This is a genomic window from Streptomyces sp. NRRL F-6676 (assembly GCF_000725625.1).
In the GTDB taxonomy this organism is placed as follows: Bacteria; Actinomycetota; Actinomycetes; order Streptomycetales; family Streptomycetaceae; genus Streptomyces.
Window position 1 is genome coordinate 56,910 of record NZ_JOHS01000016.1, and the last position, 174,841, is coordinate 231,750.

A 174,841-nucleotide genomic window follows, 5' to 3' on the forward strand; every position below is an offset into this window, starting at 1 on the left:
TCTCGTACAGCCGGTGCGGGTTGGCGAGCACGGGCAGGACGTTGTCCCGGACCCAGTCGGGGGTCAGTTCCGCGTCGTCGACCAGCAGTCCGCCGCCGGCCTTGACCAACGGCTGGGCGTTCAGCCGCTGTTCGCCGTTGCCGATGGGCAGCGGGACGTAGGCGGCCGGGAGCCCGACGGCGGAGAGTTCGGCGACGGTCATCGCGCCCGCGCGGCAGAGCATCATGTCGGCCGCGGCGTACGCGAGGTCCATCCGGTCCAGGTAACTTACCGGGATATAGGGGGGCATCCCCGGCATCTGCTGCACCTGCGGCAGTTCGTTCTTCGGGCCGACGGCGTGCAGGATCTGGATGCCGGCCTGCTGGAGCCAGGGGGCGACCTGCTGGACGACCTCGTTGAGCCGCCGGGCGCCCTGCGAACCGCCGGAGACCAGCAGCGTCGGCAGATTGGGGTCGAGCCCGAACGCGGCCCGGGCCTCGGGGCGCATGGCGGCCCGGTCCAGGGTGGCGATGGTGCGGCGCAGCGGGATGCCGATGTACCGGGCGCCGCGCAGCTTGTTGTCCGGGGTGGAGACGGCGACCTGGGCCGCGTACCGCGAGCCGATCTTGTTGGCCAGCCCCGGGCGGGCGTTGGCCTCGTGGATCACGATGGGCACGCCGAGCCGCTTGGCGGCCAGATAGGCGGGCAGCGCCACGTAACCGCCGAACCCGGCCACGGCGTCGGCCTTGGTGCGCTCCAGCACCTGCTCGGCCGCCTTGATCGTGCCGCGCAGCCGGCCCGGGACCGTGATCAGCTCGGGGGTGGGCCGGCGCGGCAGGGGGACGGCGGGGATCAGCGCGAGTTCGTAGCCACGTTCGGGAACGAGACGTGTCTCGAGTCCGCGCTCCGTGCCCAGGGCCGTGATCCCCACGGTCGGGTCCTGCCTGCGCAGGGCGTCCGCGAGGGCGAGCGCGGGCTCGATGTGGCCGGCGGTCCCTCCACCGGCGAGGACGACATGCACCGAAATTCACCGCTCTCCGGACGAACGCGCCCGCGGGGCGCGCCGTCGCATCGTGTTCCATCTCCTGGCGGCCCGAGGGCCTCCAGCCCGCTTTCTACCAAAGCGAGGTTGCCGCATGGCGAGCGCCGCCCGCGCAGCGGGGTCGTCGCGCGCGAAGGCGATCAGCAACCCGATGGCGAACATGGTCGGCAGCAGGGCGGACCCTCCGTAGGAGAACAGCGGGAGCGGGACACCGGCGATCGGCAGCAGACCGAGCACCGCACCGACGTTGATCACCGCCTGCGCGGTGATCCAGGTGGTCACGCCTCCCGCGGCATACCTCACGAAGGGGTCCTCCGTGCGTCCGGCCACGCGGATACCCGCATAGCCTAGAGCCGCGAACAGGGCGAGCACCGACAGTGTGCCCGCCAGGCCCAGTTCCTCACCGGTGATGGCGAAGATGAAGTCGGTGTGGGCTTCGGGCAGTTGCCCCCATTTCTCCACGCTCGCGCCGAGCCCGGAACCGAACAGTCCGCCGGAGGCGAGCGCGTAGATGCCGTGCACCGCCTGCCAGCAGGAGTCGTCGGGGCCGGGGTCGGTGGCGCCCAGGCAGCCGAGCCGGGCCATGCGGTTGGGGCTGGTCCTGATCAGGACGGTGCCGATGAGCGCGGCGATGCCGAGCACGCCGGCGAACATCCGGGTCGGCGCCCCGGCCAGCCAGAGCAGCCCGAACAGGATCGCGGTGAGGATGATCGCGGTGCCCATGTCGCCGCCGAGCATGATCAGTCCGAGCAGCAGCCCGGCGGCGGGGACCAGCGGCACCAGCATGTGCTTCCACTGGGTCAGCAGCCGTTTGTCCTGTTTGCGGGCGAGCAGGTCGGCGCCCCACAGCACCAGCGCCAGCTTGCCGAACTCGCTGGGCTGGATCTGGAAGGAGCCGCCGAGCGAGATCCAGTTCTGGTTGCCGTTGACCGCGACCCCTATCCCCGGCACCTGCACGAGCATCATCAGGAAGACCGAGCCCGCCAGGATCGGGTAGGCCAGCGCGCGGTGCAGCCGCACCGGCATCCGGGAGGCGGCGAGCAGCAGCCCCGTGCCGATCGCGGCGGCCAGGAACTGCTTGCGGAAGAAGTACGAACCCGACAGCGACATCTGCAACGCGGTGATCTGGGAGGCCGAGTAGACCATCACCAGACCGAGCCCGGTGATCAGCAGACTGCTGCCGAGGATCAGGTAGTAGGCGGTGAGCGGCCGGTCCCACGCCTTGCGCGCCCGCGCGTGCAGACGGTGCAGGGCCGAGTTGCCGGGGGGCCGGACGGCGGAGGCCGGGGGTCTCCCGCCGGGCGGGCGGGGTGCGGTGCGGCTACCGGGCATCAGCGGCACCCGCCAGGACGTGTCGTCGCCTCCGGGTGCGGCCCGGGGCGAGTGCCCCGGGGCTCGGACCACATCGCATCCACGCGTCCTCCCATCCCGGCACCGCCGGCAACGGCAGGCCCGGATCAGCCGTCCGCGGAACCGAGTTCGCGGACGGCCTCCGCGAACGCGTCCCCGCGCTTGTTGTAGTTGGTGAACATGTCCATGGACGCGCAGGCCGGCGCCAGCAGTACCGTGTCGCCCGGCCGCGCGAGTTCGCGCGCCTCGAGGACCGCCGCGCGCATCGCCCCAGTGTCTGTCCGGTCGAGGTCGACCACGGGTACTTCGGGGGCGTGTCGCGCCAGCGCCTCGCGGATCAGCGCGCGGTCGGCGCCGATCAGCACGGCACCGCGCAGCCGGCCGGCCGCCCCGGCGACCAGTTCGCCGAAGGTCGCGCCCTTGGCGAGCCCGCCCGCGATCCACACGATCGACTCGTACGCCGCCAACGAGGCCTGTGCGGCATGGGTGTTGGTGGCCTTGGAGTCGTCCACGTAGGCCACCCCGTCCACATCGGCGACGTGCGCGATGCGGTGCGCGTCCGGGGTGAACGCGCGCAGCCCGTCCCGTACGGCGCCGGCGGGCACCCCGTAGGCGCGCGCGAGGGCCGCCGCGGCAAGGGCGTTGGCGATGTTGTGCGGAGCCGGGGGCCGCACGTCGGAGACCTCGGCGAGCTCCTGCGCGTTGCTCTGCCGGTTCTCGACGAAGGCGCGGTCGACCAGGAGGCCGTCCACCACGCCGAGTTGGGAGGGGCCCGGGGCGGAGAGGGTGAAGCCGACGGCGCGGCAGCCCTCCTCGACGTCGGCCTCGCGCACCAGGTCCTCGGTGGCCTTGTCGGCGACGTTGTAGACGCACGCCACCTGGTTGCCTTCGTAAATACGCCCCTTGTCGGCGGCGTAGGCCTCCATGGAGCCGTGCCAGTCGAGGTGGTCGGGGGCGAGGTTGAGGACGGCGGCGCTGTGCACGCGCAGCGAGGGCGCCCAGTGCAGCTGGTAGCTGGAGAGTTCCACGGCGAGCACGTCGTACGGCTCGCCGGTCTCGTCCGTGCCGGCCAGGACGACGTCGACGATCGGGGTGCCGATGTTGCCGACGGCGGCGGTGCGCAGCCCCGCGGCCCGCAGGATCGAGGCGAGCATCTGCGTGGTGGTGGTCTTGCCGTTGGTACCGGTGACGGCGAGCCAGGGGGCCGCGCTCGCGCCGTTCCGCCCCCGCAGCCGCCAGGCGATCTCGACGTCGCCGACGACGTCGACACCGGCCGCGGCGGCCGCCGCGAACAGCGGCGAGGTGGGCTTCCAGCCGGGCGAGGTGACGACGAGTCCGGTGCCCTCGGGCAGCGTCTCGGCGTCGCCGAGGCGGACGGTGATGCCGTCCGCCGCGAGGGCCTCGGCCTTCTCGCGCTGTGCCGCCGAGTCGCCGCCGTCCACGACGGTGACCTCGGCGCCGAGGCCGGCCAGGGCGCGGGCGGCGCTGACGCCGCTCACGCCGAGGCCGGCGACGGTGATGCGCAGCCCCGCGAACTCGTGGGCCGCGGCGGCCCCCTGGATCCCGCCGGAGGTCACTTGGCGGCCGCCCATCCCGCGTAGAAGAGGCCGAGTCCGACGACCACGCAGATGCCCTGGATGATCCAGAAGCGGACCACGACAAGGACTTCGGACCACCCCTTGAGTTCGAAGTGGTGCTGCAACGGCGCCATCCGGAAGACGCGCCGTCCGGTGGTGCGGAAGGAGCCGACCTGGATGACGACCGACATGGTGATGAGCACGAACAGACCGCCGAGCAGGGCGATCAGCAGTTCGGTGCGGGAGCAGATCGCGAGGCCGGCGAGCGCGCCGCCGAGCGCCAGCGAGCCGGTGTCGCCCATGAAGATCTTGGCGGGCGAGGTGTTCCACCACAGGAAGCCGAGGCAGGCGCCCATCAGCGCGGAGGCGATGACGGCGAGGTCGAGCGGGTCGCGCACCTCGTAGCAGGCCTGCGGGTTCATCAGGGTCGCGGCGTTGGCGCACGACTCCTGGAACTGCCAGACGCCGACGAAGGTGTAGGCGCCGAACACCATGACCGAGGCGCCGGTGGCCAGGCCGTCCAGACCGTCCGTCAGGTTCACGCCGTTGGACATCGCGAGGATCATGAACAGGGCCCACACGACGAACAGGACGGGGCCGATGCTCCAGCCGAAGTCCTGCACGAAGGAGATCTTGGTGGAGGCCGGCGTCTGCCCCTGCACATTGGGGAATTGCAGGGCGAGCACCGCGAAGGCGATGCCGACGATGAGCTGTCCGGCCATCTTGGCCTTGGCCCGCAGGCCCAGCGAACGCCGCTTGACGATCTTGATGTAGTCGTCCAGGAACCCGACCACTCCCATCCCCGCCATCAGGCCGAGCACCAGCAGGCCGGAGAAGGTCGGTGAGGCGTCGGCGTCCGGGTCCAGATAGGCCGTGATCACCTTGGCCAGGAAGTACGCGACGATCGTGGCGAGGATGAAGGCGATGCCGCCCATCGTCGGCGTACCGCGCTTGCTGGCGTGCTCGCGCGGGCCGTCGTCGCGGATGTACTGGCCGTAGCCCCTGCGGGCCAGCAGCTTGATCAGCAGCGGGGTGCCGACCAGGGTCAGGAACAGACCAATGACTCCCGCGAACAGGATCTGCTTCATCATCGGGCTGCGACCTCACCCTCGGCACCGTTCTCGAGCAGCGCCTGGGCCACGCTCTCGAGCCCGACCGACCGGGACGCCTTCACGAGTACGACGTCTCCCGGGCGCAACTCGCTGCGCAACAGGTCGACCGCCGCCTGTGCGTCGGACACGTGCACCGACTCCTCACCCCACGAACCCTCGTTATATGCGCCCAGTTGCAGCCAGGACGCTTCCCTGCCCCCGACCGCGACGAGCTTGCTGACGTTGAGCCGGACGGCCAGCCGCCCGACCGCGTCGTGCTCGGCGAGCGCCTCGTCCCCGAGCTCGGCCATCCTGCCGAGCACCGCCCAGGTCCGCCGCCCCCGTCCCATGGCCGCCAGCGCGCGCAGCGCGGCCTTCATGGACTCGGGGTTCGCGTTGTAGGCGTCGTTGACGATGGTCACGCCGTCAGGGCGCTCGGTGACCTCCATGCGCCAGCGGGAGAGGGAGCCCGCCTCCGAGAGCGCGGTGGCGATCTCTTTCGCGGACATGCCCAGCTCATGGGCGACGGCGGCCGCGGCGAGCGCGTTCGACACGTGGTGCTCACCGTACAGGCGCATCGTCACATCGCTGCACCCGGAGGGTGTGTGAAGGCTGAACGAGGGCTGTCCGGTGGCCGTGAGCGTCACGTTCTCGGCGCGTACGTCCGCTTCGTCGCTCTCCCCGAACAGCAGTACCCGTGCCTTCGTGCGGGAGGCCATGGCCTTCACGTAGGGGTCGTCGGCGTTGAGGACGGCGACGCCGCCCTCCTCGGCCGGCGGGAGGCTCTCGACGAGTTCGCCCTTCGCCTGTGCGATCTGCTCGCGCCCGCCGAACTCGCCGATGTGGGCGGAGCCGACGTTCAGGACGAGGCCGATCCGCGGCGGGGTCAGCTCGGTGAGGTACCGGATGTGGCCGATGCCGCGGGCGCCCATCTCCAGGACGAGGAACCGGGTCTCGGCGGTGGCGCTGAGCGCGGTGAGCGGCAGCCCGATCTCGTTGTTGAGCGAGCCGGGCGTGAACACCGTGGGCGCCTTGGTGCGCAGCACCTGGGCGATGAGGTCCTTGGTGCTGGTCTTGCCGGCCGAGCCGGTGAGCGCGACGAGGGTGGCGCCGAGCCGTTCCACCACGTGCCGGGCGAGGGCGCCCAGCGCCCGCGGCACGTCGTCCACGACGATGGCGGGCACGCCGACGGGCCGGGAGCCCAGTACGGCCACCGCACCGGCCTCGACGACGGCCCGCGCGTAGTCGTGGCCGTCCACGCGCTCGCCGACGAAGGCGGCGAACAGGCTGCCGGGCACCGCCTCGCGGGAGTCCCGGACGACGGGTCCGGTGACCATGACCGACGGATCCGGTATGTCGTGCGTCTGCCCGCCGACAGCTTCTGCGATCTCGGCGAGGGAGAGGGCGATCACAAGTTCATCCCTGGGTCTGCTGGATAGCTTCGCGGAGCACCTGGCGGTCGTCGAAGGGACGTACCACCCCGGCGATGTCCTGGCCCTGCTCGTGGCCCTTGCCGGCCACCAGCACGGTGTCGCCGGGCCGGGCCCGGGCGACGGCGGCGGCGATCGCGGCGGCCCGGTCCTCGAAGACCTGCACCTCGCCCCGTTCGTGCGCGGGCACCGAGGCGGCGCCCTGGAGCATGGCGGCGAGGATGGCGAGGGGGTCCTCGGAGCGGGGGTTGTCGGAGGTGAGGACGGCGGTGTCGGCGAGCCGCGCCGCCGCCGCGCCCATCGGGCCGCGTTTGGTCGTGTCCCGGTCGCCGCCGCAGCCGAGGACGATGTGCACCCGGCCCTTGGTGACCTTGCGCAGCGCCTTGAGGACCGACTCGACGGCGTCCGTCTTGTGCGCGTAGTCGACGACGGCGAGGTAGGGCTGTCCGGCGTCGACGCGCTCCAGCCGGCCGGGGACGCCGGGCACGGCGGCGACGCCGTCGGCGGCCGTCTGCGGGTCGAGCCCGGCGGCGGCCAGCGCGACGATCGCGGCGAGGGTGTTGGCCACGTTGAACGGGCCGGCCAGCGGCGAACGGGCGGTGAGGCGGACGCCGTCCGGGCCGCACACGGTGAACGTCGAGTCCAGCGGGCCGACCCGGACGTCCTCGGCCCGCCAGTCGGCGTCCGGATGGCCCTCGGCGGAGTACGTCACGACCGGCACCGTGGCCTGCTCGGCGAGCCGGCGGCCGTACTCGTCGTCGGTGTTGACCACGCCGAGCCGGCTGCGGGCCGGGGTGAACAGCTGCGCCTTGGCCTGGAAGTAGTCCTCCATCCCGGAGTGGAACTCCATGTGCTCCGGGCTGAGGTTGGTGAAGACGGCGATGTCGAAGACGCAGCCGTCGACCCGGCCCAGCACCAGGGCGTGACTGGAGACCTCCATGGCGACCGCCTCGACGCCGCGCTCGCGCATGACCGCGAACAGGGCCTGGAGGTCGGTGGCTTCGGGGGTGGTGCGCTCGGACTTGATGCGCTCGTCGCCGATGCGCATCTCGACCGTGCCGATCAGCCCGGTGGACTTCGCGGTGCGCAGCCCGCCCTCGACCAGGTAGGCGGTGGTGGTCTTGCCGGAGGTGCCGGTGATGCCGATCTGGAGCAGGTCGCGGCCGGGCCGGCCGTAGATCGTGGCGGCCAGCTCGCCCATCCGCGCGCGCGGGTCCTCCACGACGAGGACCGGCAGCCCGGTGGCGGCGGCGCGTTCGGCACCGCTCGGGTCGGTCAGCACGGCGGCGGCGCCCAGGCCGGCCGCCTGGGTGACGAAGTCGGCGCCGTGCAGACGGGCGCCGGGCAGGGCGGCGTACAGGTCACCGGGGCGGACGGCGCGCGAGTCGTGGGTGATGCCCGTGACGTCGGCGGTGGCCCCGGGGGCGGCGGCACCCAGCTGACCGGCCAGTTCCGCGAGGGGTGTGGCGGCGAGGCGCTCCGGTCGGGGCGGCCCGGGATAGGTCACGGATGCGCCCTTCTGGGTGGTTTGGGACTGATCGGCGTGTGGCACGGCGGTGAGCGTACCGGGCTCCCCGGGCGCGGGGCGAAGCGGAGGGCTGGGCGGTCCTTGGTTCCCGGAGCCGGGAGTGATCGTCGTCACGGGCACGTTCCTGATCGGTCTTGCGGGGGTGTACGGCGGGGGCGCGCGTACGGCGGTCTGCGGGGTCCCGGCCGCGGCCGTGGGGGTCGCGGCCGGGGGGCCTCACGGGGTGCGGGTCATGGCTTGAACTCGACGGGCAGGTCGGCGGGGGCCGCGCCGGTGGGCGGGACCTGGAGGGTCTTCAGGGCGAACTCCATCACCTGCTTGTAGATCGGCCCGCAGATCTGGCCGCCGAAGTAGCTGCCCGAGGTGGCGTTCTGGATCGCGCAGTAGACGGTGATCCGGGGCTTGTCCGCGGGGGCGAACCCGGCGAAGGACGAGGTGTAGCCGTGGTATCTGCCGGTGGCCGGATCCACGCGGTTGGCCGTGCCCGTCTTCCCCGCCACCCGGTACCCCGGAATGCGTGCCTTGAGTCCCGTGCCCTGCTCGTCGTCGACCACCGACTCCAGCATCCTGGCGAGGGTCTTGGCGGTCTTGGCGCTCACCACCCGGCTGTGCTCCGGCTTGGCGGCCGGCGTGAACTGCCCGTCGGCGCCCTTGGTGCCGCGCACGAGGGTGGGTTCGACGCGGACGCCGCCGTTGGCGATGGTGGAGTAGATGGAGGCCGCCTGGACGGCGTTGAGGGAGAAACCCTGGCCGAAGGGGATCGTGTACTGCTGCGAGGTGGACCACTTGCCGGCGGGCGCGAGGATGCCCTTGGTCTCGCCGGGGAGGTCGAGCCCGGTGGGCTTGCCCATGCCGAACTTGCGCAGATAGGAGTAGAGGACCTCGTTGGCCTCCTTCTGCGTCTTGCCGAGTTCGCCGGTGGCCAGGATGGTGCCGATGTTGCTGGACTTGGCGAGCACGCCGTTGAGCGTCAGGTGCCAGGTCTCGTGGTCGATGTCGTCCGAGAACAGCCGGTCGCCGCGGTGCAGCCGGTTGGGCACGACGACATGGGTGGCGGGGGTGGCCACGTTCTCCTCCAGGACCGCCGCCATCGACATCACCTTGGCGGTGGAGCCGGGTTCGTAGGCGTCCTGGACGGCCGCGTCGCCCAGCGCCGAGGGGTCGGCGTGGGCGAGGTCGCCGGGGTCGAAGCCGGGGGCGTTGGCCATGGCGAGGATCTGTCCGGTGCGGGTGTCCTGGACGATCACGTAGCCGCGGTCGGCCTTGGACTTCTTCACCTGCTCGCTGATGGCGTTCTGCGCGGCGAACTGGATGTCGCGGTCGATGGTGAGTTCGACGTCGCTGCCGGGGACGGCCGGGGTCTCGGTGGAGCTCGCGGTGGGCACCAGCCGGCCGCCGGACTGGGTGTAGCGGATCTTGCCGTCCGTGCCGGAGAGCTGCTTGTCCAGCATCTGTTCGATGCCGCCGCCGCCCTCCCCGGCGGCGTTGACCCAGCCCAGTATCCCGGCGGCCAGATCGCCGTTGGGGTACACCCGCTTGCTGCTGGGGTCGTGCAGGACGCCGGCCAGGACGTCGACGACACCGCTGTCGGTCTGTGCCTTCTCCACGAGCGTGGACCGTACGTCCTGGATCTGCTTCCAGACCTCGGGGGTCTGCCGGCGGGCGAGCAGTACGTATCGGGTGTTGCGGTGCAGCTTCTTGGCGAGGGTCTCCTCGTCCTGGTTCAGGATCGGGGCGAGCAGGGCGGCGGCCTGCTCGGGACCGTCGTCGATCTTGAGCTGCTCCTTGGTGAACATCATCGGGTCGGCGGTGATGTCGCTCGCGTCCACGCTGGTGGCGAGGGTGACGCCGTTGCGGTCGGTGATCCCGCCGCGCTCGGCGGCCAGCACGTGGGCGACGTACCGGTTCACGTCCGCCTTGGCGGTGTACGTGGCGGAGTCGACGGCCTGCACCTGGAGCAGCCGTACGACGAAGACGGAGAGCACCAGGGCGAGCGCGACGCCGACCATGCGCAGCCGGGGGCGGGGCCCGGCGAGCCGGATGGTGCGCGGCATGGCGCGGGAGGGGGCCGGGCGGCGCACGGGGCGGGCGCCGGGCCCCGGCCGCCGGGGGCCGCCGGAGCGCTCGGGCCGGGCCGGCCGGGCGGACCGGGCGGGGCCCGGCACACGGCGGCGCGGCGGCTGCCTTCCGGGGTCGTCAACCACTTCCGTCACCTGCCGGGGATCGTCGCGGGCATTGCGGGGGCGGTGGGGCCGGGGGTGGCACCGGGCGCGGGGGCGGTGCCGGGCGCGGGGGCGGTGCCGGCCGGGGTGCCGGGGGCGCTCAGGGGCTGGGCGGCGGCCGTGCCGGTGCTCGGGGCCGCGCTCACGCCGGGGCTTTCTCCGGCGGTGCCGCCGGCGCTCTCGAGAGCGGACTGTTCGAGGGTCTCGTCGGACGCGGCCGGGGAGGGGTCGCCCTTGACCGTGCCGTCGGGGCCGAGGAAGGCGGGGGTGCCGCCGGCGACCATGCCGAGTGCGCGGGCGCGGCGCTGGAGGGCGTCGGGGGCCGAGTAGGCGTCCACGTCGCGCTGGAGCGCCTGTTCCTCGTCGGTGAGGTCCTTGGTCCGCTGTTCGAGGTCGTCGAGCCGGAACGACCCGGCGCTGAGGGCGGAGTTCAGCATCAGCAGGCCGATCAGTCCGCCGCCGAGCAGCAGCACGACCAGCAGCACGAACGGGGTGCGGGCGGCCCGCCCCCGCGCCGCCGGGAACAGCCGGGCGAGCCGCGCGGCCCGCCCCTTGAGCTGCGGTCTCCTACTCACGTGCCCTCCCGGTCCGGGTCGGTCCGGTGCGCCGCCCACGGTGCCTCACTCGGCGTCCTCCCGGATGCGCTCGGCCCCGCGCAGCCGGGCCGGAGCGGCCCTGCGGTTCTCGGCGATCTCCTCCTCGGTGGGGAGTTCGGCACCGCGGGTCAGGAGCTTGAGCCGGGGCTGGTAGCGCTCGGGGACGACGGGCAGCCCGGGCGGCGCGGTGGTGGCGGCACCGGCCGCGAACACCTGTTTGACGAGCCGGTCCTCCAGCGAGTGGTACGACAGCACCGCGATCCGCCCGCCGACGCCGAGCGCCCCGACCGCCGCCGGGACCGCCCGTTCGAGGACGGCGAGTTCGCCGTTGACCTCGATGCGCAGCGCCTGGAAGGTGCGCTTGGCGGGGTTGCCGCCGGTGCGCTTGGCGGCCTGCGGCAGCGCGTCCCGGATCACCTCCACCAGGCGGGCGCTGTGGGTGAACGGCTCCTTCTCGCGCTCGCGCACGACGGCGGACACGATCCGCTTGGCCTGCTTCTCCTCGCCGTAGGCCCGCAGGATGCGCACCAGTTCGCCCGGCAGATAGGTGTTGAGCACCTCGGCGGCGCTCGTCCCGGCCGACTGGTCCATGCGCATGTCGAGCGGGGCGTCCTGGGCGTAGGCGAACCCGCGGTCCGCCTCGTCGAGTTGCATGGAGGAGACGCCGAGGTCGAACAGCACGCCCTGCACCCGGGCCAGGCCCAGCCGGGCGAGGACGGCCGGGAGTTCGTCGTAGACCGCGTGCACCAGGGTGGCGCGGTCGCCGTACGGGGCGAGGCGCTCGGCGGACAGCCGCAGTGCCTCCTTGTCGCGGTCCAGGGCGACGAGGCGGGCCTCGGGGAAGCGGGCGAGCAGGGCCTCGCTGTGGCCGCCGAGACCGAGGGTGCAGTCGACGACGACGGCGCCGGGCCGCTCCAGCGCCGGGGCCAGCAGGTCCAGGCAGCGGTGGAGCATCACCGGGACGTGCCTGCCGGGGGCCGGGCGGTGCCCGCCCTCACCCTGCTGCCCGTGTGCGGCCGGTCCCTGCCGGTCCTGCGGCTCCTGCGCCTCGCGCGCTTCCAATCCCGGGCCCTTCCAAGTCGGGCGCGCCGCGCGCGCACCGCCGGGTCCCCGCCCGCTCGCCGGGGAGGTGAGGGACCGGCCGGCGCCGGAAGCGTCGGCCGACCGGGGCGGGAGGGGCCGGGCCGTACGTACGCGCCGCGCACGCGGGGAAGCCCCGGCACCGAGCCGGAACTTCCCGTGGTGAATGCTGAGCTGAGGAGCAGGGAGGACGTCTCGCCTGCCGCTTCGCGCCACTTTAGTCCACGGTGTCTTGCCGTCAATCAACCGGCCTGCGCGTCGCGCCGGTACCGCGGACGGACCCCGGAGAACCCGGAATCACCCGCACGGCGGCGGGCTCACCGTTCGTGTGGAGTGGCTCACAACACGCCGCGATGGCGCTCTTTGTCCGTTTCGCACAGCAGGACGGGGCCGCCCCCGACCAGTAACGTCATGAGTATGACGACATCCGCATCCTCTTCCGCCGCCCCCGGGGCCGCCACCGACGGCCCCGTCATCGACAGCCTCGTCGAGGCCAACGAGCGGTACGCCGAGGCCTTCACCGACCCCGGGATGGATGCCCGGCCGGTGCGGCAGGTGGCCGTGGTGGCGTGCATGGACGCCCGCCTCGACCTGCACAAGGCGCTCGGTCTGCGGCTCGGCGACTGCCACACCATCCGCAACGCCGGCGGCGTGGTCACGGACGACGTGATCCGGTCCCTGACCATCAGCCAGCGCGCGCTCGGCACGCGCAGCGTGGTCCTCATCCACCACAGCGGCTGCGGCATGGAGTCGGTCACCGAGGACTTCCGGCACGAGCTGGAGATGGAGGTCGGCCAGCGCCCGTCCTGGGCCGTCGAGGCGTTCCGCGACGTCGACCAGGACGTGCGGCAGTCGATGCAGCGGGTACGCACCTCGCCGTTCCTGCTCCACACCGACGACGTGCGCGGCTTCGTCTTCGACGTGAAGACCGGCAAGCTGCGCGAGATCACCCCGGCCTGAGCGGGGCGCAAAGCCGCGTAAGCATGACAAAACGCTGTCAGTTGTCCACAGGCGAGTGACACGAACCGGTAACGGCAACAAGAATGCGGGTGTGACGCCTCGCGGTTTTCCACCGCGCGGCGTCCTGCATCGGGGTGGGCCGGTCCGCGTCACGACGCGTCGGCCCGAGAAAAGTACGGGCCGAGGAGGGCCGGGTGACGACCTATGACGATCGAGCGAGCCTCACAGATCTGACCGCCACCGTGGAGCGCGTCCGCAGCGCGGTGGAAGGGGTGATCGAGGGCAAGCCCGAGGTCGTACGGCTTTCGCTGACCGTGTTGCTCGCCGAGGGGCATCTCCTCATCGAGGACGTGCCCGGCGTGGGCAAGACGATGCTCGCCAAGGCGCTGGCACGGTCCATCGACTGTTCGGTGCGGCGCATCCAGTTCACGCCCGACCTGCTGCCGTCGGACATCACGGGCGTGTCCATCTGGGACCAGCAGCGCCGGGACTTCGAGTTCAAGCCGGGCGCGGTCTTCGCGCAGATCGTGATCGGCGACGAGATCAACCGCGCCTCGCCGAAGACCCAGTCGGCGCTGCTCGAGTCGATGGAGGAGCGCCAGGTCACCATCGACGGCCAGACCTACGAACTCCCCCACCCCTTCATGGTGGTGGCGACGCAGAACCCGGTCGAGATGGAGGGCACCTACCCGCTCCCGGAGGCGCAGCGCGACCGCTTCATGGCCCGGGTCTCGGTGGGCTACCCGAGCATCGAGGCCGAACTTCGGATGCTGGACGTGCACGGCGGGATCTCCCCGCTGGAGGACCTCCAGCCGGTGGCGCACGCGCACGAGATCGGCAAGTTGATCGAGGCCGTGCGGGGCGTCCACGTGGCCGAGCCGGTGCGGCGGTACGCGGTGGAGCTGGTCGCCGCCACCCGCACCCACCCCGAGCTCAGACTCGGCGCCTCGCCGCGCGCCACGCTGCACCTGCTGCGCGCGGCGAAGGCGTCCGCGGCCCTGAACGGCCGGGAGTACGCGCTCCCCGACGACATCCAGGCGCTCGCCGTGGCGGTCCTCGCCCACCGGCTGCTGCCCACCGCCCAGGCCCAGCTCAACCGCCGCACCTCGGAGCAGGTGGTCGAGGAGATCCTCCAGACGACGCCCGTGCCCGCCGCGGCGCCCCCGCAGGGCCCCGGGCTCGCGATGGGCCGCGGGGCCCCCGCGTACGGCCAGCAGCCGCCGCGGAGGCTGTGATGCCGCGGGGGGCGCCGGGGTCCGCGGCCACGGAGGAGCAGGAACGGGGCGGGCTGCGCACGGCGCTCGCCGGGCTCACCACCCGCGGGCGGTCCTTCCTGGCCGCCGGGGTCGCGGCCGCGATCTGCGCCTACGTCCTCGGCCAGGGCGAGCTGCTCCGGGTCGGGCTGCTGCTCGCCGTGCTGCCGCTGATCTGCGCCACCGTGCTGTACCGCACCCGCTACCGGGTCGCGGGCAGCCGCCGGCTCTCCCCCGCGCGCGTGCCCGCCGGCAGCGAGGCCCGGGTCCATCTGCGGATGGACAACGTCTCCCGGCTGCCCACGGGCATGTTGATGCTCCAGGACCGGGTGCCCTACGTGCTCGGGCCCCGGCCCCGGTTCGTGCTCGACCGGGTGGAGGCGGGCGGGCGGCGCGAGGTGTCCTACCGGGTCCGCTCGGATCTGCGCGGCCGCTATCCGCTGGGGCCGCTCCAGCTGCGGCTCACCGATCCGTTCGGCATGTGCGAGCTGACCCGGTCCTTCTCGACGTACGACACCCTGACCGTCGTCCCGCGCGTGGAGCCGCTGCCGCCGGTGCGGCTGGCCGGCGAGGCCACCGGGTACGGCGACGGGCGGCAGCGCTCGCTGGCCCTGGCCGGTGACGACGATGTCATCCCGCGCGGCTACCGGCACGGCGACGATCTGCGCCGGGTGCACTGGCGTTCGACGGCCAGGTACGGCGAGCTGATGGTCCGCCGCGAGGAGCAGCCGCAGCGCGCCCGCTGCACGGTACTGCTCGACACCCGGGGCGGCGCCTACGACGGCGCCGGGCCCGACTCGGCCTTCGAGTGGGCGGTGGCGGGCGCGGCGTCCGTGCTGGTGCACATGCTGGAGCGGGGCTACTCGGTGCGGCTGCTGACCGACACCGGCAGCTCGGTGCCGGGCGAGGGCTCCGACGGGTTCGCGGGCGCGAGCCAGGAGTCCGCGGACGCGGCCGGGCTGATGATGGACACCCTCGCGGTGATCGACCACTCCGACGCCACGGGGCTGTCGGGCGCGTACGACGTGCTGCGGGGCGGGAACGAGGGGCTGCTGGTGGCGTTCTTCGGGGACCTCGACGAGGAGCAGGCGGCGATGGCCGCGCGGATGAGCCGGCGCGGTGGCGCGCTCGCCTTCGTCCTGGAGCCGGCCGGCTGGCTGCGGGAGGAGACCGACGTGCCCCCCGCCGGCCGGGGGAACGGCACCCGCGCGCTGCGGCTGCTGCGCGAGGCGGGCTGGACGGCGGTGCCGGTGCCGCGCGGCGCCGCGCTGGACGTGATGTGGCGCGAGGCGGACCGGCAACGCACGGGCCCGGGCGCGCTGAGCGGCGGCTACCCGGGAGGACGGCCGTGAGCGGCGGTGCGTCGGGAGAGGCGAGTGCGGGCGGCGGTCCGTCCGGAGCGGCGGACGTGAGCGGTGATCCGTCCGCAGGGACGGGTACGCGCGGCGGCCCGACCGGTAGGGCGGGTATGGGCGGCGGTCCGTCCGGAAGGACGGGTTTGCGCGGCGGTTGTCCGGGAGGGGCGGTCATGGACGGCGGCCCGACCGGAGGGGCGGGGAGGCGCGGCGGTCCGCCCGGAGGCGCGGGGAGGCGCGGCGGCCCGACCGGAGGCGCGGGAAGGCCCGGCGGCCCGACCGCAGCGACAGGCACGAACGGCGGTCCGTCCGGAAGGACGGGCATGCGCGGCGGCCCGACCGGAGGCGCGGGAAGGCGCGGCGGCCCGACCGGAGGCGCGGGGATGTGCGGCGGTCCGACCGCAGTGACAGGCACGAACGGCGGTCCGTCCGGAAGGACGGGTACGCGCGGCGGCCCGACCGGAAGGACGGGCACGCGCGGCGGTTGTCCGGGAGGGGCGGTCATGGACGGCGGCCCGCCCGGAGGCGCGGGGAGGCGCGGCGGCCCGACCGGTAGGGCGGGTTTGCGCGGCGGTTGTCCGGGAGGGGCGGTCGTAGACGGCGGCCCGGCTGGAGGCGCGGGAAGGCGCGGCGACCCGACCGGAGGGCGCGGCGGTCCGACCGCAGTGACAGGCACGAACGGCGGTCCGTCCGGAAGGGCGGGCATGCGCGGCGGGGTTTCGGAGGGGCGGGCATGAGCGGGCGGGCACGGCTGGCGTTGTGCGCGGCGGTGGCGACGCTGATGGCGGCGTGCGCGCTGCTGCCGCTGGTGTCGCCGGCGACCTGGTTCTTCCAGGCGGTGTTCCTGGTGGTCGTGCAGACCGGGGTGGGCGCGCTGACCCGGCGGGTGCCGCTGGCCCGGTCGCTGACCCTGGCCTGTCAGCTCCTGGTCTCCCTGCTGCTGCTCACCCTGATCTTCGCCCGGGAGTACGCCGTCGCCGGGTTCGTGCCGGGGCCCGAGGCCTTCCGGTACTTCGGCGAGCTGCTGGACACCGGCTCCGACCAGGTCGCCCAGTACGCCATCCCCGCGCCGCTCACCCCCGGCATCCGGCTGATGCTGGTCGGCGGCGTGGTGCTGATCGGCCTCGCGGTGGACACCCTCGCGGTCACCTTCCGCAGCGCGGCCCCGGCCGGGCTGCCGCTCCTCGCGCTGTACTCGGTGGCGGCGGGGCTGGCCGACGGCGGTGCCGCCTGGCTGTGGTTCCTGCTGGCGTCGGCCGGCTATCTGATGCTGCTGCTCGCCGAGGGCCGCGACCGGCTCTCGCAGTGGGGGCGCGTCTTCGGCGGCGGCACCCGCACCCCGGGCGGCGGCGCTCCCGGCGGCGGCACGGTGGCGCCCGTGCGCACCGGACGGCGGATCGGGGTGCTCGCCCTCGGCGTGGCCCTCGTCGTACCGCTCGCGCTGCCCGCGCTCGACGGCGGGCTGCTGGACGCCACCGGCGCCGGGGTCGGCTCCGGAACGGGCGGCGGCGGCACGATCTCGGCGGTCAACCCGCTGGTGTCGCTGCGGGACAGCCTGAACACGGACGACGACCGCCAGGTGCTGTCCTACCGCACCGACACCGAGGACACGCAGGACATGTACCTGCGGATCGTGGCCCTCGATGACTTCGACGGCACCACCTGGAAGCCGGCCCAGCGGCACATCGAGGACGTGCCCGGCACCTTCCCGAACCCCCTCGGGCTGAAGCAGGACGTCCGGCGCAGCGAGATCCGCACCCGGATAGCCGCTGCCGACGACTACGCCCAGGACTGGCTGCCGATGCCGTACCCGGCCAGCGGGGTCGACGTCGACGGCAAGTGGCGGTTCGAGCCGGTGGGCCGCACGCTCGTCGGCGACCACGGGCAGACCACCCGGGGCGCGCGGTACACGGTGCGCAGCCTGATCGTGCAGCCGACCGCGCGGCAGCTGGCCACGGCGCCCGAGCCGCCGTCAGATCTGAAGCGCGAGTTCACCGCGGTCCCCGGCTCGCTGCCGGACGTGGTGGCGGAGAAGGCCCGCGAGGTGACCAAGGGCGCGGACAACCACTACGAGCAGGCGGTGAAGCTACAGGACTGGTTCGCGGTCAACGGCGGCTTCACCTACGACACCCAGGTGGAGGTCGGCAGCGGCTCCGGGGCGATCGCCCGCTTCCTCAGGGACAAGCGCGGCTTCTGCGTCCACTTCTCCTTCGCGATGGCGTCGATGGCGCGGACGCTGGGCATACCGGCCCGGGTCGCGGTCGGCTTCACGCCGGGGACGCCGCAGGCCGACGGGTCGATGTCGGTGGGGCTGCGGGACGCGCACGCGTGGCCGGAGCTGTACTTCGAGGGCGTGGGCTGGACCCGCTTCGAGCCGACCCCGAACCGGGGTTCGACGCCGGAGTACACGCAGACGCAGACCCCGACGGGTGAGAACCCCGAGGCGCCGCAGCCGTCGGCGTCCTCGTCCGCGGCCACGTCGGCCGAGCCGTCGGCGGACGAGAGCTGCTCGGCCGAGCAGAAGCGGCTACAGGCATGCCCGACCGAGTCGGCCCTGGCCGGCACCGCCGCCCACGACGACGGACCGCCCTGGTGGCAGCTTCTGGGCCTCGCGGCGCTGGCGTTGCTGGTGCTGGTCGTGCCGTTGCTGCCGATGCTGTGGCGGGTGCGGCAGCGGGCGGTGCGGCTCGGAGGGCACGGGCGGGGCGAGCGGGAGGCGGCCGGGCACGTCCTGGCGGTGTGGCGGGAGGTCGTGGACTCCGCGTGGGACCTCGGGATCGTGCCCGACGACTCGCTGACTCCGCGGAAGGCGGCCGAGCGGATCGTGCGGCTGGGAAATCTCGAGGGGGCGGCGGCGGAGGCGATGCACCGGCTGGCCTCGGCGGTGGAGGAGATCCTGTACGCGCCGCACCCGCGGGCCGCGGGTGGGGTCGCCCAGGATGCGCGGGTCGTCGTCGGGGCGTTGCGGGAGGGTGTGGGACGGGTGGCCCGGGTGCGGGCGGGGCTCGCGCCGCGGTCGGCCCGGCGGGTGGTGTGGGCGGTGGCGGAACGGTGGGCGGCCCTGCGGGCGGCTGTTCGGAGCCGGGTGCCGTCGGTGCGGTGGCCGCGGCGGGCACAGGGCTGAGGGGCGCGTCCGAGAGGGGTTCTCGCCCCCGCCGCCCCTACCCATTCCCGTCCCCCGGGGGCTGCGCCCCCGGACCCCCGCAAGATCGCGCCCACGCGGCGGAGCCGCAAACCAACACAGCCCCGCGCCCCTGAATCAGGGGCGCGGGGAACTGCGCGTTTGGTGTCTGTGGTGTGGTGCCTACTGGCCCTGTTCGTCGCGCCGGCGCTGCCAGCGTTGTTCGATGCGGTCCATCATGGAGCGTCGCTGCCGGATCTGGCGGCCCGGCGGGGACGCCGGCTGTTCGCCCGGCTTGGGGGCCTTCCGCCAGCCCGTCACGGCGAGCACCGCACACCCCAGCATGACCAGGAACCCGACCACACTGACCCAGATCTGCTGTGCGACCATTCCGGCCATGAGGAGCGCGATACCTACGAGGAAGCCCGCCACCGCCTGGTAGACCCGTCGCCGGGTGTACGTACGCAGCGCGCTTCCCTCGAGCGCTGTCGCGAACTTGGGATCTTCGGCGTACAGCGCTCGCTCCATCTGCTCGAGCATGCGCTGCTCGTGCTCCGAGAGCGGCACGGAGTCCTCCTCATCGTGCAGTCGCCGGGGCGACCGGGGGTCCCCTTCAGGATAGGCAGGGAATCGCCCCCGTGAAACCCGCCCCTCTGCGCCAATCGACCAACCGGAATCCGCCATGGCCGTCCGGCTCACTGAGGCTTCCATTCCCCAGCGGCCGCTCCGTCATGCCGGGCGGTCTCCCCCGATCATACGGCGCCGGGCACCCGTTCGGGGGGCCTGTGGCGTACTCCATCCGCCGCCGCGTCCCTGATCAGCGGCGCGTCACGGGAGGCGGCTCAGGCCTCGTCCGCCCCTCGCGTCTCACCGAGAACGTGGAGCTGCGTGGCCACGGAGTGGAAGGCGGCGTGCTCGGCCGCCGCGGCCTCCAGTTTGAGCAGCGCCTCCAGCGCCCCGGGCTCGGTGTCGACCAGTACCCCGGGCACGAGATCGGCGAAGACGCGCACGCCGTGCACGGCGGCCACGCGCAGCCCCGCGCCCTCGACCAGCGCGGTGAGCTGGTCGGCGGTGAAACGGTGCGGCACGGGGTCGGCCTCGCCCCAGCGGCCGTTCGGGTCGTCGAGGGCCTGCCGGGCCTCCTTGAAGTGCCCGGCGAGGGCGCGCGCGAGCACGGCACCGCCGAGACCGGCGGCGAGCAGGCTGAGCACCCCGTCGGGGCGCAGCGCGGCCACCGCGTTGCGGACGCCCTCGGCCGGATCGTCCACGTACTCCAGGACCCCGTGGCACAGCACGACGTCGTGACCGCCGCGCTCGACCACGTCGAACAGTCCGTGGGCGTCACCCTGCACGCCCCGCACCCGGTCGGCGACGCCTGCCTCGGCGGCCCGCCGCTCCAGGGCGAACAGCGCGTTCGGGCTGGGGTCGACGACGGTGACGCGGTGGCCGAGTCGGGCGACGGGCACGGCGAAGTTGCCGCTGCCGCCCCCGGTGTCGAGCACGTCGAGCACGTCCCGGCCCGTGGCCTTCACCCGGCGGTCGAGGGCGTCCTTGAGGACCTCCCAGACCACGGCGGTACGGAGGGAGGCGCGGGGGCGCATCGGGTCCGACACGGCAGTTGACTCCTCGGCGCGGCACCGCCGGGGGTACGGCGGAACGGGTGGGGCTGCCCTCCGCTCCCCGTGTCACCGGAACTCACCGGCTGTCACCAGGGTGGAAGGCCTCAGGCGCCTTCCACCCTATTGCCTCCGGCGGCGTCCGAAGAGTCCCGTCCGCCCGGTGGGCACCGCCCCGCTCACCCCGCGTGGGACGCCGCCTCCCTCACCCCGCGTCGGGCACCTCCCGGTCGCCGCGGCCGCCGCGGTCCGTCCGGCCCGCGTCGCCGCGGGGTGCGGGCAGTACCGGCTGGAGCACCAGCATGCGTTCCACCAGCCGGACGAACATGGCCACGTCGCGTATCAGGTCGTCCGCGTCGCGGTTGCTCGCGGCGCCCCGGATGCCGGCCTCCGCACGGGCGCGCCGCTCCGCGCCGGAGGCGAACAGGGCGCTCCACTCGTCGAGTTCGGGCGCTATCTCGGGCAGCACGTCCCAGGCGCTGCGAATCCGGGCGCGGCGCCGGGGCGTCGGCTCCGGGCGGCCGCGGGCGGCGAGCACCGCGGCGGCGGTGCGCAGGGCGGCCAGATGGGCGGCGGCGTACCGCTCGTTGGACGTCTCCAGCACGGTCGCCTCGTCGAGACCGGCGCGGGCCTGGGCGAGCAGGTCGAGCGCGGCGGGCGGGGCGGTGGTCCGGCGGAGCACGGGGTGCACGTCGGCGGCCGGGCCGGTCGGTGAGGGGGCAGGGCCGGCCGTGCGGCGCCGCCGGGCGGCGCCCGCCTCGTGGTGGGCCATGACGAACCTCCTGTCGTCTTCTCGACGGCACTGTGGCCGTATGCGCCCATAGTGGGGTATGGCACTGACAATCCGTTCCGACCTGCGCTTTTGCCTCGCTCACACGTTCGGGGAGAGGTCCGGGCGGGGGTTTCGCAAGGTTGCTGTGAGAATCAGGGGCATGGTCGAAACCAGCAGCGTCACGCGGGGCGTCACGAGCCGCCGTGAGGCCACCCGGCAGAAGCTCTACGAGGCGGCCGTCACCCTCATCGCGGAGCAGGGGTTCTCCGCCACCACGGTGGACGAGATCGCCGAGCGCGCCGGGGTCGCCAAGGGCACGGTGTACTACAACTTCGCGAGCAAGTCGGTGCTCTTCGAGGAGCTGCTGCGGCACGGCGTGGGACTGCTGACCGTCTCGCTGCGGGAGGCGGCCGAGCGCACCGGCCGCGCAGGCGGCTGCACGGTGGACGCGCTGGACGCGATGGTCCGCGCCGGACTGGAGTTCATCGCCCGCTACCCGGCCTTCACCCAGCTGTACGTGGCCGAGCTGTGGCGCACCAACCGGGCCTGGCAGCCGACCCTGACGGTGGTGCGGCAGCAGGTCGTCGCGGTCATCGAGGACGTGCTGCGGGCGGGGGTGGCGCGGGGCGAGCTGAGCGGTGAGATCGACGTGTCGCTGACGGCGGCGGCCCTGGTCGGCATGGTGCTGGTGGCGGCGCTCGACTGGCAGTCCTTCCAGCCGGAGCGCTCCCTGGACGACGTCCACGCGGCGTTGTCACGGCTGTTGCAGGGCCGGGTGGGCGGACGCGGCTGACGCGTGTGCGGCACGCGTGTGCCCCACGCGCGCGTGGGGCGCGTCAAGCGCCGGTCCGGGCCGGCCGCGTCCCCCGCGGGCCGGTCCGGACCGGCGCTTGACGCGCCCCCCGTTTTCCCCGTGATCCCCGTACTCCCCCGAGCCCCGGGATCCCCCGTGCCTCGCTCCCGCCGACGGATCGGCGGAAGGAGCGGCCGGGGCCGGGCTCCGTTCCGCCGCCCCGTGTCGGCGGTACCGGAGCCGCGCCCCCTTCCGTGCCTCCACTCTCCCGTCCGCGCCCGTCGGAGCCCATCCGTGCGGCTACTCATCTCCGTGGCTGGGTACGGGTACTCAGTGCTGCGCATCCGTCCCCAGGGCCGGTGGCCCCCGGGACGGATTGTCGGTGGTGGCCGATACAGTCCCTGACATGGCACGGATTGCGGTGATCGGCGCCGGGATGGGCGCGATGGCGGCCGCCGCCCGGCTGGCCGTCGCGGGCCACCGGGTGACGGTGTACGAGCGTACGGAGACGTACGGCGGCGGGGTGCGCCGCTTCACGCGCGAGGGGTTCTCCTTCGACACCGGGCCGGGTCTGCTGCCGCTGCCGGCGGTCTGGCGGGATCTGTTCGTCAAGACGGGCAAGGAGCCGCTGGAGGAGTGCGTCGAGCTGGTGCAGGTGGACCCCGCCTCACGGCACGTCTTCGCGGACGGCACGGAGGTCGCGCTGCCCAACGCCTCGCGGGCGGGCGTCGTCGCGGCGCTGGACGCGGCGCTCGGCGCCGGGGCGGGGACGCGGTGGGGCGACTTCCTGGTGCGCGCCCGGGAGGCGTGGGACCGTACGCGGCGGCCGCTGCTGGAGGAGCCCCTGTGGGCCGACTGGCGGGTCCTCGGCGAGCGGGAGCCGTACCCGGCGGTGCCGCGCCGCCGGCTGCTGCGCACCCGTACGGCCGCGACGCTGGCCGAGGTCGGCGAGCTGGAGCTGGCCGATCCCCGGCTGGCCGCGCTGCTGGAGAGCCACGCCCTGGCCTGGGGGCTCGATCCGCGTACGACGCCGGCGAGCGCGGCGGTGCTGCCGTACATGGAGCACGCGTTCGGGCTGTGGTACGTGCGCGGGGGGCTGCGGGAGCTGGCCCGCGCGGTGTACGAGCGGTGTCTGGCCCGCCGGGTGGAGTTCGCCTTCGGTGCGGAGGTCACCGGGGTGGTGGAGAAGGACGGCCGGGCGGTGGGCGTGGAGCTCGGTGACGGCACGGTGGCCGAGGCGGAGCATGTGGTGGCCGGCGTCGATCCGGGGCGGCTGGCCGGGCTCGTGGGGCGTCCGCCGTGGCCGGACGGCGAGGTGGGGGCCGACGTCGGGGCCGCCGGGGCCTCGGGGGCCGGGCGGTTCACGGTGCTCCTCGCGCTGCGCGGGGCGCGGGAGGGGGCGGTGGCGCACCGCACGGTCGTGCACTCCCCCGACCGTGTCGCCGAGCTGGACTTCCTCGCCGGGCGTCTTCCGGCGGCGGCCGTGCGGCCGACGGTGAGTGTGCTGCGGCCGGACGACGCGGCGTTGCGGCCGGACGGTGCGCACGAGGCGGTGGTGGTGTCGGCGGCCGTGCCGGTGGGGGCCGACTGGAGCGCTCCCGAGGTTCGGGAGCGGTTCGCCGAGCGGATGGTCGAGGCGGCGGGCGCTGCCGTGCCGGGGCTGCGGACCCGGGAGTTGTGGCGGGAGGTGCGGTCGCCGGGAGAGACGGCGGTGGAGACGGGGGTGAGGTCGGGGGCGGTGCCGTGGCCCGCGTTCGCGGCGGGGGACGGCCGCTTCTTGCGGCCGTCCAATGTGACGGGGGTGGCGGGGGTCTTCGCGGTGGGGGGATGGGCCCAGCCGGGTGGGGGGTTGGCGCACGCGGGGATGTCCGGTGCGCTGGTCGCCGGGCTGGTGGTGGAGGGGCCCGGGTTCCGGGGCTCCCAGTAGCCCTCCCGGACGGGGGTTGTCGGGGGCGCGCGAGAGCTCGGGTGGGGCGGGTTCGTGGGCGGGGCGGGTTCGTGGGCGGGTGCGGGCGTGTCGCGGCTGGTCGCGCCCCCGCGGCGGAGCCGCGCGAGGACACAGCCCCCGCGCCCCTTCAGGGGGCGGCCGGTCCGTACGACGGAACAGCCCCGCTCCGTTGGAAGCGGGGCGCAGCCCCACGCCCCTGACGGGGCGCGGTGCCGTCAGTAGCGGTACTGGTCGTCGTAGCCCTGGCCGTTGGGGTTGTTCTGGTAGGGGTAGGACTGCTCGGGGGGGAGTTCGCCGCCGTAGGTGTCTTCCGTGTTGCGCTGCTGGGGGACCCAGACGCCGCCGGGCGGGGTCTCTCCGTAGCCGCCGGGGGCTCCCGCCGCCGTGCCGTACTGGTCCTGCTCCTGGCCGTAGCCCTGCTGGCCGTACTGCTGTTCCCCGTAGCCGGCGCCGGTGTCGTAGGCGCCGCCCTCCGGGTACGCCGAGGCGCCGATGTACGGGTCGGAGTAGGCCCCGTACTGCTGCTGCCCGGCGTCGTAGCCGTAGCCCTGCTGGTCGTAGGAGTAGCCGTCGTAGCCGTACCCCTGCTGCTGGGCGCCGGCCGCGTTCGAGGCGGCGGCGTAGGCGGCGTCGGTGTAGACGCCGTACGTGCCGGTCTCGTCGGGCATCGGCTGCGGCTCGTAGACCGCCGTCGCCTCGGCCGGGCTCTCCGCGCCCGCGGGCCGCGCCGGGGTGAAGACGTCGTCGCGGTCGTCGTCGAAGGACTCGGCCTGCTGCTCGTACGTTCCGGAGACGGCATCGTCCTCCGGCCCGAACTCGGTGGGGTCCGGCTCCGGCGGGGGGTTCTCGCCGCGCCGCCGCTTGCTGCCGCCAGGCTCCCGCTTGGGGTGCCCGACGGCCCAGCCCGCCGCGAAGCCGCGGCGGAACGACAGCGTCACATACGTCTGTCCGACGGCGAACGCCGCGGCGCCCAGACCGATCACCAGGACGGACGGCACCAGCACGCCGAGGACGACGAGGAGGAAGCCGCCGAAGGCGAGCAGCCGCCAGCGCAGCCGTGCCTTGTACTGCAACAGCACCTCGCCGAGCAGCCACAGCGCGACGATGCCGAACGCGATGTAGAGGACCGTCCAGCCCATGTACGCCCCTCTCCCTGTGGTCGCTACGCAGTGTGTCGTACGACGATGCGACCGGTCTAGGTGCCCCGTGTGTGGTGCAGACCCAGGTTCTCGTGAATTTCCAGTGTCGCGGTGGAGTTGTTCAGCGTGATGAAGTGCAGTCCGGGGACGCCCTCGGCCAGCAGCCGCGCGCAGAACTCCGTGGCGAACTCGATGCCAATGGAGCGTACAGCGGCCGGATCGTCCTTCGCCGCGAGGATGCGGTCTTTCAACTCCCTTGGGAACACGGCGTTGCTGAGCTGTGGCAATCGCTCCAGCATCTTGACACTCGTCACCGGCAGGACCTCCGGGATGACCGGGGTCGCACAGCTTGCCGCGTCGACCCGGTCACGCAGCCGCAGGTAGGCCTCCGGATCGAAGAACATCTGGGTGATCGCGTAGTCGGCGCCGGCCCGGCACTTGTCGACGAAGTGGGCCACGTCGGTGTCCCAGTCGGTGGAGCGCGGGTGCATCTCGGGGAACGCGGCGACGCCGACGCAGAAGTCGCCGGACTCCTTGATGAGCCGGACCAGTTCGGCGGCGTAGGTCAGGCCCTCCGGGTGCGCCACCCACTCGGCCATCGGGTCGCCGGGCGGGTCGCCGCGCACGGCGAGCATGTTGCGGATCCCGGCGTCGGCGTACTGGCCGATGATGTTGCGCAGCTCGGCCACGGAGTGGTTGACGGCGGTGAGGTGGGCGACCGGGGTGAGCGTGGTGTCGGCGACGATTCTCTGCGTCGCCCGCACCGTGCCCGAGCGGGTGGAGCCGCCGGCGCCGTACGTCACGGAGACGAAGTCCGGGGCGACCGCCTCCACCCTGCGCAGCGCGTTCCAGAGGTTGCGCTCGCCCTTCTCCGTCTTGGGCGCCCAGAACTCGAACGAGCAGACCGTCCTGCCGGTGGCGAGCATGTCGCGCACGGTGCGTGCGCGGTCAGTCCTGGTGGATGCGGTTCCGAGGGCCATATGGGCAGGTTAGCCAGGGGTGTGCGGTCCCCCAACCGGACGGCGGACATTTGTCTTGTTTGCCGGGTTGTTGTCCACCCCTCGGACACTCTCGGACACTCCCGGGCACCGGATCCGGCCGACCCGTCGTCACCGGGCGTGGCGGAGCCGTTCCGCGAACTCGGCCGCGGCCGCCCCGGGATCGTCGGCCTCCGTGAGGGCACGGACGACGACGACCCGGCGGGCGCCGGCCTCCAGCACCTCGTCGAGGTTGCCGAGGTCGATGCCTCCGATCGCGAACCAGGGGCGGTCGGTGCCGAGCGCGGCGGTGTGCCGGACCAGGTCGAGGCCGGGGGCCGGGCGGCCGGGCTTGGTGGGGGTGGGCCAGCAGGGGCCGGTGCAGAAGTAGTCCACGCCGTCCTGGACGGCGGCGGCCTCGGCCTCCGCGGCCGAGTGCGTGGAGCGGCCGACGAGGGTGCCGTCGCCGAGGATCGCGCGGGCGGCGGGCACCGGGAGGTCGCCCTGGCCCAGGTGCAGGACGTCGGCGCCGGCGGCGTGGGCGACGTCCGCGCGGTCGTTCACCGCGAGCAGGCGCCCGTGGCGGGCGCAGGCCTCGGCGAAGACCTCCAGGTGCGCCAGTTCCTCGGCCGCCTCCATGCCCTTGTCGCGGAGCTGCACGATGTCCACGCCGGCGGCGAGGACCGCGTCCAGGAACTCGGGGAGGTCCCCCTGGCGCGTGCGGGCGTCCGTGCACAGGTAGAGCAGGGCGTCGTCGAGGCGGGCGCGGACGGTGTCGGGCACGGTGGGGCTCCCCCGGGTGGTTCTCGTTGTTCTCCGGGCCGCCCTCCGTGCGGGCGGCGCGGTCGGCGGCGTACGGGCCGTCCGCGGTGGGCGGCCCGTACGCCGGAGGTTACGTCCCCGGGGTCAGACGGCGAGCGCCTGGGCCCGGCGCTTCACCTCCGTGCCGCGGTTCTCGCCGAGCGCCTGCGCGGGGGTGCCGGGCAGGCTCGGGTCCGTCGTGAAGAGCCACTCCAGCATCTCTTCGTCCGTGAAGCCGTCGTCCCGCAGGAGCGTCAGGGTGCCGGACAGGCCCTTGACGACCTTGTCCCCGTCGATGAAGGCGGCGGGGACGTGCAGTGCGCGGTTCTCACCCCGGCGTACGGCGATGAGCTGGCCCTCCTTGACCAGCTGGCGAACGCGGGTCACCTCGACGCCGAGCTGCTCGGCGATGTCGGGGAGGGTGAGCCAGGCGGGGACGAGAGCATCGATCTTTGCGTCAATCTCGGTCACGGAACCAAGCGTGCCATTGTCGACTGACAGCCGGAAGCGGGACCGGCCAGTCGTGGGACACGGTGGCCGCCCGGGGGCGCCTCACAGCTCGGGTTCCGGGTGCCCGGGGTCCGAGGGGCGGAGCCCTTGAAGGGACGGGAAGAGCAGGGGCGGCGGGGCCGAGGAAAGAACGCCTACGCCACCGCCCGCTTCAAAGGGCGCGCCGGGTCCGTGAGGAGCCCCGGGTCCATCACCGCCCCCGCCTCGATCAGCCGGCGCCCCTGCGCCAGGTCACGCGGCCGGCCCACCGCCAGCAACGCCACCAGCCGCCCGTCCCGCAACCAGCACACCGACCACGCCGCCCCGGCGGAATCCCCCCGCCACACCAGCTCGTCCGCCCCCACGTGATGCCCCGCGTACTGCACGAACCGTCCGAACTGCTCCGACCAGAAGTACGGCACCGGGTCGTACGCCACCCCCGCGTCCCCCACGACGTTCGCCGCCACCGTCCGCGGCCCCTGCAACGCGTTGTCCCAGTGGTGCACGAGCAACCGCTCCCCGTACCGCGCCGAGGGGAAGGACGCGCAGTCGCCGACCGCGTACACGTCCGCCACGGACGTGCGCAGCCGGTCGTCGGCGAGCACCTCCCCGTGCGCACCGAGCGCGATCCCGGACCCGGCCAGCCACCCGGTCGCGGGCCGCGCACCGATGCCGACGACGACCGCCCCGGCCGGCACCCGCGAGCCGTCGTCGAGGACGACCGCCCCGGGCTCGACACGCGCCACGCGCGCGTGCGTGCGCAGCACGGCCCCGCTGTCGGCGTACCAGCGGGCCATCGGCGCCGCGACCTCGGCCGGCAGCGCCTCCGCGAGCGGCCGGCCGGCGGCCTCCACGACGGTCACCGCGCACCCCGCCTCCCGGGCGGCCGTGGCGAACTCGGCGCCGATCCACCCCGCCCCGACGACCACGACGTCGTGCTGGTCCGCGAGCACCGGGCGCAGCCGTTCGGCATCGTCCAGGGTGCGCAGCAGATGCACCCCCGGCACGCCCTCGGTGCCCGGGAGCCGGACCGGTTCGGCGCCGGTCGCGAGGACGAGCACGTCGTAGGGGACGGGCCCGTCGGCGGTGTCCAGTTCGTGGTCGCCGGGGCGCACCCCGAGGACCTCGCGGCCGAGCCGCAGTCCGATGCCGAGCGCCTCGAAGTCGATGTCGAAGGCGGAGCCCTCCGCCTTGCCGAGCAGGACCGCCTTGGACAGCGGCGGCCGGTCGTAGGGCTGGTGCGGTTCCGCGCCGATCACGGTCACGGGGCCGGTGAACCCCTGTTCGCGCAGGGCGACCGCGGTCTGTACGCCCGCCATGCCCGCGCCCGCGACCACGATCCGCCGCTCCGCCCGTTCCCTCGCCTGCTCGCTCACCTGTTCACCTCAGTGTTTCCCACGGCTGCCCGCCGTGGACCTCGTGCCCGGACACCACCGTCGGATACCGCCTTCGGATACCCGTCTCAGCCGGGTATCTGCTCCACCACGCTCGTCCCGCTGCCCTCCTGGGACTCCCATTCCCATGTCTCCTCCAGGCGCACGCGCCCGTCGGGCAGGGCGACGACGCGGGAGACGCAGTGTCCCGAGGAGGTGCTGCCGTCGTGCTTGAGCTGCACGTAACGGAAGTCGAGCCGGTCGCCCGCGCGGGTGCCCACGAGGTGGCCGCGGACCACGTCGCCGCCCGCGTACTCGGCCCAGATCTCGCCGTCCTTCTCGTGGTACGAGAAGCGGGTACGGGTGCCCACCTGGCCCGGTGCCTGGTCGGCGACCGGGGCGAGGACGAGTCCGTCGAGCGAGGGCGTCATGGTGCGGGGCTCCCTGTGGGGGTCGAGCGGGAAGGGCTAGGCTGGCCACCGTAAAGCACCCGCGGGAGCCCGGACGTACCGGGCTGAGAGGGAGGCTGCGGCCTCCGACCGTACGAACCTGATCCGGGTCATGCCGGCGAAGGGAGGAGCTGGACGCCCATGTCGCGTTCACCGCGAAGGCTTTCGAGTGAGGTTCCGGCCGAGGCCCCTGGCATTACCGGGAGAAGCCCCGATGTGCTGGTCGTCGGCGGCGGGATCATCGGACTGGTCACCGCCTGGCGGGCCGCCCTGCGCGGTCTCGCCGTCGCCGTGGTGGATCCCGAACCCGGTGGCGGGGCCGCCCGGGTGGCGGCCGGGATGCTGGCCGCCGTCACCGAACTGCACCACGGCGAGCAGACGTTGCTCGCGCTGAACCTGGAGTCCGCCCGCCGCTACCCCGGCTTCGCCGCCGAGCTGACCGAGGCCACCGGCCACGACCTCGGCTACCGCCGCTGCGGCACGCTCGCCGTCGCGCTCGACGCCGACGACCGGGCCCACCTGCGCGAACTGCACGCGTTGCAGGGACGTTCGGGGCTGGACTCGGAGTGGCTCAACGGGCGGGAGTGCCGCCGCCTCGAACCGCTGCTCGCGCCCGGTGTGCGCGGCGGGCTGCGGGTCGACGGCGACCACCAGATCGACCCGCGCCGGCTCGCCGCGGCCCTCGTCGTGGCCTGCGAGCGGGCCGGCGTCGTCTTCCACCGGGTGTGGGCCGAGCGGCTCACCCTGGCCGGGGACCGGGCCACGGGCGTGGTCACCGGCGACGGCACCGCGCTCACCGCCGGACAGGTCGTGCTGGCGGCGGGCAGCGCCGCCGGGCGGCTCGCGGGCGTGCCGGACGCCGTGCTGCCGCCCGTGCGGCCGGTGAAGGGTCAGGTGGTGCGGCTGACCGTGCCGAAGCGCTACGCGCCCTTCCTGAGCCGTACCGTGCGGGCCGTGGTCCGCGGCAGCCATGTGTACCTGGTGCCGCGCGAGAACGGCGAGCTGGTCCTCGGCGCGACCAGCGAGGAGCTGGGCTGGGACACCACGGTGACCGCCGGCGGGGTGTACGCACTCCTGCGCGACGCCCACGAACTCGTCCCCGGCATCACCGAGCTGCCGCTCACCGAGACCCGTGCCGGACTGCGCCCCGGCTCCCCCGACAACGCCCCGCTGCTCGGCCCCACCGGCGTGGCCGGGCTGCTGCTGGCCACCGGTCACTACCGCAACGGCGTGCTCCTCACCCCGGTCACCGGCGACGTCATGGCCGACGTCCTGACCACCGGGGTACTGCCGGAGCAGGCCCGCCCCTTCAGCCCCCGGCGCTTCGGCGCCGCCGCCCTCTCGGAGCAGCCGGCATGACCCATGTGACCGTTTCCGTCAACGGCGAGCCGCGCGAGGTGGCCGCCGGAACCCTCCTCGACGCCCTGGTGCGCACGCTCACCACCGCCCCCTCCGGGGTGGCCGCCGCGCTCAACGAGACCGTCGTCCCGCGTGCCCAGTGGCCGGCCACGGCGCTCGCCGAGGGCGACCGCGTCGAGGTCCTCACCGCCGTCCAAGGAGGCTGACCATGGCCGACGATCCCTTCGTCCTCGGCGGTACGACGCTGTCGTCCCGCCTGATCATGGGCACCGGCGGAGCGCCCAGCCTCGACGTCATGGAACGCGCCCTGGTGGCCTCCGGCACCGAGCTGACCACGGTCGCCATGCGGCGCGTGGACCCCTCCGTACGGGGCTCGGTGCTGTCGGTCCTCGAACGGCTCGGCATCCGGGTGCTGCCGAACACGGCAGGCTGCTTCACCGCCGGGGAGGCCGTGCTCACCGCGCGGCTCGCACGGGAGGCGCTCGGCACGGACGTGGTGAAGCTGGAGGTCGTCGCGGACGAGCGCACGCTGCTGCCGGACCCCGTCGAGCTGCTCGACGCGGCGGAGACGCTCGTGGACGAGGGGTTCACCGTGCTGCCGTACACCAACGACGACCCGGTGCTGGCGCGGAAGCTGGAGGACGTCGGGTGCGCGGCGATCATGCCGCTGGGCTCGCCGATCGGGTCCGGGCTCGGGATCCGCAACCCGCACAACTTCCAGCTGATCGTGGAGCACGCGCGCGTGCCGGTGATTCTCGACGCGGGGGCCGGGACGGCGTCGGACGTGGCGCTGGCGATGGAGCTGGGGTGTGCGGGGGTGATGCTGGCGTCGGCGGTGACGCGGGCGCAGGAGCCGGTGCTCATGGCCGAGGCCATGCGCCGGGCGGTGGAGGCGGGGCGGCTGGCGCGGCGGGCGGGGCGGATCCCCCGGCGGTTCTTCGCGGAGGGGTCCTCCCCGGCGGAGGGGATGGCGGTGCTGGATCCGGAGCGACCGGGGTTCTGAGGGGCGGGGTCGCCCGGTGAGGGGCGCCGGGCACCGCGCGGGAATCCGCGCGGGCGGCCGCACACCGCCCGCACTCGCCCGCGCACCGGACTCCCGGGTTTCCCCGGGTTCCTCCGTGCACGTCACAGGTGTGCTGCGGTCCCGTACCGGGTTCTGCGGGGCCGTAAGGAGTGTCGGTGGGGGCTCGTAGACTCGCTCGCGTGGATACGACCCTTCAGGACCCCCTCGTCGGGCAGGTGCTCGACGGCCGCTATCGCGTGGACGCGCGGATCGCCGCCGGCGGGATGGCCACGGTGTACCGGGCCCTGGACACCCGCCTGGACCGGGTGCTCGCGCTCAAGGTGATGCACCCCTCGCTCGCCGCCGACGGCTCCTTCGTGGAGCGGTTCATCCGCGAGGCGAAGTCCGTGGCGCGCCTGGACCACCCGAACGTCGTCCAGGTGTTCGACCAGGGCACCGACGGGTCGTATGTGTACCTGGCCATGGAGTACATCGCCGGCTGCACCCTGCGTGACGTGCTGCGCGAGCGCGGGGCGCTGCGACCGCGCGCCGCCCTCGACATCCTGGAGCCCGTGCTGGCCGCGCTCGGCGCCGCGCACCGGGCCGGGTTCGTGCACCGGGACATGAAGCCGGAGAACGTCCTCATAGGGGACGACGGCCGGGTCAAGGTGGCCGACTTCGGCCTGGTCCGGGCCGTGGACACGGTGACCAGCACCACCGATGCCGTCCTCGGCACGGTCTCCTATCTCGCCCCCGAGCAGATCGAGCACGGCACGGCCGACCCCCGGGTCGACGTCTACGCGTGCGGGGTACTGCTCCACGAGATGCTCACCGGCGCCAAGCCGCACTCCGGGGACACCCCCGCACAGGTGCTCTACCGGCACCTCCACGAGGACGTGCCGCCGCCCTCGGCCGTCGTCCCGGGGATGGCGTACGAGCTGGACGAGCTGGTCCTCTCCGCCACCGCCCGCAACCCCGAGCTGCGCCCGGCCGACGCGGCCGCGCTGCTCGGCGAGGTGCTGCGGGTGCGCTCCGCGCTCGACCCCGCCCGGCTGGACGCGGTACCGCCGGGGGCGCTGGCGGCAGGGTCCGGCGGGCACGACAACGCCGAGGACCGTACGAGCGTGATCCCGCGCGCGCTGACGGTCGTGCGGCCGCTGCTGGTGAACGAGGCCGGCGAGGTGGGGAGCGGCTTCGACGGCGGCGGGGAGAACCGGACCAGCCGGCTGGAGAGTCCGCCGGTGCCGCCCGCGCCCGGCCGCCGCGGCGGGAGACCGCGGTCGCGGCGGGGGCTCGTCGCGGTCGTGGCCGTCGTACTGCTGGTGCTCGGCGTCGGCACGGGCGTCTGGTACATCAACTCGGGGCAGTTCACCAAGGTGCCGCCGGTGCTCGCCAAGACGGAGGCCCAGGCCAGGGACCAGCTCGACGACGCCGGGCTCGACGTCGGGAAGATCGAACACGCGTACAGCGACACGGTCGCCAAGGGCAGGGTCATCAGCAGCGACCCCGCGCCGGCGGCGCGGATCCGCAGCCACGACTCGGTGTCGCTGACGGTGTCCGACGGGCCGGAGACGGTGAAGGTGCCGGACCTCAAGGGGCAGACCCTGGCGGACGCGCGGGCGAAGCTGAAGGAGGAGGGGCTGGCCGCGGGCATGGTGACGCGTGCCTTCAGCGAGGACGTGCCGAAGGGCCGGGTCGTCGGGACCGACCCGGACGCCGGGACCGAGCGGCACGGGGGGTCCGCGATCGCGCTCACCGTCAGCCGGGGGCGTGCGGTGGAGGTGCCGGACGTGGCGGGGTCCTCGCTCCAGGACGCACGGGAGGAGCTGACGGACGCCGGGCTGAAGGTGAAGGTCGCCGAGCGGCGGGTGGCGTCCGAGTTCGATGCGGGGCAGGTGGCGGCGGTGTCGCCCGGCGCGGGGAAGAAGGTCGCCGAGGGCGACACGGTGACGGTGACCGTGTCCAAGGGGCGTAAGCGGGTGGAGGTGCCGGATGTCGTCGGTTCGAGTGCGGGGGACGCGCGGGACGCGCTCGAGGCGGCGGGGTTCGAGGTCGACGAGGACCGGGGGTTCCTGGATCTGTTCGGCGGGGACACGGTGAAGAGCCAGTCGGTGAAGGGCGGCGAGAAGGCGCCGTACGGCTCGAAAATTACGATCAAGCTGGGCTGACCCTGGCCGGAGGTGCGCGGAGGATTCCTCGCCCCGGCGGGGGCGGGGAAAAGCGCGTGCGACCCTTGAGGCGTGGTCGCATCCCCCTCACCCCGTAACCCCATCGGCGCGCACATCCCCGTCGCCGGCGGTCTCCACCGCGTAGGGCTGCCCTACGCCCACGACCTCGCCGCCGAGGCCGTCCAGGTGTTCGTCGCCAACCCCCGCGGCTGGGCCACCCCCACCGGCAGCCCCCGCGAGGACGAGGCCTTCCGCGAGGCGTGCGCCACGCACGGCATCCCCGCGTACGTCCACGCCCCGTACCTGATCAACTTCGGCTCCCACACCGAGGCCACCGTCGAACGCTCCGTCGAGTCACTGCGCCACTCCCTCCGCCGCGCCCGCGCCCTCGGCGCCCTCGGCGTCGTCGTCCACACCGGCAGCGCCACCGGCGGCCGCGATCGCGCCGTCGCCCTCAAGCAGGTCCGCGAGCGGCTGCTCCCGCTCCTGGAGGAGCTGGACCACGACGACGACCCGTATCTGCTGCTGGAGTCCACCGCGGGCCAGGGCGCCTCGCTCTGCTCCCGCACCTGGGACTTCGGCCCGTACTTCGACGCCCTGGACGCCCACCCCCGCCTCGGCGTCTGCCTGGACACCTGCCACGTCTTCGCCGCCGGCCACGACCTGACCGGCCCGCACGGCGCCCACCAGACCCTCGACCTGCTGGTGGAGACCGTCGGCCCCGGCCGGCTCAAGCTCATCCACGCCAACGACTCCAAGGACGTCGTCGGCGCCCACAAGGACCGGCACGCGGGCATCGGGGACGGGCACATCGGCGAGGACCCGTTCCGCGCGCTGATGACCCACCCCGCCACCGAGGGCGTCCCGCTGGTCATCGAGACGCCCGGCGGCAAGGAGGGCCACACGGCGGACGTCGCCCGGCTCAAGAAGCTCCGCGAGGGCTGAGAATCCCGGAACCCGGAGCGGCTCAGAGCTCCGGGCCCTCCCCCGGCTGCTCCTGGTAGGAGTAGCGCTGCTCCTTCCAGGGGTCGCCGACGTTGTGGTAGCCGCGCTCCTCCCAGAAGCCGCGACGGTCGGCGGTCATGTACTCCACCCCCCGCACCCACTTCGGGCCCTTCCACGCGTACAGGTGCGGCACGATCAGCCGCAGCGGGAAGCCGTGCTCCGCGGTGAGCAGCTCACCGTCCTTGTGCGTGGCGAAGAGCGCGCGCTCGGAGGCGAAGTCGGACAGCCGCATGTTCGAGCTGAAGCCGTACTCCGCCCAGACCATCACATGGGTGACGGCGGGCGCGGGCGGCGCGCACTCCAGGACCGTGCGCGCCGGGATCCCGCCCCACTCCGCGCCGAGCATGCTGAACTTCGTCACGCAGTGCAGATCGGCGACGACCGTGGAGTACGGCAGGGCCGTGAACTCCTCGTGGTTCCAGCAGTGCTTGTCGCCGTCGGCGGTGGCGCCGAAGACGCGGAACTCCCAGCGCTCGGGGCGGAACCTGGGGACCGGACCGTAGTGGGTCACCGGCCAGCCGCGCTGGAGACGCTGCCCCGGCGGAAGCGGGGGCTGCTGTGCCGCTTCTCCTGTGTCCCTTTCCACCGGCTGACCCATGCCTCCATCCTGACAGACCGGGCACGGTACCCATGACCCGGGAGACCGAATCAGGGCACATCACCTTCAATCGCCACCAATCGCCATCAAACGCCATTCATCATCCCCAAGTATGGCCAGGCTTACTAAGTGCCTACTTACTGGATGATCTTCGCGATCGGTGCAATCATGCGGCGCAACCTGCCCGAACGCCTTTCCGGAAGGAGCCCGCCGATGCAGGGCGACCCCGAGGTCATCGAATTCCTCAACGAGCAGCTCACCGCCGAGCTCACCGCGATCAACCAGTACTTCCTGCACGCCAAGCTCCAGGACCACAAGGGGTGGACGAAGCTCGCGCGGTACACCCGGTCGGAGTCCTTCGACGAGATGCGGCACGCGGAGCTGCTCACCGACCGCATCCTGCTCCTGGACGGACTGCCCAACTACCAGCGGCTGTTCCACGTCCGGGTCGGCCAGAGCGTGACCGAGATGTTCGAGGCCGACAAGCAGATCGAGGTCGAGGCGATCGACCGGCTGCGCCGCGGCATCGAGCTGATGCGCTCCAAGGGGGACGTCACGTCCGCCAACGTGTTCGAGGCGATCCTCGCGGACGAGGAGCACCACATCGACTACCTGGAGACCCAGCTCGACCTGATCGAGAAGCTGGGCGAGTCGCTCTACCTGTCGACGGTCATCGAGCAGGTCCAACCGGACGCGTCGGACCCGAGCGCGCACTGAGGCCTGCCGGAACGGTTCCGCGGCGCCCCGCCCCGCTCGGGCCGCACCCGGCAGCCGCTCAGGCCGCGTCCGGGAGCCGCGCGGGACCGTCGTCCGTCACCGGTCGCGGCGGGAGGTCGCCGAGGGCCGCGCGGCCCTGGTCGAGGAGTTCGCGGCGGGGGCAGCCGCCCCGGCCCAGCAGCGCCTGAATGCGCCGTACGCAGCCGCCGCAGTCCGTGCCCGCCTTGCACTGCGAGGCGATCTGGCGCGGGGTGCAGGCCCCGCTCTCCGCGTGCCGCTTGATCTGCTCTTCGGTCACGCCGAAACAGCTGCATACGTACACGCGGGTCACCTCCCGGCCGGGTTCGGTTTCATGCCGTACCGGTTGCCGGGATGCCCGGTCGTTCGGTGAGGCAAACTACCTTAACCGTCACCCCGGGGACGCAAAAGCGGAAGGGGCGCGGATCCTGTGTGATCCGCGCCCCACCGCCGCGAGAAACGCTCACCGACCGGTAAGCGGAATCCGGCTCACTGGTCCCGGTACATCTCCGCGACCAGGAACGCCAGGTCCAGCGACTGGCTGCGGTTGAGCCGGGGGTCGCACGCCGTCTCGTAGCGCTGGTGCAGATCGTCGACGAAGATCTCGTCGCCGCCGCCCACGCATTCGGTGACGTCGTCGCCGGTCAGCTCCACATGGATGCCGCCCGGGTGGGTGCCGAGACCCTTGTGGACCTCGAAGAAGCCCTTGACCTCGTCGAGCACGTCGTCGAAGCGCCGGGTCTTGTGGCCGGAGGCCGCCTCGTAGGTGTTGCCGTGCATCGGGTCGGTGATCCAGGCGACGGTCGCGCCGGAGGCGGTGACCTTCTCCACCAGTTCGGGCAGCTTGTCGCGCACCTTGTCGGCGCCCATGCGGACGATGAACGTCAGCCGGCCGGGCTCCCGCTCGGGGTCCAGGCGCTCGATGTACTGGAGCGCCTCCTCGGCCGTCGTGGACGGGCCGAGCTTGATGCCGATCGGGTTGCGGATCTTCGACGCGAACTCGATGTGTGCGTGGTCCAGCTGCCGGGTGCGCTCGCCGACCCACACCATGTGCGCCGAGACGTCGTACAGCCGGCCGGTGCGGGAGTCGACGCGGGTGAGCGCGGACTCGTAGTCGAGCAGCAGCGCCTCGTGCGAGGAGTAGAACTCGACGGTCTTGAACTCCTCCGGGTCCGTGCCGCAGGCCCGCATGAAGTTCAGCGCGCTGTCGATCTCGCGGGCCAGCTGCTCGTAGCGCTGCCCGGAGGGCGAGGAGCGCACGAAGTCCTGGTTCCAGGCGTGCACCTGGCGCAGGTCGGCGTAGCCGCCGGTAGTGAAGGCGCGCACCAGGTTCAGTGTGGAGGCCGAGGCGTGGTACATCCGCTTCAGCCGCTCGGGGTCGGGGACGCGGGCGGCCTCGGTGAAGTCGAAGCCGTTGACGGAGTCGCCGCGGTAGGTCGGCAGCGTGACGCCGTCGCGGGTCTCGGTGGGCTTGGAGCGCGGCTTGGAGTACTGGCCGGCGATCCGGCCGACCTTCACGACCGGCACGGAGGCCGCGTACGTGAGCACGGCGCCCATCTGGAGGAGGGTCTTCAGCTTGGCCCGGATGTGATCGGCGGACACCGCGTCGAAGGACTCCGCGCAGTCGCCGCCCTGGAGGAGGAACGCCTCTCCCCTGGCAACAGCCGCCATCCGGGCGCGCAACTGGTCGCACTCGCCCGCGAAAACGAGCGGGGGATACGACTCGAGGTCCGCGATCACTGCGCGCAGAGCCTCGGTGTCGGGGTACTCGGGCTGCTGCGCCGCGGGCAGGTCTCGCCATGTCGCCTGAGCGGCGACGCTTCGGGAATCAGCGTTCACGGTCACCCCCTGCACTTTACGGGGTCGTGCGCGGGTGTCCGTCACTCGCCCATCACGTGAGACGGGCCGCGCTCGATCGATGGCCGAAAGCGCCATGGCGACCGAACGCGGCGGCCCGGTGGGGACCGTGGGCACCGTTCTACGGCTCCACCCGGCTCCACCCGGCTCCACGCGGCTCTACGGCTCGTCGGTGAACGGTCCGACATCGAGCTGGTTGCGGTCGATGTTGATCGTGACGCCGCCGTGGGTCTCGGTGCGGTTGCCGGCGTATTGGTGGACGCGCTGGTGGGCGGACCACAGCTGGGCGGGGAGAGCGGCGTCGGTGGTGACCGCCTCGTCGTTCCAGTGGGCGAAGTGCACCACGTCGGGCAGCGTCGTCCGGGTGGCGTGCGCGACCAGGTCGGTGACGAGCGAGGCGGTGCTGCCGTAGGCGCCGGAGCGGTAGCCGAGCGTGTGCAGCCGTTCGGTCCAGGCCTTGAGATAGGTGAGGACCTGGTCGGTGACGGCGGTGGAGCGCGGGTAGGCCTCGATGTCGTTGTAGAGGACCGTGCCCTTGCCGAGGCCGAGCGCGGCGGCCTGGCGGACGGCGTCGTCGGCGGCGGCGGTGCCCTGCGCGGTGGGGCTGGTCAGGGCGGTGCAGGCGCTGCCGCAGCTGCCGCCGGCCGGCTGGGGGCCGACGTAGAACGGCAGGAACCGCCAGCCGGCCGCGTACTGGCTGCTCACCCACTTGGCGGTGAGCCGGGCCTGCGAGCAGCCGCGGTTGACGCCGCCGATGTAGATGCCGACGGCGCTGTACGGGGAGTCGTCCTTCCAGGCGTCCATCGAGGACTGGCTGGGCGCGGTGCAGGCGTCGAAGCCCCGGCCGCGGTGGGCGGTGGCGTCGGCGGGCAGCGCGGCCGGGACCCCGGCGGAGGGTTCGGCGCGGGCGGCGCTCGCGGAGAGACCGGCTCCGTCGAGGATGCGGCGGATCGCCGCGCGGTCCTGCCCGTAGGCGGCGGTCACCGAGATCCGCTCGGCGGTGGCGCGGTAGGTGCGGGAGGTGGAGTTCTCGGTGATCGAGCGCTCGGACGCCGTCGCCTCCACGGGCTGGACGAGCAGGGCCTCGGTGCGGCCGAGGACGCGGGCCGGGCAGTCCTGGTGCTCGCCGGGGGTGCCGAGATAGACGGCGTGCCGGTCGAAGCGGACGCAGGCGGTCGGTTCCTCCTCCAGGTCCACGACCCGCCAGTCGGCGGGGACGGTGAAGGTGTGGCCGCGGTAGCTGATGCGGGTGCTGCCGTCGTCGGCCCCGGCGGGGGCGGCCGTGGCGGCGCCGAGGGCGGCGACCGCCGCGGTGAGCGCGGCGAGCGTGCGGACGGTGCGGCGCGCCGCACTCCGCGGGAAGGGGGAGCTGGGAATGGTGCGCACGGGGACGGACCTCCGGTGAGCAGGTGTGCTCGCCGTCCTTCCAACAACCGGCGTGCCGCGAAACCGCGGTGACCGCCCGCCTGGGCCGTCCGGGGCGGCGCGCCGCCGCGCCGGACGAGCGCCGCTGCCGCGACGGGCCGGTATCGGGTAGGGTGCACGCCATGTTCGCGCACGTACACCGCATGTGGTGGTGGACCGCTCCCTCGGCGGCCCACTGATCGCGCGTACGCAACTGAACTCCGCGAAGGCCGCCCGAGGGGCGGCCTTCGGCGTTTCGCGACCGCCGGGCCGTTCCTCCCACTGAAGAGGAACCGACCCCATGGACCTGCCCGACCTGCCCGGCTCGTACGACCCGACCGGCTCGTACGACCTGTCCGCCCTGCTGACCGACGACCGGCCGTTCGCGCTGCTGCGCCGGCGCACCCCCGGTCACGACCACGACACCGTCGAGGTGCTGCGCGGCCCGGTCACCGCCCGCGAGCGCCTGGCCGGGCTGCCCGAGGAGGGTCTGGCCCTCGTCCCGTTCCGGCAGATCCGCGAACGTGGGTTCGACGTACGGGACGACGGCACCCCGCTGCTGGTCCTCGTCCCCGAGGAGAGGCATGTACTCCCCCTGGAGACGGCGCTGGCGCGGCTGCCGCGGCACGAGGTGCGGGTGGCGGGCGGCGGCTTCGACGTCGGTGACGAGGAGTACGCCGGGATCGTCGGGCGGGTGCTCCGGGACGAGATCGGCCGGGGCGAGGGCGCCAACTTCGTGATCCGGCGGACGTACGAGGGCGTGATCGAGGGCTTCGGGCGGGCGGACGCGTTGGCGCTGTTCCGCCGGCTCCTGGTGGGCGAGCGGGGCGCCTACTGGACGTTCGTCGTGCACACGGGCGAGCGCACGCTGGTGGGCGCGAGCCCCGAGGTGCACGTCCGGATGTCCGGCGGGACGGTGGTGATGAACCCGATCAGCGGCACCTACCGCTATCCGGCCGGCGGTCCCACCCCGGAGCATCTGCTGGACTTCCTCGCCGACGGCAAGGAGATCGAGGAGCTCTCCATGGTCGTCGACGAGGAACTGAAGATGATGTGCACGGTCGGCGACATGGGCGGGGTGGTGATCGGGCCGCGACTGAAGGAGATGGCTCATCTCGCCCACACCGAGTACGAGTTGCGCGGGCGCTCCTCGCTGGACGTGCGCGAGGTGCTGAGGGAGACCATGTTCGCGGCGACCGTCACCGGTTCGCCGGTGCAGAACGCCTGCCGGGTCATCGAGCGGTACGAGGCCGGCGGCCGCGGTTACTACGCGGGGGCGCTGGCGCTGCTCGGGCGGGACGCCGGGGGTGCGCAGACGCTGGACTCCCCCATCCTGATCCGCACCGCCGACATCGCGGCGGACGGGCGGCTGCGGGTGCCGGTCGGGGCCACGCTGGTGCGCGGCTCGGACCCGGCGGGCGAGGTGGCCGAGACGCATGCGAAGGCGGCGGGGGTGCTGGCGGCGCTGGGGGTGCGCCCCGGGCGGCCGCGCGAGGAGTCCGTACGGCCGCGGCTGGCCGACGATCCGCGGGTGCGGGCGGCGCTGGACGGGCGGCGGGGGGCGCTGGCGCCGTTCTGGCTGCGGATGCGGGAGCCGGTGGCGGCGTCGCGGGGGCAGGCGCTGGTCGTCGACGGGGAGGACACGTTCACCTCGATGCTGGCGCATCTGCTGCGGTCGTCGGGGTTCGGGGTGACGGTGCGGCGCTACGACGAGGCGGGGCTGCGGGGGGCGGTGCTCGCGCACGAGGGGGTGGTGGTGCTGGGCCCCGGCCCGGGGGACCCCTCCGACCCGGCCGATCCGAAGATGCGGTTCCTGCGGGGGCTGACGCGGGAGGTGCTGCGGGGGCATCGGCGGGGGGTGCTGGGGGTGTGTCTCGGGCATGAGCTGATCGCGGCGGAGCTGGGGCTTCCGGTGGGGCGGAAGCGGGTGCCGTATCAGGGGGCGCAGGTGGGGATCGAGCTGTTCGGGCGGGAGGAGACGGTGGGGTTCTACAACAGTTTCGTGGCGCGGGGCGACGAGGGAGCGGTGCGGGAGCTGGCGGGGCGGGGGGGGGAGGTGAGCCGGTCCGCGGACGGGGAGGTGCACGCGGTGCGGGGGCCGGGGTTCGCGGGGGTGCAGTTCCATCCGGAGTCGGTGCTGACGGTGAACGGGGCGGCGGTCGTGCGCGAGCTGCTGGCGGGGGTGGCGGAGGGGGTCCGGCCCTGAGTTCTTCCGCCCCCGCCGCCCCTTCCCGTCCCAACCCGGGGGCAAGCCCCCGGACCCCCAAAAGATGCGCAGTTCCCCGCGCCCCTGTCAGGGGCGCGGGGAACTGCGCAATGGGGTCAAAGGGGCGGAGCCCCTTGAGGACGGGAAGGGTAGGGGCGGCGGGGGCGAAAACACCCCCTCAGCCGAAGAAGACCGACGCCTCCTCATAAAGCGCCGCGTCGACCGTCTTGAGGCGGGACGTCGCGTCCGCGATGGGGACGCGGACGATGTCCGTGCCCCGCAGCGCGACCATCTTCCCGAACTCCCCGTCCCGCACGCACTCGATCGCGTGCAGACCGAACCGCGTGGCGAGCCACCGGTCGAACGCGCTGGGCGTCCCCCCGCGCTGCACATGCCCCAGCACCGTCGTCCGCGCCTCCTTCCCCGTCCGCCGTTCGATCTGCTTCGCCAGCCACTCCCCCACCCCGGACAGCCGCACATGCCCGAAGGAGTCCAGCGAGTCGTCCTTGAGCACCATGTCGCCGTCCCGCGGCTGCGCCCCCTCCGCGACGACCACGATCGGCGCGTACGACGCCTTGAACCGCGAGGTCACCCACGCGCACACCTGCTCGACGTCGAATCTCCGCTCGGGGATGAGGATGACGTTGGCGCCGCCGGCGAGTCCCGAGTGCAGGGCGATCCAGCCCGCGTGCCGGCCCATCACCTCCACCACCAGCACCCGCATGTGGGACTCGGCGGTGGTGTGCAGCCGGTCGATGGCCTCGGTGGCGATGTTGACGGCGGTGTCGAAGCCGAAGGTGTAGTCCGTGGCGGACAGGTCGTTGTCGATGGTCTTCGGGACGCCGACGACCTGGATGCCGTACTCGTCGGCCAGGCGCGCGGCGACGCCGAGGGTGTCCTCGCCGCCGATCGCGACGAGCGCGTCGATCTCCTCCTTGGCGAGGTTGTCCTTGATACGGCGGATGCCGTTCTCCTGCTTGAGCGGGTTGGTGCGGGAGGAACCGAGGATCGTGCCGCCGCGGGGCAGGATGCCGCGCACGGCGGGGATGTCGAGGTGGACGGTGTCGCCCTCGAGGGGACCGCGCCAGCCGTCCCGGAAGCCGACGAAGTCGTAGCCGTACTCCTGCACGCCCTTGCGGACGATGCCCCGGATGACGGCGTTGAGCCCGGGGCAGTCGCCGCCCCCGGTCAGTACTCCTACCCGCATGACAGTGTCCCTTCGCCGCGGTTGCCTGATGCGGGTCACGCTAATGGTGACCCACGTCACTTCGGCATGCACGGGACGGTCAATTCCGGTGAATCACTCGGAAGCAGCCGCGAAGTGGTCGAGAGGCGGCCGAAAGGCGGTCAGGAACCGTCCAGACCTCGCTCGATGGCGTACCGGACCAGCTCGACCCTGTTGTGCAGTTGCAGTTTGCCCAGGGTGTTCTGCACATGGTTCTGGACAGTGCGGTGCGAGATGACGAGGCGTTCGGCGATCTGCTTGTAGCTCAGCCCCTTGGCGACGAGCCGCAGCACCTCGGTCTCGCGTTCGGTCAGCCGGGGCGCCCGGGCGGCGTCGCCGGCGTCCGGGGCGGGGGCGGGCTCGGCGGCCAGGCGCCGGTACTCGCCGAGGACGAGCCCGGCGAGCCCGGGGGTGAAGACGGGGTCGCCGGCCGCCGTGCGGCGCACCGCGTCGACGAGTTCCTCGGTGGACGCGGACTTGACCAGGTAGCCGGTGGCGCCGGACTTCACCGCCTCCAGCACATCCGCGTGCTCGCCGCTGGCCGAGAGCACCAGGACCCGCAGGGCGGGGCGGGCGCCGACCAGTTCCTTGCACACCTGGACGCCGGGCTTGGCGGGCAGGTTGAGGTCGAGGACGAGGACGTCGGGCGCGGCGGCCCGGGCCCGGCGCACGGCCTGCTCGCCGTCGCCCGCGGTGGCGACGACGTCGAAGCCGGACTCGGCGAGGTCGCGGGCGACGGCGTCGCGCCACATCGGGTGGTCGTCGACCACCATGACCCGGATCGGTCCGCCGCCCTCGCCCGCACCACCCCCGGCCGGTCCCCCGCCGGCCGGCTCCCCGGTCGTGCCGGTGTCCCGCGCGTCCTGGGTGTCCCCTGTGTCCTGCGTGTCCCGCGTGCCTTGCGTGTCCCGCTGCTCGTTCATCGCTGTTCCGCCTTCCCCCGTACGTCCTGTGCGCGTGCGCCGGCCGCTGTGCCCGGTGCGCGTTTCGGTACCTTCATCTCGACTTCGGTGCCCTGTCCGGGAACCGAGAGCAGTTCGGCCGTGCCGCCGAGGTCGCGCAGCCGGCCCCGGATCGACTGGGCGACGCCGAGCCGGCCCTCCCCCTCGGCCTGGGCGAGCCGGCCCTCGGGGATGCCGGGGCCGTCGTCCCGTACGGTCACGACGATCTCGTCCGGCTCGTCCTCGACCAGGATCCAGGCTCTGGCCCCCTCCCCCGCGTGCCGCCGTACGTTGTCCAGGGCGGCGCCGACCGCGGCGGCCACCTCGCGCGCGGCGGCCGGGGCGAGCGGCACGGGCGCGCCCGGCTCGGAGAGGGTGACGCGGGCACCGGCGTACGGGGTGAGGAGGGGGCGCAGGTCGACCGGTTCGCGCGGGCCGTCGGCTCCGTCGCCCGGGCCCTCGTCCGGTTCCTGCACCAGCCGTACGAGCGCGCCCTCGGCGGCGTCCTCGGAGAGCCGGGAGACGGGGCTGGGGCCACCGGTGACCAGGGAGCGCAGCGCCACCTCCTGCTCGCCGGCCAGCCGGCCGAGCTCGGCCGCCTCGCCGCCGAGCGCGGTGCCGCGCCGCTGCACCATGGCGAGGACCTGGAGCACGCCGTCGTGGATGTCCCGGGCGAGCCGCTCCCGTTCGCGGGTCGCGGCCTCGATCTCCAGGGCGCGGGCGAGGGTGCGCTCGGAGGCGCGGGCGACCTCGACGACATAGCCGATGGCGATGGAGGCGACCCAGACGAGGACGACGTTGTGCACGGTGTCCCGGGTCGGGGCGCCGCGTTCGACCAGGTTGGCGGCGGCCACCAGCGTGGAGGCGAAGGCCGCCCAGCGCCAGCCGCCCTTGATGGCGTACGCCAGGACGGAGCCCGCGGTCCATATCGAGGGCAGCGTCGGGCCGCCCTCGACGACGCGGTGGTGAGCGTCGGCGAGGGGGGTGAGCAGGATGCCGCCGAGCGCGACGGCCAGATCGGCGGCGAGGAACCGTTTGGTGCAGTGCACCGCGCCCGCGACCCTGGGCAGGGTGGCCAGGGTCCACACGACCAGGACGGCGAAGTAGCCGATCGCCAGACCGGGCCGCCGGAACTGGCCGTACGCGGTGAGGAAGAGCCCCACGGCGTACAGCATCGTCAGGACGCGGTAACCGGTGAGCGCGCGCCACAGCGGCTGCTCGACCGACATCCTCATGACCTTCACGCGCTTCGGCATGCTCCCCCACCCCTTGCCCTGCCGCGGCCCGCGGCTACGACCCGGGGCGCGCCCCGTCGTCGGTCCCCCGCCCCTGCTGCTCCGTCTTCTCCGACTGCTTCTGCGCCTGCGCCTGCTTCTCCGCCTTGGCGGCCTCCGCGAGCTGCCGTTTGGCGGCGGTCGCGTAGATGTCGACGTACTCCTGGCCGGAGAGCCGCATGATCTCGTACATGACCTCGTCGGTCACCGCCCGCAGGACGAAGCGGTCGTGCTCCATGCCCTGGTAGCGGCGGAAGTCCAGCGGCCTGCCGATGCGGATGCCCGGGCGCATCAGCTTGGGCATCACCTTCCCCGGCGGCTGGATCTTCTCCGTGTCGATCATCGCGACCGGCAGCACGGGCGCGCCGGTGGCCAGTGCCACACGGGCCAGGCCGCCGGGCTTGCCCCGGTAGAGCCGGCCGTCGGGCGAGCGGGTGCCCTCCGGGTAGATGCCGAACAGTTCGCCGCGGCGCAGCACCTCGATGCCGCTGCGCACGGCGGCCTCGCCCGCGCCGCGCGCGCCCGAGCGGTCGACGGGGAGCTGGCCGACGCCCTTGAAGAAGGCGGCGGTCATCCGTCCCTTGACGCCGGGGGTGGTGAAGTACTCGGCCTTGGCGATGAAGGTGACCTTGCGGTCGAGGACCGCGGGGAGGAAGAAGGAGTCCGAGAAGGACAGGTGGTTGCTGGCCAGGATCGCCGGACCCGCGGCGGGCACGTGCTCCAGGCCCTCCACCCAGGGCCGGAAGGCGAGCTTCAGCGTGCCCCCGACGGTGACCTTCATCGCGCCGTACAACAACCGAGTGCCTCCCGTGTCCTCGAACAGACCTTAAACGATGTGCCCGGACATGACGGTGGGGCGGCACCCGGCCGCCCCACCGTCGACTGCTGGTCCGCTCAGCGCAGGAACGCCCCGAAGTGGGCCTTGGTGGCGGGCGCCGAGAGGTCGCCGGCGCCGAAGGCGACGGACGAGGTGGCGGTGAGGCCGTTCGCCGTGCCGGGCAGCACCCAGACGGCGCCGTTCTCGCCGTTCTCGGCGGTGGAGCCGGCGGCGAGGTCGAGGTGGCCGTCGCCGTTCACGTCCAGGAGGGCGCTGCTCACGCCGAACCGGTCGCCGGCCTCGGCGACTCCGGGGACGCCCTTGGTGTTCTGGTGGAAGGTCTGGGCGCCGGTGCCGGTGACGCCGGAGGCGCTGCCCGGCAGCAGGGCGACCGAACCGGCGTCCTCGACGTCGCCGACGTCCTCGCCGGGCAGGCCGAGCGCGATGTCGGCGAATCCGTCACCGGTGACGTCGCCGACCGAGACGGTGGCGCCGAGGGCGTCACCCTCCTCCTCGGCGCCCGGGAAGCCGGGCAGGCTCTGGTCGAAGGACTGCACGTTGTCCTCGGACAGGCCGGAGGCCGAGCCGAAGGCGACGCGGACCTTGTCGTTCCAGCCGTCGCGGCCGACGACCACGTCGTCGTAGCCGTCGTTGTTGACGTCGCCGATGCCGGTGCCGGTGTCGCGGCCGGTGTCCTCCCCGGGCACCCAGCCACGGGTGAAGCCGTTGCCGCCGCCGAGGAGCAGCCGGTTGCCCCAGACGCCGTCGCCGCCGTAGACCCACTGGACGATGTCGTCCTTGCCGTCGCCGTTGACGTCGCCGACCTCGCCGGAGGCGACGGGTCCCGTGATGGAGGACGGGCCGTCCTCGCAGCCGCCGCCGGTCTCGCAGGAGGCGTCGTCCTCCTCGTAGCCCCACCACAGGGACTTGTCGAGGAGGGGCAGGACGGCGGTGGGCTTGCCGGCCCGGGAGACGGGGCCCTTCCACAGGGCGGCGGGGGCGCCCTCGGGGTCGTCGCCGCCGAGGGACTGGGCGGAGAAGAGGGCGAGGTCGGTGGTGCCGTCGCCGTCGAAGTCGCCGGTCTGCGGGGAGGCACCGTACCCGGCGAGGGCCGTGCCGCCGGTGAGCCCGGAGGCGGAGCCCCACAGGACGACGGAGCCGGCCTTGCCGCCGGCTATCACCAGGTCGCTGAAGCCGTCGCCGTCCAGGTCGCCCTTGGCGAAGGAGGCGCCGAAGCGCTGGCTCGCGGTGGCGGAGCCGGGGACGCCGGCGGTGGAGCGGCTGATCACCTGCTTGTGGGCGGTGGAGACGCCGTCGGCGGAGCCGTAGGTGACGGCCACGTAGCCGGCCTTGGCCGCGCTGGAGACCGTGGCGTCCGGGGCGCCCACGACCAGGTCGGCGTAGCCGTCGCCGTTGAAGTCGTCCTGCGCGGCGGCGGACGCGGCGGCGGGGGCCGCCAGCGCGGAGCCGGCGGACAGGGCGACGGCGCCGAGTCCCCCGGCGAGCAGCGCGGCGGCTGCCAGGGGTGCGGTGAGACGCGTGGTACGGGTCCGGCGCTGTGCTCGGGTCATGTGGGGGAACCTTTCGGATCGGTCGGGTCCGGGACGCGGAATCCCGCGTTCAGTGAGTTCGACGCGGTCCGGGCGCCTCCCGTTGTACGTCCGGATGTCATGGCTTCGTAACCGTGGCGGGCGCGGGGCGCGGGCCGAAGTGCCTCCGCCCGGTGCGGAGTTCGCCGTGGTGGGGGGACGCGTCCGCGGTGGGGGGTCCGACGGCCCTGGTCGGTGTCAGTGCGGTCGCGTACGGTGAAGTACGCCACCCGGCCGCCGATCTCCGAACGGCCGGCCGGCGGCCCTCGTACTGCCGAACACAGTGTTCCTCGCCGCAACGACACCGCCGTACCGACCGCTCCCCACCTGCCACCGCCGTACCTACCACCGCCGTACCGACCACTGTCGTCCGACTACTTCCGTCCGCCTACTGCCGTCCAACTACTGCCGTCCGCCTACTGACGAACAGGAGACCGAACGTGCCGGTCCTCCCTGGAGCCGAGCCGTACCGCCACGAGGGCGGTCCGGTCGGTGTGCTGCTCTGCCATGGCTTCACCGGTTCCCCGCAGTCGCTGCGCCCCTGGGCGGAGTACCTCGCGCGGCGTCATCTGACCGTCTCCCTGCCACTGCTGCCCGGGCACGGCACGCGCTGGCAGGACATGCAGCTCACCGGCTGGCCCGACTGGTACGCCGAGGTCGACCGCGAGCTGCGCGTCCTGAGCGAGCGCTGCGCGCACGTCTTCGTGTTCGGCCTCTCCATGGGCGGGGCGCTGGCGCTGCGGCTGGCCGCGAAGCACGGGGACACGGTGCGCGGGGTCGTGGTCGTCAATCCCGCGAACAAGGTCCACGGGCTCGCCGCGCACGCCCTGCCGGTGGCCCGGTACCTCGTGCCGAGCACGAAGGGGATCGTCAGCGACATCGCGAAGGAGGGCGGCGAGGAGGTCGGGTACGACAGGATGCCGCTGCACGCGGCGCACTCCCTGCGGTCCTTCCTGCGCCGGGTGGACGGCGAGCTGCCGCAGGTCACGCAGCCGCTGCTGCTGTTGCGCAGCACGCGGGACCACGTGGTGCCGGCCGCGGACTCCGCGCGCGTGCTGAGCCGGGTGTCGTCGACGGACGTCACCGAGGTCCTGCTGGAACAGAGCTACCACGTGGCGACGTTGGACCATGACGCGGACCGGATCTTCGAAGAGAGCCACGCGTTCGTCGCCCGTCTCACGCCCGAGTCCGCGCCCGGGGAGGGGCACGACCACGAGGAAGGGACGGCCGTAGGTGGCTGAGCACGACTCCGACCACGAGCCCGAGGAGCGAGGGCTCCCCCTCGACGAGGACGCCGCGTGGGCGGCGATCGTCGCGGGCTACGGCGAGGAACCGCCGGACCCGCCCGGCACGAAACCATTCAAACCGTTCCGCCCGGTACGCCCGCTCCGCCCGGTGGAGGAGGTCCCCCTCCCGGAGCCACCGGACGCGCCGGAGGAGTCCGGCGGAGCCGGCACGTCCGGCGGGGCCGGGGGTACGGGTTCGCCCGGCGGAGCGGGCGCGACCGGCGGGGCCGGTACGTCCGGGGGAGCCGGGGAGCCGGGCAGGGCCGGCACGTCCGGCGGAGCCGGGGGTACGGGACTGCCCGGTGGGGCCGAGGGGCCCGGCGGGTCCGGGGAGACCGGTGCGCCGGGGGCTTCCGGCCGGGCCGGTGGTGCCGGCGGAGCCGGGGCCGGGACGCCGTTGGGCGGGTCCGTTTCGTTCGCGCCCGGGGTGGGGCCGCGGGACTACTCGCCGCCGGGTGGTTCCGACCGGGACGACGACGAGGGGCACTTCGTGCCGCCGGAGCCGCCGCCGTTGCCCGCCTCCGACACCACCGCCCGGTTCGCCTGGCTCGGCGCGGTCGGCGGCCCGATCCTGCTCCTGCTCGCCGTCCTGCTCGGCTGGGACATGACCTGGTGGCTCACCACCGCCTGCATCGGCGGTTTCCTCGGCGGCTGCGCCACCCTCGTCGTACGCATGCACCCCGGCGACGAGGACGACGACGACCCCGGCCGGGGCGCGGTGGTCTGACGAGCGCCCCGCCGCTCAGCCCGCGGCCGGAACCTTGAGGGCGGCCAGTACCGGAAGGTGGTCACTGGCCGCCCTCAGGTCGCTCTCGCGGACCCCCGGGTGACCGAGCGGAACCCCGCAGCCGAGGATCTCGACGCCCTTCGTGGCGAAGAGCGCGTCGATGCGGCGGTGCGGCTCCGTACGGGTCCAGGTCTCCTCCGCGCCCCAGGGCGCCGTCTCCCGGCAGTCCCGCAGCTCGGCGGCGAGCCGGCGGAAGGTGCGGCCGGTGGGGGGCTCGTTGAGGTCGCCGCCGGCGAGGACGTGCGGCGTGCCCAGGGCGGCGACCCGGTCGAGGAGCAGCCCGCCCTGCTCGTACCGCTCCCGCTCCTGGAGCGAGAGATGGCAGCTCAGTACGCCGAGACGGGCGCCGCCGAAGCGGACGACCGCGGTGGCGAAGCCGCGGCGGTGCTGTCCGGGGGTGAGCGGCAGCAGGACGTCCTCCGTGCGTTCGACGGTGGCGCGCAGGGAGCACAGCAGGGCGGGGCCCGCGGCGGTGCCGCCACCGGAGAGCACGACGAGGCCGGAGGCGGCGGCGAGGCGGGCGATCTTCTTGCGCCAGCGGAAGAAGCGGGGGGCTTCCTGGAGGAGGACGAGGTCCGGGGCGCAGGCGGTGAGGACGCGGGCGAGGGCGTCGGTGTCGTCCTTGAGGGAGCGGACGTTGTAGGTGAGGGCGCGGAGGACGGCGGAGCCGTCGGGGTCCGTGCCGGAGGAAGGCAACGGGGGTGTGGTGGGCATGGTGATCAAGATACGCCGCGCGGGGTCGGCGCCGGAGGGGTTCCTCACCCCCGCCGACGCCCCCACGAGCCTCTCCCGCGCCCCTCTGGGTCCAAGGGGCGGAGCCCCTTGTCACATGATCGGGTCGGGCTCCCGGGCCAGGTCGGCCGCGCCGACGAGGCCCGCCTTGTTGCCGAGCTGCGCGGCGATGACGTCGGCCACCGGCCGCCAGTTGCCGCCGACCAGCCACCGCTTGTACGACTTGCGGATCGGGTCCAGGACGAGGTCGCCCTCGTCCGACAGTCCGCCGCCGACGATGAACGCGGACGGATCGAACAGCGACGCCAGGTCGGCGAGGCCCGCGCCCGCCCAGCGGGCCAGCTCCCGGTAGGAGTCGACCGCCACCGGGCACCCCTGCCGCGCGGCGACGGAGATGTGCTTGCCCTCGATGCCGTCGGGCGTCCCGTCCCCGAGCGCGAGCAGGATGTCCGCGCGCTCCGGCGTCGCGTTCGCCCGCTGCTTCGCGTACCGCACGAGCGCCCGCCCGGAGGCGTACTGCTCCCAGCAGCCCTGGCTGCCGCACCCGCACAGCAGCCCGTCCGGCACCATGCGGATGTGGCCGAACTCGGCGGCCACCCCGAAGTGCCCGCGGCGCAGCTTGTTGCCGATGATGATGCCGCCGCCGAGCCCCGTGCCGAGCGTGATGCAGATGACGTTGCGGTGGCCCTGGCCCGCACCGAACTTGTACTCGCCCCACGCCGCCGCGTTCGCGTCGTTCTCCACGACGACCGGCAGCCCGACCCGGGCCTCGACCTTCTCCTTCAGCGGCTCCTGCCGCCAGTCGATGTTCGGCGCGAAGTAGACCGTGGACCGCTGCCGGTTGACGTAGCCGGCGGCACCGATGCCCACACCGACGATCTCGTGCCCGGCCCGCGCGCCCTCCACCGAGGCGGCGATGGCGTCCACGATGGCCTCGGGTGTGGTGGGGGTCGGCACCTTGAAGGTGGAAAGGATGTTGCCTTTCTCATCGACCACGCCGGCCGCGATCTTCGTGCCGCCGATGTCGACGCCGATGGTGAGTCCCATGAATCCCTCAGTTCCGGTCGAGCCCCGCTGTGGTCAACCGTACCCGAGGGCGCTGTCAGTCCACGTCGATGTGCTCGCCGGGGCCCGGCCCCTCGTCGTCCTCGCGGGGGTCCCTGCCCTGGTCACGGGCGGTCCAGCGGCCCTCCTGGGCCTGCACGGCGCTGCGGTAGGCGGCGAGCAGCTCGGTGCCGGCGGCGGCGAGGTGGTCGAAGACGTCGGGGTTCCGTTCGATGACCGGCTCCACGACCGCCCTGGCCTGGCGCACCACCTGGCTGACCATCTGCTGGGCCGCACCGGAGGCGGCGGCGCCGAGCAGCGGCGACTGGAGCCCCGTGAGCCGGTCGGCGACGCTGTCGACGAACCGGCGCAGCTCCTCGGCGGCCGATCCGGGCGGCGCACCGTACCGGGCCTTGCGGCGGGCCTGCTCCTCGGCGAGGTCCTCGGCGGTGGCGGTGGCCCAGGCGTCGGCGTCGGTGGCCTTGGGCAGGTCCGGCCCTTGGTCCGTCTCCGCCGCTTCCCGAGCGGCGTCGAAGACGGCATCGTCGGCTTCGCCGGAGTGACGGCGCTCTTCGCTCATGGCGGACTCCTGACTGCGTATCGTCCTTTCGACGTTACCCGAACCGCCCCGGCCACAACGCCGGATCGGGGGCGAACCGGACGCGCAGCTCGCCCTCGCGCAGCGCCGCGCCCACCACGGTGCAGCGGCGCAGCGCGGAGGGGAGCGGGACGATGCGGTGGAACCGGCCGGCGGTGACGACGAGTTCGTCGCCGCGCCGGACCAGGTCCAGCTCGTCCCGTGTCGTGCCGGGCAGCGGGAGGTGCCAGACGAGGAGGCCGTCGCCGTCCTCGGCCGGCCCGTCGGTGACCGGCCACTCGACCGGGGCGGGCACCGGGTCACCGGGGGCGGGCACCGGGAGCGGCAGCGCGGCCAGGTCGTCGGTGCCGCGCGGGTCGTGCCCGAGGTGCGGGACGGGGTGGACGGCGGCGGTGCCGTACGTCTCCCGCCACTCCTCCAGCGTCTTGCGCTGCTGCGCGGCCGGGCCGGCGAGCCAGGTGTCGGCGCCGGGGTCGGGCAGCACCCGGTGGGCGATCACGGCGTCCAGGCGCAGGGCGCGCAGGGCGAGCCCGGTGGTGGCGGTGCGCACGGCGTCGGCGCCGGCCGGGCCGGGTTCGGCGACCAGCCAGGCGGTGGTGGCCGGGTCGGCGAGGACGGCCTCGGTCGCGCCGAGTGCCGTGTCCCAGCGGGCGGCGGCCTCGTAGAGCCGCTCGGTGGGGACGGGGACGCCCGCGAGCCGGCCGAGCACCGGCCGCAGCGCGCGGGCGGCCTGCCGCTCCCGCGGCAGCAGCCGGCGCAGATAGCGGCGCAGTTGCTCGGGCAGGGCGAGCAGTGCCAGGGCCTGCGGGGCGGGCGGCAGGTCGACGACGATCAGGTCGTAGGCGTCCGAGAGCGCGGCGTCGCGGAGGGCGCCGAGCAGGGCGAGTTCGGCGGCGCCGGGCAGCGGGGTCAGCTCCTCGGCGTCCAGCCGGGCGGCACCGAGGAGTTCGAGTGCGGAGGCGGCACGGTTCTGGAGGGCGAGGAGATCGTCCCGGAACCGGGTGCCGGCGTCCGGACGCCACGTGGTGAGGCCCGGGACGTCTCCGACGGCGGTGGGGGTGGCGTGGGTCGGGGTGCCGAGGGCGGCGCCGGGGGTGTCGGTGGGGTCGCCGGAGAGGAGCAGCGTGCGGCTGCCGCGCCGGGCCGCGTGGAGCGCGGCGGCGGCAGCGACGGTGGTACGGCCGGAGCCGCCGGGGCCGGTGAGGAGAAGGGTGCGCATGGTGGGGCGCCTAAGAGCTCGGGGGTGCGGGCGGGTGGGCGAGTGCGGCTGCGTCGTGGCTGATCGCGCAGTTCCCCGCGCCCCTGAAAGCAAAGGCGCGGGGCTGTGTTGTCTGCGCGGCTCCGCCGCGGTGGGCGCGAGCAGCCACCGTGCCCCGAAAGGGGCGCGGGGAACTGCGCGAGAAGTCCCCACCGGCCGCAAGCCGAATACGCACCCCGGGGTCCACGGGGCAGCGCCCCTTGAAGGGACGGGAAGGGCAGGGGCGGCGGGGGCGGGAAAACTACCGCCCCGACTCCACCCGCTTCTTCAGCCCCGCGAGCGCCCGGTCGATGATGACCTTCTCCGCCTTGCGCTTGATCATCCCGAGCATCGGAATCTTGACGTCCACCGTCAGCTGGTACGTCACCTCCGTCGCCCCCGTCCCCTCCGGCCTCAGCAGATACGACCCGTCCAACGACCGCAGCATCTGCGACTTCACCAGCGTCCAGGACACCTCGTGCCCGGACCCCCATGTGTACGCCAGCACCTGGTCGTCCTTGATCGCCCCCGCGTCCATCACGAGGCGCACCTGCTCCGCGCGCCCCTGCCCGTCCGTCGCGAGGACCTCCGCCTCCTTGACCTCGCCCGTCCAGTCCGGGTAGCGGGCGAAGTCGGCGATCACCCCCATGACATCGGCCGGTGCCGCCTCGATCGTGATGCTCGAGCTGGTGTGTTCCGCCATCGCCGTGGCTCCTCCAGATGCGGTCCGGTCAGGGAGGGTGTGCGCAGATGCGCACGTATGTGCAGCGGAAGGCTACCGCGCAGCGGCGACCCCGTGGTCACCGCGCCTCTCCACCACCGCGTCACGGTGGGGCCACGGCCTCACCACTCCAGCACCCACGGCCGCCCGGTCCGCGCGAAGTGCCCCACGTTCACGCACTCCGTGCCGCCGATCCGCATCCGCCGGACCAGCGGCTGGTGGACGTGGCCGAACAGCGCGTACCGGGGCCGGGTGCGGCGGATGGCGTCGAGGAGGGCCCGGCTGCCGCGTTCGAAGCGGCGCGCGACCGTGTCGTAGACGAGTTCGGGTACCTCGGGCGGGATGTGGGTGCACAGTACGTCCACCTCCCCCAGCGCCTCGATCTTCGCCGCGTACTCCTCGTCGCCGATCTCGAAGGGTGTCCGCATCGGGGTGCGCAGTCCGCCGCCCACGAACCCGAAGACGCGGCCGCCGATCTCGGCCCGCTCGCCGTCGAGGACGCGGGTGCCCGGACCGGCGTACTCCGGCCACAGCGTGGGCATGTCGACATTGCCGTAGGTGGCGTACGTGGGGGTGGGGAAGGCGGCGAACAGTTCGGCGTACTGCTTCCGTACCGCCGTCTCGATGGCGGTGGTCCGGTCGACGTCGAGCGCGCGCCACAGCCGGGCGCCGAGCTCGCGGGCCTCCTCGAAGCGGCGGGCGGTGCGCAGCGCGACGACGCGGTCGGCGTTCTCGACTCCGAAGAGGTCGGGGAAGATGCCGCGCGAGCGGTCGGCGTAGTCCTGGAAGAGGATGAGGTCGCCGAGACAGACCAGGGCGTCCGCGCCGTCCCCCGCGCGGGCCAGGTCGCGCGCGTTGCCGTGCACGTCGCTGACCACGTGGATCCTGGTCGTCGGAGTTCTGCCGTCACCGCCGGGAGTCCGTGCCATGGTGATCAAGGGTAGGGGGCGCGGAGCCATGGTGAACAGTGCGGACCGAACCGTCGGTTACTGGCCGGTTATCGCCTGTCTGCACTACCGTGATCCCGGTGACGCCACGGCGTGTGACACACCGAACATCTCCCCGGGACCCCCTGTCCCGGAACCATACCGACGGGTAACGTCCGGGCAGTCCAGTCGTGCCCAGGGTTCCGGCCACCGCGTTCGCCGGGCTCCCCCGCACCCGCCCCAGCCTTGGACCGCACCGTCGCAGCACGACGTCGTGGCGTCGGCGCCCTATGAGGAGCAGCAGTCTTGCGCGAGTTCAGCCTTCCGGCTCTGTACGAGGTCCCCGCGGACGGCAATCTGACCGACATCGTCCGCAGAAACGCCGCGCAGCATCCCGACGTGGCGGTCATCGCCCGCAGGACGGACAGCGGCTGGCAGGACGTCACGGCGGCCGTGTTCCTCGCCGAGGTGCGGGCGGCGGCCAAGGGTCTGATCGCCTCGGGCGTGCAGCCGGGCGACCGGGTGGGACTGATGTCCCGTACGCGCTACGAGTGGACGCTGCTGGACTTCGCGATCTGGAGCGCGGGCGCGATCACCGTGCCGGTGTACGAGACCAGTTCGGCGGAGCAGGTGCAGTGGATCCTCGGCGACTCGGGCGCCACCGCCGCTCTGGTGGAGAGCGACGCGCACGCGGCGGCCGTGGAGTCGGTGCGTGAGGCGCTGCCCGCGCTCAAGCACGTGTGGGGCATCGACGCGGGCGGCGTGGCGGAGCTGGGGCGGCTCGGCCGGGACGTCAGCGACGCGACGGTGGAGGAGCGCTCCTCGCTGGCCAGGGCGGACGATCCGGCCACCATCGTCTACACCAGCGGCACCACGGGCCGTCCCAAGGGCTGTGTGCTCACCCACCGCGCCTTCTTCGCCGAGTGCGGCAACGTGGTGGAACGGCTGCGTCCGCTCTTCCGCACCGGCGAGTGCTCGGTGCTGCTCTTCCTGCCCCTGGCCCACGTCTTCGGGCGGCTGGTGCAGGTGGCGCCGATGATGGCGCCGATCAAGCTGGGCTGCCTCCCCGACATCAAGAACCTCACCGACGAACTGGCCTCCTTCCGGCCCACGCTCATCCTCGGCGTGCCGCGCGTCTTCGAGAAGGTCTACAACACGGCGCGCGCCAAGGCGCAGGCCGACGGCAAGGGGAAGATCTTCGACCGGGCGGCCGACACCGCGATCGCGTACAGCCGGGCCCTGGACACCGACTCCGGCCCCTCCCTCGGGCTGCGGATCCGGCACAAGGTCTTCGACCGGCTCGTCTACGGCAAGCTGCGGGCGGTGCTCGGCGGGCGCGGCGAGTACGCCATCTCCGGCGGTGCCCCGCTCGGCGAGCGGCTCGGCCACTTCTTCCGCGGCATCGGCTTCACGGTCCTGGAGGGCTACGGCCTGACCGAGTCCTGCGCGGCGACGGCGTTCAACCCCTGGGACCGGCAGAAGATCGGCACGGTCGGACAGCCGCTCCCCGGCTCCGTCATCCGCATAGCGGACGACGGCGAGGTGCTGCTCCACGGCGAGCACCTGTTCAAGGAGTACTGGAACAACGAGGCGGCCACCGCGGAGGCGCTGGCCGACGGCTGGTTCCACACGGGGGACGTCGGCACGCTCGACGAGGACGGCTACCTCCGGATCACCGGCCGCAAGAAGGAGATCATCGTCACCGCGGGCGGCAAGAACGTCGCCCCCGCGGTCATCGAGGACCGCATCCGCGCGCACGCGCTGGTCGCGGAGTGCATGGTGGTCGGCGACGGACGCCCGTTCGTGGGCGCGCTGGTCACCCTCGACGAGGAGTTCCTGGGCCGGTGGGCCGCGGACCACGGCAAGCCCGCGGGGTCCACGGCCGCGTCGCTGCGGGACGATCCCGATCTGCTCGCGGCCGTGCAGAGCGCGGTGGACGACGGGAACGCGGCGGTGTCGAAGGCGGAGTCGGTGCGGAAGTTCCGTGTCCTGGCGGGGCAGTTCACGGAGGAGTCGGGGCATCTGACGCCGTCGCTGAAGCTGAAGCGGGGGGTGGTCGCGAAGGATTTCGCGACCGAGATCGAGGGGATCTACGCGCGGTAGGGAGCGCCCCCTCCTACAACAACGCCTTCAAGCGCTCCGCCAGGAGATCCCAGCGCCACTTCTCCTCGATCCACTGACGGCCCCGCTCCCCCATGCGGCGCCGTAGGGCCTCGTCGGAGAGCAGCGCGTTGATGCGGTCGGCCGCCTCCGCCGGCGCTCCGCCTCGTACCACCCAGCCGGTTTCGCCGTCGAGTACGGCGTCGGGGGCGCCGCCGGAGTCGCCGGCGACGACGGGCAGGCCCGTCGCGGAGGCCTCCAGGTAGACGATGCCGAGGCCCTCGACGTCCAGGCCGCCGCGGCGGGTGCGGCAGGGCATGGCGAAGACGTCGCCGGCGCCGTAGTGGGCGGGGAGGTCCGCCCACGGTACGGAGCCGGTGAAGCGGACGGAGTCCGCGACGCCCGTCTCGCGGGCGAGGCGGCGCAGGTCGCCCTCGTAGGGGCCGCCGCCCACGATCAGCAGCACGGTGTCGGGGTGCGCGGCGAGGATGCGGGGCAGGGCGAGGATCAGTGTGTCCTGGCCCTTGCGCGGCACCAGGCGGGAGACGCAGACCACCACGGGACGGTCGGTCAGTCCGAGCCGGGCGCGGACCTCGGCGCCGCCGGAGCCGGGGTGGAAGGTCTTCTCGTCGACGCCGGGCGGCAGTTGGGTCATGCGTCCGGCGGCGGCCGGGGTGAGGGCGGGGGCGATGCGGGAGCGGGTGTACTCACCGAGATGCGTGACCGTGTCCACCGAGTCGCCGATCCGCCGCAACAACTGGCGGGAGACCGGGAGTTGGGCCCAGCCGGCCTCGTGGCCGTGGGTGGTGGCGACCAGCCGCCCGGCACCGGCCCGGCGCAGTGCGGGGGCCATCAGGCCGAGCGGTGCCGCCGCGCCGAACCAGACCGACGTACAGCCGTGCTCGCGCAGCAGTCCGACGGCCCGGCGGGTGGCGGCGGGCGTCGGCAGCAGCATCGTCGTGCGGTCGCGCACGACGGTGAAGGGCTGCTCGGCGTCGAACGCGGCCGTCGCGGCCACGCCCTCCCGGCTCCGCTTCCAGGTGGAGGCGTAGACGACCAGCCGCTCCGGGTCGAGCCGCAGCGCCATGTTGTGCAGGAAGGCCTGGATGCCGCCGGGCCGGGGCGGGAAGTCGTTGGTCACGATCAGCGTCTTGTGCATCGCCGACGACAGTACCGAACGGGACGTACGGGACCCGCCGCCCGGTCGTATTCACCGTGCGGCACGGCCCCGCCTCACGGCTGCCGCACAGCCACTCACGCGATCATGTCCCGGCACGGCGGCGGTGACGGACGGACGGGGCTCTCGTGGGCATGGCGGGTACGCGACGGATTCCTCTCGGGCTGCTCGCCGTCTGGGCCGCGACCCGGCTGACGCTGCTGCTGTTCGTCCTCAAGGTGTGGGTGTTCCCGGGGCCGGACGTCACGAGCGACGTGTCGGTGATCTACCGGGGCTGGTACGACGTCCTGCGCACCGGTGTGTTCCCGAGCGGCGACGTCTCCTGGCAGTACCCGCCCGGGGCGGCGCTCGCGATCCTCTCCCCCGCGCTGCTGCCGTTCCTGGACTACGCGCACGCCTTCTTCGTCCTCGCGTTCCTCACCGATCTGGCGGTGCTGGGCCTGCTGCTGTACGCCGGGGCGCGGGACGGGGACGGTGGGCGCCCCGTGCGCGGGGCGTGGCTGTGGACGGTGGGGGTCGCGCTGCTGGGGCCGACGGTGTACGCGCGGTACGACGTGATGGTGACGGCGGTGGCGGTGGGCGCGCTGGTGGCGGGGGCGCGGCGGCCGCGGGTGCTGGGGGCGCTCGCGGGGGTGGGCGCACTGGTGAAGGGGTGGCCGGTGCTGTTGCTGGTGGGGGTGGTGCGGCGGAGGGCGTGGGGGGCGGCGGCGGTGGTCGCGGGCGGGCTCGCGCTGGTGTTCGCGGTGGCGATGCCGGGGGCGTTCTCGTTCCTGGGCTACCAGAGCCGGCGGGGGACGGAGGTGGAGTCGCTGGGTGCGCTCGTCTTCCATGTGGCGCGGCATGCCGGGTGGTGGCGGGGGGAGGTGCTGCTCAACTACGGCTCGGTGGAGTTCCTCGGGCCGTGGGTGGGGGTGGTGAGTTCGGGGGCGATGTTCCTGAGCGTGGTGGGGGTGGGGTGGCTGGTGCTGTGGCGGTTGAGCGTGCGGAGGGTTTCGCCGCACACGTTCGCGGATGCGGCGTTCGTGGCGGTGCTGGTGTTCACGGTGACGAGCCGGGTGATCAGTCCGCAGTATCTGGTGTGGCTGGTGGGGCTCGGGGCGGTGTGTCTGTGCTGCCGGGGCAGCCGGATGGCGGTTCCGGCCGTGCTGGTGCTGGTGGCGTGTCCGGTGACGGTGCTGGAGTTTCCGCTGTACTTCGCGGAGGTGGTGGCGAGTGACGGGGTGGGGGTCGCGCTGCTGGTGGTGCGGAACGGGTTGCTGGTGTGCGCGACGGTGATCGGGGCGCGGGCGCTGTGGCGCGACGCGGTGTCGTCGCGCGAGGAGCTGTTCTCGCCCCCGCCGCCCCTGCCCGTCCCGACCCCGGGGGCGAGCCCCCGGACCCCCGAAGGATTGCGCAGTTCCCCGCGCCCCTGATCAGGGGCGCGGGGAACTGCGCGAGAAGTCCCCACCCACCCGCACGTCCGGGGTCGAAGGGGCGGAGCCCCTTGAGGGACGGGACGGGTAGGGGCGGCGGGGGCGAGGAAACTCCCCCGCCGAACCCCCTATGCCTCCTCGATCACCGCGTGCAGGCGGCGCCTGTGGTCCACCCTTCGGGCGGGGCCCGTCAGGCGGACCGTCGCCGTCAGGCGCGGGTCCGCCGACGACGCGGACAGGCGGAGTTCCAGCGCACCCGGCTCCACGACCCGGTACCCGTCCCGCCCCGTGAAGGACGCCACGTCCGCCGGAACCACGACGGCCAGCCGCCGCGACTCCCCCGCCGCGAGCCCCACCCGCGCATACCCCACCAACCGCTGCACCGGCTGCACCACCGAGGCCACCGGATCGTGCAGATACAGCTGCACGACCTCCGTCCCCTCCCGGTCCCCGGTGTTCCGCACCGTGAAGGCGAGCCGGAACTCCCCGTCGGTACCGGCCTCCTCCCCCTCCACCACCAGCTCGCTCCACTCGAAGCTCGTGTACGACAGCCCGTGGCCGAAGGCGAACGCCGGCCCGGGGTCGATCCCGGAGACGTCGCTGGCCTGGGCCAGCTTGGCGACGAGGTAGGTGGTCGGCTGGACGCCCGGCCCGGCCGGCACGCTGACCGGGAGCCGCCCCGAGGGGTTCGTACGGCCGCTGAGGACACGGGCGATGGCCGCCGTGCCCTCCTCGCCGGGGAAGAAGGACTGCACGATCGCGTCGGCCTCCGCCGCCCCCCGCCCGAGCGCGTACGGCCGCCCCGCGAGCAGCGTCAGCACCAGCGGCGTCCCCACGTCGAGCAGCCGGTCGAGCAGGGCCTGCTGCACACCGGGCAGGGCGAGCGACTCGGCGTCGCAGCCCTCGCCGCTGGTGCCGCGCCCGAACAGCCCGGCCCGGTCGCCGAGCGCGAGGACCACCACGTCGGCGTCGCGCGCCGCCCGCACGGCCGCGGCGAACCCGGAGGTGTCCTCGCCGTCGACGTCCGCGCCGCGCACGGTGACGATCTCGGCGTTCGGGAACTCCCGCACCAACGCCTCGCGCAGCGTGGGCAGTTCGATGCCGGCGGGGACGGCGGGGTGGTGCACGCCGACGTGCGCCGGGAAGGAGTAGCAGCCGAGCACGGCGTTCGGCTGGTCGGCCTGGGGGCCGATCAGGGCGATCCGGCGGGGCGCGGAGAGCGGCAGGACGCCGTTGTTGCCGAGCAGGATCACGGCCCGGTCGGCGAGGTCCGCGGCCAGTACGTGGTTGCCGGGCGGGTCGAGGTCGACCGTGCCGCGCAGGGCGGAGGTGTCGTCCAGCGCGGCCCCGCGCAGGACCGGCGGCACCGGGTCCCAGTCGGCGTCGAGCAGGCCGAGTTCACCCTTCTGGGTGAGCACCCGGCGCAGGGCGCGGTCGAGGAGTGCCTCGGGGACGCGGCCGTCGGCGACGGCCGTGCGCAGCGGCTCGCCGAACGTCTTGATGCTGGGCAGTTCGACGTCGACGCCGGCCCGCAGCGCGGTGCCCGCGGCCTCGGCCCAGTCGGCGGCCACGCCGTGCAGGGTCTTGAGGAAGGCGATGCCGAAGTAGTCGGCGACGACGGTGCCGTCGAAGCCCCAGGTGTCCCGCAGCAGCCCGGTGAGCAGATCCTCGTCGGCCGCCGAGGGGACGCCGTCGGTGTCGGTGTAGGCGTGCATGACGGAGCGGGCGCCGCCCTCGCGGACCGCCATCTCGAAGGGCGGCAGCAGGACGTCGGCGCGTTCGCGCGGGCCCATGGAGACGGGGGCGAGGTTGCGTCCGGCGCGGGAGGCGGAGTACCCGGCGAAGTGCTTGAGGGTGGCGACGATGCCGGCGGACTCCAGGCCCTGGACGTAGGCGGTGGCGACGGTGCCGACGAGGTAGGGGTCCTCGCCGATGGAAGCCGGCGAGGCACTCCTCGTGGGCGAGGGCGGGGATGCCGAAGCGGTTGGCGGCGGTGATGCGCTGCTGGCTGCGGAGCAGGGAGAGCGCGCCGAGCGCCGGGTCGACGGGGGCGGTGCCGAAGGGGCGGGTGAGCTGCCCGAGGCCCGAGGGGAGCAGCGCGTCGAGGTCGACGGGCTCCTCCATGTCGTGCTGGTGCGGGGCGACTTCGCCGCCCTCGTCGGAGGCGCCGACCCAGACGCCGACGAGCTGGGCGATCTTCTCCTCGACGGTCATGGCCTCGATCAGGGCGGTGACCCGGGTGTCGAGATCCTGACCGCTGTCCTGCCAGACCGGCGGGGTGGGGGTGGTGGGAGTGGTCGGGGTGACGGGGGTTGTCTCAACAGCCACGTTGGCGGTCACTTTCCTCCGACGCCCATCAGGCCCTGGACCAGGGCACGGCGGGCGAACAGGTAGACGAGCAGGATCGGCACCATGGACATGAACACCGCGGCGAGCGTGCCGGGGACGTTGATGCCGTGCTCGGTTTGGAAGTTGTACAGACCCAGCGTGATGACCTTGGTGGAGTCGGACTGGGTCAGGACGAGCGGGAAGAGGAAGCCGTTCCAGGCCTGGAGCGCGGAGAACACCACGATGGTGGAGATGCCGCCCTTGGAGAGCGGGAGCACCAGTTGCAGGAACATCCGGCGCGGCGAGGCGCCGTCCACGGCCATGGCCTCGAAGAGTTCGTGCCCGATGTCCCGCATCGCCCCGCTGAGGATCAGCGTGGAGATGGGCAGGCAGAAGGCGGCCGTGGGCAGAATGACACCGATCAGGTTGTCGTACAGCCCGGCCTCGCTGATCAGGTAGAACATCGGCACGATCACGGCCTGGGCGGGGATGGCGAGACCCAGCAGGAACAGCCGGAAGACGCCCGAGGCGACGCGGGAGCGGCTGCGCACGACGGCGTACGCGAGCGGCGGCACCAGGACGACGACGATGCCGACCACGGCCACGGTGACGATCAGGGTGTTGACGAAGAACTGTCCGAAGCCCTCGTCGAAGGCGCCCGAGTAGTTCTCGAAGGTGAAGTGCTCGGGCCAGGAGAGCGGGCTGCCCTTGGCGTAGTCGCCCTTGGACTGCACGGTCGCGGACAGCATGACGTACAGCGGCAGGGCGACGATGATCAGCCAGGCGACGGAGGCCACGCCGGCCAGGTAGTTGGGGCGTCGCCTCATGACACACCCTCCATGGTGGAGCGCATCTTGTCGTAGCCGGAGAGGCGTACGACGATCAGCGAGATGATCGTGGCCGCGACGACCAGGAGCAGCGCGATGACGGCGCCCGCACCGAAGTCGAAGCTCTTGAAGGCCTTTTGGTACATGTAGTAGGCGCTGATGGTGGTGTCGGTGCCGGGTCCGCCCTGGGTCAGGATGAGGACCGTCTCGAAGGTGGTGAGACCGCCGACGACCATCAGGATCATCGAGGTGATGATCGAGTTGCGCAGCTGGGGCAGGGTGATGTGGAAGAACTGCCGCACCCGTCCGGCGCCGTCGATCTGCGCGGCCTGGTAGAGCACCTGCGGGATGGCCCGGGCGGCGCCCTGGTAGATCAGGCTGTGCAGCGGGGTGAACTGCCAGGTGGAGACGAAGGCGAGGACACCGATGGCGGTGGACTGCTCACCGAACAGGTTGCCGTCGCCGAACAGCCAGGTCGCCTCGGAGGGGATGCCGAAGTTCGGGTCGAGCAGCGCCCGCCACAGCACCGAGACGGCGGTGGAGGACAGCAGCAGCGGCACGAAGTAGACGGCGGAGATCACGGCGCGGTTGCGCTGGGTGCCGGCCGCCCAGACGCCGATCAGGATGCTCAGCGGGGTCTGGAGGACGACGCCGAGCACGGTGAGCAGCAGGGTCAGCCAGATGCTCTTGATCATGACCGGGTCGTCGAAGACCCGGCTCCAGTTGTCGAGGCCGACCCACTCGGGGTCGCCGATGCCGCCCCAGCTCATGAAGGACAGGGCCGCGACGGCGAGCAGCGGGAGAATGGCGAAGAGGACGAAGAAGATCGTGGCGGGGACCGCCCAGGCGAAGCCCGGGCGGCCCACGTCGGCGGCCTGCGCGCCCCGCGCCCGGCCGCTTCTGCGGCCGGAGGTCTTCACGGGGGCGGCCGCGCGTGTCAGTTCTGTGGTCATGGTGTGCTCAGGCGGTCGGCAGGGCCTGCATGGCCTTGATGAATCCGTCGACGTCCAGCGAGCCGTTGAAGAACTGCTGCACGGCCTGGTGCATCTGCTCGCTCGCGGACTGCGGGTAGGCCTGGTCCCAGGAGAGCTGGAAGGACGGGGCCTTCTTCACCAGGTCGAACTGGTACTGGGCGTAGTCCGGGTCGGCCGCGGTGTTCAGGAACTTCTCGGTGTTGGTCGTGGTCGGCAGGTTGCCGATGGCGAGCTGCCGCTTGATGAACTTGTCGCTGTACATCAGCTTGAGGAACTTCGCGACGGCCTCGGGATGCTTGGTCTTCTTCATCACCGAGTAGTAGTTGTTGGTGTTGCCGACGATGTCGTTCGGGTCGCCCTTGCCGCCGTCGACGGTCGGGAAGGAGTGGTACCCGAGGTCCTTCTCGGCGAACTCCTTGGCGTTCTCCTGCTGCTGGGAGTAGTACCAGGAGCCCATCAGCTCGAAGCCGGCCTTGCCGCGCGCGACGAGTGCGGGCGAGCCGCCGTCGGTGTACTTCACCGAGTCGTAGTTGGTGCCGAAGGCGCCGGTGTCGACGAGCTCCTTGAGCTTGTTCAGGGCCTTCTTGCTGTCCTCGCTCGCCCAGGCGTCCTTGTCGCCGCCGACGGCCTTCTTCAGCAGGTCGGGGCCGGCGATGCGGTCGTAGAGGTACTCGAACCACATCAGGGTCGGCCACTGGTCGCCGCCGCCGAGTGCGATCGGGGTGACGCCGTCCTTCTTCAGCGCCTTCACCGCGCCCAGCAGGTCGTCCCAGGTCTTGGGCGCCTCCACGCCGGCGTCCTTGAGCACCTTGTCGTTGCTGAAGAGCAGCACCGGCTGGGTGCCGCGCATCGGGATGCCGTAGGCCTTGCCGTCGACCTTCGCGGCGTCGAAGACGCTCGGCAGGAACGCCGACTTCAGCTTGGGGTCGTCCTTGATGAAGTCGTCCAGCGGCATCAGCAGGTCCGCCTTGACGAAGGGCTGGATGCTGCCGGCGCCCCAGTTGTAGAAGACGTCCGGGGCCTGCGGGGTGTTGATGATCGTCTGGAGCTTCTGCTGATAGGTCGCGCCGGGGATGGTGTCGAGGACCACCTTGACCTTGGAGGTCTTGTTGAACTCGGCGACGACTGCCTTCTCGACCTTGTTGGTGGCGTCCCCGTAGACCAGTACGTGGATCTTCCCGTCGCCCGAGCCCGACCCGCTGTCGTCCCCGCACGCGGAGAGTGACAGCGCCATGCCCAGGGTCACACCGCCGACGAGCATGCGGGAGAACCGAGTACGTGTCCGCATCACCCACCCCTTTTCGAAAGTTTCGATGCAGCTTACGAAATTCGCTGTTGCCGGGACATTAGGCGAGTGTTTCCGCTCGGTCAACGGGGGTGTGCGGCCGCGACCGAACCGTTACCGGGCGGCGTGCCCTATGCTGCTGCCCATGAGCCTGACTGACGAGGAGAACGCGACCGGCAGGGTGACCCTCGCGGAGGTGGCCACACAGGCCGGTGTGTCCCTTTCGACGGTTTCGAAAGTCCTCAACGGACGGTCGGACGTCTCGGCCGCCACCCGCACCCGGGTGGAGCAGTTGCTGGAGAACCACGGCTACCGGCGCCGGGCCGCGACGTCCTCGCACGCGCCGCTGATCGAGCTGGTCTTCCCGGAGCTGGAGAGCGTCTGGGCGATGGAGCTGATCCGCGGCGTGGAGAACGTGGCGAAGCAGCACAAGGCCAGCGTCGTACTGAGCGAGAGCGGCGACCGGCACGCGCCCGGGCGCGAGTGGGTCGAGGGTGTGCTGCAACGCCGGCCGCTGGGCGTCGTGCTGGTCTTCTCCTCGCTGCCCGACAAGGTCAAGCGCCAACTGCGGTCCCGTGCCGTGCCGTTCGTCATCATCGACCCGGCCGGTGACCCGGAGGCGGACGTGCCCTCGGTGGGCTCGGCCAACTGGGCGGGCGGCATGGCCGCGACCCGGCATCTGACCGAACTCGGCCACCGGCGCATCGCCATCATCACCGGGCCCGTCGACATGATGTGCTCACTGGCCCGGCTGGACGGCTTCCGCTCCGCGATGACGATGGCGGGGCTGGAGACCGACGAACGTCTGGTGCGGTACGGGGACTTCCACGTCCAGGGCGGTTTCGAGCAGGCCATGGAGCTGCTCGCGCTCCCCGACCGGCCCACCGCGGTCTTCGCGGGCAGCGATCTACAGGCGCTGGGCGTCCTGGAGGCGGCGCGCCGGCAGGGGTTGAGCGTGCCGGAGGACCTCTCGGTCGTGGGCTACGACGACGTGCCGCTCGCCGAGTGGTCGAGCCCGCCGCTGACGACGGTGCACCAGCCATTGCGGCAGATGGCGGAGGAGGCGGCGCGCATGCTCCTCCAGCCGGCCGAGGCCGACCGCCCCGCGCTGCGGAGCAGCGCGGCGCCGAACGCCTGACCGGCGGGGCGGCGGGGCGGCGGGGGCGCCCTGTAGCTCGGGGGTGCGCGTTTCGTCGGCGGCTGCGGGCGGGTGGGGCTTCTCGCGCAGTCCCCGCGCCCCTCGCCGGGGGTCGGACCCCGCCGCTGACGACGGTGCACCAGCCATTGCGGCAGATGGCGGAGGAGGCGGCGCGCATGCTCCTCCAGCCGGCCGAGGCCGACCGCCCCGCGCTGCGGTCGGCTCCCCCCGGCCGGAGGCCGATGCCACGGTGTCCCCATGACGCACCCCCACCCCCTGGACCCCGAACTCGCCGCCGCGCTCGCGATGATGCCCCCCGTCGACATCTCCGACCTCGCCGCCGCCCGCGCCGCGCAGAAGGCCGAGACCTTCCTCCGCGTCACCGACACGGACACCACCGGCGTGACGGTCATGGACGTGCAGCAGGCCGGCGTCTCGCTGCGCGTCTACCGCCCGGAGGGCGCCACCCACCCCCTCCCCGCCGTCTTCCGCATCCACGGCGGCGGCTTCGTCCTCGGCAGCCCCGACGTCGACCACGAGACCAACCTCCGCCTGTGCCGCGAACTCCCCGGCGTCGTCGTCTCCCCCGGCTACCGGCTCGCCCCGGAGCACCCGTACCCCACCGGACTGGAGGACTGCTACGCCGCCCTGTGCTGGACCGCGGCGAACGCGGCCGGCCTCGGTATCCGGGCCGACCGCCTGGCCGTGGCCGGCGACAGCGCCGGCGCCTGCCTGGCGACGGCCACCGCGATGCTGGCCCGGGACCGCGGCGGCCCGGAGCTCCGGTTGCAGTACCTGGACAGCCCCGCGCTCGACGACCGGCTGGCCACCGTCAGCGCCCGCCGCTTCACCGACACCCCGGTCTGGAACCGCCGCAACGCCCGGCTGAGCTGGACCGCCTACCTCGGCGAGGGCGTCCCCGGCTCGGCCGGCGTGCCGGTCACCGCCGCCCCCGCCCGGGCCGGCACCACCGACCTCGCGGGACTGCCCCCGGCACACCTCGCCGTGATGGCGTACGACCCGCTGCGCGACGAGGGCGTCGACTACGCCCGCGCGCTGCTGGACGCCGGGGTCGCCGCGGAACTGCACCTGTTCCCGGGCACGTTCCACGGCGCCGGGATGGTGCGGCACGCCGCCGTGGCGCAGCGGATGGCCGCGGAGGAGCTCACGGCGCTGCGCCGCGCCCTGGCGTGGTGAGCGGACCGGCGTCCGGCGTGGTGAGCGGATCGTCCGGGCCCCGCGCCAGCCGCCAGGCGTAGAGCGCGAGCCGGGCCCGGAACCGGTCGCCGGGCTCGCGCAGCCGCCAGCCGGTGACCGCCTCGACGCGTTCGAGGCGGCTCGCCACCGAGCTGTGGTGGAGGTGCAGTTCGGCGGCGGCCTGGCGCAGCGACCCGGTGCGGCAGAACGCGGAGAGCGCGTCCAGGCCGGCCGCGCCGCCGTCGCGCGCGGCCACCGCCGTCAGGAGCGTCACGTCGGGCAGGGTGCGCAGCCGGTCCGCCGGGAGGTCGGCCAGCACGGCGACCGTGCCCAGCTCGTCGTGGTCGGCCACCGCCTCGGCCGGCACCCCGGGCACCGCGAACCGCAGGGCCACCACCGCCTGCTGCCAGGACTCCGCCGCCCGCAGCGCCTCGACGCCACCGCCGACCCCGACCCGTACGGCACCGCGCAGCACCTGGCGCAGCTCACCGGCGGGCGAGGGCGCGTCACCGGCGGGGGCGCCGGGCGCCGCCGTCCGCTGCACGAGCGCGACCCCGTGGCCGCCGATCCGGGCGGCGCGTACGGTGCCGGGCGGGCGGCCCCGGTCCAGCAGGGCCAGGGCGAGCGACTCGGGCTCGCCGGGCGCGGCGACGACGACGGCACGCAGCGGCGCCTGCGGGACGAACCCGAGCAGCCGCAGCGCCCTGGACCGGTCGGCGACGGTCTCGCGGCCGGAGAGGACCACCTCCACCAGCGCCGGATCGGCGGCGCGCGGCGGCTGCGCGAGGGTGCGGGCGGCGACGGCCAGCCACTCCAGGACCAGGTCGTCGAAGGGCCCGGCGGGGCCCGGCCGCTCCAGCCAGACCCGCCCCGCCGCGCCCAGCTCGGCGGCGCCGGACACGGGTCCAGGGCGGCCGGTCAGCGCGGTGCCGTCCGGTCCCGCGCGCAGCACGCGTCCGTCGGCGAGTTCCATCCCGGCGGGGCACTCGGCCAGCGCGGCGGTGGACCGCAGCAGGGCCGCCGGGTCGATCCGGTCGGCGGCGAGCAGCGCCTGGAAGTGCGCGATCACCCGTACCGCGGCGGTCGCGTCGGCGTCGAGCGACGACAGCCGCAGCAGCAAACCCTTCACAACCGCAAGTTTAGGAAAGTTGCCCGAAAGGAACATCCCCCCGGCGCTCCGGGCCGGCACGAAACCCTCGATTCGCGCCACCGCGGCCGCTCAGCCCAGCTGGTCGCGCAGATACGCCCGCCAGTCCCGGGTGAACGCGGCCGCATCGGTGTCCAGGACGGTCCTCAGCGCGTCCTCGACCGCGCCCGCCCGTTTCCCGTGGCCGCCGACCGCCCGGTAGAAGGCACGCAGCCGCTTCTCGCCCCACCGCTCGGCGATCATCCGGCAGGCCAGCCAGCCGCCCTCGTACGCCCGTGCCAGCCGCCCGGCCTCCTGCCCGAAGCCGAAGTCCGCGTCGGTGGGCAGCGCGGCCGGCACCCGCCCCGCGGCCACCTCGTCCCGCAGCTCGGGCGCCACCTGTGCCGCCGTACGGTCCGACTCGCGGTAGCCGACGAAGTCCGCGTACCCCTCGGACAGCCACAGCGGGGTGGCGGCGGTGGTGTGGGCGCGGGTGGCGACATGCGTGGTCTCGTGGGTGAGCACCACCTGCCGGCCGAAGTCGCCGAGCACGTCGTAGGCGTCCGGGTTGACGATGACCCGGTCCGCAGGCGCCGACGCCGAGCCGCCCGCCTCACCGGTGGTGACCGCCGCGATCCCCCGGTACCCGCCGGCCGCCCCGCCCAGCAGCCCCGCCATCCCCTTCACCGACCGCGGCACGTACACCACGACCCGCCCCGCCCAGCCGCTCCCCCAGGCCCGGGAGACGGCGGGTACGGCGTCGTCGGCGAGCCGGGCGTACCTCGTGAGGTCCGACTCCGGCTGCCCCACGCCGAGCACGAGGCTGTGCCTGCCCTCGACGGCCCGCACCGCGCCCTGCTCCCACAGCTGCTGCCCCGACTTCCTCGCGGGCTCGTCGGAGGCCACGTACCAGCGCCGTCCGCTGTGCACCAGGCGCAGCACCCGGCCGGAGGTGACCGGCGCGCGGTCGTAGCCGCGTACCTGATAGCGCAGGTCGGCGTCGGCGGTGGCGTGCTCGCCGGTGCGGTGGAAGGAGGTGATCCGGTACGACCAGGAGGCCAGCGGAACGTTTCTGAGGTTGGCGAACTCGGCGGCGCCGGTGGCGAGCTGCCCCCGGGGGTCGGCGGTCGCGGACTCGGTCCCGAGGAACACCCCCCGGTCCCGCTCGCCCGCCCCCGCCCCGCCGGTCCAGCATCCGCTGCGCGTCCCCCCGCCCGGAGTCCCCCGCGCCCCCGCCCCCGCACCCCACGAGCACCTCCACCACCAGGAGACACCCGAGGACCCGCCCGAACCCAGCCACCAGACGATCGTACGTGCCACACCCCCGCAGGGGGCGCCCCCTAAGGGGCGCGGGGAACTGCGCGAGCAACCAACAACCCACCCGCACCCGCCAACGAACACCGATTCCCCGAGCGGGAAGGCGCCCAAGGGGGCAAAAGGGGCGCACCCCCCGTTCTCAAGGCCGGGTAACGGCCGCCACCGGCATCATCCCGACGGAGTCGTACCGCACCACCGCCCCCGGATACGGGGCGTGAATCACCCGCCCGCCCCCCACATACATCGCCACATGACTCGCGTCCGACCGGTACACCACAAGATCCCCGGGCCTCGCCTGGGACAACGGCACCTGCCGCCCCGCATACCGCTGCTCCTGCGACGTCCGCGGCAGCCCCACCCCCGCCTGCGCGTACGCCCACTGCATCAGCCCGGAGCAGTCGAACCCGTTCGGCCCGGTCGCCCCCCACACATAGGGCCGCCCCAGCGCGGACCGCGCCGCCGCGACCGCCGCGGCGGCCCGCGCACCGGGCGCGGCCTCGTCCCCGGGGCCGCCCCCGGGAACCGGCAGCGGCAGCGGGGCCGGCGGCCGCCCGGCGGAGCGCGAGGCCCGGTCGTACGCGGCCCGCTCCCCCGCCGGCAAGGCGTTCAGCACCTGCCGCGCCCGCGCCAGCTTCCGCTCCACCGCGTGCTTGTGGCGCGCCACCGCCTTCCGGCTCTCCTCCAGTTCGACGAGCTTCCCGCCCGCCTCCGTCCGCTGCTGCGCCAGCTCCCGCAGCGCCGCGCGCAACTGCTTGAGCCGCCCGGCCTGGTCGGCGCCGATGCGGTCGAGCGTGGCGGCCCGGTCGAGGTAGTCGTCGGGGTCGGAGGAGAGGAGCAGGGCGAGCGTGGGGTCGATCCCGCCGGAACGGTACTGGGCACCCGCGAGCGAACCGAGCGCGTCCCGCAGGGTGTTGACCTTCTCCTGCGTACGGGCGATCCGGTCCCGCGCGCGGTGGACCTCACCGCGCAGGGTGTCGGCGCGCTCGTCGGCCTTGTTGTACGCCTCGGTGGCGCGCTCGGCCTCCTGGTACAGCCGGTCCACCTCCGCCCGGCCGTCGCGCGGCGCGGCACCGGCCGGTACGGCCCCCAGTGCCGCGGCCGCGGTGGCCGCGGCGGACAGCACGGCGAGCGTGGCACCACGCCCCCGGCCCAGTCCGGTTGGTGCAGGACGCTGATGGGACCCCACGACCGGCGCACTCCCTTCCGCTGTCGGACCCCTGTTCAGGGGCACGGCGGCAGACAGTAGCCGGGTCGGTCACCGTACAGCTACGGGCAGTGACCGCCGGACAGCCCTGCGCCCCGCCGCTGACGCAGGTCACCGGCGGGGCGCGGGGTCAGCGCGGGGTGCGGGAATTCGCCCGTTCGGGCGGCACGTCACCTTGATCCGGAAGCGCCGTCGGACGCTTCCACGCCCCTGGTCGAGGTCAGACGCGGACGCCGAACATGAACGGGCCGCCGATCGTGCTCATCGACTCGTACCGGACGACCGTGCCGGTGCGCGGCGCGTGCAGGACCTGGCCGTTGCCGGCGTAGAGGCCCACGTGGTGCAGGTCGTTGAAGAAGAACACCAGGTCGCCGACCTGGAGCTGGCTCTGCGAGTAGATGCGCGTGCCGATGTTCGCCTGCGCCTGCGAGGTGCGCGGGATGGAGACGCCGGCCTGGGCGTAGGCCCAGGAGGTCAGGCCCGAGCAGTCGTAGGAGGAGGGGCCGGTGGCGCCGTAGACGTAGGGCGAGCCGATCTTGCTCTGGGCGGCGGAGAACGCGGCGCCGGCGCGGCCGGAGGCGGGGGTGGAGTTGCCGAGGTCGACGCGCTGCTCGGAGGAGCGGCTGGAGCGCGTCTGGTCGTCCTCGAGGTCCTGCCGCTCCTTGGCGGTGAGGGTGTTGAGGAGCGCCCGGGCCTGGGCGAGCTTGCCCTGCACCTGCTTCTTCTTCTTGCCGAGCTCGGTGCGGGTGTCGGCGAGGTCCTTGAGCTTGTCGGAGGCTTCCTTGCGCTCCTGGGCCAGCTCGCGCTGCTTGTCCTGGATCTTCTTCAGCGACTCGACCTGCTGGCCGCTGAGCTGGTCCAGGGTGGCCGCCTTGTCCAGGTAGTCGTCCGGGTCGGCGGAGAGGAAGAGCTGGACGGAGGGGTCGATGCTGCCGGTGCGGTACTGGGCGCTGGCCATCGTGCCGATGCCCTCGCGCAGTTCGTTGAGATCGGCCTGGCCCCGGGCCACCTTGTCCTGGAGAGTGCTGATCTGCTTCTGGAGCTTGTCCTGCTTCTCCTTGGCCCCGTTGAGCTTCTCGGTGGCCTGCTCGGCCTGATCGTAGAGCTTGTCGACCTTGGCCTTGACCTCGCTCTTGCTGGGCTTCTCGCTCGGCGCGGCGTTGGCGGCCTGCGCGCTCAGGGCGACGGCGGCGGCCGCGACGGTGGTGAGCGCGGTCACCCGCGTGCGGCTCGGCTGCTTGGGTCGACGGTGGGACGCCACGGAGGCGAGCTCCTTCTTCCTTCAGCCGCCTACCGACACACCGGTGGGCGGTGTCCCTCCACCGTCACTCCCCATAAGTGATCAACCGAGTGGAGGTTCGAGCTGACCCTAGTGACCCTCTTGTGATCAGTTCAAATCCTCATCAGAAAAAACACGGTCCTCGCGAGCATATTTTGCCCACAACGCACAAGCAGTGACCCTCCATTGACACTACGTTGCGTGACGATGAGCCCAATTCGGGCAAGCGGAACGGACGTTGCGGTTGGTGCGTACGGGTGCGTACGGCCTCTTCGGGACACCACGGACCCGGGGCTGGGCGCCCTGGCTCAGCCGCGCGAGAAACGCTTCAGGAGCACCGCGGAGGCGACCGGCCGCGCGCCGGCGCGCGCGACCCCGTCGGCGACCTCGCGGTCGGTGGAGACGACGATCACGGGCCGCCCCGGCGGCTCCGCGCGCACCAGCTGGCGGATCAGCTCGTCCGCGGTCACCCCCGGCTTGGAGAACAGCACCCGCACCCCGCGCGGCGGCGCGAGCAGCACCGGGGCGGCGAGTTCGGCGCCGTCGAAGACGCACGTGGTCTCGGCGCCGGTCTGCGCGGCCAGTTGGGCGAGCTGCCCGAGCAGCCGCAGCCGCTGCTTCTCCAGCGGCATCTGCGGATAGCCGGTCTTGGTGACGTTGTAGCCGTCGACGACGAGGTGCGCCTGCGGCAGCGCGAGCAACTGGTCGACGACGGCCGGGTCGTTCTCGGACAGCGCCCGGTTGGCGATGTCCTTCGGGGTCATCCGGCCCGGCTCGACGGCGTCCACGGTCTCGGCGGGGCGCACGGACACCGGCGGCAGCGCCAGCTCCCGGCGCAGCCCCTGGGCGGCGTCCAGGACCGTGTCCAGGAGCAGCCGGACCCGCATGTCCTCGACGCTGCGGCCCTCGCGGGCGGCCTTGCGCGTCGCCTCCAGCGCGGCCTCGGACTCCCCCAGCCGTGCCTTGAGCCGGCGGGACTCGCTCTCCGCGGCGGACAGCCGGGCCTGCGCCTCGGCGCGTTCGGCCTCCCGCTCGGCCCGCGCCTTGCGCAGCGCCGCCTCGCCCCGCTTGACGTCGCTGAGCGCGGCCCGCAGCTTGCGGTGCAGCGACTCGGACTCCTTCTTCGCCGTCTCCAGTTCGGTGCGCAGCCGCTCGGTCTCGGCGCGGACCTGGCCGCGGGCGGCGGCCAGCTCGGCGCGCAGCCGCTCCAGCTCGGCGCGGCCGGCCTCGCCGGCCCGTTCGGCGTCCGCCCGCTGGGCCTCCTCGCCGGCCGCGGTCACCAGCTTCACCCAGCCCGCGGGGCGCAGCACATAGGCCGCGGCCGCCACGTCGAGCGGGTCCGCGGCCGGGGGCGGGGATCCGGCGTCGAGGGCGCCGGCCAGTTCGGGCTGGGCCTCTCTGAGCTTCTCGGCGATGCGCTGCCGGAACAGCGCGTCGGTCTCCACGGCGACCGCCATGGCGTTGCCCGCGAACTTGGCCCGCCGGGTGGGCGTGAACCGCGCGTACTGCCGCAGCTGGGCCGGCAGCTCGGCCACGGTCAGCTCGCCGAAGCCGTCGGACACGATCCCCACCACGCGTCTGCGCACGCCGTCGGGCAGCGGACGGTCGAGCACCTCGGCGGCGCCGTCGCCCGGCTCCCCGCCTTGTGTCTGAGCCATCCGTCACCCCTCATGCCTGTACGGGAACCCCCGTGCGGGGCTCCCTGTGCGGGTACCCGCTCCGCTCAGGAGCCGGCGCCCGGCCTGTCCACGAGTTCCACCTGATCCACCGCGTTGCACCAGCGGCAGCGCACCGACTCGATGGTCTCACTGACCACCTCGCGCTCCTCCACCTTCGGCACGCCGGACAGGTCCAGGTGCACGTACTCGACCGCCGTGGACGAGCGGGTCACGTCGAAACGCGTGAGGTTGCCGCAGAGCGTGCAGCGCCACCGGGTCGTCTCGGTCGGCAGGGGAACCGTCATCGTGGCTGCTCTTCCTTCTTCCGGTCTCCGTGATGCCCCAGTTTCCCTGGTGCGTGTGGGTCGTAACCCTACGGCCTGCACGGGACCCCCCGTGGGTGTGTCCATCACGGCGAGGCACTCCGTCCGGGTACGCCCGGGTACGTCATGCTTCGTCGCATGATCCGCGACAGGGGTACGTCGGCCGTACGGGCGCTGCGGCGGCAGCCGGCACCGGTGACGCAGGGGCTGATCGCCGTGTGCTTCCTGCTCTTCCTGGTGAGTCCCGCCTCGGGGTTCAATCCGGGGTACGGCACCGGGGACCGGCTGCTGCTGGCCCAGCAGACGTACTTCGCCCGCTGGGGCGTGATCCCGGTGGAGCTGTTCAGCGGCTCCGCGCGGGCCGCGCTCTCCCCGGTCACCGCCCTGTTCGTGCACGGCACCTGGGTGCACCTGCTGGGCAACATGCTGTTCCTGTACGTCTTCGGCGCGATGGCCGAGGAGCGGCTCGGGCATCTGGAGTTCGCGCTGTTCTACCTGGGCTGCGGGGCGCTCGCGCTGCTCGGCTACGCGGCGGCGCGGGCGGACTCCGCACAGACCCTGGTGGGCGCCTCGGGGGCGATCTCCGCGGTCCTCGGGGCGTTTCTGTTCCTGTTCCCCGGGGCGCGGGTGACCAGCCTCTTCCCGTTCCTGTTCTTCCTGCCGCTGCGCTTCCCGGCGTGGGTGGTGCTGCCGTTCTGGGCGGCCCTGCAATGGCTGGCGGCGGGCCGGGAGGGCCAGGGGCCCGGCGTGGCGTACCTGGCGCACGTGGTGGGGTTCGCGCTGGGCTTCGGGTACGCGTGGGTGCGGTACGGCCCGATGGCTACAGTGAGGGACACCAGCCCGGCCCCCGAGGGAGAGAACCAGCCGTGATCACCGCGATCGTGCTCATCAAGACCAGCGTGGACCGGATCCCCGAGATCGCCGAGTCGATCGCCGCGCTGGACTCCGTCAGCGAGGTGTTCTCCGTGACCGGGACCTACGACCTGATCGCGATGGTCCGCGTCAGGGCGCACGACGAGCTGGCGGACGTCATCCCGGGCCGGATCAGCAAGATCCCGGGCGTCGAGGGCACGGACACGCACGTCGCGTTCCGCACGTACTCGCAGCACGACCTGGAGGCGGCGTTCTCCATCGGGCTGGAGTCGTAACGACCCCAGCCCCTCGGAGCCGCGGGGGCCGGCGCGACCGGTCAGACCGCCGGGACGCAGCGGCCGTCCTGCGTGCGGTACTCCCACTTGGCGCCCTCGCGCACCAGTTCCCGTACCGCTGCGACGAAGCGGTCGACGTGCTCGTCGGGCGTGCCCGCGCCGAAGCTCACCCGGATCGCGTTGAGGGACTTCTCCCCGGGCGCGGCCTCCGGCGCCCCGCACTCGCCCTGGGCCTCCGGGTCGCCGCCGAGCAGGGTGCGCACCAGCGGGTGGGCACAGAAGAGGCCGTCGCGGACGCCGATGCCGTACTCGGCGGAGAGCGCGGCGGCGAAGTGCGAGCTGTTCCAGCCCTCGACGACGAAGGAGAGCACGCCCACGCGGGGCGCGTCGTCGCCGAACAGGGACAGCACCCGCACCTCGGGTACCTCGGCGAGCCCCGCCCGGACCCGCTCGATCAGCTGGTTCTCACGGGCGACCAGGGTGTCCCAGCCGGCCTCGGTGAGCGCCTTGCAGGCGGAGGCGACGGCGTAGGCGCCGATGACGTTGGGCGAGCCGGCCTCGTGGCGGGCGGCGCTCTCGTGCCACTCCACGTCAACGCCGCCGTCGGTGCGCCGGGTGACCCTGCGGCTGGCGCCGCCGCCGGCGAGGTAGGGCTCGGCGGCGGTCAGCCAGTCGGCGCGGCCGGCCAGGACGCCGGAGCCGAAGGGGGCGTACAGCTTGTGCCCGGAGAAGGCGACCCAGTCGACGTCCAGGTCCTGTACGGAGACGGGGTGGTGCGGGGCGAGCTGGGCGGCGTCCAGGACGATGCGTGCGCCGTGCGCGTGCGCGGTGGCCGCCAGTTCGCGTACGGGCCAGAGCTCGCCGGTGACGTTGGAGGCGCCGGTGGCGCAGACCAGGGCCGGGGCGGCGGTGTCGCGGGCGGCGAGGGCGCGCTCCAGCGTGTCGACGGCCTGGGAGGGGGTGCGGGGGGCGTCGAGGTAGGTGACGCGGGCCGCGCGCCAGGGCAGCAGGGAGGCGTGGTGCTCGGTCTCGAAGACGAACACCTCGCAGCCGGCGGGCAGCGCGGCGGCGAGGAGGTTGAGGGAGTCGGTGGTGGACCGGGTGAAGACGACCTGGTCGGCGGCGCGGCAGTCGAGGAACTCGGCGACGGTGCGACGGGCGTTCTCGAACAGGTCGGTGGAGAGCTGGGAGAGGTAGCCGGCGCCGCGGTGGACGCTGCCGTAGTAGGGGGCGTAGGCGGCGACGTCGTCCCAGACACGCTGGAGGGCGGGGGCGCTGGCGGCGTAGTCCAGGGCGGCGTAGGTGACTTCGCCGCCGGTGACGAGGGGGACGGTGACGTCGTGGCCGAGGACGGGGAGGGGGGCGGTGGTGGCGAGGGTGGCGGTGCCGGACATGGGTGAACTCCCGTGGGCGCGGACGGAATCACCACGCGAGCGGGGGCGACGGCCCGTGCGCGCTCGCGCGTGGGTGAGGTGAAAGGGGTGTGCGGAGGCGGGGCTCTGCGGCCCTATCGCATTCGCTTGCTCACGGGGGGCTCCTCGGTGACCAGGACCCCTGGGATTCACGAGGGGTCCGCGCTTGCCGCGGACCTTGTGGCGCGCGGCCTGGTCTTCACCCGGGGCACCCCGCCACGGACGGAGGGTTGCCGGACAGTCGGCCGGGGCCTCATGACTGTCACTCATGACCTGCGCCAGACGCTACGGGACCGCGCGGCTCCCCCGCAACCCGTTCCACATCCCGATACGGGGGGGGCGCCCGGGCTGTTCCTCGCCCCCGCCGCCCCTACCCCTCCCGTCCTCAACCCGGGGGCTCCGCCCCCAGGCCCCCCGGGGCGCGGGAGAGCTCGGGGGGGTGGGTTCGTCGGCGGGTGCGGGTGCGTCGTGGCTTGTCGCGCAGTTCCCCGCGCCCCTAAAAAGCAGGGGGCGCAGCCCCCTAGCTTTTAGGGGCGCGGGGAACTGCGCGAGAAGTCCCCACCCACCCGCACCCCCACTCGACCCCACCCACCCGAGCTCTCCGGGGTCCAAGGGGCGGAGCCCCTTGAAGGGGACGGGACGGGTAGGGGCGGCGGGGGCGAGGGAAAGCCGTCCGCACCCCCGCGCACCGTTACGCCCGGCGCGTGGCCGTCACCCAGCGGGAGAGGGTCTCCCGGGCCGCGCCGCTGTCGATGGACTCCGCCGCGCGCGCGATCCCGTCGCGGAGACGGTCCACCAGGGGACCCTCCTCCCCCCGCAACGCCACCACCGCCGCCGCCGAGTTCAACAGCACCGCATCCCGCACCGGCCCCGCCTCCCCCTCCAGCACCCGCCGCGCGACATCCGCGTTGTACGAGGGATCCCCGCCCCGCAACGCCTCCACCGGCACCAGCTCGATCCCCACCGACCGGGGATCGAACGCCTCCTCCGTCACCCGGCCGTCGCGCACCACCCACACCCGCGACGTCGACGTCGTCGTCAGCTCGTCGAGCCCGTCGTCACCGCGGAAGACGAGCGAGGAGTTGCCCCGTTCGGCGAAGACCCCGGCGATGATCGGCGCCATCCGTGCGTCGGCGACGCCGATCGCCTGCGCCCGCACCTTCGCGGGATTGGTCAGCGGCCCGAGGAAGTTGAACGTCGTCCGGATCCCGAGCTGCCCGCGCGCCGCCGCCACATGACGCAGCGCGGGGTGGAACCTCGCCGCGAAGCAGAAGGTGATCCCGGCCTCCTCGGCGACCTCCACCACCCGCTCCGGCGTGAGGTTGAGGTCGACCCCGAGCTTCTCCAGCACGTCGGAGGCCCCGGACGCCGACGACGCGGCCCGGTTGCCGTGCTTGACGACCTTCGCCCCCGTCCCGGCGACGACGATGGCGGACATCGTGGAGATGTTGACGGTCTTCGCCCCGTCCCCGCCCGTGCCGACGATGTCGACCGTGTCCCCGGGAACGTCGATGACATGGGCGTGCGCGTACATCGCGCGCACGAACCCGGTGATCTCCTGCACCGTCTCGCCCTTGGCGCGCAGCGCCACCGCGAAGCCGGCGATCTGCGCGTCGGTCGCCTCGCCGCGCATGATGAGGTCCATCGCCCAGGCGGTGTCGTCCGCCGAGAGGTCACGGCCGTCGAGGAGGCCGTTGAGGAGGGCGGGCCAGGAGCGGCCCGCCGCGGTGTCGCCTCCAGCGGGGGTCACAGCAGTCATACGCCGCTCCTGGCTCGTCACAAGGATGAAGAAGTTCCGGCACCTCACGCGGGCCGGCCGTCTCCACCCTATCCAGCCCCGCACACGGGGAAGGGCCCCGTCCGAGCATCGGACGGGGCCCTTCTCGCCGTGGCGTGGCGACAGCGGGTGATCAGTGGTGGCCGTGGCCGCTGGTGATCTCCTTGTACTCCTCGACGGTGGGCTTGGGGATCTGGTTGTCCTCCCCGTAGTACGCCTTGCTGAGCTTGGCGCGGAGCTTCTGCGGCCCCTTGACCTTGCGCTCGACACCGTTCTCGTCGACCGTCGGGCCCAGCTCGAGCGGGCTGTACTGCTCGTGCGCCGTGAGGGTGTGCAGCTGCTCCTGGCTGAGCGGCTCGTGCACCTCGATGAACTCACCGTGCGGCAGGCGCTTGATGATGCCGGACTCGCGCCCGTGCAGCACCTTCTCCTTGTCGCGGCGCTGGAGGCCGAGGCAGATCCGCTTGGTGGCGATGAACGCGATCACCGGGGCGACGAAGAACGCGATCCGGACGAACCAGGTGATGGCGTTGATCGACAGGCTGAAGTGCGTGGCGAACAGGTCGTTGCCACCACCGATCAGCAGCACGGTGTACCAGGTCATCCAGGCGACACCGAACGCGGTCCGGGTCGGGGCGTTGCGCGGGCGGTCCAGGATGTGGTGCTCGCGCTTGTCGCCGGTGACCCAGGACTCGATGAACGGGTAGACGGCGATGGCGACCAGGACCAGCGGGAAGATCATCAGCGGTACGAACACGCCCAGGACGAGCGTGTGGCCCCACAGGTTGATCTCCCAGCCCGGCATGACACGGATCAGGCCCTCGGAGAAGCCCATGTACCAGTCGGGCTGGGCGCCGGTGGAGACCTGGTCCGGCCGGTAGGGGCCGATCGCCCAGATCGGGTTGATCTGCGCGATCGCGGCGACGACCGCGATGACACCGAAGACCAGGAAGAAGAAGCCTCCGGCCTTGGCCATGTACACCGGCAGCAGCGGCATGCCGACGACGTTGGTGTTGGTCTTTCCGGGACCCGCGTACTGCGTGTGCTTGTGGTAGAAGACCAGGATCAGGTGCGCCACCATCAGGCCGAGCATGATGCCCGGCAGCAGCAGGATGTGGATCGAGTAGAAGCGGGCCACGAAGTCGCCGCCCGGGAACTCGCCGCCGAAGAGGAAGAACGACAGGTACGTGCCGACGATCGGCACGGACAGGATCGCGCCCTCCATGAAGCGGACACCGGTGCCGGAGAGCAGGTCGTCCGGGAGCGAGTAACCGGTGAAGCCGGTGAACATGCCGAGGACGAACAGCAGGAAGCCGAACAGCCAGTTGACCTCGCGCGGCTTGCGGAACGCACCCGTGAAGAAGACGCGCATCATGTGCACGAACATGCCGGCGAGGAAGATCAGCGCCGCCCAGTGGTGGATCTGCCGGATCAGCAGACCACCGCGCACCTCGAAGGAGATGTGCATGGTCGAGTTGAACGCCTCGGACATCATCTGGCCCTGCAACGGCACGTAACTGCCGTGGTACTGGACCTCGTTCATCGACGGGTGGAAGAACAGCGTCAGATAGACACCCGTCAGGATGATGATGATGAAGCTGTACATGCAGACTTCACCGAGCATGAACGACCAGTGGTCGGGGAAGATCTTGCGCATGTTGGACTTGGCCAGGGAGTAGATCCCCAGGCGGCCGTCGGCCCAGTCGGCGACCCGCTCTCCGGCGGGTGCCTTGCCGCGCCTGCGCGGCTCGTTGCTGGCTGCTGCAGTACTCATCCGCGCTCCCAGAAAGCAGGACCGACGGGCTCCGCGAAGTCGCCGAGCGCCTGGAGGTAACCGTCCTCGCTCACACCGATGCGCAGCTGCGGCAGGGGGTGGCCGGCCGGGCCGAAGATGACTCGGGCACCGTCGGAGAGGTCGAAGGTGGACTGGTGGCACGGGCACAGGACGTGGTGCGTCTGCTGCTCGTACAGCGAGATCGGGCACCCGACGTGGGTGCAGATCTTGGAGTAGGCCACGATGCCCTCGTGGCTCCAGTCGAGCTCCTGCTTGTCCTTGATGTTCTCCGGCTGGAGCCGGACGATCATCAGGGCCGCCTTGGCGATCTCGGTCTGGAAGTCCTCGTCGTGCTCCTCGAGCCCCTCGGGCTTGACGAAGGTCAGCGAGCCCACGGCCACGTCCGAGGGCCGGACCGGCTCGTTGGTGTTCATGTTGACCAGCAGCTTGCCCTTGGCCCACGCGGTGTGGCGGAGCTTGGTGTGGGGCAGCGGGCCGAGGTCGCGCAGCAGCATGACGCCGGAGAGCGGCACCAGGGTGAGCGCGCCGAACATGGTGTTGCGGATCAGCTTGCGGCGGCCGAGCGCGGACTCCTTGGCGCCCTGCTTGAAGTCGGCGAGGACCTTCGAGCGGGTCTCCGGGGGTGCCTCGATCGGGTGACGCTCGTCGGCGATCTCCACGTCGGACATCAGGGTGCGGGCCCAGTGGACCGCGCCCGCGCCGATCGCGAACAGCGCCACGCCGAGGGTCAGGCCGAGCGCGAAGTTGAGCGCGCTGATGTGCCCCAGCGGGAACACGTAGATCGAGGTGTCCGGCGAGATCGCCACGTAGGAGGCGATGAAGCCGATGGTGGCCAGCATCGAGACGGTGAACAGCAGCGCCACCGTGCGCTCGGAGTGGTTCGCGGCCTTCTCGTCCACGTCCTGGCGGCGGTGCTCGTGCGGCGGCAGACCGGGGTCCGCGAACGGGTTCTCCTCGTCCGCGACGGCCAGGCCCTCGTGGGCCCCGTGCTCCTGGTCCCGCTCGGCGGGCAGCTTCTCTTCTGGAATGTCTTGGCTACTCATGACTTCTTGGCCTTTGCGGTCCGAGCGGCGACCCAGACGGCGACCGCGATCAGCGCGCCGAGTCCGAAGATCCAGGCGAACAGACCCTCGCTGACCGGGCCAAGACCGCCGAGCTCGAGACCGCCGGGGTTGGTCGTTTCATCGCCGTCGACAGCCTTCAGGTACGCGATGATGTCCTGCTTGTTCTTGGACGTCAGCGTGGTGTCGGGGAAGGACGGCATGTTCTGCGGGCCGGTCTGCATGGCCTCGTAGATGTGCTTCGGGGCGACACCCTCCAGGCTCGGCGCGAACTTGCCGTTCGTCAGCGCGCCGCCCTTGCCGGTGAAGTTGTGGCACTGCGAGCAGTTGGTACGGAACAGCTCACCGCCCTTGGCGATGTCCGCGCCCTCCGGGCTGTACTCGTCCTTGGTCGGCGTGGCCGGGCCGGCGCCGAGGGAGGCGATGTACGCGGCGAGCTGGTCGATCTGCGCCTGCGAGTAGATGTTCTTCTTCTTCTCGACCTGCGCCTGCTGCGAGGTGGAGGCCGGCATGCGGCCCGTGCCGACCTGGAAGTCGACCGCGGCGGCGCCCACGCCGATCAGGCTCGGACCGTCGGAGCTGCCCTTACCACCGGTGCCGTGGCAACTGGCGCAGCCCACCTCGTAGAGCTTCTTGCCCTCCTCGATGGCGAGGGACTGTGCGGTGTCGTCGGCCTGAGCCTTGTCCGCGGGCGCGAACGCGGTGTACAGCCCCCCGGTGGCCGCCAGCGCGAGGAGTAGGACGACGATCGCCGCCAGCGGATGGCGTCGTCGTGCGGAGAGCTTTTTCACGGATTACCCCGGTGTCAGGATCTTCTGCGTCGATGCTTCGGAAGGGTCGGGTGGCCGGTCTCGGCGCTTCGGCTACTTGATCAGGTAGATCGTGGCGAAGAGGCCGATCCAGACGACATCGACGAAGTGCCAGTAGTAGGACACGACGATCGCTGCCGTTGCCTGGTCGTGCGTGAACCTCTTCGCCGCGTACGTACGGCCGAGCACGAAGAGGAAGGCGATGAGACCGCCCGTCACGTGCAGACCGTGGAAGCCGGTGGTCAGGTAGAACACCGAGCCGTACGGGTCGGAGGAGAGCGAGATGCCGTCCTTCTTGACCAGCTCGGTGTACTCGTAGATCTGACCGCCGATGAAGATCGCGCCCATGATGAAGGTGACGATGAACCAGCCCCGGAGCTTCTTCACGTCACCGCGCTCGGCGGCGAACACGCCGAGCTGACAGGTGAGCGAGGAGAGCACCAGGATCGTGGTGTTCGTCGCCGAGAAGGGGACGTTGAGCGCACTCGCCATCTCCTTCCAGTGATCGGGGCCGGTCACCGATCGCAGGGTGAAGTACATCGCGAAGAGGGCCGCGAAGAACATCAGCTCGGAACTCAGCCAGATGATGGTTCCGACGCTGGTGAGGTTCGGCCGGTTGACCGACGGGTGTGCGTGCCCGGTATCTACTGTCGTTGCTGTCGCCACGACCGACATTATGTCGGTCGCTTATCCCGCCCTCACCCCGGGGGGTGCCGTTCGGAGTGTCCGCACCCCGTGCGCTGCCCGGATGGCGCATCGCCGGGCCGTTCCGACCGCTGCCCGGGGAGGGTGCGAGGGAGTAGCATCCGGCCCAACGGTCCATGTCCGCACGACGACGAGGTCTTCCGGAGGAAGCATGCAGCCGACCGCCACCGTGCTGGTCTACAGCGACGACTCCACCACCCGCGAACAGGTGCGGCTCGCGTCCGGCAGGCGGCCCGTTCCGGACGGCCCCGAGGTGGAGTTCCTGGAGTGCGCCACGCCGGAGGCGGTCCTGCGCGAGCTGGACCGCGGCGGGATCGACGTGTGCGTGCTGGACGGCGAGGCCGTGCCGATGGGCGGCATGGGGGTGTGCCGCCAGATCAAGGACGAGGTGTTCCAGTGCCCGCCGGTGCTGGTGCTGATGGGGCGGCCGCAGGACGCGTGGCTGGCGACGTGGAGCCGGGCGGACGCGGCCGTGACGCTGCCGGTCGATCCCGTCGACCTCGCCACGACGCTGGGCACCCTCCTGAAGAGGGTCGCCCTCAGCGCGTGACGGCTCCGCCGGGGGCGTGACGGCTCCGCCGGGGGCGTGACGGCTCCGCCGGGGGCGCCCAGTAGCTCGGGGGTACGCGTGCGTTGGCGGGTGCGGGTCGGTTGTGGTTGCTCGCGCAGTTCCCCGCGCGCCTAAAAGCTAGGGGGCTGCGCCCCCTGCTTTTTAGGGGCGCGGGGAACTGCGCGACAAGCCACGACGCATCCGCACCCGCCAACAACCCAGAAGCCCCCGAGTTGTCAGGCGCCCGGCGGAGCCGCTACGCGCCCTGGGGCCGCAGCCGAGCCCTGTCGAGGAGGCTCGGCAACTTCGCCGGCTTCGACGGGGTGAGGGCGCTGCCCTTCTGCCAGTCCTTCCAGGACAGATTCCAGTCGCCGTACCCGTTGCCGAACGGCGCCATCGCGTCGCCGTCGGAGTTGACGACGGTCACCACGTCGCCGGCCCGCACCGTGTCGTAGAACCACTCCGCGTTGCTCGTGCTCATGCCCGTGCAGCCGTGGCTGACGTTGGCGGAGCCCTGGGAGTCGACGGACCACGGGGCCGCGTGGACGTATTCGCCGCTGAGCGTCACCTGCGTGGCGTAGTACACCGGCAGGTCGTAGGAGTCCGCGGAGCCCTCCGCGATGCCGATGCTGGTACTGCGCATACGTACGAGGTACTGCTTGCCGAGCACGACCTTGACGCCGTTCCGGGTCTCGAAGCCGGACTTGCCCGTGGTGACGGGGATCTCGTTGATCTCCTCGTCGTTGCGGTAGACCGTCATCGTGTGCGTGGCGGCGTCCGTCGCGGCGACGATCTTGTCGCCGGTGGTGAGCTTCAGCGGCTTGGCGTCGCCGCCGCGGAGCCGGTCGGCCACCTTCAGCCCGTGCAGGTCGCTGGAGACCGTGACGGTGGTGTGGGCGGGCCAGTACTCCTTGGGGCGGTAGTGGAGCGTGGTGTCGTCCACCCAGTACCAGGCGCCCTCGACCGCGGGCCGGGCGCTCACGTGCAGGGAGCGCTCCACGACGGCCCTGGCGGCCTTGTCCTTGACCGGCTCGCTGAGCGTGGCGGTGACGGGCTGGCCGACGCCGTAGGTGCCCGCGTCCGGGCCGAAGGCGACGTTCACCTTCTTGGACTTACCGGCGCCGGTGTCGAACTCGACGACCTTGCGCCCGGGGGCCCCGTCCTCGTCCTCGGTGCTGACCCGGACCGTGTAGTGGGCGCCCGAGGCCAGCGGTGACGTGCTGTGCCAGCGGCTGCCGTCGGCGGTGAGTTCGCCCGGCACACGGCGTCCGGCGGCGTCGGTGACGGTGACGTCGGTGAGGCGTCCGTCGGAGTCCCGTGAGGTGACTTCCAGGGGCTTGTCCGGGTCCGCCTTCTTGCCGTCGTCCGCCAGGGCGCTGACGGCGACCCGGTCCCCCGCGTCGTACGGCTTGGCCGCGAGCGGATGGTCGCCCCCGCCGCAGGCACTGAGTCCCACGGCCATGGAGACCACCAGCAGGGTGCAGCCGGCGACCGTACGGCTGCGCGGTGAGGTACTCATGGCCTCAACGTAGGGACGCCCCCCGGGAGCGGCGCGGCGGGTGGGCCGTACGGGGGACGCGGGTGGGCCGTACGGAGGAGCCCGGACGCTCCTGACGGAGTGTCCGGGCTCCCGGTGGTGCACAGGCGTGTTACTGGGTGCGGTTCTCGCCGCGGTAGTACTCGAAGACCCAGCCCCACAGGCCGATCAGGATGATCGGGGCGGAGAAGAACAGCAGCCACCAGCCGAAGACGACGCCCATGAAGGCGAGGGCGCCACCGACGGCGAGGGCGAGCGGCTGCCAGCTGTGCGGGCTGAAGAAGCCCAGCTCACCGGCGTCGTCCGCGACATCCGCGTCCTTGTTGTCCTGCGCGCCCGCGTCGACCCGCCGGGCCGTGAAGGCCAGGTAGTAGCCGATCATCACGCTCAGGCCGAAGGCCAGGAAGAGCGCCGTCGTACCGGCGGGCTCCTTCGACCACGCGCCGTAGATGATGGCCATGACGACCAGGAAGGCCGCCAGCCACAGGAACATCTTGCCCTGGACCTTCACTTGCCGGCCTCCTTGCTCCCGGCGAGCGTCTTCTCGCCGTGCCCGGCGTTCTCGAGCTGGTCGAGCGCCGCGATCTCCGGGTGGTGCAGGTCGAACGCCGGGGACTCACTGCGGATCTTCGGCAGCGTGAGGAAGTTGTGCCGCGGCGGCGGGCAGGAGGTCGCCCACTCCAGCGAACGGCCGTAGCCCCACGGGTCGTCGACCTCGACCTTCTTGCCGTACTTGGCGGTCTTCCACACGTTGTAGAGGAACGGCAGGATCGACAGGCCGAGCAGGAACGAGAAGATCGTCGACAGCGTGTTCAGCGTGGTGAAGCCGTCGGCCGCGAGATAGTCCGCGTACCGGCGCGGCATGCCCTCGACGCCCAGCCAGTGCTGGATGAGGAACGTGCCGTGGAAGCCGATGAACAGCGTCCAGAAGGTGATCTTGCCGAGCCGCTCGTCGAGCATCTTGCCGGTGAACTTCGGCCACCAGAAGTGGAAGCCGGAGAACATCGCGAAGACGACGGTGCCGAAGACGACGTAGTGGAAGTGCGCCACCACGAAGTACGAGTCGGAGATGTGGAAGTCCATCGGCGGCGAGGCCAGGATGACGCCGGTCAGACCACCGAAGGTGAAGGTGATCAGGAAGCCGGTGGCCCACAGCATCGGGGTCTCGAAACTGAGTGAGCCCTTCCACATCGTGCCGATCCAGTTGAAGAACTTCACACCGGTCGGGACGGCGATGAGGAACGTCATGAAGGAGAAGAACGGCAGCAGCACACCGCCGGTGACGTACATGTGGTGCGCCCACACGGTCACGGAGAGGCCGGCGATGGAGATCGTCGCGCCGATCAGGCCCATGTAGCCGAACATCGGCTTGCGGGAGAAGACCGGGATGACCTCACTGATGATGCCGAAGAACGGCAGCGCGATGATGTACACCTCTGGATGGCCGAAGAACCAGAAGAGGTGTTGCCACAGCAGTGCGCCGCCGTTTGTGGCATCGAATACGTGTGCCCCGAATTTTCGGTCCGCCTCCAGGGCGAACAGCGCGGCGGCCAGCACGGGGAAGGCGAGCAGCACCAGTACACCGGTGAGCAGCACGTTCCAGGTGAAGATCGGCATGCGGAACATCGTCATGCCGGGGGCGCGCATGCAGATGATCGTGGTGATGAAGTTGACCGCGCCGAGGATCGTGCCGAAGCCGGAGAAGGCCAGACCCATGATCCACATGTCGGCGCCGACGCCCGGCGAGCGGACCGCGTCCGACAGCGGGGAGTAGGCGAACCAGCCGAAGTCGGCCGCGCCCTGCGGGGTGAGGAAGCCGCCGACCGCGATGGTCGAGCCGAACAGGTAGAGCCAGTAGGCGAACATGTTCAGCCGCGGGAACGCCACGTCGGGCGCGCCGATCTGGAGCGGCATGATCCAGTTCGTGAAGCCGGCGAACAGCGGCGTCGCGAACATCAGCAGCATGATCGTGCCGTGCATCGTGAACGCCTGGTTGAACTGCTCGTTCGACATGATCTGCAAACCCGGGCGGGCGAGCTCGGCGCGCATGAAGAGCGCCATGACGCCGCCGATGCAGAAGAACACGAACGACGTGACCAGGTACAGCGTGCCGATCGTCTTGTGGTCGGTGGTGGTGAGCCACTTGATGACGACGCTGCCGCGATTCTGGCGCCGGACCGGCAGCTCGTCCTCGTAGTGGGAACCCGCTGCCGCGGCACCCTGGGGTTGATTGAGGATGCTCACAGGTTGTTCGTCTCCCGGTTCTTCTCGTGGCTCGTCTGCGCGATGCCGGCGGGAATGTAACCGGTCTGCCCCTTCTTGGCGAGGTCCTTGAGATGCTGCTGGTAGCGCTCGGGGGAAACGATCTTCACGTTGAACAGCATCCGGGAGTGGTCGACGCCACAGAGCTCGGCGCACTTGCCGCGGTAGGTGCCCTCCTTGTTGGGGGTCACCTGGAAGGCGTTGGTGTGGCCCGGGATGACGTCCTGCTTCATCAGGAACGGCAGCACCCAGAAGGAGTGGATGACGTCGCGCGAGGTGAGAACGAAGCGGACGGTCTCGCCCTTGGGCAGCCACAGGGTCGGGCCCGGGTTGCCGTTCTGCGGGTTCTTCGAGGCGGGCGTGCCGACGTCGTAGACACCGCCGGCGTTGGCCGGGAAGTCCTTCTTGAACCGGTCCGGGATCGGGTCCAGGTTCTCGTCGGTCTTCGCGTCACCTGTGGAACCGTCGACGTTCTCGACGTAGTTGAAGCCCCAGCTCCACTGGAAGCCGACGACGTTGATGGTCACGTCGGGCTTGGCGGAGGTGTCCATGAGCTTCGTCTCGTCCCGGGCGGTGAAGTAGAACAGCACCGAGACGATGATCAGGGGGACCACGGTGTACAGCGCCTCGATGGGCATGTTGTACCGGGTCTGAGGGGGGACCTCGACCTTGGTGCGGCTGCGCCGGTGGAAGAAAGCACTCCACAGGATCAGGCCCCAGACCAGGCAGCCGACCGCGATCGCGGCCGCCCAGGAGCCCTGCCACAGGGAGAGGATCCGCGGAGCCTCTTCCGTGGTCGGGGTGGGCATACCAAGGCGAGGGAAGTCCTTGTATGTGCAACCGGTCGCGGTCGCCAGGACCAGGCCCGCAGTCAGCGCCTGCAGCAGCTTCCGCCGCATCGGGCGCCGCGGCTTGGGGGTACCGCCCGCGCCGCCCGCGGCGTGGGGGAGGTCGGAGCCGTTGGGACTCACGTAGCGCCTTCCCGAGTGTCTCGCCCGCGCTGGTTGGCTGCGGCCTTCTCACTGGTCGGTCGCCGCCCTGCGTCGGGCAGGGGTTTGATGTTTATGCGGACCAAACCCTAGCCGACGCCCCTCGGAGGGTCGCGGGGAGGGTGGCATACGCGTCACGGGTCACCCTGATGGGGCGGAACACGGGCGTGGGACGGACGGGGACCGGCGGAACGGCGGCGCGCCGGGGGCGGCCTGAGGCCGGGTCCGGGACGGGGACGCCGTGCTTCTTCGTTCGTCTCCGGTTGCGCCTAGCGTGGTGCCCATGCCGTACTTCGACGCCGCCTCCGCCGCTCCCCTCCATCCCGTGGCCCGTCAGGCGCTGCTGGCCGCCCTGGACGAGGGCTGGGCCGATCCCGCGCGGCTGTACCGGGAGGGGCGCCGGGCCCGGCTGCTGCTCGACGCGGCGCGGGAGGCGGCCGCGGAGGCGGTGGGGTGCCGTCCCGACGAGCTGGTCTTCACCTCCTCCGGCACCCGGGCGGTGCACTCCGGGATCGCGGGGGCGCTCGGCGGCCGGCGGCGCGTCGGACGCCACCTGATCGTGTCAGCGGTCGAACATTCTTCGGTGTTGCACGCGGCCGAGTCGTTCGAGGCGGACGGCGGGACGGTCACCCGGGTCGGGGTGGACCGTACGGGGGCGGTGGACCCGTCGGCGTACGCGGCGGCCCTGCGGCCCGGCACCGCGCTGGCGTGTCTTCAGTCCGCCAACCACGAGGTGGGCACCGAGCAGCCGGTGGCCGAGGCGGCGGCGGCCTGCCGGGCGGCCGGGGTGCCGCTCCTCGTGGACGCGGCGCAGTCGCTGGGGTGGGGGCCGGTGCCCGGGGAGTGGTCGCTGCTCGCGGCCAGTGCGCACAAGTGGGGCGGACCGTCCGGGGTGGGGCTGCTGGCGGTGCGCAAGGGGACACGGTTCGCGCCGGCCGGTCCGGGCGACGAGCGGGAGTCGGGGCGGGCGCCCGGCTTCGAGAACCTGCCGGCGATCGTGGCGGCGGCGGCCTCGCTGCGGGCGGTGCGGGCCGAGGCGGCCCAGGAGGCCCCGCGGCTGCGGGAGTTGACGGAGCGGATCCGGGGGCGGGTGGCGGAGCTGGTGCCGGACGTGGAGGTGGTGGGGGATCCGGAGCGACGGCTGCCGGGGATCGTGACGTTCTCCTGTCTCTATGTCGACGGGGAGACGTTGCTGCACGAGCTGGACCGGGCGGGGTACTCGGTGTCGTCCGGGTCGTCGTGCACGAGCAGCACGTTGACGCCGAGCCATGTGCTGGTGGCGATGGGGGTGCTGAGCGAGGGGAATGTGCGGGTGTCGCTCCCGGCGGGGGCAGCGGAGGAGGACGTCGAGGGGTTCCTGTCCGTGGTGCCGGGGGTGGTGGCGGAGGTGCGGGCGCGGCTGGGGGTGCCGGTGGTGTCCCGGCCCGCGGCCGGGGGGGCTGCCGCGGTGGTGGTCGACGCGCTGGGGAAGCGGTGCCCCATTCCGGTGATCGAGCTGGCGAAGGTGTGGGGGGAGGTGCCGGTGGGGGGTGTGGTGCGGGTGCTGTCCGACGACGAGGCGGCGCGGCTCGATATTCCGGCGTGGTGCGAGATGCGGGGGCAGCGGTACGAGGGGGAGGAGGCGGTGGAGGGGGGTGCGGGGGTGGCGTATGTGGTCCGGCGGGTGTCGTGACGGATGGTTTTCGCCCCCGCCGCCCCTACCCTTCCCGTCCCTTCAAGGGGCTCCGCCCCTTGGACCCCGTTGCGCAGTTCCCGCGCCCCTGGTCCAGGGGCGCGGGAACTGCGCGATCTTTTCGGGGGTCCGGGGGCTTGCCCCCCGGGGGGCGGGAATGGGCAGGGGCGGCGGGGGCGAGAACCCTTCCGGGCGAACCCCCCGTCACCCGCTCACCGCAGGTGGCTCTTGACCTCCACGCCCGCTTCCTCGCCGTACGCCTTGGTGAAGCGGTCCATGAAGTGGGCCCGCTGCAACCGGTACTCCTGCGTCCCCACCGTCTCGATCACCAGCGTCGCCAGCATGCACCCCACCTGCGCCGCCCGCTCCAGCGAGACCCCCCACGCCAGCCCCGACAGGAACCCCGCCCGGAAGGCGTCGCCCACCCCCGTGGGGTCGGCCTTGCGCTCCTCCTCCGGGCACCCCACCTCGATCGGCTCCGCCCCGACCCGCTCCACGCGCACACCCCGCGCCCCGAGCGTGGTCACCCGGTGCCCGACCCGCTCCAGGATCTCCGCGTCGGTCCACCCGGTCTTGGACTCGATCAGACCCTTCTCGTACTCGTTGGAGAAGAGGTACGTCGCCCCGTCCAGCAGTATCCGGATCTCGTCGCCGTTCATCCGGGCGATCTGCTGCGAGAAGTCGGCGGCGAACGGGATGCCGCGCGAGCGGCACTCCTCGGTGTGCCGGAGCATCCCCTCGGGGTCGTCCGCGCCGATCAGGACGAGGTCGAGGCCGCCCACGCGGTCGGCGACCGTCTTCAGCTCGATCAGCCGGGCCTCGCTCATCGCGCCCGTGTAGAAGGAGCCGATCTGGTTGTGGTCGGCGTCGGTGGTGCACACGAAGCGTGCGGTGTGCAGGGTCTCGGAGATGCGGACGGAGTCCGTGTCGACGCCGTGCCGGTCCAGCCACGCCCGGTACTCGTCGAAGTCCGCGCCGGCCGCGCCGACCAGCACAGGGCGGGTGCCGAGCTGGCCCATGCCGAAGGCGATGTTCGCGCCGACACCGCCCCGGCGTACGTCGAGGTTGTCGACCAGGAAGGAGAGGGAGACCGTGTGCAGCTGGTCCGCGACCAGCTGATCGGTGAAGCGGCCGGGGAAGGTCATCAGGTGGTCGGTGGCGATGGAGCCGGTGACTGCGATACGCACGGCGAGGGCACGCTCCTCGGAGGAGGGGGATTGACGGTTCACGCTACCCGGTCGGCACTCGCCGCTGAAGCAGGCGGAACTACCCGATAGTAGGTCTTTCTTCGCGGGCTCTGCCGTGCCTACGGTGCGGGCATGACGAACCTCGAGTTCCACGGCCCCGCCCCGGTCGCCGCCCCGGTGGACCTGGAGGGCGACCTGGCGTCGCTGCCGGGCGACGGCGCCCGGATGGCCCCGCGCTGGACCGCCCCCGCCGCCGCGAAGGCGTCGCCGCCGGTCTCCCCCTCCCGTATCCACGGCGTACGCGTACCGGCGGGCTCCGCCCGGCTGCTGGAGGCGATGTCCGACTACGGCGACTGAGCGCGCCCGGGGGAACCGTGCGCTCCCCCGCTGCGTCCCATCGCCGTCCCCCGTGCAGGGGAGGCGACGTACGACACGGGACAGCAGCGGAGCGGAAGGAGCGATGCGGTGAACACCGAGCACCCCACCGACGACGACCCGAACGGCCCCCGGGGCGCTGCGGGCCCCGAGGGCGCTCCGGACGCCGACGGCGCCGCCAAGACCGCGCGCGGAACGGACGGTCCCGGCGATCCCGACGGTCCCGGCGGAACGGACGGACCCGGCGATCCCGGCGGTCCCGGCGGACCCGGCGGACCCTACGGACCCGGCGGACCCGACGGACCCGGCGGACCCGACGGACCCGGCGGACCCGACGGTCCCGGCGATCCCGGCGATCCCGGCGGACCCGGCGGACCCGGCGATCCCGGCGGACCCGGCGGACCCGACGGTCCCGGCGGACCCGGCGGACCCGACGGACCCGGCGGACCCGGCGCTGCTGGTGGCACCGACGACCCCGGCGTCGCCGGTCGCCGAGGCGGCCGAGCCCCGGCGGGGCGGGGGCGCGGTGTCGTCGCGGCCGCCGTGGGGGCCGTGCTGCTCGTCGCGGGCGGTGGGGCGTATCTCGCCGCGTCCGCCTCCGGCGGGGACGACGCGGACCCCGGGGGCGGCGGCTCCGCTCCCCCGGCGCTCGCCCTCGACGGGTACGGGGGCGACGGGCGCCCCGGGATCGCCGTCGGGGAGCCGAACCCGTACGGCGCCGTCTACCGCGCGAGCGGTGAGCTGCCCGACGGGCCCGACTCCGCGGCGGTGTACTGGGCCGAGGGGCGGGTCTCCAAGGACGACGTGGCCCGGCTGGCGAAGGCGCTGCGGCTGACCGGGACCCCGCGGCTGGTCGGCGACCGGTGGCAGGTGGGCACCGCCAAGGGCGAGGCGGCGCCCCTGCTGCGGGTGGACCGCGAGGCGCCCGGCACCTGGACGTTCAGCGCGGTGAAGCCCGGCGGCGACAACTGTCTGCGCGGCCGGCCGTGCACACCCGGCGGCTCCGGCTCCGCCGCGGGCACGACGGACCCCGTCGGCCCCGACACCGCCAGGAAGGCGGCCGCGCCCGTGCTCGATGCCGTCGGCCAGGACGACGCGAAGCTGGACGCGAGCCAGGTCCTGGGTGGAGCCCGGGTGGTCAACGCCGAACCCCGGGTGGGCGGACTGCCCACCTCCGGGTGGACGACGGGGTTGCAGATCGGCAGCGGGGGCGAGGTCGTCGGCGGCAGCGGCACACTCGTCGCTCCCCGGGAGGGCGCCGAGTACCCGGTGATCGGCGCCGAGAAGGCGCTGGACCTGATGAACGGCGCCACCGCGTCGTACGGCCGCAAGGGCATCGGCGGCTGCGCCCGCCCCGTCCCGCTGAAGGACCGGGACGAGACGCCGTGCGCCGCCTCCCCCACCGGCGGCGCGCGCAGGACCGTACGGGTGGAGGACGCGGAGTTCGGACTGGCCGCGCGCACCTCGGCGGGCCGCCCCGTGCTGGTGCCGTCGTGGCTGTTCGAGGTGCGGCCGGCGGGAGAGAAGGACACGTCCACCGTCGCCCGCGCGGCGGTCGACCCGCGTTACCTGGCGGCGCCCACGGCCCCCGGCGAGCCGAGCCCGACCGGTTCGTCGTCGAGCCACGACGCGCACCTCACCGGCTACCGCGCCGACGGCACGGAGCTGACCGTCGTCTACGAGGGCGGCGTGTGCACGGCGTACGAGGCCACCGCGCGCGAGGACGCGAAGAAGGTGACGGTGGCCGTCACCGGGACCACGGCCCACCCGGAGCGCCCGTGCATCGCGGTCGCCCGGGTCTACCGCGCCACGCTGCACCTGGACGCACCGCTGGGCGGCCGCACGGTCGTGGACCCGAACGGCAGGCCGGTACCGAAGGCCACCGCCCCGTTGCCGTCGGCGAGCCCGACCGCCCGCTGAGGGCACACACGAACGACGGCGGCGCCCCCTCGGAAGGGGGCGCCGCCGTCGTCAGCAACGGTCAGCTGAAGGAGTCGCCGCAGGCGCAGGAGCCCGTCGCGTTCGGGTTGTCGATCGTGAAGCCCTGCTTCTCGATCGTGTCCACGAAGTCGATGGTGGCACCGCCCAGGTACGGCGCGCTCATGCGGTCGGTGACGACCGCGACCCCGCCGAAGTCCTTCTTCACGTCGCCGTCGAGCGAGCGCTCGTCGAAGAAGAGCTGGTAGCGCAGGCCGGAGCAGCCGCCGGGCTGAACGGCCACGCGCAGCGCGAGGTCGTCACGGCCTTCCTGGTCGAGCAGGGCCTTGACCTTGGACGCGGCGGCGTCCGTCAGGATGATGCCGTCGGTGACGGTGGTGGTCTCGTCCGATACGGACATCTACATCTCTCCCGGGTTGTACGGAGACTGCTTGCCGACGAGTGCAACCCGCGGGGCCGCGGATTCATTCCGGGCCGGGCGCCTGCTTCTCGCTTCGTCCCGCTTCCTTCTTCCCCTTCATGCTCGCACACACGCGAGGAGAGGGGACAACGCCCGCATTCCCGGTTCCGGGCGACCGGGATTCACGTCACATGGACGCGAGGGCCGTCGTCAAACTGACGCGAAGCGGATATGATAATAACGTCAATCCGACGAGAAGTCGGTGCTGTCGATCCCGTTTGACCCGTATGCCCCGTCGGTCCGGTGCCCCGGCCGACGAGCCGCAGAACAGAAAGGGTGCGTGCCGTGACCACCGCCCAGACCACCGAGCTCGACGTACAGCCCTCACCCCTCGCCCTGCTGCTGCTCGGCCGCGAGGCCGACCCGAGGAGCGAGCGCGGTGTGGAGTGCCCCGGCGACCTGCCCTCGCCGTCCGACCCGGACCTGGTCGAGCGCGCCCGCGCGGCCAAGGAGAAGCTCGGCGACAAGGTCTTCGTGCTCGGCCACCACTACCAGCGCGACGAGGTCATCCAGTTCGCGGACGTCACCGGCGACTCCTTCAAACTGGCCCGCGACGCCGCCGCCCGCCCCGAGGCGGAGTACATCGTCTTCTGCGGCGTGCACTTCATGGCCGAGTCCGCCGACATCCTCACCTCCGACGCCCAGAAGGTCGTCCTGCCCGACCTGGCCGCCGGCTGTTCCATGGCCGACATGGCGACGGCCGAGCAGGTCGCCGAGTGCTGGGACGTGCTCACCGAGGCGGGCATCGCCGAGCAGGTGGTGCCGGTGTCGTACATGAACTCCTCCGCCGACATCAAGGCCTTCACCGGCCGACACGGAGGCACCATCTGCACCTCCTCCAACGCGAAGCGGGCCCTGGAGTGGGCGTTCGCGCAGGGCGAGCCCGCGACGACGAAGGTGCTGTTCCTGCCCGACCAGCACCTCGGGCGCAACACCGCCGTCCGCGACATGGGGATGTCGCTCGAGGACTGCGTCGTCTACAACCCCCACAAGCCGAACGGCGGGCTGACGACGGAGGAGCTGCGCGCCGCCAAGATGATCCTGTGGCGCGGCCACTGCTCGGTGCACGGCCGCTTCAGCCTGGAGTCGGTGAACGACGTACGGGCCCGGATACCCGGCGTCAACGTGCTGGTGCACCCCGAGTGCCGTCACGAGGTCGTCGCCGCGGCGGACCAGGTCGGCTCGACGGAGTACATCATCAAGGCGCTGGAGGAGGCCCCGGCCGGGTCCAAGTGGGCGATCGGCACGGAGCTGAACCTGGTACGGCGGCTGGCGAACCGTTTCGCCCCCGAGGGCAAGGAGATCGTCTTCCTGGACCGCACGGTCTGCTTCTGCTCGACGATGAACCGCATCGACCTGCCGCACCTGGTGTGGACGCTGGAGTCGCTGGCGGAGGGCACGCTGGTGAACCGGATCGAGGTGGACGCGGAGACGGAGGCGTTCGCCAAGCTGGCCCTGGAGCGGATGCTGGCGCTTCCGTAGACCACGGCCCGGGGCCTGGTCAGTCCGTGCGCGGGCGGACCAGGCCCGACTCGTAGGCGATGACGACCAGTTGGGCGCGGTCGCGCGCGTGGAGCTTGCTCATGGCGCGGTTGACGTGCGTCTTCACCGTCAGCGGGCTGACCTCCAGCCGCTCGGCGATCTCGTCGTTGGAGTGGCCGCCCGCCACCTGGACGAGCACCTCGCGCTCGCGCCCGGTGAGCGCGGCGAGCCGCTCGGCGTGCGCCCGGTCGCGGCCGTCGTCGTCCATGTCGCCCTGCGCCAGGAACCGGGCGATCAGCCCCTTGGTGGCGGCGGGCGACAGCAGTGCCTCGCCGCCGGCGGCGACCCGGATCGCGCTCAGCAGCTCCTCCGGTTCGGAGCCCTTGCCCAGGAAGCCGGAGGCGCCGGCGCGCAGGGACTGCACCACGTACTCGTCGACCTCGAAGGTCGTCAGCATCACCACCCGGACATGGGCGAGTTCGGGGTCCGCGCTGATCAGCCGGGTGGCGGCGAGGCCGTCGGTGCCGGGCATGCGGATGTCCATGAGGACGACGTCGGCGGCCCGTTCGCGGGTCAGACGCACCGCCTCCGCGCCCTCGCAGGCCTCCCCCACGACCTCCATGTCCGGCTCGGAGTCCACGAGCACGCGGAACGCGCTCCGCAGCAGCGCCTGGTCGTCGGCGAGCAGGACGCGGATCGTCATGGGCTGTCCTCGGTGGTGGCGGAAGTACGGCGGTCGAGCGGCAGGATCGCATGGACGCGGAAGCCGCCTCCGTACCGGGGGCCCGCGGTGAGGGTGCCGGCCAGGGCGGTGACGCGCTCGCGCATGCCGAGCAGTCCGTGCCCGCCCCCGTCCTCGGGGCCGTCGTCGCCGCCCGCCCCGTCGTCCAGGACGGTGATCTCGACGTGCGGGCCCACGCGGACGACGCTGACCTCGGCCTTGGCGCTCTCGCCCGCGTGTTTCTGCACGTTGGTGAGGGCTTCCTGGATGACGCGGTAGGCGGCGAGGTCGACGGCGGCGGGCAGGATCGTGCCGTGGTCGGCGCGGGCGACCTCCACGGGCAGGCCCGCGTGGCGGAAGGTGTCGGCGAGTTCGTCGAGCCTGGCCAGGCCCGGGGCGGGTTCGGTGGGGGCCTCCGGGTCGCCGGACTGGCGCAGCAGGCCGACGGTGGCCCGCAGTTCGTTCAGCGCCGAGCGGCTGGCCTCCCGTACGTGGGCGAGGGCCTCCTTGGCCTGGTCGGGCCGTTTGTCCATGACGTGCGCGGCGACCCCGGCCTGGACGTTGACCAGGGCGATGTGGTGGGCGACGACGTCGTGCAGATCGCGGGCGATGCGCAGCCGCTCCTCGGCGACACGGCGGCGGGCCTCCTCCTCGCGGGTGCGCTCGGCGCGTTCGGCGCGCTCGCGGATGGCGTGCACGAACGCGCGCCGGCTGCGGACGGCGTCCCCGGCCGCCGCGGCCATGCCGGTCCAGGCGAACAGGCCGAGGTTCTCCTGGGTGTACCAGGGCAGCGGTCCGGAGAGCATCGCGGTGGCGGTCAGCACGGTCATGGTCAGCAGGCCGACCCGCCAGGTGGTGGGGCGGTCGGTGACGGCGGCGACGGTGAACAGCGCGATGACGGCGGCCATCGAGACGGGGGCGCGGGGGTCGCCGGTGATCAGCTCGACGAGGGAGAGGGCGGTGGTGACGGCCAGGACGGCGAGCGGGACGAGCCGGCGCAGCACCAGCGCGGCGGCGGCCGGCACCATCAGGGCGAGGCTGAGGGGGGTGGGGGTGCGCAGGGTCCAGGACACCCCGTGCTCCCCGTGCGGGTCGACGAAGGACCCGGCGACCATGCAGACGAACACGCCGACGGCGAGCCCCCCGTCGAACGTCACGGGATGCTTCGACGGCCAGCACCGGGCCTGCGACAGATTGCCCACGGGGACAAAGGTACGGGGCGCGTCGCGAAGGGTGTCCCCGCGAGGGGCGCGGGGCTGTGTCGAACCGCGGCTCCGCCGCTAGCTCTTGGGCGGCCCGTACTGCCTGCCCCGGCACCTGCCTACCCCGGCAACAACCCGTCGTCCGCCAGCATCTCCCGGACCTCCTCCAGCGTCGCCTCGGGCGACGGGAGGATGAGCTCGGACGGCTCCAGGGAGTCGGCGGGCAACGGCTCGCCGAGCCGCCGCACCTCGTCCAGCAGCGCCGTCAGCGTGCGCCGGAAGCCCGCCTCGTCGCCGCCCTCCACCTCCGCCAGCAGGTCGTCGTCCAGCTTGTTGAGCTCGGCGAAGCGGGAGTCGTCCAGCTTCACCTGCCCCTCCCCCATGATCCGTACGATCATGTCGCCCTCCTCAGGCGCGCGCGTGGGACCGGATCGGGCCGTGGCGGCCCGTGACCGCATTGTGAGCGATGCCCGGCGTCACTGCTTGTCGAAGCGCGGGGTGTCCTGCGGCTGGGACTGGCTCGGGGACGGCGACTGGGCCTGGCCCTCGCCGCCCTCGAGGGCCTGGCGCTGCTCGGCGGGGCCGGCCAGCTCCGCCTTCATCCGTTGCAGCTCCAGCTCCACGTCCGTGCCGCCGGAGAGGCGGTCCAGCTCGGCCTGGATGTCGTCCTTGGCCATGCCGGAGGGGTCGTCCAGGGCGCCGGAGGCGAGGAGTTCGTCGATGGCGCCGGCGCGGGCCTGCATCTGCTGCGTCTTGTCCTCGGCGCGCTGGATGGCCAGGCCGACGTCGCCCATCTCCTCGGAGATGCCGGAGAAGGCCTCGCCGATCCGGGTCTGCGCCTGGGCGGCGGTGTACGTGGCCTTGATGGTCTCCTTCTTCGTACGGAAGGCGTCCACCTTGGCCTGGAGGCGCTGGGCCGCGAGGGTGAGCTTCTCCTCCTCGCCCTGGAGGGTCTGGTGCTGGGTCTCCAGGTCGGTGACCTGCTGCTGGAGCGCGGCGCGGCGGGAGAGCGCCTCGCGGGCGAGGTCCTCGCGGCCGAGGGCGAGCGCCTTGCGGCCCTGGTCCTCCAGCTTCCCGGACTGGGACTGGAGCTGGTTGAGCTGGAGCTCCAGGCGCTTGCGCGAGGTCGCCACGTCGGCGACGCCGCGGCGCACCTTCTGCAACAGCTCCAGCTGCTTCTGATACGAGTAATCGAGGGTCTCGCGCGGGTCCTCGGCCCGGTCAAGGGCCTTGTTCGCCTTCGCGCGGAAGATCATCCCCATACGCTTCATGACACCGCTCATGGGCTTCGCGCGCCCCCTTCTGACGGACTTCAGCTCCAGCGACTGCGACAGAACCCACAGTACGGGCCCTGCCTCCATTACCGCACTGTTCGGGGAGTGATGCGGTCATCCCCAAGGACGACTGCGGTCGGTTCCGCTCCGGCCCAGGGAGTAGGTGCCTCCCCGAAACGGCGGGGTTTTCCCCGGGTCCGCCGGAGTGCCCCCGGCGCAACCACCAGAAACCGCCGCATCCCTCCCCCCGCAGACGAATGGTGTTGCGGGATCGTTCCCCATGCGGCTGCGGTCCATGCCGGTGCACCCCGTACCCTTGGGTTTCGTGTTCCGTAGCCGTGCCAAGGACGAGAAGGCCGCCGTCGCCGACAAGGTGAGCGCGACCGGCTCCAAGCAGCCCCGTGACCCGCAGGCCCCGAAGGGCCGGCCCACCCCCAAGCGCAGCGAGGCGCAGTCGCAGCGCCGCAGCGTCGCGACGACGCCGGTGACGCGCAAGGACGCCGCCCGGCGCCAGCGCGACGAGCGCCGCGCCGCGATGGAGCGTCAGCGCCAGGCGCTGGCCAGCGGCGACGAGCGGTACCTCCCCGCGCGCGACAAGGGCCCGGTGCGCAAGTTCGCGCGGGACTACATCGACTCGCGGTTCAGCGTCGCGGAGTTCTTCCTGCCGATGGCCGTGGTCATCCTGGCGCTGAGCCTGGTGCGGGTGGGCTCGCTCCAGAACATCGCGCTGCTGCTGTGGCTGGTCGTGATCGTGCTGATCGTGCTCGACTCGGTCGTCTCCGCGTTCCGGCTGCGCAAGCAGCTCACCGCCCGCTTCCCGGACCAGAACCGGCGCGGCGCCGTCGCCTACGCGCTGATGCGCTCGCTCCAGATGCGCCGGCTGCGGCTGCCCAAGCCCCAGGCCAAGCGCGGGGAACGGCCCTGAGCACGGACGAGTTCGCCGGGGGCGCGGCCGACGCGTGGCTGGACAAGCTGGGCGGGCTGCGGGACGTCGTCCGGCAGGAGCTGGTGGCCCGGCAGCTGGACGAGCAGATAGCCGGGCGGTTCCCGGTCGGGCAGCGGCTGCGGGTGCTCGATGTCGGCATGGGCCAGGGCACGCAGGCCCTGCGGCTGCTGCGGGCCGGGCACAAGGTGACCGGCCTGGAGCGGGACGCGCGAATGCTCATCGCGGCGCACGAGGCGCTGGCCGCGGAGCCGGAGGGCGTCCGCGAGCGGATGCGGATCATCGAGGGCGACGGCCGCGACACCGGCGTGCACTTCCTGCCGGGCAGCTTCGACGTGGTGCTGTGCCACGGGGTGCTGATGTACGTGGAGGAGCCGGATCCGCTGGTGGCGGGCCTGGCCCGGATGCTGGCCCCGGGCGGTCTGCTGTCCCTCCTCGTACGCAACGGCGACGCGCTCGCCATGCGGCCGGGTCTGTCCGGCGACTGGCCGGCGGCGCTCGCCGCGTTCGACACGACGGCGTATACGAACCGTCTCAACCTGGAGGTACGCGCCGACCGCCTGGAGGCGCTGACGGCGACGCTCGCGGGGATCGGGGCGCCGTTGCACGCATGGTACGGCGTACGGGTCTTCACGGACACGGCGCCGGACGGGGCGGAGCCCCCGGCCTCCGACGGCGCGTTGACCGCGCTGCTGGCGGCGGAGGAACGGGCGGGGCGGACGGATCCGTACCGCCGGGTCGCGGCGTTGCTGCACCTTTGCGGGGTGCGGGGCTGACGGGCGCCTCATAGCCCGGGGGTTCGCGTTTCCGCCGGCGGCCGCGGGTGCGTCGTGGCTTGTCGCAACCGCAACCGACCCGCACGCCCCCGCGATCAGGCCCGTTCGGGGGGCCAGCGGGGGACGGGGGCGCCGGGCGCCCACACACTCGTCGTATGGACGCTTTCCGTAGCCGCGCGCTCACGACGTGCTCCGTCATGGCCTGCGCCGCCCTCCTCCTGGGCGGCTGCTCCTCCGGTTCAGGCGGCTCCGCGGACGAACCCCGCGCCGCCACCGCCACCCCCGCCGCTCACCCCATGGCCGCGAGCGACCTCCAGAGCGACTACCAGAGGGTCATCAAGGACGTCCTGCCCTCGGTCGTGCAGATCCGGGCCAGCCAGGACCTGGGCTCCGGGGTGGTCTACGACGACAAGGGCCACATCGTCACCAACGCGCACGTCGTCGGCGACGAGAAGACGTTCAAGGTGACCACGGCCAACAGCGAGGGCACCTTCACCGCACGGCTGGTGTACTCGTACCCCGAGCAGGACCTCGCCGTCATCAAGCTGGACAAGCTGCCGCAGGGACTGAAGGCGGCCGCCTTCGCCGACTCCACGAAGGTCGCGGTCGGCCAGATCGTGCTGGCGATGGGCTCCCCGCTCGGCCTGTCGTCGAGCGTGACCCAGGGCATCGTCTCGGCGACCGGCCGCACCGTCAGCGAGGGCCGCTCGGGCGGCGGCACCGGCGCCACCATCCCGAACATGCTGCAAACCTCCGCGGCGATCAACCCCGGCAACAGCGGGGGCGCGCTCGTGGACCTCGACAGCCGGGTGATCGGGATTCCCACGCTCGCCGCGACGGACCCCGACCTGGGCGGCAGCGCGGCGCCGGGGATCGGGTTCGCGATCCCGTCGTCGATGGTGAAGACGATCGCCGACCAGATCGTGCGGGACGGCAAGGTCACCGACTCCGGCCGGGCCGCGCTCGGGATCACGGCCCGGACGGTGGTCGGTGACGACTACCAGCCGGCGGGGGTCGCGGTCGTGGACGTCACCAAGGGCGGCGCGGCCGACAGGGCGGGGCTGAAGTCGGGTGACATCATCACCGGTCTCGGCGGCACCCGGGTCACCACCCTCACCTCGCTCGCCGAGGCGCTGGCCGGCAAGAAGCCGGGCGACCGCACGACGGTGACGTACACGCGGGGCGGCGACCGCAGGACGGCCGACGTGACACTGGGCGAGCAGTAACGCCGGCCCCTTCCCGCCCGCCGGCCCCCTGCCTCCTGCCTCCTGCCTCCTACGCCTCCTGCGGCTCCTGCGGCTCCTCGTCCGCCTGTGCCTCCTCGGCGTGCAGGCTCATCGGGCCGTAGATCTGCGTGCCGTCCTCGAACAGCCGCACCTGGTCGGCGCCGCCCTCCAGCAGCTGCCTGAAGTGCTCCCCGATCCAGGACTCGGCATCCCCCTGCGTGGTGAACTCCTCCGGCACGACCGCGGGCTCGACCTCCGCCCCGTCGGCCTTCTCGAACCGCCACGTCCATGCCGCCATGTACGCCTCCAAGGTGTGAGCACACTGCACAGCGGGAGCCGGATCATGGTCCGTCTCCCGTCCCGAAGCCTAGGGCCTGTCCGTTTGGATCAGCCCGCAGACGCGGGATCCGGCACGCACACCGGCACTGAGACGGCACCGTCAGTCCCCTGCGACCTGATCCGGACGACAGACCCTGGTCGGGCGTGCCCGATCTGCGGAGACGGGTGGAAACAAGTGAAAATCGGGTCCGTGGAACTGACACTGCTCGGCACCGGCGCCCCCGCGGGCCTGCCCCGCCCCGACTGTCCCTGCGCGACCTGCGCGACCTCCCTCGGCGCGGACGCGCGCGCGGCGACCGCGCTGCTCGTCGACGACACGCTGCTGCTGGACCTGACCCCGGGCGCCGCGTTCGCGGCGGCGCGCGCCGGACGCTCGCTGGGCGGTGTACGGCAGGTGCTGCTGTCGCATCCGCACGACGGGCCCGCGGTGGAGGTCCCGGCGGGGCTGCCGCAGCCCGGGCGGGTGCCGGACGGGCGGGAGCTGGCGCTGCTGACCGGGCACCGGGTGCGGGCGGTGGCGCTGGACGCGCCGGGCACCGGGTACGCGGTGACCGGTCCGGACGGCACCCGGCTGCTGTACCTGCCGCCCGGCGGTGCGCCGGCCGGGCTGGAGAACGGGGTGGCCGAGACGTACGACATGGTCGTCGCCGACGTACTGGGCCGCCCCGACGCGCTGGCACGGCTCCGGGCGGTGGGCGCGGCGGGGCCGACGACGGACGTGGTCGCCGTGCACCTCGACCACGACGTGCCGCCGGGCGCCGAGACACGGCGGCGGCTCGCGGCGGCGGGGGCGCGGGCGGTGCCGGACGGGACGACGCTGACGGTGGGCGTCTACGAGGACGTGCCCGACGTGCCCCGCCGCACGCTGGTGCTCGGCGGGGCGCGGTCGGGGAAGTCGGTGGAGGCGGAGCGGCGGCTGGAGTCCTTCCCCGACGTGCTGTACGTGGCGACGGGAGGCACGCGGGGCGGGGACACCGAGTGGGCGGCGCGGGTGGCCGCGCACCGGGAGCGGCGGCCGGGGTCGTGGCGGACGGTGGAGACGTGCGATCTGGTGCCGCTGCTGGGAGAGAGCGGGCCGCCGCTGCTGATCGACTGTCTGTCGCTGTGGCTGACCGATGCGATGGACACGGTGAACGCGTGGGACGACGCGGAGTGGGGCGGGGGCGGGGAGAAGGCGTTGCGGGGGCGGGTGGAGGAGTTGGCGGGGGCGGTGCGGGCGGCTCGGCGGACGGTGGTGGCGGTGTCCAACGAGGTGGGGTCCGGGATCGTCCCGGCCACGGCGTCGGGGCGGCGGTACCGCGACGAGTTGGGCCGGCTGAACGCGGCGGTGGGGGCGGAGTGCGAAACGGTACTCCTGGTCGTCGCCGGCCAGCCCCTCGCGCTGCGCGGCTGAACATCTCTCCCTCGCCCCCGCCGCCCCTACCCGTCCCATCCTCAACCCGGGGGCTCCGCCCCCGGGCCCCCCGGGGAGGGTGGGTGGGGTTCGTGGGTGGGTGCGGGTGCGTCGTGGTTGCCCGCGCAGTTCCCCGCGCCCGTGGAAAAGCAGGGGGCGCAGCCCCCTAGCTTTTAAGGGGCGCGGGGAACTGCGCGATCAGCCCCCACCCACCCGCACTCCCCACACAACCCCCACCACCCGAGCTCTCCCGGGGTCCAAGGGGCGGAGCCCCTTGAGGGGACGGGAAGGGTAGGGGCGGCGGGGGCGAGGAGAACTTCCCCGCCCCTCCGTCACTCCGGCTCCGCCGGGGCCGTCGGCCGGGCCGGCAGCTCCGCTGCCAGGGATGCGGCGGCGCGGACCAGGGGGAGGGCGAGGAGGGCGCCCGCGCCCTCGCCGACCGTCACCCCGTGGTCCAGCAACGGCTCGATCGCCATCCGGTCCAGCGCCTTCGCCTGCCCCGGCTCCCCACTGCTCTGCCCCGCGAGCCACCAGTCCGGCGCCCGGAACGCCACCCGCTGCCCCACCAGCGCACAGGCCGCCGACACCACCCCGTCCAGGATCACCGGCGTCTTGCGCACGGCACATTGCAGCAGGAACCCCGTCATCGCCGCGAGATCGGCCCCGCCGACCGTCGCGAGCAGTTGCAGCTGATCCCCCAGCACCGGCCGCGCCCGCCGCAACGCGTCCCGGATCGCCGCGCACTTGCGCATCCACGCGAGGTCGTCGATGGCCTGCCCGCCCCGCCCGGTCACCACCGACGCGTCGGTCCCGCACAGCGCGGCGATGAGCACGGCCGCCGGCGTCGTGCCACCGACGCTGATGTCGCCGAGGACGACCAGGTCCGTCCCGCCGTCGGCCTCCTCGTCGGCGACCGCCATCCCGGCCCGGAACGCCGCCTCGGCCTCCTCCGCGCTGAGCGCGTCCTCGATGTCGATGCGCCCGCTGCCGCGCCGCACCCGGTGGCGTACGACCTCGGCGGGCAGCGCCCCGGGGTCGCAGTCCAGGCCCAGGTCGACCACCCGTACGGGCACCCCGGCCCCGCGGGCGAGGATCGCCGCAGGGCCGGCCCCGTCCAGTACGTCCCGCACCAGCCGCACGGCCTCGCCCGCGGGCCGGGCCGACACCCCGAGCGCGGCGACCCCGTGGTCGCCCGCGAACAGCACCGCGCGCGGCCGCTCGATCGGCCGTACCGGCACCGCGGACTGCGCCGCGGCGAGCCACTCGCCCAGCTCGTCCAGGCGGCCCAGGGCCCCGGGGGGCACGATCCGACTCTCCCGGTGCGCCTCGGCGTCGCGGCGCACCCCGCCGTCGGGGCGCTCGATCAGATCGGTGAAGTCGTCGAGATTAAGCGAGCTCATTCGCCGAACAGTACCGGCAGCGGACGGACCGGCCCGCGCCACGTGGGGGGCACGTCGTTGCACCGGTGATCGCGATCCCATACGTTCCGTTTTGCTCGCATTTACTACGGAGCATTCCCGCCTTCCAGGAGTCGCCCATGTCCCGCAGCACCTCGCAGGCGATCACCGCGCGGCGGACCGCGTGCCTCGGTGAAGTCGCCCGGGGTATCGAGCAGTTCCTCGGGCCCCGGCGCGAGAGCTGCCCCTGGTGCGGTTCGGGCCGGCTGCGCACCCGGGTGCGCACGCCCGACCTGCTGCGGCACCGGCCCGGACGGTTCACCGTCGACGGCTGCCGGGACTGCGGGCACGCCTTCCAGAACCCCCCGCTCTCCGCCGAGGGGCTCGCCTTCCACCACCGCGACCTGGCCGAAAGCCCCCTGGAGGCCGGGGAGTCGGCGCCCTGGCCGGGGCTCGCGCGGGCCACCCGGCGGCGGCACCGGGCCGCCGCGCGGGCGATGCTGCCGTACGGCGAACCGGAGAGCTGGCTCGACGTCGGCACCGGCTACGGGCACTTCCCGGCGGCGGCGCGGGAGTTCTTCCCGTACACCTCCTTCGACGGGCTGGACACCACGGGCCGGGTGGAGTGGGCGCGGGCCGAGGGGCGGGTGGAGGAGGCGCACCGCGGGCACCTCACCGACCCGCACGTCGTCGCGCGGCTGCGGGCCCGCTACGACGTGGTGAGCATGCTGCACCATCTGCCGCGGGTGCCGGGTCCGCGCGCCGAGCTGCGCGCCGCGCTCGCCGTACTGCGCCCGGGGGGCCGTCTGCTGCTCGAACTCCCGGACCCCGGCTGCCTGTTCGCGCGGCTGCTGGGGCGCTGGTGGGTTCCGTACGACCAGCCGCGGCAGCTGCATCTGCCGACGGTGCGGAATCTGACGGCGGAGCTGGCGGCGCGCGGCTGCGAGGTGCTCGCGGTGGACCGGACGCGGTCGCACGCGCCCGGCGATCTGACGGCGGCGCTGGCCCTGGCCCTCTCCCGGGCGGCCCCCGCGCCGGACACACCGTGGCGGCCGGCGCCGCCCTCGCCGCCGGCCCGCACGGTCCGCAGGGCGGTGCTCGGGGCGGGGGCCCCGCTGGTCGCGGCGGGGGCGGCGGTCGACCACGCGCTGGCGCCCGCGCTGCGGCACACCCGCTTTGCCAACACGTTCCGCATCGTCGCGCAACGCCCTTGAGGATCGTGTCGTCCTAGAGAGGGGGATGCGGACGTACTGCCGGAGACGCACGGATATGATCCGGTTTCATGGCAGATGCCCGAGTCAACGTGGGGACCGGCGACCGTACGGTGCCCCCGCCCCGTCCGGCCTCCCGGCCCCGCCGCCCGGTCCCCCGGCTGCGGTTCCGTCCCGTCTCCCGGCTCCGTACGGCCTGGGGGCGCGGGGGGCCGTGGGGCGTCGGCTCGGAGCGGCGGGCGGTGCTCGCGCGGCGGGCCGCCGCGTTCGCCGTCTGGTACGTACGGCTCGTCGCGTGCGTCAATCTGCTCAGCGCCGTCTGGGTCTCCCTCGGCCAGGACGTACGGCGCCACAACCACGCCGACCTGTTCACGCCGTACCTGCTGACCGCGGGCTTCGCCTCCGGCGTGGTGGCCCTGTTCCTCGCCGTCACCCTGCGCCGCCGCAAACGGGCCGCGTGGATCCTCAACCTGGCGCTCGCCGGGCCCTTCCTGGTGCTGCTCGGCCTCGCCATGACCTCCCCCGGGGTGCGTCACTACCCGCAGAACTGGGTCTCCCTGATCCTCACCGCCGTCTTCGTCGGCGCGCTGCTCGCCGGCCGGCGCGAGTTCTACGCCAAGGGGGACCGGTCCAACCCCCGGCTCGCCGCGGTCGTCGGCGGTGTCGGGCTGCTCGGCAGCTCGCTGCTGGCCGCGCTTCTGGTGACGGTCACCAACCGGGCGCCGGACGCGGCCCGTTCGACGTTCTGGGAGCGCTGGCACTACGGCACCCTGCGGCTGATCTCGGTCGCCGCCGACACCGCCCGCTTCCCCGGCATCCTGACGCCCAACTGGGTCAACGTCGCCGTCAACGTGCTCAGTACGGCGCTCCTCCTGGCCGTCGTGCACGCCGCGTTCCGCGCCCGCCGTGCCGTCGACCCGCTCACGGCGGAGGACGAGCGGCGGCTGCGCGCGCTGCTGGAGCGGCACGGCGAGCGGGACTCGCTCGGGTACTTCGCGCTGCGCCGGGAGAAGAGCGTGCTGTGGTCGCCGACCGGGAAGGCCGCGGTGGCCTACCGGGTCGTCGGCGGGGTCTCGCTCGCCTCCGGCGATCCGCTCGGGGACCCGGAGGCGTGGCCGGGCGCCATCGTGCCCTGGCTCGCCGAGGCCCGGGCGCACGGCTGGACCCCCGCGGTGATGGGCGCGGGCGAGGAGGCCGGCACGGTGTACGCGCGGCACGGTCTGGACGCCCTCGAACTCGGCGACGAGGCGCTGGTCGAGACGGCCGAGTTCACCCTGGAGGGCCGCGCCATGCGCACCGTCCGCCAGGCGCACAACCGGGTGCGGCGGGCGGGCCACCGGGTGCGGATCCGCCGCCACGAGGAGATCCCGGCCGACGAGATGGCGTATCTGCTGCACCGCGCCGACGACTGGCGCGACGGCGCCACCGAGCGCGGGTTCAGCATGGCGCTGGGGCGGCTCGGCGACCCGGAGGACGGGCGGTGCGTGATGGTCGAGTGCACCGACGCGGACGGGCGGCTGCGGGCGCTGCTGTCGTTCGTGCCGTGGGGGCCGCGCGGGCTCTCCCTGGACCTGATGCGGCGGGGGCGGGACTGCGACAACGGGCTGATCGAGTTCATGGTGATCGAGCTGCTGCGGGCCGCCCCGGGGCTGGGGATCGCCCAGGTCTCGCTCAACTTCGCGATGTTCCGCTCGGTCTTCGAGCGCGGGGCGCGGCTGGGTGCCGGGCCGGTGCTGCGGCTGTGGCGGTCGCTGCTGAGCTTCTTCTCCCGGTGGTGGCAGATCGAGTCGCTCTACCGCGCCAACGCGAAGTACCGGCCCATCTGGGAACCGCGGTTCGTGCTCTTCGAGAAAAGCGCGGACCTGCCGCGCATCGCGGTCGCGGCGGCCCGCGCGGAGGGGTTCCTGGAGGCCCCGGGGCTGCCGAAGTGGCTGCACCGACAGCATCTGGCGTCCCGGCGCTGAACCCGGCCCGGTACCGGCCCGGGGCGCTGAAACCTGTCTCGGTGCCGGCCGGGGGCGCCGAGCCCGTTTCAGCGGCGCGGGCCGAGGCCGGGCGGCGGCGGGTCCGGCGGGGTCGGGGCGCCGGCGATCCAGTCCTGGAACCGGCGGCGGGGGCCGCTCCAGCGCCGGTCGTGGCGGTAGGCGCGCAGCCGGGCGCGGGCCCGGGCGCGCGGGCGGCGGCGGTAGAAGCGGGTGGCCCAGAACGAGCCGGGGCGGGCCAGCCGGACCGCCCCGACGAGCGCGATCAGCGGCACGATCACCCCGAACAGCGCCAGCCGCGCCTTGCCCTTGCTCAGGGCGAGCAGCGAGAAGGCGAAGTTGACGGCCACGCTGACGACGACGCCGCCGCGGTCCCGCAGCTCCTCGCCCGTCATGTCGTTGACGCCGAACGGCAGGAATCCGGCGAGGACCAGCCCGACCAGGGCCGCCGTGACCACCACGACCTCCACGCTCTGCCGCCCGGCCTCGGTCCAGTAGACGTCGTCCAGGTGCAGGATCAGCGCGAACTCGTCGAGCACCAGCCCCGCGCCGACGCCGAACACCACCGCGAACGCGCCGGAGCCGAACCCGTGCCTGCCGCTCGCGACGGCGCCGAAGCCGCCGAGGACGGTGAGGACGACGCCGGGCACCACGTGGTGGATGTGCGTCCCGCCCGCGCTGACGTTGCCGAAGGGGCCCTTGCCGGCCCGGATCATGCGGGTGACGACGCGGGTGAGCAGAAAGGTCAGGACGAAGGCCGCGAGCGCGAGCAGCAGGGGCAGCTTCCCCGGCTCGACGATGTTGCGGACCCACCAGTGCCCCATACGCGCACTTTATTCACTTCGCGGGCTCGCGGCCCGGCGACGGTACGGCGCCCGTGCGGGGGCGTACGGCCTGTCGGCGTTCCGCGACCGCCCGGTAACCTGCGCCGGTGTCCACGACCCCGCGTTCGACCGGTCTCCGCTTCGCCTTCGGCACCCTCACGGTGTTCCCCGTCCACGTCACCCGGTGGGACAGGGAGGCCGCGCGGGCCGGCATGCTCTGCGCGCCGGTCGCCGGGCTGGCCGTCGGCGCGGCGGCCGGGCTGCTCGGGGCGCTGCTGGTCCAGCTCGGCGCGGGCGCCCTGCTCGCGGCGGTGGCCGCCGTCGCCGTACCGGCCGCGCTGACCCGGGGTCTGCACCTGGACGGGCTCGCCGACACCGCGGACGGGCTCGGCAGCGGCAAGCCCGCCGCGGCGGCGCTGGACATCATGAAGCGGTCGGACATCGGGCCGTTCGGCGTGCTCACCCTGCTGCTGGTGCTGCTCGGGCAGGTCGCCGCGCTCGCCCAGGCGTACGGCGCCTCGTGGCAGCGGGGGCTGGTCGCGGCGGTGGTGTCGGCGGCGGCGGCCCGGCTCGCGCTCACCCTGGCCGCGCGGCGGGGGGTGCCCGCGGCCCGCCCGGAGGGGCTGGGCGCGGCGGTGGCGGGGACGGTGCCGCGGGATGCGGCGCTGTGGGTGGCCGCCGCCGCGACCGTCCTGGCCGTCGCGGCCGGGGCCGCGCTGGGCGGGACGTACGACGCCGTCCGTACGGGACTGGCGGTGCCGCTCGCCGTCGGGGCCGCCGAGCCGCTGCTGCGGCACTGCGTACGGCGGTTCGGCGGGGTGACGGGGGACGTCTTCGGGGCGCTCGCGGAGACGGCGGGGACGGCGGCGCTGGTAGTGCTGTCGCTGGGGTGACCGCCCGGTCTCCCGGCCCGGCTCAGCAGGTCCTGCGCCAGGCGTCCAGGGCGTAGTGCTTGCGCAGGGAGCTCAGCCTCAGTTTCCGGGACTGCGCGCAGAAGTCGTCGGTCGACAGCTCGTACTCGACGTGGAAGACCGCCTTGCCGGCCGCGATGAACGGCTTCAGCTTGTCGCACTCGCCGTACTGGGCGCACTGCTCGTTGACCGCGAAGTCGAAGTCGCCGACGAGACGGGGGATCTGGTCCAGGTCGTTCTTCAGGCCGACGGCCATGCCGCGCTCGTGCGCCAGCCTGGCGATCAGACGGTTGTAGCGGAGCTGGTCGGTGGCGGTGAGGTCGAAGCCGGTGCGGTTCCTGTAGCCGTCCATGTTGTCGGGCTCGACGGCGTCGAAGCCCTTCTTGGCGCACATGTCGAGGCGGGCGGACATGAGGGGTTCGAGGAGGTCGGTGCGGCGGATGTCGAGCCAGCGTTCGCCCTTCCAGCCGTTGCCGCGGCCGAGGACGGACTTCGGGAACTCGTCCGCGTCCGGGCGGAAGTCCTCCCAGGCGCCGGTGGAGAGGTAGCAGATCACCTTGCGGTGGGCGTGGTGCAGGGTGGTGACGGTCGCCGCGGGGTGGTCGAAGCCGTCGATGTCGTAGACGGCGGTGTCGACGGTGGTGTCGAGGTGGCCGCTGAGCTGCCACTGCCAGGAGGTGGTGGGGGCCGGATGCCAGACGGCTCCGCCGGTGTCCCTGTCGTGGTCGTGGTCGTGCGCGGGGGCGCAGGCCGTGAGGAGGGTGAGGAGAAGCGCGAGCAGCACGGGCCGCGAACCCGGACGAATCATGATCCTCAAACCTACCGGCCGGTGCCCCACAAAATTCCCTCGCCCCCGCCGCCCCTACCCTTCCCGTCCTTGACAAGGGGCTCCGCCCCTTGGACCCCGGAGAGCTCGGGTGGGTGGGGTTGAGTGGGGAGTGCGGGTGGGTGGGGACTTCTCGCGCAGTTCCCCGCGCCCCTTTTTAGGGCGCGGGGAACTGCGCGACGGGGCGAAGCCCCGTTTCGGGGTCCAAGGGGCGGCGCCCCTTGAAGGGATGGGACGGGTAGGGGCGGCGGGGGCGAAACCCTCTTGGGGCGAGACCGGCGCGTAGGCTGCGGCGTGGCACATGACCGGGCCGGTCGGGGCCAGTGCGCACCGCGGAATTAGGGTCTACACCGGGCGGTCGACCCCATCCGTTCGGCCACAGAACACTTAGACGGAAGCGAGAATTCACCACCGTGACTGCTCTCACTCTCAGCACCGCCACCGCGTCCGGCCTCCGGGCCGACGCGCTCGTGGTCGGTGTCGCGAAGGGCACCGAAGGCCCGGTCGTCGCACCGGGCGCCGAGGCCGTCGACACGGCGTACGACGGCACGCTCGCCACCGTGCTCGAGACCCTCGGTGCCACCGGCGCCGAGGGCGAGGCGACGAAGCTGCCCGCCCCCGCCGGCTTCAAGGCCCCCGTCGTCGTGGCCGTCGGCCTGGGCCCCGAGCCCGAGCAGGACGCGTCGTACTCCGCGGAGACCCTCCGTCGCGCCGCCGGCACCGCCGCCCGCGCCCTGGCCGGCTCCCGCAAGGCCGCCTTCGCGCTCCCCCTCACCGACGCCGCCGACCTCGGCGCCGTCGCCGAGGGCGTGCTGCTCGGCGCGTACGTCTTCGACGCGTACAAGGAGACCGGCCGGGGCGGCAAGAACGCCAAGAACGGCAAGGCCCCCCTCGCCGAGGCCGTCCTGCTCGGCGGCAAGGCCCGCGACAAGGCCCACAAGGCCGCGCTCGCCCGGGCCACCGCCGTCGCCGAGGAGCTCAACCGCGCCCGCGACCTCGTCAACACCCCGCCGAACGACCTCACCCCGCAGGGGTTCGCCGCGCTCGCGCAGACCGCGGCCAAGGAGCACGGCCTCAAGATCCAGGTGCTCGACGAGAAGGCGCTCGCCAAGGGCGGCTACGGCGGCATCCTCGGCGTCGGCGTCGGCTCCGCCGTCCCGCCGCGCCTGGTGAAGCTGTCGTACACCCCGGCGAAGGGCGCCCGGACGGCCAAGCACCTGGCCTTCGTCGGCAAGGGCATCACCTACGACTCGGGCGGCATCTCGCTCAAGCCAGCCGGTCACAACGAGACGATGAAGTGCGACATGGCCGGCGCCGCCGCCGTGTTCGCCGCCGTCGTCACGGCCGCGCGGCTCGGCCTCGACGTCAAGGTCACCGGCTGGCTGGCACTCGCCGAGAACATGCCCTCCGGCTCCGCCACCCGCCCGGGTGACGTGCTGCGCATGTACAGCGGCAAGACGGTGGAGGTCCTCAACACCGACGCCGAGGGGCGGCTGGTGCTCGCCGACGCGCTGTGGGCGGCCTCCGAGGAGGAGCCGGACGCGATCGTCGACGTGGCCACGCTGACCGGCGCGATGATGGTGGCGCTGGGCAGCCGCACGTTCGGTGTCATGGCCAACGACGACGCGTTCCGCTCGGCGGTGCACGAGGCGGCCGAGGAGGTCGGCGAGCCGGCCTGGCCGATGCCGCTGCCGGAGCACCTGCGCAAGGCCGGTGACTCCCAGGTCGCCGACCTCTCGAACATGGGCGAGCGGATGGGCGGCGGTCTGTTCGCCGGTCTCTTCCTGCGCGAGTTCGTGGGCGAGGGCATCACCTGGGCGCACCTGGACATCGCCGGTCCGGCGTTCAACGAGGGCGCGCCGTTCGGCTACACCCCCAAGGGCGGCACGGGCACGGCCGTGCGCACGCTGGTGCGGCTCGCGGAGCTGACGGCGGCGGGCGACCTGGGCTGAGTCCCGCCCGCGCACGGAGGGGCCCGCCTCGTGCGGGCCCCTCCGTGCGCGGTCACGAGTGAGTCCTCCGCACGGTCACAAGTGAGTCCCCTGCTCGGTCACAAGTGAGCGTGGGACGTCTCACACCCCAGCCCCGCGTCTCGTACCCCGGCGACAAGTGCGAAGATGGGGCACGGCAGGACAGGGCCCCATCCGAGGGCCGAAGAACGAGCGGCCGGACACCAGCCGTCAGCCGGTCACCGACGACCGGTGGCGCACATGCATGGAGGACGTGACGTGGCGAACGACGCCAGCACCGTTTTCGACCTAGTGATCCTCGGCGGTGGTAGCGGTGGTTACGCCGCGGCCCTGCGCGGGGCGCAGCTGGGCCTGGACGTCGCCCTGATCGAGAAGGACAAGGTCGGCGGCACCTGCCTGCACCGGGGTTGCATCCCCACCAAGGCCCTGCTGCACGCGGGCGAGATCGCCGACCAGGCCCGCGAGAGCGAGGCCGTCGGCGTCAAGGCGACCTTCGAGGGCATCGACATCGCGGGCGTCCACAAGTACAAGGACGGGGTCATCTCCGGCCTGTACAAGGGCTTGCAGGGCCTGGTCGCCTCCCGCAAGGTGACGTACATCGAGGGTGAGGGCCGGCTGTCCTCCCCGACCTCGGTGGATGTGAACGGGCAGCGGATCCAGGGCCGGCACATCCTGCTGGCGACCGGCTCCGTGCCGAAGTCGCTGCCGGGCCTGAACATCGACGGCGACCGGATCATCTCCTCCGACCACGCCCTCGTGCTGGACCGCGTGCCGAAGTCCGCGGTCATCCTGGGCGGCGGCGTCATCGGCGTCGAGTTCGCCTCCGCGTGGAAGTCCTTCGGCGTCGACGTGACGATCGTCGAGGGCCTCAAGCACCTCGTCCCGGTCGAGGACGAGAACTCCTCCAAGCTGCTGGAGCGCGCCTTCCGCAAGCGCGGCATCAAGTTCAACCTGGGCACCTTCTTCCAGAAGGCGGAGTACACCCAGGACGGTGTCAAGGTCACCCTCGCCGACGGCAAGGAGTTCGAGGCCGAGGTCCTCCTCGTCGCCATCGGCCGCGGCCCGGTCTCGCAGGGCCTGGGCTACGAGGAGGCCGGGGTCGCCATGGACCGCGGCTACGTCCTCGTCGACGAGTACATGCGCACCAACGTGCCCACCGTCTCCGCCGTCGGCGACCTGGTCCCGACCCTCCAGCTCGCGCACGTCGGCTTCGCCGAGGGCATCCTGGTGGCGGAGCGGCTGGCCGGTCTGAAGACCGTGCCGATCGACTACGACGGTGTCCCCCGGGTGACGTACTGCCACCCCGAGGTCGCCTCCGTGGGCATCACCGAGGCCAAGGCCAAGGAGATCTACGGTGCGGACAAGGTCGTCGCCCTGAAGTACAACCTGGCGGGCAACGGCAGGAGCAAGATCCTCCAGACCTCGGGCGAGATCAAGCTCGTCCAGGTCAAGGACGGTGCGGTGGTCGGTGTCCACATGGTCGGCGACCGCATGGGCGAGCAGGTCGGCGAGGCACAGCTGATCTACAACTGGGAGGCGCTGCCGGCCGAGGTGGCCCAGCTCATCCACGCCCACCCGACGCAGAGCGAGGCACTCGGCGAGGCCCACCTGGCCCTGGCCGGCAAGCCGCTGCACGCCCACGACTGACCCCCTCGGTCGACGACAACAGACTTCCGCACTTCCGTTAAGGAGCAACCGAAACCATGGCGGTTTCCGTAACCCTTCCGGCGCTCGGTGAGAGCGTCACCGAGGGCACTGTCACCCGCTGGCTGAAGGCCGAGGGCGAGCGCGTCGAGGCCGACGAGCCGCTGCTCGAGGTGTCGACCGACAAGGTCGACACCGAGATCCCCTCGCCGGCCGCCGGTGTGCTGTCCTCCATCAAGGTCGCCGAGGACGAGACGGTCGAGGTCGGCGCCGAGCTGGCCGTCATCGACGACGGCTCCGGCGCCCCCGCGGCGGCCCCCGCGCCCGCCGCCGAGCCCGAGCCGCAGCCCGAGCCCGAGCCGGCGCCCCAGCCGGCCGCGGCCGCCCCCTCCACCGAGCAGGCCGCGCCCGCCCCGGCCCCGACCCCCGAGGCCGCCGCCGGCGGCGGTTCCGCCGAGGGCACCGACGTGGTGCTGCCGGCGCTCGGCGAGTCGGTCACCGAGGGCACGGTGACCCGCTGGCTGAAGGAGGTCGGCGAGTCCGTCGAGGCCGACGAGCCGCTGCTCGAGGTCTCCACCGACAAGGTCGACACCGAGATCCCGGCGCCCGCCTCCGGCGTGCTGCTCAAGATCGTGGTCGGCGAGGACGAGACGGCCGAGGTCGGCGCGAAGCTGGCCGTCATCGGTCAGCCGGGTGCCGCCCCGGCGGCGGCTCCGGCCGCCCCCGCCGCCCCGGCCCAGCCCGAGCCCACCCCGGCGCCCGCGCCGACTCCGGCTCCGGCTCCTGCCCCGGCCCCGGCCCCGCAGGCCGCCGCCCCGGCGCCCGCCCCGCAGGCGCCGACCGCCCCGGCCCCGCAGGTCCAGGAGACCCCGGCCCCCGCGCCGGTCCCGGCCGCTCCGGCGCCGGCTCCCGCCCCGGCTCCGGCTCCGGCCGCGACCGCCGGTGGCGACGGCGCCTACGTGACCCCGCTGGTGCGCAAGCTCGCCGCCGAGAACGGCGTCGACCTGGGCTCCGTCAAGGGCACCGGCGTCGGCGGCCGGATCCGCAAGCAGGACGTCATCGCCGCCGCCGAGGCCGCGAAGGCCGCCGCCCCGGCGCCGGCCGCCGCTGCCGCCCCGTCGACCGCGAAGAAGGCCCCGAAGCTCGAGGTCTCCCCGCTGCGCGGCCAGACCGTGAAGATGCCGCGGATCCGCAAGGTCATCGGCGACAACATGGTCAAGGCCCTGCACGAGCAGGCCCAGCTGTCCTCGGTGGTCGAGGTCGACGTCACCCGGCTGATGCGGCTGCGCGCCCAGGCGAAGGACTCCTTCGCGGCGCGCGAGGGCGTCAAGCTCTCCCCGATGCCGTTCTTCGTCAAGGCGGCGGCCCAGGCGCTGAAGGCCCACCCGGTCATCAACGCCAAGATCAACGAGGCCGAGGGGACCATCACCTACTTCGACTCCGAGAACCTCGGAATCGCGGTGGACTCCGAGAAGGGCCTGATGACCCCGGTCATCAAGCACGCGGGCGACCTCAACATCGCCGGTATCGCCAAGGCCACCGCCGAGCTCGCGGGCAAGGTCCGGGCCAACAAGATCACCCCGGACGAGCTGTCCGGCGCGACCTTCACCATCTCCAACACCGGCTCGCGCGGCGCGCTGTTCGACACGATCATCGTGCCGCCGGGTCAGGTCGCCATCCTCGGCATCGGCGCCACCGTCAAGCGCCCCGCCGTCATCGAGACGGAGGAGGGTACGGTCATCGGCGTCCGCGACATGACGTACCTGACGCTGTCCTACGACCACCGTCTGGTGGACGGCGCCGACGCGGCCCGTTACCTGACCGCGGTCAAGGCGATCCTGGAGGCGGGCGAGTTCGAGGTCGAGCTGGGCCTCTGACCCCCACGCCAGATCGGTGCACACGGTGCCCCCGCCCGGAACCCTCCGGGCGGGGGCACCGTCGTTGTTCCCGGCGCCGTCCACCTCGTTGCATGTGGCAACGGCGTGTGCGTCTCGTCTCACCTGCGGGTGAGCGCCCCCGTGCGCCCTTCCGCGCGGCGCCTACGGCCTTATTGTCTAAACGTCAAACGCCCCGGGGGCCCGACGGTCCTGTCCGGGCCGTCCAGCAACCTACGGAGCCCTCATGACCGCGCCCGTCGTCCACTCGCTGCGCGAACAGATCCGCGAGCACATCGTGGAGGGGATCGTCAGCGGGCGCTGGAAGCCGGGCGAGCGGATCGTGGAGCGGCGGATCGCCACGGAGCTGGAGGTCAGCCAGACTCCCGTGCGGGAGGCGCTGCGGGAGCTGGAGTCGCTGCGGCTGATCGAGTCCGCGCCGAACAAGGGCGTCCGGGTGCGGAACCTGACGGCGGCGGACCTGGAGGAGAGCTACCCCGTACGGGCCGGCCTGGAGGCGATCGCCGCGGAGCTGGCGGCGGAGCGGCTGGCGCTGGACTGCTCGGCCCTCGAGCCGCATGTCGCCGCGCTGTACGCGGCCGACCGGATGGCGGACGGCACGGGGCAGGTGCGGCACACGGTCGGCTTCCACCGTGAGCTGGTGCGGGCGGCCGGCAACAAGGTGCTGCTGCACACGTGGGAGGGGCTGGGCATCGAGGTGTTCACGGCACTGTCGATACGGTGGCTGGGGACGGTGCAGCAGTCGTACGCGGAGGAGCACGAGGAGCTGGTCGCGGCGTTCCGCCGCCGGGATCCGCGGATCGCGGACCTGGTCAAGTCCCACGTGCTGGGCTGCGCGCCGAGGGCCTGACCTGGGGGCACGTTGTCGGCTGCGGGTGGGTGGGGGCCGCGATCAGCCACAATCCACCCGCACCCGCCGACGAACCCCACCCCCCGAATTCTCCCGCGCAACCGCACGCAGGCCGAGCGAACCCCCCTCACCTGCGTAAACCCCCGGAGGGAACCGTCACCCCGTGCCACCGTCGGAGACACCCCGTGCCGACTTTCTCGTAATCAAGATATTTTGCCCCTCAACCCTTTGATCGATCATCGATCAGGGAGTTACAGTCCTCGTTGGGCCGCGCGGCGAAAGCGCATGGTGTCACAACACCGAAAGCCCACCGCCCTGTCCTGCCAAAGACCAAGGGCACCCGAACCCTTACCGATGAGGGAACCCCCTTCGACTGAGGAAGGCGGCGACATGACCGACCCCAACGCCATCCAGCCGAGCGCGCTCGACCAGCTCCCGGACCGGGACCCGGAGGAGACCGCCGAATGGCAGGCCTCCCTGGACGCCGTCACGGAGGCGGCCGGCCCGCACCGTGCGGCCTATCTGATGCGTCGCACCCTGGAGCGCGCCGAGGGAGCCGGCGTCCCGCTGCCGCAGCTCCTCGAGACGGACTACGTCAACACCATCCCCACCGCCGCCGAACCCGCCGTGGACGGCGACGAGGCGCTGGAGCAGCGGATCACCGCGTGGAACCGCTGGAACGCGGCCGCGATGGTGACCCGCGGCAGCAAGTACGGCGTCGGCGGCCACATCGCCACCTTCGCCTCGGCCGCCTGGCTGTACGAGACCGGCTTCAACCACTTCTTCCACGGCAAGGAGGGCGACGGCTCCGGCGACCAGCTGTACATCCAGGGCCACGCCTCCCCCGGCATCTACGCCCGTGCCTTCCTGGACGGACGGCTCAGCGAGACGCAGCTGGACAACTTCCGCCGCGAGGCCGGCGGCAACGGTCTGCCCTCGTACCCGCACCCGCGCCGGCTGCCCTGGCTGTGGGAGTTCCCCACCGTCTCCATGGGCCTCGGCCCGATCTCCGCGATCTACCAGGCGCGGTTCAACCGCTATCTGACCAGCCGCGGCATCAAGGACCTGAGCAACTCCCACGTCTGGGCGTTCCTCGGCGACGGCGAGATGGACGAGCCGGAGTCCACCACCGCGCTCACCCTCGCCTCCCGCGAGGGCCTGGACAACCTGACCTTCGTCATCAACTGCAACTTGCAGCGGCTCGACGGTCCGGTGCGCGCCAACTTCAAGATCGTGCAGGAGCTGGAGTCCCTCTTCCGGGGCGCCGGCTGGAACGTGATCAAGACCCTCTGGGGCACCGCCTGGGACGAGCTGTTCCGCCTGGACACCACGGGCGCCCTGGTCCGCCGGCTCCGCGAGGTACCGGACGCGCAGGTGCAGACGTACCAGACGCGCGACGCCGCCTACATCCGCGAGGACTTCTTCGGCAAGGACCCGGCGCTCGTCGAGATGGCGAAGCTGCTGAGCGACGACAAGATCGTCGAGTGTTTCCAGTTCTCGCGCGGCGGCCACGAGGCCCGCAAGGTCTACGCCGCGTACCGGGCGGCCCTCGCGCACAAGGGCGCGCCGACGGTGATCCTGGCCCAGACAGTCAAGGGCCACACCCTCGGTGACGGCTTCGCGTCGAAGAACGCCAACCACCAGATGAAGAAGCTGACGGTCGAGCAGTTCAAGGACATGCGCGACCGCCTGGAGCTGCCGATCTCGGACGCGCAGTTCGTCGACGGCGTGGTCCCCTACGGCCACCCCGGCGCCGACGCCCCCGAGGTCCGCTACCTCCAGGAGCGCCGCGCGGCCCTCGGCGGCCCGGCCCCCTCCCGCCGGGTGCACCCGGTCGCGCCGCTGCCGATGCCGGCCGACAAGGCGTTCACCGCGTTCGACAAGGGCTCCGGCTCGCAGTCCGTCGCCACGACGATGGCCTTCGTCCGCCTGGTCAAGGACCTCGTCCGCGACAAGGAGACCGGCAAGCGCTGGGTGCCGATCGTCCCCGACGAGGCGCGCACCTTCGGCATGGAGAGCCTCTTCCCGTCCCTGGGCATCTACTCGCCCAAGGGCCAGACGTACGAGCCGGTCGACCGCGACCAGCTCATGTACTACAAGGAAGCGAAGAACGGCCAGATCTTCAACGAGGGGATCACCGAGGCCGGCGCCATGGCCGAGTTCATCGCCGCCTCGACGTCGTACGCGACGCACAGCGAGACGATGATCCCGTTCTACATCTACTACTCGATGTTCGGCTGGCAGCGCACCGGCGACCAGATGTGGCAGCTCGGCGACCAGCTCGGCCGCGGCTTCCTCGTCGGCGCCACGGCCGGCCGGACGACGCTGACGGGCGAGGGCCTCCAGCACGCCGACGGTCACTCGCCGGCGATCGCCGCGACCAACCCGGCGGCGCTGACGTACGACCCCGCGTTCGCGTACGAGCTCGGCGTCATCGTCAAGGACGGTATGCGCCGGATGTTCGGCGAGGCGGCGCCGGGTGAGGACCCGAACGTCTTCTACTACCTCACCGTCTACAACGAGCCGCTGCCGCAGCCCGCGAAGCCGGCGACGCCCGGCATCGACGAGGGCATCGTCAAGGGCCTGTACCGCTTCAACACGGCGGAGTCGGCGGGGCTGACCACGGTCGCCAACGCGCCGCGGCTCCAGCTGCTCGGCTCGGGCACGGCGATCCACTGGACGCTGAAGGCGCAGCGGCTGCTCGCCGAGGAGTGGGGTGTCGCGGCGGACGTGTGGTCCGCGACGTCCTGGACCGAGCTGCGGCGTGACGCGATGGAGGCGGACGCGGCGCTGCTGCGGGGCGAGGAGCGGGTGCCGTTCGTACGGCGGGCGCTGCACGGGGCGCAGGGTCCCGTGCTGGCGGTCTCCGACTACATGCGGCAGGTGCCGGACCAGATCGCGCAGTGGGTCGAGCAGGACTGGGCGTCGCTGGGGGCGGACGGGTTCGGCCTCTCCGACACCCGTGAGGCCGCGCGTCGTCACTTCGGCGTCGACGCGGAGTCGATCGTCGTCGCCGCGCTGGCGCACCTCGCGCGCCGGGGCGAGGTCAAGGCCACGGCGGTGAAGGAAGCGCGCGAGCGGTACGGGTTGTAGTTCGACGGGGGGTGGGGGCGGCCGGGGCGGTTTTCTTCGCCCCCGCCGCCCGTACCCTTCCCGTCCTCAAGGGGCTCCGCCCCTTTGACCCCGTTTGCGCAGTTCCCCGCGCCCCTATTCAGGGGCGCGGGGAACTGCGCGATCTTTCGGGGGTCCGGGGGCTTGCCCCCGGGGTCGGGACGGGTAGGGGCGGCGGGGGCGAGGAAAAGCGGCCGCAACCCATCCCCACCCGCGCCAAAATGAACCCATGCGTGCCGCCAGGCTCATCAGAATGGTGCTGCTCCTTCAGGGCCGCCCCACCATGACCGCCGCCGAGCTCGCCCGGGAGCTGGAGGTCTCGGAGCGGACCGTCGCCCGCGACGCCCAGGCCCTCTCCGAGGCCGGCATCCCCGTGTACGCGGACCGCGGCCGCGCCGGCGGCTACCGCCTCCTCCACGGCTACCGCACACGCCTCACGGGCCTGGCCCGCACCGAGGCCGAGGCCCTGTTCCTCTCCGGCCTCCCCGGCCCCCTGCGCGACATGGGCCTCGCCGACGCCGCCTCCGCCGCCCGTCTGAAGGTCACCGCCGCGCTCCTCCCCTCCCTCCGCGACACCCCCCGCACGGCCGCCCAGCGCTTCCACCTCGACGCCCCCGCCTGGTTCCGGGACCCCCGCACCCCGGACCAGCTCCCGGCGATCGCGGAGGCCGTCTGGGACGACCGCCGCATCACCGCCCGCTACCGCCGCCGCCCCGAGGACGACGAGGTGGAACGGGAGCTGGAACCGTACGGCCTCGTCCTGAAGGCGGGCACCTGGTACCTGTGCGCCCGCGTCACCGCACCGGACGGCGGGGCGTTCCGCGTGTACCGCCTCGACCGGTTCACGGCGGTCACCCCGGCGGCGCCCGGCGAGGACCGCTTCACCCGCGACGACACCTTCGACCTGCCCGCCTTCTGGGCGGAGCACGCCGCGGAGTTCGCGCGCTCGATCCTGCGCACGGAGGTCGTCGTACGCCTCTCCCCCGAGGGCGCCCGCCTGCTCCCCGGCGTCGTCGACCCCGCCTCCGCCCGCCACGCGCTGGCCGACGCGAGCGGCGAGGACGCCCCGGACGGCAGGGTCACCGTGACCCTGCCGGTGGAGTCCGAGGAGGTCGCCCACGCCCAGCTCACCGCGCTGGGCCCGGAGGCGGAGGTACTGGCCCCCGCCTCCCTGCGCCAGCGCCTCGCCGCCGACGCCCGCCGCCTCGCGGCGCTCTACGCCTGACGGCCGACGGCTGACGGCCGAACTGTCGCGCGCGACCGACGTGCATCCCGCCCGCTCAGGGCAGATGCTGGGGGCGTGATGGACGAGACGGAGTTCTGGGAGCTGGTGGACACCACCCGCGAGGCCGCCGGGGGCGATCCGGAGGAGCACGCCGACCTGCTGGTGGAGCGGCTCGTCCGGCTGGACCCGGAGGCGGTGCTGGATTTCGCCCGCCACTTCGAGGCCCGCTACAACCGGGCCTACCGCTGGGACCTGTGGGGCGCCGCCTGGCTGCTGCTCGGCGGGGCGAGCGACGACGCCTTCGACTACTTCCGCTGCTGGCTGATCGGCCAGGGCCGTGAGGTCTTCGAGGGCGCCCTGCACGACCCGGACTCCCTCGCCGAGCTCCTGGACGACTTCGACGAACGCGTCGACGGCGACGGCGAGGAGCTGGGCTACGCGGCCGACGAGGCGTACGAGCAGCTCACCGGGGTCGTCGCCCCGGATCTCGGGCTGCCGCCCGCGCCCTCCGAACCCGCGGGCACACCGCAGGACTTCGAGGACGAGGCCGCCCTGGCCCGCCGCTACCCCTCCCTGTGGACCCGTTTCGGCGACTGACCCGGGCGCGGGTGCGGATGCGGACGCGGTTCAGGCGCGGCCCTGCAACTGTGCCGCCCGCTCCCTTATCCACGCCAGCCGGGCCGAGAGCGCGGCGCCGGGGCAGCTCGTCTGGTAGCCCGCGTCGTGCCCGGCCACCGCCGGGAGCACCGCGGTCGCCCCGGCGGCGTACCGGCTGCCGCCGTTGCTGGAGACGAGGGCGACCCGGGAGCGCGGGTCGACGTCGGAGAGGCCGAGCTTCCAGGCGGCGAGCGCGGCGATGGCCTCGGTCATCTCCTGCGGCACGGGGGTGCCCGCGGTGAACGTGCCGATCGCGGCGATGCCGGCGGTGCGGTGGTTGAAGCCCTGGGTGTGGGCACCGGTGACGGGGCGGTCGACGCCGCCGGCCCGGCCCTCGTAGATGGTGCCGCAGCGGTCGACGAGGAAGTTGTAGCCGATGTCGTCCCACTGCCGGGCGGCGGTCTGGCCCTGGTAGAGGGCGCGGATGATGCGGGGCGCGTCGGCGCAGTCGTAGCCGTTGGGCGAGTCGGTGTGGTGGACGAAGATCGCGACGACCCGGTCGTCGTAGCGCGGGGGCGGCTGTGCGGGCAGGCCCTCGCCCGCCCAGCGCGAGCGCGGCACGATGGCCGGGCGGACGGCGGGGTGCGCGGGGGCGGTGGCCGGATGCCGGGTGGGGGCGGGGTGCGCGGACCGGGCGCCGGTGGGGGCGGCGCCGACCGCGCAGAACGCCAGGACGAGCGCGACGGCGGCGCCCGGCAGACAGCCGAGCAGCAGCACCAGGGCACGCCGGGTACGGCGGTGTCCGGACCGCCTCCGGGGCACGGCGGACCGGCGGGACGTCCGGCGGTCCGCCCCGTGGGACGAAGGCCGCTGCCCGTGCCCGCCGCCGAACCCGCCGTCGTGTCCGGCGCGATGTCTGTGCCTGCCGCGCGTTCTCGCCCGCAGGCGCCCGCGCGTTCCTCGGACCACACGCATGGTCCCCACCCTCACCCGCCTCCGCCGGCCCCGCGACGCGTGCGCTGCCAGATGTGTGCCGCGCCACCCGGTGGAACCATCGTCGTGTCCCGGAGCGTTTTCGAAGGGTGCGGGCACCGGTGCCGTACGGATGGCTCCGGGCCTGATCAACGGGCGCGGCGGGCACGTACTCAGAGGTGCGCCCGGTGCGTGCCGAAGGGTGCGCCCGGTGCGTGCCGAGGGGGGCGGCCCGAGAGAAAGGCGGCCATGTGGACCTGCTCGACGTAGTGCTGTTGCTGGTGATCCTGGCCTACGCGGCCTCCGGTTACCGGCGCGGGCTGGTCGCCGGCTGCGTGTCGCTGGCCGGCTTCGTGGCCGGTGCCGTGATCGGCGTGTGGGCGCTGCCGTGGGTCATGGAGCTGGTCACCCGGGGCACCCCCCTGGCCACCCTGACGGCGGTGCTGACGCTGCTGGTGCCGGCCGCCGTGGGGCACGAGCTGGCGGGCCGGCTGGCCCTGCGGCTGCGCGGCGAGCTGGACCAGGGGGCGCTGCGGGTGGCGGACGGGGTCGGCGGGGCGGCGGCCAACACCGTGGCCGTCCTGCTGGTGGCGTGGGTGGCGGCGAGCGTGGTCGGCGCCTCCTCGTCCACGGTGGTCTCCTCCTCGATCCGCAACTCGGCACTGCTGGGCGCGGTGCAGGACGTCATGCCGGAGACGACCCCGTCGTGGTTCTCGCGGGCCACGACGGCGCTCACCGAGGCGGGCTTCCCACAGGTGTTCAACCCGTTCGAGAACGAGCCGACGGCGGGCGTCGCCGAGCCCTCCGGCGACAACGTCACGGCCCGCGCCACGAAGGCGGCCACGTCGAGCACCGTGAAGGTCGAGGGCATCGCGGGCGACCAGGGCCGCGAGGGCAGCGGCTTCGTCTACGCGCCCCGGCACGTGATGACCAACGCGCACGTGGTGGCGGGCATCGACGACCCCTCGGTCCGCGTGGGCGGCGTCGGCACGGTGTACGCGGCCCGGGTGGTGCTGTTCGACCCGGACAAGGACGTGGCGGTGCTGTACGTGCCGGAGCTGACCGCCCCGGCGCTCCGCTTCGACGACACGGCGGGGCGCGGTGACCCGGCGGTGGTGGCCGGTTATCCGCAGGACGGCGGGCTGAACCTGCGGGCGGCCACGGTCGCGAGCACGATCGAGGCGACGGGCCGGAACATCTACAACACCGGCACCGTCACCCGGCAGATCTACTCCGTCCGCTCCACGGTGCTGCCCGGCAACTCGGGCGGACCGCTGCTCAGCACCGACGGCCGGGTGTACGGGGTGGTGTTCGCGCGCTCCACCTCGGACGCGGAGACGGGGTACGTGCTCACCGCGAAGGAGGTCGCGGACGACGCCCGCGACGCGAGGAACCGCACGGCGGCGGTGGACACCGGCGACCTGACGGAGTCGTGACCGCTCGGCGCCGCCGCTACAGCACCCGGCCCATGAGGACGTCGTCCACGTACTCCCCGTCCAGCAGGAACTCCCCCGGGAGCACCCCCTCGACCACGAACCCCTCCGACTCGTAGAGCCGCCGGGCGGGGGTGTTGTGCCCGAGGACGCGCAGGGTGAGCCGGCGGGCGCCCTGCCGCCGGGCCTCCTCCGCCGCGGCCCGCAGCAGCGCCCGCCCGACACCGGCCCCGCGCGCCTCCTCCGCGACGACGAACCCGAGGATCTGCCGCACATGCGCGTTGGCGGCGAGCGAGGTCGGGAAGCCGATGCGGAGGTAGCCGACTATGTGTCCGTCCAGGTGTCCGCCGGACTCGGCCACGAGGTGGTCCCGGGGCCCGAACCGCTCGTTGTAGAACGGCTCGTACGGCGGCTGCGGCCGGGGCTGGACGGCGTGCAGCGTGGACCAGGTGGCGCGGTCGAGCCGTCCGAGCGCGTGCTCGTCGGCGGGGGTCGCCCGGCGTATGCGGGGCGGCGGGTGCGGGACTGACATGTGGATCACTGTACGGCGAGGGTGTGACAACGGGTCGCGCGCGGTTCCCGGCCGGGGCCCCATGGCAGGGCGCCGGTCCCCACGGCCGGGCGCCGGTCCCCACAGCCGGCCGCCGTTCCCCACGGCCGGTCGCCGGTCCCCGCGCGCGCACGGTTTCCGGACGGCGGGGCAGGATGGACGCATGACAGCCGACGCGTCCCCTCCCCCGCGATCCGCCGACTCCGCGCTCCCCGCCGGTTCCCGCGTCGCGCTCGCCGGTGCCTCCGGGCTGATCGGTTCGGCGCTGGCCCGCTCGCTGGAGCGGGACGGCCACACCGTCCTGCGACTGGTGCGGCGCGCGCCGCGCGGTCCGGGCGAGGTCCGCTGGGACCCCGAGGAGCAGCGGATCGACGCGGCCGGCCTCGTCGGCTGCGCGGCGGTGGTGAACCTCGCGGGGGCCGGGGTCGCCTCGCGACGCTGGACGGAGGGCTACAAGCGGCGGATCCGCGACAGCAGGGTGCTGGGCACGGCCACGCTCGCCGAGGCGGTGGCCGCGCTGGAGGAACCACCGCGCGTGTTCGTCAACGGCAGCGCGATGGGCTTCTACGGGGAGACGGGCGACCGCGCGGTGGACGAGTCGGCGCCGCCCGGGGACGGTTTCCTGCCGTCGGTGTGCGTGGAGTGGGAGGAGGCGACGGCCCCGGCGCAGGAGGCCGGCATCCGCACGGTGCTGGCGCGCACCGGTCTCGTGGTGGCCCGCGGCGGCGGGGCGTGGGCGCGGCTGTTCCCGCTGTTCAGGGCGGGGCTCGGCGGCCGGATGGGGAACGGGCGGCAGTACTGGAGCTATATCTCCCTGCACGACGAGGTGGCCGCGCTGCGGCACGCCCTGGACACCGGATCGCTGTGCGGTCCGGTCAATCTGACCGCGCCGACGCCGCTGACCAATGCGGAGATCACCCGGGCGATGGGGCGTGTGCTGCACCGGCCGACGCTGGTGCCGACGCCCGAGGCGCTGCTGCGGGTGGCGCTCGGCGACATGGCGGGCGACATCCTGACCAGTCAGCGGGTGCTGCCGAAGCGGCTGCTGGAGTCGGGCTTCCGCTTCGCGTTCCCGGGGATCGAGGACGCGCTGCGGGCCGCGCTGCGCCGCACGGACTGACCCGGGGACGGGGCAGGGGGCGCAGTGGGGGGGCGCCCGGCTCCCCCGGGGAGCGCCCCCGTGCACCCTCACGAGGCCTCCGTGCCCCCTGCCGTGCTTCCCGCCGCCGCCTACCCTCGTGCCGAACTCGCGTATTCCTTGAGCCTGTTGGGGGCATCACGTCCCCAGCAGCCGCGCGACCTCGAGGAGGGCACGTGCTTGAGCCGGTGCACCAGGCGGATGCGCACATCGTCAACACCGCGGTCAATCCGAGCGCCGCGGATCCCGTGGGCATCACCGATGTCCCAGGCACCATGAACACTCCAGGCATCACGGACATGCCGGACATCACCGATGTCACGGACGCCACGGATCCCGTGGACACCGTCGACGTCGTCGTCGTGGGGGCCGGGGTCGCCGGGCTCGCGGCGGCCCACCATCTGACCCGGGCGGGGCTGAGCGTCCTCGTCCTGGAGGCGGCCGGCGGTGTCGGCGGCCGGATGACCAGCGAGAAGGTCGACGGCTTCCGCCTCGACCGTACGGGCCGGCTCCTGTGCACCTCGTACCCGGAGCTGGCCCGCACCCCGGGGCTCGAAACGCTGTCCCTGCGGACGTTCGCGCCCGGGGTGCTGCTGCACAGTGAGGGCCGGCACCACCGGGCCGGGGAGTCGTTCCTGCCCGCGGCCGCCCGGCGGGTAGTGCGCCGGGGCGCCGCCCTGAGCGCGGTACGCGGAACGAGGGGCGCGCTCACGGCCGTACGCGCCCTCGCAAGCGCCCCCAGGTCCGCGCGTCCGCAGCCGCCCCACCGCGGCCGGCCGCGGCAGCCCGCGCCCGGTCCGCTGGGCGGGGCGGCGGAGCGGGCGCGGCTGGCCTCGGTGCTGGCCCGGCTGGCGGCCACACCGCCCGAGCGGCTGCTGTCCCGGCCGCAACTCCCCACCGCCCAGGCCCTCTCCGGGTACGGGCTCTCGGCCGGCGCGGTCGAGGGGTTCCTGCGGCCGCTGCTGGCCGCGCTGCTCGGCGACCCGGCGCTGACGTCGTCCAGCCGCTGCGCCGACCTCGCGCTGCACGCCTTCGTGACGGGGCGGCTGTGTCTGCCGGAGGGCGGCGCGGACGCCCTGCCGGAGCTGCTGGCGGCCGGACTGCCGCCGGGGTCGGTCCGTACGGGGGTGCGTGTGACGGCGGTGTCCACGACCTCGGTGACCACGCGGGAGCTGGGCGAGGTGGGCTGCCGGGCGGTCGTACTGGCGACGGGGGCGCGGTCGGCGGCCGCGCTGCTGCCCGGGCTGCGGGTGCCGGCGCATCACGCGGTGACGGTGCTGCACCACACCACCGACGAGCCGCCGCTCGCGGAGCCGGTGCTGCTGCTGGACGCCGACCGGGGTGGGCCGGTGGCGCACACGGCGGTGATCAGTCAGGTGGATCCGGGGCGGGCGCCGGTGGGGCGGGCGCTGGTCACGTCCGTGGTCCTCGGGCGGCCGGCGGATCCGGCGGGGCCGGGGGTGCTGGACGCGGAGGTGCGGGCGCAGTTGGGGCGGATGTACCGGACGTCCACACGGCGGTGGGAGTTGCTGGCGGTGCATCACGACGCGGAGGCGGTGCCGGGGATGGGGGTGCCGCATGATGTGCGGCGGCCGGTGCGGGTGTTGTCGGGGTTGTATGTGTGCGGCGACCACCGGGGGGTGAGTGGGCTCCAGGGGGAGCTGGTCTCCGCCCGGCGGGCGGCGCGGGCGGTACTGGCGGATGCGGGCGCCTGGGCTTCGCGGCCGGCAGACCGCCGTCTGGAAAGGGCGGCGTAGCCGGTGGGTGGCGGGGCCTTCTCTCGCCCCCGCCGCCCCTGCCCTTCCCGTCCCTTCAAGGGGCTCGCCCCTTGGACCCCGTCGGGTGCGTTGTCGGCTGACGGTCAGTGGGACTTCTCGCGCCCACGCGGCGGAGCCGCACATCGACACAGCCCCGCGCCCCCTAAAAGCAGGGGGCGCCCCACCTCTTTTAGGGGCGCGGGGAACTGCGCGACCAGCCACATCCCACCCGCACCCGCCAACGCACCCGAACTCCCCGCCCGGAGGGCGCCCGGCCCCCGCCCCGGGGGGCGGGCCCGGCCGAGGGGGCTACAGCAGTACGCCCACCCGGTCGCGGTAGCCCCGCACGGGCGCCGCATCCCGGTACGGCTCGAGCCGACGCTCGAAGTCCCGTACGTACTCCACCGCCCGCACCGACCGCATCTCCGAGGCCTGCGCGGCGGCCTCCGCGCCCAACTGGCAGGCCTGGTCCAGTTCGCCGAGGCCCAGCCGGGCCGAGGCGAGCACCACCCGGCAGAACAGCCTGCTGCGCGCGAACGCGACCGGCCGCAGCTGAAGCGAGCGTTCCGCGTGCTGCACGGCCGCGCGGTACTGCTGGAGATCCCGGTGGCAGTGCCCGAACTCGTCGGCGAGCTGGGCCTCGTCGAAGAAGCGGGCCCAGGGCGGGAGCTCGTCCCCGGGCCGGCTGGCCTCCAGGGCCCGCTCGGCCCGGACGAGCGAGGCCGTGCACGCCCGCACCTCCCCGAGCACCCCGTGCCCGCGCGCCTCGACCGCGTGCAGCAGGGCCTGTACGGCGGGCGGGGCGGTGTTGACGGCGCCCTGCTGGGCGACGCGGGCGAGCTGCACGGCCTCCCTGCCGTGGCCCAGGTAGATGGCCTGCCTGCTCATCGTCACCAGGACGTACGCCCCGTAGACCCGGTCACCGGCCGCCTGCGTCAGCCGCAGCGCCTGGACGAAGTAGCGCTGCGCGAGTCCGTGCGCCCCGATGTCGTACGAGGTCCACCCGGCCAGCCGGGTGAGGTCGGCCGCGGCGGCGAACAGACGGCGTCCGGTCTGCTCCCCGTACGTACCGCGCAACATCGGCTCGACCTCGTGTTCGAGGTAGCGGACGAGGGCCTGGCGGGCGTGGCCGCCGCCGTAGGCGTGGTCGAGGGTGCGGAACAGCTCGCCGACCGAGCGCAGCGCGGCGATGTCGCCGCCGGTGACCCGCTGGCCGGGGCCGCGCTCGGAGTGCCCGCGCCGGCGCGGCACGGCCGGGCGGCCCTGCGCGGGCAGCCGTACGGGGCCGGGCTCGCCGTGGGCGACGCGGTCGTCGGCGCGGCCGATCAGCCAGTCCCGGCTGGGGACGACGAGACCGGCCGGGGTGAAGGCGATCTTGCGGAGCTCGGCATGGCTGCCGGAGTCCTTGCGCCACAGCCCGCCGACGATGTCGACGGCCTCCTCCGGCGTCGCGGCGAACTCCAGTCCGGCGTAGACGGGGGCGCACGCGTCGAGGCCGAGATCCTGGGCGCTGAGCCTGCGGCCCAGCCGCCGGGTGAAGACCTCGGCGATCAGCGCGGGCGTGGTGCCGCGGGGCTGCTGGCCGCGCAGCCAGCGGGTGACGGAGGTCTTGTCGTATCTGAGGTCGAGTCCGTGTTCGAGGCCGAGCTGGTCCACGCGACGGGCCAGACCTGCGTTGGAGAACCCCGCTTCTGCGATGAGTGCGGCGAGCTGGCGGTTGGGGGTGCGCTGCGCGGGTCGTTCCGTCATCTGTGGTGCGGTCTCCTGCCTTCCGGTGCCGTCCGGGACCGCGGGTTGTCCGCGGGGACTTCGCGAGCTGTCCGGATCGCCTCTGAGCAGCCGTTTTGGCGCTCACTTCCTGCGTACGTCTGCTGCCGTCGGCGCGAATGTAGCGGAGAGTGAGCGGCCGATCGCACACTTCGGCGCCCATTCATCCGATCGTGTGAGGATGCGCCCGACCGGCTGACGAAGCGGGAGCGGGCGGCGGCGCGACGGCCCGTCCGCACGCCCTCGACGTGCCCTCCGCACACCCCCGCGCGCCCCCCGATCGGCCCCCGATCGGCCCTCTCCGGGGGCCGCTTTCGCACGGACGTACAGTGGCTTGGGCGCGGCGCACGCGCCCGACACAGTTCGCTGAGGGAGGCGCTCGCCGTGGGTGAGGTGCGGTTCGTCCATATGGGGTTCGGCCCGGATGCCGTGGAGTACCAGGAGGCGTGGGACGAGCAGCGCCGGGTGCACGCGGCACGGTTCGCCGACGAGGTTCCCGACACCGTGCTGCTCCTGGAGCACCCGCCGGTCTACACCGCCGGCCGGCGCACGGAGGACAGCGAGCGCCCGCTCGACGGCACGCCCGTCATCGACGTCGACCGCGGCGGCAAGATCACCTGGCACGGGCCCGGACAGCTCGTCGGCTATCCGATCCAGAAGCTGCCGCGCCCGGTGGACGTCGTGGCGCATGTGCGGCGGCTGGAGGAGGCGCTGATCCGTACGTGTGCGGAGTTCGGTCTGGAGACGACGCGGGTGGAGGGGCGCAGCGGGGTGTGGGTGCTGGGCGATCCCGTCGAGCAGCGGGCCGCGCTCGGGGGGCTGTCCCTGGACTTCGATCCCCGGCTGGCGGACGAGGAGTTCGATCCGCGGCTGAACGGGCCGGAGTACGCGCCCTCGAACGCGGGGCAGCGGCGGGAGGACCGCAAGGTCGCCGCCATCGGGATCCGGGTCGCCAAGGGCGTCACGATGCACGGGTTCGCGCTGAACGTGAACCCGGACGCGACGTGGTTCGACCGGATCATCCCGTGCGGGATCCGGGACGCGGGCGTCGCCTCCCTGGCGAGCGAGCTGGGACGGGACGTGACCATCGCGGAGGTGCTGCCGGTGGTGGAGCGGCATCTGCGGGACGTGCTGGAGCACGCGGAGCTGAAGCCGCGGGTGGTGGAGCGGGCGTCGGCGTAGGACCGCGCCCCTCCGCGGCGCACCCCTGGTTGCGAGGGGCCCTGCCCGAACCGGTTCAGGACCTGTCCTCGTACGGGCGTACGCTGGGGTTTGCCGACGAATCGAAGCTACAGGGAGCCGACGTGTCCGCAGTCGCACCCGACGGACGCAAGATGCTGCGCCTGGAGGTCCGCAACAGCCAGACCCCCATCGAGCGCAAGCCCGAGTGGATCAAGACCCGGGCGAAAATGGGCCCCGAGTACACCAAGATGCAGAGCCTCGTGAAGAGCGAGGGGCTGCACACGGTCTGTCAGGAGGCCGGTTGTCCGAACATCTACGAATGCTGGGAGGACCGCGAGGCGACCTTCCTCATCGGTGGCGACCAGTGCACCCGGCGCTGTGACTTCTGCCAGATCGACACCGGCAAGCCGGAAGCGCTCGACCGTGACGAGCCCCGCCGGGTCGGCGAGTCCGTGGTCACCATGGACCTGAACTACGCCACCATCACCGGCGTCGCCCGCGACGACCTGGAGGACGGCGGCGCCTGGCTCTACGCCGAGACGGTCCGCCAGATCCACGCGCAGACCGCCGGCCGGGCCGAGGGCCGGACCAAGGTCGAACTGCTGGCCCCCGACTTCAACGCGGTCCCCGAGCAGCTGGCGGAGGTCTTCTCCGCCCGCCCCGAGGTCTTCGCCCACAACGTCGAGACGGTGCCGCGGATCTTCAAGCGGATCCGCCCCGGTTTCCGTTACGACCGTTCCCTCCAGGTCATCACCGCGGCCCGGGACTACGGCCTGGTGACCAAGTCGAACCTCATCCTCGGCATGGGCGAGACCCGCGAGGAGGTCGTCGACGCGCTCGAGCAGCTGCACGACGCCGGCTGCGAGCTGATCACGATCACGCAGTACCTGCGGCCGAGCGTCCGCCACCACCCGGTGGAGCGCTGGGTCAAGCCGCAGGAGTTCGTGGAGCTGAAGGAGGAGGCCGAGCGCATCGGCTTCTCCGGTGTGATGTCCGGCCCGCTCGTCCGGTCCTCGTACCGCGCGGGCCGGCTGTATCGCATGGCCATCGAGAAGCGTGGCGCGTACGTCGCCTCGCAGGCGGTCTGACCGCTTCTCCTCGCACTCGAACGGCATACGCCCGAGCGGCGGCACTGGCACCCAGTGCCGCCGCTCGGCCGTTCCGGGACCTGGTGATCGTGTGAATCCGCGCACAGGGCACTACCGGCCGGTACCGGCCGGTTCACCGCGGCCCCGGCGTCCTCGCAGCTAGGGGCTCCGCCCGTGCCGCGACGGCCGTGTCCGGCGCCGTACCCAGGCTTCATGTCCGTTTGACCGGTCGGTCACGTCCTGGTAACACGAAGCGTGACCCTGGGTTCACATCATGTAGGGCCCCGACCCTGGCCGCCGTTTTCCCGAGGGGGAACCTCCGTCATGCAGGCCGCACCCGTCCGTGCCACCGCACTTCCGAAGTTCACCGATGCACTCCGTGCCGTCGAGAGTCTGCTGCTGAGCGGCGGCCAGCGCACCGCCCGTCGCAACGCCTGGAACTCGGTCCTGGAGGACCGCCGCCGGGCCAAGGACCGCGTCGAGGCCGAGCGCGTCCTCGACGCCGCCGCCCTGCCCCTGCTGACCGGGGTCCGTGTCGACGGCTGACCGCGCCGCCGTAACGATTCGGCGGGTACGGCGTCACCCTCCCGCATCGCAGCGGGCACTGCCGTCGTCTGCGCCTGTCGGGACACGTAGACTTCGTGCCATGGCGAGGAAGGAATCCGCGGCGGAGACTGCGAACCCCGGGCGACTGAAACAGATCGCCCTGACCTACAAGATGACCCGCAAGGCCGACTCGAAGATCGGTCTTGTACTCGCGGCTGTCGGAATCGTCACTCTTGGCGTCTTCCTCGCGATCGGTTTCCTGATCGGTCACCCCATCTATCTGGGCATCTTCGGTCTGCTGCTCGCCCTGCTGGCGACGGCGATCGTCTTCGGCCGGCGGGCCGAGCGCGCGGCGTTCGGGCAGATGGAGGGCCAGCCGGGTGCCGCGGCCGCCGTGCTCGACAACGTCGGGCGCGGATGGACGACGACCCCGGCGGTGGCGATGAACCGCAGCCAGGACGTGGTGCACCGGGCGGTCGGCAAGGCCGGCATCGTACTGGTGGCCGAGGGCAACCCGAACCGGCTGAAGACGCTGCTGGCGGCCGAGAAGAAGAAGATGGCCCGCATCGTGGCGGACGTGCCGGTGCACGACGTGATCGTCGGCACGGGCGAGGGCCAGGTCGAGCTCAAGAAGCTGCGCACGACGATGCTGAAGTACCCGCGGGTCCTGACCGGCCCCCAGGTGACGGCGACCAACGACCGCCTGCGAGCCCTGGGCGACCTGATGAGCAACATGCCCCTCCCGAAGGGCCCGATGCCGAAGGGCATGCGGATGCCGAGGGGCGGCCGCCTGCGGTAACCGCAGCGCCCACTGGCACAGAGAAAAGGGCTCCTGGCGACCGTACGGTCGCCAGGAGCCCTTTCCGTGCCAGGACCGTGTGCAGCCGCGGGTGCGTCGTGTCTGGTCGTGCCTGCGCGGCGGAGCCGCGGAGTGAGCACGGCCCCGCGCCCCTTCGGGCGCGGGCTACGCCCGCACCTCCACCGTCCCCGCCAGTCGGTCGTGCAGCCCCCGGCCGTCCCGGTCCCACACGAGTGCCGGGATCGCCAGGCACAGCAGCACCGTCCGCAGGACCGCCCGCCCCGGGCTCACCCGCCCGGACGCCAGCGCCACCACCCGCAGTCCGAACAGCCGCTTGCCCGGGGTGAACCCGATCGTGCCCACGGTGAGCACCCCCAGGAGGAAGAAGACGAGCAGCGTCCAGTTGCTCGTCGCCTGCCCGTAGCCGTCGGTGATCAGGCCGTATGCGATCAGCAGGCACAGCGCCCAGTCCACGACGACCGCTCCGAGCCGCCGCCCGGGCCGGGCGATCGACCCCGGCCCCTCCTCCGGCAGCCCCAGCTGCTCCCCGCGGTACCCGAAGTCCGCTCCGGCCTCCTCGGCGGCGGCACGGGGCCCGGAGAGCCATGATCCGATTGCTTGCCTGTTGTCCACCCGTCCACGGTACTGCGCCCCCGCCGGCGCCCACACGGCCCCCGTCCCACCCCGCGCGGGCGTACGGAGCACGTCACAATGGGGGACGAGCCGGTTAACCTCCACGAAACAAATGGGTCACGCCAGAGAAATCACCCCTCCCTAGGGTCGATAACCGGTTGTGCCACCGCACCGGCCGCACGAACGAACTACCACCCCGGCAAGGAACGGCCGGGAGTAGGAGGAGCTGGATGTTCCAGAACGCCGACGAGGCCAAGAAGTTCATCGCGGACGAGGACGTCAAGTTCGTCGATGTCCGGTTCTGCGACCTGCCGGGTGTGATGCAGCACTTCACGGTCCCGGCCGAGGCCTTCGACCCGGCCGAGGAGCTCGCGTTCGACGGCTCCTCGATCCGCGGCTTCCAGGCCATCCACGAGTCGGACATGGCACTCCGCGCCGACCTGTCCACCGCGCGCGTCGACCCGTTCCGCCGCGACAAGACGGTCAACATCAACTTCTTCATCCACGACCCGATCACGGGCGAGCAGTACTCCCGCGACCCTCGCAACGTGGCCAAGAAGGCCGAGGCGTACCTCGCCTCCACCGGCATCGCCGACACCGCGTACTTCGGCCCGGAGGCCGAGTTCTACGTGTTCGACAGCGTCCGCTTCCGGACCGCCGAGAACGAGTCCTTCTACCACATCGACTCCGAGGCCGGCGCCTGGAACACCGGCGCGGTCGAGGACAACCGCGGCTACAAGGTGCGCTACAAGGGCGGCTACTTCCCGGTCCCGCCGGTCGACCACTTCGCCGACCTGCGCGCCGAGATCTCCCTGGAGCTCCAGCGCTCCGGCCTCCAGCTGGAGCGGCTCCACCACGAGGTGGGCACCGCGGGCCAGGCCGAGATCAACTACAAGTTCAACACGCTGCTCGCCGCCGCGGACGACCTCCAGCTCTTCAAGTACATCGTGAAGAACGTCGCCTGGCGCAACGGCAAGACCGCGACCTTCATGCCGAAGCCGATCTTCGGCGACAACGGCTCGGGCATGCACATCCACTCCTCGCTGTGGGCGGGCGGCGACCCGCTGTTCTACGACGAGGCCGGTTACGCGGGCCTGTCCGACACCGCCCGCTACTACATCGGCGGCATCCTCAAGCACGCCCCGTCGCTGCTGGCCTTCACCAACCCGACGGTGAACTCGTACCACCGCCTGGTGCCGGGCTTCGAGGCCCCGGTGAACCTCGTGTACTCGCAGCGCAACCGCTCCGCGGCCATGCGTATCCCGATCACGGGTTCGAACGCCAAGGCCAAGCGCGTCGAGTTCCGCGCCCCGGACTCCTCCGGCAACCCCTACCTCGCCTTCTCGGCGCTGCTGCTCGCGGGCCTGGACGGCATCAAGAACAAGATCGAGCCGGCCGAGCCGATCGACAAGGACCTCTACGAGCTGGCCCCCGAGGAGCACGCGGGCGTCGCCCAGGTCCCGACCTCGCTCGGCGCGGTCCTCGACCGCCTGGAGGCCGACCACGAGTTCCTCCTCCAGGGCGACGTCTTCACGTCCGACCTGATCGAGACGTGGATCGACTTCAAGCGCACCAACGAGATCGCCCCGCTCCAGCTCCGCCCGCACCCGCACGAGTTCGAGCTGTACTTCGACGTGTGAGCCGCCCCGGGCGGGTGTGCGCACCCGTCCGACGGCCTCCGGGGCCGTCGTCCCTCGTGGACGGCGGCCCCGTCGTCGTCCCTCCCGGCCTTTGCCGTCCCTGGGGGCGTTCGGGGGCCGTGCATGGGCCGCGGCGGCGGGCGCGGGCGCACAATGGGGAGTGGGACGAGTGCCTTACGCCGAGGTACCGCGAGGTGATGCGGAATGCGGAGCCGGTTCCACAGTGATCGGCGGCTGACCGTGCGGATGACGGTCACGATGTTCCTGCTGGGATTGCTGTACGTGGCCTTCGTGGCCGCGCTGGTCGTGCTGCTGAAGTCGTGGGTGCTGGTCGTGGTGATCGCGGCGGCGGTGCTCGGGGCGCAGTACTGGTTCTCCGACCGGATCGCGCTCTACGCGATGCACGGGCGGGTCGTGGAGCGCGAGGAGTATCCGGACCTGCACGGGGTCGTGGACCGGCTGTGTGCCGTCGCGGACATGCCGAAGCCGCTCGTCGCCGTCTCCAACATGGACATGCCGAACGCGTTCGCGACCGGGCGGAACGCCGATCACGCGGTGGTGTGCGTGACCACGGGGCTGCTGCGGCGGCTGGAGCCCGCGGAGCTGGAGGGCGTCCTCGCGCACGAGCTGTCGCACGTGGCGCACAAGGACGTCGCCGTGATCACGATCGCGTCGTTCCTCGGGGTGCTCGCCGGGCTGGTCGTGCGGTTCGCCTTCTACTCGCAGCTGTTCGGGCGGGGCCGGCGGGACCAGAACACGCTGGCCGTGCTCGGCATCGTGATGGGCGTCTCGGCGGCGGTGTACGCGCTGAGCTTCGTCCTCATCCGTGCGCTGTCCCGGTACCGGGAGCTGGCGGCGGACCGGGCCGCGGCGCTGCTCACCGGGCGGCCCTCGGCGCTGGCCGCCGCGCTGACCAAGGTCGACGGGGACATCGCGCGCATTCCCAGTGAGGATCTGCGGACCGCGCAGGCCTTCAACGCGTTCTACTTCACCCCCGCGTTCGGCAGGGGCGCGGGGTTCGCCCGGCTGTTCTCCACCCATCCGAGTCTGGAGCAGCGGCTGGAGCAGTTGGGGCGGATCTCGGCGGAGCTGGGTGAGGCCGGGAGGGTGGGCTGAGGCGGCGTGGGGTTTCTCGACATCCTGCTCGGGCGGACCAAGCCGGTCGCGCCGGATCTCGACCAGCTGTTCGCGTTGTCGGCGGCTGCGGTGACGTTGGAGGCGGGGGCCGGGTTCACCCCTACGGGGGAAGGGGCCGTGTGTTTCGCGATGGTCGAGGGGGCGGCGTTCGAGCAGACGCACCGGGAGGTGCGGGCGTTGCTGGACGCGGATGCGGAGCGGATGGGGGTGGGGGTGGAGCTGCGGCGGGACGAGTACGGGTATGCGTGGCTCGGGTCGCGGCGGGGGCGGGGAAAAACTGCCGTCACAGACCCGGCGCGCCCCACAGGTGGGGGAGGTGGCGTCGGTGGTGAATGACCTGCATGCGGTGAACAGCGCGATGGAGGTGAACGGGTTCGGGGCGCAATTGCTGTGTTCGGTGGTGGGGTTTCGTGAGGCGGGAGTGGGGGCCGAGGCCGGGGCGGGGGCAGGGCGGCGGTTGGGGCTGGTGTACCTGTTCAAGCGGGGGACGTTCTATCCGTTCGCGCCGGTGGGGGGTGAGCGGCGGGATACGGCGTTGGAGTTGCGGGTGCGGGGGGTGTTGGCCGGGGAGCTGCGGATGGAGTCCGACCGTTGGCCGGGGAGCTGCGGATGGAGTCCGACCTGGGGCGCTGGTTCCCGCTGTGGGGCGCGCCGGGTCTGTGACGGCAGTTTTTCCCCGCCCCCGCCGCCCCTACCCTCCCCCAAGGGGCTCCGCCCCTTGCACCCCGTACGGCTCCGCCCCCTTCCCTTGAGTGGCCGGGGTCGGGGGCGGAGCCCTCTGTTCAGCGGGTGTAGCGGAGCAGCGCGCGGACCATGTGGCACGTGCGCTCCGACGGCGGGTGGACGCCGATCAGCGCCGCCGTCCGGTGGATCACCTCGTCCCGCGCCTGGTTCGGCATGTACACCCCGGAGTCGAGCAGCGCGATCGCCAGCCGCATCGCCTTCAGCCGGCGGTTGTGGGTGACGTACCACTCGCGGGGCCGCCCCGCCGGGAGCGGGCGCTTGGTGACGGGGGCGTACGGCAGGTCCAGCGGGACCTGCCGCGCGGCGGTCGACTGGGTGGGCAACGGCGTGGACGTGAGGGTGGCAGCGGGCACGGGCATCCTCCTGTCGCGGTCGGGACACCGTCCGGAACCTCCGGCGACGGCCTCGAACACTGCTTCTATTCTACTGCCCGGCACTGACAATCGGAGGGCCACGGCGACGCCAAAAGGCCAGGTCAGGACGGGAGTTGGGGGGTGTCGGGGGTCCGTGGGAACCCCGGTGCGCATGGGACCTCCGGGGGCCGAGGAGCCGGGAGACCACCGCTACCGTGTCCCGCATGGAGATCTGGATCAACCCCGCCTGTTCCAAGTGCCGCAGCGCGCTCACCCTGCTCGACGCCGAGGGCGCCGACTACACCGTCCGCCGTTACCTGGAGGACGTACCGAGCGAGGACGAGATCCGTCAGGTGCTCCAGCGCCTCGGGCTCGAACCGTGGGACCTCGTGCGGACCGGCGAGGCCGAGGCCGGGGAACTCGGCGTCAAGGACTGGCCGAAGGACCCCGCGTCCCGCGACCGCTGGGTGCGGGCGCTCGCGGAGCACCCGAAGCTGATCCAGCGGCCGATCATCGCCGCCGACGACGGCACCGCCGTGGTCGCCCGCACCGAGGACGCCGTACGCGACGCGCTGTCGCGCTGAGCCGGAGCCCGTGTGGCACAGGTCACTTGTGCGACTCCTGTGACCGCTGAGCAGCTCCTGTTCGGGATCTCGTACATAGCGGCGTACGCTCCCCTACCTCCCAGGAGGCGCGCATGTCGCGCAGGAGAAAGCTCGGTACGAAGAAGAAGATCGCGCTTCTGGTCTGTGCCGCGACGATGGCGGGCGGCGGGGCCTTCGCCCTGGCCGCCACGTCGAACGCGGCGCCCGTGCGGAACGCGGCCACCTCCACCGTCTGCCAGGGACTGGCCACCGCGCTGGGCAACAACCAGAAGTTCATCGAGGGCCAACGGGCCGCGCCCGACGCCCAGTCGGAGGCCCGGATCGCCAACCGCGAGGCGGTGATCGCGGAGATCCAGCGCAAACAGGAGGCGTCCGGCTGCGAGGTCGGGGAGTCGGCTCAGGGCTCCCCGACCGCCGCCGCGCAACCCCCGACGCAGGGCGCGACGGAACCCGCGTCGCCGCCCCCGGCCCAGGCCGGCGGCGGCGACGCGGCAGCCGCCGGCGAGCAGGTCTGCGAGGGCTCGACCGTGACGCTCTCCGGCGAGGACGGCGCCCCCGCCGCGTCCAGCAACCAGTTCCCGGCCGGTACGAAGCTCAAGGTGACCAACCTGGACAACGACAAGTCGACCACCGTGGAGGTCACCTCCGTCTCCGGCAGCTGCGTCCTGCTGAACGACGCGGCCTTCGAACAGGTGCGGGAGTCCGGAAAGTTCCTCATCCGCCGCGCGCTCATCGAGAAGGTGGGGTAGGCCCAGGCGACGCCCCCGGCGGCCGTGACGCCGCGCACAGCCGCCGCGGGTAACACGGCGTTCACCTACGGGCAACGGCCGGGAAACCGCCTGTTGACAGCCTCGAAGCACCACGCGACGCCCCAGTGCCGCAGCGCCGCGTGCCGCACCCGCACCCGCACCCGCACCCGCCGCGCGGCCCCGCACCGCCCCGGCCGGACTCCCGAAGGACGTGGCCCGTGACCTTCAAGGCTGAGTACATCTGGATCGACGGCACCGAGCCGACCGCCAAGCTCCGGTCCAAGACCAAGATCATGGCCTCCTCCGAGAAGACGTCCACCGCCGCCGACCTGCCGTACTGGGGCTTCGACGGGTCCTCCACCAACCAGGCCGAGGGCCACGCCTCGGACCGCGTGCTCAAGCCCGTCTTCGTCTGTCCCGACCCGATCCGCGGCGGCGACGACGTCCTGGTGCTGTGCGAGGTGCTCAACACGGATCTGACGCCGCACGAGTCCAACACCCGCGCCGCGCTGGCCGAGACCGCCGAGCGGTTCGCCGCGCAGGAGCCCATCTTCGGCATCGAGCAGGAGTACACGTTCTTCAAGGGCTCCCGCCCGCTCGGCTTCCCCGAGGGCGGCTTCCCGGCCGCGCAGGGCGGCTACTACTGCGGCGTCGGCTCGGACGAGATCTTCGGCCGTGACGTCGTCGAGGCGCACCTGGAGAACTGCCTCAAGGCCGGTCTCGGCATCTCCGGCATCAACGCCGAGGTGATGCCCGGCCAGTGGGAGTTCCAGGTCGGCCCGCTGGCCCCGCTGGAGGTCTCCGACCAGCTGTGGGTCGCCCGCTGGCTGCTCTACCGCACCGCCGAGGACTTCGAGGTCTCCGCCACCCTCGACCCCAAGCCGGTCAAGGGCGACTGGAACGGCGCGGGCGCGCACACCAACTTCTCGACGAAGGCCATGCGCGAGGGGTACGACGCGATCATCACGGCGTGCGAGTCGCTCGGCGAGGGCTCCAAGCCGATGGACCACGTCAAGAACTACGGCGCCGGGATCGACGACCGCCTCACCGGTCTGCACGAGACGGCCCCGTGGAACGAGTACTCCTACGGTGTCTCCGACCGCGGCGCCTCGGTCCGTATCCCCTGGCAGGTCGAGCAGGACCGCAAGGGGTACATCGAGGACCGCCGCCCGAACGCCAACGTCGACCCGTACGTGGTGACGCGGCTGCTGGTCGACACGTGCTGCACGGCACTGGAGAAGGCCGGCCAGGTCTGACGACCGGCCGACCGCCACGAGGGGCGCTCACCGTCACGGTGGTGGGCGCCCCTTCGCACGTCCCCGGCGTCCACGCTGTGAGAGGAGGCTGCCCTCGGCGGCGGGCGTCTGCTTCAATGTGAGCATGGCCGGCATTCAGCAGCGCACCGCGACAGGTCGCCACGACCTGGAGCCCTTCTGGCCGTCCCGTCAGCACCACGACTTCGACCGGGTGTGTTGCCGCGCGACGAACGCGCCGGCCCTCTGACGCCGTATCCCGGTCTTCGGCCGGCGCGACAAGACGCCTTCCCTCGACGCCCCGGCAGCCGGGTCACCCGCGCCACGTCCCGCGCGTCGAGCCTTCCGTCGAACCCCTCGCGCGAAAGAGCTGACGTCTCATGGCGACCACCCCTTCCCTCTCCACCGCCTCCTCCGTCACCGCCCCCGCCGCCCGCGGCCCCCAGCGCCACCGGCTGCGCGCCGTCGACCGGGACGAGGTGGTCGAGATCGCCGACTTCCTGCCGCCCGGCGCCACCTGGCTGCCCGCTCCCCCGCACACCCTCCCCGCGCTGCCGGGCCGGCCGCCGATGGTCGGCTATCTGGTCCTCGTCCCGGCCGGACAGCAGCCGCCGTTCGCCCCCGCCGCGGTGCCCGACACCCCGGAGCACCCGGCCTCCGACGCCGCCCCGGAGCGGAGCGAGCCCTCCGGCACCCCACTGGTCCGCGTCGACCCGGTGCGCCGCACCGCCGAGGTGGCGGGACGCCAACTCGACCTGACATACCTGGAGTTCGAACTGCTGGCACACCTCGTCGCCCACCCCCACCGGGTGCACACGCGGGACCAGCTCGTCACCACCGTGTGGGGCTACGGGCACGTGGGCGACGGCCGCACCGTCGACGTCCACATCGCCCGGCTGCGGCGCAAGCTGGGCGCGGAGCACCGCATGGCGATCCAGACCGTCCGCCGCGTCGGCTACAAGTACACCCCGCCGACCGGCGTCTGAGCCCCCCTCTCCTGTCAGCAGAACTGCGTTCGGTCCCCGGCCCGCCCGGGCACGGTCGTCGGCATGAGACTGCTGATGCTGGGCGGGACGGAATTCGTGGGCCGGGCCGTGGTGGAGGCGGCGGTGCGCCGCGGCTGGGAGGTGACCCTCTTCCACCGGGGCCGCAACGACGCACCCCAGGGCGCGCGTGCGCTGCTCGGTGACCGCACCGCCCCCGACGGACTCGCCGCGCTGGCCGACGGCACCTGGGACGCGGTCGTCGACACCTGGTCGGGCGCGCCACGCGCCGTACGGGAGACGGCCCGGCTGCTGGCGGGGCGGGCCGGCCGCTACGCGTACGTGTCGAGCTGCTCGGTGTACGAGTGGCCGCGGCCCGCCGGCTTCGCCGAGGACATGCCGACGGTGGACGGCGCGGACGCCGGGGCGGAAGAGACCGACTACGACCGGGACAAGCGGGGCGGCGAGCTGGCGGCGGTCGAGTCGTTCGGCGCGGACGCCTCGCTGCTCGTACGGGCCGGACTGATCCTCGGCCCGTACGAGAACGTCGGCCGGCTGCCGTGGTGGCTGCACCGCATCGCCCGGGGCGGCGACGTACTCGCCCCGGGGCCACGGGAGTTGGCGGTGCCGTACGTGGACGCCCGGGACCTCGCCGAGTGGATGCTGTCGGCCGTCGAACGGGGGTCGAGCGGGCCGTACAACGTGGCGGGGACGCGGGACCGGGCCACCATGGGCGAGCTGCTGGACGCCTGCGTCCGGGTGACGGGCGGCACGACGCGGCTGCGCTGGACCGCGCCCGAGGCGGTCCTCGCGGCCGGGATCGAACCCTGGACGCAGCTCCCGGTGTGGGTGCCGCGCGGGAGCGAGCTGGAGACCTCGGTCTACTCGATGGACGTCTCCCGCGCGGTGCGCGAGGGGCTGCGGCACCGCGAGGTCGCCGAGACGGTCGCCGACACGTGGGCGTGGCTGCGCGCCCTGGACGGACCCGCGCCGCGGCGGGCGGACCGGCCGGGGGTGGGCCTGGATCCGGCGGTGGAGGCGAAGGTACTGGCGGCCTCGTCGGGCACCGCCGAAGCCTGACCGGTGACCAGGTGAGAAGTCCTTTCCGAAATCCCCGATGGTTCGTCAACTCGTCTCTGGCTGAACCTCATTCAAAGTATGCGCGCCAAGTTTTTTCCGGCGTCCCTGAACGCCCCACGAGCCCCTCCCGTATGAAATGGAGCCGCTTCACTCCTGTCGGGCGCCTCCGCCCCGCCAAGGAAGTCAGAGGAGTTCCATGGGACGCAACACAAGAAAACGCCGCTCGTCGCTGGCCACCAAGGCCATAGCCGCATCGGCGGCCCTAGCGCTCGGTGGGGGCGGGCTGATCTGGGCGAACTTCTATGCTTCTGCGCACGAGGAGAACTCGGGCCAGAACCGGACCAAGGCCGCCGGAGCACAGGTGGCCACGATCTCCTGCCCGGACGTCGGCCAGAAGTTGACCGACGTGCCGGGGCGGGCGAAGGCCAATGTCGACAAGGAGCTGGCGAACCTCGACAAGCAGATCACCGAGGCGTACGCGCGGCTCGCGTCGACGCGTCGGGCGCAGACGAACGACGCCAACTTCGTACAGAACGCGATCCTCGGCCCGCTCAAGGAGAAGCGGTCCGCGGTGATCGGGCGCATCAAGATCGACTTCAAGCGGGTCGGCGGCACCGCGCCCGGTTCGCTGGACGCCATGGCGCCCTGCACCGGCACACCCGCCGGCCAGACCGACGCGGGCGGCACCGGCGACGGCCAGAACGGCGACGGCCAGAACGGTGACGGCCAGAACGCCGGTCAGGACCAGAACGGCGGCCAGGACCAGAACGGCGACGGCGGCCAGCAGGCCGGCAACGGCGGTCAGGGCGGCAACGGCCCGGTGGCCGCGGACTTCGTCGACATCACCAAGGTCCAGCCCAACGTCTCGAAGAAGGCCAAGACCCGCAAGGCCGGACGGTTCGGCCGGGGCGGCCGGAACAGCACCCGGTCCGCGTCGACCGGCACGTTCACCACGGACTGCGGGGTCAACGAGAACAAGAACTTCAACACCGACAACGTCATCGCGGCGCCCGGCGTGACCAACGGCGCCCACCATCTGCACGACTACGTCGGCAACCAGGACGTCAACGCCTTCTCCAACAACGACACGTTCGCCGCGGCGGACACCTCCTGCAAGGAGCAGGGCGACAAGTCGGCGTACTACTGGCCGGTGGTCCGCGTCCAGGACGGCACGCAGGACTTCGACCAGAACAGCGACGGCGGCGGCAAGGAGGGCAACGCCGGCAAGATCATCCAGGCCAAGCAGGCCGAGATCAAGTACGTCGGCAACGCGGCCGGCAAGGTCGTCGCGATGCCGAAGTTCCTTCGCATCATCACCGGTGACGCCAAGGCCTTCACCAACGGCCCCGCCAACGCCAATGCGCACTTCCGAGGGCAGTGACGTGGTCCGCTCGTTCGCCTTCCAGAGCTGCTGGGACGGCCAGAACATCGACAGCGCCAACCACCGTACGCATGTCGCGTTCGCCGATGCGAATGGTGCCTGCGCGGGCGGCTTCAAGGCCATTCCGCAGCTGACGATGCGCCTGGTGTACGACCTTCCGACCCCGACCATCGAGAACGGCCAGGTGAAGAACGCCTACGCGGTCGACGGATTCCCGGAACAGCTGCACAAGCCGATCAACGACCACGACGACTTCATCAGCGTCATGGACGACGGCCTGATGAACAAGGTGGTGAACTGCATCAACTCCGGGCGGAAGTGCACGTGATCCGCTAGTCCCGCACCTCCCCCACAGATCCCCCCACGGGAAAGCCGGCGGTGGAATTCCACCGCCGGCTTTTCGCCTGCCCGCGCCCGTGGTCGGACCGCCCGCTCAGCCCTCGTGACTCGCGTGCGCCGCGTGGTTGGTGCCCACCTCCAGCGTGCCTCCGAGCGTGCCGCGCAGCGTCTTGACCAGCTTCTGGTCCCCGACGGCGACCCACTTCGCGCCGACGAGGTAGAACCCGCCGTAGTCCTTCGCCTCGTTGACCCACTCGCGCTGGCCGCGGTCGGTGGCGAAGGTGGCCAGGACGAACCTGCCGTCACCGTTCTTGCAGATCGCCTGGCGGATCTCGTCGGCGTCGGTCTGCATGTCCGGCGCGCAGTGCGCGTCCGAGGCGATCTCCTCCAGGCTGCCGGTCGCCGTGGCGGGCACCTTCTCCGCCGCGGCCCCGTCCTTCCCGGCACCGCACGCCGTCAGCGCCAGCAGGGCCACGGCCGCGCCCGCCGCGAGCCTCGCAGTTGTCAACCTCATCCGTTCCTCCGGTCCCTTCGGGCGACGTGAACTCGCCAGCTCCGTGCGCACCGTTGAGCACGGACGGCCGTCCCGTTAGCGTGCCGCACCTGTCGACACAGGGGGCACACAGATGGACTCATCGAACCTTCCGTCGCGACGTACGGTGCTGGGCACGGCCGGTGTCCTCGGCCTCGGAACCGCCTTGAGCACGACGGTTCCGGCCCACGCCACCGGGGCCCCCGGCGGGGGCCCCGCCTTCGATACGGCTCCGGCGCGCTCCGCGCTCAATCGGCTGCTGCCCGATCACGCCGCACAGTTCCACCTGACGCCCCTGCGCCCCTCCGGCGGGCACGACCGCTTCCAGGTCACCGGCACCACCGGGCGGATCGGCGTGGCCGGCACCTCGCCCGCCGTACTGCTGCACGGGACGCACTGGTACCTCAAGTACGTCTGCGGGGCGCACCTCGCCTGGAACGGCAGCCAGTTGGACCTGCCGCACCGGCTGCCCGCGCCCGCCCGCCTCGTCGGGAGATCCACCGCGCTCCCCCACCGGTTCGCGCTCAACGACACCAACGACGGCTACACCGCCCCCTACGCCGACTGGCCGTACTGGGAGCACGAGATCGATCTGCTCGCGGCGCACGGCTGCAACGAGGTCATGGTGATCGCCGGCATGGAGGCCGTCTACCACCGGGTCCTGAAGGACTTCGGCTACAGCGACGCGGAGGCCCGCGCCTGGCTCCCGGCCCCCTCCCACCAGCCGTGGTGGCTGCTCCAGAACCTGTACGGCTACGGCGGCCCCCTCTCCCCCGAGCTGATCGCGAAGCGGGCCGCGCTGGGCCGCCGCATCGCCGACCGGCTGCGCTCCCTCGGCATGCACCCCGTCCTGCCCGGCTACTACGGCCACGTCCCCAAGGACTTCGTGGACCGCAACGGCGGCGACGCGCACGTCGTCCCGCAGGGCACCTGGCACGGCTTCGACCGCCCCGACTGGCTGGATCCGCGCACGGACGCCTTCGCGCAGGTCGCCGCCTCCTTCTACCGCCACCAGGAGGACGTCTTCGGCACCGCCGCCCACTTCAAGATGGACCTGCTGCACGAGGGCGGCACCGCGGGCGACGTCCCCGTGCCCGACGCGGCGCGCGGCGTCGAGAAGGCGCTGCGCACCGCCCGCCCCGGCGCCACCTGGGTGATCCTCGGCTGGGAGGCCAACCCGCTGCCCGAACTCCTCGACGCCGTCGACAAGGAGAAGATGCTGATCGTCGACGGCGTCTCGGACCGCTACGCGAGCGTCACCGACCGCGAGAAGGACTGGGGCGGCACCCCGTACGCGTTCGGCACCATCCCCAACTTCGGCGGCCGCACCACCATCGGTGCCCGCGCCCACATCTGGCAGGAGAAGTTCTTCGCCTGGCGCGACAAGCCCGGCAGCGCGCTCGCCGGCACGGCGTACCTCCCGGAGGCCACCGACCGGGACCCGGCCGCCTTCGAACTCTTCTCCGAACTGGCCTGGACCGACGACGTGATCGACCGCGCGGAGTGGTTCGACTCCTACGCCGACCTCCGCTACGGCGGCCGGGACGCCGGCGCCCGCCGGGCCTGGCGGGCACTGCACGACACCGCGTACCAGCAGCACGCGAACGAGCGCAGCGATCCGCACGACTCCCTCTTCTGCGCCCGCCCGGACCTGTCCGCCACCCGTGCCGCCCGGTACGCGCCCAGCGCCCTCACCTACGACCCGGCCCGCTTCGACGCCGCCCTCGCCGGGCTCCTCGCGGTCGCCGGCCACCGGCGGGGCAGCGCGGCCTACCGCTACGACCTGGTCGACGTGGCCCGGCAGGCGCTCGCGCACCGCAGCCGGCAGTACCTTCCGCAGCTCAGGGCGGCCTTCGACCGCAAGGACTCCGCCACGTTCAAGGCGCTGGCCAAGCAGTGGCTCACGCTGATGCGGCTGTCCGACGACGTCACCGGCACGCATCCGGCGTTCCTGCTGGGCCCCTGGATCGAGGACGCGCGCCGGCTCGCGACCAACGCGGACGAGCGGGCCGAGTTCGAACGTACCGCCAAGGTGCTGCTGACGGTGTGGGGCGACCGTGACACCTCCGACGCGGGCAGCCTGCACGAGTACGCCAACCGCGAGTGGCACGGCCTGCTCTCCGACTTCTACCTCCCGCGCTGGCGGAAGTGGCTGGACGCGTGCGAGGACGCGCTCGCCGCCGGGACACAGCCGGCGGCGGTGGACTGGTTGGCGTTCGAGGAGCCCTGGACCCGGGAGCGCCAGGACTATCCGCTGCGGCCGGTGGGCGACGCCTACCGGACCGCCGCACGGGTGCGGGACGTGCTGGCGCGGGCGCCGTACCAGGGGGCGCTGGAGGTGTCCGCCGACCCGGTCGCCTTCCCGCCCGGCGGGCACGCGCGCGTGACGGCCGTCTTCCGCAACGTCAACGGGCTGCGCGGGACCGGGCGCGTCGACTTCGCGCTCACCGGAATCGACGCGGAGCCGGAGGGGGCCGAATCGCTCAGCGGGGTGCCGGCGGGTGGGAGCGGCACGGTGCGGTGGCGCGCGAGCGCGCCGGGGACGCCGCTGGAGGAGCCGCTGCGGGAGCTGCCGTACTCCCTCGCCGTGACGTACGGGCCGCGCGGGGAGCAGCGGGTGACCTCCCGCCTCGACGGCACGCTGTTCGAGGCGGGGCCGCTGGCGGAGGGGTGGCGGACGTACACGAACAACGACGCCGTCTTCGGGCAGCTCGGCGAGCGCTTCGCGATCGACGGGGGCGGGGCGGATCTGTGGAAGGGCACGAGTGAGTTCGGCACGGCGTACCGGGAGGGGGCGTTGCGGGACGGGGTGTCGGTGACGGTGCGGGTCGACGCGCAGGCGGTGACGGGGGCGTGGGCACGGGCCGGGATCGTCGCGCGCAACGCGCTGGCGACGGCGGGGGCGCGGGGGTTCGTCAACCTGGCGGTGACGCCGTCGAACGGGGTGGTGTTGTCGTACGACGCGAACGGGGACGGCACGCTGGACACCTACCGGCGGGTGACGGGGGTGAAGGCGCCGGTGCTGCTGCGGCTGACGCGCGACGGGGACACGTTCCTGGGTGAGTTCTCGTCGGACGGGGGTCCGTCCTGGCGGACGGTGGCGACGGTGCCGGTCCCCGGCGTCGGGGCCGTTCAGGACGTGGGCCTGTTCATGACGGCGACGAACGGGGGCGACGGCGGGCGGGGCACGGTCCGGTTCTCCGGCTGGGGGCTCGCGTAGGTGTCCCCGGCCCCGCCGCCCCGCCCTGGTGGCGTCACGTATGGATGGTCTTCCAGAAGGCGCAGTGGTGTTCCGCGTCGCGGTCGGTCCGGCCGATCGTGGTGGTCGCGAGCGATTGCACCCACCCCTCGCCCTGGAAGGGCATCCAGCGGGGTCGTCCGCCGCCGTTGGGGTCTCCGGCGGCGGCGAACCGGCTCCAGTAGCCGATCATGGTCGTGGCGAGCCGCCGCTGCGCGGCCGTCCGCGGGCCGGGGAGCTGCTCGTCGTCGAACAGGTATTGCAGTTCGGCTCCGTGGAACGCCCCGGTGGGGAAGTCGGGTGCGGGCAGGGTGCTGAACCAGGGTGCCGTCCCGTCCGCGAACTCGTAGGAGTAGACCGGGGTGTGCGCGGCGAGTGCGCGGTCCCGGTCCTGGGCGGGGCATCCCCAGGCCCAGTCGGTCACCACCGCGGACAGCGCCTCGCCCGCGGAGTGGAACCGGGCGACCGGATACCTGGCCAGGACTCGCCGCAGGTCGGCCGGGCCGAACAGGGCGGCGAGTTGCTCGCGGTAGCCGGCCGGAGTGGTGACCTTTCCGGTGGCGGCCTCGATCGCCGCGGTGAACAGGCGGTGTTCGTCCCGAGTGGTTCCCTGCATGACAGGGACACGGTTGAAGCGACCGGTCGCGAAGGCGCGCTCCGGGCTGAGTGGCAGGAAGCCCCCGCCGACGGTGGGACCCGACCCGACACCGGTGTCGGACCACTTGGCCAGTTCACCGACGGGCTTGGCGCGCAGGCAGGCTGCCGCGGTCACCGGTTCGGCGCAGCCGACCTCGGCCGCCACCGCGAGACCGTTCTTCTCACGGTCGGCGCGGGGCAGCGGGAACCAGGTCGGAGGCCCCGGCGACCACTTGTCACCGGTGCACTGCGCGCTCTGCACGATCGCCCGCTGGAACAGCCCCGCCGAGGTCGGCGCGGCGAGTTGGGCGCAGACGCTGGTCCCGCCCGCGGACTCGCCGAAGATCGTGACGTTGCCGGGGTCGCCGCCGAAGGCCGCGGCGTTGCGCCGCACCCAGCGCAGTGCGGCCTGCTGGTCCTCCAGGCCGAAGTTCCCGGACAGGTTGCGGGCCTTGCCGCGGTCGAGCGCCGGGTGGGCCAGGAATCCGAAGACTCCGAGCCGGTAGTTCGGGCTGACCACGATCACGTCGCCCTCGGCGGCCAGCCGCTGCGCGCCGTAGAGGCCGGCGGCACCGCTGATGAACCCGTTGCCGTGGATCCACACCATCACCGGCAGTTTGCGTTTCCCGGTGGCGCGCGGCGTGGTGACGTTGAGGAACAGGCAGTCCTCTGTCGTGCTGGGCTCGTCGATGAGCCCGGCGGCCTGAGCGCAGCGGTTGCCCGGCCTGGTGGCGTCCCGCACTCCCCGCCACGGCGCGGCCCGTCGCGGCGAGGCCCAGCGCAGGTCGCCCACCGGTGGCGCGGCGTACGGGATCCCCTGGAAGACCCTGGCGGTCGCATCGACCCTGCCGCGGACGGCGCCGGCGTCGGTGCGGACCACGGGAGAGGCGGCAAGGCCGCTGTCCCCGCGATCCGGTGACGGCGCGCCGGCCGCCCTTCCGCCGACGACCGAGCTCGACAGCAACGCGGCGGTCAGCAGCACCACCACACTGCCGACACCGCCGAGTCGTAAGGTGCGCCGGCCCGGCGCGTGGTGTCGGTGCCGCGGTCCCATATCGCTCTCCCTCTGACGACCATTATTCGTGTGGGGGTCACACTAATTGAAGTGTGGGGCATACACGAAGTCAAGGTAGAGTCGGCCGGACAGGGATTCCCGATCGAGTGGAGGGGGCCACCGGATGCCGACGGAGGACTCCGGGCTGCCGCCGGGACTGGCCTTGGCGTGGGGCCTGCCCGTCAGGACGACCAAGCTCGGGCGCAAGCCGACGCAGAGCATCGAGCAGATCGTCGGCGCGGCCGTCGAACTGGCCGATGCGGACGGATTCGGTGCCCTGTCGATGTCCAGGATCGCCCAGCGGCTAGGGCTGACCGCCAACGCGATGTACCGGTATGTCAGGTCCCGGGACGAGCTGCTGGTCCTGGTCGCCGAGGCCGCCTGGGGTACGGCGCCGGACCTGGCGTCCGGGACGGGAGGCTGGCGCGATGCGGCGAACGTGTGGACGCGGGCGATGATCGACCGGTGCGACGTCCACCCCTGGCTGTGCGATCTCCCCGTGCGCGGGGCCCCGGTGACGCCGAACCTGCTGGACTGGACCGAGGCGATCCTGAAAGTGCTGACCGGCGCCGGGCTGTCCCCCGTCGAGGCCTTGAGATGTGCGTTCGTGCTGGACGGCTATGCGCGGCAGATCGGCGGCATGCGTCGCGACCTGCGGTACGGCACCGCGACTCCGACGCGGTCGGACACCGTGACCGGGTTCCTCCTGCCCCGGCTGCGCGAACGCGGTCACTCGGTCCTGGCGTCCATGATGGACGGCGACGACTACACCGACGACGTCGTCGACGATGACGTGACCTTCGGGCTCGACCGGATCCTGGACGGGATCGGCGTACTGGTCACAGCGAAAACGGCCGCGGAGCCGGCTGCGCGGGGCCGTCGAGGAGCCCGCGCCTGAGAGCTTCGGCCCCGGAAAACGTACGGCCGTCGCGTCACGCCCCGACGGACACGGCACCCCCGCGGCTCGCGCGCGCCTGACCGCGCTGGGGCGCGGAGAACTGCGCGACCAGCCGCGACGTACCCGCACACGCCCCCGCCCCGGCACCGGGCGGACCCCCTCCCCGACACAGGGCGGACCCCCCGCCCCCGAAAGGCAACCCGGTGACCTCGTCGCCGTTCGCTCGTTGCGCTGAACGTGCAGTCACAGGATGTCGCCCCCCGCCCCGCCATCGACGTCACCACCGCCGAGGCCGCCCTCATCGAGCACTACCCCCGCCTCACCCGCCTCGCCTACCTCACCCTCCCCGCCACCCTCGGCCGCAACCGCCGCGTCCTCACCGCACACGCCCTGGTCCAACGCGCCCTCCCCCACGGCCGCCCCCCCACCCCCCACCCCCGCATCCCCCCCCACGGCCGGCGGCGCCAAGTCCCGCGACACCGACCCCGGTTACACCCTCGTCCGCACCCGCGTCATCCGCACCGCCCTCGACGCCGCCCGCCCCCTCACCTTCCGCGCCTGGCCCAGGCGGGCCCAACTCCCGCCCCTGCTCCCCCAGCTCCGCGGCCTGAAGCTCTTCCCCCGCCCGGGCGGCGCCGACGAACCCGCCCTGGACAAGGCCCTGTCCGCGCTCTCCGCCCCGGCCCGCGCGGCCTACGTCCTGCGCGGCCTGGACCGGCTGCCGGACGCCGCGCTCCGCGACGTCCTGGCCGCGGCCGGCGTCGCGGACCCGGCCGCCGCGCTCGCGGAGGCGGCCACCGTCCCCGCGCAGGAGATGCTGCTCGGCTCCCCCGAGTTCGACCCCTGCACGCTGCACGCCCGCCCCACCGACCTGATGCGCCGCCGCCAGCACACCCGCGCCGCGCTCGCCGCGGCGGCGGCCGTCGCCGTCTGCGGGGCGCTGCTGGCGTGGCCGGACGGCGGCTGGGGCCCGGACGGCGCCGCCGCCCCGGCCTACGCGCAGAACCCGTCCGCGCAGGCAGCGCTGGACCCCGGCCGGCTGACGAAGGCGGCCCCCACGGCGTGGAAGACGTCACCGCGCACCGACTTCTCCGCCTGGCCCGCGCGCGGCGACGCCGTCGACGACACCGCGCTGCTGCGCCGCGCGCTCGCGGTGTGGGCGCGCCCCGGCGGGTCGGTGCAGGTGTCCGTGACCCCGGGCTCCCCCTCGGGCGGCCCGGCCGGACCGCCGCAGCTGCTGTACGCGGGGAAGGTCGACTCCGCCCGCGTGGTGCTGTTCTACGACGGCCTGCGCATCGTCCGGTACGCCGAGCCGACGTCCGGCACGGCGGGCGCCGCGCTGGACTTCGCCCGGGTCGACGGCGCCGGCCGCGCGGAGGCCACCGCGGTGGTCCTCGGCCGCGCCGACGGCAACGTCCGCTATCTGACGGCCCCCTGGGTCGAGAAGGCGGGCGAGCGGGACCTGATGAAGCCGACGGCCGGGGTGATGGACCTGCACCTGAAGGCCGACGGGACGACCTCACCGCTGGCCAGCCCGGCCACCCACCCCGGCGCCTGCACCTCCTGGAACGTCCTCCAGCTCACCGACCGCTCGGGCGACGCCCGTCTGATGACGGACCTCGGGGAGCTCACCCCCGCCCATCTGACCGTCGGCCGCCCGTCGGCACCGCGCGAGGCGGCCGGAGCGGCGGCGCTGCGCGCCTGGGCGCCCTTCGCCTGCTCGCTGGCGGCGGAGCGCGCGCAGGGCGTGCGCTCGGTCAACGCCTGGCAGTACGCGCGCCAGCCCCTGCCCGACGGCAGCGGCGACGGAACGTGGGTGTGCACCCGGGCGGAGACCTGGCGGGGCGAGGGCGCGCGGGCGCTGGCCCAGTTCCGGGCGCCGTCCTCGGCGTACGGGGCGGTGGCGGCGAAGGCGCAGGACGACCCGGCCTGCGGCCCGAAGGACCCGCACGTCCTGGCGGGCGTGCTGTGGAAGTCGGACGCCGACGCGTGGTACCTGCTGGCCGCCGCCGACCGCGCGGCCACCACCGTACGGGCCACCGGCACGCTCACGGGCGAGGCGGAGGGCCACACCCTGTCCCTGCCGGCCAAGCCGGACGCCAAGCCCGAGCTCACCGCGACACTGGACGGCGGCCGGACCCTGAACCGCCTGCGGTAGGGCACGCACCCCGTACCCACGTGCGGCCCGCCCTCGGCGGGCCGCCGCGCGGAGACACCGTCGCTACGACGCCTCGCTCAGCGCCGCCGCCGGATCCGTCCGCCACACGTCCGCGAGTTCGGAGAGCGGCACGCCGAGCACCTCGCTGAGCCGTACGACCGTGCCGAACGCGGGCGTCGGCAGCCGACCCGTCTCGATCTTGCGGAGGGTCTCCGGCGAGATGCCGGCCGCGAGGGCCACTTCACCGGGGTTGCGCCCGGCCCGGGCGCAGCGCAGCGCGGCTCCGAGGCGTCGGCCCGCCTCGATCTGTTCGGGGGCGAGCGGGTGGCGAACCATTCGCCCATGCTACCCGCCCACCCCCGCCTCCGGCGTGGACCGAGCACCATTCTCGCCTGGTATAAATATACCTGTCGGCCGCCCCGGGGAATCGAGGAATCGCAGTGATCGAGCACAAGACGCCCAGAGACATCGAGCGCATGCGTGTCACCGGGCAGTTCGTCGGCCAGGTGCTGGCCGAGCTGGGCGAGCTCGCCGCGGTGGGGGTCGATCTGATGGACCTGGAACACCACGCCCGCCGCCGGATCAAGGAGCGCGGCGCCGAGTCCTGCTACTGGGACTACGCCCCCTCCTTCGGCAAGGGCCCGTTCCGCAACGTCGTCTGCCTCTCGGTCAACGACGCCGTCCTGCACGGGCTGCCGCACCCGTACACACTGCGCGACGGCGATCTGCTGACCATGGACATGGCCGTGGCCATCGACGGCTGGGCCGCGGACTCGGCGCACACCGTCGCCGTCGGCAGTGCGGACCCGGCCGACCTGCGGCTGATCGAGGCCACGGAGGTCGCCCTGGAGGCCGCGATCGCGGTGGCCCGGCCCGGCAATCGGCTCGGGGACATCTCCGCGGCCATCGGCGGCGTCGCCGCCGAGTACGGCTACCCGGTCAACCTGGAGTTCGGCGGCCACGGCATCGGCCGCACCATGCACGAGGACCCGCACATCCCCAACGCCGGGCGCCCCGGCCGTGGTTGGAAGCTGCGCCCCGGGCTGACCCTCGCGATCGAGCCCTGGTTCAACGCCGGCACCGACAAGATCCGCTTCGACCCGGACGGCTGGACGATCCGCTCGGCCGACGGCTCGCGCGCCGCCCACTCCGAACACACGGTCGCCATCACCGAGTCCGAGCCGCTCGTCCTCACCCGGCGCCCGCGGGAGGAGAAGGCGGCGGCGGACCGCCACGAGTCGTCGTCCGGCACGGACCGCTGACGGCTCCCGCACCGCCCGTCACGCGTACCGCACCACCCGTCACGCACACCGCCCCGCTTCTCACGCGCAACCCCCACCGTCCGCAACCGGCCGGATCCGATCGGTCAAGTGATCGGTGAAGTGATCGGTAAAGTGTTCGTATGACTACCGGGGCTCGCCGCAGGATGGGTGTCGAGGAGCGACGGCAGCAGTTGATCGGCGTCGCCCTCGAACTGTTCAGCCGACGCTCCCCCGACGAGGTCTCCATCGACGAGATAGCCTCGGCCGCCGGCATCTCGCGGCCGCTGGTCTACCACTACTTCCCCGGCAAACTCAGCCTCTACGAGGCCGCGTTGAAGCGGGCCTCCGAAGACCTCGCCGGGCGTTTCGCCGAACCGCACGAGGGCCCGCTCGGCGCCCGGCTGCTGCGCGTGATGCGCCGCTTCTTCGACTTCGTCGAGGACCACGGCCCCGGTTTCTCCGCCCTGATGCGCGGCGGCCCCGCCGTCGGCTCCTCCCGGGCGAACGCGCTCGTCGACTCCGTGCGCCAGGCCGCCTATGTCCAGATCCTGTCGCACCTCGGCTTCGATGCGCGGGCCGAAGCCCCGCCCGCGCGGCTGGAAATGGTCGTCCGCTCGTGGGTCTCGCTGGCCGAGTCGACGGCGCTGATCTGGCTGGAGGGCCGCCGGATCCCGCGCGGCGAGCTGGAGGTGCAGCTCGTGCACGACTTCGCCGCGCTGGCGGCGGTCAGCGCGGCGTACGACGAGGAGATGAGCGACGTGCTGCGCGCCATGGTCAAGGAGGAGCCGGCCGACAGCCCGTTCACGGACCTGGTCGCCCGGCTCGTCGCCCTGGCCGCGCCCCCGGCCCCGTAGGGCCTGGTCAGACCTCGAACATCCGGTAGGACGCGTCGAGTTCGCGCACCTCGGCGGAGCCGTGCAGCCGCTCACCGTCGCGCTGGATGTGCGTGCGCAGCAGCTCCAGTACGTTCTCGGTGAGCCTGGCCTTCGTCTCCTCGGTGCGGCCGGGCAGCAGGGCGATCGAGACGTGGACGATGGCGGGCCCGCCGTCCTGGAGGCCGGCCCGGGCGTCCTCGGTCCGCACGAAGCGCGTCTTGCACGCCTCCGCCCGCGCCGCAGCCGTCGCGACCAGCTCCGCCGTCAGCGCCTTGGCGAAGCCCTCGCGGTCGAAGGTGCTTCTCAGGGACTCCGAGTAGTCCACGGTGACCTGCGGCATGAGCGGCTCCTGATCTCGTCGAAGCTCGTTGAAGCGGGCCCGCCGCCGAACACGGCGGGCCCCCTCACCCTAACCGCGCGTGAACACGGCGACCGTCCGCCCCGGGACCGTGAACGTCCCGCCCGCCCTGTCGTACGAGGCGCCCTTCACCACCGCGTCCGCGCCCTTCGCCTGCACGGGATGCAGCGCGTACCGCGTCCCGGCCACGGCGCGGACCGTCTGCTGCCGCTTCTCCGGTGTGGCGTTGAAGACCACGACCAGGTCACCGAGGCGCATGGTGAGCACGCCGGGCGTCTCGTCCTTGCCCGAGAGCGGGAAGGTGAGCCGCTCCCGCACCGCGGCCGCCGTGGCGAGGGAGAAGTCCTGCTCCGTGGTACGGATCCGCAGCAGGTCCCGGTAGGCCGCCGAGGCACCCTCGATCTGCGCACACCCCACCTTCACCGAGGTCAACAGCGGCTTGGCGTAGGGCCACTTGGCCTGGTTGTCGGCCGCCGGGGGCAGCCCGCGCCCGAAGCCGTTGCCGTCGGCGCAGTTCCAGTGGATGGCGTTGAACCAGTCGCCGCTGTCGAAGGAGTTGCGGTCAAGGGACTTGGAGCGCAGCAGGTCGGTGCCGGCCTGGGAGAGCGCCGGGCCCTGCGAGAGGGCGGCCGTGGCCATCGCCAGGACCTGCATCCGGGCCCGGTCGGCGGCGGAGGTGTCCTTCGGCAGCTTGTAGGCGAGCGCGTCGAACAGGGACTCGTTGTCGTGCGCGTCGACGTAGGCCAGGGCGTCGCCGGGCGCGTCCGCGTACCCGGCGGGGGCGCCGTTGTAGTCGACCTCGGCGCCGGTGACCTCCTTGCCGTCGGTGTCCGTGAACCGGTACTTGGCCAGGTTGCCGCTGAGGCCCACCTTGATCAGGTCCTGGTAGTGCAGCAGCCGGGCCTTCTGCTCGGCCTTCGTGCCGTTGGCCGTCGAGGAGTTGGGGTCGGTGTAGAGGCCGCTCGCGAAGCCCTGCACGCCGGGGTCCTCGTCGAACGGGCTGCCCCCGCGCACGGCGTCCCGGGCGCGGTCGGAGAAGGTGGCGATGCCGGTACCGACCATGTTCTTCTGCGTGGCCTGGACGAAGCGGGCGTCGTCGGCGACCTCGCCGAAGTTCCAGCCCTCCCCGTAGAGGATGATCTTCTTCCCGTCGACGCCGTCCTTCTTGAGCGTGAGCGCGTCGAGCGCCTTGCGGACGGCGAGGATGTTGGCCTTGGGGTGGTGGCCCATGAGGTCGAAGCGGAAGCCGTCGACCTTGTACTCCCTGGCCCAGGTGACGATCGAGTCGACGACCAGCTTGCCCATCATCGCGTTCTCGGGCGCGGTCCCCGCACAGCAGGTGGAGGTCGCCACCGAGCCGTCCGCGAGCAGCCGCTGGTAGTAGCCGGGGACGACCTTGTCGAGGACGGAGGTGTCGGCCTGCCCGGAGGCGGCGGTGTGGTTGTAGACCACGTCCATCACCACCCGCAGCCCGTCCTGGTTGAGGGACTTCACCATCTGCCGGAACTGGACCGTACGGGCCGTGCCGTCCGGGTCGGTGGCGTACGAGCCCTCGGGGACCGTGTAGTGGTACGGGTCGTAGCCCCAGTTGAAGGCGTCCTTCGCGGCGGTCTTCGCCACGCACTCCTGCTGCTTGTCGGAGTCGGGGGCGTAGGAGGCGAGGTCGCAGCCGGGGGTCGCCTGGTCGGACCTCTTCTCCGGGATGGTGGCGATGTCGAACGCCGGCAGCAGATGCACGTAGGAGGTGCCGGACTCGGCCAGTGCGCGCAGGTGCTTCGAGCCGTCGCTGTTGCTGTCGGTGAAGGCGAGGTAGGTGCCCCGGTCCTTCGCCGGGACGGTCGGGTCGGCGACGGAGAAGTCGCGGACGTGCAGTTCCTGGACTTGGGCGTCCCGCAGCGGCACGGCCTTCGGCTTGTGCAGCGTGGACCAGCCGGACGGGGCGAGTCGCCGGTCGGCCAGGTCGACGACGAGGCTGCGCGCGGAGTCGGTGGTGAGGGCGACGGAGTAGGGGTCGGTGACCTTGTTGGTCACCACCTCCCCGGACTTCCCGGCGGCGGGCGCCCAGACCTTCACGACGTACCGGTACGGCTTGTTCCTCCACGACGCCGGCCCGCTGACGGACCAGACGCCGGTGGTGTCGTCGCGGTGCATCCGCACACTGCGGCCGTCCAGCTCCAGCGCGACGCTCTGCGCGGTGGGCGCCCAGACGGCCAGGGTGGGCCGGCCGTGGTGGAACGTGGGCCCGAGGTCGGCCTCGGTGGCGGCCGGGTAGAGGTCGTCGAGGACACCGGCGGTCTGCACGCCGGTCGCCGCGAGGACGGCGCCGTTCGCGGCCCGCTGGGTGGCGACGAGCTGCCCGCGCAGCGCGGTGCGCACCCGGTCGCGGTCGCGCGGGTCGACGGACCAGGCGGTGTAGTCCCTCAGCTGCGGGAACCTCGCCTTCTGGGCGTCGGTGAGCGTGGTCTTCGTCAGCCGCAGCCAGCGCTCGTCGTCGCTGGTCAGCGCCCCGTCCTTGACGGTGATCGAGCCGTCGTGGGAGGAGAGGAGCTGGGTGGAGGCGGCGCCGTCCGTCCCGTTCCAGGCGACGGTGTCCCGGTCGATCCAGATCGCCTTGGACGTGCCGAGGTCGAGCGCGGCCGCGCCGCCCGCGGGCTGCGGCAGCAGGTGTTCCTCCTGGCCGCTCACGAGCCACACCTCGTGGCCGTCGGCGGCGGTGAGGTCGAGCGACTGGTCGGCGGAGAGGTCCTTCTCGTCGCCGTTGTGGAGGATGTAGCTGAGAGCGGTGGCACCCGCGGTGAGCGGCACCTCGAAGACAGCGCCATAGCTGTCAGTCTTCACCGGCTTCAGGGGTGCCGACCAGTCGGTGGGGTTCGCGGCACCGGTCCAGACGTGCAGCCCCCAGCCGTCGTAGTCGCCGTCGGCGCGGTGGTAGTGCAGGACGGCCTTGGTGGTGTCCTGCGCCGGGTGGTCGGGCCTCTGGGTGACGACGTCTGCGTCGCCCTGCGCGATCCACACCTCGCCGGTCTTCGTGACGTCGATGGAGCGATCGGCGGCGACGTCCTTGTTCCCGTCCTTGTCGACGACGAGGAAGCCGACGTTCGACGCGCCCGGCTTGAGCTTCACCCAGGCGAAGGCGCCGTACGCGTCACGCCCGGTGAAGGGGTGCCCGGCGGGCCAGGTGGTCGCCTCGCCGTCGGCCAGGTCGCCCCACGCGTACAGGTTCCAGTCGGCGTAGTCGCCGTCGGTGCGCTTGTAGTGGACGATCGCGTAGTCGCGGGAGGAAGCGGTGGGGATCTCCTCGGCGGGCGGGGTGCCGGAGGTGGAGGCGGCGGTGGCGCTCGCGGTACGGCCGGCGGAGTCGACGACGACCGCCTTGTACCGCAGGGCGGTGCCGGGCTTCACGTCCGCGCCGAGGGTCTGGGTGACCTTGTAGGGGGCGCGGTCGGCGGAGCCGAGGACCCGCCACGTCCCGGTGCCGGTCTGGGCGGCGAAGACGACACGGTTGAGCTGTCCGCCGTCGACGTCGGCGGTCAGTTCCACGGTGCCGGTGGCACCGGCCGCCGGGGCCTTGAGGGTGAGCGTCGGCTTGGTGGCGGGCTTCTCCAGTGGTGCGGTCGCCTTGAGGACGATCGCGGAACCGGCGGGGACGGTGACGGTGACCTTGCGGTCGTCATCGGAGGTGACGTTCGCCTTGGTGCCGTAGATGCCCCGGTAGGTCATGCCGGCGGAGCCGGTGGCGAAGGTGGCCGTCTTCGCGTCACCCGCGTTGTTGAAGGCGACGACGTACTCCTCCTTGTCCCTGCCGGTCCGGGTGAAGGCGTAGACACCGGCCCCGTCGGCCGCGTACCGCTCGGTCTGGACCCCGTCGGTGAGGGCGGGGTTGGCCTTGCGCAGCTTGGCGAGGGCCGCGATCTGCTCGTAGAGCGGGGCTGACGTGCCGTAGGCGTCGCTCGCGTGGGTGCGGGTGGTGCCGATCTCGTCGTCGTCGAGGTAGTCGGCGACCTTCGAGGCGAACATGGTCTGGCGGGCGTCCTTGTCACCGCCGGCGCCGGTGAAGCCCTGTTCGTCGCCGTAGTAGACGACGGGGTTGCCGCGACTGAGGAACATCAGCTCGTTGGCGAGCCGGTCCTTGGCGAGGAGTTGGGCGTCGGTGGCCTTCGGGTTGTCCTGGTGCAGGAAGTACCCGATGCGGCCCATGTCGTGGTTGCCGAGGAAGGTGACCTGTTCGTAGGCGTTGGCCTTGTCGGTCGTGTACTTGTAGTCGTCGCCGAAGACGGACGCGAGCTTCTCGGCGCTGCCGCCCTGGGAGGCGTAGGCGCGGGCCGCGTCCTGGAAGGGGAAGTCGAGGGTGGCGTCGAGGCGCCCCTGGGTGACGTAGGGGGCGGTGACGGAGGTGTCGGCGGAGTAGACCTCGCCGTACTGGAAGAAGTCCTTGCGGCCGTGGCGGGCCGCGTACGCGTCGAGGGCGGTGGCCCACTGCGTCCAGAACTCCATGTTCACGTGCTTGACGGTGTCGATGCGGAACCCGTCGACGTCGAAGTCGCGCACCCAGCGCTCGTAGATCCTCTCCATGCCGCGGACGACCTCGGGGCGCTCGGTCCACAGGTCGTCGAGGCCGGAGAAGTCGCCGTAGGTGGCGGACTCGCCGGCGTAGGTGGAGTCGCCGCGGTTGTGGTACATCGTCGGGTCGTTGAGCCAGGCGGGGACCTTGGCGTCCTTGTCGGCGGCGGCGACGGTGGGGGTGCGCGGGAAGGAAGTGCCGTCGACGGCGGGGAACTTCTTCTTCCCGTCCGCGTAGTCGGCGTCGTCGAAGGGTTCGCCGTCCTTGGTGAGGTAGGGGAAGGCACCCTTGGAGAGGTAGTCGTAGCTCTTGCCCTCGTAGTCGACGACGTCGGCGGTGTGGTTGGTGATGACGTCGAAGAAGACCTTCATGCCCTTGTGGTGGGCCTTGTCGATGAGGGTTTCGAGGTCCTTGTTGGTGCCGAAGTGGGGGTCGACCCTGGTGAAGTCGGTGATCCAGTAACCGTGGTAGCCGGCGGAGGCGTTGTCGCCGGTGCCCTGCACGGGGCGGTTCTTGAAGATGGGGGCGAGCCAGAGGGCGGTGGTGCCCAGGCCCTTGATGTAGTCGAGCCGCTTCCTCAGCCCCTTGAGGTCGCCGCCCTGGTAGAAGCCCTTGTCGGTGGGGTCGTAGCCGGTGGCGAGGCGGGAGCCGGTGAGTCCGCCCTTGTCGTTGGCGGTGTCGCCGTTGGCGAACCGGTCCGGCATGACGAAGTAGAACTGCTCGCGGGTCGCGTCGTGCCGGGCGGGCTGCGCGGCGAGCTTCGCGTCCGACGGGGGCGCGGGCGGGGTCTGGGCCCGTGCGGCGACCGGGCTGAGGAGCGCGGCGGCGAGCGCGGCCGCGGTGAGGGCGGCGATCCGGCCGCCCGGTGGGGTGCGGCGCCCGAACAGGGGCGCCTGCGCTCTCGACGATCTCGGTCTCACAGGGGGAACTCCTCGCGGGTACGGCTCGGTTCGGCTCGGTTCGTGGACCCCGCGCCAAGGTGGCGGCGTCGTAGGCTGCCGGGCGCGGCGTGACCGTACCGCCGCCGCAAGGGTTGCAGCAAGAGTTCTGAAACTCATAGCAAGAAATTTCAACGACAACCTTGACGTGGCCCTCTCAACTCCCGCACGCTCGGCTCGCGTTGAAAGGCGGACTCCGCGGGTCCCCACCGCCGGAGCCGCTCTCCCCACAACGGAGCCGCACATGACGACCCCACACAGACCCCCCGGCGGGCTGATACGCCGCCTGTCCACCGCCGCGGCCGCCGGCGCGCTCGCCCTCGCGGGCGCCGTCGCACTGCCGGCCGCCCCGGCGCAGGCGGACACCACCGCGAAGAACGACGTGATCGCCAACCTGTGGGAGTGGAACTGGAAGTCGATCGCCGAGGAGTGCACGGACGTCCTGGGCCCGGCGGGCTACGGCGCGGTACAGGTCGCGCCACCGGCCGAATCGCTCAAGCAGCCGAACTTCTACTGGTGGGACGTCTACCAGCCCTACTCCTACAACCTCAACAGCCGTTTCGGGACGGCGGCCGCGTTCTCCTCGATGGTGTCGACGTGCCACTCGGCGGGCGTGAAGGTGTACGTGGACGCGGTGATCAACCACACCGCCGCGCAGACCGGCACCGGCTACAACGGCACGACGCTCACCAACAAGTACGACACCCCGGACTTCGACTCCGGTGACTACCACCACGCCGGTGACGGTTACTGCAACGACGAGGACGGGACGATCGACGACTGGAACAACCTGGCCGAGGTGCAGAACTGCGAACTGCTCGGCCTGCCCGACCTGAAGACGGGTGACGACTCGGTCCGGTCGAAGATCGCGGGCTACCTGAACAAGCTGCTCGCGGCCGGTGTCGACGGCTTCCGCGTGGACGCCGCCAAGCACATCGCCGAGGGCGACATGGCGGCGATCGAGGCCAAGCTGGACAACACGTCCTCGGGGGCGGACCCGTACGTCTTCCAGGAGGTGTACCCCGGCACGACCCCGCAGCCGGCGGACTACTACGCCTCCGGTGACGTCCTGGACTTCACCTACGCGAGCAGGCTGAAGTCGGCGTTCCAGGGCAACGTCTCCGACCTGTCGTCCCTCGGTTCCAGCGGCATCCTGCCGGCCGCGAACGCGGTCGCCTTCGTCACCAACCACGACACCGAGCGCAACGGGCTGCACCTGTCCTACAAGGACGGTGACGCCTACCGGCTGGCCAACCTGTTCCAACTGGCGTGGAAGGGCGCCACGCCGACGGTGTACGCGAGCTGGAAGTGGAACGTCTCCGACGAGGCCCCGCCGAACTCGGGCGGCTTCGTCACCGACACGGACTGCTCGGGCGGCAGCTGGTACTGCCTGGACCGCGACGCCGCGGTCCTCGGCATGGTCGCCTTCCACAACGCCACGGACACGGCGGCCGTCTCGAACTGGCAGAGCAAGTCGTCGAACGTGATCGGCTTCGGCCGCTCGGGCAAGGGCTTCTTCGCCCTCAACAACGGGTCCTCATCGGCGAGTTACACGTTCACGACCGGCATGGCCGACGGCACGTACACCAACGTGATCGACGGCGGCACGACGAAAGTCACGGTATCGGGCGGCAGTGCGTCGCTGACGATCCCGGCGAAGGGAGCCGTCGCGTTCTACGACGGCTCGTACACCTGCCCGACGACGAGCTGCGACGGCGGCGGGGACGACGGGGGCGACGGCGGCTCCGGGACGACGGTCACGGCGACGTTCAACGAATACGCCCCCACGACATCCGGCACGAACGTCTACGTCGTCGGCTCGACGGACAGCCTGGGCGCCTGGGACACGACGAAGGCGGTGAAGTTGTCGTCGACGGGCTACCCCATCTGGTCGGCCCAGGCGGCAGTCCCCACGAACACAACCTTCACATACAAGTACATCAAGAAGGACTCCTCGGGGAACGTCACCTGGGAGTCCAACGCGAACCGCTCGACGACGACGGCGACTTCGGCCCTGACCCTGAACAACACCTGGAACGTGGCGAGCACGGACGCCACGGACGTCACGTTCAACGTCGACGCGACAACGACGTCCGGCACGAACGTCTACGTCGTCGGCTCCCTCCCGTCCCTCGGCTCCTGGAACCCGACGGACGCGATCCCGCTGTCCTCCGCGTCGTACCCGACCTGGAGCAAGCTGGTCATCGTCCCCAAGAGCACGGCCTTCACGTACAAGTACCTGAAGAAGGACACGTCCGGGAACGTGACCTGGGAATCCGGCACGAACCGCTCGTACTCGACGGGGGCGTCGAGCGGGTACATGGCGAGTGACACCTGGAAGTAAACGACGGCGGGAACCCCACGACGACCGGCCCGGCCCACCGAACAAGCGGCGGACCGGGCCGTGCCGGCACGCTGTCGGCTCAGAGGATGGACGCCAGCCCGGCCAGGACAGCCCGTCGTGCACTTCACTTCATGGGAGTTCTCCACTTGACTTCGCAGGAGGAAGGGGACGGACCACGGGCCGACAACAACCTCGATGTTGGCCGAGCGTATGGCAACGATGCACGGTGTCAGCACGGTGACCGGTGCAACCCCACTGCCTCAGAGGTCAGTTGTCGACCACAGCCTGCGTCTGGCGCGGGTCGGATCCCATTGACATCGCTGTCTACATAAGGGACCAATACATTACAAGCTGCTACGACCCTGCCACTAAACGTTCCGCACATCACATCCCGAAGTCGAGCTTGGATCCCCATTGTCCGTTTCCTTCCCGTTGACCTTCCCTTCCTGGATGACGTTAGTTACTCGGTGACTGTGACGACATTGTGGATGGGGTATGACGGGGATGTGGACCCGAAGACGGGGCAGAGGCACGTGCGTTGGGGCGCTGTTAGGTACAGCGCTGACGATCGGGTTGGTTCCTGGAACCGCCGTGGCAGCAGCGGCAGAGGGCGCCCCGTCGCAGGGGACGAGTTCGTCGCAGAGCGCAGGAGCCGCAGGCACCGATGTCCTGTCGGAGGCCGAGGCGCTGGCGAAGGCGAAACGAACCGGCGAGCCGGTCGAGATGGCCGGGCTGCGTGGGGAAAGCAGCGAGGTGTTCGCCACGCCGGACGGCGACTTGGAGGCCCGCGAATACCTACGTCCAGTCTGGACCCGTGCCGGTGGTTCTTGGCAGCGCATCGACACGGACTTGGTCGCAGATGACGAGGGACTGGTCACCCCCAAGGCCTCAACGGTAGGCCTGGAGTTCTCCGGCGGCGGCAGCAAGGCACCCTTGGTGCGCATGCAGCGTGCGGGCCGTGAACTCGACCTGTCGTGGCCCAACTCTTTGCCGAAGCCCGACATCTCCGGGGCTGTGGCAACCTACCCGTCGGTTCTCCCAGACGTCGACCTGCGGATGACCGCCCAAGAGGACGGGTTCTCCCAGCTACTGGTGGTGAAGACGGCTGAAGCCGCATCGAATCCGGAGCTGGCAAAGCTACGGCTGAATCTGTCGTCCCAAGGGCTGAATGTCCAGGAAACGGATCAAGGTGGCCTGCAGGCGCTGGATAAGGGTGCTGACGGCGCCGTCTTCGAGGCACCGAAGCCCATGATGTGGGACTCCAGTCCGGGTGGGGCGCCTTCGGACATGCCGACATCCCCGGCCGCCAAGGCAACAACTGTCGAAGTAGCTGACGTGGATGAGCCAGGGGCAGCGGAATCCGGAAAGCTGGCACCGGTGGACGTGGAGGTATCGGCCGACCGCGATGCCCTGGTGCTGACCCCGGACGCTGATGTACTGAAAGGCGAGGACACCACCTATCCGGTGTTCATAGATCCTCAGTGGTACTCGCCGCGGGCATCGGCGTGGACGATGGCGTCGAAGTACTGGGCGTCGTCACCGCAGTGGAAATTCAACGGGGCCTCGGACGCCGGAATGGGTTATTGCAATTGGACGTACTGCAAACCGAACGACACCAAACGCCTTTTCTACCGCATTCCGGTGTCCAAGTTCGCGGGCAAATCGATCCTGTCCGCGGAGTTCGTGGTGCGCAATACCTGGTCGGCTTCGTGCTCGGCCCGCACCGTAGAGCTATGGCAGACCAAGGGCATCTCCTCATCAACGACATGGAACACGCAGAACGCGCCAGGATTCTGGGTCAAGCACCTGAAGTCGGAGTCTTTTGCCTACGGTTACACCGGATGTGCGGCCAAGGACGCGGAGTTCGATGTGAAGTCGGCGGTGCAATCTGCGGCCGACGACAGGGACTCGACGATGACGTTCGGACTGCAGTCGCCCGATGAGACGGACGCCAAAGGCTGGAAGAGGTTTTCGGACAAGGCCTACCTGAGGGTGAAGTACAACCGTCCCCCTTCGCAGATCAAGATGTCGCAGCTGACCATGGAATACGGCGGTGCCTGCAAGAAACCCGCGAACGCGGCGCGCGTGCGCACACTGGGCGAGATCTACGCGAACAACGTGACCGACCCTGACGGTGACAAGGTCGCGGTGCAGTTCCAGGCCAAGTGGGACTCGGGGGACGGCAAGGGGTTGATCACCCGATGGAAGCCATCACTCACCTCCTCCAAGAAATCCGGCTCCGATTTTGCGGTCAGCCTGCCGTCCGTGCCGGCGAACAAGCAGGTGAACTGGTACGTACGCGCTTACGATGGGGCACAGTATTCGCCGTGGTCTTACGCGGGTGACCCGACCGCCTGCTACTTCACGTACGACACGAGTGTGCCGAAAGCCCCTTCGGTGTCGTCCGGGGAGTACCCGGCCTCTGACCCGGAGGATCCCGACGACCAGTGGTTCGACGGGGTGGGAAAGTACGGGTCGTTCGTGATCAAGGGCGCCGACAGTGACGTGGCCAAGTACTGGTTCGGCATCAACGGTGATCCCACGTCGAAGAACGCGGTCACCACATCCACAGGTGCCGCCAAGAGCGTGAACGTGCTTCCGGCCAAGCCCGGGCTCAATTTCTTCACCGCCAAGGCGTTCGATCAAGCCGGCAACGCCAGCGAGACCCGTACCTACCAGTTCAGGGTCGCCGCCGGCCAGCCCGAGCAGGCGATGTGGGAACTGGACGAAGGCCCGGATTCGGACGCCGCCGGGGGAACATCACCACAGCGCACTGCCGAACTGAGGGGCGGAGCGACACCGGGTGTGGCCGGCGCCAAGGCAACCGCGGTGTCCTTCGACGGCGTCGACGACTACGCCGTCACGGACATTCCCACCGTCAATACTTCGGGTGGGTTTTCCGTCTCGGCATGGGCCAAGTTGGCGTCGCTCCCCGACCATGCGGCGATCATCGCGGCACAGCCGGGCAACCACGCGCCGGGCTTCGAGTTGTATTACTCGCAGGCCTACGACCGGTGGGCGTTCAACCAGTACAAGTCCGATACCGCGGATGCGGGCATCGCTCGGGCCATGCAGGCCTCGGCAGGCGGAGCGAAAGCCGGTGAGTGGACCCACCTCGTCGGGACCTACAGCTCTACCGATGACGAGCTCAAACTGTATGTGAACGGTGAGCTGGCGGGAACGACGGCATACGACTCGCCATGGGATGCCCGGCGGGGACTGCAGATCGGTGCCGGCTCGTACAACGGGGAGCCGGGAGCCTTCTTCCCGGGAGCCATTGACGAACTGCAGATCTTCGACAAGCCGCTGTCCGTGAATGAAGTGTCCCGGCTCTACGGCAAAGAGTCCCTGAACGCCGGGCGGCCGGCGCGTGCCGTGTTCTCATTGGACGAGCCCGCTGACGCCACACAGCTCACCGGTGCCGCCGAGGTACCGTCGGCCTCCTTCTCCGGAGGCCCGATCCCCGGCGGGGCGGGCGTCGACGGCAAGGCACTCACCCTGGACGGTGTCGACGACTACGCCACGACCGGCCGTCCCCTGTTGAACAACCAGCGCAGCTTCACCGTCTCCGCCTGGGCGAAGCTGCCCAAGGACAAGCCCGATCACGCCGCGGTCATCGTCGCTCAGGCAGGCACGCACAAACCCGGTTTGGATCTGTACTACTCCAAGGCATACGACCGCTGGGCATTCAACGAGTACTCGGCCGACGCATCCGACGCAACACCGGTGCGCGCCATGCAGGCCGACGGCAAGACCGCCTACGGCGACACCTGGACCCACCTCGTCGGTGTCCACGACACCATCGCCAACAAGCTCATCCTGTACGTCAACGGCGTCGAGGCCGGCTCCACGGAGCTGCACGCCAACTGGTACGCGGGTGGCGCACTGCAGATCGGGGCCGACTCCGCCGAAGGACAGCCCGGCTCGTTCTTCTCCGGACAGATCGACGACGTACGCCTCTTCGACCGGCCTGTCTCAGCGACGGAAGTGGCTCAGCTGTACCAGCAGCGTTCCCTGGTTACAAGCCGCTGGACGTTCGAGTCGACCAGCGACAGCGCTCCGGTCACCGTGCCGGACGCCGCCGGCACGGGCAACGCGCTCACCATGAGCGGTGGTGCCGCCAAGTCCGACTCCGGATGGATCGATTACGGCGCCATGCAACTGGACGGCGTCGATGACTATGCGTCGACGAACACCATGCCCGTGGACACTTCCGGCAGCTTCACCATGACCGCCTGGGCGCAAGCCGCGGGAATGCCCGACGGGGCCGTGGCCCTGGCCAGCGCCGAAGGCAGCAGCCACAGCGCGTTCACAGTTGAGTTCGTGCCGGATGCCACCGACCCCGAGACCAGTCCCGGGCGATGGGAGTTGGCCGTGGCTGACACGGACGCGTCCGATGCGAACGTGGTTCAAGTAGACAACGGCGAGTTCTACGACGCCCGCGACTGGAACCACCTGGCCGTGGTCTACGACGGGTTCGCCAAACAAGCCCGTCTCTATGTCAACGGCGGTTTGGCCGAGGTGGCCTGCACGGATGCCGACGGCGACGGATCCAACGACAGCGACACCTGCGCCGACCTGGTGCCCTGGGCAGAGAACGTCCTGGCCTTCGAAGCCACGTCACTGCAGATCGGCCGCAGCGGCACCGGTGGTAGGGCGGGCTCCTATTTCCCGGGGCTAGTGGACGACGTGTGGACCTTCCAGGGCGCGCTCAGCGAAAACCAGATCGAGCAACTCGCCGGCTCCTGGTTCGACGTCCCCACCGAAGTACCCGGCGACTGATCCGCCCGGGGCGCCGGCTCACACCGGCGCTCCGGCCCTCCCACTTGTCATACTCCGCGCTCACACTGCTCCGGCTGAGCGCCTGTCGAAGAGGATCGGATTCAGCATGTACGGCATATCGCGATCACGCGGTGCTGTCGACCGGCGGCGAAGAGTCGCACTCGGGGTGTCGACGGTTCTGGTCGCCGCACTGTTGCAGGCGGTGGCGCTCACACCGACGGCGGAGGCTGCGGGCAAGGGACTGCCCACCGTGTCGGACCCCGACAAACCGGTACCGGTCGGCGCCCCCATCAAGGTGAAGCCGCGCACCACCATGAAGGGGCCCCGGACCCCCGCAAAGAAGCCGAAGGCAGCCTGGCCCGAGGCAGGGTCTGCTCTGGTCGACCTCAAGGAGCCGACGGCGAAGGCCGGCAGCCCGGTGCCGGCCAAGGGGCTACCGCTCAAGTTGAGCACCCCCGCGAAGCACGTGAAGTCCGCCACCGGAGGGCGGGTCCAGGCCCGTGTGCTCGGCAACGACACCGCGCAGAAGGCGGGCATCGACGGACTGCTGGTCAGCCTCGAAGCCCAGGACAAGAACGCCTCGGGCACCGTCGGCGCAACCGTCGACTACTCGTCGTTCGCTCAGGCGTTCGGCGGCTCCTACGCTTCCCGTCTGACACTCGTCGAATTGCCCGCATGCGCGCTGACCACGCCTGCAAAGAAGGCATGCCGGACGAGCACCCCGCTTGCCACCACCAACGACACCGAGAGCCAGACACTCACCGCTTCCAAGGTGTCCGTCCAGTCCGGCGCCCCGACCGTACTCGCCGCCGTTGCCGACGACAGTGGTAAGACCGGGGACTTCAAGGCCACATCGCTTTCCCCTTCGTCGACCTGGAGCACCAATCTCAGTACCGGGGACTTCAGTTGGTCGTACAACATCCCTGTCCCTGCCGTACCCGGTGGCATGACTCCCGGCGTGGGTCTGTCGTACTCCTCGGGGAGCATCGACGGGCGCACCAGCAACACCAATAACCAGTCCTCCTGGGTCGGTGACGGATTCGACCTGTGGCCCGGATCCATAGAGCGCCGCTACAAACCGTGCGCCGACGACGGGCAGAAGGCCGATGACGGCGTCAACAAGCCTGCCGACATGTGCTGGGGTTATGACAACGCCTACATTTCCCTCAACGGCAAGGGCGGCGAGCTCGTACCCGTAGGGGACGATGCATGGCGGCTGAAGAAGGACGACGGCACCCGCATCGTCCGGCTGAAGTCGACCAACCGGGCCAACTCCGATGCCGACGGCGAGTACTGGCGGGTCACCGATCCGAAGGGGAACCGCTACTACTTCGGCTACAACCGGCTGCCGGGCTGGGAAGACGGCAAGGAGACCACCGACTCCACCTGGAGCGTGCCCGTCTACGGCGACGACTCCGGTGAGCCCTGCCACAAGGACACCTTCGCCGACTCCTGGTGCCAACAGGCCTGGCGCTGGAACCTCGACTACGCCGTCGACACCCACGGCAATGCCGTCGCGTACTACTACAACAAGGAAGAAAACTCCTACGGCCGCAACCTGAAGGCTGCCGACGACACTCGCTACACACGGGGTGGCTACCTCGACCGCATCGAGTACGGACTCAAGTCCTCCTCCATGTACTCGGCCAAGGCTCTGGCCAAGGTCGACTTCGCCAGCGCCGAGCGGTGCATCCCCAGCAGTGCCACGGACTGCTCCTCGATTTCCAAGGACGCCTTCTACTGGTACGACACACCGTGGGACATGAACTGCGACGCGGGCACGGACTGCGACACCAGTTACTCGCCGACGTTCTGGACCCGCAAGCGGCTCACCGGAATCACCACCCAGGTCCTCAAGGGTGACGACTACAGCACCGTGGACTCCTGGGCCCTGACCCATCGATGGGGTCAGGCCGACATCGACTACCAACTGCTACTCGACTCGATCCAGCACACCGGTCACACCGACACCACACCGATCACCCTGCCGAAGACCACCTTCGCCTACACCCAGCTCGAGAACCGTCTAGACAAGATCGGCGACGGATACGCCCCGTACATCAAGGCCCGACTGTCCACCATCGCCGACGAGTACGGCGGACAGACCGACGTCGACTACTCGGCGCCCGCCTGCGACACGACGGACCTGCCGACCCCGCAGACCAACACCACCCGATGCTTCCCTCAGTTGGTGGGAGGCTCGGACAAGGAAGACCCCGAGCTGCAGTGGTTCAACAAGTATGTCGCCACCTCGGTGACTGCCACCGATCGCACCGGCGGCGCACCGGACGCCGTCACCACCTACGAGTACCTCGACGGTGCGGCCTGGCACTACGACGATGACGACGGCCTGACCAAGGAGAAGAACAAGACCTGGTCGCAATGGCGCGGCTACGGCCACGTCCGGGTCAAGACCGGTGGACAGGGCGGCGGCACCGCACTCAAGTCCCAGGCGGACAGCTACTTCCTACGGGGCATGGACGGCGACCGCAAGGCTCCCTCCGGCGGCACCAAGTCCGTCACCGTCACGCTCGGCGCGGACGAAGGCGACCCGATCACCGACCACGAGTCGGCGGCCGGTTTCGCCTACAAGACGGAGACGTACTCCGCTCCTGGTGGCAAGATCCTTGAAAAGGCCATCCAGCGCCCCTGGCACCACGAGACCGGCAAACGGGAGCGCTCCTGGGGCACGGTGACCTCCAACTTCACCGGCACGGCACACATCCGCACGATGACCTCGCTCGACGACGGCGCCGGATCGAGCTGGCGCACCTCCGAGCAGGCCATGACCTACGACACCGTCGCCGGCCGGCTCACCTCCGTCGACGACCACGGTCAGCTCACGGTCGCAGACAACACCTGCACCCGTAGCACCTACGCCACCAATTCGGATGACAACATCCTGACTTTCCCGTCCCGGCAGGAGACTGTCAGCGGCGACTGTTCCGACACGCCTGATCGCGCGAAGGACGTCCTCTCCGACGTCCGCATCGCCTATGACGGTGGAGACTACGGGGCCGCGCCCACCAAGGGTGACGTGACGGCGACGGCCAAGCTCAAACAGCACGACGGCACCACAGCCACCTATCTGGAAGGCGGCAGCACCTACGACTCCTACGGCCGCCGGGTCACCTCCACGGATCTCACGGCCGACGTCACCGCAGCCGAGGGCGGTACGCCCATGCGGACCGCTCGTCAGGACGGCCTGACCAGTACCACTGCCTACAGCCCGGCCACCGGCTTCCCCACGACTATCACCACCACCACTCCCCCGGCCAAAGCCTCCGACCCGACGACCGCACAGCGCAACGTCACCACGCTCGAGACGTTGCGCGGCCAGCCCATTTCGGACAAGGACACCAACGGAAACGTCACGACCTACACCTACGACGCACTAGGGCGCAGCGACAAGGTCTGGCTCGCCGACCGCAGGACGACCCAGACGCCGTCCTACGACTTCGACTACTTCGTCGAGGAGAACAAGCCGGTCGCGGTCCGCACGCTGACTCTTGACAACGGAGGGGCGCAGCTCCCCTCTTACGCCCTCTACGACGGTTTGCTGAGAGCCCGTCAGACCCAGGACGTCGGCCCTGACGGTGGCAGCCTCCTCACCGACAACTTCTACGACGAGCGCGGCCAGGTCGCCAGGACCTTCGACACCTACTACACCACCAAAGCCCCGAGCCGCGAGCTGTCCAAGCCCGCGGACGCCCTCAGCGTCGAGACACAAGCCTGGCACGTATACGACGGCCTCGGTCGTGAAACGGAGGCCAGAGAGGTTGCCGGAAACGGCGACGGCGGCAAAGTCCTGGACATCACCCGGACCCTCTACGGCGGCGACCGCACCACAGTCATTCCGCCCGAAGGCGGCACCGCTGTCACCACACTGACCGACGTCCGCGGGCAGACCACGGAATTGCGCCAGCACCACGCACGTAGTGCCGACGCGGCCTACGACACGACGGCATACACGTACACACCGGCTGGAAAGCTCGCCAAGGTCACCGACCCGGCCGGCAACGAATGGAGATACACCTACGACCAACTCGGGCGGCAGACGAAGTCCGTCGACCCCGACAAGGGAGCTACCGGCACCTGGTACGACGACCGCGACCAGGTCGTCACCACGACCGATGCCCGCGGAAAGATCCTTCACCACAGCTACGACCAGCTCGGACGCCAGACTGAGCTACGGGACGACAGCGCCACCGGCACCCTGCGGGCCTCCTGGCTCTACGACACGGTCAGCGGCGCCAAGGGGCAGCTGACCTCCTCCACCCGCTATGTGGACGGCGCCGAGTACACAAGCAAGGTCAACATGTACGACCGGCTGTACCGGCCCATACGCACCGCCATCACCATTCCAGACACCACAGAGAACAAGGGCCTGTCCGGCACCTACCAAGTCGGCACGAGCTACAAACCCTCCGGTCTGACGGCAGGCGTCTCCTACTCAGCGGCCGGCTCACTACCCGGCGGCTCCTACTCCTACAGCTATGACGACACGCTCCGCCCGACCTCGATTCTCGGCAACGGCTTCAAGGCCGACACCAGCTACTCGCTGACCGGCAAACCTCTCACCTATCTCTACGCCTCCACCGCGAGCGGCGCGAAGCCCGCGCGGGTCTCCAACACCTACGAGTGGGGAACTCAGCGCCTCGCGACCTCCCGCGTAGACCGTCAGGACGTCGCCGGTGTCGACCGCTTCGACACCTACCATTACGACGAAGCGGGCAACGTCCTGTCCGTCTCCGACGTCTCCCGGGCGGGTACCGACAATCAGTGCTTCACCTACGACTATCTGAGCCGACTTACCGAGGCGTGGACCGAGGCTGACACCACCTGCGAGACCACCGCTTCGGCGAGTGCGGTCGGAGGAGTCGCGCCGTACTGGCAGTCGTACACCTACGACAAGGTCGGTAACCGCAGGACGGAAACGCTTCACGACATCGCCGGTGCCTCCGGCAAGGACATTCAGCGCACCTACACCTACCCGGCAGCCGGTGCCGCACAGCCGCACACCCTGACGGAGGTGAACCAGACCGGTCCCAGTGGCACAGCGAAGACCAGCTATGCCTACGACGCGACGGGCAACACCATCGGTCGGACGATCTCCGGTGACACCCAGAAGCTGGAGTGGGACCCCGAAGGCCACCTCGCCAAGGTGACCCAGCCCGTGGCCGACAAGCCCGACGAGGTCACGTCCTACCTCTACGACGCGGACGGCAACCGTCTCATCGCCCGCGGGCCGAACGAGACCACCGTCTACCTCGGCGGCACCGAACTGGTCCTAGCCAAGGGAGCCACAGCGCCCAAGGCCACCCGCTACATCGACCTCGGAGGCGGAAGCCAGGCCGTCCAGTCGGACGACGGCAAGGTCAGCATCACCGTCGCCGACCATCTCGGCACCGGCCAACTGGCCATCAGCATCGACGACCTCGGTCTCTCCCAGCGCCGCACACTGCCCTTCGGCGGGAAACGAGGCGAGAGCACCGGTACCTGGCCCGGCACCAAGGGTTACGTCGGCGGCACCGACGATACCGAGACGACGGGCTTCATCCATCTGGGCGCACGTGAGTACGACTCGACTACCGGCCGTTTCATCTCTGTTGACCCGGTTTTCGATCTGGCTGACTCGCAGCAGATGAACGGTTACGCATATAGCAATAACAACCCTGTCACACTCAGCGACCCCGCAGGCCTCTGCGCTGACATCGACTGTCCGACCCGCCCTGGCCCCGGCTATGAGAACACCACCCCGGGGCACGAGCCCGGGGGTCCAAAAAGATCTCAGAACACTGCCTTCGCCAGCAACCACGTTAGCTGGTCAGCGCCCAACACGGATACAAGCCCGGCTGAGAACCTCATTCGAACTCCAGCGAAAAAAGCCGAGGCAATTCCCGCAGCTTTGGCGGGCGACCTCTACGCCATCCTAATGTGGTACATCAAGGACTACCGCGAGAAAGCAGCCGCAAAGACCACCGCAGGCCTGAGTAATAGCAATTACACACTGGTCGTCTCGCAAGTAGACGTAGATGAGAAACTCGGAGAGCAGGGAACGAGTTCTCGTTACATCGTCTTCTCTAGCGCCGGAATCCCAAAGGATCTAGAAGCAGAACTGGAAAAGATGGGCGTGGCTGTCATAAAAGCGGAAAAACAAGGGGTGCATGCCGAAATCGTTGCCGGCAAGTATAAGGCGGACGTCAATATGCAAAAGCAAGATTTGGGCGGGAAAATCGTCAAGGTGCACAACGCTTACGTAACCACCCGCATCTGCGGAGCCGAGTGCTCCAAAAGTTTTTCAAAGTTTCTCGGCGTACCGGAAACCGAAGCATACGCTCACACGAATGGAGTGCTGTACGATCGCACGGTCAACAAGTCCTACCTGAACGAATTGAGGGAGACCCCTGGGCGCGGGAGGGCCATGCCGGTTGTCACCAGAGCCATGGCCAAAGGGGCCCTTCCCGGACAATGGGACTTCTCGGTGAGATCAGGTCGAAGCAAACGCTGAAGCAGGAGCAACCATGGGACGACTAGTAGAGCGAAAACTCGTCACACTACACACAGAGGTTGGGCGCTCGCCCGTGCCTTTGCTGGGCGTCGAACAAAACGGAGAGCCACTTCTCGTAACTTCGCTCTGGGATGGGTCGCAGGTGCGCCGATGGGACCTGAACACTGGGCATTCGCTCTGGTGTTGGGACGAGGGTCTACCGGGATGCAACGACCAAGTGCTTGTACGAGGTCCCGACGATGACGTGTGGCTAGTCATCGCTACAGAGGATGGCATCGAATGGTGGGATGCCCGAACCGGCCGTCATCGTCCAGATATGACGTGGGAGGGGTGGACCATCTGGGATCTGGCCACAGGATGCCTACCTGACGGTCGAACGGCACTCTTCGGGGCTGGCCAAAACGGCGTAATTTATCAGTGGGATATCGCCGACGGCGCGATGGTCTGGAGTTCTCAAGAGACGGAGCACCCAGGCAGCATGATGGCGGTGGAGATGGTGCCATCAGGGGGCGGCGCTGCAGTGATCGTATCGGGTGATGACGCCGGCCGAATCTGGCGCTGGGATGCCATGACCGGAGAACAGTTGGGCGATGCCGTTGCGGCACACACTTCTCCGGTGCGCATTCTTGAGGCGTCTGCCTCATGGGAAAAAGCGGTGTTCTTCTCCACTGACCAGGACGGCCTGATCTGCGGTTGGAACGCTCTCACAGGCGTAGCGGTGGGACCGACAATCAACACAGGCGCCCAGGTGTTCTCGCTCGCTACTGCGACAGTGGGAGACACGGAAGTTCTGTTCGCAGCCGGCGTTGATGCGACCGTTCGGGCCTGGCAGGCGAGCACCGGCGACCCAATCGACCTTTCTCTCAGCGGTAGCGTCGTAAGTACCCTCAGCCGGCCGGAAGGAACAGTGCTCCTCGCCACCAGCACCGCCACAGACGGCGTCACAGTCCACGAGTGTGCTTTCCCCATTTCTGCTCGTCCTCCGGTTCCGGGATGACCAAGGCGACGCCGGGCCCGGCCCGGCCTGGTTCGAAAGCGACGGGCCGGGGCCACTCATCCGCGCCCTGCTCGGCAGCCCGGGAGGACCGCATCTGGCGTTTCCCACGCTCGCGGGAACGACCGACGCGATCGGCGCCCTCGCTGAGCCGGTGCCCATCCCATGGGACTGTGCTGACTGCCTGCCGACCCGGCTACTAGTAGTGCTTCGTTACGTTGGGTGATCTCGCCTGGTGTTGGGCATCTTCTCGGTATGAGGTTGGGGGAGGTGGAACGGCTCCGGGGTGAGTTGGCG

135 protein-coding genes, 5 pseudogenes and 2 riboswitches (1 of these 142 running past the window's edge) are annotated in these 174,841 nt (G+C 72.2%); of the genes and pseudogenes, 66 read left to right on the forward strand and 74 right to left on the reverse strand.

Features of this window, described 5'->3' with window-relative positions:
- The 9 genes from murG to rsmH form a co-directional block, all read right to left on the reverse strand.
- Positions 1-1,000 carry the 5' portion of an undecaprenyldiphospho-muramoylpentapeptide beta-N-acetylglucosaminyltransferase gene (murG, locus tag IO29_RS13275; RefSeq protein ID WP_030380321.1) on the reverse strand. 89 nt of this gene lie to the left of the window's left edge, so the window shows 1,000 of its 1,089 coding nt (coding positions 1-1,000); it begins with the start codon at positions 998-1,000; its stop codon lies off the left edge, out of view.
- 6 nt (positions 1,001-1,006) lie between these two features.
- Positions 1,007-2,353 carry a putative lipid II flippase FtsW gene (ftsW, locus tag IO29_RS13280; protein WP_030380322.1) on the reverse strand — a complete coding sequence of 449 codons (1,347 nt, stop codon included), beginning with the start codon at positions 2,351-2,353 and terminating at the stop codon, positions 1,007-1,009.
- A gap of 125 nt (positions 2,354-2,478) precedes the next feature.
- Positions 2,479-3,963, reverse strand: a complete 1,485-nt coding sequence (murD, locus tag IO29_RS13285) for a UDP-N-acetylmuramoyl-L-alanine--D-glutamate ligase (RefSeq protein ID WP_051707571.1) — start codon at positions 3,961-3,963, stop codon at positions 2,479-2,481.
- Positions 3,945-5,036 (reverse strand): phospho-N-acetylmuramoyl-pentapeptide-transferase, encoded by a 1,092-nt coding sequence (gene mraY, locus IO29_RS13290; protein WP_030380324.1) that lies wholly within the window; start codon positions 5,034-5,036, stop codon positions 3,945-3,947. The genes murD and mraY overlap by 19 nt, the downstream gene beginning before the upstream one ends.
- Positions 5,036-6,451, reverse strand: coding sequence for a UDP-N-acetylmuramoyl-tripeptide--D-alanyl-D-alanine ligase (locus tag IO29_RS13295; RefSeq protein WP_030380325.1), 1,416 nt, complete (start codon positions 6,449-6,451; stop codon positions 5,036-5,038). The genes mraY and IO29_RS13295 overlap by 1 nt, the downstream gene beginning before the upstream one ends.
- A 4-nt stretch (positions 6,452-6,455) precedes the next feature.
- Positions 6,456-7,976, reverse strand: coding sequence for a UDP-N-acetylmuramoyl-L-alanyl-D-glutamate--2,6-diaminopimelate ligase (locus IO29_RS13300; protein WP_030380326.1), 1,521 nt, complete (start codon positions 7,974-7,976; stop codon positions 6,456-6,458).
- Positions 7,977-8,227: 251 nt separating this feature from the next.
- Complete coding sequence (locus IO29_RS13305) at positions 8,228-10,201, reverse strand: peptidoglycan D,D-transpeptidase FtsI family protein (RefSeq protein ID WP_033225402.1); 1,974 nt, start codon at positions 10,199-10,201, stop codon at positions 8,228-8,230.
- A 5-nt stretch (positions 10,202-10,206) separates the two neighbouring features.
- Positions 10,207-10,794 (reverse strand): cell division protein FtsL, encoded by a 588-nt coding sequence (locus tag IO29_RS13310; protein WP_030380328.1) that lies wholly within the window; start codon positions 10,792-10,794, stop codon positions 10,207-10,209.
- Positions 10,795-10,839: 45 nt separating this feature from the next.
- The gene (rsmH, locus tag IO29_RS13315; protein WP_420705367.1) at positions 10,840-11,877 is read right to left on the reverse strand and encodes a 16S rRNA (cytosine(1402)-N(4))-methyltransferase RsmH; all 1,038 of its coding nucleotides are present in this window, start codon (positions 11,875-11,877) and stop codon (positions 10,840-10,842) included.
- A gap of 435 nt (positions 11,878-12,312) precedes the next feature.
- Here rsmH and IO29_RS13320 point away from each other — a divergent pair, with 435 nt between their 5' ends.
- The 4 genes from IO29_RS13320 to IO29_RS13335 all read left to right on the forward strand — a co-directional run bounded on the left by IO29_RS13320 (position 12,313) and on the right by IO29_RS13335 (position 18,587).
- Entirely contained in the window at positions 12,313-12,855 is a 543-nt protein-coding gene (locus IO29_RS13320; RefSeq protein WP_030380330.1) for a beta-class carbonic anhydrase, read from the forward strand.
- A 194-nt stretch (positions 12,856-13,049) separates the two neighbouring features.
- Positions 13,050-14,090, forward strand: coding sequence for an AAA family ATPase (locus IO29_RS13325; protein WP_030380331.1), 1,041 nt, complete (start codon positions 13,050-13,052; stop codon positions 14,088-14,090).
- Positions 14,090-15,460 carry a DUF58 domain-containing protein gene (locus IO29_RS13330; protein ID WP_030380332.1) on the forward strand — a complete coding sequence of 457 codons (1,371 nt, stop codon included), beginning with the start codon at positions 14,090-14,092 and terminating at the stop codon, positions 15,458-15,460. Before IO29_RS13325 ends, IO29_RS13330 begins: the two co-directional genes overlap by 1 nt.
- A 736-nt stretch (positions 15,461-16,196) precedes the next feature.
- Positions 16,197-18,587 carry a transglutaminase TgpA family protein gene (locus IO29_RS13335; protein WP_030380333.1) on the forward strand — a complete coding sequence of 797 codons (2,391 nt, stop codon included), beginning with the start codon at positions 16,197-16,199 and terminating at the stop codon, positions 18,585-18,587.
- Positions 18,588-18,767: 180 nt separating this feature from the next.
- Here IO29_RS13335 and IO29_RS13340 read toward each other — a convergent pair whose 3' ends face one another.
- From IO29_RS13340 to IO29_RS13350, 3 genes are all read right to left on the reverse strand, one after another.
- Positions 18,768-19,151 (reverse strand): DUF3040 domain-containing protein, encoded by a 384-nt coding sequence (locus IO29_RS13340; protein WP_030380334.1) that lies wholly within the window; start codon positions 19,149-19,151, stop codon positions 18,768-18,770.
- A gap of 275 nt (positions 19,152-19,426) precedes the next feature.
- A complete protein-coding gene (locus IO29_RS13345) occupies positions 19,427-20,197 on the reverse strand; it encodes a methyltransferase (RefSeq protein ID WP_030380335.1) in 771 nt (256 codons plus the stop codon).
- Positions 20,198-20,405: 208 nt separating this feature from the next.
- A complete protein-coding gene (locus IO29_RS13350; protein WP_030380336.1) occupies positions 20,406-20,972 on the reverse strand; it encodes an SAV_6107 family HEPN domain-containing protein in 567 nt (188 codons plus the stop codon).
- A gap of 160 nt (positions 20,973-21,132) precedes the next feature.
- On the opposite strand from IO29_RS13350, the gene IO29_RS13355 reads away from it, so the two are divergent.
- Both IO29_RS13355 and IO29_RS13360 read left to right on the forward strand, forming a co-directional pair.
- Positions 21,133-21,765, forward strand: coding sequence for a TetR/AcrR family transcriptional regulator (locus IO29_RS13355; RefSeq protein ID WP_030380337.1), 633 nt, complete (start codon positions 21,133-21,135; stop codon positions 21,763-21,765).
- 406 nt (positions 21,766-22,171) lie between these two features.
- The gene (locus IO29_RS13360) at positions 22,172-23,692 is read left to right on the forward strand and encodes a phytoene desaturase family protein (RefSeq protein ID WP_078864278.1); all 1,521 of its coding nucleotides are present in this window, start codon (positions 22,172-22,174) and stop codon (positions 23,690-23,692) included.
- 236 nt (positions 23,693-23,928) lie between these two features.
- Here IO29_RS13360 and IO29_RS13365 read toward each other — a convergent pair whose 3' ends face one another.
- The 6 genes from IO29_RS13365 to IO29_RS13390 all read right to left on the reverse strand — a co-directional run bounded on the left by IO29_RS13365 (position 23,929) and on the right by IO29_RS13390 (position 28,923).
- On the reverse strand, positions 23,929-24,852 hold the full coding sequence (locus IO29_RS13365) for an SCO2102 family sporulation regulator (RefSeq protein WP_030382283.1): 924 nt from the start codon (positions 24,850-24,852) through the stop codon (positions 23,929-23,931).
- Positions 24,853-24,908: 56 nt separating this feature from the next.
- A complete protein-coding gene (gene metF / locus IO29_RS13370) occupies positions 24,909-25,832 on the reverse strand; it encodes a methylenetetrahydrofolate reductase [NAD(P)H] (RefSeq protein WP_033226516.1) in 924 nt (307 codons plus the stop codon).
- 129 nt (positions 25,833-25,961) lie between these two features.
- Positions 25,962-26,612 carry a thiamine phosphate synthase gene (gene thiE / locus IO29_RS13375; protein ID WP_030382281.1) on the reverse strand — a complete coding sequence of 217 codons (651 nt, stop codon included), beginning with the start codon at positions 26,610-26,612 and terminating at the stop codon, positions 25,962-25,964.
- 123 nt (positions 26,613-26,735) lie between these two features.
- Positions 26,736-27,101: an Rv2175c family DNA-binding protein gene (locus tag IO29_RS13380; RefSeq protein WP_030382280.1), complete on the reverse strand. Its 366-nt coding sequence runs from the start codon at positions 27,099-27,101 to the stop codon at positions 26,736-26,738.
- A 173-nt stretch (positions 27,102-27,274) separates the two neighbouring features.
- The gene (locus tag IO29_RS13385; RefSeq protein ID WP_420705397.1) at positions 27,275-28,438 is read right to left on the reverse strand and encodes an NAD(P)/FAD-dependent oxidoreductase; all 1,164 of its coding nucleotides are present in this window, start codon (positions 28,436-28,438) and stop codon (positions 27,275-27,277) included.
- Between the two features lie 143 nt (positions 28,439-28,581).
- Positions 28,582-28,923, reverse strand: coding sequence for an avidin-fold protein (locus IO29_RS13390; protein ID WP_030382278.1), 342 nt, complete (start codon positions 28,921-28,923; stop codon positions 28,582-28,584).
- A 51-nt stretch (positions 28,924-28,974) separates the two neighbouring features.
- Positions 28,975-29,085, forward strand: a riboswitch (TPP riboswitch).
- On the opposite strand from IO29_RS13390, the gene thiO reads away from it, so the two are divergent.
- The 5 genes from thiO to IO29_RS13415 all read left to right on the forward strand — a co-directional run bounded on the left by thiO (position 29,083) and on the right by IO29_RS13415 (position 34,416).
- Entirely contained in the window at positions 29,083-30,300 is a 1,218-nt protein-coding gene (gene thiO, locus IO29_RS13395; RefSeq protein WP_234307651.1) for a glycine oxidase ThiO, read from the forward strand. (Overlaps the previous riboswitch by 3 nt.)
- 5 nt (positions 30,301-30,305) lie before the next feature.
- A complete protein-coding gene (gene thiS, locus IO29_RS13400) occupies positions 30,306-30,506 on the forward strand; it encodes a sulfur carrier protein ThiS (RefSeq protein ID WP_030382276.1) in 201 nt (66 codons plus the stop codon).
- A 2-nt stretch (positions 30,507-30,508) separates the two neighbouring features.
- On the forward strand, positions 30,509-31,303 hold the full coding sequence (locus IO29_RS13405; protein ID WP_030382275.1) for a thiazole synthase: 795 nt from the start codon (positions 30,509-30,511) through the stop codon (positions 31,301-31,303).
- A 200-nt stretch (positions 31,304-31,503) separates the two neighbouring features.
- Entirely contained in the window at positions 31,504-33,471 is a 1,968-nt protein-coding gene (gene pknB / locus IO29_RS13410; RefSeq protein WP_030382274.1) for a Stk1 family PASTA domain-containing Ser/Thr kinase, read from the forward strand.
- A gap of 72 nt (positions 33,472-33,543) precedes the next feature.
- The gene (locus IO29_RS13415; RefSeq protein WP_030382273.1) at positions 33,544-34,416 is read left to right on the forward strand and encodes a deoxyribonuclease IV; all 873 of its coding nucleotides are present in this window, start codon (positions 33,544-33,546) and stop codon (positions 34,414-34,416) included.
- A gap of 22 nt (positions 34,417-34,438) precedes the next feature.
- Here IO29_RS13415 and IO29_RS13420 read toward each other — a convergent pair whose 3' ends face one another.
- Complete coding sequence (locus IO29_RS13420) at positions 34,439-35,074, reverse strand: sulfite oxidase-like oxidoreductase (RefSeq protein WP_030382272.1); 636 nt, start codon at positions 35,072-35,074, stop codon at positions 34,439-34,441.
- A gap of 213 nt (positions 35,075-35,287) precedes the next feature.
- Here IO29_RS13420 and bfr point away from each other — a divergent pair, with 213 nt between their 5' ends.
- A complete protein-coding gene (gene bfr / locus IO29_RS13425; protein WP_030382271.1) occupies positions 35,288-35,791 on the forward strand; it encodes a bacterioferritin in 504 nt (167 codons plus the stop codon).
- A gap of 58 nt (positions 35,792-35,849) precedes the next feature.
- Here bfr and IO29_RS13430 read toward each other — a convergent pair whose 3' ends face one another.
- The 3 genes from IO29_RS13430 to IO29_RS13440 all read right to left on the reverse strand — a co-directional run bounded on the left by IO29_RS13430 (position 35,850) and on the right by IO29_RS13440 (position 39,052).
- Complete coding sequence (locus tag IO29_RS13430) at positions 35,850-36,113, reverse strand: (2Fe-2S)-binding protein (protein ID WP_033226520.1); 264 nt, start codon at positions 36,111-36,113, stop codon at positions 35,850-35,852.
- A gap of 185 nt (positions 36,114-36,298) precedes the next feature.
- On the reverse strand, positions 36,299-37,654 hold the full coding sequence (locus IO29_RS13435) for a class II 3-deoxy-7-phosphoheptulonate synthase (RefSeq protein ID WP_030382269.1): 1,356 nt from the start codon (positions 37,652-37,654) through the stop codon (positions 36,299-36,301).
- Between the two features lie 171 nt (positions 37,655-37,825).
- Positions 37,826-39,052, reverse strand: a complete 1,227-nt coding sequence (locus IO29_RS13440) for a glycoside hydrolase domain-containing protein (RefSeq protein WP_106969893.1) — start codon at positions 39,050-39,052, stop codon at positions 37,826-37,828.
- Positions 39,053-39,371: 319 nt separating this feature from the next.
- Here IO29_RS13440 and IO29_RS13445 point away from each other — a divergent pair, with 319 nt between their 5' ends.
- Positions 39,372-41,276, forward strand: coding sequence for an anthranilate synthase family protein (locus IO29_RS13445; protein WP_051848688.1), 1,905 nt, complete (start codon positions 39,372-39,374; stop codon positions 41,274-41,276).
- A 178-nt stretch (positions 41,277-41,454) separates the two neighbouring features.
- Here IO29_RS13445 and IO29_RS13450 read toward each other — a convergent pair whose 3' ends face one another.
- The 5 genes from IO29_RS13450 to IO29_RS13470 form a co-directional block, all read right to left on the reverse strand.
- Positions 41,455-42,483 (reverse strand): 6-phosphofructokinase, encoded by a 1,029-nt coding sequence (locus tag IO29_RS13450; protein WP_030382266.1) that lies wholly within the window; start codon positions 42,481-42,483, stop codon positions 41,455-41,457.
- A 140-nt stretch (positions 42,484-42,623) separates the two neighbouring features.
- The gene (locus tag IO29_RS13455) at positions 42,624-43,274 is read right to left on the reverse strand and encodes a response regulator (RefSeq protein ID WP_030382265.1); all 651 of its coding nucleotides are present in this window, start codon (positions 43,272-43,274) and stop codon (positions 42,624-42,626) included.
- Between the two features lie 146 nt (positions 43,275-43,420).
- Entirely contained in the window at positions 43,421-44,698 is a 1,278-nt protein-coding gene (gene macS, locus IO29_RS13460; RefSeq protein WP_030382264.1) for a MacS family sensor histidine kinase, read from the reverse strand.
- Positions 44,699-44,732: 34 nt separating this feature from the next.
- Positions 44,733-45,509 carry a lysophospholipid acyltransferase family protein gene (locus IO29_RS13465; RefSeq protein WP_033226512.1) on the reverse strand — a complete coding sequence of 259 codons (777 nt, stop codon included), beginning with the start codon at positions 45,507-45,509 and terminating at the stop codon, positions 44,733-44,735.
- Positions 45,510-45,610: 101 nt separating this feature from the next.
- On the reverse strand, positions 45,611-47,104 hold the full coding sequence (locus IO29_RS13470; protein WP_030382262.1) for an FG-GAP and VCBS repeat-containing protein: 1,494 nt from the start codon (positions 47,102-47,104) through the stop codon (positions 45,611-45,613).
- Positions 47,105-47,562: 458 nt separating this feature from the next.
- Between IO29_RS13470 and IO29_RS13475 the strand changes: the two genes are divergently transcribed.
- Complete coding sequence (locus IO29_RS13475; protein ID WP_030382261.1) at positions 47,563-48,363, forward strand: alpha/beta hydrolase; 801 nt, start codon at positions 47,563-47,565, stop codon at positions 48,361-48,363.
- Positions 48,356-49,135, forward strand: a complete 780-nt coding sequence (locus IO29_RS38910; RefSeq protein WP_030382260.1) for a hypothetical protein — start codon at positions 48,356-48,358, stop codon at positions 49,133-49,135. The genes IO29_RS13475 and IO29_RS38910 overlap by 8 nt, the downstream gene beginning before the upstream one ends.
- Before the next feature lie 15 nt (positions 49,136-49,150).
- Here IO29_RS38910 and IO29_RS13485 read toward each other — a convergent pair whose 3' ends face one another.
- The 6 genes from IO29_RS13485 to IO29_RS13510 form a co-directional block, all read right to left on the reverse strand.
- Complete coding sequence (locus tag IO29_RS13485) at positions 49,151-49,909, reverse strand: endonuclease/exonuclease/phosphatase family protein (protein WP_030382259.1); 759 nt, start codon at positions 49,907-49,909, stop codon at positions 49,151-49,153.
- Positions 49,910-50,020: 111 nt separating this feature from the next.
- Complete coding sequence (locus IO29_RS13490) at positions 50,021-50,974, reverse strand: ROK family glucokinase (protein WP_030382258.1); 954 nt, start codon at positions 50,972-50,974, stop codon at positions 50,021-50,023.
- 55 nt (positions 50,975-51,029) lie between these two features.
- The gene (locus IO29_RS13495) at positions 51,030-51,551 is read right to left on the reverse strand and encodes a DUF5304 domain-containing protein (protein WP_030382257.1); all 522 of its coding nucleotides are present in this window, start codon (positions 51,549-51,551) and stop codon (positions 51,030-51,032) included.
- Positions 51,552-51,585: 34 nt separating this feature from the next.
- Positions 51,586-52,788 carry an ArsA family ATPase gene (locus IO29_RS13500; RefSeq protein ID WP_030382256.1) on the reverse strand — a complete coding sequence of 401 codons (1,203 nt, stop codon included), beginning with the start codon at positions 52,786-52,788 and terminating at the stop codon, positions 51,586-51,588.
- Positions 52,789-53,068: 280 nt separating this feature from the next.
- Positions 53,069-53,509: an SRPBCC family protein gene (locus IO29_RS13505; protein ID WP_030382255.1), complete on the reverse strand. Its 441-nt coding sequence runs from the start codon at positions 53,507-53,509 to the stop codon at positions 53,069-53,071.
- Positions 53,510-53,649: 140 nt separating this feature from the next.
- A complete protein-coding gene (locus IO29_RS13510) occupies positions 53,650-54,456 on the reverse strand; it encodes a metallophosphoesterase family protein (protein ID WP_078618479.1) in 807 nt (268 codons plus the stop codon).
- Positions 54,457-54,759: 303 nt separating this feature from the next.
- On the opposite strand from IO29_RS13510, the gene IO29_RS13515 reads away from it, so the two are divergent.
- Entirely contained in the window at positions 54,760-56,556 is a 1,797-nt protein-coding gene (locus IO29_RS13515; protein WP_030382253.1) for an AMP-dependent synthetase/ligase, read from the forward strand.
- A gap of 13 nt (positions 56,557-56,569) precedes the next feature.
- On the opposite strand, the gene IO29_RS13520 is transcribed toward IO29_RS13515, so the two are convergent.
- Positions 56,570-57,712: a glycosyltransferase family 4 protein gene (locus IO29_RS13520; RefSeq protein ID WP_030382252.1), complete on the reverse strand. Its 1,143-nt coding sequence runs from the start codon at positions 57,710-57,712 to the stop codon at positions 56,570-56,572.
- 152 nt (positions 57,713-57,864) lie between these two features.
- Here IO29_RS13520 and IO29_RS13525 point away from each other — a divergent pair, with 152 nt between their 5' ends.
- Positions 57,865-59,142, forward strand: coding sequence for a glycosyltransferase family 87 protein (locus tag IO29_RS13525; protein WP_051707930.1), 1,278 nt, complete (start codon positions 57,865-57,867; stop codon positions 59,140-59,142).
- A gap of 128 nt (positions 59,143-59,270) precedes the next feature.
- Here the strand turns inward: IO29_RS13525 and IO29_RS13530 are convergent.
- The 4 genes and pseudogenes from IO29_RS13530 to IO29_RS13545 all read right to left on the reverse strand — a co-directional run bounded on the left by IO29_RS13530 (position 59,271) and on the right by IO29_RS13545 (position 64,559).
- Positions 59,271-61,482 (reverse strand): annotated as a pseudogene (locus tag IO29_RS13530) (glycoside hydrolase family 3 N-terminal domain-containing protein).
- On the reverse strand, positions 61,479-62,297 hold the full coding sequence (locus IO29_RS13535) for a carbohydrate ABC transporter permease (protein ID WP_030383412.1): 819 nt from the start codon (positions 62,295-62,297) through the stop codon (positions 61,479-61,481). Before IO29_RS13535 ends, IO29_RS13530 begins: the two are co-directional and overlap by 4 nt.
- Complete coding sequence (locus IO29_RS13540; protein WP_030383411.1) at positions 62,294-63,250, reverse strand: carbohydrate ABC transporter permease; 957 nt, start codon at positions 63,248-63,250, stop codon at positions 62,294-62,296. The genes IO29_RS13535 and IO29_RS13540 overlap by 4 nt, the downstream gene beginning before the upstream one ends.
- A gap of 7 nt (positions 63,251-63,257) precedes the next feature.
- On the reverse strand, positions 63,258-64,559 hold the full coding sequence (locus tag IO29_RS13545) for an ABC transporter substrate-binding protein (RefSeq protein WP_030383410.1): 1,302 nt from the start codon (positions 64,557-64,559) through the stop codon (positions 63,258-63,260).
- A 130-nt stretch (positions 64,560-64,689) separates the two neighbouring features.
- Here IO29_RS13545 and IO29_RS13550 point away from each other — a divergent pair, with 130 nt between their 5' ends.
- Positions 64,690-65,694: a LacI family DNA-binding transcriptional regulator gene (locus tag IO29_RS13550; RefSeq protein ID WP_037840542.1), complete on the forward strand. Its 1,005-nt coding sequence runs from the start codon at positions 64,690-64,692 to the stop codon at positions 65,692-65,694.
- A 258-nt stretch (positions 65,695-65,952) separates the two neighbouring features.
- Positions 65,953-66,891 (forward strand): alpha/beta hydrolase, encoded by a 939-nt coding sequence (locus IO29_RS13555; RefSeq protein ID WP_030383408.1) that lies wholly within the window; start codon positions 65,953-65,955, stop codon positions 66,889-66,891.
- Here the strand turns inward: IO29_RS13555 and IO29_RS13560 are convergent.
- The 6 genes and pseudogenes from IO29_RS13560 to IO29_RS13585 form a co-directional block, all read right to left on the reverse strand.
- Entirely contained in the window at positions 66,860-68,020 is a 1,161-nt protein-coding gene (locus IO29_RS13560; RefSeq protein WP_033226885.1) for a PucR family transcriptional regulator, read from the reverse strand. The two genes, IO29_RS13555 and IO29_RS13560, sit on opposite strands and share 32 nt — an antisense overlap.
- Before the next feature lie 90 nt (positions 68,021-68,110).
- Positions 68,111-69,317, reverse strand: a pseudogene (locus IO29_RS13565) (hypothetical protein).
- A gap of 156 nt (positions 69,318-69,473) precedes the next feature.
- Positions 69,474-70,520: a C40 family peptidase gene (locus IO29_RS13570; protein ID WP_030383428.1), complete on the reverse strand. Its 1,047-nt coding sequence runs from the start codon at positions 70,518-70,520 to the stop codon at positions 69,474-69,476.
- 238 nt (positions 70,521-70,758) lie between these two features.
- Positions 70,759-71,799 (reverse strand): C40 family peptidase, encoded by a 1,041-nt coding sequence (locus IO29_RS13575; RefSeq protein ID WP_030383427.1) that lies wholly within the window; start codon positions 71,797-71,799, stop codon positions 70,759-70,761.
- 326 nt (positions 71,800-72,125) lie between these two features.
- Complete coding sequence (locus IO29_RS13580; protein WP_030383426.1) at positions 72,126-73,475, reverse strand: NYN domain-containing protein; 1,350 nt, start codon at positions 73,473-73,475, stop codon at positions 72,126-72,128.
- Between the two features lie 65 nt (positions 73,476-73,540).
- On the reverse strand, positions 73,541-73,780 hold the full coding sequence (locus IO29_RS13585; RefSeq protein WP_030383425.1) for a hypothetical protein: 240 nt from the start codon (positions 73,778-73,780) through the stop codon (positions 73,541-73,543).
- A gap of 156 nt (positions 73,781-73,936) precedes the next feature.
- Between IO29_RS13585 and IO29_RS13590 the strand changes: the two genes are divergently transcribed.
- Positions 73,937-74,668: a rhomboid family intramembrane serine protease gene (locus tag IO29_RS13590; RefSeq protein WP_030383424.1), complete on the forward strand. Its 732-nt coding sequence runs from the start codon at positions 73,937-73,939 to the stop codon at positions 74,666-74,668.
- Positions 74,665-74,946: an Lrp/AsnC family transcriptional regulator gene (locus tag IO29_RS13595; protein WP_030383423.1), complete on the forward strand. Its 282-nt coding sequence runs from the start codon at positions 74,665-74,667 to the stop codon at positions 74,944-74,946. Before IO29_RS13590 ends, IO29_RS13595 begins: the two co-directional genes overlap by 4 nt.
- A 41-nt stretch (positions 74,947-74,987) precedes the next feature.
- Here IO29_RS13595 and IO29_RS13600 read toward each other — a convergent pair whose 3' ends face one another.
- From IO29_RS13600 to IO29_RS13625, 6 genes are all read right to left on the reverse strand, one after another.
- Entirely contained in the window at positions 74,988-76,340 is a 1,353-nt protein-coding gene (locus tag IO29_RS13600; protein ID WP_030383422.1) for an aminotransferase class V-fold PLP-dependent enzyme, read from the reverse strand.
- A 175-nt stretch (positions 76,341-76,515) separates the two neighbouring features.
- Positions 76,516-76,632: riboswitch (SAM riboswitch) on the reverse strand.
- Positions 76,633-77,049: 417 nt separating this feature from the next.
- On the reverse strand, positions 77,050-78,117 hold the full coding sequence (trpD, locus tag IO29_RS13605; protein ID WP_030382617.1) for an anthranilate phosphoribosyltransferase: 1,068 nt from the start codon (positions 78,115-78,117) through the stop codon (positions 77,050-77,052).
- Between the two features lie 151 nt (positions 78,118-78,268).
- Positions 78,269-79,909 carry a cytochrome bc1 complex cytochrome b subunit gene (locus IO29_RS13610; RefSeq protein ID WP_030382616.1) on the reverse strand — a complete coding sequence of 547 codons (1,641 nt, stop codon included), beginning with the start codon at positions 79,907-79,909 and terminating at the stop codon, positions 78,269-78,271.
- Positions 79,906-80,973 (reverse strand): cytochrome bc1 complex Rieske iron-sulfur subunit, encoded by a 1,068-nt coding sequence (locus IO29_RS13615; protein WP_030382615.1) that lies wholly within the window; start codon positions 80,971-80,973, stop codon positions 79,906-79,908. Before IO29_RS13615 ends, IO29_RS13610 begins: the two co-directional genes overlap by 4 nt.
- Positions 80,970-81,782: a cytochrome bc1 complex diheme cytochrome c subunit gene (locus IO29_RS13620; RefSeq protein ID WP_030382614.1), complete on the reverse strand. Its 813-nt coding sequence runs from the start codon at positions 81,780-81,782 to the stop codon at positions 80,970-80,972. Before IO29_RS13620 ends, IO29_RS13615 begins: the two co-directional genes overlap by 4 nt.
- Positions 81,783-81,854: 72 nt before the next feature.
- The gene (locus tag IO29_RS13625; RefSeq protein ID WP_030382613.1) at positions 81,855-82,475 is read right to left on the reverse strand and encodes an aa3-type cytochrome oxidase subunit III; all 621 of its coding nucleotides are present in this window, start codon (positions 82,473-82,475) and stop codon (positions 81,855-81,857) included.
- A gap of 181 nt (positions 82,476-82,656) precedes the next feature.
- Between IO29_RS13625 and IO29_RS13630 the strand changes: the two genes are divergently transcribed.
- A complete protein-coding gene (locus tag IO29_RS13630; RefSeq protein WP_030382612.1) occupies positions 82,657-83,055 on the forward strand; it encodes a response regulator in 399 nt (132 codons plus the stop codon).
- Positions 83,056-83,311: 256 nt separating this feature from the next.
- On the opposite strand, the gene IO29_RS13635 is transcribed toward IO29_RS13630, so the two are convergent.
- The 4 genes from IO29_RS13635 to coxB form a co-directional block, all read right to left on the reverse strand.
- Positions 83,312-84,574 (reverse strand): L,D-transpeptidase, encoded by a 1,263-nt coding sequence (locus IO29_RS13635; protein ID WP_030382611.1) that lies wholly within the window; start codon positions 84,572-84,574, stop codon positions 83,312-83,314.
- 130 nt (positions 84,575-84,704) lie between these two features.
- A complete protein-coding gene (locus tag IO29_RS13640; protein WP_030382610.1) occupies positions 84,705-85,103 on the reverse strand; it encodes a cytochrome c oxidase subunit 4 in 399 nt (132 codons plus the stop codon).
- Positions 85,100-86,836 (reverse strand): aa3-type cytochrome oxidase subunit I, encoded by a 1,737-nt coding sequence (ctaD, locus tag IO29_RS13645; protein ID WP_030382609.1) that lies wholly within the window; start codon positions 86,834-86,836, stop codon positions 85,100-85,102. Before ctaD ends, IO29_RS13640 begins: the two co-directional genes overlap by 4 nt.
- Entirely contained in the window at positions 86,833-87,825 is a 993-nt protein-coding gene (gene coxB / locus IO29_RS13650) for an aa3-type cytochrome oxidase subunit II (protein WP_030382608.1), read from the reverse strand. The genes ctaD and coxB overlap by 4 nt, the downstream gene beginning before the upstream one ends.
- A gap of 301 nt (positions 87,826-88,126) precedes the next feature.
- Between coxB and IO29_RS13655 the strand changes: the two genes are divergently transcribed.
- Positions 88,127-89,515, forward strand: a complete 1,389-nt coding sequence (locus IO29_RS13655) for a cysteine desulfurase/sulfurtransferase TusA family protein (protein WP_030382607.1) — start codon at positions 88,127-88,129, stop codon at positions 89,513-89,515.
- Positions 89,516-89,727: 212 nt separating this feature from the next.
- Here the strand turns inward: IO29_RS13655 and IO29_RS13660 are convergent, their stop codons facing one another.
- On the reverse strand, positions 89,728-90,702 hold the full coding sequence (locus IO29_RS13660) for a carbohydrate kinase family protein (RefSeq protein ID WP_030382606.1): 975 nt from the start codon (positions 90,700-90,702) through the stop codon (positions 89,728-89,730).
- Positions 90,703-90,834: 132 nt separating this feature from the next.
- Between IO29_RS13660 and IO29_RS13665 the strand changes: the two genes are divergently transcribed.
- Together IO29_RS13665 and IO29_RS39420 are read left to right on the forward strand one after the other, a co-directional pair.
- Entirely contained in the window at positions 90,835-91,059 is a 225-nt protein-coding gene (locus IO29_RS13665; RefSeq protein ID WP_030382605.1) for a hypothetical protein, read from the forward strand.
- Between the two features lie 108 nt (positions 91,060-91,167).
- On the forward strand, positions 91,168-92,997 hold the full coding sequence (locus tag IO29_RS39420; protein ID WP_063738128.1) for a hypothetical protein: 1,830 nt from the start codon (positions 91,168-91,170) through the stop codon (positions 92,995-92,997).
- 61 nt (positions 92,998-93,058) lie between these two features.
- Here the strand turns inward: IO29_RS39420 and IO29_RS13680 are convergent, their stop codons facing one another.
- Positions 93,059-93,415 (reverse strand): HesB/IscA family protein, encoded by a 357-nt coding sequence (locus IO29_RS13680; RefSeq protein WP_030382603.1) that lies wholly within the window; start codon positions 93,413-93,415, stop codon positions 93,059-93,061.
- Between the two features lie 345 nt (positions 93,416-93,760).
- Here IO29_RS13680 and nadA point away from each other — a divergent pair, with 345 nt between their 5' ends.
- The gene (gene nadA, locus IO29_RS13685; RefSeq protein WP_030382602.1) at positions 93,761-94,957 is read left to right on the forward strand and encodes a quinolinate synthase NadA; all 1,197 of its coding nucleotides are present in this window, start codon (positions 93,761-93,763) and stop codon (positions 94,955-94,957) included.
- A gap of 19 nt (positions 94,958-94,976) precedes the next feature.
- Here nadA and IO29_RS13690 read toward each other — a convergent pair whose 3' ends face one another.
- The 4 genes from IO29_RS13690 to IO29_RS13705 form a co-directional block, all read right to left on the reverse strand.
- Positions 94,977-95,660 (reverse strand): response regulator transcription factor, encoded by a 684-nt coding sequence (locus tag IO29_RS13690; protein ID WP_030382601.1) that lies wholly within the window; start codon positions 95,658-95,660, stop codon positions 94,977-94,979.
- Entirely contained in the window at positions 95,657-96,880 is a 1,224-nt protein-coding gene (locus IO29_RS13695; RefSeq protein ID WP_106969910.1) for a sensor histidine kinase, read from the reverse strand. The genes IO29_RS13690 and IO29_RS13695 overlap by 4 nt, the downstream gene beginning before the upstream one ends.
- Positions 96,881-96,999: 119 nt before the next feature.
- Complete coding sequence (gene pspAA, locus IO29_RS13700; RefSeq protein WP_030382599.1) at positions 97,000-97,278, reverse strand: PspA-associated protein PspAA; 279 nt, start codon at positions 97,276-97,278, stop codon at positions 97,000-97,002.
- A 78-nt stretch (positions 97,279-97,356) separates the two neighbouring features.
- Positions 97,357-98,163, reverse strand: coding sequence for a PspA/IM30 family protein (locus IO29_RS13705; RefSeq protein WP_078618508.1), 807 nt, complete (start codon positions 98,161-98,163; stop codon positions 97,357-97,359).
- Positions 98,164-98,434: 271 nt separating this feature from the next.
- Here IO29_RS13705 and IO29_RS13710 point away from each other — a divergent pair, with 271 nt between their 5' ends.
- From IO29_RS13710 to IO29_RS13720, 3 genes are all read left to right on the forward strand, one after another.
- Positions 98,435-99,079, forward strand: a complete 645-nt coding sequence (locus IO29_RS13710; RefSeq protein WP_030382597.1) for a DUF3043 domain-containing protein — start codon at positions 98,435-98,437, stop codon at positions 99,077-99,079.
- 83 nt (positions 99,080-99,162) lie between these two features.
- Complete coding sequence (locus IO29_RS13715; RefSeq protein ID WP_030382596.1) at positions 99,163-99,873, forward strand: class I SAM-dependent methyltransferase; 711 nt, start codon at positions 99,163-99,165, stop codon at positions 99,871-99,873.
- A gap of 155 nt (positions 99,874-100,028) precedes the next feature.
- Entirely contained in the window at positions 100,029-101,099 is a 1,071-nt protein-coding gene (locus tag IO29_RS13720) for a S1C family serine protease (RefSeq protein WP_030382595.1), read from the forward strand.
- 49 nt (positions 101,100-101,148) lie between these two features.
- On the opposite strand, the gene IO29_RS13725 is transcribed toward IO29_RS13720, so the two are convergent.
- Positions 101,149-101,397 (reverse strand): hypothetical protein, encoded by a 249-nt coding sequence (locus tag IO29_RS13725; RefSeq protein WP_051707951.1) that lies wholly within the window; start codon positions 101,395-101,397, stop codon positions 101,149-101,151.
- 231 nt (positions 101,398-101,628) lie between these two features.
- On the opposite strand from IO29_RS13725, the gene IO29_RS13730 reads away from it, so the two are divergent.
- A complete protein-coding gene (locus tag IO29_RS13730; RefSeq protein ID WP_030382593.1) occupies positions 101,629-102,831 on the forward strand; it encodes a bifunctional adenosylcobinamide kinase/adenosylcobinamide-phosphate guanylyltransferase in 1,203 nt (400 codons plus the stop codon).
- 332 nt (positions 102,832-103,163) lie between these two features.
- Here the strand turns inward: IO29_RS13730 and cobT are convergent, their stop codons facing one another.
- Entirely contained in the window at positions 103,164-104,231 is a 1,068-nt protein-coding gene (gene cobT, locus IO29_RS13735) for a nicotinate-nucleotide--dimethylbenzimidazole phosphoribosyltransferase (RefSeq protein ID WP_030382592.1), read from the reverse strand.
- A gap of 137 nt (positions 104,232-104,368) precedes the next feature.
- On the opposite strand from cobT, the gene IO29_RS13740 reads away from it, so the two are divergent.
- Entirely contained in the window at positions 104,369-105,442 is a 1,074-nt protein-coding gene (locus IO29_RS13740; RefSeq protein ID WP_030382591.1) for a class I SAM-dependent methyltransferase, read from the forward strand.
- Between the two features lie 68 nt (positions 105,443-105,510).
- Entirely contained in the window at positions 105,511-107,403 is a 1,893-nt protein-coding gene (locus IO29_RS13745) for a phosphatidylglycerol lysyltransferase domain-containing protein (protein ID WP_030382590.1), read from the forward strand.
- A 68-nt stretch (positions 107,404-107,471) separates the two neighbouring features.
- Here the strand turns inward: IO29_RS13745 and IO29_RS13750 are convergent, their stop codons facing one another.
- Positions 107,472-108,245 carry a hypothetical protein gene (locus IO29_RS13750; protein WP_030382589.1) on the reverse strand — a complete coding sequence of 258 codons (774 nt, stop codon included), beginning with the start codon at positions 108,243-108,245 and terminating at the stop codon, positions 107,472-107,474.
- Positions 108,246-108,352: 107 nt separating this feature from the next.
- On the opposite strand from IO29_RS13750, the gene IO29_RS13755 reads away from it, so the two are divergent.
- On the forward strand, positions 108,353-109,138 hold the full coding sequence (locus IO29_RS13755; protein WP_030382588.1) for an adenosylcobinamide-GDP ribazoletransferase: 786 nt from the start codon (positions 108,353-108,355) through the stop codon (positions 109,136-109,138).
- A gap of 22 nt (positions 109,139-109,160) precedes the next feature.
- Here IO29_RS13755 and IO29_RS13760 read toward each other — a convergent pair whose 3' ends face one another.
- On the reverse strand, positions 109,161-109,964 hold the full coding sequence (locus tag IO29_RS13760; protein ID WP_030994083.1) for an endo alpha-1,4 polygalactosaminidase: 804 nt from the start codon (positions 109,962-109,964) through the stop codon (positions 109,161-109,163).
- Between the two features lie 431 nt (positions 109,965-110,395).
- Here IO29_RS13760 and IO29_RS13765 point away from each other — a divergent pair, with 431 nt between their 5' ends.
- The 7 genes from IO29_RS13765 to IO29_RS13795 all read left to right on the forward strand — a co-directional run bounded on the left by IO29_RS13765 (position 110,396) and on the right by IO29_RS13795 (position 121,274).
- Positions 110,396-111,934 carry a leucyl aminopeptidase gene (locus IO29_RS13765; RefSeq protein WP_030382586.1) on the forward strand — a complete coding sequence of 513 codons (1,539 nt, stop codon included), beginning with the start codon at positions 110,396-110,398 and terminating at the stop codon, positions 111,932-111,934.
- Positions 111,935-112,210: 276 nt separating this feature from the next.
- Complete coding sequence (gene lpdA, locus IO29_RS13770) at positions 112,211-113,599, forward strand: dihydrolipoyl dehydrogenase (protein WP_030382585.1); 1,389 nt, start codon at positions 112,211-112,213, stop codon at positions 113,597-113,599.
- 56 nt (positions 113,600-113,655) lie between these two features.
- Positions 113,656-115,473 carry a 2-oxoglutarate dehydrogenase, E2 component, dihydrolipoamide succinyltransferase gene (sucB, locus tag IO29_RS13775; protein ID WP_030382584.1) on the forward strand — a complete coding sequence of 606 codons (1,818 nt, stop codon included), beginning with the start codon at positions 113,656-113,658 and terminating at the stop codon, positions 115,471-115,473.
- Positions 115,474-115,717: 244 nt separating this feature from the next.
- Complete coding sequence (locus IO29_RS13780; RefSeq protein ID WP_030382583.1) at positions 115,718-116,341, forward strand: GntR family transcriptional regulator; 624 nt, start codon at positions 115,718-115,720, stop codon at positions 116,339-116,341.
- A gap of 390 nt (positions 116,342-116,731) precedes the next feature.
- A complete protein-coding gene (gene aceE / locus IO29_RS13785; protein ID WP_030382582.1) occupies positions 116,732-119,434 on the forward strand; it encodes a pyruvate dehydrogenase (acetyl-transferring), homodimeric type in 2,703 nt (900 codons plus the stop codon).
- Between the two features lie 247 nt (positions 119,435-119,681).
- On the forward strand, positions 119,682-120,677 hold the full coding sequence (locus IO29_RS13790; protein ID WP_030382581.1) for a helix-turn-helix transcriptional regulator: 996 nt from the start codon (positions 119,682-119,684) through the stop codon (positions 120,675-120,677).
- Between the two features lie 78 nt (positions 120,678-120,755).
- On the forward strand, positions 120,756-121,274 hold the full coding sequence (locus IO29_RS13795; RefSeq protein WP_030382580.1) for a DUF4240 domain-containing protein: 519 nt from the start codon (positions 120,756-120,758) through the stop codon (positions 121,272-121,274).
- 30 nt (positions 121,275-121,304) lie between these two features.
- Here the strand turns inward: IO29_RS13795 and IO29_RS13800 are convergent, their stop codons facing one another.
- Entirely contained in the window at positions 121,305-122,096 is a 792-nt protein-coding gene (locus IO29_RS13800; protein WP_234307659.1) for a peptidoglycan recognition protein family protein, read from the reverse strand.
- 401 nt (positions 122,097-122,497) lie between these two features.
- Between IO29_RS13800 and IO29_RS13805 the strand changes: the two genes are divergently transcribed.
- Positions 122,498-123,682 (forward strand): MarP family serine protease, encoded by a 1,185-nt coding sequence (locus tag IO29_RS13805; RefSeq protein ID WP_030382578.1) that lies wholly within the window; start codon positions 122,498-122,500, stop codon positions 123,680-123,682.
- A 16-nt stretch (positions 123,683-123,698) separates the two neighbouring features.
- On the opposite strand, the gene IO29_RS13810 is transcribed toward IO29_RS13805, so the two are convergent.
- Positions 123,699-124,211, reverse strand: coding sequence for a GNAT family N-acetyltransferase (locus tag IO29_RS13810; protein ID WP_030382577.1), 513 nt, complete (start codon positions 124,209-124,211; stop codon positions 123,699-123,701).
- 181 nt (positions 124,212-124,392) lie between these two features.
- Here IO29_RS13810 and IO29_RS13815 point away from each other — a divergent pair, with 181 nt between their 5' ends.
- Positions 124,393-125,349, forward strand: a complete 957-nt coding sequence (locus tag IO29_RS13815; RefSeq protein ID WP_030382576.1) for a TIGR01777 family oxidoreductase — start codon at positions 124,393-124,395, stop codon at positions 125,347-125,349.
- Positions 125,350-125,666: 317 nt separating this feature from the next.
- A complete protein-coding gene (locus IO29_RS13820) occupies positions 125,667-127,124 on the forward strand; it encodes an FAD-dependent oxidoreductase (RefSeq protein WP_051707954.1) in 1,458 nt (485 codons plus the stop codon).
- A gap of 309 nt (positions 127,125-127,433) precedes the next feature.
- On the opposite strand, the gene IO29_RS13825 is transcribed toward IO29_RS13820, so the two are convergent.
- Entirely contained in the window at positions 127,434-128,873 is a 1,440-nt protein-coding gene (locus tag IO29_RS13825; RefSeq protein ID WP_030382574.1) for an NsdA family TPR-like regulatory protein, read from the reverse strand.
- Positions 128,874-129,275: 402 nt separating this feature from the next.
- Between IO29_RS13825 and lipB the strand changes: the two genes are divergently transcribed.
- The 4 genes from lipB to IO29_RS13845 all read left to right on the forward strand — a co-directional run bounded on the left by lipB (position 129,276) and on the right by IO29_RS13845 (position 132,506).
- Positions 129,276-130,073, forward strand: coding sequence for a lipoyl(octanoyl) transferase LipB (lipB, locus tag IO29_RS13830; protein ID WP_030382573.1), 798 nt, complete (start codon positions 129,276-129,278; stop codon positions 130,071-130,073).
- A gap of 122 nt (positions 130,074-130,195) precedes the next feature.
- Positions 130,196-131,161: a lipoyl synthase gene (gene lipA / locus IO29_RS13835; RefSeq protein ID WP_030382572.1), complete on the forward strand. Its 966-nt coding sequence runs from the start codon at positions 130,196-130,198 to the stop codon at positions 131,159-131,161.
- A gap of 324 nt (positions 131,162-131,485) precedes the next feature.
- Positions 131,486-131,707, forward strand: coding sequence for an SCO2195 family GlnR-regulated protein (locus IO29_RS13840; RefSeq protein ID WP_030382571.1), 222 nt, complete (start codon positions 131,486-131,488; stop codon positions 131,705-131,707).
- A gap of 100 nt (positions 131,708-131,807) precedes the next feature.
- Complete coding sequence (locus tag IO29_RS13845) at positions 131,808-132,506, forward strand: DUF4191 domain-containing protein (RefSeq protein ID WP_030382570.1); 699 nt, start codon at positions 131,808-131,810, stop codon at positions 132,504-132,506.
- Positions 132,507-132,671: 165 nt separating this feature from the next.
- Here IO29_RS13845 and IO29_RS13850 read toward each other — a convergent pair whose 3' ends face one another.
- On the reverse strand, positions 132,672-133,139 hold the full coding sequence (locus IO29_RS13850) for an RDD family protein (RefSeq protein ID WP_030382569.1): 468 nt from the start codon (positions 133,137-133,139) through the stop codon (positions 132,672-132,674).
- A 230-nt stretch (positions 133,140-133,369) separates the two neighbouring features.
- On the opposite strand from IO29_RS13850, the gene glnA reads away from it, so the two are divergent.
- The 3 genes and pseudogenes from glnA to pspAB all read left to right on the forward strand — a co-directional run bounded on the left by glnA (position 133,370) and on the right by pspAB (position 136,579).
- Positions 133,370-134,779, forward strand: a complete 1,410-nt coding sequence (glnA, locus tag IO29_RS13855; RefSeq protein ID WP_030382568.1) for a type I glutamate--ammonia ligase — start codon at positions 133,370-133,372, stop codon at positions 134,777-134,779.
- Between the two features lie 204 nt (positions 134,780-134,983).
- Positions 134,984-135,895, forward strand: coding sequence for a zinc metalloprotease HtpX (gene htpX / locus IO29_RS13860; RefSeq protein ID WP_030382567.1), 912 nt, complete (start codon positions 134,984-134,986; stop codon positions 135,893-135,895).
- A 6-nt stretch (positions 135,896-135,901) separates the two neighbouring features.
- Positions 135,902-136,579, forward strand: a pseudogene (gene pspAB / locus IO29_RS13865) (PspA-associated protein PspAB).
- A 119-nt stretch (positions 136,580-136,698) separates the two neighbouring features.
- Here pspAB and IO29_RS13870 read toward each other — a convergent pair.
- Entirely contained in the window at positions 136,699-137,013 is a 315-nt protein-coding gene (locus tag IO29_RS13870; protein WP_030382565.1) for a hypothetical protein, read from the reverse strand.
- A gap of 224 nt (positions 137,014-137,237) precedes the next feature.
- Between IO29_RS13870 and IO29_RS13875 the strand changes: the two genes are divergently transcribed.
- The 7 genes and pseudogenes from IO29_RS13875 (at position 137,238) to IO29_RS13900 (ending at position 143,392) form a co-directional block, all read left to right on the forward strand.
- The gene (locus IO29_RS13875) at positions 137,238-137,597 is read left to right on the forward strand and encodes an arsenate reductase family protein (protein WP_030382564.1); all 360 of its coding nucleotides are present in this window, start codon (positions 137,238-137,240) and stop codon (positions 137,595-137,597) included.
- A gap of 113 nt (positions 137,598-137,710) precedes the next feature.
- A complete protein-coding gene (locus tag IO29_RS13880) occupies positions 137,711-138,367 on the forward strand; it encodes an RlpA-like double-psi beta-barrel domain-containing protein (protein WP_030382563.1) in 657 nt (218 codons plus the stop codon).
- A gap of 218 nt (positions 138,368-138,585) precedes the next feature.
- Positions 138,586-139,623: a glutamine synthetase gene (gene glnII, locus IO29_RS13885; RefSeq protein ID WP_030382562.1), complete on the forward strand. Its 1,038-nt coding sequence runs from the start codon at positions 138,586-138,588 to the stop codon at positions 139,621-139,623.
- Positions 139,624-139,747: 124 nt separating this feature from the next.
- On the forward strand, positions 139,748-139,870 hold the full coding sequence (locus tag IO29_RS40025; protein WP_086010902.1) for a hypothetical protein: 123 nt from the start codon (positions 139,748-139,750) through the stop codon (positions 139,868-139,870).
- Positions 139,871-140,000: 130 nt separating this feature from the next.
- Positions 140,001-140,606 carry a winged helix-turn-helix domain-containing protein gene (locus IO29_RS13890; RefSeq protein ID WP_030382561.1) on the forward strand — a complete coding sequence of 202 codons (606 nt, stop codon included), beginning with the start codon at positions 140,001-140,003 and terminating at the stop codon, positions 140,604-140,606.
- A gap of 63 nt (positions 140,607-140,669) precedes the next feature.
- Positions 140,670-141,683, forward strand: coding sequence for an NAD-dependent epimerase/dehydratase family protein (locus tag IO29_RS13895; RefSeq protein ID WP_078618506.1), 1,014 nt, complete (start codon positions 140,670-140,672; stop codon positions 141,681-141,683).
- 637 nt (positions 141,684-142,320) lie between these two features.
- A pseudogene (locus tag IO29_RS13900) lies at positions 142,321-143,392 on the forward strand (DUF1996 domain-containing protein).
- Between the two features lie 105 nt (positions 143,393-143,497).
- On the opposite strand, the gene IO29_RS13905 reads toward IO29_RS13900, so the two are convergent.
- A complete protein-coding gene (locus tag IO29_RS13905) occupies positions 143,498-143,917 on the reverse strand; it encodes a hypothetical protein (protein WP_030382559.1) in 420 nt (139 codons plus the stop codon).
- Positions 143,918-144,029: 112 nt separating this feature from the next.
- On the opposite strand from IO29_RS13905, the gene IO29_RS13910 reads away from it, so the two are divergent.
- A complete protein-coding gene (locus IO29_RS13910) occupies positions 144,030-147,155 on the forward strand; it encodes an alpha-N-acetylglucosaminidase (protein WP_030382558.1) in 3,126 nt (1,041 codons plus the stop codon).
- A 34-nt stretch (positions 147,156-147,189) separates the two neighbouring features.
- Here IO29_RS13910 and IO29_RS13915 read toward each other — a convergent pair whose 3' ends face one another.
- Positions 147,190-148,863: a carboxylesterase/lipase family protein gene (locus IO29_RS13915; protein ID WP_078618505.1), complete on the reverse strand. Its 1,674-nt coding sequence runs from the start codon at positions 148,861-148,863 to the stop codon at positions 147,190-147,192.
- 124 nt (positions 148,864-148,987) lie between these two features.
- On the opposite strand from IO29_RS13915, the gene IO29_RS13920 reads away from it, so the two are divergent.
- Together IO29_RS13920 and IO29_RS13925 are read left to right on the forward strand one after the other, a co-directional pair.
- Positions 148,988-149,761 (forward strand): TetR/AcrR family transcriptional regulator, encoded by a 774-nt coding sequence (locus IO29_RS13920; protein ID WP_051707953.1) that lies wholly within the window; start codon positions 148,988-148,990, stop codon positions 149,759-149,761.
- 237 nt (positions 149,762-149,998) lie between these two features.
- Positions 149,999-151,919 (forward strand): annotated as a pseudogene (locus tag IO29_RS13925) (hypothetical protein).
- Positions 151,920-151,982: 63 nt separating this feature from the next.
- Here the strand turns inward: IO29_RS13925 and IO29_RS13930 are convergent.
- Positions 151,983-152,255 (reverse strand): helix-turn-helix transcriptional regulator, encoded by a 273-nt coding sequence (locus tag IO29_RS13930; RefSeq protein ID WP_030382554.1) that lies wholly within the window; start codon positions 152,253-152,255, stop codon positions 151,983-151,985.
- Positions 152,256-152,359: 104 nt separating this feature from the next.
- Here IO29_RS13930 and map point away from each other — a divergent pair, with 104 nt between their 5' ends.
- On the forward strand, positions 152,360-153,181 hold the full coding sequence (map, locus tag IO29_RS13935) for a type I methionyl aminopeptidase (protein ID WP_030382553.1): 822 nt from the start codon (positions 152,360-152,362) through the stop codon (positions 153,179-153,181).
- Positions 153,182-153,321: 140 nt separating this feature from the next.
- Positions 153,322-154,035 (forward strand): TetR/AcrR family transcriptional regulator, encoded by a 714-nt coding sequence (locus tag IO29_RS13940; RefSeq protein ID WP_106969913.1) that lies wholly within the window; start codon positions 153,322-153,324, stop codon positions 154,033-154,035.
- A gap of 7 nt (positions 154,036-154,042) precedes the next feature.
- Here the strand turns inward: IO29_RS13940 and IO29_RS13945 are convergent, their stop codons facing one another.
- Both IO29_RS13945 and pulA read right to left on the reverse strand, forming a co-directional pair.
- Positions 154,043-154,396 carry a 5-carboxymethyl-2-hydroxymuconate Delta-isomerase gene (locus IO29_RS13945; protein ID WP_030382551.1) on the reverse strand — a complete coding sequence of 118 codons (354 nt, stop codon included), beginning with the start codon at positions 154,394-154,396 and terminating at the stop codon, positions 154,043-154,045.
- Between the two features lie 69 nt (positions 154,397-154,465).
- Positions 154,466-159,862 carry a pullulanase-type alpha-1,6-glucosidase gene (gene pulA, locus IO29_RS13950; RefSeq protein WP_030382550.1) on the reverse strand — a complete coding sequence of 1,799 codons (5,397 nt, stop codon included), beginning with the start codon at positions 159,860-159,862 and terminating at the stop codon, positions 154,466-154,468.
- 295 nt (positions 159,863-160,157) lie between these two features.
- Here pulA and IO29_RS13955 point away from each other — a divergent pair, with 295 nt between their 5' ends.
- The 4 genes from IO29_RS13955 to IO29_RS38520 all read left to right on the forward strand — a co-directional run bounded on the left by IO29_RS13955 (position 160,158) and on the right by IO29_RS38520 (position 174,547).
- The gene (locus IO29_RS13955; RefSeq protein ID WP_030382549.1) at positions 160,158-162,257 is read left to right on the forward strand and encodes a carbohydrate-binding module family 20 domain-containing protein; all 2,100 of its coding nucleotides are present in this window, start codon (positions 160,158-160,160) and stop codon (positions 162,255-162,257) included.
- Positions 162,258-162,752: 495 nt separating this feature from the next.
- Positions 162,753-167,039 (forward strand): LamG-like jellyroll fold domain-containing protein, encoded by a 4,287-nt coding sequence (locus IO29_RS13960; protein WP_030382548.1) that lies wholly within the window; start codon positions 162,753-162,755, stop codon positions 167,037-167,039.
- 106 nt (positions 167,040-167,145) lie between these two features.
- Positions 167,146-173,550, forward strand: a complete 6,405-nt coding sequence (locus IO29_RS13965) for an RHS repeat-associated core domain-containing protein (protein WP_078618503.1) — start codon at positions 167,146-167,148, stop codon at positions 173,548-173,550.
- Between the two features lie 316 nt (positions 173,551-173,866).
- Entirely contained in the window at positions 173,867-174,547 is a 681-nt protein-coding gene (locus tag IO29_RS38520) for a WD40 repeat domain-containing protein (RefSeq protein ID WP_158709380.1), read from the forward strand.
- Positions 174,548-174,841: the final 294 nt, after the last annotated feature.

Bases quoted from the DNA above. Each gene is read 5' to 3' on its own strand.
- IO29_RS13845 (WP_030382570.1), top strand. From the start codon at position 131,808: ATGGCGAGGAAGGAATCCGCGGCGGAGACTGCGAACCCCGGGCGACTG.
- IO29_RS13710 (WP_030382597.1), top strand. From the start codon at position 98,435: ATGCGGCTGCGGTCCATGCCGGTGCACCCCGTACCCTTGGGTTTCGTG.
- IO29_RS13760 (WP_030994083.1), bottom strand. From the start codon at position 109,964: ATGATTCGTCCGGGTTCGCGGCCCGTGCTGCTCGCGCTTCTCCTCACC.
- ftsW (WP_030380322.1), bottom strand. From the start codon at position 2,353: ATGCCCGGTAGCCGCACCGCACCCCGCCCGCCCGGCGGGAGACCCCCG.
- IO29_RS40025 (WP_086010902.1), top strand. From the start codon at position 139,748: ATGGCCGGCATTCAGCAGCGCACCGCGACAGGTCGCCACGACCTGGAG.
- IO29_RS13940 (WP_106969913.1), top strand. From the start codon at position 153,322: ATGACTACCGGGGCTCGCCGCAGGATGGGTGTCGAGGAGCGACGGCAG.
- IO29_RS13485 (WP_030382259.1), bottom strand. From the start codon at position 49,909: ATGCCCACCACACCCCCGTTGCCTTCCTCCGGCACGGACCCCGACGGC.
- IO29_RS13455 (WP_030382265.1), bottom strand. From the start codon at position 43,274: ATGGTGGTCGACGACCACCCGATGTGGCGCGACGCCGTCGCCCGCGAC.
- pspAA (WP_030382599.1), bottom strand. From the start codon at position 97,278: ATGATCGTACGGATCATGGGGGAGGGGCAGGTGAAGCTGGACGACTCC.
- IO29_RS13750 (WP_030382589.1), bottom strand. From the start codon at position 108,245: ATGGGGCACTGGTGGGTCCGCAACATCGTCGAGCCGGGGAAGCTGCCC.
- IO29_RS13665 (WP_030382605.1), top strand. From the start codon at position 90,835: ATGACGAACCTCGAGTTCCACGGCCCCGCCCCGGTCGCCGCCCCGGTG.
- sucB (WP_030382584.1), top strand. From the start codon at position 113,656: ATGGCGGTTTCCGTAACCCTTCCGGCGCTCGGTGAGAGCGTCACCGAG.
- aceE (WP_030382582.1), top strand. From the start codon at position 116,732: ATGACCGACCCCAACGCCATCCAGCCGAGCGCGCTCGACCAGCTCCCG.
- IO29_RS13890 (WP_030382561.1), top strand. From the start codon at position 140,001: ATGGCGACCACCCCTTCCCTCTCCACCGCCTCCTCCGTCACCGCCCCC.
- IO29_RS13320 (WP_030380330.1), top strand. From the start codon at position 12,313: ATGACGACATCCGCATCCTCTTCCGCCGCCCCCGGGGCCGCCACCGAC.
- IO29_RS13740 (WP_030382591.1), top strand. From the start codon at position 104,369: ATGTCCCGCAGCACCTCGCAGGCGATCACCGCGCGGCGGACCGCGTGC.
- IO29_RS13420 (WP_030382272.1), bottom strand. From the start codon at position 35,074: ATGGGTCAGCCGGTGGAAAGGGACACAGGAGAAGCGGCACAGCAGCCC.
- IO29_RS38520 (WP_158709380.1), top strand. From the start codon at position 173,867: ATGACGTGGGAGGGGTGGACCATCTGGGATCTGGCCACAGGATGCCTA.
- IO29_RS13520 (WP_030382252.1), bottom strand. From the start codon at position 57,712: ATGCACAAGACGCTGATCGTGACCAACGACTTCCCGCCCCGGCCCGGC.
- IO29_RS13610 (WP_030382616.1), bottom strand. From the start codon at position 79,909: ATGAGTACTGCAGCAGCCAGCAACGAGCCGCGCAGGCGCGGCAAGGCA.
- bfr (WP_030382271.1), top strand. From the start codon at position 35,288: ATGCAGGGCGACCCCGAGGTCATCGAATTCCTCAACGAGCAGCTCACC.
- IO29_RS13600 (WP_030383422.1), bottom strand. From the start codon at position 76,340: ATGTCCGGCACCGCCACCCTCGCCACCACCGCCCCCCTCCCCGTCCTC.
- IO29_RS13895 (WP_078618506.1), top strand. From the start codon at position 140,670: ATGAGACTGCTGATGCTGGGCGGGACGGAATTCGTGGGCCGGGCCGTG.
- IO29_RS13555 (WP_030383408.1), top strand. From the start codon at position 65,953: ATGACGCACCCCCACCCCCTGGACCCCGAACTCGCCGCCGCGCTCGCG.
- IO29_RS13655 (WP_030382607.1), top strand. From the start codon at position 88,127: ATGCCGTACTTCGACGCCGCCTCCGCCGCTCCCCTCCATCCCGTGGCC.
- IO29_RS13540 (WP_030383411.1), bottom strand. From the start codon at position 63,250: ATGACCACAGAACTGACACGCGCGGCCGCCCCCGTGAAGACCTCCGGC.
- IO29_RS13635 (WP_030382611.1), bottom strand. From the start codon at position 84,574: ATGAGTACCTCACCGCGCAGCCGTACGGTCGCCGGCTGCACCCTGCTG.
- IO29_RS13810 (WP_030382577.1), bottom strand. From the start codon at position 124,211: ATGTCAGTCCCGCACCCGCCGCCCCGCATACGCCGGGCGACCCCCGCC.
- IO29_RS13955 (WP_030382549.1), top strand. From the start codon at position 160,158: ATGACGACCCCACACAGACCCCCCGGCGGGCTGATACGCCGCCTGTCC.
- macS (WP_030382264.1), bottom strand. From the start codon at position 44,698: ATGCCGAAGCGCGTGAAGGTCATGAGGATGTCGGTCGAGCAGCCGCTG.
- IO29_RS13880 (WP_030382563.1), top strand. From the start codon at position 137,711: ATGTCGCGCAGGAGAAAGCTCGGTACGAAGAAGAAGATCGCGCTTCTG.
- IO29_RS13960 (WP_030382548.1), top strand. From the start codon at position 162,753: ATGACGGGGATGTGGACCCGAAGACGGGGCAGAGGCACGTGCGTTGGG.
- IO29_RS13500 (WP_030382256.1), bottom strand. From the start codon at position 52,788: ATGCGCACCCTTCTCCTCACCGGCCCCGGCGGCTCCGGCCGTACCACC.
- IO29_RS13705 (WP_078618508.1), bottom strand. From the start codon at position 98,163: ATGAGCGGTGTCATGAAGCGTATGGGGATGATCTTCCGCGCGAAGGCG.
- IO29_RS13355 (WP_030380337.1), top strand. From the start codon at position 21,133: ATGGTCGAAACCAGCAGCGTCACGCGGGGCGTCACGAGCCGCCGTGAG.
- cobT (WP_030382592.1), bottom strand. From the start codon at position 104,231: ATGAGCTCGCTTAATCTCGACGACTTCACCGATCTGATCGAGCGCCCC.
- IO29_RS13630 (WP_030382612.1), top strand. From the start codon at position 82,657: ATGCAGCCGACCGCCACCGTGCTGGTCTACAGCGACGACTCCACCACC.
- IO29_RS13490 (WP_030382258.1), bottom strand. From the start codon at position 50,974: ATGGGACTCACCATCGGCGTCGACATCGGCGGCACGAAGATCGCGGCC.
- IO29_RS13390 (WP_030382278.1), bottom strand. From the start codon at position 28,923: ATGACGCCCTCGCTCGACGGACTCGTCCTCGCCCCGGTCGCCGACCAG.
- thiO (WP_234307651.1), top strand. From the start codon at position 29,083: ATGTCGCGTTCACCGCGAAGGCTTTCGAGTGAGGTTCCGGCCGAGGCC.
- IO29_RS13820 (WP_051707954.1), top strand. From the start codon at position 125,667: ATGCCGGACATCACCGATGTCACGGACGCCACGGATCCCGTGGACACC.
- IO29_RS13840 (WP_030382571.1), top strand. From the start codon at position 131,486: ATGCAGGCCGCACCCGTCCGTGCCACCGCACTTCCGAAGTTCACCGAT.
- IO29_RS13615 (WP_030382615.1), bottom strand. From the start codon at position 80,973: ATGAGTAGCCAAGACATTCCAGAAGAGAAGCTGCCCGCCGAGCGGGAC.
- IO29_RS13350 (WP_030380336.1), bottom strand. From the start codon at position 20,972: ATGGCCCACCACGAGGCGGGCGCCGCCCGGCGGCGCCGCACGGCCGGC.
- IO29_RS13525 (WP_051707930.1), top strand. From the start codon at position 57,865: ATGGCGGGTACGCGACGGATTCCTCTCGGGCTGCTCGCCGTCTGGGCC.
- IO29_RS13335 (WP_030380333.1), top strand. From the start codon at position 16,197: ATGAGCGGGCGGGCACGGCTGGCGTTGTGCGCGGCGGTGGCGACGCTG.
- IO29_RS13725 (WP_051707951.1), bottom strand. From the start codon at position 101,397: ATGGCGGCATGGACGTGGCGGTTCGAGAAGGCCGACGGGGCGGAGGTC.
- IO29_RS13825 (WP_030382574.1), bottom strand. From the start codon at position 128,873: ATGACGGAACGACCCGCGCAGCGCACCCCCAACCGCCAGCTCGCCGCA.
- IO29_RS13445 (WP_051848688.1), top strand. From the start codon at position 39,372: ATGGACCTGCCCGACCTGCCCGGCTCGTACGACCCGACCGGCTCGTAC.
- murD (WP_051707571.1), bottom strand. From the start codon at position 3,963: ATGGGCGGCCGCCAAGTGACCTCCGGCGGGATCCAGGGGGCCGCCGCG.
- IO29_RS13930 (WP_030382554.1), bottom strand. From the start codon at position 152,255: ATGGTTCGCCACCCGCTCGCCCCCGAACAGATCGAGGCGGGCCGACGC.
- trpD (WP_030382617.1), bottom strand. From the start codon at position 78,117: ATGACTGCTGTGACCCCCGCTGGAGGCGACACCGCGGCGGGCCGCTCC.
- IO29_RS13910 (WP_030382558.1), top strand. From the start codon at position 144,030: ATGGACTCATCGAACCTTCCGTCGCGACGTACGGTGCTGGGCACGGCC.
- IO29_RS13590 (WP_030383424.1), top strand. From the start codon at position 73,937: ATGATCCGCGACAGGGGTACGTCGGCCGTACGGGCGCTGCGGCGGCAG.
- IO29_RS13690 (WP_030382601.1), bottom strand. From the start codon at position 95,660: ATGACGATCCGCGTCCTGCTCGCCGACGACCAGGCGCTGCTGCGGAGC.
- IO29_RS13815 (WP_030382576.1), top strand. From the start codon at position 124,393: ATGACAGCCGACGCGTCCCCTCCCCCGCGATCCGCCGACTCCGCGCTC.
- IO29_RS13385 (WP_420705397.1), bottom strand. From the start codon at position 28,438: ATGGCGGGCGTACAGACCGCGGTCGCCCTGCGCGAACAGGGGTTCACC.
- IO29_RS13505 (WP_030382255.1), bottom strand. From the start codon at position 53,509: ATGGCGGAACACACCAGCTCGAGCATCACGATCGAGGCGGCACCGGCC.
- IO29_RS13550 (WP_037840542.1), top strand. From the start codon at position 64,690: ATGCTGCTGCCCATGAGCCTGACTGACGAGGAGAACGCGACCGGCAGG.
- IO29_RS13625 (WP_030382613.1), bottom strand. From the start codon at position 82,475: ATGTCGGTCGTGGCGACAGCAACGACAGTAGATACCGGGCACGCACAC.
- IO29_RS13780 (WP_030382583.1), top strand. From the start codon at position 115,718: ATGACCGCGCCCGTCGTCCACTCGCTGCGCGAACAGATCCGCGAGCAC.
- IO29_RS13405 (WP_030382275.1), top strand. From the start codon at position 30,509: ATGGCCGACGATCCCTTCGTCCTCGGCGGTACGACGCTGTCGTCCCGC.
- IO29_RS13920 (WP_051707953.1), top strand. From the start codon at position 148,988: ATGCCGACGGAGGACTCCGGGCTGCCGCCGGGACTGGCCTTGGCGTGG.
- IO29_RS13945 (WP_030382551.1), bottom strand. From the start codon at position 154,396: ATGCCGCAGGTCACCGTGGACTACTCGGAGTCCCTGAGAAGCACCTTC.
- IO29_RS13545 (WP_030383410.1), bottom strand. From the start codon at position 64,559: ATGCGGACACGTACTCGGTTCTCCCGCATGCTCGTCGGCGGTGTGACC.
- IO29_RS13680 (WP_030382603.1), bottom strand. From the start codon at position 93,415: ATGTCCGTATCGGACGAGACCACCACCGTCACCGACGGCATCATCCTG.
- IO29_RS13905 (WP_030382559.1), bottom strand. From the start codon at position 143,917: ATGAGGTTGACAACTGCGAGGCTCGCGGCGGGCGCGGCCGTGGCCCTG.
- IO29_RS13720 (WP_030382595.1), top strand. From the start codon at position 100,029: ATGGACGCTTTCCGTAGCCGCGCGCTCACGACGTGCTCCGTCATGGCC.
- IO29_RS13495 (WP_030382257.1), bottom strand. From the start codon at position 51,551: ATGAGCGAAGAGCGCCGTCACTCCGGCGAAGCCGACGATGCCGTCTTC.
- metF (WP_033226516.1), bottom strand. From the start codon at position 25,832: ATGGCCCTCGGAACCGCATCCACCAGGACTGACCGCGCACGCACCGTG.
- IO29_RS13790 (WP_030382581.1), top strand. From the start codon at position 119,682: ATGCGTGCCGCCAGGCTCATCAGAATGGTGCTGCTCCTTCAGGGCCGC.
- htpX (WP_030382567.1), top strand. From the start codon at position 134,984: ATGCGGAGCCGGTTCCACAGTGATCGGCGGCTGACCGTGCGGATGACG.
- mraY (WP_030380324.1), bottom strand. From the start codon at position 5,036: ATGAAGCAGATCCTGTTCGCGGGAGTCATTGGTCTGTTCCTGACCCTG.
- glnA (WP_030382568.1), top strand. From the start codon at position 133,370: ATGTTCCAGAACGCCGACGAGGCCAAGAAGTTCATCGCGGACGAGGAC.
- IO29_RS13795 (WP_030382580.1), top strand. From the start codon at position 120,756: ATGGACGAGACGGAGTTCTGGGAGCTGGTGGACACCACCCGCGAGGCC.
- IO29_RS13875 (WP_030382564.1), top strand. From the start codon at position 137,238: ATGGAGATCTGGATCAACCCCGCCTGTTCCAAGTGCCGCAGCGCGCTC.
- IO29_RS13360 (WP_078864278.1), top strand. From the start codon at position 22,172: ATGGCACGGATTGCGGTGATCGGCGCCGGGATGGGCGCGATGGCGGCC.
- IO29_RS13965 (WP_078618503.1), top strand. From the start codon at position 167,146: ATGTACGGCATATCGCGATCACGCGGTGCTGTCGACCGGCGGCGAAGA.
- IO29_RS13510 (WP_078618479.1), bottom strand. From the start codon at position 54,456: ATGGCACGGACTCCCGGCGGTGACGGCAGAACTCCGACGACCAGGATC.
- IO29_RS13745 (WP_030382590.1), top strand. From the start codon at position 105,511: ATGGCAGATGCCCGAGTCAACGTGGGGACCGGCGACCGTACGGTGCCC.
- IO29_RS13580 (WP_030383426.1), bottom strand. From the start codon at position 73,475: ATGGCTCAGACACAAGGCGGGGAGCCGGGCGACGGCGCCGCCGAGGTG.
- IO29_RS13365 (WP_030382283.1), bottom strand. From the start codon at position 24,852: ATGGGCTGGACGGTCCTCTACATCGCGTTCGGCATCGTCGCGCTGTGG.
- IO29_RS13535 (WP_030383412.1), bottom strand. From the start codon at position 62,297: ATGAGGCGACGCCCCAACTACCTGGCCGGCGTGGCCTCCGTCGCCTGG.
- IO29_RS13450 (WP_030382266.1), bottom strand. From the start codon at position 42,483: ATGCGGGTAGGAGTACTGACCGGGGGCGGCGACTGCCCCGGGCTCAAC.
- IO29_RS13470 (WP_030382262.1), bottom strand. From the start codon at position 47,104: ATGACCCGAGCACAGCGCCGGACCCGTACCACGCGTCTCACCGCACCC.
- IO29_RS13585 (WP_030383425.1), bottom strand. From the start codon at position 73,780: ATGACGGTTCCCCTGCCGACCGAGACGACCCGGTGGCGCTGCACGCTC.
- IO29_RS13330 (WP_030380332.1), top strand. From the start codon at position 14,090: ATGCCGCGGGGGGCGCCGGGGTCCGCGGCCACGGAGGAGCAGGAACGG.
- IO29_RS13915 (WP_078618505.1), bottom strand. From the start codon at position 148,863: ATGGGACCGCGGCACCGACACCACGCGCCGGGCCGGCGCACCTTACGA.